This window comes from Tsuneonella sp. HG249 (assembly GCF_053819205.1).
Genome location: NZ_JBSOQY010000001.1, coordinates 110579 through 329933 on the forward strand (window position 1 = coordinate 110579; position 219355 = coordinate 329933).

227 protein-coding genes, 5 tRNA genes and 2 pseudogenes (2 of these 234 cut by a window edge) are annotated in these 219355 nt (G+C 66.8%); 130 read left to right on the forward strand and 104 right to left on the reverse strand.

Features of this window, described 5'->3' with window-relative positions:
* Both ACWPM1_RS00545 and purH read left to right on the forward strand, forming a co-directional pair.
* On the forward strand, positions 1 to 1251 hold the 3' portion of the coding sequence (locus ACWPM1_RS00545) for a heparinase II/III family protein (protein ID WP_455695088.1). Its footprint begins 531 nt before the window's first position; the window shows 1251 of its 1782 coding nt (coding positions 532-1782); its start codon lies off the left edge, out of view; its stop codon occupies positions 1249 to 1251.
* Between the two features lie 5 nt (positions 1252 to 1256).
* Positions 1257 to 2846 carry a bifunctional phosphoribosylaminoimidazolecarboxamide formyltransferase/IMP cyclohydrolase gene (purH, locus tag ACWPM1_RS00550; protein ID WP_455692903.1) on the forward strand — a complete coding sequence of 530 codons (1590 nt, stop codon included), beginning with the start codon at positions 1257 to 1259 and terminating at the stop codon, positions 2844 to 2846.
* 18 nt (positions 2847 to 2864) lie between these two features.
* Here the strand turns inward: purH and ACWPM1_RS00555 are convergent, their stop codons facing one another.
* Positions 2865 to 4430, reverse strand: a complete 1566-nt coding sequence (locus tag ACWPM1_RS00555; RefSeq protein ID WP_455692904.1) for a phytoene desaturase family protein — start codon at positions 4428 to 4430, stop codon at positions 2865 to 2867.
* Positions 4431 to 4629: 199 nt separating this feature from the next.
* On the opposite strand from ACWPM1_RS00555, the gene msrA reads away from it, so the two are divergent.
* Positions 4630 to 5304 (forward strand): peptide-methionine (S)-S-oxide reductase MsrA, encoded by a 675-nt coding sequence (gene msrA / locus ACWPM1_RS00560; RefSeq protein ID WP_455692905.1) that lies wholly within the window; start codon positions 4630 to 4632, stop codon positions 5302 to 5304.
* A 42-nt stretch (positions 5305 to 5346) separates the two neighbouring features.
* Positions 5347 to 5805, forward strand: coding sequence for a Fur family transcriptional regulator (locus tag ACWPM1_RS00565; RefSeq protein WP_455692906.1), 459 nt, complete (start codon positions 5347 to 5349; stop codon positions 5803 to 5805).
* Here ACWPM1_RS00565 and ACWPM1_RS00570 read toward each other — a convergent pair.
* Positions 5802 to 6341 (reverse strand): GNAT family N-acetyltransferase, encoded by a 540-nt coding sequence (locus tag ACWPM1_RS00570; RefSeq protein ID WP_455692907.1) that lies wholly within the window; start codon positions 6339 to 6341, stop codon positions 5802 to 5804. The genes ACWPM1_RS00565 and ACWPM1_RS00570 overlap by 4 nt on opposite strands.
* A gap of 131 nt (positions 6342 to 6472) precedes the next feature.
* Between ACWPM1_RS00570 and dxs the strand changes: the two genes are divergently transcribed.
* The gene (gene dxs, locus ACWPM1_RS00575) at positions 6473 to 8395 is read left to right on the forward strand and encodes a 1-deoxy-D-xylulose-5-phosphate synthase (RefSeq protein WP_455692908.1); all 1923 of its coding nucleotides are present in this window, start codon (positions 6473 to 6475) and stop codon (positions 8393 to 8395) included.
* Here the strand turns inward: dxs and ACWPM1_RS00580 are convergent.
* From ACWPM1_RS00580 to ACWPM1_RS00600, 5 genes are read right to left on the reverse strand one after another with little or no spacing between them, the layout of a single operon-like run.
* Complete coding sequence (locus tag ACWPM1_RS00580) at positions 8392 to 9081, reverse strand: NnrU family protein (RefSeq protein ID WP_455692909.1); 690 nt, start codon at positions 9079 to 9081, stop codon at positions 8392 to 8394. The two genes, dxs and ACWPM1_RS00580, sit on opposite strands and share 4 nt — an antisense overlap.
* Before the next feature lie 48 nt (positions 9082 to 9129).
* The gene (locus ACWPM1_RS00585) at positions 9130 to 9645 is read right to left on the reverse strand and encodes an FKBP-type peptidyl-prolyl cis-trans isomerase (RefSeq protein ID WP_455692910.1); all 516 of its coding nucleotides are present in this window, start codon (positions 9643 to 9645) and stop codon (positions 9130 to 9132) included.
* Entirely contained in the window at positions 9642 to 11021 is a 1380-nt protein-coding gene (locus tag ACWPM1_RS00590; protein ID WP_455692911.1) for an amidohydrolase family protein, read from the reverse strand. The genes ACWPM1_RS00585 and ACWPM1_RS00590 overlap by 4 nt, the downstream gene beginning before the upstream one ends.
* On the reverse strand, positions 11018 to 12391 hold the full coding sequence (locus tag ACWPM1_RS00595) for an amidohydrolase (RefSeq protein ID WP_455692912.1): 1374 nt from the start codon (positions 12389 to 12391) through the stop codon (positions 11018 to 11020). The genes ACWPM1_RS00590 and ACWPM1_RS00595 overlap by 4 nt, the downstream gene beginning before the upstream one ends.
* Before the next feature lie 57 nt (positions 12392 to 12448).
* On the reverse strand, positions 12449 to 14134 hold the full coding sequence (locus tag ACWPM1_RS00600; protein ID WP_455692913.1) for a peptide MFS transporter: 1686 nt from the start codon (positions 14132 to 14134) through the stop codon (positions 12449 to 12451).
* A gap of 175 nt (positions 14135 to 14309) precedes the next feature.
* Between ACWPM1_RS00600 and ACWPM1_RS00605 the strand changes: the two genes are divergently transcribed.
* The 11 genes from ACWPM1_RS00605 to ACWPM1_RS00655 all read left to right on the forward strand — a co-directional run bounded on the left by ACWPM1_RS00605 (position 14310) and on the right by ACWPM1_RS00655 (position 26586).
* Positions 14310 to 14651, forward strand: coding sequence for a GntR family transcriptional regulator (locus ACWPM1_RS00605; protein ID WP_455692914.1), 342 nt, complete (start codon positions 14310 to 14312; stop codon positions 14649 to 14651).
* A 138-nt stretch (positions 14652 to 14789) separates the two neighbouring features.
* On the forward strand, positions 14790 to 15071 hold the full coding sequence (locus tag ACWPM1_RS00610; RefSeq protein ID WP_455692915.1) for an integration host factor subunit beta: 282 nt from the start codon (positions 14790 to 14792) through the stop codon (positions 15069 to 15071).
* Positions 15072 to 15134: 63 nt separating this feature from the next.
* A tRNA-Leu gene (locus tag ACWPM1_RS00615) sits at positions 15135 to 15219 on the forward strand.
* Between the two features lie 148 nt (positions 15220 to 15367).
* Positions 15368 to 16018 carry a PilZ domain-containing protein gene (locus ACWPM1_RS00620; protein WP_455692916.1) on the forward strand — a complete coding sequence of 217 codons (651 nt, stop codon included), beginning with the start codon at positions 15368 to 15370 and terminating at the stop codon, positions 16016 to 16018.
* Between the two features lie 75 nt (positions 16019 to 16093).
* Positions 16094 to 17671, forward strand: coding sequence for an NAD(P)/FAD-dependent oxidoreductase (locus tag ACWPM1_RS00625; RefSeq protein ID WP_455692917.1), 1578 nt, complete (start codon positions 16094 to 16096; stop codon positions 17669 to 17671).
* Between the two features lie 101 nt (positions 17672 to 17772).
* A complete protein-coding gene (locus ACWPM1_RS00630; RefSeq protein ID WP_455692918.1) occupies positions 17773 to 18189 on the forward strand; it encodes a GtrA family protein in 417 nt (138 codons plus the stop codon).
* Positions 18186 to 19967 carry a hypothetical protein gene (locus tag ACWPM1_RS00635; RefSeq protein WP_455692919.1) on the forward strand — a complete coding sequence of 594 codons (1782 nt, stop codon included), beginning with the start codon at positions 18186 to 18188 and terminating at the stop codon, positions 19965 to 19967. Before ACWPM1_RS00630 ends, ACWPM1_RS00635 begins: the two co-directional genes overlap by 4 nt.
* 139 nt (positions 19968 to 20106) lie before the next feature.
* Positions 20107 to 21285 (forward strand): efflux RND transporter periplasmic adaptor subunit, encoded by a 1179-nt coding sequence (locus tag ACWPM1_RS00640; RefSeq protein ID WP_455692920.1) that lies wholly within the window; start codon positions 20107 to 20109, stop codon positions 21283 to 21285.
* Positions 21286 to 21299: 14 nt separating this feature from the next.
* A complete protein-coding gene (locus ACWPM1_RS00645) occupies positions 21300 to 24764 on the forward strand; it encodes an efflux RND transporter permease subunit (protein WP_455692921.1) in 3465 nt (1154 codons plus the stop codon).
* A gap of 38 nt (positions 24765 to 24802) precedes the next feature.
* Complete coding sequence (locus tag ACWPM1_RS00650) at positions 24803 to 26053, forward strand: DUF445 domain-containing protein (protein WP_455692922.1); 1251 nt, start codon at positions 24803 to 24805, stop codon at positions 26051 to 26053.
* A 5-nt stretch (positions 26054 to 26058) separates the two neighbouring features.
* Complete coding sequence (locus ACWPM1_RS00655; protein ID WP_455695089.1) at positions 26059 to 26586, forward strand: GNAT family N-acetyltransferase; 528 nt, start codon at positions 26059 to 26061, stop codon at positions 26584 to 26586.
* On the opposite strand, the gene ACWPM1_RS00660 is transcribed toward ACWPM1_RS00655, so the two are convergent.
* Genes ACWPM1_RS00660 through sucC form a run of 4 tightly spaced genes read right to left on the reverse strand, consistent with a single transcriptional unit; the run spans position 26553 to position 30806 of the window.
* Positions 26553 to 27833, reverse strand: a complete 1281-nt coding sequence (locus ACWPM1_RS00660) for a TIGR00341 family protein (protein WP_455692923.1) — start codon at positions 27831 to 27833, stop codon at positions 26553 to 26555. The genes ACWPM1_RS00655 and ACWPM1_RS00660 overlap by 34 nt on opposite strands.
* Positions 27834 to 27847: 14 nt before the next feature.
* Positions 27848 to 28777 carry an electron transfer flavoprotein subunit alpha/FixB family protein gene (locus tag ACWPM1_RS00665; protein ID WP_455692924.1) on the reverse strand — a complete coding sequence of 310 codons (930 nt, stop codon included), beginning with the start codon at positions 28775 to 28777 and terminating at the stop codon, positions 27848 to 27850.
* A gap of 25 nt (positions 28778 to 28802) precedes the next feature.
* Entirely contained in the window at positions 28803 to 29549 is a 747-nt protein-coding gene (locus tag ACWPM1_RS00670; protein ID WP_455692925.1) for an electron transfer flavoprotein subunit beta/FixA family protein, read from the reverse strand.
* Between the two features lie 60 nt (positions 29550 to 29609).
* The gene (gene sucC / locus ACWPM1_RS00675; RefSeq protein WP_455692926.1) at positions 29610 to 30806 is read right to left on the reverse strand and encodes an ADP-forming succinate--CoA ligase subunit beta; all 1197 of its coding nucleotides are present in this window, start codon (positions 30804 to 30806) and stop codon (positions 29610 to 29612) included.
* Between the two features lie 101 nt (positions 30807 to 30907).
* Here sucC and ACWPM1_RS00680 point away from each other — a divergent pair, with 101 nt between their 5' ends.
* The 3 genes from ACWPM1_RS00680 to ACWPM1_RS00690 all read left to right on the forward strand — a co-directional run bounded on the left by ACWPM1_RS00680 (position 30908) and on the right by ACWPM1_RS00690 (position 33888).
* A complete protein-coding gene (locus ACWPM1_RS00680) occupies positions 30908 to 31687 on the forward strand; it encodes a 3'(2'),5'-bisphosphate nucleotidase CysQ (RefSeq protein WP_455692927.1) in 780 nt (259 codons plus the stop codon).
* 567 nt (positions 31688 to 32254) lie between these two features.
* Positions 32255 to 33469 (forward strand): vanadium-dependent haloperoxidase, encoded by a 1215-nt coding sequence (locus ACWPM1_RS00685; protein ID WP_455692928.1) that lies wholly within the window; start codon positions 32255 to 32257, stop codon positions 33467 to 33469.
* A gap of 41 nt (positions 33470 to 33510) precedes the next feature.
* Entirely contained in the window at positions 33511 to 33888 is a 378-nt protein-coding gene (locus tag ACWPM1_RS00690) for a hypothetical protein (RefSeq protein WP_455692929.1), read from the forward strand.
* Between the two features lie 30 nt (positions 33889 to 33918).
* Here the strand turns inward: ACWPM1_RS00690 and ACWPM1_RS00695 are convergent, their stop codons facing one another.
* The 3 genes from ACWPM1_RS00695 to ACWPM1_RS00705 form a co-directional block, all read right to left on the reverse strand.
* Positions 33919 to 34050 carry a hypothetical protein gene (locus ACWPM1_RS00695; RefSeq protein ID WP_455692930.1) on the reverse strand — a complete coding sequence of 44 codons (132 nt, stop codon included), beginning with the start codon at positions 34048 to 34050 and terminating at the stop codon, positions 33919 to 33921.
* A 56-nt stretch (positions 34051 to 34106) separates the two neighbouring features.
* Positions 34107 to 34313 (reverse strand): antitoxin Xre/MbcA/ParS toxin-binding domain-containing protein, encoded by a 207-nt coding sequence (locus ACWPM1_RS00700; protein WP_455692931.1) that lies wholly within the window; start codon positions 34311 to 34313, stop codon positions 34107 to 34109.
* Between the two features lie 485 nt (positions 34314 to 34798).
* Positions 34799 to 35482 (reverse strand): OmpA family protein, encoded by a 684-nt coding sequence (locus ACWPM1_RS00705; RefSeq protein WP_455692932.1) that lies wholly within the window; start codon positions 35480 to 35482, stop codon positions 34799 to 34801.
* 157 nt (positions 35483 to 35639) lie between these two features.
* Here ACWPM1_RS00705 and ACWPM1_RS00710 point away from each other — a divergent pair, with 157 nt between their 5' ends.
* Positions 35640 to 36932, forward strand: a complete 1293-nt coding sequence (locus ACWPM1_RS00710; protein ID WP_455692933.1) for a hemolysin family protein — start codon at positions 35640 to 35642, stop codon at positions 36930 to 36932.
* A gap of 19 nt (positions 36933 to 36951) precedes the next feature.
* Here the strand turns inward: ACWPM1_RS00710 and ACWPM1_RS00715 are convergent, their stop codons facing one another.
* From ACWPM1_RS00715 to ACWPM1_RS00760, 10 genes are all read right to left on the reverse strand, one after another.
* On the reverse strand, positions 36952 to 37353 hold the full coding sequence (locus tag ACWPM1_RS00715) for a DUF3035 domain-containing protein (protein WP_455692934.1): 402 nt from the start codon (positions 37351 to 37353) through the stop codon (positions 36952 to 36954).
* Positions 37354 to 37357: 4 nt separating this feature from the next.
* Entirely contained in the window at positions 37358 to 37879 is a 522-nt protein-coding gene (gene lspA / locus ACWPM1_RS00720) for a signal peptidase II (protein WP_455692935.1), read from the reverse strand.
* A complete protein-coding gene (gene ileS, locus ACWPM1_RS00725) occupies positions 37876 to 40836 on the reverse strand; it encodes an isoleucine--tRNA ligase (protein ID WP_455692936.1) in 2961 nt (986 codons plus the stop codon). The genes lspA and ileS overlap by 4 nt, the downstream gene beginning before the upstream one ends.
* Before the next feature lie 89 nt (positions 40837 to 40925).
* Complete coding sequence (locus ACWPM1_RS00730) at positions 40926 to 41852, reverse strand: bifunctional riboflavin kinase/FAD synthetase (RefSeq protein ID WP_455692937.1); 927 nt, start codon at positions 41850 to 41852, stop codon at positions 40926 to 40928.
* A complete protein-coding gene (locus tag ACWPM1_RS00735) occupies positions 41849 to 43051 on the reverse strand; it encodes a dipeptidase (protein WP_455692938.1) in 1203 nt (400 codons plus the stop codon). The genes ACWPM1_RS00730 and ACWPM1_RS00735 overlap by 4 nt, the downstream gene beginning before the upstream one ends.
* On the reverse strand, positions 43048 to 43533 hold the full coding sequence (locus ACWPM1_RS00740) for a dihydrofolate reductase (RefSeq protein WP_455692939.1): 486 nt from the start codon (positions 43531 to 43533) through the stop codon (positions 43048 to 43050). Before ACWPM1_RS00740 ends, ACWPM1_RS00735 begins: the two co-directional genes overlap by 4 nt.
* The gene (locus ACWPM1_RS00745) at positions 43521 to 44573 is read right to left on the reverse strand and encodes a 5-(carboxyamino)imidazole ribonucleotide synthase (protein WP_455692940.1); all 1053 of its coding nucleotides are present in this window, start codon (positions 44571 to 44573) and stop codon (positions 43521 to 43523) included. Before ACWPM1_RS00745 ends, ACWPM1_RS00740 begins: the two co-directional genes overlap by 13 nt.
* Positions 44573 to 45052, reverse strand: a complete 480-nt coding sequence (gene purE / locus ACWPM1_RS00750) for a 5-(carboxyamino)imidazole ribonucleotide mutase (RefSeq protein ID WP_455692941.1) — start codon at positions 45050 to 45052, stop codon at positions 44573 to 44575. The genes ACWPM1_RS00745 and purE overlap by 1 nt, the downstream gene beginning before the upstream one ends.
* Before the next feature lie 2 nt (positions 45053 to 45054).
* A complete protein-coding gene (gene gpmA / locus ACWPM1_RS00755; RefSeq protein WP_455692942.1) occupies positions 45055 to 45741 on the reverse strand; it encodes a 2,3-diphosphoglycerate-dependent phosphoglycerate mutase in 687 nt (228 codons plus the stop codon).
* A 34-nt stretch (positions 45742 to 45775) separates the two neighbouring features.
* The gene (locus ACWPM1_RS00760; RefSeq protein WP_455692943.1) at positions 45776 to 45913 is read right to left on the reverse strand and encodes a hypothetical protein; all 138 of its coding nucleotides are present in this window, start codon (positions 45911 to 45913) and stop codon (positions 45776 to 45778) included.
* 119 nt (positions 45914 to 46032) lie between these two features.
* On the opposite strand from ACWPM1_RS00760, the gene ACWPM1_RS00765 reads away from it, so the two are divergent.
* The 3 genes from ACWPM1_RS00765 to ACWPM1_RS00775 all read left to right on the forward strand — a co-directional run bounded on the left by ACWPM1_RS00765 (position 46033) and on the right by ACWPM1_RS00775 (position 48178).
* A tRNA-Thr gene (locus ACWPM1_RS00765) sits at positions 46033 to 46107 on the forward strand.
* 74 nt (positions 46108 to 46181) lie between these two features.
* Positions 46182 to 46688: a PH domain-containing protein gene (locus tag ACWPM1_RS00770; RefSeq protein WP_455692944.1), complete on the forward strand. Its 507-nt coding sequence runs from the start codon at positions 46182 to 46184 to the stop codon at positions 46686 to 46688.
* Positions 46685 to 48178 carry a PH domain-containing protein gene (locus tag ACWPM1_RS00775; RefSeq protein ID WP_455692945.1) on the forward strand — a complete coding sequence of 498 codons (1494 nt, stop codon included), beginning with the start codon at positions 46685 to 46687 and terminating at the stop codon, positions 48176 to 48178. Before ACWPM1_RS00770 ends, ACWPM1_RS00775 begins: the two co-directional genes overlap by 4 nt.
* On the opposite strand, the gene ACWPM1_RS00780 is transcribed toward ACWPM1_RS00775, so the two are convergent.
* Positions 48175 to 48474, reverse strand: coding sequence for a GNAT family N-acetyltransferase (locus tag ACWPM1_RS00780; RefSeq protein WP_455692946.1), 300 nt, complete (start codon positions 48472 to 48474; stop codon positions 48175 to 48177). The two genes, ACWPM1_RS00775 and ACWPM1_RS00780, sit on opposite strands and share 4 nt — an antisense overlap.
* A 52-nt stretch (positions 48475 to 48526) precedes the next feature.
* On the opposite strand from ACWPM1_RS00780, the gene ACWPM1_RS00785 reads away from it, so the two are divergent.
* Together ACWPM1_RS00785 and ACWPM1_RS00790 are read left to right on the forward strand one after the other, a co-directional pair.
* A complete protein-coding gene (locus tag ACWPM1_RS00785; RefSeq protein WP_455692947.1) occupies positions 48527 to 49522 on the forward strand; it encodes a threonine aldolase family protein in 996 nt (331 codons plus the stop codon).
* Complete coding sequence (locus tag ACWPM1_RS00790; RefSeq protein ID WP_455692948.1) at positions 49519 to 50439, forward strand: DMT family transporter; 921 nt, start codon at positions 49519 to 49521, stop codon at positions 50437 to 50439. Before ACWPM1_RS00785 ends, ACWPM1_RS00790 begins: the two co-directional genes overlap by 4 nt.
* Here ACWPM1_RS00790 and ACWPM1_RS00795 read toward each other — a convergent pair.
* Positions 50436 to 51200 (reverse strand): SDR family NAD(P)-dependent oxidoreductase, encoded by a 765-nt coding sequence (locus ACWPM1_RS00795; protein ID WP_455695090.1) that lies wholly within the window; start codon positions 51198 to 51200, stop codon positions 50436 to 50438. The genes ACWPM1_RS00790 and ACWPM1_RS00795 overlap by 4 nt on opposite strands.
* Before the next feature lie 52 nt (positions 51201 to 51252).
* Here ACWPM1_RS00795 and pepN point away from each other — a divergent pair, with 52 nt between their 5' ends.
* From pepN to ACWPM1_RS00840, 9 genes are all read left to right on the forward strand, one after another.
* Positions 51253 to 53919, forward strand: coding sequence for an aminopeptidase N (pepN, locus tag ACWPM1_RS00800; protein ID WP_455692949.1), 2667 nt, complete (start codon positions 51253 to 51255; stop codon positions 53917 to 53919).
* A gap of 43 nt (positions 53920 to 53962) precedes the next feature.
* A complete protein-coding gene (gene pgeF / locus ACWPM1_RS00805) occupies positions 53963 to 54661 on the forward strand; it encodes a peptidoglycan editing factor PgeF (protein WP_455695091.1) in 699 nt (232 codons plus the stop codon).
* A gap of 209 nt (positions 54662 to 54870) precedes the next feature.
* Positions 54871 to 55443, forward strand: a complete 573-nt coding sequence (petA, locus tag ACWPM1_RS00810; protein WP_455692950.1) for a ubiquinol-cytochrome c reductase iron-sulfur subunit — start codon at positions 54871 to 54873, stop codon at positions 55441 to 55443.
* A gap of 16 nt (positions 55444 to 55459) precedes the next feature.
* Positions 55460 to 56755, forward strand: a complete 1296-nt coding sequence (locus tag ACWPM1_RS00815) for a cytochrome b (protein WP_455692951.1) — start codon at positions 55460 to 55462, stop codon at positions 56753 to 56755.
* Positions 56756 to 56780: 25 nt separating this feature from the next.
* Complete coding sequence (locus ACWPM1_RS00820) at positions 56781 to 57668, forward strand: cytochrome c1 (RefSeq protein ID WP_455692952.1); 888 nt, start codon at positions 56781 to 56783, stop codon at positions 57666 to 57668.
* Positions 57665 to 58201: an adenine phosphoribosyltransferase gene (locus ACWPM1_RS00825; protein WP_455695092.1), complete on the forward strand. Its 537-nt coding sequence runs from the start codon at positions 57665 to 57667 to the stop codon at positions 58199 to 58201. The genes ACWPM1_RS00820 and ACWPM1_RS00825 overlap by 4 nt, the downstream gene beginning before the upstream one ends.
* 37 nt (positions 58202 to 58238) lie before the next feature.
* Positions 58239 to 58312: transfer RNA gene (locus ACWPM1_RS00830), tRNA-Gly, on the forward strand.
* Between the two features lie 56 nt (positions 58313 to 58368).
* Positions 58369 to 58803 carry an RrF2 family transcriptional regulator gene (locus tag ACWPM1_RS00835; RefSeq protein WP_455692953.1) on the forward strand — a complete coding sequence of 145 codons (435 nt, stop codon included), beginning with the start codon at positions 58369 to 58371 and terminating at the stop codon, positions 58801 to 58803.
* Positions 58804 to 58915: 112 nt separating this feature from the next.
* The gene (locus ACWPM1_RS00840; RefSeq protein ID WP_455692954.1) at positions 58916 to 61414 is read left to right on the forward strand and encodes a TonB-dependent receptor; all 2499 of its coding nucleotides are present in this window, start codon (positions 58916 to 58918) and stop codon (positions 61412 to 61414) included.
* 106 nt (positions 61415 to 61520) lie between these two features.
* On the opposite strand, the gene panC is transcribed toward ACWPM1_RS00840, so the two are convergent.
* Complete coding sequence (panC, locus tag ACWPM1_RS00845; RefSeq protein ID WP_455692955.1) at positions 61521 to 62375, reverse strand: pantoate--beta-alanine ligase; 855 nt, start codon at positions 62373 to 62375, stop codon at positions 61521 to 61523.
* A 60-nt stretch (positions 62376 to 62435) separates the two neighbouring features.
* Between panC and ACWPM1_RS00850 the strand changes: the two genes are divergently transcribed.
* The 3 genes from ACWPM1_RS00850 (at position 62436) to pgmG (ending at position 65196) form a co-directional block, all read left to right on the forward strand.
* Positions 62436 to 63248, forward strand: a complete 813-nt coding sequence (locus ACWPM1_RS00850; RefSeq protein WP_455692956.1) for a division plane positioning ATPase MipZ — start codon at positions 62436 to 62438, stop codon at positions 63246 to 63248.
* 247 nt (positions 63249 to 63495) lie between these two features.
* Positions 63496 to 63783 (forward strand): molecular chaperone DnaJ, encoded by a 288-nt coding sequence (locus ACWPM1_RS00855; protein ID WP_455692957.1) that lies wholly within the window; start codon positions 63496 to 63498, stop codon positions 63781 to 63783.
* Between the two features lie 9 nt (positions 63784 to 63792).
* Positions 63793 to 65196 (forward strand): phosphoglucomutase/phosphomannomutase PgmG, encoded by a 1404-nt coding sequence (gene pgmG / locus ACWPM1_RS00860; protein ID WP_455692958.1) that lies wholly within the window; start codon positions 63793 to 63795, stop codon positions 65194 to 65196.
* Positions 65197 to 65243: 47 nt separating this feature from the next.
* On the opposite strand, the gene ACWPM1_RS00865 is transcribed toward pgmG, so the two are convergent.
* Positions 65244 to 66023 (reverse strand): BON domain-containing protein, encoded by a 780-nt coding sequence (locus ACWPM1_RS00865; protein ID WP_455692959.1) that lies wholly within the window; start codon positions 66021 to 66023, stop codon positions 65244 to 65246.
* A gap of 144 nt (positions 66024 to 66167) precedes the next feature.
* Between ACWPM1_RS00865 and ACWPM1_RS00870 the strand changes: the two genes are divergently transcribed.
* Positions 66168 to 68618: a ligase-associated DNA damage response DEXH box helicase gene (locus tag ACWPM1_RS00870; protein WP_455692960.1), complete on the forward strand. Its 2451-nt coding sequence runs from the start codon at positions 66168 to 66170 to the stop codon at positions 68616 to 68618.
* A gap of 146 nt (positions 68619 to 68764) precedes the next feature.
* Here ACWPM1_RS00870 and ACWPM1_RS00875 read toward each other — a convergent pair whose 3' ends face one another.
* The 4 genes from ACWPM1_RS00875 to ACWPM1_RS00890 form a co-directional block, all read right to left on the reverse strand.
* Positions 68765 to 69208: an ExbD/TolR family protein gene (locus tag ACWPM1_RS00875; RefSeq protein ID WP_455692961.1), complete on the reverse strand. Its 444-nt coding sequence runs from the start codon at positions 69206 to 69208 to the stop codon at positions 68765 to 68767.
* A gap of 39 nt (positions 69209 to 69247) precedes the next feature.
* Complete coding sequence (locus ACWPM1_RS00880; protein WP_455692962.1) at positions 69248 to 69781, reverse strand: ExbD/TolR family protein; 534 nt, start codon at positions 69779 to 69781, stop codon at positions 69248 to 69250.
* 71 nt (positions 69782 to 69852) lie between these two features.
* Complete coding sequence (locus tag ACWPM1_RS00885; protein WP_455692963.1) at positions 69853 to 70656, reverse strand: MotA/TolQ/ExbB proton channel family protein; 804 nt, start codon at positions 70654 to 70656, stop codon at positions 69853 to 69855.
* A gap of 48 nt (positions 70657 to 70704) precedes the next feature.
* The gene (locus tag ACWPM1_RS00890; protein ID WP_455692964.1) at positions 70705 to 71373 is read right to left on the reverse strand and encodes an energy transducer TonB; all 669 of its coding nucleotides are present in this window, start codon (positions 71371 to 71373) and stop codon (positions 70705 to 70707) included.
* A gap of 335 nt (positions 71374 to 71708) precedes the next feature.
* Here ACWPM1_RS00890 and ACWPM1_RS00895 point away from each other — a divergent pair, with 335 nt between their 5' ends.
* A complete protein-coding gene (locus tag ACWPM1_RS00895; RefSeq protein ID WP_455692965.1) occupies positions 71709 to 72551 on the forward strand; it encodes a hypothetical protein in 843 nt (280 codons plus the stop codon).
* Between the two features lie 66 nt (positions 72552 to 72617).
* Positions 72618 to 73928 (forward strand): homoserine dehydrogenase, encoded by a 1311-nt coding sequence (locus ACWPM1_RS00900; RefSeq protein WP_455692966.1) that lies wholly within the window; start codon positions 72618 to 72620, stop codon positions 73926 to 73928.
* Here the strand turns inward: ACWPM1_RS00900 and ACWPM1_RS00905 are convergent.
* On the reverse strand, positions 73906 to 74454 hold the full coding sequence (locus ACWPM1_RS00905) for a hypothetical protein (protein ID WP_455692967.1): 549 nt from the start codon (positions 74452 to 74454) through the stop codon (positions 73906 to 73908). The two genes, ACWPM1_RS00900 and ACWPM1_RS00905, sit on opposite strands and share 23 nt — an antisense overlap.
* 57 nt (positions 74455 to 74511) lie before the next feature.
* Here ACWPM1_RS00905 and glpX point away from each other — a divergent pair, with 57 nt between their 5' ends.
* On the forward strand, positions 74512 to 75501 hold the full coding sequence (gene glpX / locus ACWPM1_RS00910; RefSeq protein ID WP_455692968.1) for a class II fructose-bisphosphatase: 990 nt from the start codon (positions 74512 to 74514) through the stop codon (positions 75499 to 75501).
* Between the two features lie 65 nt (positions 75502 to 75566).
* Here the strand turns inward: glpX and ACWPM1_RS00915 are convergent, their stop codons facing one another.
* On the reverse strand, positions 75567 to 76016 hold the full coding sequence (locus ACWPM1_RS00915; RefSeq protein WP_455692969.1) for a hypothetical protein: 450 nt from the start codon (positions 76014 to 76016) through the stop codon (positions 75567 to 75569).
* Positions 76017 to 76203: 187 nt separating this feature from the next.
* Entirely contained in the window at positions 76204 to 78096 is a 1893-nt protein-coding gene (locus tag ACWPM1_RS00920) for a PAS domain S-box protein (protein ID WP_455695093.1), read from the reverse strand.
* 435 nt (positions 78097 to 78531) lie between these two features.
* Between ACWPM1_RS00920 and ACWPM1_RS00925 the strand changes: the two genes are divergently transcribed.
* From ACWPM1_RS00925 to ACWPM1_RS00975, 11 genes are all read left to right on the forward strand, one after another.
* Positions 78532 to 79467, forward strand: coding sequence for a ribose-phosphate pyrophosphokinase (locus ACWPM1_RS00925; RefSeq protein ID WP_455692970.1), 936 nt, complete (start codon positions 78532 to 78534; stop codon positions 79465 to 79467).
* 2 nt (positions 79468 to 79469) lie between these two features.
* Positions 79470 to 80252 carry an inositol monophosphatase family protein gene (locus ACWPM1_RS00930; protein ID WP_455692971.1) on the forward strand — a complete coding sequence of 261 codons (783 nt, stop codon included), beginning with the start codon at positions 79470 to 79472 and terminating at the stop codon, positions 80250 to 80252.
* Between the two features lie 44 nt (positions 80253 to 80296).
* Positions 80297 to 82294: a sulfatase-like hydrolase/transferase gene (locus ACWPM1_RS00935; RefSeq protein ID WP_455692972.1), complete on the forward strand. Its 1998-nt coding sequence runs from the start codon at positions 80297 to 80299 to the stop codon at positions 82292 to 82294.
* A 124-nt stretch (positions 82295 to 82418) separates the two neighbouring features.
* Positions 82419 to 82622, forward strand: coding sequence for a 50S ribosomal protein L35 (rpmI, locus tag ACWPM1_RS00940; protein WP_455692973.1), 204 nt, complete (start codon positions 82419 to 82421; stop codon positions 82620 to 82622).
* A 29-nt stretch (positions 82623 to 82651) separates the two neighbouring features.
* Positions 82652 to 83008, forward strand: coding sequence for a 50S ribosomal protein L20 (rplT, locus tag ACWPM1_RS00945; protein ID WP_455692974.1), 357 nt, complete (start codon positions 82652 to 82654; stop codon positions 83006 to 83008).
* Between the two features lie 144 nt (positions 83009 to 83152).
* Complete coding sequence (locus ACWPM1_RS00950; protein ID WP_455692975.1) at positions 83153 to 84037, forward strand: helix-turn-helix domain-containing protein; 885 nt, start codon at positions 83153 to 83155, stop codon at positions 84035 to 84037.
* A 113-nt stretch (positions 84038 to 84150) separates the two neighbouring features.
* On the forward strand, positions 84151 to 85071 hold the full coding sequence (locus ACWPM1_RS00955; protein ID WP_455692976.1) for a helix-turn-helix domain-containing protein: 921 nt from the start codon (positions 84151 to 84153) through the stop codon (positions 85069 to 85071).
* Between the two features lie 29 nt (positions 85072 to 85100).
* Entirely contained in the window at positions 85101 to 86267 is a 1167-nt protein-coding gene (gene pheS / locus ACWPM1_RS00960; RefSeq protein ID WP_455692977.1) for a phenylalanine--tRNA ligase subunit alpha, read from the forward strand.
* Positions 86264 to 88654 carry a phenylalanine--tRNA ligase subunit beta gene (gene pheT, locus ACWPM1_RS00965; protein ID WP_455692978.1) on the forward strand — a complete coding sequence of 797 codons (2391 nt, stop codon included), beginning with the start codon at positions 86264 to 86266 and terminating at the stop codon, positions 88652 to 88654. The genes pheS and pheT overlap by 4 nt, the downstream gene beginning before the upstream one ends.
* Complete coding sequence (locus ACWPM1_RS00970; protein ID WP_455692979.1) at positions 88651 to 89397, forward strand: SDR family NAD(P)-dependent oxidoreductase; 747 nt, start codon at positions 88651 to 88653, stop codon at positions 89395 to 89397. The genes pheT and ACWPM1_RS00970 overlap by 4 nt, the downstream gene beginning before the upstream one ends.
* Positions 89398 to 89441: 44 nt before the next feature.
* Positions 89442 to 90965 carry a peptide chain release factor 3 gene (locus ACWPM1_RS00975; protein WP_455692980.1) on the forward strand — a complete coding sequence of 508 codons (1524 nt, stop codon included), beginning with the start codon at positions 89442 to 89444 and terminating at the stop codon, positions 90963 to 90965.
* Here the strand turns inward: ACWPM1_RS00975 and ACWPM1_RS00980 are convergent.
* The 6 genes and pseudogenes from ACWPM1_RS00980 to ACWPM1_RS01005 all read right to left on the reverse strand — a co-directional run bounded on the left by ACWPM1_RS00980 (position 90962) and on the right by ACWPM1_RS01005 (position 96499).
* Entirely contained in the window at positions 90962 to 92314 is a 1353-nt protein-coding gene (locus ACWPM1_RS00980; RefSeq protein ID WP_455692981.1) for a sensor histidine kinase, read from the reverse strand. The genes ACWPM1_RS00975 and ACWPM1_RS00980 overlap by 4 nt on opposite strands.
* The gene (locus ACWPM1_RS00985; RefSeq protein WP_455692982.1) at positions 92311 to 93036 is read right to left on the reverse strand and encodes a response regulator; all 726 of its coding nucleotides are present in this window, start codon (positions 93034 to 93036) and stop codon (positions 92311 to 92313) included. The genes ACWPM1_RS00980 and ACWPM1_RS00985 overlap by 4 nt, the downstream gene beginning before the upstream one ends.
* 63 nt (positions 93037 to 93099) lie before the next feature.
* Entirely contained in the window at positions 93100 to 93669 is a 570-nt protein-coding gene (locus ACWPM1_RS00990) for an EF-hand domain-containing protein (RefSeq protein ID WP_455692983.1), read from the reverse strand.
* A gap of 198 nt (positions 93670 to 93867) precedes the next feature.
* Positions 93868 to 94260 (reverse strand): annotated as a pseudogene (locus ACWPM1_RS00995) (cupin); the annotation flags it as partial.
* The gene (locus ACWPM1_RS01000) at positions 94257 to 94634 is read right to left on the reverse strand and encodes a VOC family protein (protein ID WP_455692984.1); all 378 of its coding nucleotides are present in this window, start codon (positions 94632 to 94634) and stop codon (positions 94257 to 94259) included. The pseudogene ACWPM1_RS00995 and the gene ACWPM1_RS01000, both read right to left, overlap by 4 nt.
* Positions 94635 to 94693: 59 nt before the next feature.
* Positions 94694 to 96499, reverse strand: a complete 1806-nt coding sequence (locus tag ACWPM1_RS01005) for an aminopeptidase P family protein (RefSeq protein ID WP_455692985.1) — start codon at positions 96497 to 96499, stop codon at positions 94694 to 94696.
* A 36-nt stretch (positions 96500 to 96535) separates the two neighbouring features.
* Between ACWPM1_RS01005 and ACWPM1_RS01010 the strand changes: the two genes are divergently transcribed.
* From ACWPM1_RS01010 to ACWPM1_RS01025, 4 genes are all read left to right on the forward strand, one after another.
* Positions 96536 to 98590 (forward strand): S9 family peptidase, encoded by a 2055-nt coding sequence (locus ACWPM1_RS01010; protein ID WP_455692986.1) that lies wholly within the window; start codon positions 96536 to 96538, stop codon positions 98588 to 98590.
* Positions 98591 to 98592: 2 nt separating this feature from the next.
* Positions 98593 to 99231, forward strand: coding sequence for an HAD family hydrolase (locus ACWPM1_RS01015; RefSeq protein ID WP_455692987.1), 639 nt, complete (start codon positions 98593 to 98595; stop codon positions 99229 to 99231).
* An 11-nt stretch (positions 99232 to 99242) separates the two neighbouring features.
* Positions 99243 to 99620, forward strand: a complete 378-nt coding sequence (locus ACWPM1_RS01020) for an acyl-CoA thioesterase (RefSeq protein WP_455692988.1) — start codon at positions 99243 to 99245, stop codon at positions 99618 to 99620.
* 81 nt (positions 99621 to 99701) lie between these two features.
* Positions 99702 to 99788 (forward strand) — tRNA-Leu (locus tag ACWPM1_RS01025).
* A gap of 23 nt (positions 99789 to 99811) precedes the next feature.
* Here ACWPM1_RS01025 and ACWPM1_RS01030 read toward each other — a convergent pair.
* Together ACWPM1_RS01030 and ACWPM1_RS01035 are read right to left on the reverse strand one after the other, a co-directional pair.
* The gene (locus tag ACWPM1_RS01030) at positions 99812 to 101791 is read right to left on the reverse strand and encodes a TonB-dependent receptor plug domain-containing protein (RefSeq protein WP_455692989.1); all 1980 of its coding nucleotides are present in this window, start codon (positions 101789 to 101791) and stop codon (positions 99812 to 99814) included.
* A gap of 106 nt (positions 101792 to 101897) precedes the next feature.
* Positions 101898 to 101974, reverse strand: a tRNA-Arg gene (locus ACWPM1_RS01035).
* Positions 101975 to 102069: 95 nt separating this feature from the next.
* Here ACWPM1_RS01035 and ACWPM1_RS01040 point away from each other — a divergent pair.
* The 10 genes and pseudogenes from ACWPM1_RS01040 (at position 102070) to ACWPM1_RS01085 (ending at position 111332) form a co-directional block, all read left to right on the forward strand.
* Entirely contained in the window at positions 102070 to 102447 is a 378-nt protein-coding gene (locus ACWPM1_RS01040; protein WP_455692990.1) for a hypothetical protein, read from the forward strand.
* Between the two features lie 54 nt (positions 102448 to 102501).
* The gene (locus ACWPM1_RS01045) at positions 102502 to 102996 is read left to right on the forward strand and encodes an MmcB family DNA repair protein (protein ID WP_455692991.1); all 495 of its coding nucleotides are present in this window, start codon (positions 102502 to 102504) and stop codon (positions 102994 to 102996) included.
* Between the two features lie 30 nt (positions 102997 to 103026).
* Positions 103027 to 103740 carry a sterol desaturase family protein gene (locus tag ACWPM1_RS01050; protein WP_455692992.1) on the forward strand — a complete coding sequence of 238 codons (714 nt, stop codon included), beginning with the start codon at positions 103027 to 103029 and terminating at the stop codon, positions 103738 to 103740.
* On the forward strand, positions 103707 to 104150 hold the full coding sequence (locus ACWPM1_RS01055; protein ID WP_455692993.1) for a DUF2141 domain-containing protein: 444 nt from the start codon (positions 103707 to 103709) through the stop codon (positions 104148 to 104150). The genes ACWPM1_RS01050 and ACWPM1_RS01055 overlap by 34 nt, the downstream gene beginning before the upstream one ends.
* Before the next feature lie 114 nt (positions 104151 to 104264).
* Positions 104265 to 104927 (forward strand): annotated as a pseudogene (locus ACWPM1_RS01060) (PAS domain-containing protein); the annotation flags it as partial.
* Between the two features lie 1311 nt (positions 104928 to 106238).
* Positions 106239 to 107345, forward strand: a complete 1107-nt coding sequence (locus ACWPM1_RS01065; RefSeq protein ID WP_455692994.1) for a phosphatase domain-containing protein — start codon at positions 106239 to 106241, stop codon at positions 107343 to 107345.
* A 29-nt stretch (positions 107346 to 107374) separates the two neighbouring features.
* Complete coding sequence (locus ACWPM1_RS01070) at positions 107375 to 108298, forward strand: alpha/beta hydrolase (protein WP_455692995.1); 924 nt, start codon at positions 107375 to 107377, stop codon at positions 108296 to 108298.
* Positions 108299 to 108309: 11 nt separating this feature from the next.
* Positions 108310 to 109665 carry a M48 family metalloprotease gene (locus ACWPM1_RS01075; RefSeq protein ID WP_455692996.1) on the forward strand — a complete coding sequence of 452 codons (1356 nt, stop codon included), beginning with the start codon at positions 108310 to 108312 and terminating at the stop codon, positions 109663 to 109665.
* Positions 109666 to 109674: 9 nt separating this feature from the next.
* Complete coding sequence (locus tag ACWPM1_RS01080; protein ID WP_455692997.1) at positions 109675 to 110379, forward strand: DsbA family protein; 705 nt, start codon at positions 109675 to 109677, stop codon at positions 110377 to 110379.
* A gap of 29 nt (positions 110380 to 110408) precedes the next feature.
* On the forward strand, positions 110409 to 111332 hold the full coding sequence (locus ACWPM1_RS01085; RefSeq protein ID WP_455692998.1) for a PDZ domain-containing protein: 924 nt from the start codon (positions 110409 to 110411) through the stop codon (positions 111330 to 111332).
* On the opposite strand, the gene ACWPM1_RS01090 is transcribed toward ACWPM1_RS01085, so the two are convergent.
* Positions 111329 to 111940: an HD domain-containing protein gene (locus tag ACWPM1_RS01090; RefSeq protein WP_455692999.1), complete on the reverse strand. Its 612-nt coding sequence runs from the start codon at positions 111938 to 111940 to the stop codon at positions 111329 to 111331. The genes ACWPM1_RS01085 and ACWPM1_RS01090 overlap by 4 nt on opposite strands.
* Before the next feature lie 96 nt (positions 111941 to 112036).
* Between ACWPM1_RS01090 and ACWPM1_RS01095 the strand changes: the two genes are divergently transcribed.
* From ACWPM1_RS01095 to ACWPM1_RS01115, 5 genes are read left to right on the forward strand one after another with little or no spacing between them, the layout of a single operon-like run.
* Complete coding sequence (locus tag ACWPM1_RS01095) at positions 112037 to 113245, forward strand: sensor histidine kinase (RefSeq protein WP_455695094.1); 1209 nt, start codon at positions 112037 to 112039, stop codon at positions 113243 to 113245.
* Entirely contained in the window at positions 113242 to 114045 is an 804-nt protein-coding gene (locus ACWPM1_RS01100) for a LytR/AlgR family response regulator transcription factor (protein WP_455693000.1), read from the forward strand. Before ACWPM1_RS01095 ends, ACWPM1_RS01100 begins: the two co-directional genes overlap by 4 nt.
* Positions 114035 to 114904 (forward strand): carboxylating nicotinate-nucleotide diphosphorylase, encoded by an 870-nt coding sequence (gene nadC / locus ACWPM1_RS01105; protein WP_455693001.1) that lies wholly within the window; start codon positions 114035 to 114037, stop codon positions 114902 to 114904. Before ACWPM1_RS01100 ends, nadC begins: the two co-directional genes overlap by 11 nt.
* Positions 114901 to 115323 (forward strand): hypothetical protein, encoded by a 423-nt coding sequence (locus ACWPM1_RS01110; protein ID WP_455693002.1) that lies wholly within the window; start codon positions 114901 to 114903, stop codon positions 115321 to 115323. The genes nadC and ACWPM1_RS01110 overlap by 4 nt, the downstream gene beginning before the upstream one ends.
* A 19-nt stretch (positions 115324 to 115342) precedes the next feature.
* Positions 115343 to 116026, forward strand: a complete 684-nt coding sequence (locus tag ACWPM1_RS01115) for a ribonuclease T2 family protein (protein WP_455693003.1) — start codon at positions 115343 to 115345, stop codon at positions 116024 to 116026.
* Here ACWPM1_RS01115 and ACWPM1_RS01120 read toward each other — a convergent pair.
* Entirely contained in the window at positions 116023 to 116478 is a 456-nt protein-coding gene (locus ACWPM1_RS01120) for a nucleoside deaminase (protein ID WP_455693004.1), read from the reverse strand. The two genes, ACWPM1_RS01115 and ACWPM1_RS01120, sit on opposite strands and share 4 nt — an antisense overlap.
* 96 nt (positions 116479 to 116574) lie before the next feature.
* Between ACWPM1_RS01120 and rpmB the strand changes: the two genes are divergently transcribed.
* Together rpmB and ACWPM1_RS01130 are read left to right on the forward strand one after the other, a co-directional pair.
* Entirely contained in the window at positions 116575 to 116862 is a 288-nt protein-coding gene (gene rpmB, locus ACWPM1_RS01125) for a 50S ribosomal protein L28 (protein ID WP_455693005.1), read from the forward strand.
* Positions 116863 to 116902: 40 nt separating this feature from the next.
* A complete protein-coding gene (locus ACWPM1_RS01130) occupies positions 116903 to 117436 on the forward strand; it encodes a hypothetical protein (RefSeq protein WP_455693006.1) in 534 nt (177 codons plus the stop codon).
* 6 nt (positions 117437 to 117442) lie between these two features.
* On the opposite strand, the gene ACWPM1_RS01135 is transcribed toward ACWPM1_RS01130, so the two are convergent.
* The 3 genes from ACWPM1_RS01135 to xseA are packed head-to-tail and all read right to left on the reverse strand — an operon-like array spanning position 117443 to position 119934.
* A complete protein-coding gene (locus ACWPM1_RS01135; RefSeq protein WP_455693007.1) occupies positions 117443 to 118327 on the reverse strand; it encodes a M23 family metallopeptidase in 885 nt (294 codons plus the stop codon).
* A complete protein-coding gene (locus ACWPM1_RS01140; RefSeq protein WP_455693008.1) occupies positions 118324 to 118524 on the reverse strand; it encodes a DUF2093 domain-containing protein in 201 nt (66 codons plus the stop codon). Before ACWPM1_RS01140 ends, ACWPM1_RS01135 begins: the two co-directional genes overlap by 4 nt.
* A 24-nt stretch (positions 118525 to 118548) precedes the next feature.
* Positions 118549 to 119934: an exodeoxyribonuclease VII large subunit gene (xseA, locus tag ACWPM1_RS01145; protein WP_455693009.1), complete on the reverse strand. Its 1386-nt coding sequence runs from the start codon at positions 119932 to 119934 to the stop codon at positions 118549 to 118551.
* Here xseA and purD point away from each other — a divergent pair.
* Positions 119933 to 121207 (forward strand): phosphoribosylamine--glycine ligase, encoded by a 1275-nt coding sequence (gene purD / locus ACWPM1_RS01150; protein ID WP_455693010.1) that lies wholly within the window; start codon positions 119933 to 119935, stop codon positions 121205 to 121207. The two genes, xseA and purD, sit on opposite strands and share 2 nt — an antisense overlap.
* On the opposite strand, the gene ACWPM1_RS01155 is transcribed toward purD, so the two are convergent.
* Positions 121204 to 122196 carry an adenosine kinase gene (locus ACWPM1_RS01155; RefSeq protein ID WP_455693011.1) on the reverse strand — a complete coding sequence of 331 codons (993 nt, stop codon included), beginning with the start codon at positions 122194 to 122196 and terminating at the stop codon, positions 121204 to 121206. The two genes, purD and ACWPM1_RS01155, sit on opposite strands and share 4 nt — an antisense overlap.
* A 77-nt stretch (positions 122197 to 122273) precedes the next feature.
* On the opposite strand from ACWPM1_RS01155, the gene ACWPM1_RS01160 reads away from it, so the two are divergent.
* Together ACWPM1_RS01160 and ACWPM1_RS01165 are read left to right on the forward strand one after the other, a co-directional pair.
* Complete coding sequence (locus ACWPM1_RS01160; RefSeq protein ID WP_455693012.1) at positions 122274 to 122954, forward strand: EI24 domain-containing protein; 681 nt, start codon at positions 122274 to 122276, stop codon at positions 122952 to 122954.
* Positions 122951 to 123373, forward strand: a complete 423-nt coding sequence (locus tag ACWPM1_RS01165; RefSeq protein WP_455693013.1) for a hypothetical protein — start codon at positions 122951 to 122953, stop codon at positions 123371 to 123373. The genes ACWPM1_RS01160 and ACWPM1_RS01165 overlap by 4 nt, the downstream gene beginning before the upstream one ends.
* On the opposite strand, the gene ACWPM1_RS01170 is transcribed toward ACWPM1_RS01165, so the two are convergent.
* The 11 genes from ACWPM1_RS01170 to ACWPM1_RS01220 are packed head-to-tail and all read right to left on the reverse strand — an operon-like array spanning position 123370 to position 130374.
* Positions 123370 to 123726 carry a HesB/IscA family protein gene (locus tag ACWPM1_RS01170; RefSeq protein ID WP_455693014.1) on the reverse strand — a complete coding sequence of 119 codons (357 nt, stop codon included), beginning with the start codon at positions 123724 to 123726 and terminating at the stop codon, positions 123370 to 123372. The two genes, ACWPM1_RS01165 and ACWPM1_RS01170, sit on opposite strands and share 4 nt — an antisense overlap.
* Positions 123726 to 124199, reverse strand: coding sequence for an SUF system Fe-S cluster assembly protein (locus ACWPM1_RS01175; RefSeq protein ID WP_455693015.1), 474 nt, complete (start codon positions 124197 to 124199; stop codon positions 123726 to 123728). The genes ACWPM1_RS01170 and ACWPM1_RS01175 overlap by 1 nt, the downstream gene beginning before the upstream one ends.
* Positions 124196 to 125443: an aminotransferase class V-fold PLP-dependent enzyme gene (locus ACWPM1_RS01180; RefSeq protein ID WP_455693016.1), complete on the reverse strand. Its 1248-nt coding sequence runs from the start codon at positions 125441 to 125443 to the stop codon at positions 124196 to 124198. Before ACWPM1_RS01180 ends, ACWPM1_RS01175 begins: the two co-directional genes overlap by 4 nt.
* A gap of 35 nt (positions 125444 to 125478) precedes the next feature.
* Positions 125479 to 126219, reverse strand: a complete 741-nt coding sequence (locus ACWPM1_RS01185; protein ID WP_455693017.1) for a SufD family Fe-S cluster assembly protein — start codon at positions 126217 to 126219, stop codon at positions 125479 to 125481.
* Complete coding sequence (locus tag ACWPM1_RS01190; protein ID WP_455693018.1) at positions 126219 to 126611, reverse strand: hypothetical protein; 393 nt, start codon at positions 126609 to 126611, stop codon at positions 126219 to 126221. Before ACWPM1_RS01190 ends, ACWPM1_RS01185 begins: the two co-directional genes overlap by 1 nt.
* The gene (gene sufC, locus ACWPM1_RS01195) at positions 126608 to 127432 is read right to left on the reverse strand and encodes a Fe-S cluster assembly ATPase SufC (RefSeq protein WP_455693019.1); all 825 of its coding nucleotides are present in this window, start codon (positions 127430 to 127432) and stop codon (positions 126608 to 126610) included. The genes ACWPM1_RS01190 and sufC overlap by 4 nt, the downstream gene beginning before the upstream one ends.
* Positions 127419 to 127772, reverse strand: a complete 354-nt coding sequence (locus ACWPM1_RS01200) for a hypothetical protein (protein WP_455693020.1) — start codon at positions 127770 to 127772, stop codon at positions 127419 to 127421. The genes sufC and ACWPM1_RS01200 overlap by 14 nt, the downstream gene beginning before the upstream one ends.
* Entirely contained in the window at positions 127769 to 128293 is a 525-nt protein-coding gene (locus tag ACWPM1_RS01205; RefSeq protein ID WP_455693021.1) for an endonuclease domain-containing protein, read from the reverse strand. The genes ACWPM1_RS01200 and ACWPM1_RS01205 overlap by 4 nt, the downstream gene beginning before the upstream one ends.
* Positions 128286 to 128507, reverse strand: a complete 222-nt coding sequence (locus ACWPM1_RS01210) for a hypothetical protein (protein ID WP_455693022.1) — start codon at positions 128505 to 128507, stop codon at positions 128286 to 128288. Before ACWPM1_RS01210 ends, ACWPM1_RS01205 begins: the two co-directional genes overlap by 8 nt.
* The gene (sufB, locus tag ACWPM1_RS01215) at positions 128504 to 129976 is read right to left on the reverse strand and encodes a Fe-S cluster assembly protein SufB (protein ID WP_455693023.1); all 1473 of its coding nucleotides are present in this window, start codon (positions 129974 to 129976) and stop codon (positions 128504 to 128506) included. Before sufB ends, ACWPM1_RS01210 begins: the two co-directional genes overlap by 4 nt.
* Positions 129973 to 130374: an SUF system Fe-S cluster assembly regulator gene (locus tag ACWPM1_RS01220; protein ID WP_455693024.1), complete on the reverse strand. Its 402-nt coding sequence runs from the start codon at positions 130372 to 130374 to the stop codon at positions 129973 to 129975. The genes sufB and ACWPM1_RS01220 overlap by 4 nt, the downstream gene beginning before the upstream one ends.
* A 308-nt stretch (positions 130375 to 130682) precedes the next feature.
* Between ACWPM1_RS01220 and ACWPM1_RS01225 the strand changes: the two genes are divergently transcribed.
* From ACWPM1_RS01225 to ACWPM1_RS01235, 3 genes are all read left to right on the forward strand, one after another.
* Positions 130683 to 131708, forward strand: coding sequence for a quinone-dependent dihydroorotate dehydrogenase (locus tag ACWPM1_RS01225; protein ID WP_455693025.1), 1026 nt, complete (start codon positions 130683 to 130685; stop codon positions 131706 to 131708).
* Between the two features lie 11 nt (positions 131709 to 131719).
* On the forward strand, positions 131720 to 133423 hold the full coding sequence (gene ggt, locus ACWPM1_RS01230) for a gamma-glutamyltransferase (protein ID WP_455693026.1): 1704 nt from the start codon (positions 131720 to 131722) through the stop codon (positions 133421 to 133423).
* A gap of 66 nt (positions 133424 to 133489) precedes the next feature.
* Positions 133490 to 135286, forward strand: coding sequence for an AMP-dependent synthetase/ligase (locus ACWPM1_RS01235; protein WP_455693027.1), 1797 nt, complete (start codon positions 133490 to 133492; stop codon positions 135284 to 135286).
* Here the strand turns inward: ACWPM1_RS01235 and ACWPM1_RS01240 are convergent.
* Together ACWPM1_RS01240 and ACWPM1_RS01245 are read right to left on the reverse strand one after the other, a co-directional pair.
* A complete protein-coding gene (locus ACWPM1_RS01240) occupies positions 135283 to 135792 on the reverse strand; it encodes a hypothetical protein (protein ID WP_455693028.1) in 510 nt (169 codons plus the stop codon). The genes ACWPM1_RS01235 and ACWPM1_RS01240 overlap by 4 nt on opposite strands.
* A 41-nt stretch (positions 135793 to 135833) precedes the next feature.
* Entirely contained in the window at positions 135834 to 136361 is a 528-nt protein-coding gene (locus tag ACWPM1_RS01245) for a hypothetical protein (protein WP_455693029.1), read from the reverse strand.
* Positions 136362 to 136465: 104 nt separating this feature from the next.
* Between ACWPM1_RS01245 and ACWPM1_RS01250 the strand changes: the two genes are divergently transcribed.
* The 4 genes from ACWPM1_RS01250 (at position 136466) to ACWPM1_RS01265 (ending at position 139375) form a co-directional block, all read left to right on the forward strand.
* On the forward strand, positions 136466 to 137392 hold the full coding sequence (locus tag ACWPM1_RS01250; protein ID WP_455693030.1) for a dimethylarginine dimethylaminohydrolase family protein: 927 nt from the start codon (positions 136466 to 136468) through the stop codon (positions 137390 to 137392).
* Between the two features lie 53 nt (positions 137393 to 137445).
* Positions 137446 to 137601, forward strand: coding sequence for a hypothetical protein (locus tag ACWPM1_RS01255; RefSeq protein WP_455693031.1), 156 nt, complete (start codon positions 137446 to 137448; stop codon positions 137599 to 137601).
* Positions 137602 to 137676: 75 nt separating this feature from the next.
* A complete protein-coding gene (locus tag ACWPM1_RS01260) occupies positions 137677 to 138528 on the forward strand; it encodes a diacylglycerol kinase family protein (RefSeq protein ID WP_455693032.1) in 852 nt (283 codons plus the stop codon).
* On the forward strand, positions 138518 to 139375 hold the full coding sequence (locus ACWPM1_RS01265) for a metallophosphoesterase family protein (RefSeq protein ID WP_455693033.1): 858 nt from the start codon (positions 138518 to 138520) through the stop codon (positions 139373 to 139375). Before ACWPM1_RS01260 ends, ACWPM1_RS01265 begins: the two co-directional genes overlap by 11 nt.
* Positions 139376 to 139438: 63 nt before the next feature.
* Here ACWPM1_RS01265 and rpsI read toward each other — a convergent pair whose 3' ends face one another.
* From rpsI to ACWPM1_RS01285, 4 genes are all read right to left on the reverse strand, one after another.
* A complete protein-coding gene (rpsI, locus tag ACWPM1_RS01270) occupies positions 139439 to 139978 on the reverse strand; it encodes a 30S ribosomal protein S9 (RefSeq protein WP_455693034.1) in 540 nt (179 codons plus the stop codon).
* Positions 139978 to 140457, reverse strand: a complete 480-nt coding sequence (gene rplM, locus ACWPM1_RS01275) for a 50S ribosomal protein L13 (RefSeq protein ID WP_455693035.1) — start codon at positions 140455 to 140457, stop codon at positions 139978 to 139980. The genes rpsI and rplM overlap by 1 nt, the downstream gene beginning before the upstream one ends.
* A 127-nt stretch (positions 140458 to 140584) precedes the next feature.
* The gene (cutA, locus tag ACWPM1_RS01280) at positions 140585 to 140908 is read right to left on the reverse strand and encodes a divalent-cation tolerance protein CutA (protein WP_455693036.1); all 324 of its coding nucleotides are present in this window, start codon (positions 140906 to 140908) and stop codon (positions 140585 to 140587) included.
* Positions 140905 to 141939 (reverse strand): COX15/CtaA family protein, encoded by a 1035-nt coding sequence (locus ACWPM1_RS01285; RefSeq protein WP_455693037.1) that lies wholly within the window; start codon positions 141937 to 141939, stop codon positions 140905 to 140907. Before ACWPM1_RS01285 ends, cutA begins: the two co-directional genes overlap by 4 nt.
* Before the next feature lie 97 nt (positions 141940 to 142036).
* On the opposite strand from ACWPM1_RS01285, the gene ACWPM1_RS01290 reads away from it, so the two are divergent.
* The 3 genes from ACWPM1_RS01290 to ACWPM1_RS01300 all read left to right on the forward strand — a co-directional run bounded on the left by ACWPM1_RS01290 (position 142037) and on the right by ACWPM1_RS01300 (position 143900).
* Positions 142037 to 142456, forward strand: a complete 420-nt coding sequence (locus tag ACWPM1_RS01290; RefSeq protein ID WP_455693038.1) for a MerC domain-containing protein — start codon at positions 142037 to 142039, stop codon at positions 142454 to 142456.
* On the forward strand, positions 142428 to 143411 hold the full coding sequence (gene thiS, locus ACWPM1_RS01295; protein ID WP_455693039.1) for a sulfur carrier protein ThiS: 984 nt from the start codon (positions 142428 to 142430) through the stop codon (positions 143409 to 143411). The genes ACWPM1_RS01290 and thiS overlap by 29 nt, the downstream gene beginning before the upstream one ends.
* Positions 143412 to 143609: 198 nt before the next feature.
* Positions 143610 to 143900, forward strand: coding sequence for a UrcA family protein (locus tag ACWPM1_RS01300; RefSeq protein WP_455693040.1), 291 nt, complete (start codon positions 143610 to 143612; stop codon positions 143898 to 143900).
* 94 nt (positions 143901 to 143994) lie between these two features.
* Here the strand turns inward: ACWPM1_RS01300 and ACWPM1_RS01305 are convergent, their stop codons facing one another.
* From ACWPM1_RS01305 to ACWPM1_RS01315, 3 genes are all read right to left on the reverse strand, one after another.
* On the reverse strand, positions 143995 to 144753 hold the full coding sequence (locus ACWPM1_RS01305; RefSeq protein WP_455693041.1) for a LytR/AlgR family response regulator transcription factor: 759 nt from the start codon (positions 144751 to 144753) through the stop codon (positions 143995 to 143997).
* The gene (locus ACWPM1_RS01310; RefSeq protein WP_455693042.1) at positions 144746 to 145969 is read right to left on the reverse strand and encodes a sensor histidine kinase; all 1224 of its coding nucleotides are present in this window, start codon (positions 145967 to 145969) and stop codon (positions 144746 to 144748) included. The genes ACWPM1_RS01305 and ACWPM1_RS01310 overlap by 8 nt, the downstream gene beginning before the upstream one ends.
* 77 nt (positions 145970 to 146046) lie before the next feature.
* Positions 146047 to 147573 (reverse strand): fumarate hydratase, encoded by a 1527-nt coding sequence (locus ACWPM1_RS01315; protein ID WP_455695095.1) that lies wholly within the window; start codon positions 147571 to 147573, stop codon positions 146047 to 146049.
* A 164-nt stretch (positions 147574 to 147737) separates the two neighbouring features.
* Here ACWPM1_RS01315 and ACWPM1_RS01320 point away from each other — a divergent pair, with 164 nt between their 5' ends.
* From ACWPM1_RS01320 to ACWPM1_RS01340, 5 genes are read left to right on the forward strand one after another with little or no spacing between them, the layout of a single operon-like run.
* Positions 147738 to 148337 carry a protein-L-isoaspartate O-methyltransferase family protein gene (locus ACWPM1_RS01320; protein WP_455695096.1) on the forward strand — a complete coding sequence of 200 codons (600 nt, stop codon included), beginning with the start codon at positions 147738 to 147740 and terminating at the stop codon, positions 148335 to 148337.
* Positions 148338 to 148339: 2 nt separating this feature from the next.
* The gene (locus tag ACWPM1_RS01325; protein ID WP_455695097.1) at positions 148340 to 149818 is read left to right on the forward strand and encodes a TolC family outer membrane protein; all 1479 of its coding nucleotides are present in this window, start codon (positions 148340 to 148342) and stop codon (positions 149816 to 149818) included.
* A gap of 17 nt (positions 149819 to 149835) precedes the next feature.
* Positions 149836 to 150330, forward strand: coding sequence for a DUF2497 domain-containing protein (locus ACWPM1_RS01330; protein WP_455693043.1), 495 nt, complete (start codon positions 149836 to 149838; stop codon positions 150328 to 150330).
* A gap of 40 nt (positions 150331 to 150370) precedes the next feature.
* Complete coding sequence (locus tag ACWPM1_RS01335) at positions 150371 to 152512, forward strand: prolyl oligopeptidase family serine peptidase (RefSeq protein ID WP_455693044.1); 2142 nt, start codon at positions 150371 to 150373, stop codon at positions 152510 to 152512.
* The gene (locus ACWPM1_RS01340; RefSeq protein ID WP_455693045.1) at positions 152509 to 152886 is read left to right on the forward strand and encodes a (2Fe-2S) ferredoxin domain-containing protein; all 378 of its coding nucleotides are present in this window, start codon (positions 152509 to 152511) and stop codon (positions 152884 to 152886) included. Before ACWPM1_RS01335 ends, ACWPM1_RS01340 begins: the two co-directional genes overlap by 4 nt.
* Here ACWPM1_RS01340 and ACWPM1_RS01345 read toward each other — a convergent pair.
* A complete protein-coding gene (locus tag ACWPM1_RS01345) occupies positions 152869 to 153156 on the reverse strand; it encodes a hypothetical protein (RefSeq protein WP_455693046.1) in 288 nt (95 codons plus the stop codon). The two genes, ACWPM1_RS01340 and ACWPM1_RS01345, sit on opposite strands and share 18 nt — an antisense overlap.
* A gap of 84 nt (positions 153157 to 153240) precedes the next feature.
* Here ACWPM1_RS01345 and ACWPM1_RS01350 point away from each other — a divergent pair, with 84 nt between their 5' ends.
* Genes ACWPM1_RS01350 through xth form a run of 3 tightly spaced genes read left to right on the forward strand, consistent with a single transcriptional unit; the run spans position 153241 to position 154823 of the window.
* Positions 153241 to 153672, forward strand: coding sequence for a CBS domain-containing protein (locus ACWPM1_RS01350; protein ID WP_455693047.1), 432 nt, complete (start codon positions 153241 to 153243; stop codon positions 153670 to 153672).
* Positions 153673 to 153703: 31 nt separating this feature from the next.
* Complete coding sequence (locus ACWPM1_RS01355) at positions 153704 to 154033, forward strand: HesB/IscA family protein (RefSeq protein WP_455693048.1); 330 nt, start codon at positions 153704 to 153706, stop codon at positions 154031 to 154033.
* A gap of 10 nt (positions 154034 to 154043) precedes the next feature.
* On the forward strand, positions 154044 to 154823 hold the full coding sequence (gene xth, locus ACWPM1_RS01360; protein WP_455693049.1) for an exodeoxyribonuclease III: 780 nt from the start codon (positions 154044 to 154046) through the stop codon (positions 154821 to 154823).
* Here xth and ACWPM1_RS01365 read toward each other — a convergent pair.
* From ACWPM1_RS01365 to ACWPM1_RS01410, 10 genes are all read right to left on the reverse strand, one after another.
* The gene (locus ACWPM1_RS01365; protein ID WP_455693050.1) at positions 154814 to 155452 is read right to left on the reverse strand and encodes a cell wall hydrolase; all 639 of its coding nucleotides are present in this window, start codon (positions 155450 to 155452) and stop codon (positions 154814 to 154816) included. The genes xth and ACWPM1_RS01365 overlap by 10 nt on opposite strands.
* Positions 155453 to 155654: 202 nt before the next feature.
* Positions 155655 to 155987: a DUF1491 family protein gene (locus ACWPM1_RS01370; protein WP_455693051.1), complete on the reverse strand. Its 333-nt coding sequence runs from the start codon at positions 155985 to 155987 to the stop codon at positions 155655 to 155657.
* Positions 155988 to 156461 (reverse strand): PaaI family thioesterase, encoded by a 474-nt coding sequence (locus ACWPM1_RS01375; RefSeq protein ID WP_455693052.1) that lies wholly within the window; start codon positions 156459 to 156461, stop codon positions 155988 to 155990. It abuts the gene before it with no gap.
* The gene (locus tag ACWPM1_RS01380) at positions 156448 to 156909 is read right to left on the reverse strand and encodes a PTS sugar transporter subunit IIA (RefSeq protein ID WP_455693053.1); all 462 of its coding nucleotides are present in this window, start codon (positions 156907 to 156909) and stop codon (positions 156448 to 156450) included. Before ACWPM1_RS01380 ends, ACWPM1_RS01375 begins: the two co-directional genes overlap by 14 nt.
* An 80-nt stretch (positions 156910 to 156989) precedes the next feature.
* Positions 156990 to 157559 (reverse strand): ribosome hibernation-promoting factor, HPF/YfiA family, encoded by a 570-nt coding sequence (hpf, locus tag ACWPM1_RS01385; protein WP_455693054.1) that lies wholly within the window; start codon positions 157557 to 157559, stop codon positions 156990 to 156992.
* A gap of 48 nt (positions 157560 to 157607) precedes the next feature.
* Positions 157608 to 158291, reverse strand: a complete 684-nt coding sequence (dnaQ, locus tag ACWPM1_RS01390; protein ID WP_455693055.1) for a DNA polymerase III subunit epsilon — start codon at positions 158289 to 158291, stop codon at positions 157608 to 157610.
* Positions 158292 to 158354: 63 nt separating this feature from the next.
* Positions 158355 to 158948: a dephospho-CoA kinase gene (gene coaE / locus ACWPM1_RS01395; protein ID WP_455693056.1), complete on the reverse strand. Its 594-nt coding sequence runs from the start codon at positions 158946 to 158948 to the stop codon at positions 158355 to 158357.
* The gene (gene aroE, locus ACWPM1_RS01400) at positions 158945 to 159799 is read right to left on the reverse strand and encodes a shikimate dehydrogenase (RefSeq protein ID WP_455693057.1); all 855 of its coding nucleotides are present in this window, start codon (positions 159797 to 159799) and stop codon (positions 158945 to 158947) included. The genes coaE and aroE overlap by 4 nt, the downstream gene beginning before the upstream one ends.
* The gene (locus tag ACWPM1_RS01405; RefSeq protein WP_455693058.1) at positions 159796 to 160374 is read right to left on the reverse strand and encodes a Maf family protein; all 579 of its coding nucleotides are present in this window, start codon (positions 160372 to 160374) and stop codon (positions 159796 to 159798) included. The genes aroE and ACWPM1_RS01405 overlap by 4 nt, the downstream gene beginning before the upstream one ends.
* The gene (locus ACWPM1_RS01410) at positions 160371 to 161195 is read right to left on the reverse strand and encodes a pyruvate, water dikinase regulatory protein (protein WP_455693059.1); all 825 of its coding nucleotides are present in this window, start codon (positions 161193 to 161195) and stop codon (positions 160371 to 160373) included. Before ACWPM1_RS01410 ends, ACWPM1_RS01405 begins: the two co-directional genes overlap by 4 nt.
* A gap of 315 nt (positions 161196 to 161510) precedes the next feature.
* Between ACWPM1_RS01410 and hemE the strand changes: the two genes are divergently transcribed.
* From hemE to ACWPM1_RS01430, 4 genes are all read left to right on the forward strand, one after another.
* Entirely contained in the window at positions 161511 to 162536 is a 1026-nt protein-coding gene (gene hemE, locus ACWPM1_RS01415) for a uroporphyrinogen decarboxylase (protein ID WP_455693060.1), read from the forward strand.
* Between the two features lie 31 nt (positions 162537 to 162567).
* Positions 162568 to 163011: a CopD family protein gene (locus ACWPM1_RS01420; RefSeq protein WP_455693061.1), complete on the forward strand. Its 444-nt coding sequence runs from the start codon at positions 162568 to 162570 to the stop codon at positions 163009 to 163011.
* Between the two features lie 162 nt (positions 163012 to 163173).
* Positions 163174 to 164439 (forward strand): transcription termination factor Rho, encoded by a 1266-nt coding sequence (gene rho / locus ACWPM1_RS01425; RefSeq protein WP_455693062.1) that lies wholly within the window; start codon positions 163174 to 163176, stop codon positions 164437 to 164439.
* Positions 164440 to 164464: 25 nt separating this feature from the next.
* Positions 164465 to 164854, forward strand: a complete 390-nt coding sequence (locus ACWPM1_RS01430) for a BLUF domain-containing protein (protein WP_455693063.1) — start codon at positions 164465 to 164467, stop codon at positions 164852 to 164854.
* A gap of 54 nt (positions 164855 to 164908) precedes the next feature.
* On the opposite strand, the gene ACWPM1_RS01435 is transcribed toward ACWPM1_RS01430, so the two are convergent.
* The gene (locus ACWPM1_RS01435; protein WP_455693064.1) at positions 164909 to 165307 is read right to left on the reverse strand and encodes a nuclear transport factor 2 family protein; all 399 of its coding nucleotides are present in this window, start codon (positions 165305 to 165307) and stop codon (positions 164909 to 164911) included.
* Positions 165304 to 166002 (reverse strand): dienelactone hydrolase family protein, encoded by a 699-nt coding sequence (locus ACWPM1_RS01440; protein ID WP_455693065.1) that lies wholly within the window; start codon positions 166000 to 166002, stop codon positions 165304 to 165306. The genes ACWPM1_RS01435 and ACWPM1_RS01440 overlap by 4 nt, the downstream gene beginning before the upstream one ends.
* Before the next feature lie 80 nt (positions 166003 to 166082).
* On the opposite strand from ACWPM1_RS01440, the gene ACWPM1_RS01445 reads away from it, so the two are divergent.
* The 10 genes from ACWPM1_RS01445 to ACWPM1_RS01490 all read left to right on the forward strand — a co-directional run bounded on the left by ACWPM1_RS01445 (position 166083) and on the right by ACWPM1_RS01490 (position 176470).
* Positions 166083 to 166340: a DUF6489 family protein gene (locus ACWPM1_RS01445; protein ID WP_455693066.1), complete on the forward strand. Its 258-nt coding sequence runs from the start codon at positions 166083 to 166085 to the stop codon at positions 166338 to 166340.
* Positions 166341 to 166379: 39 nt separating this feature from the next.
* Positions 166380 to 167648, forward strand: coding sequence for a tRNA uridine-5-carboxymethylaminomethyl(34) synthesis GTPase MnmE (mnmE, locus tag ACWPM1_RS01450; RefSeq protein WP_455693067.1), 1269 nt, complete (start codon positions 166380 to 166382; stop codon positions 167646 to 167648).
* Positions 167649 to 167705: 57 nt separating this feature from the next.
* Entirely contained in the window at positions 167706 to 169556 is a 1851-nt protein-coding gene (gene mnmG / locus ACWPM1_RS01455; RefSeq protein ID WP_455693068.1) for a tRNA uridine-5-carboxymethylaminomethyl(34) synthesis enzyme MnmG, read from the forward strand.
* Between the two features lie 56 nt (positions 169557 to 169612).
* On the forward strand, positions 169613 to 170182 hold the full coding sequence (rsmG, locus tag ACWPM1_RS01460; protein ID WP_455693069.1) for a 16S rRNA (guanine(527)-N(7))-methyltransferase RsmG: 570 nt from the start codon (positions 169613 to 169615) through the stop codon (positions 170180 to 170182).
* On the forward strand, positions 170179 to 170955 hold the full coding sequence (locus tag ACWPM1_RS01465) for a ParA family protein (RefSeq protein WP_455693070.1): 777 nt from the start codon (positions 170179 to 170181) through the stop codon (positions 170953 to 170955). The genes rsmG and ACWPM1_RS01465 overlap by 4 nt, the downstream gene beginning before the upstream one ends.
* The gene (locus ACWPM1_RS01470; RefSeq protein ID WP_455693071.1) at positions 170952 to 171920 is read left to right on the forward strand and encodes a ParB/RepB/Spo0J family partition protein; all 969 of its coding nucleotides are present in this window, start codon (positions 170952 to 170954) and stop codon (positions 171918 to 171920) included. The genes ACWPM1_RS01465 and ACWPM1_RS01470 overlap by 4 nt, the downstream gene beginning before the upstream one ends.
* Positions 171921 to 172026: 106 nt before the next feature.
* On the forward strand, positions 172027 to 172521 hold the full coding sequence (locus tag ACWPM1_RS01475) for a Csu type fimbrial protein (RefSeq protein WP_455693072.1): 495 nt from the start codon (positions 172027 to 172029) through the stop codon (positions 172519 to 172521).
* Positions 172522 to 172722: 201 nt separating this feature from the next.
* A complete protein-coding gene (locus tag ACWPM1_RS01480; RefSeq protein ID WP_455693073.1) occupies positions 172723 to 173214 on the forward strand; it encodes a Csu type fimbrial protein in 492 nt (163 codons plus the stop codon).
* Between the two features lie 18 nt (positions 173215 to 173232).
* Complete coding sequence (locus ACWPM1_RS01485) at positions 173233 to 174021, forward strand: fimbrial biogenesis chaperone (RefSeq protein WP_455693074.1); 789 nt, start codon at positions 173233 to 173235, stop codon at positions 174019 to 174021.
* Positions 173996 to 176470 (forward strand): fimbria/pilus outer membrane usher protein, encoded by a 2475-nt coding sequence (locus ACWPM1_RS01490; RefSeq protein ID WP_455693075.1) that lies wholly within the window; start codon positions 173996 to 173998, stop codon positions 176468 to 176470. The genes ACWPM1_RS01485 and ACWPM1_RS01490 overlap by 26 nt, the downstream gene beginning before the upstream one ends.
* An 18-nt stretch (positions 176471 to 176488) precedes the next feature.
* On the opposite strand, the gene ACWPM1_RS01495 is transcribed toward ACWPM1_RS01490, so the two are convergent.
* Entirely contained in the window at positions 176489 to 177076 is a 588-nt protein-coding gene (locus ACWPM1_RS01495; RefSeq protein WP_455693076.1) for a hypothetical protein, read from the reverse strand.
* A 116-nt stretch (positions 177077 to 177192) separates the two neighbouring features.
* Positions 177193 to 177675, reverse strand: coding sequence for a GAF domain-containing protein (locus ACWPM1_RS01500; RefSeq protein WP_455693077.1), 483 nt, complete (start codon positions 177673 to 177675; stop codon positions 177193 to 177195).
* 62 nt (positions 177676 to 177737) lie between these two features.
* Between ACWPM1_RS01500 and ACWPM1_RS01505 the strand changes: the two genes are divergently transcribed.
* Entirely contained in the window at positions 177738 to 179195 is a 1458-nt protein-coding gene (locus tag ACWPM1_RS01505) for a PQQ-dependent sugar dehydrogenase (protein WP_455693078.1), read from the forward strand.
* On the opposite strand, the gene ACWPM1_RS01510 is transcribed toward ACWPM1_RS01505, so the two are convergent.
* Both ACWPM1_RS01510 and ACWPM1_RS01515 read right to left on the reverse strand, forming a co-directional pair.
* Positions 179196 to 180008, reverse strand: coding sequence for an ATP-binding protein (locus tag ACWPM1_RS01510; RefSeq protein ID WP_455693079.1), 813 nt, complete (start codon positions 180006 to 180008; stop codon positions 179196 to 179198).
* Positions 180005 to 181735: an acyl-CoA dehydrogenase gene (locus ACWPM1_RS01515; protein WP_455693080.1), complete on the reverse strand. Its 1731-nt coding sequence runs from the start codon at positions 181733 to 181735 to the stop codon at positions 180005 to 180007. Before ACWPM1_RS01515 ends, ACWPM1_RS01510 begins: the two co-directional genes overlap by 4 nt.
* 50 nt (positions 181736 to 181785) lie before the next feature.
* Here ACWPM1_RS01515 and ACWPM1_RS01520 point away from each other — a divergent pair, with 50 nt between their 5' ends.
* The gene (locus ACWPM1_RS01520) at positions 181786 to 182727 is read left to right on the forward strand and encodes an L-threonylcarbamoyladenylate synthase (RefSeq protein WP_455693081.1); all 942 of its coding nucleotides are present in this window, start codon (positions 181786 to 181788) and stop codon (positions 182725 to 182727) included.
* Here the strand turns inward: ACWPM1_RS01520 and ACWPM1_RS01525 are convergent.
* From ACWPM1_RS01525 to ACWPM1_RS01555, 7 genes are all read right to left on the reverse strand, one after another.
* The gene (locus tag ACWPM1_RS01525; protein ID WP_455693082.1) at positions 182724 to 183050 is read right to left on the reverse strand and encodes a hypothetical protein; all 327 of its coding nucleotides are present in this window, start codon (positions 183048 to 183050) and stop codon (positions 182724 to 182726) included. The two genes, ACWPM1_RS01520 and ACWPM1_RS01525, sit on opposite strands and share 4 nt — an antisense overlap.
* 93 nt (positions 183051 to 183143) lie before the next feature.
* Positions 183144 to 183965: a head GIN domain-containing protein gene (locus ACWPM1_RS01530; RefSeq protein ID WP_455693083.1), complete on the reverse strand. Its 822-nt coding sequence runs from the start codon at positions 183963 to 183965 to the stop codon at positions 183144 to 183146.
* Between the two features lie 101 nt (positions 183966 to 184066).
* Positions 184067 to 184804: a head GIN domain-containing protein gene (locus tag ACWPM1_RS01535; RefSeq protein ID WP_455693084.1), complete on the reverse strand. Its 738-nt coding sequence runs from the start codon at positions 184802 to 184804 to the stop codon at positions 184067 to 184069.
* A gap of 169 nt (positions 184805 to 184973) precedes the next feature.
* Positions 184974 to 185507: a CarD family transcriptional regulator gene (locus tag ACWPM1_RS01540; RefSeq protein WP_455693085.1), complete on the reverse strand. Its 534-nt coding sequence runs from the start codon at positions 185505 to 185507 to the stop codon at positions 184974 to 184976.
* A 248-nt stretch (positions 185508 to 185755) separates the two neighbouring features.
* Positions 185756 to 186094, reverse strand: a complete 339-nt coding sequence (fdxA, locus tag ACWPM1_RS01545; protein ID WP_455693086.1) for a ferredoxin FdxA — start codon at positions 186092 to 186094, stop codon at positions 185756 to 185758.
* Positions 186091 to 186402 carry an RNA-binding S4 domain-containing protein gene (locus ACWPM1_RS01550; RefSeq protein ID WP_455693087.1) on the reverse strand — a complete coding sequence of 104 codons (312 nt, stop codon included), beginning with the start codon at positions 186400 to 186402 and terminating at the stop codon, positions 186091 to 186093. Before ACWPM1_RS01550 ends, fdxA begins: the two co-directional genes overlap by 4 nt.
* A complete protein-coding gene (locus ACWPM1_RS01555) occupies positions 186399 to 188807 on the reverse strand; it encodes a helicase-related protein (RefSeq protein ID WP_455695098.1) in 2409 nt (802 codons plus the stop codon). The genes ACWPM1_RS01550 and ACWPM1_RS01555 overlap by 4 nt, the downstream gene beginning before the upstream one ends.
* 289 nt (positions 188808 to 189096) lie before the next feature.
* Here ACWPM1_RS01555 and ACWPM1_RS01560 point away from each other — a divergent pair, with 289 nt between their 5' ends.
* From ACWPM1_RS01560 to ACWPM1_RS01580, 5 genes are read left to right on the forward strand one after another with little or no spacing between them, the layout of a single operon-like run.
* Positions 189097 to 190698: a peptidoglycan DD-metalloendopeptidase family protein gene (locus tag ACWPM1_RS01560; RefSeq protein ID WP_455695099.1), complete on the forward strand. Its 1602-nt coding sequence runs from the start codon at positions 189097 to 189099 to the stop codon at positions 190696 to 190698.
* A gap of 38 nt (positions 190699 to 190736) precedes the next feature.
* The gene (gene hemB, locus ACWPM1_RS01565) at positions 190737 to 191732 is read left to right on the forward strand and encodes a porphobilinogen synthase (RefSeq protein ID WP_455693088.1); all 996 of its coding nucleotides are present in this window, start codon (positions 190737 to 190739) and stop codon (positions 191730 to 191732) included.
* Positions 191725 to 192285 (forward strand): GNAT family N-acetyltransferase, encoded by a 561-nt coding sequence (locus ACWPM1_RS01570; protein ID WP_455693089.1) that lies wholly within the window; start codon positions 191725 to 191727, stop codon positions 192283 to 192285. The genes hemB and ACWPM1_RS01570 overlap by 8 nt, the downstream gene beginning before the upstream one ends.
* Complete coding sequence (locus ACWPM1_RS01575; protein ID WP_455693090.1) at positions 192282 to 194477, forward strand: spermidine synthase; 2196 nt, start codon at positions 192282 to 192284, stop codon at positions 194475 to 194477. Before ACWPM1_RS01570 ends, ACWPM1_RS01575 begins: the two co-directional genes overlap by 4 nt.
* Before the next feature lie 2 nt (positions 194478 to 194479).
* The gene (locus tag ACWPM1_RS01580; RefSeq protein WP_455695100.1) at positions 194480 to 195043 is read left to right on the forward strand and encodes a gamma carbonic anhydrase family protein; all 564 of its coding nucleotides are present in this window, start codon (positions 194480 to 194482) and stop codon (positions 195041 to 195043) included.
* A gap of 34 nt (positions 195044 to 195077) precedes the next feature.
* Here the strand turns inward: ACWPM1_RS01580 and ACWPM1_RS01585 are convergent, their stop codons facing one another.
* From ACWPM1_RS01585 to ACWPM1_RS01595, 3 genes are read right to left on the reverse strand one after another with little or no spacing between them, the layout of a single operon-like run.
* On the reverse strand, positions 195078 to 196352 hold the full coding sequence (locus ACWPM1_RS01585; protein WP_455693091.1) for a SulP family inorganic anion transporter: 1275 nt from the start codon (positions 196350 to 196352) through the stop codon (positions 195078 to 195080).
* Between the two features lie 40 nt (positions 196353 to 196392).
* Complete coding sequence (locus ACWPM1_RS01590; RefSeq protein ID WP_455693092.1) at positions 196393 to 196908, reverse strand: DUF1993 family protein; 516 nt, start codon at positions 196906 to 196908, stop codon at positions 196393 to 196395.
* Positions 196909 to 196928: 20 nt separating this feature from the next.
* The gene (locus ACWPM1_RS01595) at positions 196929 to 198521 is read right to left on the reverse strand and encodes a cisplatin damage response ATP-dependent DNA ligase (RefSeq protein WP_455693093.1); all 1593 of its coding nucleotides are present in this window, start codon (positions 198519 to 198521) and stop codon (positions 196929 to 196931) included.
* 84 nt (positions 198522 to 198605) lie between these two features.
* Between ACWPM1_RS01595 and ACWPM1_RS01600 the strand changes: the two genes are divergently transcribed.
* Positions 198606 to 198905, forward strand: coding sequence for a hypothetical protein (locus ACWPM1_RS01600; protein WP_455693094.1), 300 nt, complete (start codon positions 198606 to 198608; stop codon positions 198903 to 198905).
* 1 nt (position 198906) lies between these two features.
* Here the strand turns inward: ACWPM1_RS01600 and ACWPM1_RS01605 are convergent, their stop codons facing one another.
* From ACWPM1_RS01605 to ACWPM1_RS01615, 3 genes are all read right to left on the reverse strand, one after another.
* Positions 198907 to 199911: a ligase-associated DNA damage response exonuclease gene (locus ACWPM1_RS01605; RefSeq protein ID WP_455693095.1), complete on the reverse strand. Its 1005-nt coding sequence runs from the start codon at positions 199909 to 199911 to the stop codon at positions 198907 to 198909.
* A 68-nt stretch (positions 199912 to 199979) separates the two neighbouring features.
* A complete protein-coding gene (clpA, locus tag ACWPM1_RS01610; protein WP_455693096.1) occupies positions 199980 to 202358 on the reverse strand; it encodes an ATP-dependent Clp protease ATP-binding subunit ClpA in 2379 nt (792 codons plus the stop codon).
* A 155-nt stretch (positions 202359 to 202513) separates the two neighbouring features.
* On the reverse strand, positions 202514 to 202714 hold the full coding sequence (locus ACWPM1_RS01615) for a DUF1192 domain-containing protein (protein ID WP_455693097.1): 201 nt from the start codon (positions 202712 to 202714) through the stop codon (positions 202514 to 202516).
* A 137-nt stretch (positions 202715 to 202851) separates the two neighbouring features.
* On the opposite strand from ACWPM1_RS01615, the gene ACWPM1_RS01620 reads away from it, so the two are divergent.
* The 5 genes from ACWPM1_RS01620 to ACWPM1_RS01640 all read left to right on the forward strand — a co-directional run bounded on the left by ACWPM1_RS01620 (position 202852) and on the right by ACWPM1_RS01640 (position 207190).
* Positions 202852 to 203829 carry an NAD(P)H-quinone oxidoreductase gene (locus tag ACWPM1_RS01620; RefSeq protein ID WP_455695101.1) on the forward strand — a complete coding sequence of 326 codons (978 nt, stop codon included), beginning with the start codon at positions 202852 to 202854 and terminating at the stop codon, positions 203827 to 203829.
* Positions 203822 to 204448 carry a glutathione S-transferase family protein gene (locus ACWPM1_RS01625; RefSeq protein WP_455693098.1) on the forward strand — a complete coding sequence of 209 codons (627 nt, stop codon included), beginning with the start codon at positions 203822 to 203824 and terminating at the stop codon, positions 204446 to 204448. The genes ACWPM1_RS01620 and ACWPM1_RS01625 overlap by 8 nt, the downstream gene beginning before the upstream one ends.
* Positions 204449 to 204517: 69 nt before the next feature.
* Entirely contained in the window at positions 204518 to 204670 is a 153-nt protein-coding gene (locus tag ACWPM1_RS01630; RefSeq protein WP_455693099.1) for a hypothetical protein, read from the forward strand.
* An 87-nt stretch (positions 204671 to 204757) separates the two neighbouring features.
* Positions 204758 to 205465, forward strand: coding sequence for a DUF1013 domain-containing protein (locus ACWPM1_RS01635; RefSeq protein WP_455693100.1), 708 nt, complete (start codon positions 204758 to 204760; stop codon positions 205463 to 205465).
* Positions 205466 to 205513: 48 nt separating this feature from the next.
* Positions 205514 to 207190 (forward strand): long-chain-fatty-acid--CoA ligase, encoded by a 1677-nt coding sequence (locus ACWPM1_RS01640; protein WP_455693101.1) that lies wholly within the window; start codon positions 205514 to 205516, stop codon positions 207188 to 207190.
* A gap of 60 nt (positions 207191 to 207250) precedes the next feature.
* Here ACWPM1_RS01640 and ACWPM1_RS01645 read toward each other — a convergent pair whose 3' ends face one another.
* Together ACWPM1_RS01645 and ACWPM1_RS01650 are read right to left on the reverse strand one after the other, a co-directional pair.
* Positions 207251 to 207724: a bactofilin family protein gene (locus tag ACWPM1_RS01645; protein WP_455693102.1), complete on the reverse strand. Its 474-nt coding sequence runs from the start codon at positions 207722 to 207724 to the stop codon at positions 207251 to 207253.
* Positions 207672 to 208823, reverse strand: a complete 1152-nt coding sequence (locus ACWPM1_RS01650) for a M23 family metallopeptidase (RefSeq protein WP_455693103.1) — start codon at positions 208821 to 208823, stop codon at positions 207672 to 207674. The genes ACWPM1_RS01645 and ACWPM1_RS01650 overlap by 53 nt, the downstream gene beginning before the upstream one ends.
* A 234-nt stretch (positions 208824 to 209057) precedes the next feature.
* Between ACWPM1_RS01650 and ACWPM1_RS01655 the strand changes: the two genes are divergently transcribed.
* The 3 genes from ACWPM1_RS01655 to ACWPM1_RS01665 all read left to right on the forward strand — a co-directional run bounded on the left by ACWPM1_RS01655 (position 209058) and on the right by ACWPM1_RS01665 (position 212265).
* Complete coding sequence (locus ACWPM1_RS01655) at positions 209058 to 210329, forward strand: glutamate-5-semialdehyde dehydrogenase (protein ID WP_455693104.1); 1272 nt, start codon at positions 209058 to 209060, stop codon at positions 210327 to 210329.
* 254 nt (positions 210330 to 210583) lie between these two features.
* Positions 210584 to 211645: an aldo/keto reductase gene (locus ACWPM1_RS01660; RefSeq protein ID WP_455693105.1), complete on the forward strand. Its 1062-nt coding sequence runs from the start codon at positions 210584 to 210586 to the stop codon at positions 211643 to 211645.
* A complete protein-coding gene (locus tag ACWPM1_RS01665; protein ID WP_455693106.1) occupies positions 211642 to 212265 on the forward strand; it encodes a nicotinate-nucleotide adenylyltransferase in 624 nt (207 codons plus the stop codon). The genes ACWPM1_RS01660 and ACWPM1_RS01665 overlap by 4 nt, the downstream gene beginning before the upstream one ends.
* Here the strand turns inward: ACWPM1_RS01665 and rfbB are convergent.
* From rfbB to rfbA, 3 genes are read right to left on the reverse strand one after another with little or no spacing between them, the layout of a single operon-like run.
* Positions 212255 to 213310, reverse strand: coding sequence for a dTDP-glucose 4,6-dehydratase (gene rfbB, locus ACWPM1_RS01670; RefSeq protein ID WP_455693107.1), 1056 nt, complete (start codon positions 213308 to 213310; stop codon positions 212255 to 212257). The genes ACWPM1_RS01665 and rfbB overlap by 11 nt on opposite strands.
* Positions 213310 to 213852 carry a dTDP-4-dehydrorhamnose 3,5-epimerase gene (rfbC, locus tag ACWPM1_RS01675; protein ID WP_455693108.1) on the reverse strand — a complete coding sequence of 181 codons (543 nt, stop codon included), beginning with the start codon at positions 213850 to 213852 and terminating at the stop codon, positions 213310 to 213312. The genes rfbB and rfbC overlap by 1 nt, the downstream gene beginning before the upstream one ends.
* Positions 213843 to 214727 carry a glucose-1-phosphate thymidylyltransferase RfbA gene (gene rfbA / locus ACWPM1_RS01680; RefSeq protein ID WP_455693109.1) on the reverse strand — a complete coding sequence of 295 codons (885 nt, stop codon included), beginning with the start codon at positions 214725 to 214727 and terminating at the stop codon, positions 213843 to 213845. Before rfbA ends, rfbC begins: the two co-directional genes overlap by 10 nt.
* Positions 214728 to 215134: 407 nt before the next feature.
* Between rfbA and rsfS the strand changes: the two genes are divergently transcribed.
* From rsfS to ACWPM1_RS01710, 6 genes are all read left to right on the forward strand, one after another.
* Entirely contained in the window at positions 215135 to 215554 is a 420-nt protein-coding gene (gene rsfS, locus ACWPM1_RS01685; protein ID WP_455693110.1) for a ribosome silencing factor, read from the forward strand.
* 14 nt (positions 215555 to 215568) lie between these two features.
* Positions 215569 to 215991, forward strand: coding sequence for a 23S rRNA (pseudouridine(1915)-N(3))-methyltransferase RlmH (locus ACWPM1_RS01690; RefSeq protein ID WP_455693111.1), 423 nt, complete (start codon positions 215569 to 215571; stop codon positions 215989 to 215991).
* A gap of 18 nt (positions 215992 to 216009) precedes the next feature.
* Positions 216010 to 217227: a murein hydrolase activator EnvC family protein gene (locus ACWPM1_RS01695; RefSeq protein WP_455693112.1), complete on the forward strand. Its 1218-nt coding sequence runs from the start codon at positions 216010 to 216012 to the stop codon at positions 217225 to 217227.
* Between the two features lie 88 nt (positions 217228 to 217315).
* Positions 217316 to 218653, forward strand: a complete 1338-nt coding sequence (locus ACWPM1_RS01700; RefSeq protein WP_455693113.1) for a S41 family peptidase — start codon at positions 217316 to 217318, stop codon at positions 218651 to 218653.
* Between the two features lie 5 nt (positions 218654 to 218658).
* On the forward strand, positions 218659 to 219120 hold the full coding sequence (locus ACWPM1_RS01705) for a disulfide bond formation protein B (RefSeq protein ID WP_455693114.1): 462 nt from the start codon (positions 218659 to 218661) through the stop codon (positions 219118 to 219120).
* Between the two features lie 17 nt (positions 219121 to 219137).
* A protein-coding gene (locus ACWPM1_RS01710) for a demethoxyubiquinone hydroxylase family protein (protein ID WP_455695102.1) crosses the window boundary here: on the forward strand, positions 219138 to 219355 show its start. 280 nt of this gene lie beyond the right edge of the window; the window shows 218 of its 498 coding nt (coding positions 1-218); it begins with the start codon at positions 219138 to 219140; the stop codon falls past the right edge of the window.

Below are 219355 nucleotides of genomic sequence, written 5' to 3' on the forward strand. Positions count from 1 at the left end.
CCGCTGATCCTGTCGGGCGACGGCAAGCTGCGCGCCCGCACGCTGGCGACCATGGAGGTCACGGCTCGCTGGCTCGACCGGCATGCCGCGAAGGCACCGGACCGCCTGGCGGAAGTCACCGGCTGGACCGCCATCGTCGCCGCCGGCTTGCTGCTTCCCGATGGCAAGCCGCGTCGCCTGTACGGCGAGACCGGCCTCATCGAATCGCTGGGCGAACTCGTGGCGGACGATGGCGGGTCGCTGTCGCGCAGCCCGCTGGCCCAGATCGACGCGATCGGCCTGCTGACCGAGCTCAAGGCCTGCTACCGTGCGGTCCGGCGCGACCCGCCGGCGGCGATCGACGCGATGCTGGCGATGCTCGTGCCGCCGCTCCTCGGACTGACGCACAGCGATGGCGGGCTCGGCTCATGGCAGGGCGCGGGCGCGGTGTCGGCCGAACGCCTGTCCGCGCTGGTCGCCGCCAGCGGCGTGCGGACCCGGCCGCTCAAGGACACCCGCCAGTGGGGTTACCAGCGGGCGACCGGCGGGAAAGCCGTGCTCCAATTCGACGCCGCACCGCCTCCGCTGGCGAAGCACGCGCGCTCGGGCTGCGCTTCGACCCTCGCCTTCGAGTTCAGCCACGGCCCGCAACGGCTGATCGTCAACTGCGGCGGCGCCGCGTTTGCCGGCGGCCAGGTGCCGGTGCGCATCGAGCAGGGGCTGCGGGCCACCGCGGCCCATTCCACCCTGATCCTCGACGATGCCAACTCCACCGCCGTCCTCCTGCATGGCAAGCTCGGCAAGGGCGTCGGCGAGGTCGAGATCGACCGCCGGGTAATGGTGCTCGGCAACGGCAACGCGACCCGGCTGGAGGCCTGCCACGACGGCTATGTGCCGCGCCACGGCCTCGTCCACCGGCGAATCCTGATCTTGCGGGAAGACGGCAGCGAACTGCGCGGCGAGGACCTGCTCGTGCCCGCCGGCAAGCACGGCAAGCGCGGCAAGATCGGCTTCGCCATCCGCTTCCATATCGGGCCGGGCATCGAGCTGGGGCTGAGCGACGACGGGCAGGGGGCCGGGCTCGCCCTTCCCGACGGCAGCTACTGGCAGTTCCGCCTGGGGCAGGTGGGCGACGGCGTGACCCTCGGGATCGAGGAGAGCTTGTGGGTCGATGGCCAAGGCCGCCCGCAGCCGATAGAACAGCTCGTGATACAGGGCCTGACTCCGAGGAGCGGCGGCAGCTTCGCCTGGCTCTTCAAGAAAATGGGATAACACTTTTGACCGACGTGACGATCAGGCGGGCGCTGCTTTCGGTGTCCGACAAGGAAGGGCTGGCCGCGCTTGGCGCCACGCTCGCCGACGCCGGAGTCGAACTGATCTCGACCGGCGGGACCGCTAAGGCGCTGCGCGACTTGGGGCTGGAGGTTCGCGACGTGTCCGACCTCACCGGGTTTCCCGAGATGATGGATGGGCGGGTGAAGACGCTTCATCCCATGGTTCATGGCGGGCTGCTGGCGGTGCGCGACAACCCCGAGCACGCCGCGGCGATGGAGGCTCACGAAATCGGCGCTATCGATCTCGTCGTGGTCAATCTCTATCCGTTCGAGGCGACCGTGATGCGCGGGGCCGAGCGCGACGAGATCATCGAGAACATCGATATCGGCGGCCCGAGCATGGTGCGCTCGGCGGCGAAGAACCACCGCTACGTGACGATCGTGACCGACCCCGCCGACTACGACGACCTGCTCGCCGAACTCGGGGCGCACGACGGCGCCACCACGCTCGAATTCCGCAAGCGGATGGCCGCCAAGGCGTTCGGCGCCACCGCCGCCTACGACAGCATGATCAGCCAGTGGTTCGCTTTCGCCGACCAGCAGGAGCAATTTCCCGCCATGCTCGCCGTCAACGGCAAGCGGGTGTCGGAGCTGCGCTACGGCGAGAATCCGCACCAGAAGGCAGCGCTTTACACGCCGATCGGGCCGCACGGGCATGGCATCGCGCAGGCAACACAGATCCAGGGCAAGGAGCTGAGCTACAACAACTACGCCGATGCCGACGCGGCGCTCGAGCTGGTCGCCGAGTTCGCCGGGCAGGATCCAGCGGTTGTCATCGTTAAACACGCCAATCCATGCGGTGTTGCACAGCGCTCTTCACTATTGGAGGCGTGGGATGAAGCGCTTCATTGCGACGATGTTTCGGCCTTCGGCGGGATCGTCGCCGTCAATACCGTGCTCGACGGGCCGACCGCCGAGGCGATCTGCGAGATATTCACCGAAGTGGTCGTGGCCCCCGATGCCGACGATGCGGCGAAGGCCGCGTTCGCCCGCAAGAAGAACCTGCGGCTGCTCCTGACCGGCGACCTCCCCGACCCACGCCGCGCCGGGCTCTCCATCAAGCCGATCACCGGCGGGTTGCTGGTGCAGACGCGCGACAATGGCGCGATCACGGAGGACGACCTCAAGGTCGTCACGAAGCGCGCTCCGACTAGCCAAGAGCTGAAGGATTGCCTGTTCGCGTGGACCGTTGCCCGGCACGTGAAATCGAACGCAATCGTCTATGCCAAGGACGGCGCCACCGCCGGAATTGGGGCGGGGCAAATGAACCGGCGCGACAGCTCGCGCATCGCGGCGATGAAGGCGGCAGAGGCGGCAGAGAAGTTCGGCTGGCCGAAGTCGCGCACCGTCGGCAGCGCGGTCGCCTCCGACGCGTTCTTTCCGTTTGCCGACGGCCTGCTGGCGGCGGCTGAAGCGGGCGCAACCGCGGTGATCCAACCGGGCGGCTCGATCCGCGACGACGAAGTGATCGGGGCCGCCGACAAGGCCGGCCTGGCGATGGTATTCACCGCCATGCGCCACTTCCGGCACTAGGCCCCCTCCCGGAGCTGTCTACCCCCACCACCGTCGCTCGCGCAGCACGGCATGGGCGCAGTTGTGCCCCGGCGCGCCAGTAACGCCCCCGCCCGGGTGCGCGCCGGCGCCGCATAGCCACAATCCGGGGAGCGGAGTTCGGTAGCTTCCTGCCCCGAGCGCCGGACGGGCAGCCCACAGCTGGTCGAGGCTCATTCGGCCGTGGAAGATGTCACCCCGCCACAACCCGAACTTAGCTTCGAGCGCACGCGGGGTGTGGACTTGTCGGTGGAGAACCTGTGCCCGGAAGCCGGGAGCTTGTTCCTCGATCGTGGCGAGGACCGCCTCGATCGCCTCTTCTTCGCGCTCCTCCGGCAGGTCGGGATCGACATGCTGGCAAAACAGGCTGGCGACATGCTGCCCCGGCGGGGCGAGACTATCGTCGACCAAGCTCGGAATCAGCATTTCGACGATCGGCGCCTTGCTGAAGCCATGCTCGCTGGCATCGCGCCACGCCCGGTCCATATAGTCGAGGCTCGGCGCGATCACGATCCCGGCCTTGAGGTGGTCATCGCCCGGTGGCGAATGACGGAAACGGGGCAGGCCCGCCAGCGCGAGGTTCATCCTCAATGATCCCGAGCCCCCCGCATAGCCGTCCATCGCCCGGGCGAAATCGGCGGGAATCGCTGCACGCGGCACCAGCCGTTCAAACAACGGCTTGGGCCCCAGGTTGGCGATGACCCGCTTCGCGCGTATCTCTTCGCCGCCTGCCAACCGCACGCCGACGGCTTTGCCATCCTCGATCAAAACGTTCTCAACCGGGGCATCGGTGACGATCTCGCCGCCCGCATCGCGCAGCGCTTCGGCCATCAGGCGGGTGATGGTCCCCATGCCGCCGGGAACATGGCCCCAGGCACCCTTCTTGCCGTTCACCTCGCCGAAGACGTGATGGAGGAGGACGTACGCGCTGCCAAGAGCATCGGGCGAAGCGTAGTTGCCTACGCAGGCGTCGAACCCGAACGCCGCTTTGACCGGCTCGCTCTCGAACCAGCCGTCGAGGACTTCTCGCGCCGAGCGGGTGAACAACGCCAGCACGTCGCGCTGCGCGGCCAGTGGCAGCCGGGCGACCTTGCGCGACTGCATCGCCGCATCGACCAGGCCACGCAGGCCGCCGTCGGCCCGCGGGGGGATCTTTAGCGCGAGGTCACGGAGCACTTCCGCCACCGTCTCGAGCATCGCATAATATGCAGGAAGCGCTGCCGCATCCTTTGCTGAGAACCGCGCGAACTCCGTCTGCGTTGCTTCAAGACCGCCACCGAGAACGAGAAAGTCGCCTTCGAGTGGTAGGAAGTTCGATACCGGCCGCTCGATCACCCGATAGCCCCGTCGATCCAGCCCCATGTCGGCGATCACTTTGGGCTGCAAAAGGCTCACGGTGTAGCTCGCGGTCGAGTTGCGGAAGCCCGGCGCAAATTCCTCGGTCACCGCAGCGCCGCCGACCACCCCCCGCGCCTCGTACAGCCGGACCTTGAGGCCGGCCCGCGCAAGGTAGAACCCGCACACCAGGCCATTATGTCCTGCTCCGATGATGACCGCGTCGAGCATTCGCCCCCCAAACCTGAACTTAGCGCAACACAAACATTAAGCAGGTCGCAATACCATCCCGGCTAGCCATATCGGGCAGCCAAAGGAAAGACGTCATGGGACTCTTCAAGCCCGATCTCTATCGCAACTTCGCCATCGGCTTCCTCGTGGGCGCCGGCCTTGCCGTGTGGCAGGTGGCGCCCCAGCTATCTGCGTTGGCGTGAGGCGCGCCGCCCTCGGTCTTGCGTTGGGGCTGGCGCTGGCCGGGTGTCAGCAACCACTGCTCGCAGCCGAGAAGGCGGTAGCGGCGCCGGCCGCCAAGCGCATCGCCGCCGAGAAACCGGGCCTCAAGACCGCGATCTTCGCCGGCGGATGCTTCTGGGGCGTCGAGGCCGTGTTCAGCCACGTCAAAGGGGTGAAGAGTGCGGTCAGCGGCTACCATGGAGGCACCGCGCGCTCGGCCACTTACGACCTCGTTTCCTCGGGTGTTACCGATCACGCCGAGGCCGTGAAGGTATCTTACGATCCGGCCGTGGTGCGCTACGACCAGTTGCTGCGTGTTTTCTTCTCGGTGGTCGCCGACCCCACGCTGAAGAACCGTCAAGGGCCCGATGTCGGCGCTCAATACCGTGCCGCCCTCGTGCCGATGAGCGAGGAACAGCGTGCCGTCGGCAACGCCTACCTCAAGCAGATGGCGGGCTCAGGCGTGTGGGAGAAACCGATCATCACCGGTCTCGAGCGCGCCCAGGCGTTCTACCCGGCGGAACGCTATCACCAGGACTTCGCGCTCAAGAACCCCAAGCACGGCTACATCCTTCGGTGGGATGCGCCCAAGGTGGCCGCGCTCAAGACGATGTACCCCACGCTCTACAAGGCGGGTTTCACCCCCAACTAGCCGGCACTGGCATCGCGCCGCCAACCGCACTACATCGGGCCCATGGCCGCCCACCACCACCATGAGCATTCGGGCTCCGACCTGGCGCGCGCCGCAGAAGGCGCTTTAATCGCGGCCGGCGAGCAATGGACCGACTTGCGTGCGGATGTGTTCGCCGCACTCGCCACGCACCCTTCGCCCGCTAGCGCCTACGACATCGCGGACGAAGTCTCGGCCAAGCGCGGCAAGCGCATCGCGCCCAATTCTATCTATCGCATCCTCGACTTGTTCGTGACCAACAACCTGGCGATGCGTGTCGAATCGTCGAACGCCTACCTCGCCAATAGCCACCCGGGATGCCTGCACGACTGCATTTTCCTGGTCTGCGACGAATGCGGTGAAGCTACCCATATCGACAACGACGCGGTGTCGAAGACTGTCCGCGGCCTGGCCGAGGCGGCCGACTTCAAGCCGGAACGGCCCGTGATCGAAATCCGCGGCCTTTGCGCGGATTGCCGCTAGGCTAGGTCCTTGGCCATGACTGCGCCGGGCACGGCAACGCCGTCTGGCGCGAGCCGATCGGCCCGCGCGATCACCTGATACCCGCATGCGATGTAGAGTGGCTCACCCGCGGCGGTCGCCATCATCTCGAGCCGAGTAAAGCCTTCGTTGCGCGCCGCCGTTTCGCACGCCTCAAGGATCATCCGCCCGATTCCGCGACGCACATAGGCCGGGTCGGTATACATCGCGCGCACCCGTGCCGGTTCGCCAGCCGGATCGAGCAGGCGGTCGTCGCGCGTGCCAGCCGAATGATCACCACCGTAAAGCGTCGCACGGCGGCTCCAGCCGCCGCACCCAGCCAGTGTATTCATATCCCACACGCACAGGTAAGTGCCATCGGCCACCAGCGTTGTGTCCAGGCCCATGCTCCGCCGGCTGGCCCCGATCTGCGCTTCATCGAGAAACGGCTTCTGCAACTCGGCGATGGCCCGCTCCATCACTGCCGCTATCGCCGGCAGGTCGGCCATCGTGGCCGGTCGAATCGTCAGTTCATCCATCGGTCTCACCTGGCGTTTGCCCCGGCTCGACGTCAACTCATGCGCGACGCCGGTGCATTTCATCGAATGCTCAGCCCCGCCTCACTCGGGTTTCATCGACAGCCGCGTTTCGGGCGTGTAGGGCTCCTGCCATGACTTCGTCCCCCGCGACGCCGCTGCTCGACACTGTCGATACGCCCGCCGACCTCCGCCAGCTTCCGCCCGAACACCTGCGCCAGCTCGCCGACGAGTTACGCGCCGAGATGATCAGTGCCGTGGGTTCGACCGGTGGGCACCTTGGTTCGGGCCTCGGCGTGGTCGAGCTCACGGTGGCCATCCATTACGTTTTCGACACGCCGACCGACAAGCTCGTATGGGACGTCGGCCACCAGGCCTACCCGCACAAGATCCTCACCGGCCGGCGGAATCGCATTCGTACTTTGCGCCAGGGCGGCGGTCTCTCCGGCTTCACCAAGCGCAGCGAGAGCGAATACGATCCCTTCGGCGCGGCGCATTCATCGACTTCGATCAGCGCGGCGCTCGGGTTCGCGATGGCCAACAAGCTGCAATCGCAACCGGGCCGAGGAATAGCCGTAATCGGCGACGGCGCGATGAGCGCGGGGATGGCCTATGAGGCAATGAACAATGCCGAACAGGCAGGCAGCCGGCTGGTCGTGATCCTGAACGACAACGACATGTCGATCGCGCCGCCGGTCGGCGGTCTCTCGGCGTACCTCGCGCGGATGGTTTCATCGAGCGAGTATTTGGGTCTCCGGAACCTCGCCAAGAGGCTGACGGCGAAGATCAGCCGCCGGCTGAACCACGGGCTGGAGAAAGCCGAGGAATTCACCCGCGGCATGGTCACCGGCGGGACACTGTTCGAGGAGCTGGGGTTCTACTACGTCGGCCCGATCGACGGGCACAACCTCGATCATTTGATCCCCGTGCTCGAAAACGTGCGCGACAGCGAGCAGGGGCCGATTCTGGTCCACGTCGTGACGCAGAAGGGCAAGGGCTACGCTCCTGCCGAGAACAGTGCCGACAAGTACCACGGGGTACAGAAGTTCGACGTCATCACCGGCGAGCAGAAGAAGAGCGCAGGTGGCCCCCCGGCCTACCAGAACGTCTTCGGCGACACGCTCGCCAAGCTTGCCGAGAGCGATCCCCGGATCGTGGCGATAACCGCCGCGATGCCGAGCGGCACGGGCGTCGACCGCTTCGCCAAGGCGCACCCCGAGCGAAGTTTCGACGTCGGAATCGCCGAGCAGCATGCGGTGACCTTTGCCGCCGGCCTCGCCGCGCAAGGCATGCGGCCGTTCTGCGCGATCTACTCCACCTTCCTCCAGCGGGCGTTCGACCAGGTCGTGCACGACGTGGCGATCCAGAACCTTCCGGTTCGCTTCGCGATCGACCGCGCGGGGCTGGTCGGGGCCGACGGTTGCACCCATGCCGGCTCGTTCGACGTGACTTATCTCGCGACCCTGCCCAACATGGTGGTGATGGCGGCGGCCGACGAGGCGGAGCTGGTCCACATGACCTACACCGCCGCGTGCCACGACAGCGGCCCGATCGCCTTTCGCTACCCGCGCGGCAACGGCACCGGCGTCGCCCTGCCCGAGAAGCCGGAACGGCTGGAGATCGGCAAAGGACGCGTGGTGCGCGAGGGCACCAAAGTCGCGCTCCTTTCGCTGGGCACGCGCCTCGCCGAAGCGCTCAAGGCAGCCGACGCGCTCGAGGCGAAGGGCCTCAGCACGACTGTCGCCGATCTGCGTTTCGCCAAGCCACTCGATACCGCGCTGATCGACCGCCTTATGCGTGATCACGAGGTCGTCGTGACAATCGAGGAAGCGGCGATAGGGGGGCTCGGCGCCCACGTGCTCACCCATGCCAGCGACGAGGGTCTGCTCGACGGCGGCCTCAAGATTCGCACGATGCGCCTGCCCGACGTTTTCCAGGACCATGACGATCCGGCCAAGCAGTACGACGAGGCCGGCCTCAATGCGCCGAGCATCGTCGATACCGTGCTCAAGGCTTTGCGTCACAACAGTGCCGGCGTGGAAGAAGCGCGGGCCTAACTCAGCCAGCGCCACGCTCCCGCGGTTATGCCGGCCGCCGGGATGTGCAGCCAGGTCAGCGCCAGCCAAAGCGCCAGGGCGACTAGCCACAACACGGCGCCCGCTCCGAGCAGTCGCCGCCAGCGCGGCCAGTAGCTCGTCTGTGCTTCCCAATGGGTCCAGCCATCGCCCAGCAGAGCCTCCTTCTTGCTATCCTGCAGGCGGGCGCCGACGAGGGCGAGAATGAGGATGGATGCGGCGACTATGACCGTGCGCCAGCTCCACCAGAGGATAAGGTGGCTGAGCGCCCAAAGCGCGAAACCCCACATCATCGGGTGTCGCGTGACCGCGAAAACGCCGTCCGCGGCTCGTTTGATTTCACTGGGCTGGTGTGGATCGGGGAAGGCCGGATTGCCGCGCAGCGAGCCCAGAAACAATACCAGCGCCGGCAGTGTCATCACCGTCGCGACGATCCAGCCAATCTCGCCCGAGCCGGGGAGGTCTGCCGGCGGCGCGGACCGGAACGCCAGGATCATCCAGCCGAGCGTGACGAAGGCGACCAGCGAGTAGAGCGGCAGGAAGCCCTTTTCTCCGATGCGCGACACGAGTGGCGCCCGCAGCGGATGCGAGAGCGCGAAGTGAGTGACCACAAACGCGAGCGAAGCGGCGGAAAGTTCGGCGAGCGGATCCATCGAGCGGGTTCCCATGTGAACGGCGTCAACATGGGTAGCGGATGGCAACCGGATTGCAAGCGGCTACTCGGCGCGCTCCCCGATGTCGATCAGCCGGACGGTGAACAGCAGCGTCGCCCCGCCGGGGATCGGGCCCTTGCCCTTCATCCCGTAAGCGAGCGGCGCAGGGGCCGCGATCTCGATCGTGTCGCCGACGCCCATGCGCGGGATCGCCATTTGCCAGGCCGGGATGAGGCGACCGAGCGGGAAGGTCGCCGGCTCTCCTCCTTCCGAGGTGTCGAACACGCTGCCGCCGACGAAGCTGCCGGTGTAATGGACCGTGACGATGTCATCGGGATTGGGGTGGACACCGCTGCCGTCGCCCGCGGTACGCCGCCACAATAGCCCGCCTTCGAGGCCCTGCCATCCCGGTTGCGCCGCGCGCTCGGCGAGCGCCGCTTGTTGGGCGCTGACCCAGGCCATATCCTGGCTGCGGTCCGGCGGCCCGTCGGCGCCTTGCGCCAGCGCTGCAGCGCCGACGATAAGGGCGGCTCCGAGCGCGATCGTCGCGCCGCCCTCCCCGGCCCAACGAAGCCTCACCAGTCGTACGCCTTGGGCAGGTCGGATTCGTCGAGGTCGCGATACCGGTCGCCAAGACGCTTCTGGTGGCCGGTTCGCGGCTGCTCCACACCGTCGATGAAAACGCGCTCCGGCACGGTCGACACTTCGAGCGGGTCACCGTCCCAGATCACAACGTCGCCCGCCGCGCCGGGGGCCAGCACGCCCATGCGGCCGCCGTATCCCGAAATCTCCGCCGGTATCGACGAAATCGCGGCGAATGCCTCGCCCCATGTCAGGCCCGTTGCCCCCGGCACGCGCGTCAGTGCGACGAGGTTACCGGCAAATTGCGGCAGATTGCGCGGCTGCGCACCACCGGTGTCGGTCATGCGGCCGAGCGCGACCTTCACTCCGGCGCGGACCATCCTGCCCACATTGCTTTGGGTGGCGGCCAGTTGTTCGAAGCTTTCAGGCAAGTCGTCGAGCGGGTCGGCTATCACTGGGACGCCGGCGGCCGCGATGTCGGCCGCCACCCGCCATCCTTCGCTCGCCCCGACCAAGACCAGTTTGAGACGCGGAAACTCCTGACGCAGGCCTAGCACTGCGCGGATGTCCGATGCCCGTTCGACGATCACGTAGAGCGGCTGCGCCCCGTTCACCACCGGCACTAGCGCGGCGGCATCGAAGCGGGTGAGGAGCACATCGTCTCCGCGATCGGCATCGGTGTCGATGAGGCGCGTGTCGATCGGGATGTCGTCGCCCGTCGAGACGGTTGCGGGTCGTCCTCCGCCCGGAATCACGGCACCCCTCGCGCCGTACTGGCGGGCTTCGCGCAACGCATTGCGCACCACCGCGTGCGCGCTCGTGCGGCTACCGCCGGCCAGCTGCGCCCCGCGTTCGCCTAGCGTCACGAGCTGAAAAGCGCGCGGTCGAATGATCATTTGCCCGTCGGCGCCGAGATCGACCACCGCCCCCTGGCCGCCGAAAATGGATCCTGACGGTGAGGGGAACACGGTCGCGCGGGTTACGCCGCCTTCACGCGACACCGCGACGTCCTGCGCGGAAGGATTGAGCGCCGGGGCAACATCGAGCGCGGCCCCGAAGGGCGACTGGCTCGCGCCCGTGTCGTTCGACTCCGAGACGCCCGAGGCGTCGAGCAGGCCGAGGTCGCTCATCGCAGCGAAGACCCCGGGAGTGACCCACTTGCCCGCGCCGTCGATCGCCGGGACGCCTGCGGGCACGGCTACACCACGCCCGGCGGCGACCACTTTGCCGCCGCGAATGACCACGGTTGCACCCTCCACCGGGTCGCTGCCGTCGCCCGTCGCCACCGTTGCGTTGACGATCGCGACGTCCTGCGCGGCGAGCGGCCCGCAGAGCACCGCGAGCGCAGCGCCGATCAAAAGCCGCGCCCTCATTTCACGTCTCCTTCGCCCGGCTGGCCGAGCTCGAAGTCGCTCACTGGCCGGCGCTTGGGATCGTTTGCGTCGTACATCAGCGCGCCGTCGATCCACACTTTCTCGGGCCGCGAATAGACTGACAGGGGATCGCCGTTCCACAGGACGACGTCGGCCATCTTGCCCGACGCCAGGCTCCCGGTTTTGTCGGCAATTCCCATTGCGGTGGCGGGGTTGAGCGTCAGCCAGCGGATAATCTCGGCATCGGGAATGTCGATGCCAGCGCGGCGCCCGGCCGCCTGCGCCTTGGCGGCCTCCTGGTTCAGACGCTGGATACCATTCTGGTCGTCCGAGTGGATCACTACACAAGCGCCGGCGTTGTGCAGGTAGGCGCCGTTCTCTGGGATGCCGTCGTAGCTTTCCATCTTGAAGCCGTACCAGTCGGCCCAGATCGCGGAGCACACACCGTTCGCCCGCAGCAGGTCGGCGATCTTGTAGCTCTCGACCGCGTGATGAAAGGCGGTGACCTCGTAGCCCATCTCCTTCGCCATATCGAGGACGAGGGCCATCTCGTCGGCACGGTAGCAGTGGTTCTGGATCAGAATCTCGCCATCAAGCACGCCGGCCAGGGTCTCCTTGGCAAGGTCGCGGCCCTTGCGACCGTCGGCGATCCATTTCTTGGCATCCAGCCAGGTCTGCCGGTTGACGGCCAGATTGCCCATGCGGGTCGAAGGCATACGCCCCTTGCCGCCGTAAACGCGCTTGGGATTCTCGCCGCAGGCCATTTTCATGCTGTAGGGCGCCCCCGGGAACTTCATCCCCTGCATCGTGCGCGCCGGGACGTTCTTCAGCGTCACCGCACGGCCGCCCATCAGGTTTGCGGAACCCGGCAGAATCTGGAGCGAGGTGATTCCGCCATTGGCGAGTGCCCGGCTGAACCCCGGGTCCTGAGGCCAGACCGAATGTTCGGCCCAGACTTCCGGCGTCGTCGGATCGGTCGCTTCGTTGCCGTCCGAGTGCGCCGCCACGGACGGCGTGGGGTAGTCTCCGAGGTGCGAGTGGATGTCGATGATCCCAGGGGTGACGAATTTGCCGGTCCCGTCGATACGAACGTATCCTGCCGGGATTACCAGGTCGGCGCTGCCGACGCCGACTACCTTACCGTCCTCAAAGAGCACCGTACCGCGGTCGATCCGTCCTCCGGCCCCGTCGTAGACAGTGGCTCCGACGAGCGCGGTCGGCGTGCCCGGGTATGCCCGGTAAGTAGACGGGTAGGGGTTCTTCTCGATCGCGGCGCTGGCGCTGTCGGCCTCGCGGTCGCTCTCATTGGTGGTGGCGCAAGCGGACAGCGCAAACGCTCCCGCCGCAACGAATAGGTTGGCTAGCTTCATTGAGCCCTCGTGGTGAGGGGCGCAGACCGGTCGGTCTGCGCCCCTGTCATCCGAAATCTACTGTGGGCGAGTGGCGGGATTCACGTCGGCCTGGGGTTCATCGCCCGGGCCCGGAGGATCGGTCGCCGGATGCATGCCGGCAACTTGGTTGTCGAGGCCTGCCTGGCGCTGGCCTTCGAGATCGTCACCCGGATCGCGATCCTCGAGGGTGTCGAGGTGCATCCACTTCTTCACGATCGGGCTCAGCAGCAACACCACCACCGCCGCGCCAATGGCGATCCAGCCGAACATCTCGTAGATGTCGAGCAGGCCCTGCTTGTCCATTTCGCCATCATGGCCGCCGGTCGCCTCGCCGATCTTGCCGGCCACGAAGTTGCCGACGGCGGTCATGTAGAACCATGCGCCCATGATCAGGCTGGCGAGAAAGCTAGGCGCGAGCCGGTTCATTGCGCTCAGCCCCACCGGAGAGAGGCACAGTTCGCCAGTGGTCGCCAGCAAGTAATAAAGGAACACAAAGATCACCGGCGTCATCGCCGCGACCCCAAACGCCTCGGCGCCCCACACGAGAATGAGGTTGGCGAGGCCCATCTGAGCCAGAGCGAGGCCGAACTTGGCCGGCGCGGAAGGCTCCAGGTTCCGTCGCCCGAGCGCAACCCATAGACCCGCGAACAGTGGGGCGAGCAGGATGATGTAGATCGGGTTGATCGACTGGAAGATCGAAGCCGGTACCCCGGCACGGTCCACGAACCGATCGGTGAACAGGTTCATCGAACCGCCTGCCTGCTCGAACAGGCCCCAGAACAGCGGATTGAGCGCGATCAGGAACAGGATCGCGAACATGCGCTCGCGGGGTTCTTTAGGCAGCTTGAAGCTTTCATAGAGGACGTAAAGCAGCAGCGCGACGCCCGAGATCGCCAGCAGCGTGCCGACGACATCCTGGTATTGCACCAGCGCCCAGCAGATCGCCACCGCCGCGAAACCGATGCCGTAGAGCAGGTATTCCTTGCCCTTGGCGAGCGCGGCCGGCGCTTCGCCGGCACCGCGCAGCGCGCTCTTGCCGAGCACGAACACGATGAGGCCGGCGAGCATGCCGATGCCGGCCAGGCCGAAGCCGTAACCCCAGCCGATCGTCTGGCCCAGGTAGCCGACGAGGATCGTGCCGACCGCCGCGCCGAGATTGATGCCCATGTAGAAGATCGTGTAAGCGCCGTCGCGGCGGATGTCGGTGAGCTTGTAGAGCTGGCCGACCATCACCGAGATGTTCGCCTTCAGGAAGCCCGAACCGACGATGATGAAGGCGAGCGCCAGCCAGAAGACGTTGATCGTCGGGTCGTCCTGCCCACCCACACCTTCGACCGCCATCAGGCTGTGGCCGGCGGCGAGCAGCAGCCCGCCGAACAGCACGGCCTTGCGCTGGCCCAAGTAACGGTCGGCGAGATAGCCGCCGAGCACCGGGGTGATGTACACCAGCGAGGTATAGGCGCCGTAGATCAGGGTCGACTTGCTGTCGTTGAACAGCCAGTGCTGTGTCAGGTAGAAAATCAGCAGCGCGCGCATGCCGTAGTAGGAAAAGCGCTCCCACATCTCGGCGAAGAACAGCATGTAGAGGCCCTTGGGGTGCCCGGCGAACTCGGGCTCCTTCTGGATGGCGATCTTGGCCCCGACCGTCAGGAAGATGGCCAGGACCACAACCGCGATTGCCGCGATCCAATCCCCTTCCTGCCACAATGCCATGTCCTTCATGCGAACCTACCCTCTTTCTAGCGGCCTCTGGCGGGCCGGAAACGGCGCGCACCCTAGCGTCGCATACGCGCATGTGAAGCAATTGTTTCAGCGGTAACTGCTCTCGGCGGGCACGGGCCGGAACTTGACGCGCCGCGCTGTATTATGTCACTGAGGCACTTGGTTAGGAATTCCGATGACTCAGCAGAGCCGCCCTGTCTATCTCCGCCTGCGCGACCTCATCGCCGCGGCGATTATCGAGGGGCGTTATCGCGAAGGGGAAATGCTGCCATCGGTGCGAGCTTTTGCCGCCGAGCAGGGCGCCAATCCGCTTACTGTCGCCAAGGCCTATCAGCAGTTCCAGAGCGACGGCCTGGTCGAAGTTCAGCGCGGCGTCGGCATGTATGTCGCCGCCGGCGCCTCGGATCGTTTGCGGCGGGTCGAGCGCGCCCGGTTCGTCGACGAGGAGTGGCCCGAGATTGCGGCGCGGATCGAACGCCTCGGGATCGATCCCGCGGAACTGCTGGAACGCGCCTGACTGGCGGCCAAGCACGACTTCTCGGCGAAATCAGGTCCATTACGGACGTTGCGCTTTGGCGTGCTCTCTGGCAGTCTTTCCTCGGACAACGGGTTGGTCGCGCTCGGTGGGGGGGCAAGGTCGCTCGGGAGAAAATAAGTGATTAGATCCGAACTGCTGCAGGCGATCGCGAAGGAGAACCCCGATTTGCGGGCCGACGAGGTCGAGCAGGTGGTGGACATCTTCTTTGACGAGATCGGGAAGCGCCTCGCAGAAGGTGGCAGGGTTGAACTTCGCGGCTTTGGGGCCTTTTCCACGCGCGATCGCGGGGCGCGCAAGGGACGCAACCCGCGCACTGGCGAGAGCGTGGAAGTACCGGCCAAGAAAGTGCCCTACTTCAAACCGGGCAAGGAAATGCGCCGCATGCTCAACGACGATTGAGCGCGCTTCACCCTTATCGCAAAATTGCTAGGCCACGCCGCCCGCGCTAGGGCGCCCAATATTGCGGGTGTGGCGGAATGGTAGACGCCGGGGACTTAAAATCCCCTGAGCTTTGCTCGTGCGGGTTCGAGTCCCGCCACCCGCACCAAGCTCGCGAACCCACCGTGATGGTGAATTCCGCCTGCACCTCCTCCACTAACCCCGTATTTACCCCTATCCGTCTAGTTCCCTGGTTTCGACCGATTACCAGCTAGAGATGCTCCACGGCCAGGTGCCGTCGTCATTGGGGTGCACGAATGGAGCAGGGGCGTATCGAATTGCCACGCGAGGCCGCAGGAGAATTGTGCGAGGACCGCGCAGCGCCCCGCTTCACCTTGCTCATCCGTGCTGCCAAGCTGATCGCTCCGGCAGGACAGTTCGTCGTCGTCATCCGGGACGTATCCGAGAAGGGAATCAGCCTGCGTGGGTTCCACGCCCTGCCCGGCGAGGCGCCGCTCGCGCTCGAGTTGCGGACCGGCGAACGGCATCGGCTTGAGAAGATTTGGGAGCGCGGCGGCGAGGCTGGCTTCCAGTTCGTGGACCCAGTCGACATCGTGCGCCTGATCGCCGAGGCAGGACGATTCCCCAAGCGCCAGTTGCGGCTCGACATCGAGTTCCCGGTCGAAGTTGTCTTGCTGGGTCGCCGAGTCCTCGGCGAAGTGGTCAACATCTCGCAGCAGGGCGCGCGCATCAACTGCAGTGAACGGCTGGCGATCGCCCAGCCCTTGCGGATCATGTCCGACATTTTTCCGGAGGTTCGCGCGCGGGTGCGCTGGCGCAAGGACGGCCAATACGGCGTCGCGTTTGACGATACCTTCGGCCTCGGCCAGCTCGCCGAGTTTGCCTGCGCCGCGCAGAGCCCGGAACTCCTGGCCGAACAGGTGCGGGCGGCCGGTCGGCATCGCTGACGAATTGGGCAGCGCCGTTTACTTCCCGGTAACCAATTTCCTTCATTCCCCGGTCAATTCGATTGGGGGGCCATAATGAGCAGCAATTCCAAGGAGATTTCGGTCGACGTCGCGATTATCGGCGCCGGCCCGGCGGGCCTCACGGCCGGTTACCTGTTGACGAAGGCCGGCAAGACCGTCGCGATCATCGAGAAAGATGCGACTTACGTCGGCGGCATCAGCCGGACGGTCGAGCACGAAGGCTACCGCTTCGACATCGGTGGACACCGCTTTTTTTCAAAGAGCCAGCAGGTCGTGGACCTGTGGAACGAGATCCTTCCCGACGACTTCATCCAGCGCCCGCGGATGAGCCGCATCTACTATGAGGGGAAGTTCTACAGCTACCCGCTGCGTGCGTTTGAAGCGCTTCATAACCTTGGAATCATTCGCTCAACCGCATGCATGGCGAGCTTTGTCTGGTCGCAGCTGTTTCCAATCAAGGAAATCAAGAGCTTCGAGGACTGGACCAGCAACCAGTTCGGCAAGAAGCTCTACTCGATCTTTTTCAAGACCTATACCGAGAAGGTGTGGGGCATGCCCTGCAATGAAATGAGTGCCGACTGGGCGGCCCAACGCATCAAGGGACTTTCCCTGTGGGGGGCTGTCACCGACGGGCTCAAGCGCAGCCTTGGCCTCAACAAGCGCCCGAACGACGGGCAGGAAGTCAAGACGCTGCTCGAAACCTTCCGCTACCCGCGGCTGGGCCCCGGCATGATGTGGGATGCCGCACGCGACAAGATCGTCGCCACCGGCCTTGGCCAGGTCCTGAGGGGCCACGGAATGAAACAACTCGCCGCCGCGGGCGACGGATGGCGCCTGTCAGCGGAGGGGCCGCATGGCGAGGTAGTCATCAACGCAGCGCATGCGATCAGCAGCGCGCCGATGCGCGAACTGGCCGCCCGCATGCATCCGCTGCCGGACACCACGCTCAACGCCAGCGAACTCAAGTACCGCGACTTCCTGACCGTGGCGCTCAAGATCAAGTCGGAGGACCTGTTCCCCGACAACTGGATCTACATCCACGACAGCAAGGTCAAGGTCGGCCGTGTGCAGAACTTCCGCTCGTGGAGCCCGGAGATGGTGCCGGATCCGAGTGTGGCATGCGTCGGTCTCGAATACTTCTGCTTCGAAGGTGACGGGCTGTGGTCCATGGCCGACAACGACCTGATCGAACTGGCGGCGAAGGAAATGAAGATCCTCGGCCTGCTCGATCCCAAGGATGTGGTCGGCGGCGCGGTGGTGCGCCAGGAAAAGGCCTATCCCGTCTATGACGAGGATTACGCTGCCAACGTCGCGGCGATGCGCTTCGAGCTTGAGGAGAAGCACCCGACGCTGCATCTCGTGGGGCGCAACGGCATGCACCGCTACAACAACCAGGATCACGCGATGATGACCGCGATGCTGACAGTGGAGAATATCCTCGCCGGCGAGCGGGTCTATGACACCTGGTGCGTCAACGAGGACGCCGAGTATCACGAGGCGGGCGACGAAGGTGCCGAGAAGGCCATCCCCGCTCGCGAGACGACCCTCCAGCCGACACCCGACCAGGCTGCGGCTCTAGCCTCGGTCCGAGACGTGCCCGAGCGCATCAAGCAGGGCCGCAAGGCGGCCTGAACCATCGTGGGCCGCTACGGAAACCGTTGGTCAATCCTTAACCAGATTGGCCGACAACCGGCGCGGTCCGTCGGTGCCACACGGATTGCGGGGGTCACGCAATGATTGCCAGGCTTATCAGGATCACCGACCTGCGTGTCGTCCGCTACGGGCTTGCCAGCGTCGGCGCTCTGGCGGTCGATCTCGGCAGCTTCCTTGCCCTGCTTGCGCTGGGTGCGCCCGCGGCAGCTTCGTCCGCGATTGGCTACGGGCTCGGCATCGCAGCGCACTGGCTGCTCTCGAGCCGGGCGGTTTTCGCCGATACGGTCGCCCAGCGCGGTCCCGAGCGCACCAAGCAAAAAGCGCTGTTCGTGGGCTCGGCGATGATCGGGCTTTCGCTTACTACCGGGATCGTCGGCCTCGCCGACTTCAGCGGCATCGACCCGCGCATCGGCAAGCTTGCGGCTATCGCGGTCAGCTTCGCCGTTACATGGATGCTGCGGAACGAGGTCGTGTTCCGCGGCGCGGGCACCCCATGACACTGTTGGTGGAGCGGCGGCGCCCGGCCTTTACGCCGGACCTGCTGCTGCGCGTCGCCCTTGCCTGGGCGATGATCTGCGGGCTGCTTCTCGTCACCAATCTGTCTGCGATCCTCGCTTTCCAATTCCCCGATCCCGACGACACCTTACGTCTGATCCAGGTGCGCGACCTGCTCGCGGGCCAGGGCTGGTTCGATCTCGCACAGCACCGTGTCGACGCGCCCAATGGCGGCGTCGAGATGCACTGGTCGCGCCTCGTCGATCTTCCGCTGGCCGCGGTCATCCTCTCACTCAGGGGCATGATCGGCCAGGGCGCGGCGGAGACGGTCGCGCTGATCGGGGTTCCCCTGATCACGTTCGGCCTCGCACTATTGCTCGCCGGGCGCATCGCCTGGCGGCTGGTCGGTGACGAGGCCGCCGGATTCGCGTGCCTCGCGATGGCTCTCTCGGTCCCGGTAATCGAGCAGCTGCGCCCCATGCGCATCGACCACCATGGCTGGCAGATCGTCTGCGCCCTGGCGGTGATGAACGCACTCATGGCCCGCCGCCCGTGGATCGGTGCCTGGGCTGCCGGGCTCGGCCTGGCGATCTGGCTGTCCATCTCTATCGAGGGCCTGCCCCTTGCGGCGGCCATCTGCGGGGTCGCCGCACTTCGCTGGCTGCGCGACCGCCACGAATGCGCCTGGTTCGTGGGGACAATGCAAGGTCTGGCGGTCGGCTCACTGGCACTTTTCGCGGCCACCCGCGGGTTCTCGAGCCTTGGCCAGTACTGCGATGCAATCAGCCCCGCTCACCTCGGCGCCTTCGTAGTGGGGGCGATCTCCGCCACCGGCCTTGCCAAGCTTGAGCCGCTTCCACGCTTCGCGCAGATTTCCGGGCTTGCCCTCGTGGCGGCGCTCGGCGCGACAGTGCTTCAAACATTCGCGCCGGCCTGCAGCGCCGGTGCCTTCGCGGCCCTCGACCCGCTCGTCGACCAGTTCTGGTACCAAGCCGTCGGCGAGGGCCTGCCAGTGTGGCAGCAACCGCTCGACACCGCCCTGCAAGTTGTCATCCCACCCCTCGTAGCCCTTGCGGCCTCGGTCCGCCTCGCCGGGCGAAGCGGCGGCTGGCTGCGCCGCTGGTGGGAGGACTACACGCTGATCTTGCTCGCCGCCTTCCTCATCTCGCTATTCATCGTGCGCGCAGGTGCGGTCGCCGGAGCCCTGGCGGCGGTGCCGCTGGGCTGGCAGGTTCGCGAATGGCTGCGCTCGGCTCGGACGATGCGCCGGCCAGGCAAGCGAGTGCTGGCAATGGCGGGCATGGCGCTCGCCCTGTTGCCGGCGATGCCGCTCACCCTGTTGGCGCTTGCCCGCCCGGCGCAAGCCGCGGTAGGTGAGCCGGCCACCCAGCGGGTCTCGCAATGCGATATCGATTCCGCGGCGGCCGTGTTCGACAAGCTGCCCAAGGGCGAAATCCTCGCGCCGCTTGATATCGGCCCGCAGCTCATCTTCGCGACCGACCACACCGTAATCGCGACCGGCCACCACCGCGGGGCCGAAGCAATGCGCGCCAACATCGCCACGTTCCTTGGCGCGCCCGACGAAGCTCGCGGCATCCTCTCAGCGCGTGGCACAAGTTACGTTGCCATCTGCCCCGACCTCGCCGAGCCCCAACGCTATGCCGCGGTGGCACCGAGCGGGCTGATGGCCGACCTGCTCGACGGGCGAGCACCTGCGTGGCTCGAGCCGGTATCGGTCAGCGGGGACGGCAGCCTCGAAGTCTGGCGCATACGACGCTGATCGTCACCGGTCGGCGCCATATGTCGCCGGTCGAACCTCCATTTGCCCTCTTCCCTCGCGAGGTCTATGGCGCCTGACGCGCGCTTGCGTGCAGTGACCTACGCGTGTAACACACTCGCGGGCCGCCTAAGGACCTACGATGAATTACGAGACCACCGTCATAGCCGACGCAGACGGCGATTCGACCTTGATCATCGACGAAACCGTCGCGCCCCGACGGCGCAAGTGGGCCATTTGGGCGATACTTGGCGCCATCGCCGTCATCGCGGCGGTCTACTTCATGACGCGGGGCGAGGAAGAGGTGCCTTTCGGGCCGCCGGAAGCCGGCCAGGTGCCGACCGTCAGCGTTATCGCCCCGGGGCGCACGAACATCGAAGGCGCGATCGAGGCGACCGGCACGCTCGCCGCGCGTCGCGAGCTACCGGTCGGGTCGGTCGGCGAAGGTGGCCGGGTCGTCTCGGTGCCCGTCGACGAAGGCGACTGGGTCCGCCAAGGCCAGGTCCTCGTGTCGATCGACCGCTCGGTCCAGAACCAGCAGATCGCCGGAGCCAATGCCCAAATTGGGGTCGCCCAGGCCGACCTCAATCTGGCCCAGGCGAATCTCGATCGCGCCCTGAAGCTCGTCAGCCGTGGTTTCATCTCGAAGGCGGACGTCGACCGGCTCACTGCCACCCGCGACGCGGCGCGTGCGCGGGTTAACGTCGCCCGCGCCACCGTGGGCGAACTGCAGGCCCGCACCGCGCGACTCAACATCTACGCCCCTGCCTCGGGCCTCATCCTCACTCGGTCGGTGGAGCCGGGGCAGACTGTCGCCGGCGGCGGCAGCCCGCTGTTCACCATCGCCCAAGGCGGAGAGATGGAGCTGAAGGCGCGGCTGAGCGAGGAGGATCTCGCCAACGTGCGGGTGGGTGCAATCGCAACCGTCACGCCGGTCAGCAGCGAGAAGACCTTCTCCGGCTCGATCTGGCAGATCAGCCCGACCATCGATCCGCAGAGCCGCCAGGGCGAAGCGCGCATCGCGCTCGCTTACGCGCCGGAACTGCGGCCGGGCGGGTTCGCCTCGGCAACGCTGGGCAGCGGCGCCCTGGTAGCGCCCGTTCTTCCGGAGAGCGCGATCCAGTCCGACGAGAAGGGCAGCTTCGTCTACATTGTGGACCGCCAGAACAAGGTCCTGCGGCGCGCGGTCGAAACCGGCATCGTGACCGCGCAGGGCATCGCCGTGACCAAGGGCCTCGACGGCAGCGAGCGCGTGGTGCTTCGCGCCGGCGGCTTCCTCAATCCGGGTGACAAGGTCAAGCCGGTCAAGGCCGCGCAATAAGGCCGGCCTGCGCGATGAACTTCCGCAACATCTCCGCCTGGTCGATCCGCAACCCGATCGTGCCCCTGGTGCTTTTCTTCGGCTTCGTGCTCGCGGGGCTGATGAGCTTCTCGGGCATGAAGGTGCAGGACAACCCGGACATCGAGTTCCCGATGGTGATCGTCCAGATCTCGCAGCCGGGGGCCGCACCGACCGAGATCGAGAACCAGATCACCCAGCGCATCGAGGCCGCGATCCAGGGCGTGGAGGGGGTCGAGAACCTCAATTCGACCGCCAGCGAGGGTTCCTCGCAGACGATGGTGGAGTTCGAGATCGGCACCGACATCAGCCAGGCGGTCAACGAGGTGAAGGCCGCCGTCGACCAGGCGCGCGGCGAGTTGCCCGAAGGCATTCTCGAGCCGCAGGTATTCCGCGCTCAGACATCGTCCGAGCCGATCGGCTACTTCGCGGTCAGCGCGCCCGACATGACGATCGAGCAGCTGTCGTACTTCATCGACGACACGGTGGCCAAGCGGCTGCTCGGCATCCCCGGCATGGCCGAAGTTGGCCGCGGCGGCGGGGTTAACCGCGAGATCGTCGTCACCATCGATCCGGCACGCATGCAATCGCTCGGCGTCACGGCCAGCCAGATCAACGCCACGCTGCGTCAGGTGAACGTGGACGCCGCCGGCGGCATCGCCGAGATCGCCGGCTCGCGCCAGTCGGTCCGCGTGCTCGGCAATGCCGACACCGCCTACGACCTCAGCCAGGCACAGATCGCCATTCCCGGCGGGCGGACGATCAAGCTGACCGACGTCGCCACCGTGCGCGATGCGTTCGGCGAGGTTCGCTCCATGGGCAAGATCGACGGGCGCGAAGTGGTAACCTTCTCGATCACCCGCGCGCGCGGCGAGTCCGACGTGTCGGTCTACGATGCGACCCTCGAGGAACTGGGCAAGCTCGAGAATGAAAACCCGGGGATCAAGTTCACCCGGCTGTTCACCTCGGTCGATTACACCAAGGCGCAGTACGACAGCTCGATGGCCGCGATGATCGAGGGCGCGGTCCTGGCAATCGTCGTAGTGTTCTTCTTCCTTCGCGATTGGCGCGCGACGATGGTCGCCGCGCTCGCGATCCCCCTCTCCGCGATCCCGACCTTCTGGTTCATGGATCTGATGGGCTTCACGCTCAACACGCTCTCGCTGCTCGCGCTGGGTCTCGTCGCGGGCGTGCTGGTCGACGACGCGATCGTCGAGATCGAGAACATCGTCAGACATATGCGAATGGGCAAATCCGCCTATCAGGCGTCGATCGACGCGGCGGACGAGATCGGCCTTGCGGTCGTTGCGACCACGTTCTCGATCGTCGCGGTGTTCCTCCCGGTCGGACTGATGCCCGGTGTATCCGGCCAGTTCTTCAAGAATTTCGGCCTCACCGTCGTGGTCTCGGTGCTGATGAGCCTCGCCGTGGCGCGCATGATTACGCCGATGGTCGCGGCCTATTTCCTCAAGGCCAAGGGCCACGCCGAACACGCTTCGGGCCCGTGGATGGACCGCTACCTGAACCTGCTCCACTGGACGCTCGACCGCTCGTCGATGGACGCCATTCGGGCCGGGCGCGACAAGCCGAGGCTGCGGCTGTTCTATCCGCTCTACGCCGTGCTCTTCTCGCTGCTGCTCGTGATTATCCCGGCGGCGGCATTCTTCGCCGTGACGATGACGCTCGGCAGCATGCAGATTGCCGAGACGTTCTCGTCCGCGATCGACAGCGACCCAACCGCGATCGCGGCACAGGCGGCGTTGACCATTGCCCGTTTGCTGATCCTCACAGTGGCGCTCGTGGCCGGGTTCCTCGCGCTGCTGCTCACGGTCAAGCTGGGCCACTGGCTCTCGCGCCCGTTCGGCCGGACATTCGCCGACTGGTTCACCTACTTCGCCGCGCGTCTGCGCGATCATCGCATGTGGATGGTCGGCACCGGCTTTGCGGCGCTCCTGCTGACCGTGGCGGCCGCGATGATGCTGCCGACCCAGTTCTTCCCGACCTTCAACGGCGACTTCAGTCGGGTGCGGATCGAGATGGTGCCGGGAACGACACTCGAACAGACCGAGCGCGTTGCGGCCCAGGTCGCGGATATATTCGAGGGCCGGCCGGAGGTGCTCGCCGCGCTTCAGCGCGTCAACGAGGGCAACGCCCGCCTCTTCATCACGCTCAAGACCGATCGCGAAAAGTCCGCGCAGGAGTTCGAGCGCGAGATTACGCCGCTGCTCCAGCAGATTCCCGATGCCCGCGTCACCTTCCAGAGCGATCAAGGCGGTGGGGGCGGCACCGGCCGGCCCATTTCTGTGATGCTGTCCGGCTCGAACCCCGAGGGTCTCTACGACGCGGCGACCGAACTCGCTCGGCAAATGCAGGGCGTCAAGGGCGTGGTGGCCCCGCGGATCGAGGCCGACCTGCGGCGGCCCGAGATCATCATCACCCCGCGCACCGACCTCGCGGCGACGCTGGGCGTCACCACCGCCGCCCTCAGCCAGACAATCCGTATCGCCACCCTGGGTGACATCGACCAGAACGCGGCCAAGTTCTCGCTGTCCGACCGCCAAGTGCCCATCCGGGTACGCCTTTCGCCCGATGCCCGGCGCGAGATGTCGACCATTCGCAACCTCCCCGTGCCCACGGCAAGCGGCGGCTCGGTGCCGCTGTCGCGGGTGGCCGAGATCGGCTTCGGTTCAGGTCCGACGAGCATCCAGCGCTACAACCAGGCGCGGCGCGTGTTCGTGGGCGCGGACCTCGCCCCCGGTATCGCGCAAGGCGATGCCATGCAGGCGATCCAGCAACTCCCGATCATGCAGAACCTGCCCGCCGGCGTCTCGAACGCGCCGTTCGGCGAGCAACAGTGGCAGGCCGAGATGCTGGTCAGCTTCCAGAACGCGCTGCTCGCCGGTGTGCTGCTGGTCTTCGCGGTGCTGGTGCTGCTTTACCACCGGTTCATCTCGCCGCTGGTGAACATGGCCTCGCTGTTCCTCGCGCCGCTCGGCGGCATGCTCGGCCTCCTCCTGTTCAATCAGCCGCTCTCGATGCCGGTATTCATCGGCGTGCTGATGCTGTTCGGAATCGTCGCCAAGAACTCGATCCTTCTGATCGACTTCGCGATCGAAGAGATTGCCGCGGGCGTCGACAAGTTCGAAGCGGTCATCGATGCCGGCCGCAAGCGCGCCCAGCCGATCGTCATGACCACCGTGGCGATGACGGCGGGCATGATCCCCACTGCACTGTCGCTGTCGGGCGACGCGGCTTTCCGCGCGCCGATGGGCATCGTGGTGATCGGCGGCCTCATTCTCTCGACGCTGCTCACGCTGCTCATCGTCCCGGCGGGTTTCAGTCTCGCCGACGGGCTCGAGAAGCGGCTGGGCCCATGGCTGCGCAAGCGGATGCTCAGCTACAAACCCGGTGACGAGGGAGCACCGATCGCGCGCCGGCCCGAGAGCCTGCCCGCCGAGTGAGCGGCGAAACCCCGCATCCCCTCGCGCGTTTCCGGCGCATGGGGGGCGTGCCTATCGATCCGGACCGCGCGCGGACAATGCGCCGCACGGCGACCGGCTTGCTCGTGGCGATGGCCGGCCTCTATCTGCTGACCGGCCAGTATCTCGGGCTGCATCCCTCCATCGGCTATGTCCGCGCGTTCGCTGAAGCCGCCATGGTCGGCGGTCTGGCCGACTGGTTCGCGGTGACCGCGCTGTTCCGCCGCCCTCTCGGCCTGCCCATCCCGCACACTGCGATCATCCCCGAGAACAAGGATCGCATCGCCGACACGATGGCCGCCTTCCTGCAGGATAATTTCCTGACCCCCGCGGTGGTCGCCCGCCGCATGCAGGATATGAACCTGGCGAAAGCGGTGGGCGATTACCTCGCAGCGCCTTCGAGCGGGGACACCGGCGCGCGGCTGCGGGCGGGGGCGGGCGAGCTGATCGCAGAGTTCCTCGAATCGCTCGATCCGGAACGGCTGGGCACCCAAGTGCGCGGTGGATTGAAGACTCTCGCGGCGCGGGTCGAGATCGCGCCGTTGCTCGGGCAACTGCTGACCGCCGCAATCGCCGACAAGCGCCACTTGCCGCTGATCGATTCGGCGATCCGCTGGGCCGGGCTGACGATCGAGGCCAACGAAACGCTGATCCGCAACATGATCCATGAGAAGGCCAACGGCCTCGTGCGCTGGACGGGGCTCGACGAGAAGCTCGCCAACTCGGTGCTGGACGGCTTGTACAAGCTGCTCGCCGAAGTGCTGATCGATCCCCAGCACCCCTTGCGGGGCAAGCTAGACGAGGGCCTCGCGCAGCTCGCGCACGACCTTCTCCACGATGCCGATCTGCAGGCTACGATCGAGCGGACCAAGAACGAGTTGCTGGATAATCCCGTGGTCGGCAAATGGTGGCTCGGGGTGTGGGAGCGCATTCGCGGCGGGCTGATCAAGGCGGCACGCGAGCCCGGCGGCGGCATCGGCGGCACGCTCGCCGAGAGCATGGCGGAGATGGGCCGGGTACTGCGCGACGATCCGCGCATGCAGATCCAGCTGAACCGCTTCGCGCGGCGCACCGCGGTAGGGGTGGCGACCCGCTACGGCGGCAATATCGTCCGGCTGGTGTCCGAGACGGTGCGTCGGTGGGATGCCCGTACGGTGACCGACCGAATCGAGAGCGCCGTCGGCCGCGATCTCCAGTTCATTCGCATGAACGGCACGCTGGTGGGCGGGCTCGTCGGGGTCACGATCCATGCGGCGGATGCGCTGCTTTGAACGATTTGGCGCCGTTCCTCACAACCGAGCGCCTCGAGCTTTGGCGGCCGAAGATGGCCGACGAACCGAAGATGTTCGCGATCATCTCCAACCCCGCGACCCATCGCTTCCTAGGACCGATGTCGACCCGCGCCGATCACTTCACCCGCTTCCAGCGCGGCGGGGGCAGCTGGTTCCTCCACGGCTACGGCAGCTTCATGGTCCGGTTGAAGGGCACGCCGGAGGTCATCGGCAACTGCGGGGTGTTCCACTCGTACCGCGGGCTTGGCGAAGACTTCGACGACAAGCCGGAAGCCGGGTGGATCCTCGCCGAAAGCGCGGTGGGTCAGGGCATCGGCGCCGAAGCGATGGGCGCGGCGCTCGCCTGGTTCGACGCTGCCCACGGACCGCGCGAGGTTGTGTGCATGATCGAGCCGGGCAACGAATCGTCTTTCGCCCTGGCAGCGAAGCTGGGATTTGCGTCAATCCGCTTGGCTACGTTGCCCGATGGCGCGGAAGTTCAGCTCCTCGCCCGGCCGCCGGCCGCGCTCTGAACAGGCTGTTCGGCGGCGCTTCCCACCGCAGCGTCTTCAGCCTCGATCGTCTCGATCCGCCAGTCCGGAAATGCCGCCCGTAACGGCGCGAAGTCCGCCTCGATGGCGGCGGCTGGCGAGACCTTGATGAGCGCAGTGCGGCGTTCGGTGTCGATGACGATCGCGGCGGGGCCCGTGCCGAATTGTGCCGCCAGCGCGGCACGGAGCCGCTGAGATTCCCGCGCCGTGAGAGCCCGTTCCTGCGCGGCCGCCGCCTCCGCGGTCCGCCGGGTTTCGGCCTCGGCGCTGCCGCTGCGCAATTGAATGACGGTTATCCGCGTCCCCTCGCCAAGTTCGCCGCGAGCGGCGGCAGCGAACGACTTCTCGAGCGAGGGAACGAACGTCGGAGCGATTACGACGGCGGCGATCGATGAAGGCTGCGCCTGGTAGTCGACTTCGAAGCGATCTATCGTAGCCTGCTCACCGGCCATGCGGGTGAGTTCCGCACGCAGCATCGCCGTGCTCCGCGCCTCGCGCACGATCGCCGACAAGCTGAACGCGAGTGGGACGGCGAGCAGGGCCAGGGTGACGAATATGCCGAGCGACTGGAACCAGCTCTGGCGCGGGGAGAGACCGGTGCCGAAGCCGTTAAAGCGCGCGACCACCGTGGCCGTGAACCCGATCGCCGCGGTGTTGGTCACGTAAAGCAGCAGCGCCCCGGCCGCATAGTCACTGTTTCCCGTCGCCAGGCCCCAGCCGACGGTCGCCAGCGGCGGGATGAGCGCGGTGGCGATCGCCACGCCGACGAGCGTGGCGGAAAATTTGCGCAGCAAGGCATAGGCCCCCGCGATACCTCCGAAGATCGCCACCATCAGGTCGAGCAGGCTCGGCCGGACGCGCGCGAGAATCGCCGGGGTGGCATCGGTGATGGGGGAGAGAATGGTGAGCAGCAAAGCGACCGCGATAGCCGCCGCCGTTCCGGCCCCGAAAGTCTGCAGCGATCGGCGCAGCAGCCGTCCGTCGAACGTGGCGATGGCGAAGCCGAACCCCATTATCGGGGCGAGCAGCGGTGAGATGAGCATCGCGCCGATCACCACCGGGGCAGAGTTCAGCAGCAATCCGATGTGCGCGATCGCGGTCGACAGGACGATCTGGAGGAGGAACCCGCGCGTCAGCCGCGCGTCGCGCGCGACCGAGGCGAGCGTGGAAGCGCGGCCGTGACCTTTCCGGGAAATTCCGGCAAACGCACCGCCGCGGGTGTCGTTCATGCCGGTCTCCCGGTTCAGAGCTTCTGGGTCAGCTCCGGGACGATTTTGAACAGATCGCCGACGAGGCCGACGTCGGCGACCTGGAAGATCGGCGCGTCCTCGTCCTTGTTGATGGCGATGATGACCTTGGAATCCTTCATTCCGGCGAGGTGCTGGATCGCGCCCGAAATGCCGATCGCGATGTAGACCTCCGGGGCGACGATCTTGCCGGTCTGGCCGACCTGGTAGTCGTTGGGCACGTAGCCCGCATCGACCGCCGCTCGGCTGGCGCCGACGCCCGCACCGAGCTTGTCGGCCAGCGGGAGGATGACTTCCTTGAACGTCTCGGCGTCCTTCAAGGCGCGGCCGCCCGAAACGATGATCTTGGCGCTGGTGAGTTCGGGCCGCTCGTTCTTGGCGAGCTCGCTGCCCTGGAAGGTCGACAGTCCAGACTCGCCGGCGCCGGACACGGCCTCGACGGTGCCCGAGCCGCCCTCGCTCGCCGCCTTGTCGAACGCGGTCCCACGCACGGTGATGACCAACTTGGGATCGCTCGATTCGACCGTGGCGATGGCATTGCCGGCGTAGATCGGGCGGGTGAACGTGCGATCTCCCTCGATGCCGGTGATCTCGGAGATCTGCATCACGTCGAGCAGCGCGGCGACGCGCGGGGCGACGTTCTTGCCGGTGGTTGTGGCGGGCGCGAGGAACGCGTCGTGGTGCCCCATCAGGTCGGCAATGAGCGGGGCGAGATTCTCGGCCAACTGGTGCTCGTAGGCGGCATCGTCGGCGAGGTGGACCTTGCCCACGCCCGCGATCTTCGCGGCGGCATCGGCGACGCCCGCGCAGCCCTTGCCCGCAACCAGCAGGTGCACTTCGCCGAGCTTCGAGGCGGCGGTGACCACCGCCAGCGTGGCGTCCTTCACCGCGGCGTTATCGTGTTCGACCAGAACGAGAGTCTTCATCCGTCTATTCCTTCCCGTATCCGGCTCAGGCGATGCCCAGCACTTTAAGCTTGGCGACCAGTTCGTCGACGTCGGCGACCTTGACGCCGGCCTGGCGCACCGCGGGCTCCTGCACCTTCAGTGTCTTCAAGCGGGGCGCGGTATCCACGCCGTAGTCCGCCGGAGTTTTCGCATCGAGCGGCTTTGACTTGGCCTTCATGATGTTCGGCAGCGAAGCGTAGCGCGGCTCGTTGAGGCGCAGGTCGGTGGTGACGATCGCCGGCATCGCAAGGCTGACAGTCTCGAGCCCGCCATCGACCTCACGCTTCACCACCACGCGGTCACCCTCCACGGTGACTTCGTTGGCGAAAGTGCCCTGGGGCCGGCCCATCAGGGCGGCGAGCATCTGGCCGGTCTGGTTCGAATCGTCGTCGATCGCCTGCTTGCCGAGGATCACCAGACCTGGCTGCTCGGCATCGGCGATGCCCTTCAAAATCTTGGCGACCGCCAGCGGCTCGACCTCGTCGTCGGTCGCCACGTGGATCGCCCGGTCGGCGCCCATCGCGAGTCCGGTGCGCAGCGTTTCGGTCGCCTTGGCGGGGCCGATCGACACCACGATCACTTCGGCGGCGGCGCCCTTCTCGCGCAAGCGCAGCGCTTCCTCGACAGCGATCTCGTCGAACGGGTTCATGCTCATCTTGACGTTGGCGAGATCGACCCCGCTGCCGTCGGCCTTGACCCGCGGCTTCACGTTGTAGTCGATCACCCGCTTGACGGGGACGAGGATCTTCATGCGTGTCGCTCCTAATTCTGTGCGGGCGCCCTTAAATGCCCTTTACGTAAGCGTCAACGTTCAGGCCGCCTTCTTCACCTCGGCGACGATCTTGCGCGCGGCGTCGCCCAGATCGTCGGCGCTGACGATCGCCAGCCCGGAATTGTTCAAGATTGCCTTGCCCTCGGCGACATTGGTGCCTTCGAGGCGGACCACCAGCGGCTTGTCGAGGTTCACGTCCTTCGCCGCGGCGACGATGCCGTCGGCGATCACGTCGCACTTCATGATCCCGCCAAAGATGTTGACGAGGATGCCCTCGACCGCCGGGTCCTTGAGAATGATCTTGAACGCCGCGGTCACCTTCTCGCGGCTGGCGCCGCCGCCGACGTCGAGGAAGTTCGCCGGGAACGCGCCATTTAGCTTGATGATGTCCATCGTCGCCATCGCCAGGCCCGCGCCGTTGACCATGCAGCCGATGTTGCCGTCGAGCTTGATGTAGGCGAGATCGTACTCGCTCGCCTCGACTTCGGCCGGATCTTCCTCGGTCTCGTCGCGCAGCGCCTCGATGTCCTTATGGCGGTAGAGCGCGTTCGAATCGAAGCTCATCTTGGCATCGAGCACCATCAACTGGCCGCCGCTTTCCGCGAGCGGGTTGACCTCGATCATCGAGCAGTCGAGCGCGACGAACGCGTCATACAGCTGCTTGCCCAGCTTCTGCGCCTGCTTGTTGAGATCGCCCGAAAGCTTCAGCCCGAACGCCAGGGCGCGGCCATGGTGCGGCATGAACCCTTCTGCGGGGTCGATGACGATGGTGGTGATCTTTTCGGGGCTGTCGTGGGCGACGTCCTCGATGCTCATCCCGCCTTCGGTCGAGGCGATCATGGCGATCCGTCCGCTCGCCCGGTCGACCACCAGCGAGAGGTAGTATTCCTTGCCGATGTCGACCCCGTCGGTGACATAGAGGCGGTTGACCTGCTTGCCCGCGTCGCCGGTCTGGATGGTCACCAGCGTGTTGCCGAGCATTTCCCTGGCGTTGGCCTCGACTTCCTCGACGCTCTTGGCCAGTCGCACCCCGCCCTTGGCCTCCGCCGGGAGCTCCTTGAACTTGCCCTTCCCGCGCCCGCCCGCGTGAATCTGCGCCTTGACGACCCACAGTGGCCCCGGAAGCTGCTTGGCCGCCGCGACCGCCTCCTCCACCGACAGCGCAGGGATGCCGGCGGGAACCGGGAGGCCATGCTTCGCGAGGAGGTCCTTGGCCTGGTATTCGTGGATGTTCATCGGAAGAGACGCGGCTTTCGGTTGCGATAGGGAGTCGGGCCGCGCCTAAGCACGGTTAGCCCGCCTTGAAAAGCCAACTGTGGCTCGCCATTGGCCAAGCTGTGATTGATGCTGAACGCCTGGAGGCGATCGTTCGCGAGGCCGGGCGGATCGCACACGACATGTGGCCCGGGGGCGGTCACGCGCTCGACGCGTGGGAGAAGAGCCCCGGCAACCCGGTTTGCGCCGCCGACATCGCGGTCGACCAGTTCCTCACCCGCGAGCTCGGCGCGCTGCTGCCAGCCGCCGGCTGGCTCAGCGAAGAGACGGTCGACGATCCCTCGCGGCTGGGCAAGGACCTTATCTGGCTGGTCGACCCTGTCGACGGCACGCGCGATTTCATCCGCGGACGCAGCGGCTGGGCCGTCTCGGTCGCGCTGATCAGCGGCGGGCGCCCGTTGATGGGCTTCCTGGCGGCACCGGCCCGCGGCGAGTTCTGGCACGCGATCGCCGGGCAGGGATCGTGGTGCAACGGCGAGCCGCTCGCCGCCTCCACCCGCAGCGAATTTCCCGGCTCGCGCGTCCCCGCCGATTCGCTCCCGCGCGAGGATCGCGACCTCACCCTGGTCACCAAGCCCAACTCGATCGCCCTGCGCGCCGCGATGGTCGCCGCGAACGAGGCCGATCTCCTCGCCACGCTGCGTTGGGGCTACGAATGGGATATCGGCGCCGCCGCGCTGATCGCCCGCGAGGCCGGCGCGGCGGTGACCGACGCCTTCGGCCGGCCGCTCAACTACAACAAACGCGACCCCCGCGCCTTCGGCTTGCTGGTGAGCGCGCCCATGATTCACGCAGCGGCGGTGGACCGCCTGGCCAACCGGGCGAAGGAGATCGCGGGCTAACGCTCTCGACCTCGCTTTTGCGCAGTTCTTCGGATCGAACCGAGGACATCCCGTGGGCGTGTGTTCGCACCCGTATGGTCCGGATCGACACGCCGCGCTGTATTCGTTGATCGCCGGCAACTCTCTCTAATCTCGTGCTAATACTATAAGTGGAGCAGTGCTCAGGGCGACAGCGAAATGAGTCGCCGGTCAAGGCAATGACGAACAGGTCGATTCCAGCTAAATAACGGTATTTGCATACTTATCTAAATAACCGTTAGTTTTTCGTTGACTCCGAGATAACTCAGGGAGCAAATCCTCCTACTGACTTACCACGACTCGAGTCAATCGTCGCGGAAGTAGGGCTCGCACATCGCTGAATAATGACCAGCCGCTTTATTGCGGGCGGCTCCGTGTGCTTGGGGGATATGCATGATGGCTACCCGTGAATCTTCTTATAGAGCCGAGAACGTCAGAGGACGCCGGGGCCTGAGGCTCTTTTCGGTCGCGCTGCTGGCCACCTGCGTGCATTCGGCGCCCGCATTCGCAGCCGAGAAAGATGCGGTCCACGTGTGGAACGAGCGGGCCGTGACCACGCTCACAAACGGGCCCACTGCCGACACGCCGGGCGTCCAGTTCCCGCCACCGGTGGCCTTCATCCACCTCGCGATCGTCCAAGGCGCCGTCTATGATGCCGTCAACGCCATCAAGGGCGGGCACGACCCCTATCTCGATGGCATCAAGGCGCCGACCAGCGCGTCGAAAGGCGCGGCGGCGGCAACGGCCGCGCATCATGTCCTAATCGGCCTCGTCAATCAGGCTCCGTCGACGGCGGCCCTCACCCCCGCGGTCAAGACCGCGATCAAGACTCGCCTCGACGAAGAGTACGCGACCTCGCTGCTCGAGATTCCCGCAGGCGAGGCAAAGGCCAAGGGGATCCAGGTCGGCGCTGCGGCGGCAGCGGCGATGCTGGCCAATCGGGTAGGTGACGGCCGCTTCGGCTCCCCGGGATTTGTTGTAGGATCGGCACCTGGGGAATGGCGCCCGGCGCCCGGAAACGATCCGAATGCATGGGTGCGCAGCGTGCGGCCGTTTACTCTGCCGAGCTCGGAATACTTCCACACGCCGGGCCCGTGGCCGCTGGGAAGCGCCGAATACGCGGCCGAGTTCAACTATGTGAAGTCCGCGGGCCGGGCAACCGGCTCTACGCGATCGGACGAGCAGACCTCGCTGGCGAACTGGTCGACTTCGCATCCCGCTATCATGCTGTACCCGGCGATGAGGCAAGTGGCGGCCTCGAAAGGCCTGACGATCACCGAGCAGGCGCGGTTCCATGCCATGACCAGTATGGCCGGGGCGGACAGCCTGATCAATTGTTGGGCCGAAAAGGCTCATTGGAATTTCTGGCGCCCGGTGACAGCCATCCAGCTTGCCGACACCGACGGCAACGATGCGACCGAGGCCGAAACCGGCTGGGCTTCGCTCGGCGCCTTGCCCCCGTACCCAGACGAGCCCTCGGGTGCCAACTGCGTCTATAGCGGGGTGATGAACAGCGCGAGGGCCTTCTTCGGCAGCGACGCTGCGCAGTTCAGCATCACCGGCGGCGGGGGGGCGACGCGGAACTACAGCAGCTTCGGCGCTGTCATCGCAGATGTGATCGAAGCGCGGATCTTCCTTGGCATTCACTTCCGCAGGCCCGACGTCAACGGTGCCGAACTCGGGCGGCGGGTTGCGCAATACGTGGATGCGAACTTTTTCAACTGCGGCCCGCCTGGACAGTGCAAGCAGGAAGAACGCGAGTGATTTTCGCTTGAGGCGTCAGACAGTAGGGAGGTTATTGCCCGATGCGAACCTCGCTGTGGGTGGCGATCGGGCTGGTGGGTGCCGTCAGTGCGCCCCCCCCAGCCGTTGGCCAGGACACGCAAGTCCCGGCTGAGCGCTCTTCGGCAAGTACCGGGGCCCAGGCCGACGCGCGGCAGCCGAAATCCGTCGACGGCCTGACGTTGGAGTCGCAGGGATATGCGGGCGTCTTCATCGAGGCGCCGATCGGCAAAGTCAGCGTTGGACCTGAATTCGTAGACGGCGCTCCCGTTTATGTACGCCGCACGACAGCGACCAGCGGCATTACCGTGATGGAAATTTCCACCTCGCCGTTCCTGTTCGATCTGCCGTCCGAGGGGCATTCCCAAACGGTCAGATCGGATCAACCGGCGTCCTGGTAGCGCCGCCGCTCCCTCCGCCGGATGGAGTCCTCAGGTGTTCCGCATGTTTTCCAGGCCCTTTACCGAGCCCGGCTTCACGCTCGGCTGGGAAGCGTTGGTCTTGACCTTTTCGGCCTTGGGCTTGCGCACTTCCCTCTTCGATTTCTTCTGGGACTTGGCCATCTCGTTTTCCCTTCAAGGCGGCCGCTTGCTCGCAGCCGTCATCTCGGTACCGTCGGTCAGTCGCCGGACCGGCCGGTCCGTAGCGCTTCCAGTACCGCGCGCACGGCCGCAGCGCCTTCGACGCTTTGCGTGGCAACCGCGATCGGCCGACCGCCGATGGCAGCATGATCGGCGTTCAGAAAGGCGATCGCGTCGTCCTTGCCGAGGACCTGAAAGGCAAGGTGGGTGATTTCGCCCTGCCGCGCTGCCTGCTCGGCCGGCATCGGCTGGCTTTTAATTCGCCGGCGCCAGTGGGCGCCCGGGGAGCTGGTCCTTTCGGGGCTTTCTGACGATGGCTCAGCGGGCTCGTTCGGGGAGGAGCTCAACTGACCAGATACCATATCATTGCCACCATCACGCCGAGCGGCAGGAAGAAGCCCATGTAGTCCGGCACTGATTTCTGACGCGCGGTCATGCCAGCTCTCGCTCGAGTTCGGTCATCCCGCGTGCCTGCGCGATTGCTGCGGCTGACGCTGATTTGTGGGATTGGGCCAAGAACTTGCTCCCGAGCGGTAAGCGGGAGCACTCAGTCTCTCAGTCGCGGGCGCTCACGGACAAAGGATGCCGCACGATGCCACGAAGATGGGGATACGGGGCCGACTTTTCAAGACTGTGAAGCCCGGCAGGCGTCCCCTTTTCCCCTCTCCACGACGAAAAGGCCGGCCCCTTTCGGGACCGGCCTTCCGCGTGCGACCACACGGCTCTTTGTTCAGTTCGCGGCGGCGGCTTCCTGCGCGCTCACCGGGATGATCTTGATCTCGACCCGGCGGTTGGCCGGTTCGTTGACGTTGTCGCCGGTCGCCACCTTGAGCTGGGTCTCGCCGAAGCCGAGCCAGCGGATGCGCGCCGAGCTGACCCCGCGGCTGATCAGGTAGTTCGAAACTGACTGCGCGCGCTGTTCCGACAGGCGCTGGTTGGAGGCTGCAGAGCCCACCGTGTCGGTATGGCCATACACGTCGATCAGGCTGTTCGGGTATTGCTGCAGGCTGCCGGCGACGCGATCGAGCAGGGTCTGGAAGCCCGGGTTGATGGACGAACTGCCGGTGGCGAAAGTTACGCCATCGGGCAGGTTGACGAGGATGGCGTTGCCGCCGTCGGTCTCGCTGACATCGATGCCCGAGCCCGCCGTCTGCTCCTTGAGCTCGGTGATCTGCTTGTCCATCCGGTAGCCGACGTAGCCGCCGAGAGCGCCGCCAGCGACGGCGCCGGCGATGCGCGCGGTGCGTCCGCCGATAAGACCGCCGAGCAAGGCGCCCGCGACCGAGCCGCCGACGCCGCCGATGGCCGTGCGCGATACCTTGCGCTCCCCCGTATTGGGGTCGGTGACGCAGGCGGTGACGGTGACCAGTGACAGCGCGGCGAAGCCGGCGGTAAACTTGCGCGATAGTTGCATGGGTGTTCCCCTTTTTCTCGTTCGATCGGTGCCCGTCAGTAGCGACGCGCACGCAGAGGCGGGCGCGCCCAACCCGCGCCTCTCACGTGCCCCAACGAACGCTGGGCGCGCCCGTTCCCGCTGGCGCGACCGCGCAGATGTGCTAGCGAACCGCGTCGTGACCCCGTTTCCTTGGCCTGACCTCCTGATCATCGCCGGGCTAATCGTCCTCAACGGCGTCTTCGCGATGTCCGAGCTGGCGATCGTCTCGGCCAAGCCGGCCCGCCTCAAGGCCGCCGCCGACAAGGGCAGCGCCGCCGCCAAGACCGCACTCGCTCTGGCGGCGGACCCGGGCAAATTCCTCTCGACGGTGCAGATCGGCATCACCTTGGTGGGCATTATCGCGGGCGCTTATTCGGGCTCGAGCCTCGGGGGCCCGGTCGGGGAGCGATTGGCTTATCTCGGGGTTTCGGATGAATACGCCCCCGAAGTCGGCTTCGCGGTGGTGATCGCCCTCACCACGTACGCCAGCCTGGTGGTGGGCGAACTGGTGCCCAAGCAGATCGCCTTGCGCGCCGCGTTGCCGATCGCGCTCACCGCCGCACGGCCGATGGCGATCCTGGCGCGGGTGGCACATCCGGTCGTCTGGCTGCTCGACAAGTCCTCGGCCCTGCTCATCCGCCTCATGGGGGTGCGCCAGGCGGGCCAGCCGAGCGTCACCGCCGAAGAGCTGCAGATGATCTTCACCGAAGCGACTCACTCGGGCGTAATCGAGGCCGGGCAGAGCGAGATCCTCGCCGGGGTAGTTCGCCTCGCCGACCGGCCCGTGCGCGAGCTGATGACCCCGCGCACCGAACTCGACTGGCTCGACAAGTCCTCGAGCGATGCCGACTTGCGCGCGCGGATCGACGCGAGCCCGCATTCGCTGCTGCCGGTCGCCGAGGGCTCGCCCGACAAAGTTCTCGGGGTGGTCAAGGCGCGTGAGGTGCTCGCGGCGATGGTCGCGGGGCGGCGGGTCGACTTGCGCGCGCTTATGCGGCGGGCCGAAGTGATCCCCGACCAGCTCGACGCGATGGACGCGCTGCGCGTGCTCCAGCAGTCCGAAGTGGCGATGGCGATGGTGCACGACGAGTACGGGCATCTCGAAGGCATCGTCACGCCCGTCGACCTGCTGACCGCGATCGTCGGCAACTTCGCGAGCGACAGCGACCTCGGCGAGGCGCCGACGATCATCGAGCGCGAGGACGGTACGCTGCTGATCTCGGGGGCGTTACCGGTCGACCAGATGGCCGACCGCCTGGGCATCGACCTGCCCGAAGACCGCGAATTCGCGACCGCCGCCGGCTACGTGCTGTGGAGCCTCAAGAAGCTGCCCGACGAGGGCGAGCATTTCACCGACCAGGGCTGGCGGATCGAGGTCGTCGACATGGACGGCCGCAAGATCGACAAACTGCTGGCGACCTGCCTCTAGCCCCGTTCGGGGCGGGCACTTACCCGGGAATGACGGCCGAAGCGCCGGCGCCGTCGCCTTCGGGGGCGGCGATGATGTCGCGGGTGACGCGGCCCTTGGCGACGGTGTTGGTCATAGGATCGCCGACCGCGGTGCGGATACCGGGCTCGGCGACGCCGGCGCGGTCGAGCGCGCTGGTTTCCACCGGGCTGCGCGGGGCCGGGCCGCCGAACAACGCGTCCAGCGCCTGCTCGGCCGCGGTGCCTTCGGTCGGGCGCGGGGCGCCGGGGGCGGGCGGCTCGAGGCTGAAGTCGGGCGGAACCACCAGCGGCGCCTGGCGCTGCACGGCGAACTCGTCGGGCCGTTCGCGGTTGAGGATGCCGGTGCTGCCGCAGCCCGCGAGGGTCGCGGTGGCGAGGGCGAGGACGATGAACTTGCGCATTGGGTCAGCTCTCCACGGCCGCATCGGCCGGTTCTTCGGGGGCCTTTTCGCGCACGAAGAGCGATCGGGCAAGGATGATCAGCACGCCCACGGTAATGGCGGCGTCGGCGATGTTGAAGATGAGGAACGGGCGGAACTCGCCGATATGCAGGTCGAGGAAATCGACCACGTAGCCGTACTCGTAGCGGTCCTTGATGTTGCCCAGCGCGCCGCCGAGGATCATCGCCAGCGGCACGATGTCGCCGAGCTTACGCTCGCGCAGCATCCACACCGTCACCACCACCGCGATCAGCGAGGTGAAAGCGACCAGCGCCCAGCGCATTTCCTGGCTGGTGGCGGTGAACATGCCGAGCGAGACGCCGTAGTTGTGCGTCAGGGTGAACTGGAAGAACGGCAGCAGGTAGTGCGATTGGCCGAGCTGGAGCTGCAGCGTGTCGAGGATATAGCTCTTGGTCGCCTGGTCGGCGGCGAACAGCAGCACCGCGAAGGCGAGGCCGATCAGGCGGTTGCGGGTGAGCGGGTTCATGCCAGCACTTCCCCGACCACATCGGCGCAGCGCGCGCACAAGGCGCCGTCTTCCGGCACTTCGGGCAAGAGCCGCCAGCAGCGGCCGCATTTCTGGTCCTCGGTGCGAGTGACGGTCACGCCCGTGCCATCGCCGCGGCGCACTGTCGCGGTGATGAACAGTTCGGCGAGCGCTTCGTCGGAGAAACCCTCGGGCACCAGCGACGCCGGCACCTCGACCGCGGCCTCGAGGCCCGAGCGCACGACCTTCTCCCGCCGCAGCGGCTCGATCGCCTCGGTCACCGCCTCGCGCAGCTTCAGCATCCCGGCGAACCGTTCGACCAGCGCGTCATCCGCCCACTCGCCCGGCAGCGGGTGCATTTCGAGCAGGTGGACGCTGCCGCGATCCGGGAATCGCGTGGCCCACACTTCCTCGGCGGTGAACACCAGCACCGGCGCGGCGTAGCGCACCAGCGCCTGGAACAGCACGTCGAGCACAGTGCGGGTCGCGCGCCGCTCCAGCCCCGCTGGGTCGTCGCAGTAGAGCCGGTCCTTGCGGATATCGAAGTAGAACGCGGAGAGGTCCTCGTTGCAGAAGTCGATCAGCGCACGGACGTATTCGTTGAAGTCGTAGGCATCGATCGCTGTCCGGATGGTCGCATCGAGCTGGGCCAGCCGCGCCAGCACGTAGCGCTCGAGCTCGGGCATCGCCGCGAACTCGACCCCCTCGGCCTCATAGTCGAACCCATCGAGCGCGCCGAGCAGATAGCGGAAGGTATTCCTGAGCTTGCGGTACTGGTCGGCGACGCCCTTGAGGATCTCGTCGCCGATGCGGTGGTCCTCGGTGAAATCGACCGACAGCGCCCACAGGCGGATGATATCCGCGCCGTAGGTCTCCATCACCTTGATCGGATCGACCGTGTTGCCGAGGCTCTTCGACATCTTCAGCCCCTTGGCGTCCATCGTGAAGCCGTGGGTGAGAATCTGGTCGTAGGGTGCGCGGCCGCGGGTGGCGCAGCTCTCCAGCAGCGAGGACTGGAACCAGCCGCGGTGCTGGTCGGAGCCTTCGACGTAGATGTCCGCCGGCCAGTGGAGGTCGGGCCAGCGCCCGCTGTCGAGCACGTAGGCGTGGCTGGTGCCGGAATCGAACCACACGTCGAGGATGTCGCTCACCGCTTCCCATTCGGCCGGGTCGTAGTCGCTGCCCAGGAAGCTATGCGCGGTCTCCGGCGTCCAGGCGTCGATGCCCTGCGCCTTCACCGCCGCGACGATCCGCGCATTGACCGCCGGGTCGATGAGGTAGTCGCCGGTCGCGCGGTTGACGAACAGCGTGATCGGCACGCCCCACGCGCGCTGGCGGCTGAGCACCCAGTCGGGCCGCCCTTCGACCATCGAGCCGATGCGATTGCGGCCCTTTTCGGGGATGAACTTGACCCGCTCGATTTCGGCGAGGGCTACCTCTCGAAGCGTCATGCCGGCTTCGGGGGCGCCGCCCTCGTTGTCCCAGCGCTGGCGCGCGCGGCCTTCGACCGGCTCGACCGCGTGGGGCTTGTCCATCGGCACGAACCACTGCGGGGTGCAGCGGAAGATTACCTTGGCCTTCGAGCGCCACGAGTGCGGGTAGCTGTGCCGGTAGTCCGCACTCGCCGCGAGCAGCGCGCCGGCCTCGCGCAAGTCCGCACAGATCGGCCCCTCGGGCGAATTGAACTTGGGGTTGATCACCGAGCCTTGCCCGCCGAGCCAACCCCAGTCCTCGCGATACTTCCCGTCGCCCTCGACCGCGAACTTCGGGGTCAGCCCGTGCGCCTTGCACAGCTCGAAATCGTCCTCGCCGTGATCGGGCGCCATGTGGACCAGCCCGGTGCCGGTGTCGGTGGTGACGAACTCGCCCGGCAGGAACGGCCGCGGCTCGGCGAAAAACCCGCCGAGGCGGTGCATCGGGTGGCGGGCGATGGTGGCGGCGAGGTCGGAGCCTCTTACCAGTGGGCCTCGTTCAAAAACGGGACCGAACCCAATCGCCTTCGAATATCGCTGATAGAACTCATCGTACAAATCTTGTGCGATCAAATATCTTTTGCCTGCGAGCTTTTGATAGAGATCGTAAGGATAATCAGGCGGCGGTCCCTCGGGCGTGGCATAAGCCGTCTGCACGATGGATTTGAGAGTAAGGACGACGTATTTAATCTCCGGCCCGTAAGCCAAAGCCTGGTTCACCGGGATGGTCCACGGCGTGGTGGTCCAGATCACCGCGTGCGCGCCGACCAGTTCTGGGATCGGGCTTTCGACGATCTCGAAACCGACGTCGATCTGGGTCGAGACCACGTCCTCGTACTCGACCTCCGCCTCGGCGAGCGCGGTCTTTTCGACCGGCGACCACATCACCGGCTTGGCCCCGCGGTAGAGCTGGCCGCTTGTCGCGAACTTTAGCAGTTCGGCGACGATCGTCGCCTCGCTCTCGGGCTGCATCGTCAGGTAGGGATTATCCCAGTCGGCCATCACCCCGAGGCGCTTCAACTGCCCGCGCTGCACGTCGACCCAGTGCTGGGCGTAGGCGCGGCACTCGGCGCGGAATTCGAGCAAGGGCACGTCGTCCTTGTCGCGCTTGGCCTTGCGGTATTGCTCCTCGACCTTCCACTCAATCGGCAGCCCGTGGCAGTCCCACCCGGGCACGTAGGGCGCGTCCTTGCCCAAGAGGTTCTGCGTGCGGCAGACCATGTCCTTGATCGTGTGGTTGAGCGCGTGGCCGATGTGCATGTCGCCGTTCGCGTAGGGCGGGCCGTCATGGTACATGAACTTCGGTTTGCCCCGCCGCGCGTCGCGCAGCTGGCGATAGAGTCCCTCGGACTCCCACCTGGCGGCAATCCCCGGTTCCTTCTGCGGCAGGCCGGCCTTCATCGGAAAGTCGGTCTTCGGCAGGAAGACGGTGTCGCGGTAATCGCGCCCCGCCTTTTCAGAATTTGGGTTGTCGGCTTCGCTCATGGCGTGTGGCCGCTAGCGGAAGGCGGCGCTGTAGGAAAGTTTTTCGGGAGCGAGGTTCCCGCCCCCGAACCCGTCATCTCGGAGAGCTGCTAAGCGAGCACCGCCCGCGCCTCCTCGCAGTCCCTCGCCATCTGCTCCATCAGCGCGTCGAGGCTGGCGAACTTCGCTTCGGGCCGCAGGAAGTGGTGGAACGCCACCTCGATCTCCTGCCCGTAGAGGTCGCCCGAAAAATCGAAGAAATAGGGTTCGAGCAATTCCTTGGGCGGCTCGAACTGCGGCCGCACGCCGACGTTGGCCGCGCCTTGCAGCTCTTCGCCCGTCGCCAGCACGCGGCCAGTCACCGCGTAGATGCCGTAGCGCGGGCGCAGGTAGCTCTCGAGCGGCAGGTTGGCGGTAGGATAGCCGATCTCGCGCCCGCGCTTGTCGCCGTGCTGGACGACCCCGCGGATCGCGAACGGGCGAGTGAGCAGCCTGGTCGCGGTGGCGCAGTCGCCGGCCTGCAGCGCCTGGCGGATGCGGCTGGAGGACACCGGCTCGCCGCCGTCCATCACCGGCGCGACCGCGCGCGAGCGGATGCCGGCCTCATGCCCGAGCGATTCGAGCCGCGCGCGGTTGCCGCCGCGCGCCTTGCCGAAGGTGAAGTCCTCGCCGGTCACCACCCCCGCCGCGCCGATCCGTTCGTGCAGCAGCTTGGCCACGAAGTCCTCGGCGGTCGTGCCCGCGAGATCACCGTCGAAGTGGAACACCAGCATCGCGGTGGCTCCGGCGGCGAGGTAGAGTTCGTGCCGCTGCTCCAGCGTGGTCAGCCGGAACGCCGCCGCGTCGGGCTTGAAGTGGCGCACCGGATGCGGGTCGAAAGTGGCGATGATCGAGGGCCGGCCCTCGGCGCGGGCCCATTCGATCGCTTCGCCCGCGACCGCCTGGTGGCCGAGGTGGAACCCGTCGAAGTTGCCCAGCGCGACGATCGCCCCGCGCAGGCTCTCGGGCACCGGGTTGCGGTGATCGAGCCACCTCATGGCGCAGGGTTCGGCTGCACGTAGACCGCGGGAAGCGGCAGGATGCCCTTCTCGATCAGGCGCAGCGCGTTCATGCCCATCGCCAGGCGGATCTGGTCGGGGGTGAAGCCTTCGTCGAGCAGCGCCTGGGTAACCTGCGTGAGCTGGCTGGTGTCGAAGCGCACCGTGGTCGCCCCGTCGTAGTCGCTGCCGAGCGCGACGTGCTCGATACCGACGAGGTCCCGGAGGTGCTTCATCGCCCGCGCCGTATCGCGCGGGGAAGTGCCGCAGACCGCCGCGTCCCAGTAGCCGACGCCGATCACTCCGCCGGTGCGCGCGACGCCGCGGATTTCTTCGTCGGTGAGGTTGCGGTTGACCTGGCAGGTCGCCTGCACCCCGCCGTGGCTGGAGACCACCGGGCGCTGCGCCATCGCGAGGATATCCGCCACGCAGGCGTGGCTGCAGTGGGCGACGTCGACGATCATGCCCATCGCCTCCATCCGCCGCACCGCCTCGCGGCCCTTGGCCGTCAGGCCGCCTTTTTTCAGGCCATGCATCGATCCAGCAAGGTCGTTGTCGAAGAAGTGGGTCAGCCCCGCCATGCGGAAGCCGGCCTTGTGGAGCCGATCGAGGTTGGCGAGGTCGCCCTCGAGGTTCTGCAGCCCCTCGATGGAGAGCATCGCGCCGACCCCGCGCCCCTTGATCTCCCGCCGCGCCAGCAGGCCCCCGACGTCCTCCGGCCGCTCGATCGCGTTCAGCCGCCCGCCGGTCTTGGGGACCGCGCGGTGCAGCTTCTCGGCGTGCCACAGCGAGCGTTCGAGCAGCGAGCCCCACGTCCGCACCGGCTGCAGCTGCGCGACCGCGAGCAGGGTGATGTTGTCGGTCTCGGCCGAGTTGGCGTCGTAGTTCTGGCCCTTGGGCGTCTTGGTCACGCTCGAGAACACCTGCAGCGCGACGTTGCCGCGTTCCAGCCGGCCGAGGTCCATATGCCCGCGCAGGTTGTCGCTCAGCAGGCTGCGCTTCCACATCAGTGTGTCTGAGTGGAGGTCGACGATCGTCAGCGTCGCGTGCAGCGCCTTTGCTTGCGGCGATACTTCGATCAGCGGCTGCCCGTCGATCTTGTTCATCGATTGCTCGACCAGCCGCGGGCCGAGCGCGAGGAAACCGGCGACGGCGACGATCAGCAGGAGGGCGAGCCCGAGGCCGAGCTTCTTCTTCATCGCACCCGCTCCAGCGTGACGAAGGAAAAGGCCGACGTATCGCCTTCCGCGGGATGATCCTCGCGGGCGGTCTCGCGCCATTCGGGTCCGGGCGGATCGATGAAGGTGTCGCCGGGAACCTCGGCATGGACCTCGGTCAGTTCGATCCGCGTGGTGTGCGGCAGCAACAGCCGATACACTTCAGCACCCCCGATCACCGTTACACTGTCGTTCCCGGCCAGATCGAGCGCTTCATTCGCATCGTGGGCGACCTCCGCCCCTGCCGCCTGCCAGTCCGCCGAGCGGGTGAGCACGATGTGCCGCCGCCCGGGAAGCAGGCCGGGCAGGCCCTCGAAAGTCTTGCGGCCCATGATCATCGGGCGGCCCATCGTGAGCGCCTTGAAGCGCTTGAGGTCGCTCGGGATTCGCCACGGGAGCGCGCCGCCCAGCCCGATCGCGCCGTTGCTGGCGCGCGCCAGGATCGCGGTCACTACCCGCGCCATACGCGCGTCACGTGCCCCATCTTCCGCCCCTGCCGCGCCTCGCGCTTGCCGTAGAGGTGCACGCTCGCGGCCGGATCGCTCAGGAGGGCGTAAGCACCTGAAATGTCGCCGATAAGGTTGTCCATCTCGACCCGGCTGGCGACCGTCGCGGTGTCGCCCAGCGGCAGCCCGGCAATCGCCCGGATGTGGTTTTCGAACTGGCTCGTCGCCGCCCCCTCGATCGTCCAGTGACCCGAGTTGTGTACCCGCGGCGCCATCTCGTTGAACACCGGCCCCTGCGCCGTGGCGAAGAACTCGACCGTCAGCACGCCGACATAGCCGAGCGCGTCGGCGATCCGCTGCGTCAGCCCCCGCGCGGCATCGACCTGCGTCGCCACCGCGGCGCACGGCGGCCACAGCGATTGCGCGAGCATGCCGTCGGCGTGGCGGTTCTCGGTCGAGTCCCAGAACCGCACCGCACCGTCATGCCCCCGCACCAGGATCACCGAGAACTCCGCCTCGAAGCGCACCAGGCCTTCGTAGACGCACGCCGCCTGCGGCAGCCGGATCGCCTCGGCGTCGCGCGCCGAGCCCATGCGCCATTGGCCCTTGCCGTCGTAGCCGTCGCGCGCGGTCTTGAGGATGCCCGGCACGCCGATCCGGTCCACCGCCCGAGCGAGATCGTCCGCCGACTCGATCGCGGCGAACGGCGCGGGAACCCCACCGAGGCTCTCGGCGAAGCGCTTCTCTCTCAGCCGGTCCTGCGCCGTTTCCAGCGCGCGAAGGCTGGGCGAGAGCCTGTCGTCGAGAGGCCCGAGCACCGCGGTCGGCACGTTCTCGAATTCGAACGTGACTACATCGCAGGAGCCTGCGAAGCGATCGAGCGCCGCGCTGTCGTTCCAGGGCGCCACGGTAGCGAGCGTCGCAACTTCCGCCGCGACACTGTCGCGCTCGGGCGTGAACACGTGCGTCCGGTAGCCGAGCTGGGCGGCGGCGAACGCCAGCATGCGGCCGAGCTGGCCGCCGCCGAGTATCCCGATGGTCCCCCCCGGGCCGAGCATCAGCCTTCGGGCGCCTCGCCGACCGCGGCGGTGCGCGCGGCGCGCCACTGCTGGAGGCGCTGCGACAACTCCGGGTCGCCGAGCGCGAGGATCGCCGCCGCCAGCAACCCGGCATTGGTCGCCCCGGGCTCGCCGATCGCCAACGTACCCGTTGGCACCCCGGCCGGCATCTGGACGATCGACAGCAAGCTATCGAGGCCTTTGAGCGCCTTGGACGAGACGGGCACGCCGAGCACCGGCAAATGCGTCAACGCCGCCAGCATGCCGGGAAGGTGCGCGGCCCCGCCGGCGCCGGCGACGATCACCTTGAACCCCGCCTCATGCGCTGTCTTGCCGAACTGATGCAGGCGGTCCGGGGTCCGGTGGGCCGAGACGATACGCGCCTCGTACGACACGCCGAGTTCGTCGAGCGCGTCGGCGGCGCAGCGCATGGTCGCCCAATCGGACTGGCTGCCCATCACGATTGCCACATCGGCCATGCTCACGCGTCCTTGAGGTAGTACCGCTCGCCCGGCGTCATGCCGTCATCGAAGCGATAGACGATCGGTTGGCCGGTGGGAATCTCGAGCCCGGTGATGTCCGCATCCGAAATGCCCGACAGGTGCTTGACCAGCGCGCGCAAGCTGTTGCCGTGCGCCGCGACGATCACCGTCTGGCCCCGCGCCAGTTCCGGCACGATCGCGCTTTCGTAATAAGGCAGCACGCGCTCGATCGTGAGCTTGAGGCTTTCGGCGCGCGGCACCGGGATGCCGGCGTAGCGCGGGTCCTTTGCCAGATCGAACTCGCTGTCGTGCGCCATGTCCGGTGGGGGCACGTCGAAGCTGCGGCGCCAGACGTGGACCTGCTCGTCGCCGTGCCGCTCGCGCGTCTCCTGCTTGTCCAAACCGGTGAGCCCGCCGTAATGCCGTTCGTTGAGGCGCCAGTCCTTGATCTCCGGAATCCACAACCGCCCGCAGGCCTCGAGCGCGAGATGAAGCGTCTTGATCGCGCGGGTCTGCAGGCTGGTGAACGCGATGCCGGGAAGGAGGCCCTTCTCCGCAAGCAGCGTCCCCGCCCCGACCGCTTCGGCCACGCCCTGCTCCGTCAGGTCGACATCCCACCATCCGGTGAAGCGGTTCTCGAGGTTCCACTGGCTCTGGCCGTGCCGGACGAGAATGAGAGTGGCCAAGGGGCAAGGCTCCTGCTGACGGGAGCGCCGGGCCCTAGCGTTCGGGCTGCTCTTTGGAAAGTGCGGGCTTGGCGTCGTCCAACGCCCGCGATTGCGCCTTACGGCGGCGAAGGTTCTCGCGCAGCTTGGCGGCGAGGCGCTCCTCCCGGGTCAGTTTCGCGTTATCGGCCATCGCCACCGTCTTGCCGCCGCCCGCGACGCTTGACAAGGAGAGGCCGCCCTGTAAGGCGCGCCCGCTCCCCGAGGAGGCCCGAAGCAGGCCTCGCCGCGGGGGAATCGACCGATGGTCAGGCTGCTGTAGCTCAGTGGTAGAGCACACCCTTGGTAAGGGTGAGGCCGAGAGTTCAATCCTCTCCAGCAGCACCATCGCCGTCCTCCAGCCGGCCCCGCACGCCCGATTCGCCTTGCCAGCGAGCGCCGTATTAGTCATGCAAGGCACCATGAGCGGCGTGGGGGCGGGCGACATTTCGGACAACACCGAGGAAGAGCCGGCGCTGACGCCGCTTCATCCGAATCACATCAAGTTGCTGCGCGTGCAGGCCACGATCATGGCTCTGCCCTTCGTGATCGCCGCGCTGGTGCTCGAAGCGGTCGTCGATCTCGTGCCGACCGGGACGATCATCGCACCCGCGCTGCTGCTCGCGGCCTGGGTGATCGTGCGCATGCCGCTGCGGCGGCACGGCGCGCGCGGCTACGACATGAGCGCGGACCGGCTGCGGGTGGTGCGCGGGCTGTGGTTCCGTTCGGACACGGTGGTTCCGTTCGGGCGGGTCCAGCACATCGACATCGACCAGGGCGGGCTCGAGCGGGCGTTCGGACTGGCCACGCTCACGGTCCACACCGCCGGCACGCACAACGCCAGCGTGTCGCTTCCCGGCCTCGCCCAGCCCGACGCGGCCCGATTGCGCGAGGCCATCCGCGCGCACATCAAGCGCGAGACGCTGTGACCGGAAACGCTACGCCGCGGCGCACGGCGCCGCTGGGTGTGCTCGTGGGCGCGGCAACAGACATCCGCCGGTCGCTGCTGCCGGCGGCGGCCGGGGCCTACGGGTTCAGGGACCAGTTCGGCGGCCTCGGTTTCATTGCCGCGTTCGCGCTGCTGGTGCTGGCGATCGGCGCCATCGGCAGCTTCCTCCGCTGGTGGCGCACGACGTACGTCGTCGGCGCGGAGGACATCCGGCTCGAAAGCGGAATCGTCCGGCGAGCCGCGCGCTCGGTGCCCTACGAGCGCGTCCAGGACGTGAGCCTCGAGCAACCGCTGATCGCCCGGCTGCTGGGCCTCGTCCAGGTGCGCTTCGAAACGGGTGCCGGCGGGGCCGACGAGATTGCCCTCTCGTACCTCCCGCTCGCCGAGGGAGAGCGCCTGCGCGAGCTGGTGCGCGAACGTCGGGACGACGAGGCGGCGCTACCCACGGATCAAAACGCGCCGGCCGCGGAGGCGGCGGGACAAGTGCTCTTCGCCATGCCCCCCCGCCGGCTCGTGACCTTCGGCCTGTTCGAATTCTCGCTCGCCGCGGTGGCAGTGGTCGCCGGCGCCGCGCAGCAGCTCGATTTCCTGCTGCCGTTCGACGTGTGGGACTGGGACGAGTGGCGCGGCTCGCTCGACGGGCCGCTCGAGCAAATCGGCGCCCTGGGGCCTGCGGCGCAAGCTATTACCGCCCTCGCGGTCGCAACCGCGCTGCTCGCGATCGGTTTCTTGACCGGCCTGGTGCGGACGATCAGCCGCGACTGGGGCTTCGTGCTCGAGCGCACCGCCAAGGGCTTCCGCCGCCGCCGCGGCCTGTTCACCAAGACCGACGTCGTGATGCCCGCGCACCGGGTTCAGGCGATCGCGCTGCGCACGCGCTGGTTCCGCCGCCGCTTCGGCTGGCACGGGCTGAAGTTCGTCAGTCTGGCGCAGGACGCCAAGGCCGGCAGCCATATGGTCGTGCCCTTCGGCCAACTGGTGGAGATCGAACCCGTCGCGCGCGCAGCGGGCTTCTCGCTGCCGGGCGCCGGTGTCGCGTGGCGGCGGCCGGTCAAACGGGCGTTCGTCGACGGTGCCGCGCTCGGTTCGCTGCCGCTTCTCATCGCCGCGCTGGCGCTATCGCTATCACCGCAACCGGCGCTGGCTGTGCTTCCCCTGCTCGCGGTCCCGCTTGTCGCGCTTCGCCAAGCCTTCCTGTGGCGACGCGCGCACCACGCTATCGACGAGCGACAGATTTATTCGCGCCGTGGCTGGATCGCACCGAGGGTCGACGTCGCCAGCCGGGTGAAGCTCCATTCGGTGGAAGTTGCGCAAGGCCCGCTCGCCCAACGCGGCGGCTACGCCACGTTGCACCTGGGACTGGCCGGCGGCACCCTCGCCTTCCACGCCCTCCCTGTTCACGAGGCGCGACGTATCCGCGCTGAGGTGCTCGGTAGCATCGCCGGCGTCGACTTCTCCCGCCTGAACTAGGTGGCGCGCAGGTCCGCCCACTCGGGATGGCGACGGAACATGGCCTCGACGTACGAGCACTGCGGCACGACGGTGAACCCCTCCCGCCTGGCATCGGCGACCAGCGCTTCGACGAGCGCCGCGGCCACGCCGCGCCCGCCGATCTCGGGCGGCACCAATGTGTGATCCGCTACGCGCGCCGGGCCCAGCGCCTTCCAGGTCAATCGCCCGACCGCGCTGCTTCCCGGCACGCTGGCGCGATATTCGCCGTGCGCCTCGTTGCCCTCGTGCGTGATCTCGATGCCCTCGATCGCCATGCGGCCGTCTCCTTCTTGCGCTGAACGCCGCGGCCGCTAGGGGCGTTCCGCAATGCAATTCCTCTCCGACAACGCGGCCGCTGTCCACCCACGCGTGTGGGAAGCCCTGCGCGCGGCCGACGAGGCGCAGCCGCCGTACGACAACGACGCGCTGTCGAAGTCGCTCGACGAGCGTTTCTCGGACCTGTTTGGGCGCGAGGCACACGTGCTGTGGGTGGCCACCGGCACCGCCGCCAATTGCCTGGCCCTCGCCACTTTGTGCCAGCCGCACGGCGGGGTGGTGTGCCACCGCGAGGCGCATATCGAGGCCGACGAAGGCGGCGCACCGGGGTTCTTCCTCCACGGTGCCAAGCTGCTGTTGGCCGAGGGCGAGGGCGCCAGGTTGACGCCCGACGCGGTGCGCGCGGTGATCGATCCCATTCGTGCCGACGTCCACTGGGTCCAGCCGCATGCGCTGTCGGTGACGCAGGCGAGCGAGCACGGCCGGGTCTATCGGCCCGATGAAATCGCCGCGCTCGCGGCACTGGCGAAGGAGCGGGAGCTCGGCTTCCACGTCGACGGCGCGCGCTTCGCCAACGCGGTCGCCCATCTCGGCTGCTCGCCGGCCGACGCCGCCGGCCCGTGCGACGCCTTGAGCTTCGGGTGCATCAAGAACGGCGCGATGAGCGCCGAGGCCATCGTGTTTTTCGATCCCGAGCGCGCCGCGCTCGCCCGCTGGCGGCGCAAGCGCGCGGGGCACCTGCAGTCGAAGGGCCGCTACCTCGCCGCGCAGCTCCACGCGATGCTCGAGGGCGACTTGTGGCTGGAGACCGCTCGCGCCGCCAACGCCGCGGCGGCCGAAATCGGCGCCGCCTGCGCGGACCGGCTGCTCCATCCGGTCGAGGCGAACGAGGTGTTCGTGCACATGACCCCCGCCGAATGCGCCGCGCTGCGCGGGCAAGGCTTCTCGTTCTACGACTGGGTCGGCGACACCGCGCGCTTCGTCACCGCGTGGAACACCCGCGCGGAAGACGCACGCGCGCTGGCCCACGCGATCGGAGCGCTGTGAGCGCGCAAGGCGACAGCCACCCGCCGCACGCGCTGCTGCGGCCGCGCATCGCGCTGCCGTTCCTGCTGGTGGCGCTGATCTGGGGCTCGACCTGGTACGTCATCACCGGCCAGATCGCCGAAGTGCCGCCGAGCTGGTCGGTGACCTATCGATTCGCGCTGGCGACCCCGGCGATGTTCGTGGTCGCGCTGGTGATGCGCCAATCGCTGCGGCTCACCCGCGCCGGGCACCTGCTGGCGGTTGCGATCGGAGTCACTCAGTTCTGCGGCAACTTCAATTTCGTCTACCGCGCCGAGCAGCACCTCACCTCGGGCGTGGTGGCAGTGATGTTCGGCACGCTGATGGTGCCCAACGCGCTGCTGGCGTGGGCCTGGCTCGGGCAGCGGGTGACCCCGCGGTTCCTGCTCGGCAGTCTGGTGGCGATCGCCGGCATCGCGCTGCTGCTGGTGCACGAGGCGCGCGTCGCGCGGCTCGACGGCAACGTCCTCCTGGGGGTGGTGCTGGCGATCGGCGGCATCCTCTCGGCCTCGGCCGCCAACGTCATCCAGGCCGGCGACACCGGCCGCGCCCAGCCGATGGTGAGCCTGCTCGCGTTCGCGATGCTCTACGGCACCCTGGTCGACGCGGGAATCGCCTGGGTCACCGCCGGGCCGCCGGTGTTTCCCACTTCGGGCGCGTTCTGGGCCGGTACCGCGTGGCTGGCGATCGCCGGGTCGGTGATCACCTTCCCGCTCTATTACCGCATCGTGCGCGAGATCGGGCCCGGCCGGGCAGCGTATAACGCGGTGCTGGTGATCGTCATCGCAATGCTGATCTCGACGCTGGTAGAAGGCTACCAGTGGTCGGCCCTGGCGATTGCTGGCGCGGTGCTGGGTACCGCCGGCCTGATCATCGCGCTGCGCGCCCGCCAGACCTAGCGCAGGCTGGCGAGCCCTTCGCGATAGGTCGGGTATCGTGGCGACCAGCCGAGTACCCGCTTGGCCTTGCCGTTGGCCACGCGGCGGTTCTCCGAATAGAAACCGCGCGCCATTTGCGAGAGGCAGGCCTCCTCCAACGATTGCAGCGGGGGCGGCGCTACGCCGATCAAGCGGCAGGCCTCCTCGGTCACCGCGTTCGCGCTCGCCGGCAGGTCGTCGGCGAGGTTGTAGGCGCCCGGCGGCGCATCGAGCGCGGCGACCGCCCCGCTGGCAATGTCCTCGACATGCACCCGGCTGAACACCTGGCCCGGCAGGTCGATGCGGTGCGCCTTGCCCGCGCGCACCCGGTCGAGCGCGCTGCGGCCCGGGCCATAGATCCCGGGGAGGCGGAACACCCGCGCGCCGCGCCGCAGCCACGCCGCGTCCGCCTCCGCCCGCTCCCCGCGTCGCCCGCCATCCGCCGGCGCGCTCTCGTCGACCCAGGCGCCCCCGGTATCGCCATAGACCCCGGTCGACGAGAGATAGCCGAGCCAGCCGTGACCCAGCGCGTCGCCGTACCGCGCCAGCACCGGATCGCCCGCCTCGCCCGGCGGGATCGAGCACAGCACATGGCTCGAGCGGGCCAGCGCCGCGCGCACGCCATCCGCATCGTCGAACGCCAGCGTGCCGTCGCGCCCGGTGGCCTCGACGCTCCACCCCGGCAGCGCGGCCGCAATCGCCTTCGCCGAATAACCGAGCCCGAAAATGAACATCTGCGCCATCGCCGCGTTGTAGCGGCTGGACCCCATTCGCAAAGAGACTAGTGCCAACCTCATGGACATCGCCCGCACCCCTTCGACCCCCGACGGCAACCCCGAAATGGCCGACGCCGCGCCGCCGCCGCAGGACCACGCGGGCGAGGCCCCGCTGATCCGGCGCGAGGATTACAAGCCGTTCCCCTGGCGGGTGCCGACGACCCGGCTCGATTTCGCGCTAGGGCTCGAGCGCACGCAGGTGACCTCGACTTTGACGGTCGAACGCAACCCAGATGCCGAGCGTTCGGACACCATTCGCCTGGCGGGCGACGGCATCGGTCCGCGATCGGTCGAGGTAGATGGACGCGGTGCGAACGACTGGCATCTCGACGACGGCGACCTCGTCATCGCGCTGTCGGGGGACCGCCACGAGATTCGCGTGGTGACCGAGATCAACCCGTCGGCGAATTCGCAGCTGATGGGGCTGTATGCCTCGGGCGGCATGCTGTGCACCCAGTGCGAGGCCGAGGGCTTTCGCCGCATCACCTTCTTCCCCGATCGCCCCGACGTGCTGAGCACCTATTCCGTGCGGATGGCCGGGCCGAAAGACCTGTTCCCGGTGCTGCTCTCCAACGGCAACCGGATTGCCGAGGGCGCCGGCGAGAAGGGCGATCATTGGGCCGAGTGGCACGACCCCTGGCCCAAGCCGAGCTACCTGTTCGCGCTGGTGGCGGGCGACCTCGTCGCGCGGCGCGACAGCTTCACCACCATGAGCGGGCGCCAGGTCGACCTCGCGATCTGGGTGCGCGCGGAAGATCTCTCGCGCACGAGCCACGCGATGGAATCGCTCAAGAAGAGCATGACGTGGGACGAGGAGGCGTTCGGCCGCGAATACGATCTCGACCAGTTCAACATCGTCGCGGTGGGCGACTTCAACATGGGGGCGATGGAGAACAAGGGCCTCAACGTATTCAATACCAAGTACGTCCTCGCCGATCCCGAGACCGCCACCGACGGCGATTACGACGGGATCGAGGGGGTCATCGCCCACGAGTATTTCCACAACTGGTCGGGCAACCGGGTTACCTGTCGCGACTGGTTCCAGCTTTCGCTGAAAGAAGGGTTCACGGTCCTGCGCGACCAGCTGTTCAGCCAGGACATGCAGGGCGAGGCGGTCAAGCGGATCGAGGACGTGCGGTTGCTCCGCTCGGTCCAGTTCCCCGAGGACTCCGGCCCGCTCGCCCATCCCATCCGGCCCGACAGCTTCCGCGAGATATCGAACTTCTACACCTCGACGATCTACAACAAGGGCGCCGAGGTGATCCGCATGATCCGCACCATGGCAGGGCCCGAGCGCTTTCGCGTCGGCACCGACCTCTACTTCCAGCGCCACGACGGCGAGGCGGCCACCTGCGAGGATTTCGTCAAGGCGATGGAGGATGGCACGGGGCTCGATCTCGGTCGGTTCCGGCTGTGGTATTCGCAAGCCGGGACGCCGAAGGTCGAGGTCGACCTCGCCCATTCCGGCGACACGGCGACGATCACGCTGCGCCAGACCGTCCCGCCGACGCCCGGCCAGGACGTCAAGCAGCCCATGCCGATCCCGCTGCGGCTCGCGCTGTTCGACCGGGCTTCCGGCAGGCATCGCGGCGAAGAACTCGTGGTGTTCGACCAGCCCGAGGCGACGCTGCGGTTCGGTGGTTTCGCGGAGAGGCCGGCCCTGTCGATCAACCGCGGCTACTCGGCCCCTGTCGCCATCGAGCGGGATGTCTCGGACGAGGACCTCGTGTTCCTCGCCGCGCACGACGACGATGCTTTCGCCCGCTACGAAGCGATGCAGGAACTCATCGTCGGGCACCTGGTCGCGGCGATCGGCGGCGGGCTTGGTGACGCGGATCGCGATGCCGCGAGGAAGGCGATCGGCGGTGCGCTTCGCGCGGTCGTTACTGACGCCAGCCTCGACGACAGCATGCGCGGCGAGCTGATGATGTTGCCGGCGCAGTCTTACATCGCGGAACAACTGCTGGTGGCCGACCCCGCCGCGATCCACCGCGAGCGTGAAGCGCTCAAGTCATGGATCGGTTCAACATTGAACGACGAACTTGAAGCGCTTCATCGACGTGCTTCCGGCGCGCCATCGGGCGCGGAAGCCGCCGCGCGCGGGGCCCGCAAGGTCAAGACCCAGGCTCTCGTGTTCCTCGCCGCCGGCAATCCCGAACGGGCTGCGGACATCGCCGCGGCGCAGTACGACAAGGCCGATAATATGACCGATCGGCAGGGCGCGCTGATGGTCCTGAGCGGCCTGTCGAGCGCCCAACGGACCCACAAGCTGATCGACTTCTACAACCGCTATCGCGGCAACCCGCTGGTGATCGACAAGTGGTTCAGCCTCCAGGCGGGCTCGCTCCATCCGCAGGTCATAGAGCATGTGAAGGCACTCGCGAACCACCCGGATTTCACCCTGAAGAACCCCAACCGCGTCCGCAGCCTCTACATGGCCTTCACCGGGACCCCCCTCGGGTTCCATGCCGAAACCGGCGAAGGCTATCGAATGATCGCCGACCTGATCCTCGACCTTGATCCGATCAACGCGCAGACCGCCGCGCGGTTCGTTCCCCCCCTCGGGCGCTGGCGCCGTGTCGAGCCGGTCCGGGCGGCATTGATGCGGGCGGAGCTCGAACGGATTGCCGCGCAACCCGGCCTGTCGCGCGACACCTTCGAGCAGGTCACCCGCAGTCTTGGCTGAAGCACTGCGCGCGGATGTGCTGGCGGGCGTCCCACACGGGTTCATGACCCGGCGGGGCGGGGTCTCCACAGGCGCCGTGGCGGGCCTGAATTGCGGCTTCGGTGCCGGAGACGACCCAGCCGCCGTGGCGGAGAATCGCCGGCAGGCGGCGGCGCAAGTCTTGCGGGGCGCGGTATTGGTCGGCGTGCATCAGGTCCATTCGCCTGACGTCGTGACGGTCGCCGAACCTTGGGGCGACGACGCCCGGCCCCAGGCGGACGCGTTGGTCACCGACAGGCGGAGCATCCTCCTCGGTGTCCTCACCGCCGACTGTGCCCCGGTCCTGCTGGCGGACCGTGAAGCCGGCGTCGTCGGCGCCGCACATGCCGGGTGGCGGGGCGCCCACGGGGGCGTGATCGCCAATACGATCGCCGCGATGGAGGTGCTCGGCGCTTCTCGGGAGCGGATAGCCGCCGCGGTGGGGCCCTGCATCGCCCAGAAATCCTATGAAGTGAGCGATGAGTTCAGGGCGCAATTCGCCGAGGAGGACGGTCCATTCTTCGCCCTCGGCAATCCGGGCCATTGGCAGTTCGACCTGACGGGCCATGTCAAAGGCGCCTTGCTGGCGTGCGGGGTTGGCGCAGTCGAAGTGCTCGAACGCGACACTTATGCCGAGCCCGAGCGCTTTTATTCGTACCGCCGCGCGACCCATCTCGGCGAGCCGACCTATGGGCGTCAGTTGTCGTTGATCGGCATGGGCTGAAACGCGGCCGGAAATCCGCCACAATGGCGGTTGGCAACATGCCAATTGGCGTCTATGCGCGCCGCAAACCGGCACCGAGGATAGCTCAGCTTCCCTCGGTGAACCGCGGAAAACAGGGGCTGCAGCTTCGTTTCTCGCGCACGCCGGCAACAGGTTCAACGCCGTCCCGACCGGGCCGGCGCAAAGCACGCGAAGGCAAGGCACGGCTGATGGCTGACACGACTGGCGACGCGATCCCCGGGACCGCCACGGTCCAAGACGACGGGATCCGGCGGCGCGACTTCATCAACGTGGCGGCAGTGGCCGCCGCGGGTGCGGGGGCGATCACCGTGCTCTACCCTCTGATCAGCCAGATGGCGCCGAGCGCCGACGTGCTTGCCGAGAGCAGCACCGAGGTCGACGTGTCGGCCATCCAGCCCGGCCAGTCGATTAAGGCGATTTTCCGCAAGCAGCCGTTGTTCGTCCGCCGCCTGACCCCGGCCGAAGTGCAAGCCGCCAACGCCGTCAATGTCGGGAGCCTGCGCGACCCGCAGACGCTGCAGGAACGCACCAAGGAAGGGCATGAAGACATGCTCATCACCATGGGCGTTTGCACCCACCTGGGCTGCGTCCCCCTCGGCGCTGCCGAGGGCGAGGTGAAGGGCGAGTTCGGGGGCTATTTCTGCCCCTGCCACGGTTCGCACTACGACACCGCGGCGCGCATCCGCAAAGGCCCGGCCCCGACCAACCTCGAGGTGCCGGAATACGAGTTCACCAGCGACACCGTCGTGAAGATCGGCTGAGGCGAGAGACAAGACGATGAGCTTCCCCTGGGCCAAGCACTACGAACCCAAGAACCCGGTAATGCGCTTCTTCGACGAGAAGCTTCCTTTGCCGCGGCTCGTCTACAACGCGGTGGGCGCCGGCTACCCGGTGCCGCGCAACCTCAATTACATGTGGAATTTCGGCGTGCTCGCCGGGTTCTGCCTGGTGTGGCAGATCGTCACCGGCATCGTCCTGGCGATGCACTATGCCTCGAACGCGGGGGTGGCGTTCGGCTCGGTCGAGCACATCATGCGCGACGTCAACTGGGGGTGGCTGCTGCGCTACGCCCACGCCAACGGCGCTAGCCTGTTCTTCGCCGTGCTCTACCTGCACATCTTCCGGGGCTTCTTCTATTCGAGTTACAAGGCTCCGCGGGAGATGATCTGGCTCATCGGCGTGGTCATCTTCCTGCTGACGATGGCGACCGGCTTTATGGGCTACGTGCTGCCTTGGGGCCAGATGAGCTTCTGGGGCGCCAAGGTCATCACCGGGCTGTTCGGTGCGCTGCCGCTCGTCGGCGAACCGATCCAGGTCTGGCTGCTCGGCGGCTACGCGCCCGACAACGCCGCACTCAACCGCTTCTTCAGCCTGCACTACCTGCTGCCGTTCGTGATCGCTGGTGCGGTGATCCTGCACATCTGGGCGCTGCACATCCCGGGCTCCTCGAACCCCACTGGGGTCGAGGTGAAGAGCGAGAGCGATACTATCCCGTTTCACCCGTACTATACCGCCAAGGACGGCTTCGGGCTGGGCGTATTCCTCATCGTGCTGTGCGGGCTGATGTTCTTCGCGCCCAACTTGCTCGGTCACCCCGACAACTACATCGAGGCAAACTCGCTGAGCACCCCGGCGCTGATCGTGCCCGAATGGTACTTCTACCCATTCTACGCCATCCTGCGCGCGTTCACCGCGGATTTCTTCTTCATCCCCGCCAAACTGATGGGCGTGCTGGCAATGTTCAGCGCAATCCTGCTGTGGTTCTTCCTGCCCTGGCTCGACAAGGGCCCGGTGCGCAGCGGCCACTATCGCCCACTATTCCGCAAGTTCTTCTGGTTCGGCCTCATCCCCTGCATGGCGCTGCTGTTCTACCTCGGCGGCGCGCACGCCGAGGAGCCGTACATCATGCTCAGCCAGATCGCGACCGCGTACTACTTCCTTCATTTCCTGGTGATCCTGCCGATCGTCAGCATGATCGAACGGCCCGAACCGCTGCCGTACTCGATTACGGAGGCAGTGCTGGGCGAGGACAAGGCCGCGGTGCTGGGCGAAAACGCCTCGCCAGGCGTGTGACGACAGGTTCTAGGGAAAAACGATAATGATCCGTCTGATCGGAATCCTCGCCGGCCTGTTCTTCGCGGTCGCTGCCCTGTGGGGCTTGGTGACGGGTATCGGGCCCGCGTTCTCGACGTTCGGCGAGGAAGGCCGGTTCGTTAAGCCGACGGTAGAGCACGAGTTCCACCTCGATCCGCGCAAGGCCGGGCTACAGTCCGACGGGCCATTCGGCACATGGGATATCGCCCAGCTCCAGCGCGGCATGCAGGTCTACAAGGAAGTCTGCGCGGCCTGCCACAGCCTCAAGTACGTCGCCTTCCGCGATCTTACCGCACTCGGCTACTCCGAGGCCGAGGTGAAGGCCATCGCCGCCGGCTTCCAGGTGCCCGGCGTCGATCCGACGACCGGCGAGACGAACACCCGTCCGGGCCTGCCGACCGACTACTTCCCCTCGCCCTACCCCAACGCGGTGGCGGCGCGCGCGGCGAACAACAATGCGGTTCCGCCCGACCTCTCGCTGATGACCAAGGCGCGCCACGACGGGTCGAACTACGTCTATTCGTTGCTGACGGGCTACCGCAACGTCGACCGCTTCAGCATCGACGGACACAAGGTGAAGCAAGAGTTCCCGGAGTTCGCCACCCCCCCGAACACCTACTTCAACCCTTATTTCGCGAACCTCAACATCGCGATGGCGCCGCCGCTGACCCAGGCTGGCCAGGTGACTTACGCCGAGGGCAATCCCGCGCCGACGGTCGCCCAGATGTCGAAGGATGTCGCCGCGTTCCTCACCTGGACCGCCGAGCCCAAGAAGGTGAAGCGCACCCAGGTGGGCTGGCCGGTGCTCGGCTTCCTGCTATTCGCGACGATCCTCGCGTGGCTTGCCAAGAATCAGGTCTGGGCGGCGATCAAGCCGAAGAAGCGCGCCTGACGATTGACGAACTGCGGGCGCTGATCCGCACGGTGCCGGACTTTCCGGCGCCGGGGATCCTGTTCCGCGACATCACCACGCTGATCAGCCACGGCGATGGCCTCCGAGCGACCGTAGGCCATCTCGCCGACCGGGCGCGCGCCGGCGGCGCAGAGGCGATCGCGGGCATGGAAGCGCGCGGATTCATCTTCGGCGCGGCGGTGGCGATCGAGCTCGGGCTTGGCTTCCTTCCGGTTCGCAAACCCGGAAAGCTCCCGGTTCCGACGATCGGCATCGACTACGCGCTCGAGTATGGCAACGACCGGCTCGAAATCGATCCCACCGCCATCGTGGCAGGCCAGCGCGTCGCCATCGTTGACGACTTGATCGCGACCGGCGGCACCGCGCTCGCCGCGGCCGAGCTGCTGCGACAGGCAGGCGCGGTGGTCGAGCAAGCTCTGTTCGTAATCGACTTGCCCGACCTCGGCGGCAGCGAGCGGCTGCGGTCCGCCGGACTGGCCGTCGACGCGTTGATGAGCTTTCCGGGGCATTGACGAGCGCGGCCACCGCGTGGCAAGCGCGCTTCGCCGAGCGGGTATAGCATAGTGGTAATGCTCTAGCCTTCCAAGCTAGCTAGGCGGGTTCGATTCCCGCTACCCGCTCCAGCCATTTCGGCCCAGATGCGGTTGATCTTGCGCGCCGGGCGCGCGACAGTCGGGGCGTGCTCTCCCAGAAGGCCCGCTACTCGATCCGTGCTCTCCAGCACCTCGCCGACCGCTACGGCGAAGGATTCGTGCCGCTCACCGAGATCGCGACCAAGCAGAACATCCCGTCGAAGTTCCTGACCGTCATCCTTTCCAGCTTCGCCCGCGATGGCATCGTGATGACACAACGCGGGAAGGATGGCGGCTACGCGCTTGCCTTACCCCCGGTGGACATCCGCTATGGCGACATCATCCGACTGACCCGCGGATCGCTGGCGCTGGTCCCCTGCGCGAGCCGGTACGCGCACGAGAAATGCGCCAATTGCCTCGCGGAGAGCGAGTGCCGGCTTCGCGCCCTGATGCTCCGCGTGCGCGACGAGACGGCGGCGGTGCTCGACCGCATTACCCTGGCCGACCCGCTCGATCCTGAGCCATCCATCGACGAAGACTGATCCCGGAATTCAATAGAGGTGCTTTGCCGCAACTTTGAAAGGCTTCGTCGCAATCGCATTGTCTACTAAATAGGTAGACATATCGATTGCGACGCAGCTTATAGGAGATTCGATGCGCGCCCACCTTCCCCTGCCTTCCGCCCTTCTGGTCTCCACAGCCCTCGTCTGCATACCGGAGATCGCGGCCGGCGAGGAGCCGATCGCCGATTCGGCAGCGGCAATTGGAACCGACCCGGATACCACTGCGACCGAGGGTGGCGCTGAAGAAGAACAATCCCGGGGGGACGTGATCATCGTCACGGCCAGGCGACGCCAGGAAACCGCCCAAGAGGTCCCGTTGGCGATCTCGGTCATCCGCGGCGACAGCATCGAGGCGACTGGCAACTTCAACGTAGTCAAGCTGCAGCAGCTCGCGCCTACGCTGCAGGTCTACACCTCGAACCCCCGCAACACTTCGGTCAACATCCGGGGCCTCGGGGTGCCGTTCGGCCTGACGAGCGACGGTTTCGAGCAAGGCGTCGGCATCTACGTCGACGATGTCTATAACTCGCGCGTTGCCGCCGCGACCTTCGACTTCCTCGATGTCGAGCAGGTCGAGGTGCTTCGAGGCCCGCAGGGCACGCTCTACGGCAAGAACACCACCGCCGGCGCGATCAACATCACCACCAACCAGCCGACCTTCGATTTCGAGGGCCGCGCCGAGCTCACGGTCGGCAATCTCGGGCTGAAGCAGGGCAAGGCTGCGGTATCGGGACCGATCTCGGATACCCTGGCCGCGCGTATCGCGGTGGCGGCGACTCACCGGCGCGGCGTCTATTACAACGTCACCACCGACCGCTACATCAACGAACAGGACAACCTCGGACTGCGCGGGCAGCTGCTGTGGCAGCCCAACGGCGACCTCAGCGTGACCCTGTCGGGCGATTACAGCGAGCAGGACCCGGAAGGCGTTGGCACGGTGTTCGTGCGCACGGGGCTGACGCAGCGCGCCCGCGCTCGCCAGTACGACGCGCTGGTTGCCGCAGCGAATGCCGTCAACCCGGGCCGCAACTATGCGGTGCCGAGCCGCGATCCCTACGCCCGTCTGGCGGACATCGATGCGGAGCTCAACGCCGGCAACAAGATCGGCGGCGTCTCGCTGCGCACCAAGTGGGACATCGGGCCCGGCACGCTGACCTCGATCAGTGCGTGGCGCTTCTGGGATTGGCAACCCGCCAACGATCGCGACTTTACCGGCCTGTCGATCGTCGCCAAGTCTCAGAACCCCTCGCAGCAAGACCAGTACAGCCAAGAATTCCGCTACAATTACGAAGGCGACCGGTTCGACTTCGTCCTCGGTCTGTTCGGCTTCAAGCAACGCATCGACACGCAAGGCACCGAGCAGCAGGGCGCCGACGCGAGCCGCTGGAGCCTTGCCGGAGCGCAGGCGAACGACCCAAGCATCCTCAACGGCCTGACCGCCCGCAACAACCAGTTCCTCAAGAGCACCAGCGCCGCGCTGTTCGGCCAATTGAGTTGGGAGGTGACCGACGCATTGACGATCCAGCCCGGCGCTCGGATCAATTACGACAAGAAGGACGGCTTCTACCAGCGCGTCGTCACCAATGGCGCGGGGCAGGCGATCAGCTGCACCCCGACGCCTCCGGCCGGGACGACGCTCGCGGCGCAGTGCGGCGTCTACCAGCCGCAGCTGACCGAGCCTTCGGTGAGCGACTGGAACTTCAGCTACGACCTCAACGTCAACTACGAGATCGCACCCGACATTCTCGCCTATGCGACTTACGCCAAGAGCTTCAAGACGGTCGGCATTAACCAGAACGGGTTACCGCTCGACACCAATAACCAGCCGGTGCTGGGCGCGAGCACGGTGCTGCCCGAATCGGTCAACCACTACGAAGTCGGCCTGAAGACGCAATTCCTCGACCGGCGGGCGACCTTCAACCTCAGCGCCTACCGCACCGATACCGACAACTTCCAGGCGACTGTAAACGGCGGCCAGTTTGGCACCGTGCGCGGTTATCTCGCCAACGCCGAGAAGGTGCGGTCGCAGGGCATCGAGGCCGATTTCAAGATCCGCGCCAGCGATCGCTTCACCGCCTATGCGAACGCCGCTTACACCGACGCTAAGTACGCGAAATTCACCAGCTCGCCGTGCCCGCCCGAGCTTTCGGGGGGCACGTTCGTGCCGGTGGGCGGAACCCCGGGCCCCGCCGGGGCACCGGGTTCGCTCAGCCCCCGGTCGTGCGACATCTCCGGCCAAGCCCTGCCAGGGGTTTCGAAATGGGCCTTCTCCTATGGCGCCGAGGCCAATGCGCCGATCACGCTGCTCGAGAACGACGGGCAGCTTTATGCAGGCATCGACGGTAATTACCGCTCCGACTGGCAGTCGAACGCATCGCCGTCCATCTACACCGTCGTCGAAGGCTACGCGCTTACCAACTTCCGCGCGGGCTTCCGCACCGAGGGGTTCGATATCTTTGGCTGGGTCCGCAACGCCTTCGATGTCGACTATATCGAACTGCTGCAGGTTGCCCCCGGCAACACCGGTCTGATCGCCGGCCAGCCGGGGGACGAGCGCACCTGGGGCCTCACTATCAAGGGCACTTTCTGACTTCTCCGAGAAGGAGGCGGGTTCGACAAGCGGAGCGCGAAGGGCCGGGACCGGATTGCCGATCCCGTCGCCCGGGAGTGTCGAAACGGCCGCACTTCCGAAGACGTTACCCCACGGCCATGTTGTCGATCAGGCGAGTCCCGCCGATCCGGGCGGCTACCAGCAGGCGGGCGGGCGCCGCACCCAACGTGTCGAGCGGGGCGAGGCTCTCGGCATCGGCCAGCGTCACGTAATCGATGCTGTCGAACCCGGCCTGCAACAAGTGCGCCTCGATGGCCGCCAGCGCGGGCGCGACTGCGCTTCCTGACAGCAAAGCGGAAATCCCCTCGCGCATCGCTTGCGGCAGGGCGGCCGCCTGCGCGCGCATGTCCGGCGAAAGGTACTGGTTGCGGCTGGACATGGCCAGGCCATCCACCTCTCTAACCGTCGGCACGCCGATGATGGCATCGACGCACGGGGCGACAAGATCGAGATCTCGCGCCATGCGGCGGATCACCGCTAGCTGCTGCCAGTCCTTCTCGCCGAACAGCGCCACATCGGGGCGCACCTGGTTGAACAGCTTGCAGACCACCGTCGCCACGCCGTCGAAGTGCCCGGGACGCGCGGCGCCGCACAAGCCCTCGCTGACGCCGGACACCGAGATATTGGTGGCGAAACCGGGGGGATAGATCGCCTCGATACCTGGCGCCCACAGGAGTTCGACTTCCTCGCGCTCCAGCAGCGCCGAGTCCGCCGCCATCCGCCGCGGGTACGCGGCGAGGTCCTCGTTCGGCCCGAACTGCTTCGGATTCACGAAGAGGGACACCGCCACCGCGTCGGCGTGGCGGCGCGCCTCGCGCACCAGCGTCAGGTGGCCCTCGTGAAGGGCGCCCATGGTCGGCACGAGCGCCAGCTTGCGGCCTCCTGCGCGGAGCCCTTCGACTTCGCTTCTCAACACCTCCAGCGTGGTGGCGGTTTGCACCGGCGACGGTCCCTCGACTAGTCTTGCACGAGAAATCGCCCTAGCCGGGGCAGCAGAGGAATGCACGTGACCCAAGCGCACAGGATCGTCTTCGCCAACGAGAAGGGCGGCACCGGCAAGTCCACGACCGCGGTGCATGTCGCGGTCGCGCTTGCCTATCGCGGGGCTCGGGTGGCCGCGATCGACCTCGATCCGCGCCAGCGCACGCTCTACCGCTACTTCGAGAATCGCGCGGAAACCGCCGCGCGTCGCGGGATCGATCTGCCGACCGCTCGCTTCGAGGTGTTCGAAGGCGGCACGACGGAACAGCTCGAGGCCACGGTCGCCAGTCTAGCCGAGAGCTGCGACTTCGTAGTTTACGACACCCCGGGACGCGACGATCCGCTCGCGCGGCACGCCGCGACCGAGGCCGATACACTGGTCACGCCGCTCAACGACAGTTTCGTCGATTTCGACCTCATCGGCCAGGTCGACGCCGAAACCTTCAAGGTCCGCCGTCTGTCGTTCTACGCGGAACTCATCTGGGAAGCCCGGATCAAGCGGAGCCGCAGCCAGCTCGAACAGGGCAGACGTGAAATGGACTGGGTGGTGGTGCGCAACCGCACCGGCCACGTGGAGGCGCGCAACATGGCGCGTATCGAACAGGCGCTGAAGGAACTTTCGAAGCGGGTGGGATTCCGCGTGGCGAGCGGCCTTTCCGAACGCGTGATCTATCGCGAGCTGTTTCCCAGCGGCCTGACCCTGCTCGACAAGGGGCACCTGGGCGAGCTCGGCACGAGCCACCTCGTCGCCCGGCAGGAACTGCGCGCATTGATCGCGGCGCTCAACCTGCCGGTATCCGCGCCGCGCGAGCCCGAGCTCGCGATCGCCTGAAACGTAGTCAGCGCTTTCCTACACGCTGCGCGCTGACTACTCCCGTCGCGATGAACCTCCGCCAATCGCCCTTGGCCCGTGCCGTCATCGAGAATATCAAAGGTGACGATCGTGACACGCCTTTCTAGCTCAACTTTTTGAGAAACAACACGAAACCGGGGCACGGGAGTTTTGAAGAGCGCCACGGTCGGTGTGCCAAGTTGCTCGTCCGCAGAGCGCCCTCGTCAATCCCACAAGGGAGGAACGGTTGATCAAATTTCTCCTTCTCGCCGTGCTCGTCGCTGTCGGCATCCGCTGGTCGCTAGGAAAATGGCCCTGGGATTACCTCAAAGCGAAACCGACCCGCGGTCAGGCCGTTTTCAAGGCACGCAAGCTGCTTGCAGTGCGAGACGAGGCATCTCGCTCCGAGATCGTTGAAGCGCACAAGCGGCTGATCGCGATGGTCCACCCTGATCGCGGCGGGACGAATGCACAGGTGCACGAGGCGAACGCCGCGCGCGACCTGCTGCTCGACGACCTGCCCGACGAAGCCTGAGGAATTGTCTTGAGCTACACCTTCGATTCTACCGTCCTGCGCGAATACGACATCCGCGGGGTGATCGGCGAAACCCTCGGCGCCGACGACGCACGGGCAATCGGCCGCGGCTTCGCCACCATGCTGCGCGAGGCCGGCGGAAAGAAGGTCGCCGTCGGCTATGACGGCCGGGTGAGCAGTCCGATGCTTGAGCATGCACTGATCGAGGGCCTCACGGCGAGCGGCTGCGACGTCGTCCGGGTCGGCATGGGCCCCACCCCCATGCTCTATTATGCCGAGGCCTCAGCCGAAGACGTGGATGGCGGCATTCAGATAACTGGCAGCCACAATCCCGCCAATTACAATGGCTTCAAGATGGTATTTATGGGGCGGCCGTTCTTCGGGACGGACATCCTCGAAATCGGCCGCCGCGCCGAAGGGGGCGAATGGGCCGACGGGTCCGGTACGGTCGAGAGCCGCGAGGTCCTCGAGGATTACATCGAACGGTTGCTCACCGGGCTCGAGGGCATCTCCGGCGATACGCTGTCCGGTCTTCGAATCGGTTGGGACGCGGGCAACGGTGCCGCCGGGCCCGCGCTGGAGGCGCTCGCCGCCCGGCTGCCGGGGGAGCACCATCTTCTCTTCACCGAAGTCGACGGGAATTTTCCCAACCATCATCCTGATCCTACCGAAGAGAAAAATCTGGCGGACTTGCGAGCGCTCGTCGCCGAGAAGAACCTCGACTTCGGAGTGGCTTTCGACGGCGACGGTGACCGCATCGGCGCGATCGACGGCGAAGGCCGGATCATTTGGGGCGACCAGCTTCTAATGATCTATGCCGAGGACCTCCTAGGTAGACTACCTGGCGCGACTGTGATCGCCGACGTGAAAGCCAGCCGGGCGCTGTTCGAGCGGGTTTCCGAGCTCGGCGGGCAGCCACTAATGTGGAAGACCGGGCACAGCCTGATTAAATCCAAAATGAAGGAAGTTTCCTCACCGCTGGCAGGCGAGATGAGTGGTCACGTGTTCTTCGCCGACACCTATTACGGTTATGACGACGCGCTTTACGCGGCGATCCGGCTGATAGCCGCCAGCGCCCGCCTGGGCCGCTCGGTGACTCAATTGCGCGGTGCCATGCCGGCGATGGTCAACACCCCCGAGCTTCGCTTCCAAGTCGACGAAAGCCGCAAGTTCGCCGCCATTGAGGAGGTCAAAGCCCGGCTGGCGAGCTCCGATCTCGAAGTGGACGGCACCGACGGTGTCCGCGTGACTACTTCCGATGGCTGGTGGCTGCTGCGGGCGTCGAACACGCAGGACGTCCTGGTCGCGCGGGCCGAGAGTCTCAGCCAGGAGGGGCTCGACCGGCTGGTCGCGCAGATCGATGAGCAGCTACAGGCAAGTGGCTTGCAGCGGGGTCCGCAGGCCGGTCATTGAACAGTGCAAGGGCCGCCGGGGCGGCCCTTGCATGTTCGAGGCCTGCGTCAGATTTCCGAGCGATCCGTGGAGGCCGTCTTGGTCTGCACGCGCAGGTTGTTCTGCACGTGGCCCACGCCGGAGATGCTCTCGACGATGTCCTCGGCCCGCCGCTTGGCGCCGCGATCGGTGACGGTCCCGTCCAGCGTCACTTCGCCCTCGTTGACGGTGACCTGGATATTGCGGGCATCGATCTGGCGGTCTTCCGTGAGGCAGTCGCAGACGTCTTCGAGTACGCGCTCGTCGGTGCGTTTGTAGTTGGCCGGGCCCTTTCCGCGATGGTCCTGCTCCCGGCGACGAGCGGCGTCGACGTCGCCGAACCAGCTGGCAACCTCGTCCCCGGCCCGCTCGAGCAGTCCGCGTTCATCGCTGCCGTTTCGCTTGCTGCCGCCGACCGCACGGCCGGGGCTTGATGACCGACCAGCGCGCGACGTCGGGTGGCGCGGGGCCTCATAAGCACCGAGGCCGTTGTCGTAGTAGTCATCGCCGAATCCGGCTTCGCGCGCCGCGTAGCCGCCCGCCCATCCGAACTGGTCGTTGCGCCCTCGCGGGCTCGTATCGCGCCAGTCTCGTACCGCCGAGCGGTGGTCCTGCTCGAATGCGCCGCTGCCGCCCTGCTGGCTGTAGCGCGCGTCCTGAGACCAGGACCGGTCCTGCTGCCACGAACCGCCGTCGTCGAACTGCTCGACCTGCCGCGAGCCGTCCGGTTCGGAATCGCGGTACGGCTCGCGATCGCGTTGGCTATACATGCTTCGATTGCGCGGATCGCGCCGATTGCGGTCTTCCATCGGTTGTCTCCTCTGGTCTCTCGCCCTGTCACTTAGGTTAAACCTTCGTCCCCCGGCCTTGTTTCGCCGCTCGGCGCGCGCACGCCGCGCTCCGGCGCACCTCGGCGCTGGTGCTTTCATGGCCGCCGTGCTTTGCCCAAGAAGATGAACGTTCCGCCCGAGATCACGAACTGGTTCGCGGGCCGCGGGTGGCGGGTCCGGCGGCACCAAAGCGATATGCTCGCGGCGAGTGATTCCGGTAGGCATGCGCTGCTCGTCGCCGATACCGGGGCTGGGAAGACGCTGGCTGGGTTCCTGCCGACACTCGCGGACTTCACCACGTCCCGGCTTGCTGGGAAGGAACCGCCCGAAGGCCTCCACACGTTATACGTGAGCCCGCTGAAGGCCCTCGCGCATGACGTCCAACGCAACCTCGTGACCCCGGTCGAAGAGATCGGTCTCCCGATCCGGATAGAGACACGTAGCGGCGACACGCCATCCGATAGGAAGAAGCGCCAGCGCGCACGGCCGCCACATGTCTTGCTGACGACGCCGGAATCGCTGTCCCTGTTGCTCAGCTATCCCGAAAGCCTCGATTTGTTCGCCGGACTGAAGCGAGTGGTGATCGATGAGATCCACGCCTTCGCCACCGGCAAGCGCGGCGACTTGCTGGCGCTGGCCCTCAGCCGGCTGCAAGCGATAGCCCCCGATATGCAGCGTGCGGCGCTTTCGGCGACCGTCGCCGATCCCCAAGCCTTTCGCGAATGGCTCGCCCCCTGGGGCGACATCGACAGCGTATCGCTGGTGGCAGGCGAGCCGGGTGCGCCGGCGGAGGTGCAAATCCTCCTGCCGGAGGAAGCCAGCGTGCCGTGGGGCGGGCACGCAGCGATATGGGCGATCCCGCAGCTCTATCGTGAGATCAGGCGAAACAGCACGACGCTGATCTTCACCAACACCCGCTTCCTCGCCGAATACATCTTCCAGGAATTGTGGAACGCCAACGAAGACACCCTGCCCATCGGCATCCACCATGGGTCCTTGTCCAAGGAAGCGCGGCGCAAGGTCGAAGGTGCGATGGCGCGAGGGGAACTGCGCGCGCTCGTGGCCACTGCCAGCCTCGATCTGGGGATCGATTGGGGCGACATCGATCTCGTCGTGCAGATGGGCGCTCCCAAGGGTTCCAGCCGTCTCCTCCAGCGCATCGGCCGCGCCAACCACCGGCTCGACTGCCCGAGCCGGGCGATCCTAGTGCCCGGCAACCGCTTCGAGTTCCTCGAAGCGACGGCTGCAAAGGAAGCGGTCGATCAGGGACAGCGCGATGGGGAAGACTTCCGCCCGGGCGGGCTTGATGTGCTCGCCCAACATGTGATGGCCTGTGCCTGCGCGGCCCCCTTCGCGGAAGCCGAGTTGCTAGCCGAAATACGCTCTAGCCTGGCGTACGCCTGGCTGGGCGAGGCGGCATGGTCGCGTGTGCTCCATTTTGTGGCGACGGGGGGCTATTCGCTGGCAGCCTACGACAAGTTCAAGCGCATCGTTCGTGGGCGGGACGGGGTCTGGCGCTTGACGCATCCGGAGCACGCGCAGCGCCATCGCATGAACGCGGGGATTATCGTCGACAATGAGATGATCGAGATCCGCTTCCGCAACGGGCGATCGTTGGGCAAAGTGGAGGAGCAATTCGCGGCTTCTTTGAGCAGTGGCGACACCTTCCGTTTTGCCGGGATGGACCTCGAGGTCGAGGCACTCAGAGACCTCGAACTGATCGTGCGCGCCGCGAAGAAGTCCGCCACGATCCCGAGTTATATGGGCCTCCGACTAGCATTGACGACGCACCTTGCCGCGCGGGTGCGCGAGATGCTGGTCGATCGCGCGGGTTGGGCCCGCTTTCCCGACGATGTGCGCGAATGGCTCGAGGTCCAGGACTGGCGCAGCGAGATGCCCGGACCCGGTACGTTGTTGGTCGAGAGCTTTCCGCACGCCAAGAAGCACTACACCGTCTTCTACACCTTCATCGGCTGGAACGCGAACCAGAGCTTGGGCATGCTGATCACCAAGCGAATGGAGGAGCGCGGGCTGATGCCGCTTGGCTTCAACGCCAACGATTATTGCCTCGCAGTCTGGGGCCTGAAGCCCGTCGCCGACCCCGAACCCCTGCTGTCTCCCGACATCCTGACCGATGAGTTTGTCGACTGGGTGCAGAACTCACATTTGCTGCGCCGGGCGTTTCGCGAGGTCGCCGTGATCGGCGGGCTGGTGGAGAGGCAGCACCCCGGCAAGCGCAAGACCGGCAAGCAGGTGACCTTTTCGACGGACCTCATCTACGACGTTTTGCGTAAGTACGAACCTGACCACGTATTGCTTGAGGCAGCCTGGGCGGATGCCCGCACCCGCATGACCGACATCGGACGCTTGGGAGACCTGCTCGACCGCGCCGCCGAGCAATTGCTCCATGTCGAACTAGAGCGTGTCAGCCCCCTCGCCGTTCCGGTGATGACGCTGATCGGCCGGGAACGCACTCCGGAGGGTGCAGCCGACGACGAGTTGCTTCTCGAGGCAGAAACTCTCGCGGCCGCAGCCATGCGAGTGGCCGAAGTTCCCGCACCCGAAGGGGACTAGTTAGCCAGATCGTCCCGGCGGCACTTGCGAAACAGGCATTCGCCTGTTCCGGTCCGAGAAACTGGGCAATTTCGCCGGCTCGGCGCAAAGCAAAAGGGGGGCGATCATCTCGCCCCCCTTTGTCGGAAGAATCGCTAGTGAGTGGACTAAGCGCCGGGCGCCTTGCCAAATGCGCGATATTTCTCGTTGCCGACAAATCCGAACTTGGTGACCCCGGAAACCTTGATGATGTTCAGCGTGCGGATAGCGAGATCGTAGCTCGCCTGTTGATCCGGCTCGAACTGCAGCTCCGGCTCTGGATCGATGCCCTTCGTCTGGTTGAGCAGGTTCACCAGTTCAGAGTCGTTCACTGCATTGCCATTCCACAGGATCACGTTGTCCGGTGTGAGCACGATTTTGTTCTTGATCGGATCGATCGGAACGTCGGGCGGGTTGGGCGACGGGGCCGGCAGGTCAATATCGACCGAGTGAGTAGCAACGGGAATCGTGATGATGAACATGATCAGGAGAACGAGCATGACGTCGATCAACGGCGTCGTGTTCATCTCCATCATCGGCGAGCCATCGTCCTTGCCGCCTGACATTGCCATCTTGGGTTACTCCTGAATTCTATGCCGCTGCGAAACCGATCAAGCGTTCGGATCGACCTGGTTCGAAATGAAGCCGACGGTGGGATACCCGGCCGCCTGCACATTGTAGATCGCCCCGGCGATACAGCGCCACGGCGCGTTGACGTCGCCGCGGATGTGGACCTGAGGAATGTCCTCGGGATTTTCCATCAGTGCTTCCGGGCCGCCGGCCGCTTGCACGATCGCATCCAGCCGCTCGAAGGCCCGATCATACAGCTCCTGGGAATCCACCGGCGTCGTATTGTTGAAATAGACGCGGCACTCGCCGTTGCGCGAAGCCCCCTCGAAACCGGGCTCCCCCGCGCTGCGACCGCCGTCGTCGCTGGTGCTGACCGTCAGTAGCAGGTTCTCGACTTTGTCCTTCGACTCGACCGACTGCATCACCGGGAGCTTGAGCTTCTCGATCGTTTGAATGGCGACCGGAACCGCGATCAGGAAGATGATCAGGAGCACCAGCATCACGTCGACAAGCGGCGTGGTGTTGATGTCCGACATCGGCGTCTCGGTTACGTTTCCGCCTGTCGAAATGGCCATGGGCGTCCTATCCTAATTCACGTCTTGCGAAGTACGGAAGGGATGCGCGGCACCCCTTCCATGTCATTCGCTCAGGGCCGCGGAGCGGTGGTCGCCGCACCCGGGGCTGCGGGGCGCGCCGGAGCGGTAGCCGCGGCCTTGCCCGCCTGTTGAGTCGAGGTCTGGGTCATCACTGCCGGCTTGACGGCACCGCGCGAGTTGATGTTTGCGAGGATGTCAGTCGAGAAGCCTGAAAGCAGTTCGGCAATCCGCTTGTTCCGCGCCTGCAGCCAGTTATAGGCCAGCACCGCCGGCACTGCGACGAGAAGGCCGATGGCGGTCATGATGAGCGCTTCACCAACCGGGCCCGCGACCTTGTCGATCGAAGCCGAACCGGCCAGGCCGATGTTGATCAGCGCGCGATAGATGCCGATGACGGTGCCGAGCAGGCCGACGAACGGCGAGGTCGCGCCGACCGTTGCGAGGAACGGCAGGCCACCGGCCAGCTTGGCGTTGATGGAAGCCTCCGAGCGGGCCAGGGAGCCGTGCAGCCAGTCGTGCGCATCAAGGCTGTCGGTCATCTTGCCGTGCGATTCTTCAGCCGAAAGACCATCATCGACAATCTGGCGCCAGGCGCTGTTCTTCTCGAGCTTGCCGGCCCCTTCGCGGAGCGACGAGGCGCGCCAGAAGTTGGTACGAACCGCCTTATACTGGTTCATGATTTTCTGCTGCTCGATCCACTTGGTGATCAGAATGTAGAACGAGCCTACCGACATGATCACGAGCACGCCGAAGATCGACCAGGCGATGATACCGCCTTGCTGAAGTGCTTCATAGAAGCCGAACTTGTTGACCGGGGCGGCTCCACCAGCAGCCGCGAGGAGTTCGATATACATGGGTGAAAGTCCTCTCAGATAAACGAATAAATACGAATCGGGCGACCGCTACTTGGGAATTTCCCATCGCACCGAGCTCGACCAACTCCCACTCGTCGGCCTGCCTTCGCCATCGGTCGCCGGGTTGAACCGGCCACGCCGCTGGATCAGCGAGCAAGTGGTACTGTCGAGTTCGGGGGTTCCGCTGGAACCGGTAACGTTGCAGCTGGACACGCGTCCGCTCGCATCCACCTGGACCGTGAAGCGGGTCACGCCTTCCTTCTCTTCACGCAGGGCGCGGCTCGGATAGTCGTTCGGGTTCGCCCAGTTGCCGGGATTGCCCTTAGGCGACGGCGACTTGGGCTGCACGCGCGGTGGCGGCGGCGGAGCGGGCGGCGCGACAGGAGCCGGCGGCGGCACGCGCAGCGCGGGAGGCGCCGCCGGCGGAATGGTGGGCTGCGTCTGGATATTTGGCGGCGCCGGCGCGATATTGATAGGCGGGGGCGGCGCGACCGGCGGCGGAGGGGCCACGTCCGGCTGTTCTTCAGGCGGCGGCGGCTCCTCCTCGGGTGGCGGCGGTTCTTCGATGTCAACCGTCGTCACGCGCTCCACGGCCTTCTTGATCGCCGAATAGGCGAGGCCGGTAACAAGGGCATAACCAAGGGCGACGTGAATAAGAGCAACGATGATGATCGCGATAACGCGATTACCGCTCATCTGTTGGTCAGCGTAAGCCATTCAGCTGCATCACTCCATCGCTACCGAGCGGGTCCCGGCAAAACACACATCGTAGACGCGAATACAACCGTCGCGTCCCGACGCAATCCCTGCTGTCCACCCTGTCGGCCCATCGGATGCGGGGGCCGATCGGCCCGCCGGATCCCCGATGACCCGGCCGGGGGCCGACCGAGGTATTTTATCTCTTCGTTCCTCGGTTCGCCGGACGCTTAACCGCGAAGCAAATGCGAGGCAAACGCTTTTCCGGTTAACCCCGGATTCACGCCTTCGAGCGCTGAACGACAGAGATGCAATACGGTTTCCATGCGCAGCCAATGTGCTTAACCCGCTCTCCCATGCAGCTTGCCCGATTCTCGGTTCGTTCAGCGATTGCGGCCGCCTCGCTGGCGTTCATGGTGGCAGCCGCTCCGCCTCCCCCGGCGGGGCCACCCCTCTCGTACGCGGACCTCGCCGATCTCGCCGATGCCGCCGACCTAGTCGTACGCGCGAAGGTAAAGAGCGCGGTCCCCCTGCCCCCCGAGCGGGCAGGATCGGTCAGCGCTGGCCACACGCGGTTGTACGTCGAGGCCGAAACGGTTTCGCTGATTGCCGGCAACACGCCCCTTGGTCAGTCGCTCAAGTATCTCGTCGACGTGCCGCTCGACGCCAAGGGAAAGATTCCCAAGCTCAAGAAGCGCGAGTTTATCCTGTTCGCCCAGCCGGTCGCGGGGCGGCCAGGCGAGTTGCAACTCGTCGGCCCGACCGCGCAACTGCCATGGGATGCACAGGTCGAAACGCGGCTCGCCCCCATCCTCTCCGAGCTCGCCAGCGCCGATGCTCCCCCAGCGGTCACCGGGGTTCGGGACGCTTTGTCGGTCCCGGGCACTCTCGCCGGCGAGTCGGAGACCCAGTTGTTTCTTGCGACGCCGGAGGGTGATCCGGTTTCGCTCACGGTCGTTCGCCGCCCCGGCATGGCGCCCGCGTGGGGCGTGTCGTTCTCCGAAATCGTCGACCAGGCGGCGCGCCCGCCGGAACGCGACACGCTGGCATGGTACCGCCTTGCCTGCTTCCTGCCCCCGCTCCTCCCCGCCAACGCGAACCTCGCGAAAGACAGCACGTCGCGCACGCGCGCTGCCGAGGACTATCGCTTTGTGATTCAGCAGCTGGGCCCCTGCCCGAGAACGCTCAAGCGGCAATAGTTTCTCTTTGTTGGCCGCCGCGCGCGGCCGCCGTTAGATGCGGCAACCGCAGGGAGGAAATACGAGATGGCCGAACCGCTGCGCATCGCGCTTGCCGGCCTGGGCACCGTGGGCGCCGGCGTCATTCGCCTTCTCAGCGAGAATGGCGCGATCGTGCGCGCCCGGTCCGGCCGCGAGATACGCATCGTCGCCGTCAGTGCGCGCGACCGCAGCCGCGAACGGGGCGTCGACATCTCGGCGTTCGAATGGTGCGACGACATGACCGCGATGTCGGCCCGCGAGGATGTGGACGCGGTGGTGGAGCTGGTCGGCGGTGCCGACGGACCGGCGCTTACACTTGCGCGCAACACGATCGCCGCCGGCAAGGGTCTGGTGACCGCCAACAAGGCGATGATCGCCCACCACGGCCTGTCGCTCGCCGACACGGCCGAACAGGCGGGGGTCCCGCTCAAGTTCGAAGCGGCGGTGGCGGGCGGCATTCCGGTCATCAAGGGTCTTCGCGAGGGCGCGGCGGCAAACGCGATCGACCGGGTGCAAGGCATCCTCAACGGCACCTGCAATTTCATCCTGTCGACGATGGAAGATACCGGCCGCGACTTCGACGACGTTCTCGCCGAGGCGCAGGCGATGGGCTTCGCCGAAGCGGACCCGACTCTCGACATCGACGGGATCGACGCGAGCCACAAGCTTGCCATCCTGGCTGCGGTGGCGTTCGGCGCACGGCTCGATCTCGGCAACGTGTCGGCCGAGGGCATAGCCCGTGTCCGCGCAGCCGACATAGCCCGCGCGCGAGACCTCGGGTTCGTCATCAGGCTGATCGGCGAGGCGGATGTCGAAGGTGACGGCGGCGCGGCGCCCCGCCTGTTGCAACGCGTCCGGCCCTGCCTCGTCCCCCAGGCCCATCCGCTCGCGCATGTCGACGGGCCGACGAACGCCGTTGTGGCCGAGGGCAATTTTTCCGGGCGCCTGTTGTTCCAGGGCCCGGGTGCCGGCGACGGCCCGACCGCCAGTGCGGTGGTGGCCGACCTGATCGATATCGCGCGTGGCCAGGTGGGTTCCCCATTCTCGGTGCCGGTGGCCGATCTGACCGCGATGGCGCCCGCGCAACCGGGCGAGCGGCGCGGCCGCAATTATATCCGCTTCACCGTTTCCGACCGCCCGGGCGTGCTGGCCGAGATCACCGCCGCGATGCGCGATGCGGAGGTCTCGATCGAGAGCCTCATCCAGCAAGGCCAGCCCGACGCCGCGGGCGACGTGCTGGTCGCCATGGTCACCCACGAAGGCCCGGAACGGTGCGTCACCGAGGCCCTGCGCTTGCTCGACGGCGCCGAAAGCTTGACGGCACCGCCGCTGGTCATGCCGATCCTGGAGGCGTGAGGGGCTCGTCGTCCTCCCGGACGGCGGTCGCTGGCGGTTCGCTGGGCCCGGTGGGGGCATCGTCGCGACCGAGCGGCGCGAGACCGCGGGCGACGAGGTCCGCATCGGATCCTGGCGGCGCCTCCGGGATCGCTTTGAGGTCGATGATCTTGGGCATCGGCGGCGGGCACGGGGGGATGAAGCAGCCGCTGACGGATACCATCCCGGGCGGGTAGACGTGGCCGACATCGGGCGCGCGCGGCACCCCGCCCCTCGCGCCCGCGCCTTCGGGGTCGAGATCGCCGCTCGACTCGACGCGGAATTGCGACTGGTCTTCCTGCTCTGCGCAGACGACGATTTCCGCTCCTGGCTGCTGCGGGGGACACGCTTTGCTCGCGCGCGTATCCGGTGGGCCGTAGGCTTTCCTGGCGGCCGCCAGCGCCTCCTCGGCAGTCAGCCCGGGCACCGCGTCCTGCGCCTCGCTGATCGAAGGAACCGACAGGCTGAAGACCAGCGCCGATAGCGCCCAGCCGGTCCGTCTCGACAATCGTCGTCTCCCTCGTCTAAGCGCCGCGCCAATCACCGCCGCAGGACTGAATTGCCCATGAACAAAGCCGCCCCCAATGCTTCCAGCGTGCTTGATCGCGTGCTCGTGCTCGAACTGGTCCGCGTGACCGAGGCCGCCGCAATCGCCGCCAGCAAGCTGATCGGGCGGGGCGACGAGAAGGCCGCCGACGCCGCCGCGGTGGAGGCGATGCGCAAGGCTTTCGACACGCTCGACATCGACGGCACCGTGGTGATCGGCGAAGGCGAGCGCGACGAGGCACCGATGCTCTACATCGGCGAGAAGGTGGGCGGAGCGATCGGTACCGGTCCCAAGATCGACATCGCGCTCGACCCCCTCGAAGGCACCACGATCACCGCCAAGGCCGGCCCCAACGCGCTCGCGGTGCTGGCGGCGGCGGAGAAGGGCTGCCTCCTCAACGCGCCTGACACCTATATGGACAAACTGGCGGTCGGCCCCGGCTATCCCGATGGCATCATCGACCTTGCCAAAAGTCCGACCGAGAACGTCGAGGCGGTCGCCGCGGCCAAGGGCGTCGAGCCCGCCGACATCATCGTCTGCGTGCTCGACCGCCCGCGCCACGCGGCGCTGATCGCCGAACTGCGCGGCCTGGGGTGCGGCGTGGTGCTGATCGGCGACGGCGACGTCGCGGGAGTGATCGCCGTGACCGATCCGGACACGACCATCGACATGTACATGGGCTCGGGCGGCGCGCCCGAGGGCGTGCTCGCGGCCGCCGCGCTGCGCTGCGTCGGCGGCCAGTTCAACGGCCGCCTGATCTTCCGCAACGAGGACGAGAAGGCCCGCGCCCGCAAGTGGGGCATCCCCGACAAGGACTTCGGCCGCATCTACAAGCTCGAGGAGCTGGCCAAGGGCGATTGCATCTTCGCCGCCACCGGGGTTACGAGCGGAAGCCTGCTCGACGGGGTCAAGCGGCTGCGCGGCGGCAAGATGACCACCGAAAGCGTGGTGATGCGCGCGAGCAGCGGCACCGTGCGCTGGATCAGGGGCGAGCACCGCACCGGCTGAGTGTAGCTTTGCGTGGCACACCGACCGGGGCGCATTCTTAAACAGTCCGGTCACCGCGCTGGGCCCTAGCCGGCAGGCTCGTCCGCCCACTGGTCGGTTCGCCGCAACAGCCGGAAAAGCGCGGAATCGTCAGGCTTTCGGCGGATGTGCACCATCGCCCCGCGATAAACGACCGGCTGGACGAGGCCGAATTCGAGCCGCGCGAGCAGCGTCGCGTTCGTCACCTTCCGGAAATCCTCTGACGCCGTGCCGGGATGACCCCACCCGGGCAGCGACAGCACCCGGTCCCACGCAAACGCAAAGCTTTCCGCGCCGGCCCGCTCGCGCAGGCGGTAGGCGCTCGCCCGGCTCATCCCCACGGCCTTCGCTGCGGCGGTGGCTGAGCCGGTGAGGTAAAGCTGCGCCAGGAACGCGCACTGCCGCACCTCGCTCCACCCGTCGCGCCGCGAGCGCAGCGGCACCGGGCGGAACCAGCCCGGCCGGCGGCGGAGGCGATGGGGCGAAGGCTTGCTCATCGACGAGCTTAAGCCACAGGCAGGGGCCTGTAGGAAAGTTGTTTGCCCTAGTCCCGGCTAACCCGCCGTGAGGGGGGGGCGGAACATGGGGAGATGAGCCCGCCACCGCTTGGCTCGCCATGTCCAGGACGGGTCCGAAAAGGATTCCGGGCGCCGGGAATCTGCAGCTGGAAATAGCCGCGAAGGACTATGACAGCCGCCGGATGGCGTCGTTCAGATCCTTTTCGGAATAGGGCTTCGACAGTCGAGGCAACGTAAGTTCCTCGCCATGCGGAAGGTCGGCATAGCCCGACGCCAAGATGATTTTCAGGTCGGGCTTTATCGCTGCGGCGCGACGTACCAATTCCGCGCCGTTCATTTGAGGCATCGCGTAGTCGGTGATCATCAGGTCGATAGCTTTTCGCTGCAAGATCTCGAGGGCGTCCTTTCCGCTGCTAGCTTGGTGGACCTCGTGCCCCATATCCTCCAAGATCGTCACAGTGTTGAGGAGGATGAGCGCATCATCGTCGACCGCAAGTATGCGTAGGGTCCTGTCGACGGGCGAGATTATTGTACCGGATTGATCAGCATCCGCAGGCGAATCCTCGTTGGCCTTACGGAGGCATATTTCGACGGTTGTACCTCGACCTTCCTCGCTGATGAGCTTGAAGGCGCCCCCAAACTGCTCGGTCATTCCTTTCACCATGGAAAGGCCCAAGCCGGTCCCTTTGCCAACGCCTTTGGTCGTGAAGAACGGCTCGGTTGCACGCGTGAGAGTAGCCTGATCCATACCCTCGCCTTCATCTGCGACGGACAAGCAAACCATGTCTTCTGCCACTTCGCCGCCTTCGACGGTGCACGCGCCGATGGTGACCGTGCCCCCTTTCGGCATCGCATCGCGCGCATTCACGACCAGATTCATGATCGCCAATTCCAGCTGGCTGCGATCAGCGACCACCGGAGGAAGCTGCAAGGGAAACGCAAGGCGTATCGAAATCCCCGCTCCAATCGTTCGTTGAAGAAGCTGCGTCATGTCACGCACGGCGCTCAAGAGGTCGACGGTCTCGAGTTGCAGTTCCTGCTTCCGTGCAAAAGCCAGCATGCGCTGCGTGAGGGTGGCTCCCCGTTCCGCTGCAGTAATGGCGTTCTCGATAAAGCTGTCGGCTTCTCTTCCAGCCGAGATACGTCGCTGGGCGATGCGCAGACTGCTGAGGATTGCCGCCAGAATATTGTTAAAGTCGTGCGCGACGCCTCCTGTAAGTTGCCCGATCGCTTCCATTTTCTGGGACTGGAAAAACTGTTCGCGCGACCGTTCCAACTCGATTTGCGCGTTCCGCCTTTCGGTTAAATCGCGAGTAACCTTGGTGAATCCGTAAAGTTCGCCTTTGTCGTTGACGATACGGTCGATTACGACGCTCGCCCAAAACCGCGTTCCATCTTTCCGAACCCGCCACCCTTCTGCCTCGAAGCGCCCCTCGGCAGCTGCGGTTCTCAACGCTGTCGCAGGTATCCCCGCCGCTAGATCCTCATCGGTGTAAAATCGGGAAAAATGCTCCCCTACAATCTCGTTCTCGCTGTACCCTTTGAATCGCTCCGCACCGGCATTCCAGCTCGCCACGTTACCGGCAGCATCGAGCATGTAGATCGCGTAGTCCGTTACCCCTTGAACGAGCATTCTGAAGCGTTCTTCACTCTTTCGAAGGGCTTCCTCCGCGTTTCTTCTCTCCGTGAGGTCTCGTGTGATCTTGGCAAATCCCACATGATCGCCACGCTCATCACGGATAGCCTGGATTACTACGTTGGCCCAAAATCGGCTTCCATCCTTGCGGACCCGCCAGCCCTCGGCTTCAAAGCGTCCTTCGGCCAGGGCCGCGGCAAGAGCAGTTTGGGGCGCGCCCGCCGAACAATCGTCCTGGGTATAGAACCGGGAGAAATTTTCGCCGATTATCTCGGAGGGCTCGTAACCCTTGAGCCGCCTCGCCCCTGTGTTCCAGGAGCGGACGGTGCCAGCGGGATCGAGCATATAGATTGCGTAATCGGTGACGCTTTCAAGCAGCAACTCCGCTCGAATCGCGGTCTCGGAATCATGTGGTCGATGAATGGTGCTTTCCCTCGACCCGTCAACCAGAGGAGCGGCCACGGGTTCCCGGCTTGCTTACGCCTTTGTGGGTGGGCGATCGCCCTCTGGAGCCGGTGTCCGTGCCGGTTCGATTGCGGACGTTCACTCCGGAAGCAGAGCGCCTTCGTAGCCGGGCCCGCGCAATTCCTCCGCCCTGCCTTGCAACGAGGTCAGCGACGGTTTCAGGAGTGTCCAGCCGGGCCAGCCCGTCGGCCGCGTTTGTGAGCCGGCTTTTCGCGGCGATAGCGGGCTGCGAACAACGCCACGAGGAATACCCCTGCAATGACCAGCCAGGCCGACTGGCGCCACGCTAATCCCCCGCGCGCCGTTTCGCCAATGTTGCATCCCCGCCTTCCTTCGCTAAGCCGCGCGGACCGATTCCGCTTGCCCCACAGCCAACAACGGACCGCGCCGCCCATGAAAATCCTCTCCGGCAACGCGAACCTGCCGCTCGCGCGCGATATCGCGGCCTATCTCGAGCTGCCGCTGACCGACGCCAGCGTGCGCCGCTTCGCCGACGAGGAGATCTTCGTCGAGATCCACGAGAACGTCCGCGGCGAGGACGTGTTTGTGATCCAGTCGACCGGCTTTCCAGCCAACGACAACCTGATGGAATTGCTGATCTGCATCGACGCGCTGCGGCGCGCCAGTGCCAAGCGGATCACCGCGGTCATCCCCTACTTCGGCTATGCCCGGCAGGACCGTAAGCCCGGGCCGCGCACACCGATTTCGGCCAAGCTGGTCGCCAACCTGATCACCCAGGCGGGCGCCGACCGGGTGCTCGCGGTCGACCTTCACGCGGGGCAGATCCAGGGCTTCTTCGATATCCCGACCGACAACCTTTACGCTGCGCCCGTGATGGCGGCCGACATCCAGGCGCGCTACGCCGGGCGCGACCTGATGGTCGTCAGCCCCGACGTGGGCGGCGTGGTCCGCGCCCGCGCCCTGGCGAAGCGGCTCGACAACGCGCTGCTGGCGATCGTCGACAAGCGCCGCGACCGGCCGGGCGAGAGCGAGGTCATGAACATCATCGGCGACGTGAAGGGGCGGCATTGCATCCTGATCGATGACATCGTCGATTCGGGCGGCACGCTGTGCAACGCGGCGCAGGCGCTGCTCGACAACGGGGCGAGCTCGGTCGCGGCCTACATCACCCACGGGGTGCTGAGCGGCGGGGCGGTCGCCCGCGTCAACGAATCCGCGCTCGAGGAACTGGTCATCACCGATTCGATCCGCGCCACCGACGCGGCGGCGGATTCCAAATGCATCCGCTATCTCACCATCGCCCCGCTGATCGGCGAAGCGGTGCGCCGCATCGCCGACGAGAGCAGCGTCTCCAGCCTGTTCGACTGAGCGTGTCGCTCGCTACCGATATTGCGCTGGCCAACCGCCTCGCCGACGCGGCGGGGGAGACGATTCGGCCTTACTTTCGCGGCGAGATCGGGCTCGAGGCCAAAGGCGACGCCTCGCCCGTCACGTTGGCCGACCGCGCGGCGGAAGAAGCAATGCGGCGCATCCTCACCGCCGAGGCGGGCCGCGACGGGATCATCGGTGAGGAGTTCGGCACCGAGCGCGAAGGCGCTTCGCGGCAATGGGTGCTCGATCCCATCGACGGCACGGTGAGCTTCGCTGCCGGGCGACCGATTTTCGGCACTCTTATCGCGCTGCTGCGGGATGGGTTTCCGGTTCTCGGCGTGATCGACCAGCCCATTTCGGGCGAACGCTGGGTCGGCGCGATCGGACAGGCGACCACTTTCAACGGGACCGAGGTCCGCACCCGCCTCTGCCGCGAACTGGCCGATGCGGTACTGGCCTCGACGGGGCCGCAGTACTTCGACGACCATTCGGCCGAGCACTTCATGGCGCTCGCGGCCAGATGCGCCCACAAGCGGATGATCTGGGGCGGCGACTGCTACAATTACGGCCTCGTCGCCAGCGGCCAAGTCGACCTCGTGTGCGAGAGCGGATTGAAGCTCCACGATTTCGCTGCGCTGGTGCCCATAGTCGAAGGCGCTGGCGGGGTGATGGCCGACTGGAACGGCGAGCCGCTCCATGCTGGAAGCGAAGGCCACGTCATCGCGCTCGGCGATCCGGCGCGGCTCGAGGATGTGGTCGAGGCGCTCGCCTGCGCGCACTGAAGCGTTAGCCCGATGCTAAGTCCGCTGCGCTAGGCCGCTCGCCTATGGCGACGACCGCATTCCAGCCCGCGATCCTGCCGCCCCGCGCACGCGGATTTGCGTGGGGGCGGGCCTTTAGGCTGCTCCCGGTGGCGATCGCGCTCATCGTGTCGGCGATCGAACTCGCGCTCGCCGACCGCAAGTTCGGCCTGTTCTCCGGGGGCTTCGGGATCAGCCGCGCGGTCGATACGCTGGGCGAGGCCGCGTTGTTCCTTGTCGGATACGCCGCCGTCCAGATGCTCATTGCGCTGGCTGGCTGGGCCTTCGCCGTGCGGGTAACGCGAGGCCGCGCCGGATGGACGCCGGCCTTCGTCTTCGCGCTCACCAACGGCGCGATCTTCGTTGGCGTGATCGCGGCGCAATACAAGCTGGCTTCCTACTTCAGCGACGCGGTCGGCTTCGCGCTGCTCGCCCAGCTGGGGGGCGGGAGCCTCGCCGACGCGCTCCTGTTCGGCTTGAGCGAGATCGGGCTGGCGTTGGTGGTGATCGGCTGCGGCACGGCGGCTGCATGGCTTGCGTGGAAAGCTCTTGCCCGCCTCCCCCTCGCGAGCTTCGATCGCCCACAATCGCCCCGGCCTCTATCCTGGCTGGTCGTCGTCACGACTTTCATCGCGCTGGCGATCGCCATTCCGCGCAGCGGAAGCGATGCCGCCTACGCGCTCAACCGCACGCTGGCGTGGGCCGCGATGGGCGGCTTGCTGGACCGCGCGACCGATTTTGACCGTGACGGCTACGGCCTGTTCGGCGTGCAGCACGACACCCATCCCTTCGACCCGGCGCGCCACCCGCTGGCCCTCGACGTTCCCGGCAATGGGATCGATGAAGATGGCTATGGCGGCGATCTGAAGCTCGTTCCGCTGGCAGCCACGCTCGAACCCCAAGTTTTCTCGGCGCGCGCCCCCCATGTGATCATAGTGGTGTTCGAATCCACCCGCGGCGACGTGCTGGGCCAGCGCGTTGATGGCCGACCGGTCGCGCCAAACCTCGACGCCCTGGTAAGCGCGGGAAGCGTCGCCCGCCCCGCCTTCAGCCATGTCGGCTTCACCACCGAAAGCCTGAAATCGCTCTTCGCGGGGCAACTCGCGCCGCGCGAGGGGGACCCGTCGCTGTTCGCCGACCTCAAGGCCAGCGGCTACCGCATCGGCGTATTTTCCGGGCAGCCGGAGGACTTCGGCGGAATTTCCGAGACGGTGGCCATGCGCCGCAACGCCGATGTCTATTTCGACGCCGAGACCCTGCGCGAGAAAAGAGCGTTCGACTTTGCCGCGCAAGGCAGCTTGCGGGTGGACGAGGGACACCTGCTCGCCGCTTTCGATCGCACTTTGGGCCGCGAGGATTGGAGCGCGCGGCGGCACATGGCCTATTTCAACTTCCAGTCAGCGCACTTTCCCTACGATCACCCGGGCGTCGCGAGGCGCCTCACCGGCGAACCGATCGCACGCGGCGACATCACCCCCGCCAATGCCGAACGGGTTCGCCAGACCTACTGGAACGCCGTCGCCAACGCGGACCGGCGGCTGGGAGAGCTGATCGCCCGGCTGAAAGCGAAGGGGGTGTGGGAAGACACGTTGCTCTTCGTTGCCGGCGATCATGGCGAGGAGCTGTTCGAGAGCGGTTTCCTCGGCCACGGCCACGTCATCGGGACCGAACAATTTGCCACGCTGCTCGTCGCCAACCGCCCGGGCGTCCTGCCCCGGGGGCCGATCGCGCTTTCCGACTATCGCGCCATCATCGCGGCGGCGATCAAGGGGGTCAGCCCGCCGATGATCGAGGTGCCGCCATTCCTGCACATCGGCCCGCTCGACACCCCAACCGCCATTGGGCTTGCCGAACCCCAGGGCATCATCACCAGCTTGCGGCTCGACACCGGCGAAGTGTGCTTCCGCGAGCGCGACATGTGCACGCCCTACTCCCCGCTCACTGGCGCCGACCGCGCCCGCGCCGATGCGGTCGTGGCGCGCTGGGGCTCCGAACGCTGGCGCGAGCGGCTTCGCGCGCACTAAGCGGGTTGCTTTTCGCGCCCTCCCGCCTTAGGGGCGCGCGCTTCACCGACACGTGATTCACCGTCGGCCTGGCCAACAAGGGCTGCCAGGGCTGACAAGTGCGTGTCCCCGAAAGGAGACGAAAATGCCCAAGATGAAGACCAAGAGCGGCGTCAAGAAGCGCTTCAAGCTCACTGCCACCGGCAAGGTCAAGCACGGAGTCGCCGGCAAGCGTCACCGCCTGATCAGCCACAATGCGAAGTACATCCGCCAGAACCGCGGGACCTCCGTGATCGCCGACGCAGATGCGAAGACGATCAAGAAGTGGGCCCCTTACGGCCTCGATTGAGCCGGCGTTAGAGACAGGAGTATTTCGACATGGCACGCATCAAACGGGGCGTAACCACCCGCGCCAAGCACAAGCGGATCCTCGATCAGGCCAAGGGCTATCGCGGTCGCCGCAAGAACACCATTCGCGTCGCCCGCCAAGCGGTCGAGAAGGCCGGGCAATACGCCTACCGAGACCGCAAGGTAAAGAAGCGGAGCTTCCGGGCACTGTGGATCCAGCGCATCAACGCCGCGGTCCGCGCCGAGGGTTTGACCTATTCGCAGTTCATGCACGGCGTGAAGCTGTCGGGTATCGAACTCGACCGCAAGGTCATGGCCGACCTCGCGATGAACGAGGGCGGTGCCTTCACCGCGATCATCGCGCAGGCCAAATCCGCGCTCAACTAACGTATTGCGCATGCGATTTTGAGGGCGTCGCGGGTTGTACCCGCGGCGCCCTTGACGTGTGGCGCACGTGCGTTATGGCTAAAAAATACAAGAAGATGTCCTTCGGGTCGCACTCACTCTCCCGCCAAGGACTGCTGCAGAACGATGTCGGAATCGCCGAGCATAGCCGTGCGTTTCTTCCGTTTGTCGGAATCGCTGCAACCGTATTTCACGGCGCTGTATCTTACCGTGATCGAAGCGGGCGACGGACTAGTCGTCGACTACCTGCATCCCGAATGGGCGGCGATGCGGTTTACCGAGGGGCCCCCTCCGGTGGCCTGCCTGGGCCCCGGCGAAATGACCGCGCAGTGGCCATTCGTCGCTGGCGGCCCAACCAGCGTAGCCACCCATTTCGGCGTGACGACGAGCCGCGTTTGGGGCCTCGGCCTGCAGCCGGCGGGCTGGGCCAAGTTCATCGACTACGATGCTTCGGCCCTGGCCAATCGAACCGTCGATGGCAGCACGCACCCCGCGTTCGCGGCGTTTGCGGATATCCTGCCAAAGATTGTCGCCTCGTCCGGTGACGATGAGGCGAAAGCCGAGGCGATCGAAGCGCATTTGCTGAACCAGGCGGATAGACAGGTCCCCCGTGAGCCCGAGATCGTCGCCCTGCAGGAGGCGCTGCGCGATCCCTCGGTCGGCGAAGTCACGACACTGCAGGCGCGGCTGGGCATGTCGGCGAAATCGCTCGAGCGGTTCTGTCGGCGCTATTTCGGCTTCACGCCCAAGTTACTCCTGCGCCGACAACGGTTCGTCCGCAGCCTCGCGCAGTTCATGCTCGATCCCTCGCTCAGCTGGATCGATGCGCTCGACGGGCAATATCACGACCAAGCGCAGTTCGTGCGCGAGTTCCGCGAGTTCATGGGCCTTTCGCCGAGCGAATACGCGAAGATGTCGCACCCGATCGTCCAGCCGATCATGCGCCAGCGAATGGCCGACCAGGGCGCCGCCACCCCGCTGGACCTGCCGACGGTGGCTCGCTTTCGCTGATCTCGCCCTTGCCAGGATAGCGGGCGCTTGATAGCCCTCGCGCATAACTTAAATCAGGCCTGAGCGCCTGCGTGTCGCCCATTCCTATCATAAGCGGAGACGGTGCCGATCCCATGCCGGACCATTCGGCGACCTCGTTTCCGCCAGAATGCGTGGTCGACGCTCGTTTCTTCGCGCCGCCTCCCGATCTCGAAGGCTGCGTTACCAGCATCTACCGGCTGGACCTGTCAGTGCCGGGCAATCAGCGGGTGGTGGACTGGTTGCAGCCTGAATGGGGCAACCTCCGGGTCTTCGCCGGAGATCTGCCCTTGGCCCAACTCGGCAACGATCCGATCGTCGCCGATGCCCGCTTCACCGCGACGGGGCCGAGCTCCCGCGCCGTGCGCTTCGAGCTCGGGACGACGCGGATGTGGGGCATCGGCCTCCTGCCGATGGGCTGGGCCCGGTTCGTCGGCCAGCCGGCGGCCCCGCGCGCGAACCTCCTGGTCGACGCGGAACGCTATCCGGAGTTCGCGGGATTCGCCGGGCTGCTCGACGTTTTCTCGGGCGAGGCTGACGACGATGCCGAGTTCGGGCGCATTGTCGCGGTGCTACGCTCGCGTGACCAGCCGGTCCCCGACTCCGAGAAGATCCGCGCGGTCCATGGAGCATTGGTGGAGCTGGGCCTCGCCACCGTCGCCGATTTCGCGGCGCACGCGGGAATTTCGGTCCGAGCCCTCGAGCGCGTGTGCCGGCGCCATTTCGGGTTCGCGCCCAAGCTCCTTCTCCGGCGCCAGCGTTTCATGCGCAGCCTGGCGGCGTGGATGCTCGGCGGGATGGGCCGGTGGAGCGCGGCGATCGACGAACTCTACACCGACCAGGCGCACTTCAACCACGAGTTCCACGAGTTCATGGGCATGAGCCCCACCGACTATGCCGCGCTCCCGCACCCCATCCTGTCCGCTTTCATGGAACAGCGCGCGAAGACTTGGGGCTCGCCGGCGCAAACGCTTGACCGGCCCGGCGGCCCGATCGCGCGCGAAGGATTGCGATAGGGCGGCCCGCCCCCTAGGGGCACCTCGCGATGAATACGACTGAACAGGACGCCCGGCTGGCCGAGGCGCTGGCCGCGATCGCCGGGGCGGATGCCGACGCGCTGGAGGCACAGCGGGTGGCCGCGCTCGGCAAGGCCGGATGGGTCAGTGGCCTCCTGAAGACACTCGGCCAGATGAGCCCCGAGCAGCGCAAGGCCGAAGGGCCCCGCATCCAGGCGATGCGCGCGCAGGTTGCCGAGGCCATCGAGGCGCGCAAGGATGTCCTTGAAAAGGACGCTTTGGAACAGAGACTTGCGAGCGAAGTGCTCGACCTGACGCTGCCAGCGCCCGAGGCGCCGAAGGGTTCGATCCACCCGGTCAGCCAGGTGATGGACGAGCTCGCCGAGATCTTTGCCGACATGGGTTTCGCGGTCGCGACGGGACCCGAGATCGAGGACGAGTGGCACAACTTCACCGCGCTCAACATGCCCGAAAGCCACCCGGCGCGGGCAATGCACGACACCTTCTACTTCCCGCAGGAAAGTGCGAATGAAGCGCTTGATCGGGCGCCGGACGATCATGAAACGGCCTCAAGCAGCGCAGCGATAGGCCAACAAAGGCGCATGCTGCTGCGCACGCATACCTCGCCGGTGCAGATTCGCTCGATGGTCGAGAAAGGCGCGCCGCTGCGCATCATCGCGCCGGGCCGCGTGTATCGCTCCGACAGCGACGCCACTCACACGCCGATGTTCCACCAGGTCGAAGGTCTGGTGATCGACGAGGGCATCCACCTCGGCCACCTCAAGTGGACGCTCGAGACCTTCCTTAAGGCGTTCTTCGAGCGCGACGACATCGTGCTGCGGCTGCGGCCGAGCTACTTCCCGTTCACCGAGCCGAGCGTCGAGGTCGACGTGGGCTGGCAGGACGTCGGCGGCCGCCGCGTGCTCGGCGGGCACGGCGACGCGCCGGGGCACGGGTGGATGGAGCTGCTCGGCAGCGGGATGGTCAACCGCCGGGTGATCGAGTTCGCCGGGCTCGATCCCGACAAGTGGCAAGGCTTTGCGTTCGGGGTCGGCGTCGATCGGCTCGCGATGCTCAAGTACGGAATGGACGATCTGCGCGCTTTCTTCGACGGCGATGGGCGCTGGCTGGCGCACTATGGCTTCAGCGCGTTCGACGTGCCGACGCTGTCGGGCGGGGTGGGAGCGCGGGCATGAAGTTCTCGCTCGAATGGCTGAAGGCTTTTCTCGACACCGAGGCGAGCGCCACCGAAATCGCGGCGAAGCTCAACGCGATCGGGCTTGAAGTCGAAGGCCTCGAGGACCCGGCCGAGAAGCTCGCTGGCTTCCGCATCGCGGAGGTCCTGACCGCCGCGCCGCATCCGCAGGCCGACAAGCTGCAAGTGCTCACGGTCGACACCGGTGAGGGCGATCCGCTGCAGGTGGTCTGCGGCGCCCCCAACGCGCACGCGGGGATGAAGGGCGTGCTGGGGCTGCCGGGCGCGGTCGTCCCGGCAAACGGGATGGAGCTCAGGAAAAGCGCCATCCGCGGGGTCGAGTCCAACGGCATGATGTGCTCGACCCGCGAGCTGCAGCTCGGCGACGATCACGAAGGCATCATCGAGCTTCCCGCCGATGCGCCGGTCGGCGAGGACTTCGCCAGCTACCAGGGCGTGAGCCCGGTATTCGACGTCGCGGTCACTCCCAACCGGCCCGATTGCATGGGGGTCGAAGGCATCGCCCGCGACCTCGCCGCCGCCGGCATGGGCACATTCAAGCCATGGCGTGCCGGGACCAACCCCGGCGCCTTCCCCTGCCCGGTCGAAATCCGCACCGACGATCCTGAAGGTTGCCCGGCATTCTACGGCCGGGTCATTCGCGGGGTGAAGAACGGCGCGAGCCCGGATTGGATGCAGGCGCGGCTGATGGCGGCGGGCCAGCGGCCGATCAGCGCCTTGGTCGATTTCACCAACTATCTCTCGCTGGGCTTCGGCCGCCCGGCGCACGTCTACGACCTCGCCAAGCTGTCCGGCCCGGTGGTCGCCCGCCGCGCGCGCGCCGGCGAGCAGGTCGATGCGCTCAACGAAAAGACCTACACCCTCACCCCCGAGATGACCGTCATCGCGGACGATGCCGGCGTGCACGACATCGGCGGCATCATGGGCGGCGAGCATTCGAGCGTCACCGCCGAGACCACCGACGTGCTGCTCGAGATCGCCTATTTCGATCCCGAGCGGATCGGCGCGACCGGCCGGGCGCTGGGCATCGCCAGCGACGCGCGCAGCCGGTTCGAGCGCGGGGTCGATCCCGCCTTCCTCGACGCCGGGCTCGACATCCTCACCGACCTCATCCTGCGCACCTGTGGCGGCGAGGCCAGCGAAGTCGTCCGCGCGGGTGCGCCGCCGAGCGAGCCCAAGGTGGTCGCCTACGACCCTACGCTCGCGGAGCGACTGGGCGGAGTGGCGATCCCCGAGGCCGAGCAGCGCGCCGCGCTCGAACGGCTCGAGTTCGGCGTCAGCGACGACTGGCGGGTCACCGTCCCGCTGCGCCGCCACGACATCGAAGGCCCGGCCGACCTGGTCGAGGAGGTCGTCCGCCTCCACGGCCTCGACAAGGTTCCCTCGACCCCGTTGCCTCGCGCTGATGGCGTCGCCCGCCCGACCGCCACTCCCGAGCAGGCGCGCGAGCGCAAGGTGCGCCGCGCCGCCGCCGCGCGCGGGCTCAACGAGGCGGTGACCTGGTCCTTCTTGCCCCCCGCCGACTCCGACCACTTCGCCGAAGGCAACGGCGGGCTGTGGGTGCTCGAGAACCCGATCAGCGAAGACATGAAAGCGATGCGCCCTTCGCTGATCCCGGGGCTGCTCGCCGCCGCCAAACGCAACACCGACCGCGGCGCGGCCAGCATCCGATTGTTCGAGCTCGGCCGCCGCTATTTGCGCGGTGAGGGCGGCACGAGCGACGAGCGCGCAACGCTCGGCGTGCTGCTCGCGGGCGAAAAGGCCCCGCGCGGCTGGGCCACCGGAAAGCCCGCGCCGTTCGACGCCTACGATGCCAAGGCCGAAGCGCTGGCGCTGCTCGAAGCCGCCGGCGCCCCGGTCGACAACCTGCAGGTGCTCGGCGAGGCGGGTACGCAGTTCCATCCCGGCCAGTCGGGCACCCTCCGGCTCGGCCCCAAGACCGTGCTCGCGCGCTTCGGCGCGCTCCATCCGGCAACGCTGAAGGCGTTCGACGTCGAAGGCCCGGTGATGGCGGTCGAGTTGTTCCTCGACGCGATCCCGCCGAAGAAGAACGCGCAGTTCGCCCGCGCTGGCTACGCGCCTCCGGCGCTGCAGTCGGTCACCCGCGACTTCGCGTTCCTGGTCGATGCCGCCCTCCCGGCGAGCGATTTAGTGCGCACCCTGAAAGGCGCTGACAAGGCCAATATCTTCGCCGCGCGAGTGTTCGACGACTTCCGCGGTAACGGGGTGCCCGAAGGCAAGAAGTCGCTGGCAATCGAGGTCACCGTGCAACCGGGCGAGAAGACCTATACCGACGCCGATCTCAGGGCGATTTCCGACCGTATCGTTGCCGCCGCCACCAAGCTCGGCGCGGAGTTGCGCGGGTGAAGACTGCCTTCGTCACCGGCGCCACCGCGGGCATCGGCGGGGCCACCGTGCGCACGCTGGTCGCGAGCGGCTGGCGTTGCGTCGCTACGGGCCGGCGGGCGGAACGGCTCGACCGGCTCGTCGCCGAGCTGGGTGCGGACAAAATCCACCCCGCGGTGTTCGACGTGCGCGACACGCCGGCGCTCAAGGCGGCTATCGCGTCGCTGCCGGAGGGCTTTCGTGAGATCGACCTGCTGGTGAACAACGCCGGGCTCGCGCAGGGCCTCTCCCCCGCGCAGGAGGCCAGCCTCGACGACTGGCAGACGATGATCGACACCAACGTCATTGCGATGGTGACGGTGACGCGGTTGCTGTTGCCCGGTCTGATCAAACGCAAGGGAGCGATCGTCACCATCGGCTCGGTGGCCGGGAGCTACCTCTATCCGGGCGGCAATGTCTATGCCGGCAGCAAGGCGTTCGCCAATCACTTCACCCTCGCGTTGCGCGCGGATCTCCACGGCACCGGAGTGCGGGTAACGAGCATCGAGCCCGGCATGGTCGAGACCGAGTTCACCGTGGTGCGCACGGGCAGCCAGGAGGCCAGCGACAAGCTCTACGCCGGGGTGAACCCGATGACCGCCGTGGACATTGCCGATACCATCCGCTGGATCGCCGAGCTGCCGCCACACCTCAACATCAACCGGATCGAGCTGATGCCGGTGAACCAGGATTTTGCCGGGTTTCGGGTGGCGCGGGAAAGCTAGACAATTTCGTCATTCCCGCGAAGGCGACACACAGAGTATCCGAAATGACCTCCAACCGACGCACATTCGCGATCATCTCGCACCCCGACGCGGGCAAGACGACGCTGACCGAGAAGCTGCTGCTACAGGGCGGCGCGATCCACCTTGCCGGCGAGGTCAAGGCGCGCGGACAGGCGCGGCGCGCGCGCAGCGACTGGATGAAGATCGAGCAGCAGCGCGGCATCTCGGTGACCTCGAGCGTGATGACCTTTGCCAAGGACGGCACGGTGTTCAACCTGCTCGACACCCCGGGCCACGAGGATTTCTCGGAGGACACCTACCGCACGCTGACCGCGGTCGATTCGGCGATCATGGTGATCGACGCAGCCAAGGGCATCGAGCCGCAGACGCGCAAGCTGTTCGAAGTGTGCCGCCTGCGCAGCGTGCCGATCATCACTTTCGTGAACAAAGTCGACCGCGAGGGGCGGCCGTTGTTCGAGATCCTCGACGAAGTGGCGGATGCGCTGGCCCTTGATGTCAGCCCGCAGTCGGCGCCGCTCGGAATGGGCGGGCTGTTCACCGGGGTGCTCGACTTCGCCAGCAACACCGTCGCCAAGCCTGAAGGGGCGAGCAAGGAATACTTGGGTTCGCGAGAGCCGCTTGGCGAACTGCCGGACGATCTGGCGGAGGAAATCGAGCTGGCCCGCGAAGGCTACCCGGCGTTCGACCTTGAGGCTTTCCTCAACGGTGACCTGACCCCGGTGTTCTTCGGCAGCGCGCTCAAGAATTTCGGCGTGGAGGAGCTGATCGCGGCGATCGACCGCTGGGCCCCGCCGCCGCGCCCGCAGCCGTCGGACGAGGGCCCGATTTCGCCCGAGCGCGACGAGGTGACCGGGTTCGTGTTCAAGGTCCAGGCCAACATGGACCCCAACCACCGCGACCGGATCGCCTTCATGCGGCAGGTTTCGGGCACCTTCAAACGCGGCATGAAACTCACCCCCAGCGGGTCGGGCAAGCCGATCGCGGTGCACTCGCCGATCTTGTTCTTCGCGCAGGACCGCGAGATCGCCGACACCGCCGAGGCCGGCGACATCATCGGCATCCCCAACCACGGCACGCTGCGCGTTGGGGACACGCTCAGCGAGAACAACACCGTGCGCTTCACCGGCCTGCCCAACTTCGCGCCGGAAATACTCCGCCGCGTGGTGCTGAAGGACCCGACCAAGACCAAGCAATTGCGGAAAGCGCTCGACGACCTTTCCGAAGAGGGGGTGATCCAGGTGTTCTACCCCGAATTCGGCGCTCAGTGGATCGTGGGAGTCGTCGGCCAGCTGCAGCTCGACGTGCTCGTTTCGCGCCTCGAAGCCGAATACAAGGTCGGCGCCAACCTCGAACCAGCCCCGTTCGCGACCGCACGATGGGTGAAGGGCGGCGACGCCGCGCTGAAGTCTTTCACCGACTTCAATCGCGCCAACCTCGCCAAGGACCGCGACGGCGACCCGGTATTCATGGCCAAGTCCAGCTGGGACGTGAACTACCAGGTCGAGCGCAATCCGGAGCTGACGTTCTCGGCGACGAAGGAGCGCTAGGCGGGGAGCCGCAGCTCCGCGCTCAGACCGCCCTCGGCGCGATTGGCCAGCACCAGCCGTCCGCCATGCGCTTCGGCGATCGCGCGCGCCAGCGTCAGGCCGAGACCCGCGCCGCCGGTCTCGCGGTTGCGGCTGGCCTCGCCGCGGACGAACGGGTCGGTGATGGTCGCAAGGCGCGCCTCGGCAATGCCCGGGCCGTTGTCGGTGACCCGGAGCACCGCCTCGCGCCCTTCCTTCAGCACCGCGACTTCAGCCGCGCCCCCGTAGCGGACCGCGTTCGAAACGAGGTTGCGCAGGGCGCGCTTGGCCCAGGTGACATGCACCGGCGCGACTACCCGCGCACCGTCGGCGAGGCTCGTCGGCTCGCCCATGTCCTCGAACTCATCGACCACCCCGGCGGCAAGCGCGTAGAGATCGGTCCGCTCGGGCGGCTCGCTCGCGCGGCCCACTCGGGCGAGGCTGAGGATGTCGTCGAGGGTGCGGGTAATGTCTTCGATGCCGGCCGCCATGCGCGCTCGCTCGGTGTCGTCCTCGACCGATTCGATGCGCACGCGCAGAGCAGCCAATGGCGTCTTGAGGTCGTGGCCGATCGCGCCGAGCATGACGTCCTTCTCGTCGAGCATGGCCGCGATCCGCGCTTCCATCGCGTTGTGCGCGGCGATCAGCCGACGCAGGTCGTCGGGCCCTTCGGGCGCGAGTTGGCCCTCGGGGTTGCGGGTGTGGGCGAACTCTTCGACGCGGCCGGTAAGCGCGGCGAGCGGGCGGGTGATCCGGCGCAGGAGCAGCCACATCGCCAGCAGCAGCACGCCGAACAGCACGAGCGTCTGCAGCACCAGCCCGCGCAGCGCCGCCCGCTCGTGCGGGGGCAACCAGGCGCGCGCGGTGAGCCAGCCGCCGCCGTCAGCCTGGGGCACACTGGCGAGCAGGATGCGGCTGCTGGTCAGTCCCATGCCGCGGCGCATCGGTCGTCCGTTCGCAAGGCGCTGGAGGACACGCGGATCGGCCAGCGCCTCGCGGCTGATCACCCGCACCCGTGCACCATCGGCGAGACCCTCCTCGACGAGAACGTCAGCTAGCGCGCGCGTCATTTGCGGCTCGGCGCGGTCGCCCGCCACTTGCGGCAGGCCCGCGCTGCGCTCGACACGCATCCGCCGGGGCCCCCGCCATCCGTCCGCCTGCCCGTTCGAAGCGGCGATCAGCTGCACCGCCAGGCTGCCGACGACATGTTGCTCGCGACGCTCTTCGGCCGCGCGGAAGAGCAGCGTAGCGGAGATCGCCTGCGCGGCGAGCAGCGCCAGCGCCACCGCGAGCAGCACCTGCCCGAGCAGGCTCCTGGGCCACAGCCTCATGGCGCGAGCCGGCGCACGTCGGCGGCGAAGCGGTAGCCGCCGCCGCGCACGGTCTGGATGAAATGTGGATTGCGGCTGTCAGTCTCGATCTTGCGGCGCAGGCGGCTGATCTGGTTGTCGACCGCGCGGTCGAACAAGTGCGCCTCGCGGCCCTGGACGAGGTCGAGAAGGCGGTCGCGGTCGATGACCTGCTTGGGCCGGTCGAGGAAGGCGACGAGCAGGCGGAACTCGGCCGTGCTGATCGGCACGGTGGCGCCCTCGGGATCGGTCAGGCGGCGCTTCAAGGGATCGAGCCGCCAGCCTTCGAATTCGTAAAGTGCCTCCTCCTCGGGCGGCGCGGACGCCTTCGAGGCGCGACGCAAGACCGAGCGGATGCGCGCGACCAGCTCGCGTGGCTCGAACGGCTTAACGACGTAGTCATCGGCGCCGATCTCGAGCCCGACGATGCGGTCGGTCGGCTCGCCCTTGGCGGTAAGCAGGATGGTAGGGATCGCTTTGCTCTCGACGAGGTGGCGGCAGAGGGAGAGGCCATCCTCGCCCGGCATCATCACGTCGAGCAAGACGAGGTCGGGGGTTTCGGAGAGCAACGCGGTGCGCGCCGCTGCCGCGCTTTCGGCCTCGCGCACGACAAACCCCTGGCGCGCGAGGTACGCGGCCAGGGGCTCACGAAGCGTTGCTTCGTCGTCGACCAGCAAGAGCGAAACGGGCGCCGATTCAGTCATGCCGGATGTGGTGCGCATGGCGGACCGCGCCGGTCAAGCGCGGCCCGCCTTTGGCATCGTGGCTCAGTTGGCCGGCTGCGTCGCCTGGCGCTTGGCCTGCCACTGGGCGCGCATCGCCTGCCGAGCGGTCTGGCGTTCGGCCACGGTCACGGTGCCGTTGCTGTCCGCATCGGCCTGGCTGAAACGCTTGAGCGCGGCAGCGGTGAACTCGGCGCGGCTGATCGCGTTGTCGCCGTTGGTGTCGGCCATCCTGGCCATTCCCATGCGTCCGCCCCGGTGGCCGCGCGTGCCATTGCGCTTGCCTTGCTCCATGCCCTGATGGCCGGCATGCTGGGCAGCGCGCTCGGCGCGCTTGGCCCCCCGCGCAGCCTGACGAGCGTTGAACTCAGCCTCGCTGATCGAGCCGTCGTTGTTCGTGTCGAGTTTGTCGAAGGCCTGTCCGCGACGCGCCTCGCGGTCGGCGGCATTGAGCACGCCGTCGTTGTTGGCGTCCATCCTGGCGAAGCGCTCAGCGGCTTTCGCTTCCACCTGGGCGCGGGTCATGTCGCCCTGCTGGGCAAGGGCCGGAGCAGCCAGCGCGATCCCGGTGGTGGCGAGCACGGCGGCGCCGATCGAAAAGGTTATCTTACGCATGGTCGAACTCTCTTCTCTGTCAGAACGGGTAGAGCTGCGGGGGGCAGGGTAGGGGAAAAGGGGAGGAAACCCGGCCCGCACCGCCGCAACTCACGCTCTTCATCTAGGCGCCAAGTGTCGCACGCCTATGCCCGTTCCGGAGAGATTTGTCGCAGATTGTCGCGCCGGCGATGGCCGGTTCACCGGTGCGCAAGCTCCGCGGGGGCGATGTTCGGTCCCGATCCCGGCGGTGATGAAGAGCGCGGTCGCCGCGCCCGTCACGTCGGCTGTGTGCCAGGTTCCGCGCGGGTTGATCGCATACTCGCCCGCGCGGATCGCGACCGTGTCACGCGAGCCATCGGCATGCTCCTGGTGCAAGGTTATCGCGCCAGATGTGCAGACGACGACCTCATCACCCACGGGATGCATCTCCCACGAATCCCACGGCTCGACGAAAGTATACATGCTGACCAGCCGCCCTTCGGCGCCGTCGCCATCGTGGCGTCTTCCATAACCCGCGTACCATTCCATCCCGGAAAACGGCGGTTGCGGCACCGCGGTCGCGCCGAGTTCGAGATGGATGAACCGCTCGCTCAGTGCCAGGCCGCTCATTCGGGCGCGGCCATCACGAAGGCGTTGAGCTTGTTGCCGTCCAGGTCGCGGAAATAGCCTGCGTAAAAACCGCCGCCGCGATCGCCCGGTGCGCCCTCGTCGGTCCCGCCGTTAGCGAGCGCTATGTCATACAGCCGCTGAACGTGGTCCGTATCCTTGGCCGCCAACGCCACCATCACCCCGTTGCCCACGGTCGCCGATCCGCCATCGAAGGGCTTGGTCAGCCCGATGCCGGCGGCTCCGCCGGGGGCACCCCAGGCGATGAAGGTGTCGAACTCCATCATCCGCCCAACGCCAAGCTCGGCCGCGAGAGCATCGTAGAATGGCGCGGCCTTTGCGAGGTCGTTGGTGCCGAGGGTGACGTATCCGATCATGCGAAGTGCTCCTTGCCGCGACTCGACCCGCGTGGAACATTACGCGAACATTAGAACGGCTACAAGGGCGCGCAAGCGTCCTCCAGCCACTTCAGCACCTCGCCTTCGAGTTGCGGCGAGAGGATGCGCCAGACGTCGGCGTGGTAGCCGTTCCACCAGTCACGTTCCTCTGGGGTGAGGAGCGAGATCTCGACCAGCGCCTTGTCGATCGGGGCGAACGTCAGCGTCTCAAACCCGAGGTAGTCGCCTTCCGCGCCGGCGATCTCGCGCTTCTCGACCAGCACGAGGTTCTCGATGCGGATGCCGTAGGCGCCTTCCTTGTAATATCCTGGCTCGTTCGACAGGATCATGCCCGCGAGCAACTCCTGGTCGCTGCCCGCCTGCGCGCCGGTGATCTTGGCGATGCGCTGCGGCCCTTCGTGAACCGAGAGGAAGCTGCCGACGCCGTGCCCGGTGCCGTGCGCGTAGTCGACCCCGGCTTGCCATAAGTACTGGCGCGCGAAGGCATCGAGCTGGCCGCCTACCGTGCCCTGCGGGAATACCGCGCGGGCGATGGCGATGTGGCCCTTGAGCACGCGGGTGTTGCGGTCCTTCTGCTCGGCGCTCGGTTCGCCCGGGCCGATCCACACCGTGCGGGTGATGTCGGTGGTGCCGTCGAGATACTGGCCCCCCGAATCGCACAGGTAAATGCTGCCCGGCGCGATCGGAATGTTGCTGTCCTCGTCGACCCGGTAGTGCGGCAGCGCGGCATGCGGCCCGGCGGCGCTGATGGTGTCGAACGAGAGGTCGCGCAGCATGGGGTCGGCATCGCGGAATTCGCGCAGCTTGGCGGCAGCGCCGTGCTCGTCGAGCCCGCCTTTCGGCGCCTCGACGCTCAGCCAGTACAGATACCGCGCGATCGCCGCGCCATCCCGCGCCTGTGCCGCACGCTGCCCAGCCTGCTCTACCGGGTTCTTGACCGCGCGAGGCAGGATCGTCGGATCGCGCACCGCGACCGGCTTGGCACCGGCGCTTTCCAGTGCGTGGAAGATCGCCGCGACGCCGTAGTTGGGATCGACCGCCACCGCCTTCCCCGCGAGCCCGCCGAGCGCGCTCTCGAAAGCCGCGCGGGGGCGGATGGTCACCGCGTTGCCGAGATGCTGGGCCAGTTCCGGCGTGACCTTGTCCTCGCTGATGAACAGCTCGGCGGTGCCATCGGCGTGGGCGATGACATACGCCAGCGCCACCGGCGTGCGCTCGACGTCTTGGCCGCGCAGATTGAGCAGCCAGGCCACCGAATCGAGGGCGCTGATCACCGCCGCGTCGTGGCCTTCCCGCTTGAGCCAGTCGGCGACTTCGGCGCGCTTGTCGGCGCTGTTGCGGCCCGAGTGCGCGTCGGAATGGACCAGCGCGGGGGCGTCCGACGGTTCGGGCCGGTCGGCCCACACCGCGTCGATGGGGTTGCCATCGACAGGCACCAATGCGGCGTGCTTCTTCTCAATCGCCTTGGCGACCTGCTCGGCCCAGCCCTTCGAATGCAGCCAGGCGTCGTAGCCAATCTGGCCCCCCTCGGGCGCGTGCTCGCCAAGCCACTTGGCGGGGCTCGTCGCGGGGACGCCTTGGTATTCGAACAGCTTGCCGTCGACCTGGTCGCGGACCTGCACGGTGTAACGCCCGTCGGTGAAGATCGCCGCCTTGTCGGCGAGTACCACCGCGGTCCCCGCCGAGCCGCCGAAGCCGGTCAGCCAATGGAGCCGCTGGGCATAAGCGCCGATGTACTCGCTCATGTGCTCGTCGGAGATGGGCACGACGAACCCGTCGAGACCGCGCCGCTTGAGCTCTTCCCTGAGAGCGGCGAGCCGGGCTTCGTGAGTCTGCATGAGCATGTTGCGGTCCTTTCGCGCCCCACATAGAGGCCCGGCATGAACGATGCCAGTTTGAAGCCGCCAGTCGCCCCGAAGAAGCCGTCGAGCGTGACTCACCACGGCATCACCGTCGCCGACGATTACGCGTGGCTGCGCGACAAGAGCTACCCGACTGTCGATGACCCCGAAGTGCTCGCGCATCTCGAGTCGGAGAACGCCTGGTTCGAGGCCGCGATGGCGGGCCAGAAAGACCGGATAGACGCCCTGTTCAGCGAGATGCGCGGGCGCATCAAGGAAGCCGACAAGTCGGTCCCGCAGAAGGACGGCGACTGGCTCTACTGGGTCGAATACGAGGAAGGTGCCGAGTACAAGAAGTGGTGGCGCAAGCCGGTAGCCGGGGGTGAACACGAGCTGATCCTCGACGAGGTCGCGCTCGCCGAGGGCAAGGAATACTTCCGGCTCGGCGCGCTGTCGGTATCGAAGAGCGGAAGCAAGCTCGCCTACGCGATCGACGACAGCGGCTCGGAGCGGTTCACCGCGCGCATCAAGGACCTGGCCACCGGCAAATTGCTGGCGGACGAGATCCCCGGCACGCTCTCCGCGCTTATCTGGGTCGCGGGCGATACCGGCCTCGTTTACAGCCTCGCCAACGAGCAATGGCGCACCGACAACGCGCGGCTGCACTGGCTGGGGTGGCCCATCGCCGAGGGTGTCGAGCTCTACCACGAGGACGACGAAGGCTTCCGGGTCGGCGCGGGGCTTTCCGCCAACGAGCAGTGGCTGGTCGTCTCGACCAGCGACCACGAAACTAGCGAGGTCCGGCTGATACCCGCCGCCGACCCGCTCGCCGAGCCGATCCTCGTCCGGCCCCGCCAGAAAGGCGTCGAGTACGAAGTCGATGAACGCGAGGGTACGCTCTACGTGCTCGCCAACGACACGCACGAAAACTTCCGCCTCGCGACCGCGCCGCTGGCTCATCCCGGCGAATGGACCACGCTGATCGAAGGGTCGGGGACGTTCTACCTCACCGGGTTCGACCTGTTTCGCGACTTCTACGTCATCGAAGGGCGCCAGGGCGGGCTCGATACGATCGAGGTCCGCTACTACGACGAACCGGACCGGGTCGAACCGATCGCTTTCCCCGAGGACAGCTACGCCGCGCACCTGGGCGACAATCCCGAATGGGCATTGGACAAGCTTCGGGTCGGCTACGAATCGATGGTCAGCCCGGCGACCACCTACGACTACCACGTCGCTGAGCGGCGCCTGGAAGTGCTCAAGGTGCAGGAAATCCCCTCGGGCTACGACGCGTCGCTCTATGCCACCGAACGTCTTCACATCGCCGCGCGCGACGGGACCGACATCCCCGTTTCGATCATGTACCGCAAGAACCGGAGCCAACCAGGGCCGCTGCACCTCTACGGCTACGGCGCCTACGGCATCGCGATCCCGCCGGGGTTCTCGACCACCCGCCTCAGCCTCGTCGATCGCGGATTCGCCTACGCCATCGCCCACATCCGCGGCGGCGACGACCTGGGGCGCGCTTGGTACAAGGGCGGCAAGCTCGACCGCCGCACCAATACCTTCACCGACTTCGTCGATGTTGCGCGCGGCCTCATCGAGCGCGGCTATACCGAAGAAGGCAGGATCAGCGCCTCGGGCGGCTCGGCCGGCGGCGGGCTGATGGGCGCGGTCGTGAACTCCGATCCTGAGCTGTGGGGCGCGGTGGTGGCGCACGTGCCGTTCGTCGACGTGCTCGCCACGATGCTCGACGCTTCGCTGCCGCTGACCCCCGGCGAATGGCCCGAATGGGGCAATCCGATCGAGGACCGCGCCGCCTTCGAATTGATTCGCAGCTATAGCCCCTACGACCAGGTCAAGCCGCAGGCCTATCCGCCGATGCTGGTCACCGCCGGGCTGAACGACCCACGCGTGACCTACTGGGAGCCCGCCAAGTGGGTCGCCCGCCTGCGCGAGCTCAAGACCGACGACAACGTGCTGCTTTTGAAGACCAACATGGGCGCCGGCCATGGCGGCAAGTCAGGCCGGTTCGAGAGCTTGCGCGAAACCGCCGAGGAGTTCGCCTTCATCCTCTGGCAGTTCGGACTGTGACCGTGCCCTCAAGTAGCGCCGCGCTAGGTCCGATCAAAAATGTCGTGTTCGACATCGGCAACGTGCTGGTGCGGTGGGATTCGCGCGGGATCGTCGAAGCGGCGTTCGGCGTCACCGGCGAGGAGGCCCACGCCCGCTGGCACGCGCTGTTCGTCGAGGCCGACATCTGGCGCGCGCTCAACCGCGGCGAGCATACCGAGGCGGGCGCCAAACGCGCCTTTGTCGAGGCTGGGCACCTGACCGAGGACGAAGCCGAGCGGCTGTTCGCGGCGCTCTATGCCAGCCTCCACCTGATCGAAGACACCCCGCCGCTGATGGAGCGGCTCGCGCGCGCCGGTTACCGCCTGTTCGCGCTGACCGACAACGTCCACGAGATCGTGGCGCACCTTTCAGACACTCACGAATGGTGGGCCATGTTCGAGGCGGTGACCAACTCCGCCGAACTCGGCTGCCTCAAGCCTGATCCCCGGATGTACGCCCACTTGCTCGAGACCAACGGGCTGGTTGCGGAAGAAACCGTTTTCCTTGACGACATGCCCGGCAACGTCGCGGGGGCGCATGCGGCTGGGATGCACGCGTTCGTGTACACCGATGCCACGCAGGCCGAACGCGACCTTCGCTCCATCGGTGTCGCCATATGAAGCGCTTCACGATGACCTTTGAAGCGCTTCATCAGCACATCGACGAGCTCGGGCACGTAAACAACGCGGTGTGGGTGAACTGGATTCAGGGCATCGCCACCGCCCACTGGTCGGCGGTCGCCGACCCGGTTCACGTCGACCGCTACGTGTGGGTCGTGACCCGCCACGAGATCGACTATCGCGGCAATGTCGCGGCCGGCGAAACGGTGACCGCCGAGACCTGGATCCCCGAGGGCCCGCGCGGCGCCCAGTTCGACCGCTGCGTCGAGTTCCGCTCCGCCGAAGGCAAGCGCCTGGTCGCCGCGCGCAGCACCTGGGCGATGCTCGACAAGTCGAGCGGCCGCCTCGTGCGCGTGCCCGCCGAAGTCGCCGCGCCTTTCTTGCCCTGAATCGCGGCTTGCGGCACGCGGGAGGCGTTGCTAGAGGCGCGCCCCTACCCGGACCGCTCGCGGTCAAATCCCATCCGATGTGCGGTCGTGGCGGAATTGGTAGACGCGCAACGTTGAGGTCGTTGTGGGCGAAAGCCCGTGGAAGTTCGAGTCTTCTCGACCGCACCAGATGAACCTGGCCCGGTGGCCGCCTACAGCCCCAGCTTGATTCCTGCCCACACGGTGCGCGGGGTGCCGAGGTCGATCGAGCCACCTTGGTTGCGAGTCACGATGTCCGCATCGGTCAAATTCTCTCCCCGTAGCACCAGTGAGAGCCGCCCGCCGAGCGGCACTTGGGCGAAGGCGTCGACCGTGGTCGCCGTGGGCAGCACATCGGTCTCTAGGTCGTCCTCGAACTGGGCATCGACATGGCGCACGGTCAGCGACACTAGACCGTGCGCGGTCGGCCGCCAGCTCAGCGTGCTTGCCGCTACCCATCGCGGCGTCTGCGCGGGACGCTTCCCGTCGAGCGCCGCCGCCGCGCCGCTGCCACGCGCTTCCGCGTCGGTCCAGGCAAGCGAGCCGGCAAACTTCACCTCGCCGAAGGACAGACCCGCCCCGGCCTCGATCCCGCGCGAACGGATCGCGTCGATATTCTGCCGCTGCCGCAGGTTCGGGCCTAGCGTCACGTTGGCGACCGCATGCTTCACCCGGTTGTCGAACGCCGTCAGCGAGAGGTCGAGTCGGTCCGACGGCGTGAAGTCGACCCCGGCCTCGAACCCCTCGAGCCGCTCGTTGCTCAAGTCCGCGTTGGCTTGCGTGACGACCGGGAATACCGTGAACGGACGGTAGAGCTCGTTAAGCGTCGGGAGCCGCAGCCCGGTGTAACCCGCAGCCCTTAGCCGAAGCCCCCCGCCGAGACGAACCAGGGCTCCGCCGCGGAACGAGGCTTCCCAGCCAGAGCGGTCGAGATAGGACAGGTCACTGATCGTCGCCCCGCTGGCGGCACGGGCGGAGAAGAAGCCGTCGCGGATCGTGAAACGGTCGGCGCGCGCCCCGGCGGTGAGCGTGACGGCCCCGACGGTCAGATCGTTCTCTACGAACAGACCGAGGTCGGTGTTCACCCCGCCCGCGTTGCGTCGCTGGGTAACCAGCCCAGTGACGGTGCTAAGCGCGTCTTCGTAAAGCTCGCCGGCCGACTTGCGATAGTCGAGCCCGAAGCGAAGCACGTTGCTGCCGCCGGTCGGCGGACGCAGCTCGAGTTTCCCGCCGAGCCCAGTGGCTGGGGTGTTGCGCTGGTGGAGCGTCGGCACGAACGCCGTCGAACTCACCACCACGTTGGTGAAGTTGCGCGCCTGGACATAGCCGAGCACGTCGAACTGCCAGGGGCCCCGGCCGACCAGCCGCAACGAGGCGTCCTGCCCCTCCATCGACGTATCGGCCCCGCCGAAACGCAGCACCCGATCGTCGCGATAGGCGAGACCGCGGGCCTGCAACTCGATATCGTCCGCCAGCGGCGCCACCGCGCGCAATTGCGCCGACCAGGCATCGTATGCGGCACGGGCGGTGGCCGGGACACGCTGCTCGGCCGGGGTGGTGAAGAAGCCTTGTCCACGGTCCCACCGGCCGGACAGGGCCGCGAACCCCCCGCCAAGGTCTGGCGCCAAGGTCAGGCTCGTTTCGGTTTCCCCCCGGTCGTTGACCAACGCCTGACCCGCCACCAGCCCAAGCGCCGTCGCGTCAGCGCTGGTGAGTTCGATCGTCCCGGCGAGGGCGCCCGCGCCGAAGGGACCGGAGCCGCCCCCGCGCGTGACGCGCGCGCTCGCCAGGCGTTCGGGCGCGATTGCGCTAAAAGGAATGTAACCGAAGAACGGGTCCGCCATCGGCACCCCGTCGAGCAGCACTTGCGCGCGGCTCGAAGCGTTGCCGCCCAATGCGCGCAGCGTCGCGCCTTGCGCGCTCGGATTGCTCGAGCGGCTGTCGGAGCGGCGGAATTGCTGGAAGCCCGCGACCGTCGCCAGCGCATCCTCGATCCGGCCTGACCCGGTCGAAACCAACCGCTCGCGCTCGATCGTCTGTGTGCCATAGGCCGGCGTGGCCGGAGTGTCTGGAAGCCCCGCCCCGGTGACTACGATCACGGGTTCGGGATCGTCGGCAGATTGCGCGAAAGCAGGCGCCGTGCTTGCGAGCACGGCGCAGGAAGTAAGGAGGCGCTGATGGAGTGAGGACACTGCTTCGCTCGCCTGGCTTGGACCGCGGGGCCATCCGGAGGCCCCGGAAATGGCAGGCCCTCAATAATGGCGCACCCGACAGGATTCGAACCTGTGACCTCTGCCTTCGGAGGGCAGCGCTCTATCCAGCTGAGCTACGGGTGCCCGGGAGGCGCGCGCTTAGCAAAGCGGTTCGGTGGGCGCCAGCATCTTGTCATTAGCGATTTGGCAAGCGAATCCCGGTTAACACCGGCGTCACGATGAATGCGCCGCCCACCGACTTTGCCCGCCCTCAGGCCCCACCGCGGACCGACGGCACGCTGGGGGCACAGTGGGCTGCGCTACAGGAAGCGGCAAGCGCCGTTGCCGGACTGGCCGGGCTAGCGCCGGAAAAGCCGAGTCCTCAAGTGAGCCACTACCCAGCGCTGATCGAGCGCGCCGGCGGTTGGCGTCACGATCTCGCGACCGATGGCATCACCGACCTTTTCGCGATGATGCGCCCCGGCCTGCAGGCCCTGTTCGCCGTCTCGGCCGCCGGACGCGATCCGACCGCTGCGGCACTTACCCTATGGCGCGAATACCATCATGCCCGCGCGGCGTTGCTGGCGCTGGTGCCCGAATCCACCCCGCAAACCTGATCCGCTCGCCGCATCCGGGTTGACCGGGTTCGCCTTTCGTTCCAATTCCGCGGCATGGCCGATTCACCCGCTCTCGCGCTTGCCGCCGAAAGGCACGACGCGCTTGCCGTGGCCCGCGGCATCTGCCGGCTGTTTGCGCGCAATGATATCTGGTGTCTCGCCGAAATGCCGCTCCGCAACGGGCGCCGCGCCGATCTGATGGGCGTCGATCCCAAGGGCCGGATCGTGATCGTGGAAATCAAGGTGAGCCGCGCTGACCTTGTCGGCGACGGGAAATGGGGCGACTACCTCGATTTCTGCGACCGGTTCTATTGGGGCGTGCCGCCCGGGATAGACTGCGCGATCCTCGACGGGCTCGACTTCAAGCCGGACTGCTGCGGCGTGATCGTCGCCGACGGCTACGATGCCGAGATCATTCGCCCCGCGCCGAGCCACCCGCTGGCACCCGCCCGACGCAAGGTCGAGGTGGAGCGGCTCGCGCGCACGGCGCTGCGCCGCGGCGTCGTCTCGGCCGATCCGCATTGCGCGCCGTGGGGGCAAGGGGTTTAGTAACCCGCGCCGCTGCGCCATAAGCGAGCGATGATCACCGCCGTTGTCCTGTCTGCACTGGCGATGACCGCGATCGTCGCGGTCCGCTATGTCCTGACCAGCGGGGCCTTCGCCTGGGCCACTTCGCGAGTGCGGCCGGGGCATTATGCAGGGCTTGGCGCGCAGATGCGCCGCGAAGTGGCCTGGTCGCTCGCTTCGGCGGCGATTTACGGGATCCCCGCAGGGGTGGTGGCGTGGGGCTGGCAAGAGCGGGGCTGGACCCGGATCTACGTAGAGTGGGGCGATTATCCCCTGTGGTACCTGCCACTGAGCGTGCTGATCTATCTCGCCGCGCACGATACCTGGTTCTACTGGACGCATCGCTGGATGCACCGTCCGCGCCCGTTCAAGCTGGCGCACGCCGTCCATCACGCCAGCCGCCCGCCGACGGCGTGGGCGGCGATGAGCTTCCACCCGATCGAGGCCATCACCGGCGCGGTGGTGATACCGGCGCTGGTGTTTCTCGTCCCCATTCACGTTGCGATGCTCGGCGTGGTACTGGCGATCATGACGGTCATGGGGGTGACCAATCACATGGGATGGGAGATGTTTCCGCGATGGCTCGTTCATTCGAAATTGGGAGATTGGCTGATAACCGCGAGCCATCACCAACGGCACCACGATCACTATCAATGCAATTACGGGCTCTATTTTCGCGTTTGGGACAAGTTGTGCGGCACCGATCGCGGGCTGGCTTCGCCTTAGCCCTCGGAGCGCTCGCGCTCGGCGGCGCCGCACCGACGCATGACGTTACCGTCTCGGTCAGCGGGCTTCGCTCGGCCAAGGGCGTGGTGCGCGCGTGCATGACGGCGGATCCAGTGCGCTTCCCGCGCTGCGCAGGTGACGCGGCCTCGTATCGCTTGGTGGTCCCCGCCGCGGCTACCGTGAAGTTGTCGTTCAAGGGGGTGGCCCCGGGACGCTATGCCATCGCCCTGCTCCACGACGAGAACGGCAACGGAAAGGCCGACCGGGCGATGGGGATGATGCCGAAGGAAGGTTACGGCTTCTCACGCGACGCGCCGGTGCGCATGGCGCCGCCCAAGTATGCCGAAGCCGCGTTCGCGGTCGACAGCGAGGATCTCATCCTTGCGATCAAGATGCGCTACATGCTCTGAGCCGCCAGAAAGTCGCGGCGCAACTTAACGGGATGTTTACCACGCCGCGCGCACAACCCTGAGCGATCGCATGAAGGCGCCGATGTGCGCCGCGCACAGGGGTAGCGACACGGTATGGACGACCTGCGGGGACAGTTCGGCGCAGCGGCCTTCGAGGCCGGCGGCTACGACTACGGACTCGGTGACGAGGACGTGGGGCACGAGCCACCGCCCAGCCCGGTCGGACAGGACGAGCGCCGCATGCAGGTGCGCGCGTACAACCACTGGGCGAGCCTGCTGGGCGACGGCAACTTCCCGTCGATCGAGGACCTCGATCCGCAGGCGCTGCCCGATTTCGGACCCTATTCGGTCCTGCTCGACTTCACCAACGGGATCGACAATCCGGCCATCCGCTTCCTGGGCGAGACGCTCGCCGAGGAATGCGACGTGCCGATAACCGTGGGCCAACTCGACGACGTGCCGGCCCGCTCGCTGCTGAGCCGCATCACCGATCACTACATGCAGATCATCGCCAACCAGGCGCCGATCGGGTTCGAGGCCGAGTTCGTCAACCAGCGCGGCAACACGATCCTCTACCGCGGCATCCTGCTGCCTTACTCCAGCGACCTCGACACGATCGACTTCATCTACGGCGTGATAAACTGGAAGGAGATGGCCGACCAGCTGACCAGCGACGAGCTGCTGCTCGAGATCGACCAGGCGCTCGAGACCGAGGGGGACAAGCCGCGCCAGCTCGATCCGGTAACCGATTGGGCCGACGGCCCCGGCGCCGACGAGTCCGTCGCCCAACACGTCCCCCGGAATGTTGGACCGGCCACCGACGATCCATTCCCGCTACCCGCCTTCGGCAACGACGATGACGACGAGCTCGAACTAGATGCTGAAGACGAGGAAGACGAACCGCTCGATCTCTACGAAGCCATAGAAGCGGTCGACGACGAGCCCGAAGGCCCAAGCCGCTTCGCCTCGTTGCTCACGCTCGGCGGCAGCAGTTCGGGCGCAGGCGCTTTCGACGACGAGGAAGACGAAGACTTCGGCGACGACGACGAGGACCCCGTTGCCAAGTGGCTGAAGCGCAGCACGCCACTGGGCGAACTCCCGGAAGTTGCTCAGGACACGCTTCCCACTCCCTCCTTCGGCCGCATGCCGATAGACCTCACCAGCTTCGACGACGACACCGTCGAGCCGATATTCGGCGAGCCGGAGGCGATCGAGATGCCGGTTGGCGAATACGTTTCGCCGGTCGAGCCCTCGCCCGAGTATGAGCTGGAGCCACTCGACTCGCCCGCCCAGAGCGAGCCGGAGCCGCTAGAACTCGTCGAACCGTACGAGCCGAACGCGCTCGAGGTGGTTGATCCTGCCGAACTCGCCATCAGCCAGCAGCCGCAGCCGCTCGAGGATACTGTAGCGGCGCTGGAATTGCCCGCCGATGACGCCGCGCTCGGTCTTTACGACTGCCTGGCGGCCGCGCGTGAACTCGCTCATGCCGCGCGCAGTTGCGAGGACCGCAGCCGCACCGCGCTCTATGCCGCGGTCGGCCGCGCCTACGACTTCAGCCTCGCCGCGCAGGCGGAGCCGGAGGCATTCGCCGAGTTGATCGCGGACAGCGGCCTTACGTTCCAGGAACGCGCGCCAATGACCCCGGTGGTCAAGCTCGTCTTTGGCGCCGACTACGACAAGACCCGCATCGCCGAGTACGCGTCGGTACTCAACCACGCGCACCGCGCGGGCATCGAGCGCGGCAGCCTCGCCGGACATCTTGCATCGACAGAGGGTGGCCTCAAGGGCGTCGTTCAGGCCGAACGCCAGGCCCGCAAAGGCGACGACAGCGACGGCCCTGTGCGGGAGACCCCGCGCGAAGCGCTGGCGCGCAAGCTGCGGGCGATCGCACCGCTCGGGTTCGAGGATATCGAGTCCGAAGGCGAGGAGTTCTCGCTGGTGATGATCCGCCGCGTCGATGGGGAGGTCATCGTGCTCGGAGAAGTGGCGGACCTGGCGCTGGTCGAAAAGGCCGCGAAAAAACTCGTCGCCTGAGCGCCGGCCAACACGCCACTGGCGGCACGGGCCGGGCGCCGCTAGCGCCGGGCGATGCCTCTGTTCGAAGCCGCGCCCGTCCGACTGCAACCCTATTTCGGCTACCGCAGCGAAGACCGCCTGACGCTTTCAGCCCGCGCCCTGCGCACCGGACGGCCACACCATCATAGCTTCGAAAATCGAGGCCGCCTGCAGGCCATGCGCACGATGCTCGCCCAATTCGCTTCGCGCGAGGTGGCCGGACTGCAGATCAAGCTCGAACTCAAGGGCCCGAACGGCATTTCTTTCGAGCGTGAGGCGGTCAGCGACTCGGAAGGCTACGTGCGCTTCGACGTGCCGCTCGAGCCGGCCTGGCCGCTGTCGACCGACCCGGCTTGGGAAGTCGCCTGCCTGCACTGGCTGACGCCGGAGGGCCCGCAGTGCATCGAGTCATACGTGCTGGCTCCGGGCACGACGACCCATCTTGCCGTCGTATCCGACATCGACGACACTATCGTGGAGACTGGCATCACGGGCGGCATGCGCGCGGTGGCCCGCAACTGGCGCCGAGTGCTCGCAGAACTCCCCGACGAGCGCATCGCCGTGCCCGGCGCGGACGTGTTTTACGGGGCCCTGGGCGGCGGGGCGGTGCTGGCCGCTCCGCACGGAGCGGGCACGCGCTACGCAGCCACGCACCGGCCGTTCTTCTACATTTCATCGAGCCCGTGGAACCTGTTCTCCTACCTCGTCGCCTTTCAGCAGAGCCGCAACCTGCCGCTCGGGCCCTTGCTGTTGCGGGACTGGGGGCTGAACCGGGCGACGTTCGGTTCGGAGAGCCACGGCGGTCACAAGCGCGCAGCGCTCGACCGACTGCTGGCCTTCTACCCCAAGATGCGTTTCGCCTTGATCGGGGACGACACCCAGGGGGACTTGCCGGCCTATGCGGATACCGTTCAGGCGAACCCTGGCCGAGTAGCTGCCGTGTTCATCCGTACCGGTGCAGGCGCGCTCTCAGCAGAAGAGGTTGCGGGCAAGGCTATTCTGGCGGCCGCCGGAGTTCCCCTGTGGCTCGGCGACGATTTCGCCACCGGCAAGGATTTTCTGCGCACCATCGGCATCTCGACCGAGGGCGAAACCGCCCAGATCGTCAAGACGGTGCAGAAGGACGAGCGTAAGCCATGATCGGCGGCCGTTCAGGGAGAAGGTGGCTGATGGGGACTTTGCTCGTCGCGGCAGTGCTGGCGCTAGCTGGGTTCGGCGTGTGGCGCTGGGCCGTGGCGGCGGGCTCGGCAGGCACGCTCGAATGGATCGACGCGCGTTTCCCGCGCGAGCGCGACATCCGCTTGCAAGCGCGCGCCGCGTTCGGCGATCACGACGCGCAACGGGTCGAACTGTGGGTGCCCGCCGGCGCCGCGCCCGCTGGCGGCTGGCCGCTGGTGGTGTTCGTCCACGGCGGGGGCTGGCACTCGGGAGCGCCCCAAGATTACCGATTCGTCGCGCGAACGCTGGGCGATGCGGGTTTCGCCACCGCTCTGGTCGGCTACCGGCTGGTCCCCGAGGGCCGCTTCCCGGCGATGCTTGAGGACACCGCCGGCGGTATCCGCTGGGCGATCGACCGCTCAACGCAAGCTGACGTCGACGCTCGCCGCATCGCTTTGGCCGGCCATTCGGCGGGCGCCTACAACGTGCTGATGATGGGCCTCGACAGGCAGTGGCTAGCCGCTGCCGGCGTCGAGCACGGCACCATCGGCGGGATAGTGAGCATGGCGGGCCCCGCCGACTTCTACCCCTTCACCAGCGAATCGGCGAGCAACGCGCTCGGCCATGTCGCCGATCCCCGACAAACCCAGCCGATTGCGTTCGCGCAACCGGACGCGCCGCCCATCCAGTTGCTCCACGGCGGTGCCGACACAGTCGTTCGGCCGCGCAACTCGCGCCGACTGGCCGATGCCCTGCGCGAGGCGGGGGGCACGGTCGAGCTGCGCGAATACAAGGGGATGGGTCACGCGGGGATTATCATGGGTCTGTCGAAGCCGTTCGCGCAGCAAGGCATCGTCAGCCGGCCAATGGTCGAATTCCTCAGGATGGCGACCGGATCGCCACCTTCAGTTCCGGTTAAGCGCGAAAGCCGCTAGAGCGGCATCCGATGCGCTCCCTTGCCCGCCTGATCGCCATCGCGGCGGCCGTCTCGCTCGTTGCGCAACCCGCCGCTGCGCAATCGATCTTGCGTGACGCGGAAACCGAAGCGCTGCTCGACGATATGGCGGCGCCTTTGATCGAGGCCGCCGGGCTTGCCCCCGGGAACGTCGATATCGTCCTCATCAACGACCAGAGCATCAACGCTTTCGTGGCCGGCGGCCAGGCGGTCTACATCCATACCGGCCTGCTCGACGCGGCCGACACGGCGAACGAAGTTCAGGGCGTCATCGCGCACGAGCTTGGCCATGTCACCGGCGGCCATGCGGTCACGTATACCGATGGCCTGGGGGAGGCGTCGAAGATCTCGATCCTGTCGCTGGTGCTGGCGGCTGCCGCGGCCGCGGCGGGCGCAGCCGAGGCGGCGATGCCCGTCCTGATGGCCGGAAACCGCGCGGCGCTTGGCAAGTACCTAGCCTTTTCGCGCGGGCAGGAAAGCGCCGCCGACGCGGCGGGTGCGGAATATCTCTCGAAAGCCGGCATATCCGGGCGGGGAAGCCTGGCCTTCTTCGGCAAGCTGCGCGCGCAGGAATTTCGCTACGGCTATAGTCAGGACGACGAACAGGCGTTCGTGCGCACGCACCCGCTGTCGGGCGACCGCATCGCGCGGTTGCGTGAGGATTACTCCAGGGATCCCGCGTGGAGCGCGCCTGACGACGCGGCGCTTCAGGAACGCTTCGTGCGCGCGAAGGCCAAGCTCGCCGGCTATATCGAAAAGCCCGAGAAGACGCTGCGCGACTATCCCGAAAGCGATACCAGCGTGCCCGCGCGCTACGCCCGCGCCTATGCATTCCATAAGGAAGCACACGTCGACAAGTCGCTGGCCGAGACCCGCGCGCTGATTAAAGCCGATCCGGATAACCCGTATTTCCTCGAACTCGAAGGGCAGGTCCTGCTCGAATCGGGGCGACCCGAGGAAGCCATCGCACCCTTGCGCCGGGCCACGCAGTTGACCGGCAACCAGCCGCTCATCGCATCGCTGTTGGGCCACGCCCTGATCGCTTCCGAGGATCCCGCGTATCACGCCGAGGCCGAGCAAGTGCTCAGGGCGGCCGTTGCCCGCGACCGCTACAACCCGTTCGCCTGGTACCAGCTTGGCGTGATCTACGCTGCGGAGGGGGACATGCCGCGCGCCCGGCTCGCCAGCGCCGAGCAACAGTCGATGAACCGACGCTTCAGCGAAGCCTTGATGAGCGCTCAGGCCGCGGAGGCCGGGCTCCCGGCCGGCTCGCCCGACTGGCTTCGCGCACAGGATATCGCGATGGCCGCCCGCGCCGAGCTTGAACGGCAGCGGGACCGCAACTAGCCAGTCATCATGAAAAGACTGCTCTCGTTCGTCCCCGTCGCGCTGGTCGCGGCGGTCTTCGGTTTCCTGGGGGCGTGGGGCTTCGCCAATACGGGTCTGGGCGGTGAGGCCACCCGCGAGTGGCTGCTCGCCCATCCGGAAATCCTACCGGAGATGGCCGAGGCCTATCAGGCGAACGAGAATCGCGCGCGGCTGGCGGCGGTCGAAGCCGATCTCACGCGGCCGTTCCCCGGTGCGGTGCTCGGCAATCCCAACGGCAAGGTCACGCTGGTCGAATTCACCGACTATGGCTGCACATTCTGCCGCCAATCGGTGGCTGATGTGAAAGCGCTGGTCGCCGCCAACCCTGATTTGCGGGTCGTCATGCGCGAATGGCCCATCTTCCAGGGCAGCGACGTGCCAGCCCGGATGGCGCTCGCCGCTGCCAAGCAGGGCAAGTACCAGGCATTCCACGACGCGATGTTTGCCGCCGGGCCGCCGACGGCGGCCACGATTGCCGGCGCCGCGCAAGCGGCCGGGATCGACATGGCCGCCGCGCAGGAGTTCGGCGCATCGTCGGCGGCCACTTTCGAACTGCAGAAGAATATCGATCTCGCTCGCCGGCTCGGCTTCGAGGGTACTCCAAGCTGGGTCGTAGGTGACGCGGTGTTTTCGGGCGCGGTTGGGCGCAGCCGACTGGCCGAAGCGATCGAGGCAGCGCGCAAGAAGTCGTGACGGTGCGGGCTGCCGTTGCTGCGGCGCTCATGCTGCTGCCTGCTCCGGCTGTCGCCGGCCTTGCCGACGACCGCGCGAGCCTGGCGCAGCTCCAACGCGAGGATCTGCGGCTGCAAACGATTAGCTGGAAGCTCGCGACTGCCAATGCGCCCTATTGCGCGGCCAGGCCCGCCGTAGGGCTGCTGCTGCAAGACATGGCCAACTACGGCCAGCCCGCGCGCATGCGCGCGGCTGCGGGGATCGCCGGCGACGTGGCGGTTCAGGCCGTCGTTCCGGGAAGCCCCGCGGCACAGGCGGGCCTAAGCCCAAATGCCGAGATCGTGGCGATAGACGGCCGCGCCATGTCGGCGCTCCCCGCCGCTAAACCCGACGACTGGCGCCGCCTGACTGGCCTCCACACCGCTATCGAAGAAGCCCTCGCGCGCGACGCCAAGATCCGCATCGCGTGGCGCGAAGGCGGTAGCGTGCGCGAAGCCACGCTTGAGGGCGCCCCGGCTTGTCCGACCCGCTTCGAGTTGCTCGACAGCGGAGGGCGGGCGGTCGCGGATGGCACCCGCGTGGTCATGGGCCGCAAGTTCGCTGGCTTCGGCTACCCGGAGGACGAACTGGCTGCGGCGCTGGCCCACGAGTTCGCACACAACCTGCTCGCTCACCGTAAATGGCTCGCCGGCGTGGGGCGCCGGGCCAAGAACATTCGCCTGACCGAACGCGAGGCCGACCGTCTCATGCCGTGGCTGCTCGCCAACGCAGGCTATCCGCCCGACGCGGCGCTGCGCTTCTTCCGCAAATGGGGACCCGGCAACGACGGGTGGATTTTCCGCGCCCCGACCCACGACGGGTGGGACGAGCGCGCCGAGTTCGTCGCCGGCGAACTGCCCGAGATCGCCCGCCTGATGACTGCCAGCGGAAGCGCCGACTGGCGCACGCACTTCCGGCGCGAGACCGCGCGCTAGGCTGCTTCGGCCACCTTGGCGTAGAGCGAATTGATCGGCCGGGCCATCACTCGCCGGACCATCGGTTCGAAGAACTCGAGCGGCTCGCTCTCATAGTCGGGGTCGAACGCGGCCTGGTCGTACTTCTCGCAGAATTCGGCGCAGGCATCGAAATGGGGCGAGCCGCGGAACTGCTCGCGCGAATGCTGGTCCATGCCGAGGTAGTGGAAGTAGTAGTAGCCCTGGAAATGCCCGTGGTTCTGGCAGATCCAGTGCACTTCCTCGCTTACGAACGGCTTGATGATCGAGGCGGCGACCTCGGGGTGATTGAACGTACCAAGGGTGTCGCCGATGTCGTGCAGCAGCGCCATCACGACATAGGACTCGTCGCGTCCGTCGCGGTGCGCGCGGGTGGCGGTCTGGAGCGAATGCTCGAGTCGGCAGATGGGAAAGCCGCCAAAATCACCATTCAGCAGCTTGAGGTGAGCAAGCACCCGATCGGGCAGGCCCTGGGCAAACGCCATGTACTCGCCCCCGATGAGGGCCCAGTCCTCGCGGGTACCTTCCTTCATCTGGCGAAACTTCGCACGCTCTTCGGCGCCGTGCAGAGTATCTTCGGTCACGTCCATCGCAGCTCTCCTTGCCGTCCTGCATAGCGCAAGGCGGCGGACGATGCCAAAACTTGTGCGCGGCGCGCGCCGGACCTAGGTTGCGCGGCCGTGGCCATTCCGAAGCTACCCTTCCGCCCTGCGCCGTTCTTCGACAACAAGAACGCCGCATTCTGGAACCTGCAGTTCGCGGGTTGGGGCGGAGTGTTCATGCTCCGCGCGGTCTCCGCACTCGCCAACGAGCAGCCGTGGGAGCTGCTGCTGGTAATCCTGGTGCAGGTGGTGACCGGGTTCGCGATCAGCATGATTCTGTCGGTCGTCTATGGGTGGCTGATCCGGCGCAGTGCGCTGTTCACTACCGGCATGACCGCGCTCGCCCTCGCCACCGCGGTGGCGCTTTATGCCGCGATCGACGCCTGGCTGCAGGGAATCTATTTCTCCGGCATTCGCGAGACTACTTTCGCCCAGCGCATGGTCGGCCTCGCCTTCCTCGACGGTACGCTGCTGGGCGCGTGGTCCGCGCTCTACTACGCGATCAACTTCTTCCTCACGGTCGAGGAACAGGCCGATCGCCTCGAGCGGTTGGAAGCCCAGGCGACGAGCGCCCAGCTCGCGATGCTTCGCTACCAGCTCAACCCGCACTTCCTGTTCAACACCCTGAATTCCATCTCGACGCTGGTGCTGCTCAAGCAGACCGAGCCCGCCAACGCGATGCTCACCCGACTCAGCGCCTTCCTGCGCCACACGCTCGTCAGCGAGCCGGGCGCCAAGGTGACCATCGCCCAGGAAGTCGAGACGCTGCAGCTTTACCTAGGCATCGAAAGAATGCGTTTCGAGGAGCGTCTGCGGACCGAATTCCACGTCGACCCAGAGGCTGCCAACGCCTGCCTCCCGTCGATGCTGCTCCAACCGCTCGTCGAGAACGCGATCAAGTACGCCGTCAGCCCGCAGGAAGAAGGTGCCTCGATCAAGGTCGCGGCGCAACTCGTCGGACGCAGGCTGCGAGTCGCCGTGTCCGACAGCGGACCAGGATTGCGCGAGAGCGCCTCGCCGAGCAGCGTTCCGGCCTCGCTCGCGGGGGTAGGGAGGACGGTGTCGACCGGCGTCGGCCTCGCCAACATCCGCGATCGTCTCCAACAAGCCTATGGCGAGGACCACCGCTTCGAAATCCGCAACCCGCCCGAAGGCGGTTTCACGGTGATCATCGAGATTCCGTACGAAGCCGCCACGAAGCCGGAGCCGTTCGCAGCCGGGACGTCCGCGTCACCTTCATCCGTTTCCGCTGCGCCAGCTCGCGCTCCCTCGATTGGAACCAGTCTCGCATGACCATTCGCACACTTATCGTCGACGACGAGAAGCTCGCTATCGAAGGGCTCCGCATTCGCCTGCAACCCTTCGAGGACGTGGAAATCATCGGAACCTGCGCCAACGGCCGCGAGGCGATCCGCGCAATCAAGACCGAAAAACCCGATCTCGTGTTCCTCGACATCCAGATGCCGGGGTTCGACGGGTTCTCGGTGGTGAAGGGGGTGATGGAGATCGAACCGCCGCTGTTCGTCTTCGTCACGGCGTTCGAGGAGCACGCCATCCGCGCGTTTGAGGCCAATGCGGTCAACTACCTCATGAAACCAGTCGACGAGGACAAGCTCGCCGATACCGTCGAGCGGGTTCGCCAGCGCCTCGCGGAGAAGCGCAGTGCCGAGGAAGCCGAGAAGCTGAAGACGGTGCTGAGCGAAGTCGCTCCCGACGCGGCCGAGGAGTTCGCCACGGACGAAAGCCCGAGCGAAAGCGCCGACCGCTACGAAAAGCTCATCAACATCAAGGATCGAGGGCAGATCTTCCGCGTCGAGATCGATTCGATCGAGCACATTGAGGCTGCCGGCGACTACATGTGCATCTACACCGGCGACAATTCGCTAATCCTTCGCGAGACGATGAAGGACCTCGAACGCCGTCTCGACCCGCGCACCTTCCAGCGGGTCCACCGCTCGACGATCGTCAACCTGAACCAGGTGCGCCAGGTCAAGCCGCACACCAACGGCGAATGCTTCCTGGTGTTGGATTCGGGTGCCGAGGTGAAGGTTTCTCGCTCCTACCGCGACGTCGTGGCGCGCTTTGTCCACTGACGGCTGGAGCCTCGATGGCTTCGATCTCGGCGACTTCGTCCGCGAGACGTTGGCGGAAGATCTGGGCGAGGGCCTGCCTGGTGGCGGCAGGGACGTAACCAGCGAAAGCGTCATTCCGGCGGATGCGCGGTTCTCTGGCGTGATGGACAGTCGCGATCCGATCGTGGTCGCAGGCCTGCCTGTCGCTGCGGCGTTCTTTCGCGAACTCGATCCCGACATGGCGATCGACCTGCTGGTCGACGAGGGCGCCGCGGTCGCATCCGGGACCGATCTCATGCGCCTGGAAGGCAATGCTCGCGCGATGCTTACCGCGGAGCGCAGCGCGCTGAATACGGTGCAGCATCTTTCAGGGGTGGCCACCCTTACCCGCCAGTATGTGCGCGCGATGGACAATCCCGACTGCACCCTGCTCGACACGCGCAAGACCATCCCCGGCCTGCGTCATCTCGAGAAGTACGCCTCTCGCATGGGCGGTGCCGCGAACCATCGGATGGGCCTGTGGGACGCCGCGATGATCAAGGACAATCACGTCCTCGTCGCGGGCTCGGTTGGCGAGGCGGTGCGCCGCGCGGTCGCCGCGGGGGTCAAGGAGATCATCTGCGAGGTCGACCGCCTCGAGCAGATCGAACCCGCGCTGGCGGCTGGAGCGACGCGACTGCTGCTCGACAACATGGACGTGCCCAAACTGCGCGAGGCGGTCGCCCTCGTAGCGGGCCGCGTGCCCACCGAGGCCAGCGGCGGGATCAATCTCGAGACGATCAAGGCCAAGGCAGCCTCGGGAGTGGACTTCGTCTCGGTTGGCCGCCTTACCCAGAGCGCGCCCGCGGCTGACATCGGGCTCGATTTCACCCCGCTGTGAGGCTACGGAGAGGCCCGCGCCCGACCGCTATCCGCTGGTTCGCCGTTCTGTTTCTGTCTGGCTCGATCACCGTATTGATCGATGGGATCATAAAGGCGTCCGGCCACGCCGAGGGCCCAACTCGGGATATTGGCATCATCCTGAGTGCCGCGAAGTTCACCATCGCTTTGCTGACCGCAGGGCTCGTGTGGTACTTCGCAATGCGCATCGCGCGCTGGTTCGTGCCATTGAGTGTGGCGGCCAAGATCGCCCTTGTCGGCTTCAGCGCGATGCGTTCAGGGGTCCCCGCGCTGATTATTCTTTCTCCCCTGGTCTACCTGTCGACCGCGCTTGGCGCCGCAGCGGCAGTCATGCTCTTCACTGCCGGCGGAAGGAAGTGGTTCCAGCAACCCCGCACGGTAAGCGATGCCTTCAGCTAGACGTTTCTTGCACTTGGGATTGGCCGCGCTCGCGATTGGCACGACGGCGCGCGCGCAAGCACAGGCTTACCAATGCCGCGTCCCGACCAAGGTATCGGTGCCGCAGATACGGCCGGACGGTCTGGTGCGCCGTGTGCCAATCGCCGGCTACACCCTCGCGCTGAGCTGGAGCCCGGAGTACTGCAAGGGGCGCGAGACCAATGCGGGGGATGCGGTCCAATGCAGCGGCGCCAATGGCCGCTTCGGGATGATAGTCCACGGGCTATGGCCGGAGGGTCGCGGCGAATGGTCGCAGTGGTGTCCCGCCATCCGCAAGCTCCAGCCGCCCGAGTTGAAGCGTAACTTGTGCATGATGCCATCCGCGCGAATGCTGGCGCACGAGTGGGCCAAGCATGGCGCGTGTATGACTCGCACACCGGCCAGCTACTTCAAGGTGACGCGCATCCTCTTCGAAGGCCTCCGACTGCCCGATTTCGACCGGCTGTCGAAAGACCCCGAGTTGAGCGCCGGCCTGATCCGCACCCGCTTCGCTGCTGCCAATCCAGGTTGGCGGGCGGATGCCGTCGGGCTCGTCGTCAACGAGCGCGGCTGGCTTCGCGAGATGCGGCTCTGTTACGACAAGCGCTTCATGCCCCAGGCGTGCGACCGGCGGCGCTTCGGCCCGGGCGACGCGGCGCGCGTGAAGATCTGGCGCGGGCTCTAGCGCCGCTCGCGAAAGAAGGTGCGAAGCAGTTCCGCCGCCTCGCTCTCTCCGATTCCCGCGACCACCTCGGGCCGGTGGAGGCATTGGGGATGATCGAACACCCGCGCGCCATGGGCGACCGCGCCGCCCTTGGGATCGGGCGCGGCGTAAGTCAGCCGCGCCAGCCGCGCGTGAACGATGGCGCCGGCGCACATGGCGCATGGCTCGAGCGTTACGAACATTTCGCATCCAACAAGCCGCTCGTCGCCGAGCGCCTTGGCCGCGGCGCGAATGGCGGTGATTTCGGCGTGGGCGGTCGGATCGTGCAGGCCGCGCGGCGCATTGCGCCCCTCCCCCACCACCACCCCGCCCTTGACGACCACCGCCCCGATCGGCACCTCGCCCGCGGCCGCGGCTTCCCGCGCCAGCTCGAAGGCGCGTTGCATGGGCGGGGGAAGCGGCCACCGGGTCATCTTGCCGGGGTAGCACCCGCTTGACGATTCGCCACCTCACAGCTATGCGCGCGCCTTTCCCGGCACCGCCGCAACTGCTTATCGAAGAGATTTGTCATGTCCCGCATCTGCGAACTCACCGGCAAGGGCCGCCAGGTCGGCCACAACGTGAGCCACGCCAACAACAAGACCAAGCGCGTGTTCCTGCCCAACCTGCAGCACGTGACCCTGATGAGCGAGAAGCTCGACCGCAGCTTCAAGTTCCGCGTCTCCACGCAGGGTCTGCGCTCGGTAGAGCACAACGGCGGGCTCGACGCATGGCTGCTGAAGACCAGCGACGAGAAGCTTTCGGCGACCGCGCTCAAGGTGAAGCGCGAGCTCAAGAAGGCTGCCGCCGCCGCCTGATTCGCTTGCGATGAAGCGCTTGACAGGCGCGCGGAACACGGTGTCCGCGCGCCTTTTCTCATGCCTGCTGCATTGCTATGGTCCGGCCAAATGGGCCGACAGGCCGCAGGAGGGGTTGCACGACGTGAAGGTATCGACCGCTTCTCTGGCACTCGCGCTGTCCGCCGTGACCTTACCCGCCGCGGCGGCCGGTCAGGATACGCCCGCGGTCGTGACCGCGGTTTACCAGTGTCGCACCGTCAGCGACGGGGCGGCGCGGCTAGCATGCTTCGACACCGCCGCAGCACAGCTTGAGAAGGCCGAAGGCGCGCGGACGCTGGTATTCGGCGACCAAGATGACTTTGCGCGGTTTGAAGGACCCGAACTCGCAAGCAAGATCGAGCAAGTCCGGGCCAACAAGGTGGGGCAGTGGGTGATTACGCTGCCCGACGGCACGCGCTGGCTCCAGACCGACCAGGTCGAGCTTAGATTTCCTCCGAAATCGGGCGACTCGATCGTCATTCGGCGGGGGTTGATGGGCAACTATCGCGCGAAAACCCGGGGCACGGGGTTCCAGGTGCGCCAGATCGGCTGAACGCGCTTACTGCGGCGGCAGAAACAGGAGCGGGTCGAGCCGAGCGCCCTGCCATTCGAGCGACCAGTGCAGGTGCGGGCCCGACGCGCGGCCCGTCGCGCCGACATATCCCAGCAGTTGGCCCTGCCGCACTGCCTGGCCTTCGCGCACCTCGAGCGCTTGCGAGTGCAGGAACGCGCTGTTGAGCCCACCGCCGTGATCGATGATCAGCAGATTACCTTCGAGCGTGAACGACGTTGAGGCCGCGAGCACCACCACCCCATCGGCCGGAGCGACATAGGCCGCCCCGGCGCCGGGAGCGATGTCGAGGCCGGAATGATAGGCGGCAGGCTCGCCGCGATAGATTCGCTGCGCGCCAAAGCGCCCCGAGATCCGCCCCGTGACCGGCCAGATGAAGCTCTGCCGCCAGCCTTGCACCGGGCCGTCGACGGACCGCGCGGCGGAAATGCGCGCGAGCTCGGGCCGGCGCCGGGCGAGGAACGCCTCGGTCGCCCCGCCCGGCGCGCGCGCGACATTGACTCGTTCGACCTGCCACGCGCGCGGCTCGACCTTAAGCGAGCGGCGCACTTCGCGTCCGTCGGCTAGGCGGGCCGAAAGCGTCGCCAGGGGCCCGGCGTCGCGATCGAACGCGCCAAAGAACCGGCCATCGCCATCGAGCGCCAGCGACTGGCCATCGAGCGTTGCGGATACCGCGCCGCCCGGCGCCTGGCCGCGAACCCACCCGCCCTGCGTCAGCCGGCCATCGACCTCGAATGCCGCCGGGCCGATCGCGGCCGGGGCGGGTGAGGGCTTGGCGATAGGGCTTGCGGCGGGGACAGGCGGCGGCGGCCCGTCCGCGCCGGCGGTGCAAGCCGAAAGCGCCAGCAGTCCAACCAACGCGACCCGCCTCACCGGTCGAGCAGCCTCCGGGTGGCGATATCGGGGGTGGCGTAGGCTTCCTGCCGCTCGACGCTCCAGTAACGCAGTGTCTCCAGCGTTATCGTCTCGCCGGTGACCGCGCAAAGCACGTGGCTCCCGGGGCGCATGACGCGAAAGCCGTTGGGACCGTAAATGAGCTGCGCGGCCTGATCGCCCGACTTCATAAGCATGGCATGCGCCCTATCACCCGTCGTTCAACCGAACAAATCGTCCTGCGCCGTGGCGGGCTTGGCCCGCGCCGGGCGACTTCGGCCCGATGTGGCGCCAGTGGGGCTCACGTTCAACGGGCCGTCGCGGAAGTGCAACGTCAGCGCGGGCTCGCGCCGGGCCACGGCCGCGTCAACGAGGGTCTGGCCCTGCCCGCCGGTCACCCGGACATAGCCGCGGTCGAGCAGGCTGTCGGGATTGAGCGAGGCCATCAGGCGTACGGTCGCCCCCAGGCGGTCTTGCGCGCGTTCCAACTTGTGGCGCAGCAACGTCGGCGAAAGCCGCACTTTGTCGTGCTGGAGCCGTTCGCGCGCGTGGGCGGCCCGGTCCCGCAGCCCTTGCCGCAGGCGATTCGAAAGGTCGTCGAGCCGCTGCGACTGGGGCGCCAGCAGCGCTTCGATTCGCGGCAGCCGCTTGACCCGGGCCTCGAGCCGCTCGCGTCCGAGCTCGACGGGGCGCAGGGCGCAGCGCTGCTTGCGGAGCGCGAAGTCGGCGAGCGTCGCGCTCAGCTCGCGCCGCACCGGCACCGCCATCTCGGCCGCCGCAGTCGGGGTGGGCGCACGGCGGTCGGCGGCGAAATCGGCGAGCGTGGTGTCGGTCTCGTGCCCCACGGCGCTGATCGTCGGGATCGAGCACCCGGCAATCGCGCGCACGACGATCTCCTCGTTGAAGCTCCACAAGTCTTCAATCGATCCGCCACCCCGCGCAACGATCAGCAGGTCGGGTCGCATTGGGTGCCCTTCGGGCAGGGCCGAGAACCCGCGCACCGCGGCCGCCACCTGCTCGGCCGCCCCTTGGCCCTGCACCAGGACGGGCCAGACGACCACCCGGCTCGGGAAGCGATCGGCCAGGCGGTGGAGGATGTCGCGGATCACGGCTCCCGTGGGCGATGTGACCACCCCGATGACGGCCGGAAGAAAGGGCAATGCGCGCTTCCGGGACGGATCGAACAGCCCCTCGGCGGCAAGCCGCTGGCGGGTCTTCTCCAGCAGCGCGAGGAGCGCGCCTTCGCCGGCCAGTTCGAGCGTATCGATGACCACCTGGTACTTCGAGCGCCCGGGATAAGTCGTCAGCTTGCCGGAGGCGACGACCTCCAGCCCGTCTTCCGGAAGAAACGCCAGCGCACTTGCCGGTCCGCGCCACATCACCCCGTCGATTACCGCCTTGTCGTCCTTGAGGCAGCAATAGAGGTGGCCGCTGGCCGCGCGCTTCACGCCCGACAGCTCGCCGCGCAGACGCACGGAACCGAAACGGTCCTCCACCGTGCGCTTCAGCTCGTTCGCCAGTTCGCTGACGGTGAGCGGCTCGGCGTTGTCGCCGGGTCGCCCCTTCGCTACGAGCCCGCCAGGTTCTTCGAAATCGGGAGCGGGCATGAACATCCTTCTGCTGGGCGGGGGCGGGCGCGAACATGCGCTGGCATGGAAACTCGCGCAATCCCGGCTGCTGACCGAAACGGGAGATAGGCTCTACGCCGCGCCGGGCAACCCGGGCATCGCGGAGCATGCCGAACTGGTGCCGCTCGATCTCGCTGATCACTCGGAAGTAGCGGCGTTCTGCGAGGAGCGCCGCATCGGGCTGGTGGTGATCGGACCCGAAGGGCCATTGGTAGATGGGCTTGCCGACAGTTTGCGAGAGGCAGGCGTGCGCGTTTTCGGCCCATCCAAGGCGGCGGCACAGCTCGAAGGGAGCAAGGGTTTCACCAAGGACCTGTGCCAGCGCGCCGGCATCCCGACGGCCGGATACGTTCGCACGAGTTCGCTGGCCGAAGCGCGCGCGGCGCTCGAGAAGTTCAGTCCTCCGTATGTGCTCAAGGCGGACGGGCTCGCCGCGGGCAAGGGGGTGGTCATCGCCGAAACGCTCGGGGAGGCCGAAGCCGCGCTGGCCGACATGTTCACCGATACCGACGCCGAGGTGGTGATCGAGGAATTCATGGAGGGCGAGGAAGTGAGCTTCTTCGCGCTCACCGACGGCGCCTCCGTGCTCGGCTTCGGCAGCGCGCAGGATCACAAGCGCGTGGGCGAAGGCGACACCGGCCCCAACACCGGGGGAATGGGCGCCTACAGCCCCGCGCGCGTGCTCACGCCACTGCTCCGCGGGGAGGTGATCGAACAGATCGTCGCTCCCACGGTTCGGGCGCTGGCCAACGAGGGCATGCCTTATTCGGGCGTGCTGTTCGCGGGGCTGATGCTCACGAGCCAGGGCCCCAAGCTCATCGAATACAACTGCCGCTTCGGCGACCCCGAGTGCCAGGTCCTGATGATGCGGCTGGAAGACGACCTCGGCGATCTCCTGCTCGCCTGCGCGGAGAACCGGCTGGCGACGCATCCGCCGGTTCGCATGTCCAAGGAGGTGGCGTTGACCGTGGTCATGGCGGCCGAAGGCTATCCCGGGACACCGGTGAACGGCGGAGCCATCGACCTCGATCCCGCCGAAGCCGCAGGATCAAAGGTCTTCCATGCCGGAACCGCGGTGGTCGATGGCAGGCTCGTCGCCAGCGGCGGCCGCGTGCTCAACGTCACCGCGCTCGGCACCAGCGTAACCGAAGCGCGGACCAAGGCTTACGGGGCGATCGATGCGATCGACGCGCCGAGCCTGTTCTGCCGACGCGACATCGGCTGGCGCGAGGCGGCGCGGGAGGCGACCTAGCCCAGTTTTTCCGCCATCAGCGCCTTGAGGTCCGCTTCGGGCCGCGCGCCGTAGTGGCTGATCACTTCGGCCGCGCAGATCGCGCCGCGCCGGAGGCATTTCTCCAGCGGCTCGCCGCGGACGTGGCCGAACAGGAAGCCGGACGCGAACAAGTCGCCCGCGCCCGTCGTATCGACGATGGTGGTGGCGACCGACGGCGCCGTGGCGCGCTCGCCGCCTTTCAGCGCGGTGGCTCCTTGCGCGCCGCAGGTCACGACGAGAGTGGGCACTTTGTCCTTCAAGGCCGCGATGCCGGCTTCGAGGTCGTTTTCGCCGGTGAGGGCCGCAAGCTCGGTGTGATTGGCGAACAGGACATCGATCAGCCCCTCGGCGATCAATGCGCGGAAATCGTCGCCGTGGCGGTCGATCACGAACACCTCCGAAAGGGTGAAAGCGACCTCGCGGCCGGCCTTGCGCGCGGCCTCGATCGCCCGGCGCATGGCGGCGCGCGGTTCTTCGGGATCCCACAGATAGCCTTCGAGGTAGAGCACCTTGGCGGCCGCGATCGCTTCTTCGTCGAGCGCGGCGGCGGGGAGAAACTGGCTCGCGCCGAGGAAGGTGTTCATCGTCCGCTGCGCATCGGGGGTGACGAAGATCAGGCACTGCGCGGTCGGCGGCTCGGCCTCGCGCGCGGGCGTGTCGAACTCGATCCCGCCGGCGCGGATGTCGTGCGCGAACACTTTGCCGAACTGGTCGTCCGCCACCTGGCCGATGAAGGCGCACTTCGCGCCGAGCGCGGCGAGGCCGGCAAGCGTGTTCGCCGCCGAGCCGCCGGAAATTTCCTTCGCCGGGCCCATCGCCTCGTAAAGCCGCCGCGCGCCGTTCGCATCGACGAGGGTCATCCCGCCCTTGTTGAGCGACAGCCGCTCGATGGTCGCGTCGTCGCTGGCAGCCATGATGTCGACGATGGCGTTGCCGATGGCGATCACGTCGTAGCGGGTCTGGGTCACTCGGTCGTCCTCGATGGGGAAAAGCCCGGCGCGCCTAGCGGCTTGCGCGGCGCGCGCCAAGCGTGGACAAGCGCGCGATGACGGTCGTGCTCTCCGCCTTCGCCCGTGCGCTCGGCCAACTTGGCGACGCCCGGATAATCGCGGTGCTCCTTAAAAGCATGGCGGTGACGCTGGCGATCTTCGGCGCGACAGGGGTGGCGCTGTGGCGCGGCATAGCGCTGCTGATCGAGCGCTTCGCGGCCGGATGGGGGGAGGCCGGCGGGCTGATCGCGCTGCTGCTCGGGATAGTCGGCGCCTGGCTGCTGTTCCGCGTGGTCGCGCTGGCGGTGCTGCAATTCTTCGCCGACGACGTCGTGCGCGCGGTCGAGGCGCGGCACTATCCCGCCGAAGCCGTCGCGGCGCGCGACTTGCCGTTCACCGAGGAGGCGCGCGGCGCGCTCGCCGGCGTGCTGCGCGCGGTGCTGGTCAACCTGATCGCGCTGCCGGTGGCGCTGCTGCTGCTGGTAACCGGGATCGGCACGACGCTGCTGTTCTGGCTGGTCAACGCCTGGCTGCTCGGGCGCGAGCTCCAGGACATGGTCTGGCTGCGCCATCGGCCGGGGGCGGACGCCGCCGCCCCGCTCACCGCCTTGACACGCCTCGCGCTCGGCGGAATCGTCGCCGCGATGCTGCTGGTGCCGTTCCTCAACCTGCTCGCCCCGGTGCTCGGTGCCGCCGCCGCGACCCACCTCGTCCACAATCGTAAGGGCCGCGCGTGAGATACCTCTTGGTCGCGCCGCTGGCGGCGCTCGCCGCATGCGGGCCGACGACGACGGGCAGCAAGGTCGCCTCGACTCCCGCGCCTGCACGGGTGGTGGCGGTACCGGCCACCAAGCCCGCCCCCCCTGCGGCGGCGGGATTTCGCACGGCGCGGGTGATGACCCTGCCGGGCCTCGAGGGCGTGATCGGCGCCGACATGGCCGCGCTCCAGCGGCAATTCGGCACGCCCCGGCTGGAGGTGTGGGAAGGCGACGCGCGCAAACTGCAGTTCTCGGGCGAGGCCTGCGTGCTCGACGTCTACCTCTACCCGCCGAGCCAGGGCGCCGTGCCGACGGCGACGTACGTCGATGCCCGCCGCCCCAGCGACGGCCTCGACGTCGACCGCGCAGCTTGCGTCAGGGCGCTCAAGAAGGGTTAAACCATAAAGCTTTCGCCGCACCCGCACGCGCCTTTGGCGTTGGGGTTGGCGAACTGGAAGCCCGCGGTGAAGTCGTCCTCGACCCAGTCCATCGTGCTGCCGACGAGGTAGAGCACGCTCGCCCCGTCGATGTAGAACGTGCCGCCCGGGGTGACGATCTTCTCGTCGAACTTCGCTTCCTCGGTAACGTAGTCGACCGAGTAGGCGAGGCCGGAACACCCGCGGCGGGGGGTGGATAGCTTGACCCCGATGGCATCCTCGGGCGCTTTGGCCATCAGTTCGGCTACGCGCGCCTCGGCCCCCGGCGTGAGCGTGACGGCGGCGGGCCGTTCGCGAAGCTTGGTCTCGGTCATCACAGCATTCCCAGTTCGAGGCGCGCCTCGTCGGTCATCTTTTCCGGGCCCCACGGCGGGTCCCACACTAGCAGCACTTCGGCATCGCGGACGCCCGGCACCGTGGCGACCCGCAGCTCGACTTCGCCCGGCATCGATTCGGCGACCGGACAATGCGGCGTGGTGAGCGTCATCGTCACCTTGGCGTCGCCGTTCTCGGTCACCTCGACGGCGTAGATCAGCCCGAGATCGTAGATGTTCACCGGAATTTCCGGGTCGTAGATGTCCTTCAGCGCCGCGATCACGCTCTCGTAGAGATCGCCGCCCGGCTCTCCCGCGTGCGTGGCGGGCGGCTTCTGGGCCAGGAAGCCTTCGAGATAGTCGCGCTTGCGCTCGAAGCTCGCGCGCGGCGTGTCGGCGTCCTCGACCGAAGCGCGCGGCGGCTTGGCGACCGCCCCCACTTCTTCCGTCTCGATCTTGCGCTGCTCGTTCATCCGAAAATCCTTCTCGCGCGCTCGATCCCGCAGACCAGCGCGTCGACATCGGTGTGGTCGCTGTAGAGCCCGAAGCTCGCTCGCGCGGTGGCGGGAACACCGAGCGCGTCCATCAGCGGCTGCGCGCAGTGATGCCCGGCGCGGATAGCGACGTTCTCTTCGTCCAATATGGTGCCGAGATCGTGCGGGTGAACCCCGTTGAGCGCGAAGCTGACGATGCCGGCGCTGTCTTCGGGCCCGAACAGCGTGACGTCGTTCATCGGTCGCAGCCCATCGCGCAGCGAATGGACCAGCGCGGTTTCGTGCGCCTCGATCGCCTCCAGCCCAACGTTCTCGACGTAGTCGCACGCGGCGGCGAAGCCGATGGCTTCAACGATGGCCGGCGTACCCGCCTCGAATCGCTGCGGCGGCGGGGCGTAGGTGGTCGCCTCGAAAGTAACCCGGTCGATCATCGAACCGCCGCCCTGCCACGGCGGCATCGCAGCCAGCAGCTCGCCCCGCCCCCACAGCGCACCGATCCCGGTCGGGCCGTAGAGCTTGTGCGCGCTGAAGGCATAGAAATCGCAATCGAGCGCGGCGACGTCGACCGGCATGCGCGGCACCGCCTGGCAGCCGTCGAGCAGGAGCTTGGCGCCTACTCCGTGCGCCAGCTCGGCCGCACGGCGGGCGTCGAGCACCGAGCCGAGGACGTTGGAAACGTGCGCGAAGGCCACCATCGTGTGTTCGCGGGTGAGCATCCGCTCGGCGGCGTCGAGGTCGATCCGCCCGTCGCTGGTCAGCGGGCACACGTCGACCTGCCAGCCGGCCAGCTGCCACGGCACGATGTTCGAATGGTGCTCGAGCTGGCTCAGCAGCACCCGGCCCTTGTGGGGAAAGCTGTAAGCGACGAGGTTGATCGCCTCGGTCGCGCCGCGGGTGAAGACGAGTTCATCCTCGCGCCCGCCGACGAACCCGGCGACTCGCCGCCGCGCCGCCTCGTAGCCGAGCGTCATGTTCGCCGAACGCGTGTACACCCCGCGGTGAACGGTGGCGTAGTCGGCACCGAGGGCCCGCGAGACCGCCTCGATCACCGCCTTCGGCTTCTGCGCGGTGGCGGCGGTGTCGAGGTAATGCCAGCGCGTGCCGTCGGCATTGGCGAGTCCGGGAAAAACGCGGCTGAAATCCTCCCCGAAACGGGGAGGGGGACCGCTCGGCGAAGCCGAGTGGTGGAGGGGGCCCCCTCCGTCAGCGCTGCGCGCTGCCACCTCCCTGTCCCGGAGAGGATTGATCAAGCCTTCGCTCACCCCGGACCTCCGAGCGCGCCGAGCGCGGCATCGAGCAGCGCCTCCGGAGCGGCGTGCGCGGCGAATGCATCGGCGACGAAGGCGCGCACCAGCAGCGCCTTGGCGACGTCAGGGGGCAAGCCTCTGCTGGCCATGTAGAACCGCGCCGTCTCGTCCATTTGCCCGACCGCGGCCCCATGCGCGCACTTCACGTCGTCGGCGAAAATCTCGAGCTCGGGCTTGGCATTGGCGGAAGCGCCGCGTTCGAGCAGCAGGCCCTTGAAGCTTTGCGCCGCGTCGGTCTTCTGCGCATCGCGCGCCACCGCCAGCCGGCCGAGGAAATTGCCCGTCGCGGTGCCCCAGTGGACGCTGCGGACCACTTGGTTGCTCGTCGCATTGGGCTCCGCATGGTTCACCCGAGTGACGATCTCGCGCGTGGCGTCGCCGCCACCGATGGTCACCCCGCCCAGCTCGAAGTGCGCGCCGTCATGCAGCACGACTTCGACCTCGAGCCGGGTATAGGCGGGCGCCGAAAGCACGGCGAAAATCTCCGCCCGCGCGCCCGCGCCGACCTCGAGCCGGACGCGGTGAAGGCCCGGATGCGCGGCGTCGAGGACCAGGTCCTTCGCGCGAGTCTCTCCCGGCGCGAGCGTCGCTTCGTGCCACGGTCCGAGGTCGGCCGAGACGAGCGCCGCCAGCGCCGCCGGATCGGCGTAGCGCCAGTCCTCGTCGCGGATTGTCGGGAGCGTCGCCAGCATCACCCGCCGCCCCGCTTCAATGCCAGCGATGCGATGCCCTGCCCGCGGTGCTGCTTGAGGCAACCGTCGAGCGTGTCGAGCTTGGCGCGCATCTTCGCTTTCTTTTCCGGCTCGGTGCCCTTGCCGTCGGCGATCGCCTTCAGCTCTGGGTAGACCGGCTTGATGCAGGTCAGCGTGGCGAGACATCCGATCTTGTCGATTTCCTCGTCGCCAGAGCCCTTGACGGTCTTGCACGCGAGCTTGCCGTCTACCGCGGCCCAGGTCCCGCGCCACTGGCGCAGCTTCTCTGTGATGACGGGAACCTGCGCCGCCACCTTGGGGTCGATCTCGCGCGGGGCCGCGGCGGGCGTCCCCTGCGCCAGCAGCAACAGGACGGGTGCCAACCAGCTCATGCCGCTGCCGCCTCGTATCCCTCGGCCTCGAGCTGTTGCGCCAGTTCGGGCCCACCCGACTTCACGATGCGGCCCTTACTGAGGATATGCACCCGGTCGGGGCGAACGTAGTCGAGCAGCCGCTGGTAGTGGGTGATCAGCAGCACACCCTTGTCGGGCTTCCGCATGATCGCGTTGATCCCTTCGCCGACCACCTTGAGCGCGTCGATGTCGAGCCCGCTGTCAGTCTCGTCGAGCACCGCGAACGCCGGATCGAGGATGCCCATGTGGACCATCTCGGCGCGCTTCTTCTCGCCGCCCGAGAAGCCGACGTTCACTGGCCGCTTAAGCATTTCCATGTCCATCCTGAGCAGCGCGGCCTTTTCCTTCGCGAGCTTGAGGAAATCGCCGCCGCTGAGCGGCTCTTCCCCGCGCGCCTTGCGCTGCGAGTTGAGCGCTTCGCGCAGGAACTGGACGTTGGAGACGCCGGGGATCTCGACCGGGTACTGGAAACCCAGGAAGAGCCCCGCAGCGGCGCGTTCGTGGGGTTCGAGGGCAAGGAGGTCCACACTGTTTTCGTCATTCCCGCGAACGCGGGAATCCAGTCCCACCGTCGCAGCTGGGCGCCCGCCTTCGCGGGGGTGACGAGGTGGAGAAAAAACTACGCTGCCCGAAGTCACCGCATACCCCGGCCGCCCGCCGAGTACATAGGCCAGCGTGGACTTGCCCGCGCCGTTGGGGCCCATGATCGCGTGCACCTCGCCCGCGCCGACCTCGAGCGTGAGGCCACGCAGGATCGGCGTGTCGCCGACGGTGGCGTGTAGGTTGTCAATCGTGAGCATGGGGGGCGGCCAATCCGGAGAAGTTGGCGATCGCGTGGGCGATCTCGTTGTTCAGTTCGCGCGTGACGCGCTGCTCGGCGACCCGGGCCGCGTCGGGCTCGAGCCCGCTGGTAACGGCGATGATCCGCACGTCGCGCAGATCGTTGATCTGCGGCTTGCAGGCGGCGCGCGTGTGCAGGATCGCCGCTTCGATCGTCCCATGGCCGCTCGCGTTGGCGGAGACGCAGGCGCGCAAGCGGCGCTCCGCCTGCGTGGCGCTCTCGCTGTCGGCTTCCAGCGGCGGGGCGGCGGCGACCGCGCCCAGAGCGATCAGAGGAAGGATGAGGGTACGAGGATTCATGAGCGATCTCCCCTGTTCGGCCGCGAATAATTCTGGCGCGGGTTGGCTTCGGCATGGGCGCGGGCGGCGCTTTTCTTGTTGGCGATCCGCATGCGCATGCCGGCGGTTACCCGGGCGAGCACCGCGTCCATGTTCTCGAGCACATCCGTGGCCTTGATCCGCATCACCTTGATGCCGACCGCGTTGAGGCTCTTGTCGCGCCGGGTGGCGAGCGCCGGGTCGGCGCCTTCCTCGTCGAGCATGATCGCCATGCCGAGCGTCGGGGAGCCGAAATCGACGATGGCGCTGCCGATCACCGCGTGCCGGGTGAACTTGTAACGCCCGAGGTCGGCCTTGGCGAAGCGCGCCGCGAGCGCCTTGTGCGCCGGCGACGAATGCCGCCGCATCTCGCGCGCCATGTCGTGCAGCGCATCGAGCCGCTTGTCCGAGATTTCCCACCCGCGGCCCTTCTTCCTGATCGCGGGCGCGGCGTCGGCGGTCTCGGTTGGATCGCGAAGCTGTAGGGTCTTGCGGTCAGACATCTTCGCTGCCTCCCCTCATCAAAAGGGCTAAACCGAAGAGCGGCGGCAGATACATCGCCACAAAAAACGCAAAGCCGCCAATGGAGCTGAAGGCGTCATCGGGAAACAGCCTAAATTCCCCGGCGAAACCCATCCCCAGAAGCCAAATTGGCACAATGGTGAGTCCCCAAAGCAGGAAAATCAGGATCGAAACTTTGACGCCGGCGTATTTCACCCCACGCTCCCCTCGAGTGAGATCGCCAGCAGCTTTTGCGCCTCGACCGCGAATTCCATCGGCAGCTGCTTCATCACCTCGCGGGCGAAGCCATTGACGATCAGCGCCACCGCTTCCTCCTGCCCTAGGCCACGCTGCATCGCGTAGAACAGCTGGTCGTCGGAGATTTTGCTGGTGGTCGCCTCGTGCTCGATCTGCGCGCTGGGATTCTTGACCTCGATGTAGGGCACGGTGTGCGCGCCGCTGAGGCTGCCGAGCAGCAGCGAATCGCATTGGGTGAAGTTGCGCGCGTTGTCGGCATTGGGGCCGACGCGGACGAGGCCGCGGTAGGTGTTGTTCGACTTGCCCGCGCTGATCCCCTTGGAGATGATCGTCGAGCGGGTGTTCGCCCCGTTGTGGATCATCTTGGTCCCGGTGTCGGCCTGCTGGAAGTTGTTGGTCACCGCGACCGAGTAGAACTCGCCCACGCTGCTCTCGCCGTTGAGCACGCAGCTCGGGTATTTCCAGGTCACCGCGCTGCCGGTCTCGACCTGAGTCCAGGAAATCTTCGCCCGCGCGCCCTGGCACAGCCCGCGCTTGGTGACGAAGTTGTAGATTCCGCCGACGCCCTCGGCGTTGCCGGGATACCAGTTCTGCACGGTCGAGTACTTGATCTCGGCGTCTTCCATCGCGACCAGCTCGACCACCGCGGCGTGGAGCTGGTTCTCGTCGCGCATCGGCGCGGTGCAGCCTTCGAGGTAGCTGACGTAGCTGCCCTTCTCGGCGATGATCAGCGTTCGCTCGAACTGGCCGGTGTTCTCCGCATTGATGCGGAAATAGGTGCTGAGCTCCATCGGGCAGCGCACGCCTTCGGGGATGTAGACGAACGTACCATCGGAGAAGACCGCGCTGTTCAATGCGGCGAAGTAGTTGTCGCGCTGCGGCACGACCTTGCCCAGCCACTTGCGCACTTGCTCGGGATATTCGCGGATCGCCTCGCTGATCGAGCGGAAGATGACGCCGGCGCGCTCGAGTTCCGCGCGGAAGCTGGTCGCCACGCTGACGCTGTCGAACACTGCGTCGACCGCGACCTGGCGCACCCCGGCGAGCAGTTCCTGTTCGCCGATCGGAATGCCGAGCTTGTCGTAGACGGCCTTGATCTCGGGATCGAGTTCGTCGAGCGAGCCGAGTTCGGCCTTCTTCTTGGGCGCCGCGTAATAGTAGGCATCCTGGTAATCGATCGCCGGGTAGCCGAGCTTGGCCCAGTCGGGCTCGGCCATGGTCAGCCACTGGCGAAATGCCTTCAGCCGCCATTCGAGCATCCATTCGGGCTCGTCCTTCTTGGCGCTGATGAAGCGGACGGTGTCTTCGCTGAGGCCCTTGGGTGCGAACTCGGTCTCTATGTCAGCCGACCAGCCGTGCTCGTAGTCGGCCGCGCGGGCGGCCGCGTCGCGGGCGGCCTGATCGGTCAGGGTCACATTCTCGTTCATGCTGCAACTTGCGCCAAACGCGTCAATGGAACGCTCGATAGCGCCCCACGAAGCGCTTCATTGACCATGTCCCAGTGCGGGCGGACGGTGCAGGAGCACTCGATAGCGCACTCGCCATGCGCGCAGGCGGCCAGCGCGATCGGCCCTTCCACCGCCTCGACGATGTCCGCCAGAGTGATCGCCGCCGCCGGCCTCGCCAGCTGGAGACCGCCCCGCGCGCCCCGTGCCGAGCGCAACAGCCCGGCCGCGGTCAGGCGGCTGACGAGCTTGGCGACCGTCGGCGCAGGCAGACCGGTTTCCGCCGCCAGCTCGGCCGCACTGGTCCGCCCCCCGCCGCAATGGCGGGCCGCGGCGCTCATCGTAACGACGGCGTAATCGGCAAGGTTGGATAATCGCATAATTCGGACTGATTGGTTCCGAATTGAATTAGGCCTCCACGCCGCTTGTTTCAACCTTGGCGTAGGGCGAAAAAAGAGGCGGCCCCTGCCGAAGCCGGGACCGCCTATTAAGTGGAGGAACTCGTTGCCATGAAAGCTTCGAGCCCTTCGGGTCGCAGGGTTCAATTAGCCCGATTCGCGAATTGCTGATTGTATGAAAGCGACGCCAAGTGCGGCATTTCAGTGACAAATGTTGCTTGAAGTCCCAGATTCGTACCGATTTGGAGCAACTCGACAAAACGGCAGGCTAACGGCATAGCCTGCAGTCCATGCTCTATCGCCTGGCCGCGCCCGCGCTGTTCGCGCTCGACCCCGAACGCGCCCATCGGCTGATGATTGGTGCGTTGAAATGTCTGCCCGCGCTGACCCTGGCTGAGCCCGGACCCCTGGCCACTCGTGTCGCCGGGCTCGAATTTCCCAATCCGGTGGGCCTCGCCGCCGGCTTCGACAAGGATGCCGAAGTGCCGGGTGCGATGCTTGGTCTTGGCTTCGGATCTGTCGAGGTCGGCTCGATCACCCCACGCCCACAGACCGGCAATCCGCGCCCGCGTCTGTTCCGCCTCGCCAAGGATCGCGCGGTGATCAATCGCATGGGATTCAACAACGGTGGGATCGCCTCTGCGCAAGAACGCCTCGCCCGACGCACCCGACCGGGCATCGTCGGCATCAACGTCGGCGCGAACAAGGATTCCGCCGACCGCGTCGCCGACTACCTCGCCGGGATCGCCGCCTTTTCGCGTGTAGCGGACTATCTCACGGTCAACATCAGTTCGCCCAACACCGCGGGATTGCGCGATCTTCAGGCCGAGGGAGAGCTGCAGGCGCTTCTCTCGGCCGTCGCAGCGGCTCGCGAACCTGCATCCCCGCCAATCTTCCTCAAGGTGGCGCCCGACCTCGGCGCGGGCGACCACGAACGCATCGTTCGCGCGGCAATCGACCACGGGATCGCCGGTCTGATCGTTTCGAACACCACGATCAGCCGCCCTCCGCTCCGGTCCCCTCACAAGGGCGAGACGGGCGGACTGTCGGGAGAACCGCTGAGAGCGCTCGCACTCGCGCAATTGCGCCACTTTCGCGAAGTGGCAGGGACCAGCCTACCGCTGATCGGGGTAGGCGGCATCGCCAGCGCCGAGGACGCCTGGGCGCGCATACGCGCGGGCGCCAGCCTGGTGCAGCTATACAGCGCGTTGGTTTACGAAGGGCCCGGTCTGGCACGGCGCATCGTGCGCGGGCTTGAGCAATTGATGCGCCGCGACGGGTTTAGCTCGATTGCAGAGGCGGTTGGGAGCGAGTAGCGCTGCCGGCCATGCTGCGCCGCCTTCTTGCCCCGCTCGTCGCGCTGCCGCTCCTCGCGGCCTGCGTAACCACCCCGACCGCACCCGTTGCGACCACGGTCGCCGGCAACGTCAGCGCCGCCGACCCGCGGGCGGAGGACGCTGGCCTCGCCATGCTCCGGCAAGGCGGCAACGCAACCGACGCGGCGATCGCGGTCATGTTCGCGCTCACCGTGGTCGAGCCGCAGAGCTCCGGGATCGGCGGCGGCGGCTTCATCGTGCGCGGCGAGGCCGATGGATCGGTGACCACCTACGATGGCCGGGAGAAAGCGCCCGCGGGCGCGAACTCCACCTGGTTTTACGGCGATGACGGAAAACTTCCTCCCTTCCCCCAATCTGTGAAGAGCGGCCTCAGCGTAGGCGTGCCCGGAAACGTCGCGGTCGCGGCTAAGGCGCATGCCGAGCACGGCAAGCTAGCATGGGCCAAGCTGCTGGGACCAGCGATCGAACTGGCGCGTAACGGGTTCAAGATGAACCCGCGGCTCTACGAAGCGCTCGCCTCGACCAAGAGCCGTGCCGCCTGGACGGCCGCCGCCCGAGCGCTCTACTACGGCGCCGACGGCAACCCGCTGCCGGTCGGCACGCTGATACGCAACGAGGCGCTCGCCCAGACCTTCGAAGCGATTGCAGCCGCTGGCCCCCAAGCGTTTTATAGCGGCCCGCGCGCCGCCGCGCTCGGCTCGGCGGTGGCCGCCGCCACGCCGAAGGCCGGCGCCATGACCGCCGCCGACCTTGCCGCCTACGAAGCGAAGAAACGCCCGCCGGTGTGCGGCACGTATCGTGGATATCGCTTATGCGGGATGGGCCCGCCGAGCTCGGGCGGGATCGCGATCCTGCAAATCCTCGGCATGCTCGAGCGGTTCGACTTGAATGCGCTCGGGCCAGAGAACCCGGCAACCTGGCACCTGTTTCTCGAAGCCCAGCGGCTCGCCTACGCCGACCGCGAGCTATATATCGGCGACTCCGATTTCGTCGCCGTCCCGGTCTCCGGTCTGATCGACCCCGCATACATCGCCCAGCGTTCAAGGCTGATCGATCCGGCGCGCGCGGCGACCAACGTCACGGCGGGGGTTCCGGCAGGGGCAAAGACCGCGCTGGCCGATGGCAGCGAAGGCCGGGAGCAGGGCACCTCGCATTTCTCCGCCGCCGACGCGAGCGGGACAATGGTGAGCTACACCTCCACCATCGAGAGCGGCTTCGGATCGGGGCTGATGAGCGGCGGGTTCTATCTCAACAACGAGCTGACCGATTTCAGCCGCGAGCCGGAAGTAGGGGGCAAGCCGGTCGCCAACCGCGTCGAAGGCGGCAAGCGGCCGCGTAGCTCGATGGCGCCGATGGTGATCTGGGACCCGCAGGGGCGCCCATTCATGGTCGTTGGCGCGGCCGGCGGCGGAACGATTCCGGTATCCACCAGCCGCGCGATCATCGGCGCGATCGACTTCGGGCTCGACGCCAAGGGCGCCCTCAAGCTGCCCTTCCTGATGTCGATGGGCGAAGGCACGCTGGTCGAACGCGGCACCTGGCTGGAAGCGGCGATGGCCCAGTTCGCCGCGTTGGGCCACAAGGGCCTCGTGGCCCGCGAGGCCCCCATCAAGGCCAATGCGCTGCTACGCACCACCGCCGGGTGGCAAAGCGCCAGCGACCCCCGGATGGAAGGCCAAGTCGACGCGCCCTGACTTGGGTTGCCGCTACGACCGCAGCGGCTTAAGCCGGGGCAGGATCGGGAGCAGGAGCGTGGGGCGTTGCAGCTGAGCGACATCGATTCGGCGAACAATCTCGTCGAGCTATTTCTGAAGCGAGCCGATGCCCGACGCGAGCGGCCCTTTCTCGGCGCCAAGATCGCCGGCGAGTGGCGCACGCGCACCTGGGGCGAGACTGCCGAGCAGGTCTGCATCCTGGCGGAGAACCTGCGCGCGCTCGGTCTCGAAGCCGGCGACCGGGTGGCGCTCGTTTCAGAGAACCGCCCGGAATGGTGTATCGCGGATCTGGCGATCATGGCGGCAGGCTGCGTGACCGTCCCGGCCTACATCACCAACACCGAACGCGACCACTTGCACATCCTCGACAATTCGGGGGCACGGGCAGTGATCGTCTCGACCGAGAAGCTGTCGGGCCCGCTGCTCACAGCAATGATGCGTTCCGGCATCGCCAAGGACATCATCGCCATCGACGGCATCCGCCAGTTCCAGGGCGACCAGATCGGTTGCCACAAATGGGCGTCAATGATCGAGGGCGACGCGGTTACCGCGCGCACCGCGGTCGAGCAGCGCATCGGCGGCATCAAGCGCGGCGACACCGCGTGCATCATTTACACCAGCGGAACCGGCGGCGCGCCGCGCGGCGTTCTCCAGCACCACGGCGCGATCCTCTGCAACGTCGCTGGCGCGGCCGAAGTGCTCGAGCAGGATTTCGGCCTCGACGATGACGAGCGGTTCTTGTCGTTCCTGCCGCTCTCGCACGCTTACGAGCACACCGGCGGGCAGTACCTGCCGATCGCGGTGGGCGCCGAGATTTATTACTCCGAAGGGCTCGAGAAGCTCGCCAGCAACATCGAGGAGACGCGGCCCACGATCATGGTCGTTGTGCCCCGGCTGTTCGAGGTGCTGCGCGCACGGATCATGAAGCTTATCGAGAAGCAGGGGAAGGTCCCCAACTACCTGATGAACCGCGCGCTGCAGATCGCCGCGCAGCCGAAGAAGCGCCTGCGCGACAGGCCCGCTGACCTCGTGATCGAAAAGCTGCTGCGCCCCAAGATCCGCGCGCGGTTCGGGGGGCGAATCAAGGCGATGGTCTCGGGGGGGGCGCCGCTCAATCCGGAAGTCGGCAACTTCTTCGAGGCCATGGGGCTGACGATGCTGCAGGGCTACGGTCAGACCGAGGCCGGCCCGGTAATCAGCTGCAACCGGCCCAAGGCCGGCATCAAGATGGACACCGTGGGCCCGCCGCTGCGCGGGGTCGAGGTCCGCATCGCCGAGGATGGCGAAATCCTCGTGCGCGGCGAACTCGTGATGCACGGGTACTGGCAGAACAAGGCGGAGACCGAGAAGGCGCTAAAGGACGGCTGGCTGCACACCGGCGACATCGGCCACCTCGACGAGCGCGGTCGAATCGTCATCACCGATCGCAAGAAGGACATGATCGTCAACGACAAGGGCGACAACGTCGCGCCGCAGAAGGTCGAGGGAATGCTCACGCTCCAGCCCGAAATCGCGCAGGCGATGGTCAGCGGCGATCGGCGACCCTACCTCGTCGGCCTCATCGTGCCCGATGCCGAATGGGCGCTCGAGTGGGGCAAGGCCAACGGCGAGAAGTACGACTTCAAGGCGCTGCAGGACCTGCCTGCATTCCGCAGCGCGGTGCGCGCCGCGGTCGACCGCACGAACCAGGAACTGTCGGTCATCGAAAAGGTCCGCCAGTTCGCCTTCGCCGACGAGCCGTTCACCACCGACAACGAGGAAATGACGCCAAGCCTGAAGATCAGGCGGCACAAGATCCGGGAGCGGTATGGGGCGCGGATGGATGCGCTTTATAAGGGTTAGGGTGCGATATCGGCACAGATTTTGTCAATTGCGCCCAATTGGCTCCCAAGTGCGGTCTTCAGACGATCGAGGTTCTCGAGCTTCTCGAGCATTTGAATTGGCGTGACGCGCATCTGTTGGGACACTCCCTCGCCTTTCTCGTAAGCCGTCCAGTGCACTGCGACCGACTTTGCTGCTGGTTTGATCCGGCCATGGCATAATGCGTTGCGTTCATCCCACGCGCCGTGGACCCCTTCGAGAGACTTCCGCGCCGGCCCGGACTTGGACATCAAGCCCTTGCTGGACAATGCTTTGATCAACGCTTTGCATCGCTGCCTCGGGAGAGTTATCTCAGCATCAGGCTTGGGGATAATTGCAGCGGCCACGCAACAGGCGAGGGTTCGATCAATGAAGAACTCGATTTGAGCATATCGATCTATCATGGCCCCTCGCCAAAGCGTGGCCGTGATTATGATCGGTTCAGCTGGTTGAAAGCCGAACACCGAATGTTGGATGGGTACGCTCACTTTAGGTGCAATAAGGCACTCAAGTTAAAGCGAAGTTTCGATCATGCCGCCTCGCGCTCGATGTATTCCGGATAAAAGCTCGGCGCACGGTCGGACCAGCCCGGCGCGGTTGCGGCCGCTTCGCTCAGGCTTTGCAGCAGCACCTTGCGGCGGCTCGGCTTGATCTGCGGCAGCGCGGCGGCGGCGCAGAAGGCGCTTGGTAGCCAGGGCCGGGCATCGGCGCCGATCAGCCGCTCGTAGAGAAAGCGGAAGGCCGAGAAGCTCTCAATCCGCTCCTGCGCCAGGTCGAACGCGGCGACGCGGGTGAGCTTGCCGATAAACGCTTCGATGCACTCGAACCCGGTCTCGCTCGGGAGGCTTGCCCGCAGCACCTTGAGATCCTGGTAAGCGACGTATTGGCTGCGGATCGCGGCGTTCTCGTCAGCGCTGCGGGCCCACAATTTGAAGGCGTCCTGCCGACCGAGCCCGATGTCCAGGCTGCGGCGAATATAGCGTTGTTCGGCCGCGGAAAAACCGGCGAACTCGCGCATCTCGGAAATCGTCATCGACGCGGCATTGGTGACGGCCATCGCGGTATTCCCCCTGTTGCACAGAGGATCGCGCAGGATGGTTAATTTGCCGTTAGCTCCTCAATGCTGCGGAACGAATCCTCCGCCAAGTAGCTGATATCACCATGAAGATGGATTTCAGCGCCGGCACTGCTCTTACCGAAAGCCGCAATACCCAACCCTTCGGACACGTGCGCGGGGAGACCCGGCGCCTTACGGACGTGGCGCTTTGTCCCCCGCGCTACCTCGCTCCGGTTCCCTGCTGTTCCGTGACAAAGGAGAGCATTCGCGAGGGCTTTGAGACCGACACGGCCCGGGCCGTTGCCCAGCATTCCCGCTTGCGCAAGGTGCTTCTCGACAGCGGGGTTGCTTGTCATTCGCTTCCCCCTGCGACCGGCCATGCCGACATGTGCTTTACGCGGGATGTTGCCGCCGCGACGCCGTGGGGCGTGGTGGCGCTCAACCCCGCGCTCGGCCACCGCTCGAGCGAGGTCGACCGGTTCGTGGCGTGGGCCTCGGCATCGCTGGGCGAGGATGTTGCCCGCATTCGCGACGGGCATATCGAGGGCGGTGACATTTGCGTCGCGCGGCCCGGCCTGCTGATCATCGGCGTGTCCGGCGCCCGCACCGAGCAGCGGGGCGCTGAGGAGTTCGCCGCTCCTTTCGAGGCTGAAGGCTGGGATGTGGTGCGCTGCCCCTTCGACGAGCACTTCCTCCACCTCGATACGATCTTCTGCATGCTCGACGAGCGCCGCGCGCTCGCTTGTGTCGATGTGCTCGACGACGATTTCCTCGCTGAGATGGCAGCGCGCCAGATCGAGTTATTGCCGGTTAGCTACAAGGAAGCCCGCCGCCTCGGGTGCAATGTCCTGTCGATCGACGGCCGCACGATCATCGCCGCCGCCGGCGCCCCGCGCGTTTCCCAAATGATGCGCGACCGAGGCTTCCTGGTGCACGAGCTTGAGCTCGACGAGCTGACTGCATGTGGGGGCGGCGTTCACTGCCTGACGCTCCCGCTTCGTCGCGGCAACAGCCGGAACCGTGTCTTATAGCCCTCGTTTCAAACCCAGTTCCAGACATCCAATCCCATCCAGAGGTTGCCGCCATGTCCTCCATTCCAAGCTCCGCGATGCCCCATGCCTACACACATGAAGACGAGGCCGACGAAGCCGGCTCGGAGATCAAGGCCGCGATGCCATCGACCGGCGTGCTGATCGGCGGGGCCGTGCTGGCGTATGTGCTCTATCGCGTGCTGCGATAAGCTCCCGTTGGCGGCGCGCGCCGCGCCGTACGCAGATAATCGGGAACTGCGGAGGCGCGGCTTCGCTATGGGCGCATGAACAATCATGCCCAGACCTGGCTCATTTACAACGGCGCCAGCGGTAGTCACGACGACGAAGCCCTGCGCGAGCTAGTCGAGGCCTTTGGGGCTGCCGGGCGTGCGCCCGCATGGGTGATCGATTGCAAGGACGGTACGCCCGATGCCGCGGCCGCAACCGCCGCGAACGCCGGTCTGATTGTCATTCACGGCGGCGACGGAACTCTCAGCCGCACGATTACCGGACTGGAGGGCTTTGCCGGCAGTGTGCTCCCGCTACCGGGAGGTACGTTCAACTTGCTCGCCCGCGAGATGTTCGCCGAGCGCACACCGGTGGAGATCGTTAGCCTTCTCCGCGAGGATCGGCTCGCTCCCACCAGGCGCACCTGTATTCGCGGCGAGGGCGTGACCGCGCTGGCGGAGTTGCTGGCCGGACCGGGCGCCAAGTGGGCCGACGTGCGCGAGGAGATGCGGGAAGTTAACATCGGCGAGATGATCGCCAAGGGCTGGGATGCGGCCGCCACCAGCGCGGTGGGGCCGATGATCGGACTCGTCGATCCGGCAGCAGGTCGCGAGGAAGGCTACGCCGGCATACGCCTCTGTCCGAAACGCGGCGGAATCGCGATCGATGGCTATGGGGCGGAGGGCCTCGGCGATTACGTCCAGCAGGGTCTGGCGATCCTCAAGCGCGACTTCCGCGAGGGACCGCACGACGAACTGGGAATGGCGCGCCGGCTATCGATGCGCTCGCTGGAGAATGAGCCCGTTCCGCTCATGGTCGACGGCGAGCGGTGCGAGGGCGGTGCGGCGCTCACCTTTTCCCTCGACACGCTCGACGTCGATCTGCTTGGGATCGCCGATGGCCGATAGCACGCTGCTGTTTCACCTCTCCGATATTCACTTCGGGCTCGAGCATAACCGGGCCCTCGACTGGGTCGCCGCCGAAGTAGCTGCGCGCAAGCCCGCCGCGGTGCTCATCACAGGCGACCTTACGATGCGCGCGCGGAGCCGGGAATTCGATGCAGCGCGCGATTGGATTCTGTCGCTGGCGGCACCGGTTACGGTCGAGGTCGGCAATCACGACTTGCCCTATTTCAATCTCATCGAGCGCTTCTTCGACCCGTACCGCAAGTTTCGTGGAATGGAGTCGGTGGTGGAGAAGGAGCTTTGTTTGGGGGAAATTTCCGTCGTGCCGCTGAAGACCGCGGTGCGGATGCAGCCTCGCCTGAACTGGTCGAAGGGTTGGGTCAGTCGCCGCTCCCTCGAGAAATGCCTCTCGGCGATCGACGCGCTACCGCCTGGCCGGAAGGTGCTGGTGACCGTCCATCATCCTTTGGTCGAGGTTGGCACGCGTGGCACGGCGCTTACGCACGGCGGAACCCGCGCACTGGCCGAACTGGCAAAGCGCAACGTGCTCGCCGTCCTTTCCGGGCACGTCCACGATCCTTTTGATCTCACCGTCGACACCGCCAATGGGCCGGTGCGCATGATCGGGGCGGGCACTCTGTCGCAGCGGATCCGCTCGACCCCCCAGAGTTTCAACGAGCTGCGGTTCGAGAGCGGGATTCTCGAAGTCGAGGCCCGAAACCTGCAGGCGGTTCCGAGCGAGGACATGAGGATCGACGAAGTGCCCGAGGATGCCAGGCCGCCGCGCGAACCGGGCGAGCCGGTGGCCCCGGTCGGGGCCGTGCCCCGGGTCGATCCGCCGGTCCATTGATGCGAAAAGGGCGGCGCCTTGCGGCACCGCCCTTCCAATCCGCCGTCGCGGAAACCGGTAAGCTTAGCGCTTCGAGAACTGGAAGCTGCGGCGAGCCTTGGCCCGGCCGTACTTCTTACGCTCGACGACGCGCGGGTCGCGGGTAAGGAACCCGGCGGCCTTGACGGTGGCGCGCAGCGCCGGCTCGAACTTCGACAGCGCCTGGGCGATGCCGTGCTTGACCGCACCGGCTTGGCCCGAGAGACCGCCGCCCTTGACGGTGGCGATCACGTCGTATTGGCCTTCGCGCTCGGTGATGCCGAACGGCTGGTTGATCACGAGGCGCAGCGTCGGGCGCGCGAAGTAGACTTCCTGCTCGCGGCCGTTGACCACGATCTTGCCGCTGCCGGGCTTGAGCCAGACGCGGGCGACCGCGTCCTTGCGGCGGCCGGTGGCGTAGGCGCGGCCCTGCTTGTCGAGCTCCTGCTCGCGCAGCGGAGCATTGCTGACCACCAGCTGGCGCGGAGTGTCGCTCGCTTCGGCCGGCGCCGCGGTGGGCTCGGCGCCTTCGGTGATGGTCTTGAGGTCGGCGAGGTCCGACACGGTGTTCTGTTCGTCAGCCATTACGCGGTGACCTTGTTCTTGCGGTTCATCGAAGCGACGTCGAGCGTCTCGGGCTGGTTGCCGGCATGCGGATGCTCGGTGCCGGCATAAAGATGCAGCGCCTTCATCTGCTGGCGGCCCAGCGGACCCCGCGGAACCATGCGCTCGACAGCCTTTTCCAGTACGCGCTCAGGGAAACGGCCACTGAGCACCTTGTCCGCGGTGATCTCCTTGATCCCGCCGATGTAGCCGGTGTGCTTGTAGTAGGTCTTCTGGCCGAGCTTGTTGCCGGTGAACCGCACTTTGTCCGCGTTAATGATGACGACGTGATCGCCGCAATCGACGTGCGGGGTGAAGCTCGGCTTGTGCTTGCCGCGCAGGATGTTGGCGACGATCGAGGCAAGGCGGCCCACGACGAGCCCTTCGGCGTCGATCAAGTGCCACTTCTTTTCGACCTCGGCCGGCTTGATCGACCGGGTGGTCTTGCTGAGCGCCTTCATGGCTGGTCCTTGAAAATGGTGAAAAGCGTCCACGGCCGGAGCCGCGAGAGAGCGGGCCTTTGGCGAAACAAGTCCCACAAGTCAAGCAAACTGGCGGGTTTACCGGGAGGTAAAATAATACCGCTAGCTAGCCGGCGCCGTTTGCGAGAAAGGCGAGAGTTGCCGGCGGAGCGCTATCTGCCCGCCATCCGATCACGACCGGGACATCGTAAGTGTGGAGGTCCGCGACCATCGCGACCGCGGCATCGAGCGTGCGCGCGTCGAGCTTGAACAAAAGGCCGTATTCCTCGCTCGACTGCATCGCGCCCTGCCAAACGTAGTGGGATTCGATCGGCCCAATGACGTTGGCGCACGCCGCCAGTCCCGAACCGACGACCGCGACACCGAGGTTGCGGGCGTTCTCGGCCGTGTCGATCGGGGTCCAGATAAGTGCGGGGCCCCCGGCACTCATGCGCGTCGGCCAAGCAAGTGGATCCCCCACGCGGTCGCGGCGACGACCAGCGCGCCGACGAGCTGGTGCAGCACCGCCAGCCACAGCGCCATGCCGCTGACGACCGTGGCGATGCCAAGCACGATTTGGACGCCGAAGGCCGAGTGGATCGCGATCGACGCCCGCCGCTCGATCCCTCGCACCCGCCGGGCCAGCACGATGAGCACGACCACCGCCGCCCAGGCCCACCAGCGGTGGAGGAAGTGAATCAGGAACGGGTCGTGCGCCACGGCCCACAGCACACCGTATGAAGCATCGTACTCGGGAACTAGCTGCCCCTGCATCAGCGGCCAGGTATCGGACGCCCACCCCGCGTCGAGCCCGGCCACCCATGCGCCGAGCAGCACTTGCACGAACAGAACCGCCGCGACGATCCACCCGAGCCCGGTAATACGGGCGGGTCGCGCGGCCGGGTCCTTATCGCGGCGAAGCAGGTCGAGCGCGGTCCATATCAAACCGGCGAGGGTCAACAGCGCCGTCAGCAAGTGTATCGACAGCCAGAAGTGGCTTACGTCGGTGGCGGTCTGGTTGATCCCCGAGCGAACCATGAACCAGCCGAACGCCCCCTGCAGCGCGCCCAGAGCTAGCAACGCGACCAGCCGCCGTTTGTAGCCCGCCGGAATTGCCCTTCGCAGCCAGAACCATGCCAGTGGCACCGCGAAAGCGAGCCCGATCACCCGCCCTAGGAGCCGATGGAACCACTCCCAGAAATAGATGAACTTGTAATCGGCGAGCGTCATGCCGGCGGGTCCAGTGATTTCGCGGTACTCGCCGATCTGCCGATACTTGGCGAACTCCACTTGCCACGCGGCCTCGGAAAGCGGCGGCAGCGTGCCGGTCACCGGCTTCCACTCGGTAATCGATAGCCCGGATTCGGTCAGCCGGGTGATGCCCCCGACCACGACCATCGCCACCACCAACCCTGCCACCGCGAGCAGCCAGCGGGCGATTGCGCGCGGGCGCAGGGTGTCCAGTACCGGCGGATTTTCCATCGACCGCGCACATGGGTCGCGCCACCGAAAATCGCAAGCGCGCCCACGCGAGGAAGCCTTGCGTAACGATACAGCGTTACATAGATGGCCTGCAGCCATGGCGAACACGTTCATCACCTCGATTCGGGGCAACCTCGACCGCGCGGGCATAACGCTCAGCGCGCTGTGCGTGGTGCATTGCCTGGCGACGCTGGTGTTGGTTTCGGCCCTAGGCGTCGGAGGCGAGTTCTTCGCCGATCCGATCATTCACGAGGTCGGCCTCGCGTTGGCGATGATCGTCGCCGCGGTGGCGATCGGGCTCGGTGCGCTGCGCCATCGGCGCGCGGTGCCGTTCGTCACCGCAATGACCGGCCTTACGTTCATGGGCGGGGCGCTGGCGGTCGAACACGGCTACGAGGAAGCGGTGCTGACGATCATCGGCGTTGCGCTGGTATCGGCGGGGCACATCCTCAACTTGCGCGCCTGCCGTTGCTCGCTATCTGGCGAGCATGCCTGCACTGCTGACCCTGACCGTTAACGGCGAAAGCCGCCGCACCACCGCCGCTACCGTCGCCGACCTTGTCCGCGAGCTCGGGCTTAAGCCGGAAAAGGTTGCGGTCGAGCGCAACGGTGAGATCGCCCCGCGCTCGACGCTCGAAATGGTCGCGTTGGCCGAGGCGGACGTGCTGGAAATCGTCCACTTCGTCGGCGGTGGCGACCACGCGGATGACAGCTGGGAAGTGGCCGGCCATCGCTTCACCTCGCGGCTGATCGTGGGCACTGGCAAGTACAAGGACTTCGCGCAGAACGCCGCCGCGCTCGAAGCCTCGGGCGCGGAGATTGTCACCGTGGCGGTGCGCCGAGTGAACGTCAGCGATCCCAGTGCGCCAATGCTGACTGACTTCATCGACCCCAAGAAGGTGACCTATCTCCCGAATACCGCCGGCTGCTTCACAGCCGACGAGGCGATCCGTACCCTACGCCTGGCGCGCGAGGCGGGCGGCTGGGACCTCGTGAAGCTGGAGGTGCTCGGCGAGGCACGGACGCTTTATCCCGACATGCGCGAGACTTTGAAGGCCACGGAAGTCCTCGCGCGCGAAGGTTTCAAGCCGATGGTTTACTGCGTGGACGATCCGATTGCCGCCAGGCAGCTGGAGGAATCGGGCGCAGTCGCCGTCATGCCGCTGGGGGCGCCGATCGGGAGCGGCCTCGGCATCCAGAACCGGGTCACCATCCGCCTCATCGTCGAAGGCGCGAAAGTCCCCGTGCTGGTCGACGCGGGCGTCGGCACCGCCAGCGATGCGGCCGTCGCGATGGAGCTAGGCTGCACCGGCGTCCTCATGAATACCGCGATCGCCGAAGCGAAAGACCCCGTCCGGATGGCCCGCGCCATGAAGCTGGCGGTCGATGCGGGGCGCAGCGCCTTTCTCGCCGGGCGGATGGGCACGCGCAAGTACGCCGATCCGAGCAGCCCGCTAGCTGGCCTGATCTGACAGCCCGGCATTCGTCGGATTCGGACTGCCGTTCGTCCGCCGCAGTGCGGCGACCGTCCGCTGGCGATGACAGTTGTCGACGGTTGCGGCACGGCGGTCGACCCAGCGACGACGCACGGAATCAGGGGCGGTAAACAGCATCCCAGGCAGTCGTTCCAACCCCCCGGAACGATCTTCGCCAATACGGGAGAATGACTGATGCGAACCCCCTTGATTGCGCTGACGGCGCTGACGCTGATCGCCGGTGTCCCGGCTGCCGCAGAAGACTTCGTCGTCCGCTATGACGACCTCGACCTGGCCAGCCCTAAGGGCCAAAAAGCGCTCGACAAACGGATCGATGCCGCTGCCCGCGCCTACTGCGGCGTTGGCGTCCAGCGGACCGGAACCCGAGTCAAAGGCAGCAACACGGCCCAGTGCTACCAAAGCGCGCGCAATGCCGCCCGCGAAAAGATGGCCGCCCTCGTCGAACAGAAGTCGAAGGGCGGCTGAGGCCACAGCTTACTCGTAACGATGCTGCTCCCCGCGGCATCGGGGTCCGGGAAGGTCCAGTCCCCCTACCCGGGCCCCACTCTTTTTGCCGCCCTCAGCGGCCGGCCATAGCCTTGACCCGCGGCATATAAGTTCGCCCGATCCGCAGCGTCTCGCCGTCTTCCAGCTCGATCGACCAGACGCCCAGCCCATCATGACGCAGCCCGCGGATGCAATCGCGCCGCAGGATCGTCGAGCGATGAATGCGGATGAACTTCGACGGGTCCAGCCGCTCCTCGAGTCCGGCGATCGTCTGCAGCAGCAGGTAGGTCCGATCCCCCACGTGGAGGCGCACATAGTCGCGCTCGGCATCGATCCGGCTGACTTGCGAAACCTCTATGCGAAGCAGTTCCGAGCGGTGTGGAACCCACAGCTCGTTGAGCCAGTCGCTCTCCGGCCGGCTGGGAGCCGTGCCCCGGCGAGCACTCGCGCGCTCCACGGCGCGGGCGAGCCGTTCCGGCGTTACCGGCTTTAGGACGTAATCGACTGCTTCGAGATCGAATGCCTCAACCGCGAAATGTTCGTGCGCGGTGACGAAAATGACCGCCGGGCGTTGCGCCTTCTTGACTAGCGAACGGGCGACCGACAGACCGTCCATCTCCGGCATCGTCATGTCGAGCAGCACGAGATCGGGAGTGAGCGCGTCGATCAGGCGAAGGGCCGCCGCGCCGTCACTCGCTGTGCCGACGACACGCAGTTCGTGAATTCGTGCGCAGATGATCTGCATCCGCTCGATCGCGAGCGGCTCGTCATCGACGATGAGTGCGCGCAGGGGCTCGCCGCGGTGTTCTTGAAGCGCGCTGGTTTCAATCATCGGACACTCGGGGGAATCGCATTTCGGTACGATAGCCGCCCTCGACCGGTCCTGAAACGATCGTCGCATCGCTTCCGAAGCGGGCCTGCAGGCGATCGCTGACATTGGCAAGGCCGATGCCGAAGCCATGCGCAGCAGGCTCGCACACCCCCGGTCCGTCATCGGCCACCGTCAGGACCAGCCGGTCGTACTCCTCCCGTGCCGATATGCTGATCGTCACCGGGCGGTTGGTGGCGGCCACGCCATACTTTACCGAATTTTCCACCAGCGGCTGAAGAATCATGCCGGGAACCAGCAGCGGGGCGAGCTTCTCCGGCAGGTCGATCGAAACCCGCAGTCGGTCGGGAAAGCGGACCGCCTCGATCGCCAGATAGTCGCGCTGAAGAGCGATCTCGTTCGCGAGCTCGACGTCTCCGGTGGGATTTTCCGCCAGGCTGTTGCGGTAGAAGCTGGAGAGCCCCTGGATCATTTCCTCCGCGCGGTCGCGCCGGCCGGTCATCACCAGAGCCGACAGCGAATTGAGCGCGTTGAACAGGAAGTGCGGATTGACCTGGTATCGCAACGACCGCAGCTCGGCGGCGCGGGCTGCGTTGCGGAAGCGGGCCTCGCGCCGTTCCGCTTCCCGCGCTCGGCCGATCGCGCTCAGGGCGAGATAGAGAGCGGCCCACGAGAGAAGCAGGAAGTAGCGGCTGATGGCCAATTCGATCAGAGGAATCCAGCGATTGCCGGCCTTGTCCTCCGATGGGAGGACAACCCGGCTGGTATCGGCGTTGTCGGGGCCTAGCGGGCCATCGACGTCGGGTCCCGGCATCGATGGCGCCTCGATGACGATGTTGCCCGATATATCGCGGCGGATCGAATATCCGCGCTGCTCGGCGATCTTGCTTTCGACCTGCTCCTGGATATCGGCGAAGATCGACAGGTTGACCTGGGCTATCGCGAGCGACGCCGGGATTGCCAGCAAGAGCGCGGCCGCGATCTGGACACCCAGGCGCCCGCGGTCGAACATCCGCAGCAGCATCCACATGAGCACGGTAATCGCCATGCCCGCGAAGCAGACCAGCGCCCGGCGCCAGAGCAGCTCCCCCTGCAGCTCGAGCCCGATCGCCGCGCGGATCGTGACCAGCACGAAATAGCACGCCCACAGGCCCGCGATCGACGCGAGCACTGTGCGGAAGCCTACCCCCCCGTCTTCCTGTTCCGCCGAGCCGTTCATTCGCGCAGCCTAGTGCCCCAGCGGGTCCTCCGGCGCCAGTCCCCGCGTCGAGCCCCGTAGTCGCTTCATCGAGTGGACTAGGTCGTAGGAAGAAGCCCGCCGCGCGCGATCCGCTCGCGCCATTCGGCGGGGGCCAAGGTATGCACGTTGGCCCCGCTCGCATCGACGGCGACGGTCACCGGCATATCCTCGACGCGAAATTCGTAGATCGCCTCCATGCCGAGGTCCTCGAAGCCGACGACCTTGGCCTCGCGGATCGCTCGGGCGACGAGGTAGGCCGCGCCGCCGACGGCCATCAGGTAGGCGACTTTATGCCTGGCGATCTCGGCCACCGCGCCCTGCCCACGCTCGGCCTTGCCGATCATCGCCAGCAGTCCGAGGTCGAGCATCATGTCGGTGAACTTGTCCATCCGCGTGGCGGTGGTCGGGCCGGCTGGGCCGACGACTTCGCCCATAACCGGATCGACGGGGCCGACGTAATAGATCGCCCGCCCCTTGAAGCTGACCGGCAACTCCTCCCCCTTGGCCAGCATGTCCTGGATGCGCTTGTGGGCGGCGTCGCGGCCCGTAAGCATGGCGCCGTTGAGGAGCAAGCGGTCGCCGGCCTTCCAGCTCTGCACCTCGTCTGGCGTCAGGGCGTCGAGATTGACACGCCGGGCCGACGGGTCGGGTTTCCAGTGAACGTCCGGCCAGTCGGACAGCTTCGGCTTCTCAAGGTAGCTCGGCCCGGAGCCATCCAGCATAAAGTGCGCGTGGCGCGTGGCCGCGCAGTTGGGGATCATCGCCACCGGCTTGCCCGCCGCGTGGCACGGCCAGTCCATTATCTTGACGTCGAGTATTGTCGCCAGCCCGCCCAGCCCTTGCGCGCCGATGCCGAGCGCGTTGACCTTGTCGAAGATCTCGATCCGCAGCGCTTCCAGATCGTTCGCCGGTCCCCGCGCCTTCAGTTGCGCCATGTCGATCGGCTCCATCAGGCTCTGCTTGGCGAGCTTGACGCAGTGCTCGGCGGTGCCGCCGATACCGATGCCGAGCATCCCCGGCGGACACCACCCGGCCCCCATCTGCGGCAGCATCTCGAGCACCCAGTCGACGATAGAATCGCTGGGATTCATCATCTTGAACTTGGACTTGTTCTCGCTGCCCCCGCCCTTGGCCGCGACGTCGACCGAGACCGTACGCCCCGGGACCATCTCGACCGACAGCACACAGGGCGTATTGTCGCGGGTGTTCCGGCGGGTGAAGGCGGGGTCCGCGAGCACCGAGGCGCGCAGCTTGTTCTCTGGGAGATTGTAGGCGCGCCGCACCCCCTCATCGACCACGTCCTGGAGCGAGCGGTTCGAGCCGAGCCGGCAGTCCTGCCCCCACCTTACAAACACGTTGACGATGCCGGTGTCCTGGCAGATCGGCCGGTGCCCCTCGGCGCACATGCGGCTGTTGGTGAGGATCTGCGCGATGGCATCCCTGGCCGCGGGGCCCTGCTCGGCCTCGTAAGCCGCTCCCAACGCACGGATATAGTCCATCGGATGGTAGTAGCTGATGAACTGCAGCGCATCGGCGACGCTGTCGATGAGATCCCCTTCGGGGATCACCACCGGTTCGGCCATGTTCAAGTCGTTCATCGAAACCTATCCCCTGCCGACCGATTCGCCACAGGCCGATAGTCTTCGTGCGGGCAGGGCGTCAAAGCGCTTGGCGCAGATTGGGCTTTGCGACTAATACCGCCAACGTTGACCAGCTGTGTTATGCTGTTAATACAGGTTCCGTGATCATGGCTTCCGTTGCCCGTCCCGCTCCCGATTTTGCCGCGGCCCGCCGCGCGATGATCGACAGCCAGCTGCGCACCAGCGGCGTGAACGAGCCGTGGGTCCTCTCGCGCATCGCGGCGACCCCGCGGGAAGAGTTCGTTCCGGCCGCGGCGCGCGACGTCGCCTATATCGACCGCGCCATCGCTCTCGAGGGGGAAGGCATGCTGGCCGCGCCGCTGTTCTACGGACGCCTGCTCTCCGAATCGAAGCCGGCGACCGACGATGCCGTGCTCGTCGTCGATGGCGGAAGCGGATACCTTCCCGCGCTTTTGCGCGGCGTGTCCGCGAAAGTCGACGCGATCTCCCCCGTTGAGGCGGTGCGCGGCAAGAAGAAGGGCGATTATACGTTGCTGATGATCGACGGGGCGGCCGAAGAGATACCCGCTTCGCTTGCCGGCCGCCTCGCGGACGGTGCGAGGGTCGTCACCGGGATAGTTACCAACGGGGTCACCCGGCTGGCTATCGGCCGCAAGGCCGCCGGTGCGATTTCGTTGTTGCCGCTTGCCGAGATGGGCATCCCGCGAATCGCGGCCTTCGACAAACCGAAAGCTTGGACGTTCTGATCATGATCCGCAGCGGCCGGAGTCTCCTGCTGCTCGGCAGCGCGCTGGCCCTGGCCTCGGCACCCGTGCACGCCGACACCCTGCGCGAGGCGCTCAACGGCGCTTACCGCACCAACCCCAACCTGCAGGCCGCGCGCGCGCAGCAGCGGGCAACCGACGAAACGGTGCCGATCGAAAAGTCGGCGGGACGGCCCGATGCTACCGCCAGCGCGCAGTACATCGAGTTCGTCAAGCAGAGCTCCACCAGCTTCACGGCACCGGAACGACAGCTCGGCGTCGGCCTCGACCTCGCCGTGCCGATCTATTCCGGTGGCGCGGTCAAGAACTCGATAAAGGCGGCGGAGAATCGCGTCGAGGCCGGGCAGGCCGATTTGCGCGGTACCGAATCGGCGATCTTCGCCCAGACGGTGGCCGCCTACATGGATGTGATCCGCAGCGAGGCGCTTGTCGGCCTCGCCAGCAGCCAGGTCGAAGTGCTGCAAGTGAGCGTTCAGGCCACCAGCGACCGTTTCGAAATCGGCGACCTTACCCGTACCGACGTGGCTCAATCCCAAGCACGGCTGGCGCTCGCCCAAGGCGACCTGCAGAACGCGCGCGCCAACCTTATTTCCGCGCGGGAGGAATACATCCGCCTTACCGGGATGGCGCCGGATAACCTTCAGCCGCCACCGCCCTTGCCGGGCCTGCCCGCCAGCGTAGACGACGCCGTTGCGGCCGCGCTCGATGACAATCCCGACCTGATCGCCGCGCGTGAGCGCGCAGAGGCCTCGCGCTTCGACATCGAGGTCGCCGGCTCGGGCAGATTGCCGCGGGTGTCTGTCTTCGCGGGCGGCGACTACAACAATTTCCTCGGCACGCTGGGCGGCAATATCGGGGCCGATGTCTCCCAGACCTCCACTGCCGCCCAGGCCGGCGTCTCGGTTTCTATCCCGCTGTTTCAGGGTGGGCGCCCCGCGGCGCTGGAGCGCCAGGCCCAGTCGCGTTCCGCCGCGGCGCTCGAAAACGTCATCGCCGCCGAACGGGATGCGATCGCCCAGGTCCGTTCGGCGTGGTCGAGCTGGCAGGCGGCGACCGCGATCATTGCCAGCAACCAGAGCGCGGTCGAAGCAGCCACGCTGAGCCTGGAGGGTGTGCGCGCCGAGAACACCGTCGGCAACCGCACGATCCTCGATATTCTCAACGCGGAGCAGGAACTGGTCCAGGCAAGCGCGCAACTGATCACCGCGCGGCGCAACGCCTACGTCGCCGGATTCAGCCTGCTCGCCGCGATGGGCCGCGCCGAGGCGCGCGATCTCGGCCTCGGCGACGACGGGCCGCTTTACGACCCCCAGGTCAACTACGAGCGGGTGAAGAACAAGTGGTGGGATTGGGAGAAGGATCCGGACCCGGTCGCCCAGTCGACGCGGACCGTTGACATCCCGGCCCCCGGGGCGGAAATTCCGGTTAACTATGATTCGGGCGCTGCCAGCAGCGTCGACTGAGACGGGGGTCCGGAAACATGCGCCAGGACGGCGAAGCGTCGGTCGAGGAAATCCTCGAATCGATCAAGAAGGTCATCGCGCGCGACAATCGCGCGGTTGCTCTCGACACGCGCCGTCGGCGCGAGACCGAGGGCGTCGACGAGGCGCCCGAACCCGCCGATGCCGAGGAGGCGGACGAGGTGCTCGACCTCGCCGCCGCCGATTACGTCGAACAGGCGCCGGAATTCGACGAGCGCGACGAAGAGCTCGTGGCGGAAGATGCCCCGGCCGACGGTCCGCTGATCACCGAACGGGCGCGCGATTCGATGCGGGAGAACCTCGCCGCGCTCGCCATGCTCGCCGAGCCCGGCGTCCCGCCGCAGATCGTGCGTTCGGGCGAGACCTCGCTTGAAGGGCTGACCCGCGACCTGCTCCGCCCGATGCTGGCCGAATGGCTCGACAAGAACCTGCCCGACATGGTCGAGCGCATGGTCAAGGACGAGATCGCCCGCATCGCCGGGAAGCGCGGCTGAGGCCTTTCCTCGGCGGCGTGGGGACGCTAGTCCGCGGCGCATGAAAGTCAGAACAAGGGTCGCCCTCGTCGCCGCGCTGGCCGCGGTGTCTTCGTCCGTCATCGCCGCCAAGCCCGCGCAGCCCCGGCCCGACGCCCGCGCGCCAATGACTGCGCAGGACCTCGTCACCCTGCCCCGTCTCGGCGCCGCGACGGTCAGCCCGGACGGTGCGCTGGCGGTCTATTCGGTGACCGAAACCGACCCCACGACTTTCGCGCGAACGACCGCGCTGGTCCTCCGTTCTCTCGCCGACGCGAAGGCCGCCTCGATCCGGCTGGACCTGGGCGGCACCGCCACCAGCCCGGCATTCGCGGACGACGGCCTGCTCTATTTCTTGTCCGATCGCGGGAGCGAGAAAACGGATCAGGTCTGGCGAGCGCGCCTGTCGGCCGAAGGTGTTGGGAGCCAAATAGTACAGGTCACCGCGTTCAAAGCGGCCGTCGCCGGCTTCTCGCTCGCTCCAGGAGCGACAAAGCTCGCGGTGTGGGGCGATTTTGCCCGCACCTGCACTACTTTCGGTTGCGATGACAACGCCGCCCACCTGCCGGGCCCAGGCAGCGGACGGCTGTACGACGGCGAGGTCGGCTTCGTGCGCCACTGGGACTCCTGGGAAACGCCCGGCGTGTATGGCCGCGCGTTCGCTTTCCCTCTGGTCGACGGCAAGGCGATCGGCGGGGGAGTTCCCCTCGACGGGCCAAGCGGCAAGGATGCGCTGGTGGGCGATACGCCGACCAAGCCCTTCGGCGGCGTCGAGGAGATCGCGTGGTCGGCAGATGGTCGCGGCGTGTTCTTCGCCGCGCGCAAGGCGGACAAGAACGAGCCGCGCTCGACCAATGTGGACCTGTGGTTCAACGACCTTACCGGCCGTGCGCCCACTAACCTGACGGCTGCCAACGAGGCGACCGATACGCTCCCCGCCCCGTCCCCCGACGGCAAGTTTCTCGCCTGGGCGGCGATGGCGCGACCGGGCTACGAGGCCGACAAGCTGACGGTCATGCTCAAGGAGCTGGCCACCGGACAGGTGCGTCCGCTCACCGCCACGTGGGACCGCTCGGTGAGCTCGCTCGCGTGGACTCCGGATTCCAGATGGATCGTCGTCACCGCCGAAGATGTGCTCGACACCCCCGCTTTCCGGATCGACCCGCAGTCCGGCAACGTCGAGAAACTGGATCTGATGGCCGGCAACGAGGCGCAGATCGGCAACGTGGTGCCGCTGGCAGGCGGCGGGCTGGTGTTCACCCGCGCCTCGATCGGTGGACCCAACGAACTCTACTTGTCGCGCAACTGGGGCCAAGCCGTTCCGCTGACCGATGCGGCGACCTCGCTTCTCGGCAAGCGCGCGCCCATCGTCACCCGCCGGTTCAGCTTCAAGGGCGCCAATGGCGACACGGTCTGGGGGCAAATCACAAAGCTCGACCGGGTCCAGGCCAAGATGCCGGCGATCCTCTACGTCCACGGCGGGCCGCAGGGCAGTTTCAGCGACTCCTGGTCCAACCGCTGGAACCCGCGCGTGGTGGCGAGCCAGGGCTACGCGGTGATCTCGGTCGATTTCCACGGCTCGACCGGATACGGCCAGGCCTTCACCGACAGCATCACCAACGACTGGGGCGGCAAGCCGCTCGAGGACTTGCAGAAAGGCCTCGCCGCGGCGCTCGCGCTCGACGGGCAGATCGACGGCGACAACGCCTGCGCCATGGGCGCGAGCTACGGCGGATACATGATGAACTGGATCGCCGGCGTCTGGCCCGACCGGTTCAAGTGCCTCGTTCAGCACGACGGCATCTTCGATGCGCGCGCGATGGCGTTCGAAACGGAAGAACGGTGGTTCGACCTGTGGGAGCACGGCGGCAAGACTTATTTGGAGGACCCGGCCGCCTACGAGCGCTGGAACCCGGTCCATCACATCGACAAGTGGAAGACGCCGATGCTCGTGATCACGAGCGAGAACGATTTCCGCATCCCTTACACGCAGGGGCTGGCTGCCTTTACCGCCCTGCAAATGAAGGACGTGCCGGCACAGCTACTGGTATTTCCGGACGAGAACCACTGGGTGCTGAAAGCCAAGAACTCGCTCCAGTGGCACAACACCGTGTTCGACTGGCTGGGTCGCTGGCTGAAGCCGCAGAGCCGCCAGGCAAAGTGACGGCGCCCGGCGACATTCCCAAGGCCCGCGCGGCGCTGGCCAAGATCGGCGGGGAGCGCATCCAGCGGCAGATCTTCCTTTGCGCGATGTCGGACAAGCAGGCCTGCTGCTCGCGCGAGGAGGGGGAGCGCGCGTGGAAGTATCTCAAGCGGCGGCTCAAGGAACTCGGGCTGGTCGGCAGGACAGTCCAGCGGACCAAGGCCGATTGCCTGCAGGTGTGCGAAGCGGGCCCGATCGCGGTCGTTTGGCCTGACCATGTCTGGTATCACTCGTGCGACGAGGCGGGGCTCGAGAAGATCATCCAGCAGCACCTGATCGGGGGGGAGCCGGTCGAGGAATTGCGCCTGCGCGAGGCTCTACCAATCGTCTTCTAGGCGGTCGATCACCGCTTCGTCGTGGCCGGTGCCGTTCGAGAGGAACACCAGCCCCATCAGCGCGCCCATCAGCATCATCGCGGCGCCCACGCCCAACCCTACAGCGATGTAGAAGTGGATCGACATCGCGGTTTCAGACACCCACAGATAGCCGAGGATCGCCGCAACGGTGACGGCGGTGGCCGTGCCCATGATCTTCATCATGCGCTTCCAACGCGCCCACGCGAAGGCGGCGCTGGCGGGATCGTCGAGCGGCGAGGAGTTCGGCATGGCCGTCATGTGGGCTCGTGCGGCGCCGCTGGCAATCGGCTTGCGATCGTGGCATTCTGACCGACCACGAAAGGGAGAGTCCCGATGGACATTGCCCGTTTGATTGCCGGCCGCGCCAGCAGCGAAGTGCTTACCTGCGATGTCGACATGAAGATGCGCGACGCGCTCGGCATCCTTGCCAACCGCCGCATCGGCGCGTTGCCGGTGATGCGGCATGGCGAAGTCGCGGGTATCTTCTCGGAGCGCGACGTGATCTACTGTCTCGAGCGCGAAGGTGAGGCGAGCCTCGACAAGCTTGTCGGCGAAGTGATGACCGCGCCCGCGATCACCGTCGAACCTTCGACCCAGATCGAGGATGCCCTCGAGCTCATGACCCGGCGGCGCATCCGCCACCTGCCGGTGGTGCAGAGCGGCGTGATGTGCGGCTTCGTTTCGATCGGCGACCTCGTGAAAGCGCAAGTCGACGCCATCGCGCACGAGGCCGAAGCCATGCGCTCCTACATACAGAGCGCTTGAGCCGGACCGCCGGGCACCCCATATCGCCGCCATGGCCGAACCGCTGATCCTCACCGAGAACGCCGCCAAGCGCGTGGCCGCTATCGCTGCCAGGCAGGCGAGCCCGCCTATCCTCCGCCTCGCGGTGGAAGGTGGGGGGTGCTCCGGCTTCCAGTACAAGTTCGATCTCGCCAAAGTGGTCGAGGGCGACGATTCGGTGAGTGAGACCGATGGGGTTAAACTGGTGGTCGATCCGGTGAGCCTCGATCTCATCTCGGGCAGCACTGTCGATTTCGTCGAATCGCTCGGTGGCGCCGCCTTCAAGGTCAGCAATCCGCAGGCCGCAGCCGGTTGCGGTTGCGGTTCCAGCTTCGGCATCTAGAACCCCCCGGATGCGCATTGCATCCTTCAACATCAACGGGGTCAAGGCCCGGCTCCCGCGGCTCCTCGAATGGCTGGAGGAGACCCGGCCGACAGTCGCCTGCCTGCAGGAAATCAAGAGCCAGGACGACGGCTTCCCCTACGCCGAGTTCGAGAAGATCGGTTACCAGGCGATCTGGCACGGGCAGAAGGGCTTCAACGGCGTCGCCATCCTCGCGGATGGGGTGGCACCGGTCGAGGCACAGCGCACCCTCCCGGGCGACCCGGAAGACGAGCATGCCCGCTATATCGAAGCCGATGTGGGCGGCGTCCGCGTAGTGTGCATCTACCTGCCCAACGGCAACCCGGTGCCGGGGCCCAAGTTCGACTACAAGCTGGCCTGGATGCGGCGTCTGCGCACGCGGATGCTGGCGCTGTGGGAGCTGGAAATTCCCGTAGCGGTGGTTGGCGACTTCAATGTCATCCCCGAGGACAAGGACGTCTGGTCACCCAAGGCGATGGCCTTCGACGCCTTGATGCAGCCCGAATCGCGTGACGCCTATGCGCGTCTGCTGAGCGACGGATGGACCGACGCCCTCGACACCCTCAACCCGCGCGGCGGAGTGTGGACCTTCTGGGACTTCCAGGCTGGCGCGTGGCAGCGCGACCATGGATTCCGGATCGATCATATGCTGCTCTCGCCCGAGCTTGCCGACCGAATGGTCGCCGCCGGGGTCGACAAGGAATATCGCGGGCGAGAGAAACCCAGTGACCACGTGCCGGTGTGGGTGGAAGTGGCCGATCAGCGGTAGAAGATGTGCGTATCGATGGTCGCGCGGGCGATCTTGGTCCGGCTCCAGCTCGGCTTCACGTATGTGGCATGGAAGTAGAGCGAATCGCCGACTCCGCTGTTCCACAGGCCCTCATGCGCAATCCGGGCGATGGCCGATGCCCGCTTCCAGGCGAGCGAGCCGCGATCGATGCGGGGCATGGCCCCACCGCGAACGAACGAGAACTGCGACTTCTGGTAGACGACGCCGCAATAATCGCCCGGGAAGCGCCCGGATTCGGCGCGGTTGACGACGACTTGGCCGACGGCAAGCTGGCCGGCGAGGGGCTCGCCGCGCGATTCGAAGTAGATCGCTCCCGCGAGGCACTCCATCTCGCGCGAAAGGCCTGCCCCTTGGGGCATCGTCTCGATGAGCTGGCTGAGCGACGCAGCCTTCGGGACGGCGTTCTCGACCGGCAGCGGCTGCGCCACTTCTTCGGCCACGAACTGCACTGGCGGTGCCACGGGCACCGTTTCGTCGGTCAACTGAGGCTCAGCCACCGGCGTGCGGATCTCGCTGGTTTCAGCGTTGGCGCCGGATCCATCGGCGGCGAAAAACGTAAGTACAATCGTCGCGGCGAATGCCGCGATAGTCGAGCGGTGAAACTGCATTGATCCATCGGTCAAGGCGGTGGACGCGCTCTGTCGCAGGCTTGGACCCGTCCGCATTCGATGCGTCGAAGCGGGTCCTGAAAATCAGCCTGCCGGCCGCCCCCCGTCTGCGCGCTGGCCGATCGACCGAAATGCCGATGCGTGCCGCCTGCGTCCGTAAAGGTGGCAACCACATATATGCTGCACTTGCGAAGTCAAATGGTCAGGGCAAAGCTGCGACGAACCGTTCCCTTTCCGGGACATCTGCCTCAATTAACCAAAAATCGGCGTCGCGCGAGCGTCGACGCTCCAAAGCTCCGGAAAATTCCTCTTCTTTTTCAATATCTTGCGATAGTGTCGGAACGAAAATGCGGTTCCCGGCCAGATCAGGCATGCGTTCGTATAGGATCGGGCGTTCACCACGACCGATAATTACGATGCCGATGGTGCCGGCGTCTCGCTCGCCGCGTGCGAGCACCGTCGCAAAGCCGCCCATCGATTCGGCGAGGCGGCGGATCGCCGCCACTTCCATATGCGCCGGCAGCCGCGCGTCCACTCAGGCCGCCGCGTAGCCGGGCAGGCCCGACAGGGCGATGCGCGAGCGCATGAAAGTCCCCGTTCCGCGCCCGATCTCGTCGCCCATGGAATCCACCAGCCGGGATTCGGCAACCAACACACGCTTGCGCCCGCTAATCCAGCGGCCCTCGGCGACCACCTCTCCCTCCCTCACCGGCTTCGTGAAATGCAGATTGAACGAGGTGGTCAGGAGAAAGCGGTCCGTCACCAGCGTGTTGGCCGCATAAAAGGCCGCGTCGTCGAGCATCTTGAAGTAGATCGTCCCGTGGGCTGCTCCCGCTGCGTGGTAGACCTCTCTGGCCACCGTAAAGGTCAGACGCGCCCGACCGTCGCCGACAATTTCCAGACGCGACGCGAAAAGGGCGTTGATCGGCGCCGCGGCGTAGAGACGCTCGAGCGCGCGATAGTGCAGCCCCGCGCCTGCGCTGTGCCCGAAATCGTCAGGCGGCGTCACGGTCCGAGGCGTTCGTCAGCAGCGCATAGAGCGTCTCGGTATCGCTCGCTTGGGTGAGAGCGCGGTGCATGTCCACGTCGCGTACCATGCGCGAAAGCGCCGCCAGCGCGTGCAGGTGGGTGGTGCCGGCGTTGGTCGGCGAGAGCAGGCCGATGGCGATATCGACCGGCATCCGGTCGGCCGCGCCGAACTCCACCGGCCGCGACAGCTTGAGCAGCGCCGCGACCGGACGGCTGAGGCCGTCCAGCCGCGCATGCGGCAAAGCGATCCCCCGGCCAAATCCCGTGCTGCCGAGCGCCTCCCGCTCTTCCAGGCCCTCCAGCACCAATCCGCGGTCGAGCGAATAGACCTTCGCGAAGCGCTCCGCGAGCGCGGCCAGGATCGCCGGCTTGTCGGCCGGGGAATCGACCCAAACGGCCTCGGGCAGGAGCTTGAAAATCGCGTTCATTCAACAGGCAGTCGAATCGGTGGCCGGAGGTCCGGCCGTAAGGGGAAAAGGTGGATCGCGGCGCGCAGGACGGATGCCGCTTACCGCGGCTCGACCCAGCCGATCGAACCGTCGCGGCGCCGATAGACCATATTGTGCCGACCCGTTCCAGCGTTTTTGAACAGCATCGCGTTGGTGTCGCGCAAGTCGAGCATCATCACCGCATCGGCGACACTGGTCTCGGGAATATCCGCCTTGGTCTCCGCGATGATCATCGGGCTGTCGGGCACTTCGACTTCCTCTGCGTCGGCATCGGGAGCGGCGAGGATCGAGTAGGCTGCTTCTTCCTCGCGCACCGCATGGGCGCTTTGCTCATGGCGGTCATGGAGGCGGCGCTTGTAGCGGCGAAGCTGCTTGTCGATCTTCTCGGCCGCCTGATCGAGCGCTTGATGCGCATCCTGCGCGACCCCGTGCGCCTTGAGTATCAGTCCATGCATCACATGGGTGACGATGTCGCAGCTGAACGCGCCGGCCGGCGCCTTTCCGAATGTGACCTGCGAGGAAATGGCTCGGTTGAAGTACTTGTCGACTATCTGCGTGAGGCGATCGCTGACATGTTCCTGCAGCGCGGCGCCGGTTTCGATCTGGTGACCCGAAACGCGAATATCCATCGGCAATGGTGCTCCTTCGTGGTTTGCGACCCCTGTCCCAATGAAACTCTACGCGGCCCAGATGGCTCCCTCGATGCGGGCGACAAATGCCGCATGGCGCGCCAGCTCCTCGACCGATGCAGCATGCGGACGCGGGGCCCGGAACGTCCGCTCGCGCGCCGGATACATCACGGTGATGACACCGTCGTCGCTCGCCGTACCGGCCAGCGAGAGACCAATCTGCCGGCCGCCGGTCAGTTCGACGTAGACTTGCGCCAGCAGTTCGGCATCGAGCAGCGCGCCGTGTTTCACGCGGTGGCTTCGATCGATCCCGTAACGCGTGCACAGCGCGTCGAGCGACAGCTTGGCGCCTGGATGGCGCCGCTTGGCGATCGCGACGGTGTCGATCATGCGGCTGAGGCAGACCGCCTCCAGCCCGCAGAGATCGAGCTCGAAGTTGAGGAAGGCGAAGTCGAACCCGGCGTTGTGGGCGACCAGCGGCGAGTCGCCGATAAAGGTCAGCAGCTCGTCGCACTTGTCGCGGAAACGGGGCTTGTCCGACAGGAATGCGGCCGACAGGCCGTGGACCGCTTCGGCGCCTTCGGGCATGTCGCGATCGGGGTTGAAGTAGGCGTGATAGGTCGCGCCGGTCGGCACACGATTGACCAACTCGATACAACCGATTTCGACCATCCGGTCTCCCGTTCGGGGATCGAGGCCGGTGGTTTCGGTATCGAACACGATTTCGCGCATGTGTTCGGAATCTATCGGCCCCTTCGCGCACGCTGGCAAGGGGGTTGAGGCACTTCCGGCGTCTCAGCGTCGGCGGATTTGCCCGATCAGCCTCTTCACGGCCTCTTCGGTTTCGCGCAGCGTGGTGCCGGTGTCGATGATGTGGTCGGCGCGGACGCGCTTCTCCGCATCGGAGACCTGCAGCGAAAGGATGTGGGCAAACTTCTCCGGTGTCATGCCCGGCCGCGCCATGACCCGCGTGCGTTGCACCTCCGGCCGGGCGGAAACCACCACGGTCGCATCGACCTGTTCCCAGCCGCCCTTCTCGAACAGCAGGGGAATGTCGAACACGACCAGCGGCTGGCCGGCGTGCTCGATCATGAAGGCATGACGTCGGGCGGCGACGGCCGGGTGGACGAGCGCCTCGAGCCGGGCGAGCGCCTCGCGATCGCCGAACACGAGCGCCCCGAGCTTGTCGCGCAATACGCCTTCGGGCCCGGTCGAGCCCGGGAACGCAGCTTCGATCGCGGGTACCAGGGTTCCGCGCGGTCCCTGCAGGCGGCGCACCTCGGCGTCGGCGTCGAACACGGGTACGCCGGCCGCCTCGAACATGGCCGCGACGGTGGACTTTCCCATGCCGATCGAGCCGGTGAGGCCGAGGATGAAGGGTCGGCTCATCGGGCGAGAACCTCGCGCAGTTCGGCATCGAGATGCCGCGGCGGGGCAACGCCGAAGAACCGCTCGAACGCCAGCGCGGCCTGGCCGATCAACATCGAGAACCCGTCGAACGTGCGATGTCCCGCTTCGCGGGCTGCGGCAAGAAATGCGGTCTCCACCGGGTCGGTGACGATGTCGTAGGCGATCGCGCCCGGCGGAGCGTGAGTCCAGTCGAAGGCCAGCTCCGGCTGGCCGCGCATGCCGAGCGGGCTGGCGTTGACCACGAGGTCGAGGCAATCGGCTCGGTCGTCGAAGGGGAAATCCGTCGGCTCGGCAAAATGGGCGAGATCGACCTCGTGATGCTCGCCGCCCGGATCGAGTTCGTCGAGGAGCACGCGGGCCTTGGCGGGATCGCGACCGGCGAGCACGATGACGAACTTCTCCCGCGTCAGCGCCGCGACGATCGCGCGCGCTGCGCCGCCGGTCCCGAGCACCCGCGCCATGCGGAAATAGTGCGCCTCGGTAAGCTGTGGCGCGAGGGGCTCGAGAAACCCGCCCGCATCCGTATTGTAGCCCACCAGCGCGCCTTTTTCGGGGATGACGGTGTTCACCGCGCCGATCGCTTCCGCCAGCGGATCGAGCCGATCGAGATGAGCAACGACCGCCTGCTTGTGCGGCATGGTGACGTTGCAGCCGCGCCACGCCGGATCGCCGCGGCGGGTGTCGATGAAGCGCTTCAATTCGCCTGGACGAACATGAATCGCTCTGTAGTCGGCGTCGATCGCGAGCTTCTGCAGCCAGAATCCATGAATTGCCGGCGATTTCGACTGCGCGATCGGATCGCCGATCACTTCGGCATAAGCTCGGGTCATGCCGGCAGCTCGCCGCACTCGCGCAGCGCGCTCAGCACCGCCAGCAACGGCATGCCGAGCACGGTGAAATGATCGCCTTCGATCTTCTCGAACAGTTGGACGCCGCGCCCCTCGATCCGGAACACGCCGACGCAAGCCGCAACTTCGGGCCATTCGGCGGCAAGATAAGCGCCGATGAAATCGTCCGACAGCTCGCGAACCTGCAGCCGCGCGACGTCGGCCTGCGACCAGAGGAGCTTGCCCTCGCGGCACAGCGCGGCAGCGGAGTGCAGTTCCATCGTGCGGCCCGAGAACTGGCGCAGGTGGTGCGCGGCATTGTCGCGGCTGACGGGCTTGTCGAAACGCTGCCCGTCCACCCAAACCAGCGAATCGCTGCCGAGAACCAGATCGCCTGCGCCGCCGACCGCGAGTGCCTTGGCTTCGGCTAGCTTGCGCGCGACCTCGCCCGGCGGCGCCCCCTCAAGCCCCGCCTCGAGCGCCCGCTCGTCGACTGCAGCCGGCTCGCAGCGAAAGGCCACCCCCGCCGCCTGGAGCATCGCCCGCCGCGAAGCGCTCTTCGATGCCAGCACGATCATGGCGCGCTCCGCGCCTCGCGCTCGCCGTAGAGCCGGATGACCGCCGCGGCGGTTTCCTCGATCGAGCGGCGGGTCACATCGATTACCGGCCAGTCGTTGTCGGCAAACAGGCGGCGCGCGAATTTCACCTCGGCCGCCACCCGCTCGGCATCGACATAGTCGCTTTCCCGGCCCTCGGCGATCGTCAGCAGCCGGTTGCGGCGGATCTGGATCAGCCGGTCGGGTGCGGTGGTCAGGCCCACGATCAGCGGCTGGCGCAGGCTGTAGAGCGCGGGGGGCGGGGGGCTCTCGACCACCAGCGGGATGTTGGCGACCTTGTAGCCGCGGTTGGCGAGATAGATGCTGGTCGGCGTTTTCGAGCTGCGCGAAACGCCGGCGAGGACGATATCGGCCTCTTCCCAGTCCTCCCAGCCGACCCCGTCGTCGTGCGCGATGGTATACTGGATGGCCTCCACGCGGGCGAAGTAAGCCTCGTCCATCGCGTGCTGGCGGCCCGGGCGCCCGTGCGTCGCCTGCTGGCCGAGATGCGCCTCGAGGGCGGCGGTCACGGCATCGAGTACCGGGACTGCCGGGAGCCCCAGTACCCGGCAATGCTCTTCCAGCCGGGTACGAGTTTCGTCGTTGACCAGGGTGAACAGCACGAGGCCGGGATTGTTGGCCAGGTCGGGCACGATGCGGTCGAGGTGCTGGCGACTGCGCACCATCGGCCAGAAGTGGCGCTGGACGTCCGCCTCGTCGAATTGCGCGAGCGCGGCCTTGGCGATCATCTCCAGCGTTTCGCCGGTCGAATCCGACAGCAGGTGGAGGTGGATGCGCGGCATTCGGCTCCGCTTCGGCGGCTGTGGAGAACGACCGGCATAAACCACGGGAGAGACATGCGGACAAGGCGCACGGCCCGAACCATCACCACTGACCCGGATTCCGCGAGCGTGCTTGTGGACACCGATGCTGACCTTCCCACAGGCCGGGGATAGCGGGGAAAACGATTGATTGACGCGCGAGTCCGCGGATTCGCCCGGCCGAAGCGGCCTGTTCAGCGCGGGAGAAATCGGGCAGGGCGCCGCTGTCCCCGCTTTCCACAGGGCCAACAGACTCCTTCATCTTCTATAAGAATCTAATTGAATTGGATTAGAGCCATGCCCGGCTTGCTTCTCGATACCCTGAACGGACGTCGTGGCGACCAGGTCCCGCTGTGGCTCATGCGCCAGGCAGGGCGCTATCTGCCCGAGTACCGCGCTCTCCGCGCCGAGAAGGGCGGGTTCCTCGAACTGGTCTACGATAGCGATGCCGCGGCCGAGGTGACGCTGCAGCCGATCCGCCGCTTCGGGTTCGACGGCGCGATCCTGTTCTCCGATATCCTCATCGTGCCCTATGCCATGGGGCAGGATCTGGCATTCCTCGCCGGTGAAGGTCCGGCGCTCTCGCCTCGGCTCGCGGATACCGCGCTGGGGGCGCTCCAGGCGGTTCCTCAGCGCCTCGAACCGATCTACGCCACGGTGGCCAAGGTCCGCGCCGCTTTGGGCCCTGAGACGACGCTGCTGGGCTTTGCCGGGAGCCCGTGGACCGTGGCGACCTACATGGTGGGCGGAGAGGGCTCCAAGGACCACCACGCGGCGCGCGAGATGGCCTATCGCGATCCGGCGGCGTTCCGCGAAATCATCGACGCCATTGCCGAGGTGACCGTCGATTATCTCGTCGGCCAGATCGGGGCGGGGGCGGAGGCAATCCAGCTGTTCGATTCCTGGGCCGGCAGCCTCGCTCCCGACGAGTTCGAGCGCTGGGTCATCGGGCCCAACGCCAAGATCTGCGCAGCGGTCAAAGAGCGCTGCCCGGGCGTGCCCGTGATCGGCTTTCCCAAGGGCGCGGGGGCCAAGCTGGCCGCCTATGCGCGCGAAACCGGGGTCGATGCGGTCGGCGTCGACGAGACGATCGACCCCGCCTGGGCCGCGCGCGAGCTGCCCGCCGGCATGCCGGTGCAAGGCAACCTCGATCCGTTGCTCCTGCTTACCGGGGGGCAGCGGCTGATCGAGCGCACCGGCGAAATCCTGCGCGCATTCGCCGATCGGCCGCACGTGTTCAACCTCGGCCACGGCATCGGCCAGTTCACGCCGATCGAGCACGTCGAGCGCTTGCGCGACACGGTGCGGCAATGGCGGGGGTGACGGTGGCGCTCGCGTTTCCTAGATGGCGATTATGGAATCGACGCTGGCGATGACCTATCTCTGGCTCAAGGCCGGCCACGTGATCTTCGTGATCTTCTGGATGGCGGGCCTGTTCATGCTGCCGCGCTACCTGGTCTACCACCAGGAAGCGGCGCCCGGTTCGCCCGAGGAAGCGGCGTGGATCGACCGCGAGCGAAAGCTGCTCAGGATCATCCTCGCGCCTTCGATCGTGGTGGTCTGGGTGCTGGGCATCCTGCTCGCGAGCACGACAAACCAATGGGGCGAAGGCTGGCTCCACGCCAAGCTGCTGCTCGTTCTGCTGCTCTCGGGCTATCACGGCTGGATGGCGGGCTACGCGAAGAGGCTCGCACGAGGCGAGCGCCCGCTCACCGGCAAGCAACTACGCCTGCTCAACGAAGTGCCGGGTCTTGCCGCGGCGCTGATCGTCGTGCTGGTGATCGTCCGCCCCTTCTGAGGCTGCGACGAACCGAGCGCGTGGCGAATTGACGGCGAGCCTCCCCGCCAGTAATCCCCGCGGCACCAACCGGCTTCTCCGGTCTCCCAGGCGAGACCGGGTCGCGCTTTCTCCAAGCCCCTTACGACCGGCCGGCCGCTTCCAGACTACGGAAAAAACATAATGCATTTGAAAGACCTCAAGAAGAAAGCCCCGGCCGAACTCGTCGAAATGGCCGAGGAGCTGGGCGTCGAAGGCGCGAGCACCATGCGCCGGCAGGACCTCATGTTCTGCATCCTGCGCGAGCTGGCCGAGGACGAGGAATACGAAGAGTCGATCATGGGGGTCGGCACCATCGAGGTGATGCAGGACGGCTTCGGCTTCCTGCGCAGCCCCGAGGCGAACTACCTCGCGGGCCCCGACGACATCTACGTTTCGCCCAACCAGGTCCGCAAATGGGGCCTGCGCACCGGCGACACCGTCGAAGGCGAGATCCGCGCGCCCAAGGAAGGCGAGCGGTACTTCGCGCTGACGACGCTCAAGACCGTCAACTTCGACGATCCGGACGCTGTCCGCCACCGCACCAACTTCGACAACCTGACCCCGCTTTATCCGGACGAGAAGCTGTCGCTCGACACGCTCGATCCTACCGTCAAGGACAAGTCGGCGCGGGTGATCGACATCATCTCGCCGCAAGGCAAGGGCCAGCGCGCGCTGATCGTCGCCCCGCCGCGCACGGGTAAGACCGTGCTGCTGCAGAACATCGCCAAGGCGATCACCGACAACCACCCTGAGGTGTTCCTCATCGTCCTCCTGGTCGACGAGCGCCCCGAGGAAGTCACCGACATGCAGCGTAGCGTGAAGGGCGAGGTGATCTCCTCGACCTTCGACGAACCCGCCACGCGCCACGTGCAGGTCGCCGAGATGGTGATCGAAAAGGCCAAGCGCCTGGTCGAGCACAAGAAGGACGTCGTGATCTTGCTCGATTCGATCACCCGCCTGGGCCGTGCCTACAACACCGTGGTGCCGAGCTCGGGCAAGGTGCTCACCGGCGGTGTCGACGCCAATGCCCTGCAGCGGCCGAAGCGCTTCTTCGGTGCAGCGCGCAACATCGAGGAAGGCGGCTCGCTGTCGATCATCGCCACCGCGCTGATCGATACCGGCAGCCGGATGGACGAGGTCATCTTCGAAGAGTTCAAGGGCACCGGCAACTCGGAAATCGTGCTCGACCGCAAGGTCGCCGACAAGCGCATCTTCCCGGCGCTCGACGTCGGCAAGTCCGGCACCCGCAAGGAAGAGCTGCTGGTGGAGAAGGACAAGCTGTCCAAGATGTGGGTCCTGCGCCGCATCCTCATGCAGATGGGCACCATCGACGCGATGGAGTTCCTCCTCGACAAGATGAAGGATTCCAAGACCAACGAGGACTTCTTCGCGACCATGAATCAGTAGGGGCCACCAGAAAGGCGCGGGTCGCATGCGCAGAGTCGTCTACATCAGCACCGCCACGGGCTTGTCCGCCGAAGAAGTCGATCGGCTGGTCGAATCCGCGCAGCGCAACAATGCCGAGCGCGGAATCAGCGGCTTCCTGATCTATAACGGGCGCAACTTCCTCCAGCTCATCGAAGGGGAGCAGGCCGCGCTGATGAGCCTGATGGCCACGCTCGCGCGAGATCCCCGGCATTCGGGGATGCTTATCCTGATCGACGAACCGATCGATGCGCGCAGCTGCCCGACCTGGTCGATGCATCACATGCCGCTGTCGCTCGATATCGCGGTGCGACGGGACAGCATCCGGAGCGGGCTGCCCGAGCCGATCTCGCCCTATGCCCGGCAGCTGGTGGAAAATTTCGCGGCGCTCAACTGAGCCTGTCTCGGCGTCGGCGGACCTGCTCCAGCGGATTCACTGCCAGGCGCCGTATCAGCCGTCCTGGCGCTGAAGCTGGGCCCCCATCATCTCCCAGACCTTGTTGATTGCCTTCAGCGGCCGGACCATGACCTTGAAGTCGCTGATCATTCCCGCCTGGTCGAAGGTGATGATATCGACGCCGTTGATGTGAATGCCGTCGAGCTCGGTGACGAACTCGAGCAGCGCATGATCTCCCTGGCTGAACTCGCGCACGTACCGGAACTTGTCGGTATTGAGGACAACTCCGGCCGCCGCGAGATAGCCCACGACCTTGGCGCGGCCCTCCTGCGGGGAGTGGACCACCGGCGAGTGGAACACGGCGTCTTCACGGATGATTTCCGCCAGGTCGCCGGACTGGTTGCCGCCCTTCAGCACGCGGTGCCAGTTGGCGAGTCCCTTCTCCGCGCTCACCGCAAGTGCTCCGCGAAGAAAGCCGCGGTACGCGAGTCGGCAAGCTTTGCGCCTTCCTCGTCCCGGCGTTGGCCCATCTCCGCGGCGAACCCGTGATCGAGGCCCGGATAGTCGTGCAACGTCACCCGCAGATGGCTGTCCAGCTCGGCATGAATCTTGGCCTGCGCTTCGGGCGTTACGAAGTGATCCGCACCGGCGATGTGCAGCATCAGTGGCTTGGCGATCGCGTGCGCCTCGCCGAGATGCTGGTCGATCGAGACGCCGTAGTAGCCCACCGATGCGTCGATGTCCGTGCGGGTAGCGGCGAGGTACGCCATGTACCCGCCGAGGCAGAAGCCAACGAGCCCGACTTTGCCGCAGCCGGCGTCTCGCTTGAGGTGATGGATCAGCGCCTCGATATCGCGGATACAGTCGTCGCCCTTGAACTTGCCCATATTCTCCAGCGCGCGCTGGAACTGGTCCGGCACGTCGGGATCGAGCTCCTCCCCTTCGGCAAAGCGCCAGAAGATGTCGGGCGCCGCGGCGAGGTAGCCCTTGGCCGCCCATTCGTCGCACTTGGCGCGAATGCCGGGGTTCACCCCGAAGATTTCCGGGATGACGATGACCGCGGCGGCCGCGTGGCCCGCCGGTTCGGCCAGATAGACCGGGAAGTCCTCGCCCCCTTCCAATGTCGCAACCCGCTTCGTCTCGCCCATCGTGCTCTCCTCTGCCTCCGGCTACCCTAGCGCCGGGGCGCAGAATTTGCCAAACCCCGAGACGCAGCGAGGAGCCGGCAATGAAAGTGCATATCGAGATTGATTGTACGCCCGAAGAGGCGCGCACTTTCATGGGCTTGCCCGACGTCGGGAAAGCCAACGAAGTCTATGTCGACCTGATGGCCAAGGCGATGAAGGGCGTCGGCAGCGTCGACAAGCTGCAGGAGATGGCCGGGCAGATCGCCCCGATGGGCCAAATCGGGATGAAACTGTTCCAGAACTTCATGGAAGGCGCGGCGGTCGCGAACAAGGGTGCGAAGGGGTCGAAAGACACCTGACCGGTGGCCAGACGGGCTCGCACGCGCCACTGAGCATCGATGGAAACCATTTTCGCCCTTTCCAGCGGCGCCCCACCGGCAGCGATTGCGTTGGTGCGCATCAGCGGATCCGAGGCAGGCACGGCCTTGCGCGCCCTGGTCGGCCGTCCGCCGAAGCCGAGACGCGCCACCGCCGCCCTCTTGCGCGACGCGGGCGGCGAGATCCTCGATAGGGCGCTGGTTCTCTGGTTACCCGGTCCCGGGACCGCCACGGGAGAGGATGTCGCCGAACTACACCTTCACGGCGGGCGGGCCGTGGTCGCGGCCGTCGAGCGGGCACTGGCAGATATGCCCGGGTTGCGCCGCGCCGAGCCAGGCGAGTTCACCCGCCGCGCTTTTGCCAACGGGCGGATCGATCTCGCCGAGGCCGAGGGGCTCGCCGACCTGCTCGCGGCCGAGACCGAGCTTCAGCGACGCGCGGCGCAGGCGATGGCGGGCGGCGCGTTCTCGCGCCAGGTGGAAGACTGGCGCGAGCGAATCCTCGCCCTGTCCGCGGCGATCGAAGCTGTGCTCGATTTCGGCGACGAGGACGATGTCGGTGCGCTCCCGCCGGACTTCGACGAGCGGCTTGGCGCTTTGGCGCGCGAGATCGAGGAATGGCTCGGCCGGCCGCGCGCCGAGGCATTGCGCGAGGGCTTCCGCGTAGTCCTCGCGGGTCCGCCGAACGCCGGAAAGTCTAGTCTGTTCAATGCTTTGCTGGAAAGTGAAGCTGCCATAACCGCCGCCACGCCGGGAACCACGCGCGATGTCATCCAACGGCCTGTCGCTATTGGCGGCGTCCCCTTCCTCCTGGTCGATACCGCCGGGCTACGCGGCGGCACCGAGGACCAGATCGAGCAGATCGGCATCGAGCGCGCTCAGTCGGAAGTCGAGCGAGCGGACCTCGTGCTGTGGCTTGGCCCCGAAGGCGAAGGTCCAGAGGGCGGCTGGGAAATCGCCGCCAAGTGCGATCTCGGCAGCGGCGCGAAAACGAACCCGCGCGTCAGGGTATCAGCCTCCACTGGGGAAGGGCTTGCAGATCTGAAGGATGAACTGGTCCGGGCCGCCCGCGACGCGATGCCGTCGCCTGGGGAGGTGGCGCTCAATCGGCGGCAACACGATCTGCTTGCCCAGACCTGGGCGGCTCTGGTCGACCCCTCGCTATCGGATTTCCTGATCCTGGCGGAAAAATTGCGTTTGGCGCGTGTGTCGCTGGATCGGTTGACCGGCCGCGCTTCTACGGAGGACATGCTGGACGCGCTGTTCGGGAAGTTCTGCATCGGGAAGTGATGTTTCACGTGAAACAGGCTTTTGACCGCTTCCCTTGCCGAGTCTAATGCGCGAGCCATGCAGCGTTTCGACATCATCGTAGTAGGCGGAGGCCATGCCGGCGTCGAGGCGGCGGCTGTGGCCGCGCGGATGGGCTGCCGCGTGGCGCTGGTCACGTTCGACCGTGCCAAGATCGGCGCCATGAGCTGCAACCCTGCAATCGGTGGGCTGGGCAAGGGCCACCTCGTACGCGAGGTCGACGCCTTCGACGGCATCATCGCGCGCGCAGCCGATGCCGCAGCCATCCACTATCGGATGCTCAACCGCTCGAAGGGCAGTGCGGTCTGGGGACCGCGGGTCCAGGCCGACCGCCTGCTTTTCAAGCAGGCCGTTCAGGCCATGCTTGCCACACAAGGCGACCTCACCGTGATCGAGGGTGAGGCGGCGGCGCTCGAAATGGCGTCGGGCGCCGTCGTCGGGCTAAGATTGGCAGACGGCACCTCAATTGCCGGCGATGCCGCGATCCTCTGCACCGGGACTTTCCTCGGTGGACGAATGTTTCACGGGGAGGAGGTGCTCGACGGGGGGCGGATCGGCGAGAGTGCCGCGCATCGGCTCGCGTCGCAGTTGCGCGATGCGGCGCTACCGATGGCGCGACTGAAGACCGGTACCCCGCCCCGGATCGACGGCAGAACCATTGCTTGGTCGATGTTGGCGGAGCAACCGTCCGACACCGAGCCTTGGACTATGTCTCCACTGACGAAACGTCGGATCAATCCCCAGCTCGCCTGCGCGATAACCCGCACGAACGCGGCAACCCACGACATCATCAGGGCCAACCTCAATCGGTCGCCGATGTTCACCGGTGCGATCGGCGCGCAGGGTCCGCGGTACTGCCCATCGATCGAGGACAAGGTCCATCGTTTCGGCGATCGGGACGGCCATCAGGTATTCCTCGAACCCGAAGGGCTCTCCACCCATCTGGTTTATCCCAACGGCATCAGCACGTCGCTGCCGAGCGACGTGCAGCTTGCCATGTTACGGACGATGCCGGGCCTCGAGCGGGTGGAGATGGCGGTGCCTGGCTATGCAGTCGAGTATGATCATATCGACCCCCGGGCACTCGATCGCGGCTTGCAGGTGCGGGCAATCCCCGGGCTCTATTGCGCCGGGCAAATCAACGGGACAACGGGATACGAAGAGGCCGCCGCCCAAGGTCTCGTCGCTGGCTTCAGCGCGGCAGCGTCGGTGCGCGGCACCCTGCGCCCGGCGATCGACCGCGCGAATTCCTACCTCGCGGTGATGGTCGACGATCTGACCCTGCATGGAGTTTCCGAGCCGTACCGCATGCTCACTGCCCGTGCCGAGTATCGACTACGCCTTCGAGCCAGCAACGCATCAACACGGCTTACGCCGATCGCCAACGAGGCGGGTTGCATCGCTAGCGAGCGACGAGCTTGGTTTGCGACTCGTCAGGCTCTGCGTTCCACGTGGGACACCAAGCTGGCACAGCAGGTCGATGGCAAGACCCTGGCGGGGGAGGGTGTGCCGGTACGCCGGGACGCAGCCGCCAAACCGCTACGCGAATGGCTCGCACATGATTTCGATCCCTGTCTGCTGGACGCATGGTTGCCCAATGGGCTCCTCGGCAGCGAGGCCGGGATCGAGGTCCTGGAGGACGCCGCATATGCCCCGTATATTGCGCGCCAGGAGGCCGAGCTTCGCGACCTGCGGGCGGCCGACGCCATGACGATTCCCGCCGGGTTCGCGTTCGCGAATGTACCCGGCCTGTCGGCGGAAATGGTCGAGCGTCTATCGGCGGCGCGGCCGGACACGCTTGCGTCCGCGGGGCGCATTCCGGGCGTGACCCCCGCGGCACTCTCGGCTTTGCTTGTCCACGTGCGACGTGCCAGCCAGGTGCCTGCGTGATCGCGAGTGAGGAAGAGGCTCGTGAATTCGTCGCCGCAAGGTGCCAGCCGTCGACCTTGGCCACGCTCGAGGAGTTCGTCGCTCGCCTGCGGCAGGAGAACGAACGCCAGAACCTGGTTTCGGTACGGTCGCTCGAGGAAGTCTGGAGTCGCCATATTGCTGACAGCGCGCAACTCCTCGACCACTCGCCGAGCAAATGCGAACTTTGGCTCGACCTGGGCACGGGCGCCGGATTTCCTGGGATAATCGTGGCCCTGATGCGACAAGACCTGCCGGTCCATCTCGTTGAGTCGCGAAAGCTACGGATCGACTGGCTTAACAGTTCTCTTGCGGCGGCAAATGCGCGAAATGCGCGGGTGATCGGGTCTCGTCTGGAAGATGCGGAGGCTGTTCCAGCGTCGGTAATCAGCGCCCGGGCGTTTGCGCCGCTTCGCAAGTTGATTGATGCGGCAACGCGCTTTTCCACAAGCGACACGGTGTGGTTATTGCCCAAAGGGCGGTCGGCGGCGCAGGAAGTGGCGCAACTGCCACCAAAGCTGCGGCGCATGTTCCACGTGGAACCATCCGTGACTGACGCCGATGCAGGCATCGTCGTCGGACGCATCGCGAAAGGCCAGAACCGATGATTACCGTCGCGGTCGCCAATCAGAAGGGCGGGGTCGGCAAGACCACCACCGCCATCAACATTGCCACGGCAATGGCGGCAACCGGTTGGAAAACCTTGTTAATCGACCTCGATCCGCAGGGAAACGCCTCGACCGGAATGGGCGTGGCGAGCGATGCGCGCGAACGTTCGAGCTACGATCTGCTCGTCGATGGCGCGCCGCTCGCTGAATGCATCCAGCCCACCAGCATTCCCGGGCTCGACATTGTGCCTGCTACCGAGGATCTCTCCGGCGCCGAAATCGAGCTGGTCACGGTCGAGGACCGCACCGCCCGGCTGACCACTGCGCTCGCGGGCCATATCGGGCACGAGATCGCTTTCATCGATTGTCCGCCATCGCTGGGCCTGCTCACGCTCAACGCGATGGGCGCGGCCGATACGCTGCTGGTGCCGCTGCAGTGCGAATTCTTCGCTCTCGAAGGGCTCTCGCAACTGCTCACCACCGTCGAGCGGGTGCAGCAGCGCTTCAATCCGGATCTCGGCATTATTGGCGTCGCCTTGACGATGTTCGACCGCCGCAATCGCCTGACCGACCAGGTCGCCGATGACGTGCGGGCATGTTTGGGCGGGCTCGTGTTCGAATCGGTCATTCCCCGCAACGTTCGCCTGTCGGAAGCGCCGAGCCATGGCCTCCCGGCACTCGTTTACGATCACAACTGCACCGGCAGTCGCGCGTACATGGCACTCGCGCGCGAGCTAATCGGGCGCCTGCCCGCGACGAGGAAAGCCGCATGAGCAATCCGACCGACCCGATTCGCTTCTCGATCCCCGAACGGCCGAAAAGCGACAGCCGCCGCGCGCTTGGGCGCGGGCTGGGAGCCTTGCTCGGCGAGACCCGACGCGAAGAGCCGCTTGTCACCGGTGCGGACGGGGATGAGCAGGTGAATTCAAAGAGTTACGCGAGCTCGGGACTCGCCAGCATCGCCGTCGCTTCGATCGAGCCGCTCCCGGGCCAGCCGCGCCGGCGATTCGATGAGGCGGCGTTGGAAGAGTTGGCAGCCTCGATCGCGCAGCGCGGCGTGATCCAGCCGGTGATCGTCACGCCGTTGGGTGGTGGCCGCTATCGACTGGTTGCGGGCGAACGCCGCTGGCGAGCCGCCCAGAAGGCGAAGCTGCACGAGATTCCTGCCATCGTCCGCGAACTCGACGAGCGCGAGGTGATGGCGCTGGCGCTGATCGAAAACCTTCAGCGGGAAGACCTCAATCCGGTCGAGGAAGGGCGCGCCTATCAGCGGCTGGCCGAGGGCGAGGGCATGACCCAGGCCGAGATTGCCCAGCTCGTCGACAAGTCGCGCAGTCACGTGGCGAACCTCCAGCGGCTGTTGCAACTGCCCGAACCGGTTCTAGAACTGGTCGAGGATGGCGCGCTTTCGATGGGGCACGCCCGCGCGCTGATCGGGCACGAAGATGCGATCGTGCTGGCTACGCGCGCCGTGCGGGACAATCTCTCGGTGCGCGAGGTCGAAATCCTCTCCCGGCGCGACAGCGGCAGGAGCGCCCGCCGGGCCGCCCGCGTGGCCCGCGATCCGGCCAAGGATGCCGATATCGCCGCGGTCCAGCGCCATCTCGAGGACTTCCTCGGCCTGAGCGTGCGGATCAAGACCGACACCGATCCCCGCTCGGGGGCGGTAACCATTCGCTATCGCACGCTCGACCAGCTCGACCTTGTTTGTCAAAGGCTTACCGGCGGCGATATCTGATCTCGGGCCAATCGGAAGCGTTACTTCGAGGCTACCGGGGCATTAACTTTAACCTAAGGCCTTGCCCCTATTCCCCACCGTGCTGAAAAGCGGGGGGATCGATTTCTTGGGTTCGGCAGTCAAGTTTGCAGTGGTGATCCTGGCCGGAGCGTTCACGCTCTCGGCGTCACCGTGCCTTGCCGCCAAGGCGACTTACACGATGCCCGTGTCGGTCAACGTAATGGCCGGTTGCACCGTTTCCGCCACGCCGCTTGTATTCATGATGCCGGTGCCAGCGAACACCACTTTCGATAGCACAGCGGCGATCACAGTCGTCTGCACGCCGAATATGGCCTACACGATCGATCTCGATAACGGGCTCCACGCGCAGGGTAACAACCGCCAGGTCCGTCATTCCACGCTCAATGCGACGATGTTCTACGACATCCACAAGGACCCGCCGCGCAGCCAGATCTGGGGCCGCGGCAACACTCGCAATCTCGCCGGAAACTCCGGGCCGACGGGTGTAACGGTATATCCGGTCTATGGCCGCTTGACCGGCAAGGCAAGCACGCCTCCCGGCAACTATAGCGACCTGGTGACCGTCACCGTCAATTTCTGACGCTTCGTTTCCGTCAACGACTTACTGAAAGAAAACAGGGTTAAAAAGACTTTCGGCGGTTACGTCGTGTTAACCATGTTAGGCTAAGTATTCCTACCGACGCACGGCGAGAAATCCGTGTAACCATTAGTGATTTTTCAACAGCTTTAGCCGATTAGAGCGATCGGCTCGCAAAGGCCAACGACCTTTTGGGGAAAGACCATGCGTAAGATTGCTCTCGTACTTGCTGCTACCGTCGCGGCAGCGGCTACTCCGGCCCTGGCCGGTACCGCCACCAACAACATGCCGGTGTCGGTCAACGTTCTCAACTCGTGCACCGTCGCCGCCACGCCGATGGCGTTCGGCTCGCCGACGGCGATCGGCGGTGTCGACATCGACACCACCTCGACCGTCTCGCTCGTGTGCACCAACGGCGCCAACTACGACGTCGCTCTCGACGCTGGCGCGAACGCTTCCGGCACGCAGCGCCGCATGTCGAACGGCGCGACAGTGCCCGTTTATGTCAACTACGGCATCTACAAGGATGCAGCCCGCTCCACGACCTGGGGCAGCGCAATTGGCGCCACGCAGGCTGGCAATGCAGGTACTAGCGGCCTCGTTTCGCTGACCGCCTACGGCCGTATTCCGTCGACCGCCGCTTCGGTCGGCGCCGGCAGCTACACCGATACCGTGACCGTCACTGTCACGTTCTAAGACCTACCGGAGACCAGAATGACCCGACCCGCGATTTCACTGCGCAAGGCCGCCTTGATCATTGCGGGCGGGTCGTTTCTGCTTGGTGCCACGGTTTCCACGGCACAAGCGGATGGGACCGAAGACGTGTCCGCCGCCCGGGCACAGGCGCTCACGGCGCCGATTCCCGTCGGCGGGGCCCGTCTCAATATCGCTCCTCTGCGGCTCGAGTTCGACGCCGGCAAGCAGGCTGCGACGGTTACTCTGACCAATACCTCGGGCCGCGACGTCGCGGTACAATCCCGACTGTTCGCCTGGAGCCAGGCGAACGGCGAGGACCAGTACGCGCCGAGCAACGCCCTTACCATCTCGCCGTCCATCATCTCGATCCCGCCGGGGGCGACCCAGGTCGTCCGGCTGCTCCGTAGCGGAGCCGCATCGCCCGGCGAAAAACGGTTCAGGCTGGCCGTTGACCAGCTGCCCGACCCCGCGTCGGCGCAGTCGGGCTCGGCCGAAGCCCGGCTGCGTTTCACCCTCCCCGTGTTCCTTGATCGCGACACCGCCGCGCCTGCCCGGCTCGAGTGGCTTTTGCGAGACGGAGAACTCGTGCTCTCCAATAGCGGAGACGCGACAGCCCGCGTGCTGCAAGTGGAGGTGACGAACGCGTCCGGGGGATCCGTCCCGGTGGAGCGCAATTCGCTGCGCTATGTCCAGGGCCGCTCCAACATCGCCTGGCCGATCGCGAACGCCTGTACCCTCGGAACGGTGTCGATCACCGCCCAGGTCGACGGGCAGACGGCCCATGGCAGCGCTACGCCGACCTGCTGACGGGATCCTTGCGCTCATCGCGGCCGCTACGGCGGTACTCGGCGGAACTCCCGCCGCGGCGCAATCGGACCCGTTCGCCCTGCCCAGGGGCCTGACCACGCAAAGCGTCCAGCCGAGCGACGGCCCCGGCTTGTCGGAAATCTCGGTTGATGGCGAAGTGATGAAGCGGCTGGTTCCGCTCGTTTGGCAGGGCAAAGTCCTCTCGATCGATGCCGAGGCGGCGCGGGCCGCAGGGCTGCCGGTCCCCGACTCGACCAGGGGCCTGGTCGCGCTAGATACCCTCACGCTCGCCCAGTGGAAGTTCGACGCGCTGCGCCAACGGCTCGAGGTGCAGCTCATGCGCCGGAGCGACAAGGGCAACTACATCGATCTGCATTCCGGTCCCGCGATGCACGGCGAAAGCACGGCTATTACCGCGTTCCGCATCGACTACGACATGAGCGGAACGGTGGCGCGCGGGCGGACCGCGGCCTCGGGCTATTTCGATGCCTCGCTCGTGCGCGGCAACTTCGCGCTCGGCGCAACGATGCAACTGGCAACGCGCCCTGCCGAGGGGGCGCGCGCGTTCACCCGGCTCGACACCACCGCGAGGGTCCAGCTCCAACGAGCCGGGATTACCGCTTCGGCGGGCGATTTCGTCTCGGCCGGCGGGCAGAGCCAGCGCGCCGTGCGCATGGGCGGCATCCAGATCGGCTCCGACTACTCGCTGCGGCCCGATCTCGTCACAATCCCGTTGCCGGCTTTCAGCGGCCAGGTGGCGGTGCCGACCGGCATCGACCTTATCAACGGCGACCAACGCTACAAGCTCGGCGACGTCGAGCCGGGCGAGTTCACCGTGCGCAACATTCCGGCGCAACTTGGCCGCGGCGAAGTTGCGGTCGTGACGCGCGACGCACTGGGGCGCGAGGTGATCCAAGCGGCCCGATTTTATGTCTCGCGCAACTTGTTGGCGCGAAACCTGAGCGAATTCGCGGTCAACGCCGGGTTCGTCCGACGAAGATACGGCACCGCGAGCCATGACTACGGTCCGCTCGCGGGTTCCGTCTTCTACCGGCGCGGAATGAGCTCCCAGTTCACCATGGAAGCCTCCGCAGAATGGACCGCGGGCCTGCTCAATGCAGGCGTCCGCGGCGATCTCGCGTTAGGCGGCCTGGCGCTGGTCACGGCTGAAGCGCGCTACAGCCGCGATGCCTCATCCGGTCGAACCGGCACTCTGCTCAACGTGGGCGTGGAATCGAGCGGGAGCCAACTTTCCGGACGGATCGGCGCAACTTTGCCGAGCGCCGGATACCGCGATGTGGCGACCCGGCTGGGCGATCCGCTGCCGCCGCGGCTCTACGTTGCGCAAATCGGCTTCGATTTGGGGAGCTTCAACCGGCTACAGTTGTCCGCCTCGCGCCAGGAAGCGCTTGTCGACCCCAGATTCCCTATTGGCGAGCGACGCACCGACGTCGTCAACGCTTCGTTCCGCATGCGGATCAACCGGGCGATGGATGTATTCAGCTCGGTGGGTTACCGGCGCGGCGATGTCAGCGGGAGCGGGTTTACCGCCTTCACCGGGCTATCGATCCAGCTCGGCAACGGCCGAAGTTCACAGATGACCGCAAGCAAGGGCACCAACTCCCCATTCTCGGGCTCGGCGAGCATGCGGCAGTACGATATCGAGGGCCAGCCCGTCGGTTATGCCTTCGAGCGGACGTTCGGCCAGAGCGGCCGAACCTCCGGCTCGCTGGCCTACCGGGCCGACTTCGCCCGTCTCGAGGGCGAAGTCGAGCGAGTCAACGGCACTTTTGCCGCCCGCGCCAACGCCCGCGGCACGCTCGTCATCGCCGGCGGGGGCCTGTTCGCCCGCAACCGCACCGGCGGCACGTACGCGCTGGTGCGAACCGGCAAAGTCGGCGCGGTCCCGATAATGCGCGAGAACCGCCCCGCCGGCGTGACGGGGAAGAACGGGCTGCTGCTGGTCGAGAACATCCCGCCGCAAGTAGCGATCGGTTTCGACGTCGATGCAGACAAGCTACCGTTCGACGCGCTCGCACGCGACGTGAAGAAGCGTATCGTGATCTCGCGCGGATCGGTCGGCCTTGTGTCGCTCGACGTGATCCGCTTCGTGCCCCGGCAGGTGCGGGTGGTCGATACGGCGGGCAAGCCGCTCGCGGCCGGGCTGCTCGCCCGCGCGGAGCCATCCGGCGAGATGACCATGATCGGCTTCGACGGGATCGTCGAGGTGAACGCAGGGGGTGGGGACCGGCGGCTGGTGATCGATACCGGCGATGGCCAGTGCGCGGTGAACGTGGCGGGAGTGAACCTGGAGTCGGACCAGCCCCCGCCCCTCAATTGCGAACCGCAAGCGGCTGCGCCGGTGGGCGAAGCTGCGTCACGGCAGATTATCGCCGATAGTGCCCCCGGCCGCACCACGAAGAGAAAACGCCTCGCCACCCGCCAATAGCGGGGGGCAACAGCCTTCTCAGCGGCCGCCCCGCAGCTTGATGCGCTTGTCGGGAGCGGGCGCGTACTCGACCTGGCGCTCAGCATGCGAGCGCGCCGGGGCAGGCCCTGGCACCCATTCCTCGGTAACCGTTTCGCGGACTACAGCGCGCTGGGGTACAGCGACCAGTACCGGGACATAGGCGACCGAGGCATAGCCATTGCCATATGGCAGATAACCCTGGCCAGGGAACGGGTGCACGCCTTCCCCCGGATGGGGATGTGAATTGGGATAAGCATATCCCGGACCGGGCACATACATCGTCGGCGGGGCGGCGGCATAGACGGGCGGGGCGGACATCAAGCCAGGGTGCGCCGGGTGCGCCGAGTGCATCACGGGCGAGCCCTGTGGCAACGGGGGCAGCGGCGGCAGCGGCGGGGCGGGCGCCATGGCCGGCGCAGCCAGAGGCGGGACCGGCGGGGGCGCGACAACCACCTCCCCGTCGTAGATCACTTCGGCGTCGGGTTCGGCCGGATCCTCGTACGGCAATTGCTGGGCGCTGGCCGAGGTGGCGCAGGCCAACACGGGGACGGCTGCAACGAGGGCAATGAAGCGGCGTACGGACATGCTGAGTTTCCCTTGGTCGCCCGACAGTTAACTCGAGTCGTGCGTTAAGGGAAAATTTAGCATCACACGGCGCCGGCGCCCACGACTCGCCGGGCGGCTGTCCCGGAATGGGCCGCTCAGATACGCGTGGCGAGCAACGCGGCGAGCGCCTCGATGCCGGCGGCGTCGTCCCCGTCGAAACGCGCGAGCAGCGGGCTGTCGAGATCGATCACCGCGATTGGCTTTGCGTCCCGCATGACCGGCACGACGAGTTCGCTGCGGCTCGCCGCGTCGCAGGCGATGTGGCCGGGGAAAGCGTGAACGTCCTCCACCAGTTGCGTTTCGCCGCTGGCCGCCGCTTCACCGCAAACTCCCCGGCCGAAAGGGATGCGGATGCAGGCCGGCCGGCCCGCGAAAGGCCCGAGCACCAGCTCGCCGCCGAGAGCGCGGTAAAATCCGGCCCAGTTGAGGTCAGGCACGAACTCCCACATCAGGGCGGCGACGTTGGCCATGTTGGCGACGCCGTCGGGTTCGCCGGCGGTCAGTGCATCGCTGGCTGCGACAAGCTGCCGGTAAAGCTCAGGCTTCCCCAAGCTGGGGTCGTTACGGAAATCGTACATGGTTCGGGATGTAGCGATGCGCGCCGTTGCCGCAAGCACGGCGCTGGCGTATCGCAGCCGCCATGAGCACACGCCGCAAAATCCTCATCGCCGCCCTCCTCGTGATCGTGCTGATCGGCGGAGCGGTTGCCTATCTCCTGACCCCCGACAAGGCGCGGCAGCCGATCGGCACCTTGAGCGGCGCGGACCCCACGTTGCTGCGCCCGCGCGCCGAGACCTTCCCCACGGTGGGCATCGCGGAGCCGGTCGGCTGGAAACCCGGTGAAGCGCCGGTCGCCGCACAAGGGCTCGAAGTCACCCGCTTTGCCGAAGGACTCGATCATCCGCGTACGATGTACGTGATGCCTGGTGGGGACGTGCTGGTCGCGCTCACCAATGGCCCGCCCAACCGCGGGCCTGGTGGGCTAGAGGGCTTTGTCATGAAGCTGTTGTTCAAGAAGGCCGGCGCGGCGGTACCCTCGGCAAACAAGATCGCTCTCCTGCGCGACACCGACGGAGATGGTCGGGCGGACCAAAAGGCGGTGCTCTCACACCCGGCGCTCTCCTCGCCCTCCGGCATCGCATACAAGGACGGCACGCTTTACGTCGCCAACCACGATGCGCTGCTCGCCTTCCCGTATCAAGAAGGGGCAACTTCTCTCACCGGCACGCCGAAGAAACTGATGGACCTTCCGCCGGCGGGCAACCACTGGATGCGCAACATCGTTCTCTCGCCCGACGGCAAGCACATCTACGTCGCGGTCGGTTCCGCCTCGAACATCGCCGAGCGCGGGCTCGAAGTCGAGCAGGGCCGCGCGGCGATCTGGGACTACAATCTCGAGACCGGGCGCCAGCGCCAGTTCGCTGCGGGCCTGCGCAATCCCAACGGTCTCGCCTTCAGCCCGTGGAGCGGCGAACTGTGGACGGTGGTCAACGAGCGCGACATGCTCGGTTCGGACCTTGTGCCCGATTACCTCACCAACGTGCCGATCGGCGCGCAATACGGCTGGCCGTGGGTCTGGTGGCGCAACAATTTTGACGAGCGCGTCGATCATCCGACGCCCGAGGGCTTCAATCCTGACTATATCCGCATTCCGGAGTATGCCCTGGGCCCGCACACGGCACCGCTCGGCCTCGCCTTCACCGACGGATCGACGCTGGGCAGCGAGTTCGGCACCGGCGCGGTGATCGCCCGCCACGGTTCGTGGAACCGCGAACCCAAGTCCGGCTACGACGTGGTCTACGTCGCGTTCGATGCACGCGGCAAACCGACCGGAAAGCCGGTGCCGGTCCTGACCGGATTTCTTTCCGAGAACGGCGAGACCACCCGCGGCCGGCCCACCTGGGTCGCTTTCGCCAAGGACGGCGCCTTGCTGGTGACCGACGACACTGCTGGCATCGTCTGGCGGGTCACCGCTCCGGGCGCGGCCCCCTCGCCGGCGATCGAGCGGATCACCGGAGCCAGGCTCCCGCCGCAGCGCGAGCTGCGCGGTTCCGGCGCCACGTTCGACGAGGATTATGCGCGGGAACGGCCGCAGTAGCTAGAGCACGCGACCGGCCCGGCCGGCGAGTTCGGTGACGAACTGCCAGGCGGTGCGGCCCGAACGGGCACCGCGCCGCTTAGCCCATTCGAGCGCCTCAGCGTCCTCCCACGCTAGCCCCAGCGGCTCGGCATAGGCCGCCACGATCGCAAGGTATTCGTCCTGGCTGGCCGCATGGAAGCCGATGGACAGACCGAATCGGTCGGCAAGGGCCTGCAGGTCTTCGAGCGCATCGCGGGGGTTCACCGGATCGTCCTGCTCGGACAAGTGACGCGGTACGATCGCCCGCCGGTTGCTGGTGACCGCGAGGCGCACGTTTGGGGGTCGGGCCTCGACACCGCCCTCGAGCCACGAGCGCAAATGGCGCGGGCCGACGGTGTCGCCCTCCGCGAACCCGAGATCGTCGAGATAGACGAGGAAGTTGCGCGGCACGGTGCCCAGGACCACGAAGAGGGCCGGCAAAGTCGATAGTGCGTCGGCCGTGATCTGAACCAGCGCAAGCGAGCCTTGTCCCTGCGCGGCGACAGTCGAGGCGCGTACGAGCGCGCTCTTGCCCATCCCGCGCGCGCCCCACAGCAACATGTCGTGCGCGGCGCTGCCGGCGGCGAGGCGCGCGACGTTTTGCGTTACCGAGTCTTTCTGCCGGTCGATCCCCCTCAGCTGGTCGAGGAGTGGTGCGTCGATCCGCTCGATGGCCCGGCCCTTCTCGCCGTCCCAGACATAGGCGGGGGTGGCCAGCCAGTCGGCCTTGAGGGCGGCGACGGGCGCCAGTCGCTCGAGCGCCGCGGCAATGCGCTCGAGCGGGTCGCTCATGCCGAGAGCGCCGCAGCCGGCAGTTCGTAGAACAAGCTTGCCCCGCTTCGGGCGGAGGCGGCGAGACCGAGCGCCTCGGGCACGACGTGGTCGAGGAAGTAACGCGCGGTCACCGGCTTGCTCCTTGCCAGGGTCGGGGCGGCGCCGTTCGCCACCGCCTCGGCCTGGCGCGACAGCTGCCATCCCGCCACGGCGACCGCGCTCATCGCGGTGAACGGAACGCTCCCGGCAAGCTTGTCGTCGAGCGATGCCTCCTCGCGCATCCAGCGGGCGGTCTCGCGGCATGTTTCGGCGAGTTCCCGCAGCCTGCCCGCGCCGTCGCGGGCGATGTCGGCGAACAGCGCATCCAGCGCCTCGCCGCTTTCCAGCCCGAGCTTGCGGGTGACGAGATCGGCTGCCTGGATCCCGTTGGTGCCTTCGTAGATCGGCGCGATGCGGGCATCGCGGTAGTGCTGAGCGGCGCCGGTCTCCTCGACGAACCCCATCCCGCCATGGACCTGCACGCCGAGGCTCGCGACTTCGACACCGACATCGGTGCCCCAGGCCTTGAGCATCGGCACCAGGCATTCGCCGCGCGCCGCCGCCCTGGCATCGCCGAGCGTGCCGCGGTCGACCTGCCCGGCGGTGTAGTAGAGCAGCGCGCGGGCGCCTTCGGTCAGCGCCTTCATCCGCAGCAGCATGCGCCGCACGTCCGGGTGCTCGACGATCGCGACCGGGTTCTTGTCGGGTGAGCCGGCCCGGGCCGACTGCACTCGGTCGCTGGCGTAGGCGACCGCCGCCTGGGTCGCTCGCTCGCCGATCTGCACGCCTTGGTTGCCGACGTTGATCCGCGCGTTGTTCATCATCGTGAACATCGCCGCGAGCCCACGGTGCGGCGGGCCGACCAGTTCGCCGATGCATTCATTATTGTCGCCGTAACTCATCACGCAGGTGGGCGAGGCATGAATGCCGAGCTTGTGCTCCAGGCTGACTGCGCGGAGGTCGTTGCGCGGGCCGAGCGAGCCATCATTCCGCACCAGGTACTTCGGGACTACGAACAGGGAGATGCCTCGGCTGCCTTGAGGTGCATCGGGCAGGCGGGCCAGCACCAGGTGGATCACGTTGTCGGCGAGTTCATGGTCGCCCCAGGTGATGAAGATCTTGGTTCCCGCCATGCGATACTTGCCGGCGTGCTCGCCGCTTTCGATTGGGGTCGCGGTCGAGCGTAGCGCGCCGAGGTCGCTGCCCGCTTGCGGTTCGGTCAGGTTCATGGTCCCCGACCACTCACCGCTGATCATCTTGGGCAGGTAAAGCGCCTTCTGCGCTTCCGATCCGTGCTGTTCGAGGGCGTCGATCGCGCCGGTGGTGAGCATCGGCAGCAGGTTGAAGGCGAAGTTGGCTGTGCCGAGATTCTCGAGCACGTTGCAGCCTAATGCCAACGGCAGACCTTGCCCGCCATGTTCGGCCGGTGCTGCGATAGCGTTCCAGCCCTGCTCGACATAGTGATCGTACGCTTCATTGAAGCCCGTCGGCAGCCGCACCACGCCGTTCTCCAGCCTGGCGCCCTCGAGATCGCCGATCCGGTTGAGCGGGGCCCACTCGCGCGCGGCGAAGGCCCCGATCCCCTCGACGATCGCGCTTACCATGTCCGGCTCCGCAGCCGCGAAGCGTTCGGACCGCGCGAGCTCGCCGATGCCGGCGCAGACCTCCAACGCCAGCAGTTGGTCGGCGGTGGCGGGGCGGTACATGAGCGCGCTTCTCCTTGGCAGGGCTTGCGAGGGGCTTATAGCGCGCGCCCATGACCGACAAGCGCGCTACGGAACGGCTGACCGGGGACGTCGCGGGAGTCGCGCGCGCGGCCGCGCTGCTCGAATCGGGCGCTTTGGTCGCGCTACCGACCGAGACGGTCTACGGTCTCGCGGCTCGCGCCGACCGCGCCGAAAGCGTGGCGGCGATCTATCGGGCCAAAGGGCGGCCCGACTTCAACCCGCTAATCGTCCATGTGCTCGACGCCACGGCAGCCGCCCGATTGGCGATAATGGACGAGCGTGCGCGGCTTCTTGCGGACCGTTTCTGGCCGGGGCCGCTGACGTTGGTCCTTCCGCAGCTCGAAGGGGCGGAGATAGCGCCGGCAGTCACGGCAGGGCTGCCGTCGATCGCCCTGCGCTGCCCTGGCCACCCGGTCATGCGCGCAGTCCTTGAGGCGAACGGTCTCTCGCTTGCTGCGCCCTCGGCTAACCGCAGCGGCAGCGTCAGTCCGACTTCTGCGGATCATGTCGTTTCTGGGCTCGGCGGGCGCATCGACGCGGTGCTCGATGGCGGGGTTTGCCCGGAGGGGCTGGAATCGACGATCGTCGCCTTGCGCACGGAGGGCTGGCAGTTGCTGCGCGAAGGGCCCATCGCGCGTGAAACGATCGTGTCGCTGATGGGGGAACCACTGCCGGTCGTGGCGTCGAAGATCGAGGCGCCCGGGCAGCTCGCGCAACACTATTCGCCCGGCAAGCCAGTGCGGCTCGAAGCTTACACCGCAACTCTCGCTGAGTTTTTCGTCGGCTTCGGTTCTGTCCGGGGAGACTGCACGCTGTCGTCGTCAGGAGACCTCCACGAAGCAGCCTCGCGGTTATACGAGTGCCTTCACCAGGCCGCCGCCTCCGACAAGCCTCGCGTCGCGGTGGCACCAGTCCCTAACCGCGGAGTCGGGCGCGCAATCAACGATCGCTTGCGCCGGTCCGCCGCTTAGTTTGAGCCCGGCTCGACCGGGACCGACGGCATCAAAGCGTGCATTTCGGCATTGACCGAGGACGCCTCGTCGCAAGCGCGGCGATCGCCGTCGATGCATTGCTTCTGTAGCTTGAAAAGCTTCCGCTCGAGCTGCGCCAGGCGTTCCTCGCGTTTGCGAATCTCACGTCCCCGCTTCTCGTCGGCTTCGGACTGACTCGTGGTCGCGAGATCGACGCCCTTTGAAACGGCCCTGACCGGCGCCGTTGCGACATCGAATGCGGTCTTGACGAGACAGCCCGAAAGGGCAAGCGCCACGAAGGGAAGCAGAACCAGGCCGCGCATCGTACAATCCTTTTAGCGGGTCCCGGCGCAGCACTGCCTGTCCGACACCCCGATGCGCGGCCCTATAACCGGCCGGTGTTGCGGCGCGATGAATTATTCCGGCGTCTCGGGCGCTCGCGGGGCAGCCGGAGGCATGGGCGGGGTCGGCGGTGCCTCGCCCGCCGCCGACTGAGCGGTGGAGGTTCCGGCGCTGCAATTGAGCCGGCCGGAGCCCATCGATTTGATCGTACACTTGGCTTCACCGGTCACGGTCACATTGCCCGAACCCATCACCGTCGCCTTGACGGTGCCGTCGGAAGCGAAACTCGCGTCGCCAGAACCGGCGATCGTCACATCTGCGTTTTCGGTGTTTAGGCCGACCATGTCTGCGCTGCCGGACCCGGCAACCGTCAGCTCAAGCGAGGGGACCTTTCCCGAGGCGCGGTAAGTTCCTGAGCCGGCGATAGTAACTTCGAGTTCGCTCGCATCGACGTCGGTGGTGGTCGCCGTGCCGGTGCCGGCGATGGTCACCTCGGCTTTGCCCGACAATCCGGATGCTTCCAGGTTGCCGGAGCCGGCGAGAACGATTTTCTCGAGGGTCGGCAGGGTCACCGCCACCCGGGCTTTGCCCTTTGGCTTCGCCGCATCCTTCTTACGCGAGACCCCGAGGGTATCGTCGTTGAGCGTGAAGCGAAGCGCGGCCACGGCCTCGGGGTCGCCGCTCACCTCGATCTTCAGTTCGCTGCCGTTAGTCACGACCACGGAATCTGGCCCGGCCAGCACGATCCCCGTCGGCGACTTGCCTTCGGTCTCGAGCTCAGCCAGCGGCACACCCTTCTCGCCGTTAATCGATACGTCCGCGTCGCATGCGCTCGTTGAAAGGGCGATGGCGAGAGCGGCTACTGGCGCGAGCCCCTTGAGTATCCGATGCAGCATGGGTTTCCTCCTAGCTTGCGTATTACTGATATAATACAGCTAGGCGGTTAGTGCAACCGGGCTGGTGACCGCTTCGTCGGCTGCGGTTGCGCGTTCGTCGTTCAGGTCGAGCAAGTCAAGGTGCCGGAACCGACACGGCTCCAGCGAGTGCAATCGGCGTTGCCGCGCACCGCGACGCTGCCGCTGCCGACGATCGCCGCCGTGACCTTGCCGTCGGAGCGAAAAGCCATCGAGCCGGACCCCGCGACAGAGGCTTCCGCCGAATCGACGGTCAGGTCGGCGGCCCTCAGCTCGCCGCTCCCGGCTATCGCCAACTTGGCGCTCTCGCTCCGTCCGCTCATCGCGAGGTCGCCCGATCCGGAGATCGCGGCGTCGAGGGTGTCGGCCGACACCCGCTCGATCGAGAGTACGCCCGATCCGGCTACGGTCGCGGAAACCTTCTTTCCGGTCAGTCGGTCGATTGCGAGCGAGCCGGACCCGCCAATTGTCGCGCGGTGCAGCGAAGGTGCGATTACGTAGATCTTGGCAGGCTTGAGGTCGCCGTGCCCACCTGATTTGCGGCCGATCGTAAGCTGCCCGTCACGGATGATGAAGCGAATGCGCGCAAGGGTGCGCGGATCGCCCTCCGCGCGAACCTGCCAGCGCTCCCCGGTGGTGAAGCGGACGTTGTCTGGGCCCACTGCCTTGATGGCGATGAAGGGCGGCGTGGCCGACCAGCTTGTGTCGACCGGCGTGCCGCCATCGAGCGAACTCCCCTGCTCGGGGCGCCCGGCGCTTACCGGCGTTGCGAGCAAAAGGCCGGTGCCGATTGCGGCGGCCATGATGGAGATTAAACGCATGATCTTCCTCACTTCGGATCGGCTGTGATTTTCGCATCGCCGACGGAAAGAGTCCATGTCGCTCGTCGACAGGTGTAGACGCTCGTCCCGACCGCATGGGGGCTTGATAGACGAAAACGGGCGCATCCCTTGCGAGGGACGCGCCCGTCAATTCCTCCTCGCGGAAGCGTCAGGCGGTTTCGTTATTCTCGTAGTACTGCGGCGCATGCTCGCGCAGAACGCCGAGGATTTTCTGCAGCGCGGTCGGTTCATCGGTCTTTTCCATCGCCGCAAGCTCGCGCGCGAGGCGGCTCGATGCCGCTTCGAAAATCTGCCGTTCGGAATAGGATTGCTCGGGTTGGTCTTCCGGGCGGAACAAGTCGCGAGTCACCTCGGCAATCGACACGAGATCGCCCGAGTTGATCTTCGCTTCGTATTCCTGCGCCCGGCGGCTCCACATCGTGCGCTTGACCTTGGGCTTGCCGGTAAGAGTCTGCATCGCTTCCTTGAGCGTCTTGTCGCTCGACAGCTTGCGCATGCCGATCGATTCGATCTTGTTCATCGGGACGCGAAGCGTCATCCGCTCCTTCTCGAAGCGCAGGACATAAAGCTCGAGCTGCATGCCGGCGATTTCCTCGCGCTGCAGTTCGATCACACGGCCGACGCCGTGCTTGGGGTAAACCACGTAATCGCCGACGTCGAAAGCAGGGGCCTGGGAAGCCATCAATTGTCCTTTCGTGAGGCATGGCGAAGCAAGAACGTCAGGACTATCGACGACCGAGCCGGAAGCCGGTCGAAGAACTTCGCCTGTCGTATTTGCTGGTGTGCCGCGCCTTTCTGACCGTTCGCATCACCGACGGGAATCGCTCACCGCCGGGCTTGTTGGATTATATAACATAATCGCAACAAAATTTCCACCCCCGCGACGGCGGAGGGCCGCTATCTGTCTGGAAAGGCCGTCGAGGGCCCCGTTCAGTCGCCTTCGCCGGGCTCCGCCGTGAAGAACTTGGCGTACTTGCCGTCCTCACCCTTGTGCTCGTCGGCGTCGGCCGGCGGGTCCTTCTTCTGGGTGATGTTGGGCCATTCGGCCGAAAACTTGGTGTTGAGCTCGAGCCACTGCTCAAGGCCGTCCTCGGTGTCGGGCAGAATCGCTTCAGCGGGGCATTCGGGCTCACACACGCCGCAGTCGATGCACTCGGACGGATTGATGACGAGCATCGTCTCGCCTTCGTAGAAGCAGTCGACCGGGCAGACCTCGACGCAGTCGGTGTACTTGCATCTGATGCAGGCGTCGGTGACGACGTAGGTCATTGCGGCGGGCCCCTGTGCGGCGGTTGCTCTTGGCCCGCTGCTAGGCTGGCAGATGCCTGCGGGTCAAGCGTGCGGTAGCATGCCCGTGCTTCTGCCGCGGGGCCGCGGCGCAGAGGAAGGGCGATCAGCTCGATGACCTCCACCCCGCCGGGCAGCGGAACCGTCAGGGTATCGCCTTCGGCGACATCCTGGCTGGCGCGGACCACTCTTGCCCCGTTGCGGCGGACATGGCCCGAGGCGACCAGAACTTGCGCGAGGCCGCGGGTCTTGGTCAACCGCAATTGCCAAAGCAGCTTGTCGATCCTCATTGGCCGACCAGGTCCGCCAGCGCGGCAAACGCGTTATCCCGCTGGGGCGGCCTTGCCGCTGGCGCTTCGCGGCGAGCGGGGCGCCAACTCCAGCGGTCGGGCGCGGGGGGACCTTGCATGCCGTCGGCCAGCGCCTGCGCCGGCTGGACCTTGAATCCCGCCGCCCCGAGCAGCCGCACCCAGTTCCCTAGCTTGAGCCCGGTCGAAACGGCCAGCGAGGGATCGAGCGCGAATTGCCGCATGCGTTCCTTCCCCCGTGCCTCGTGCCCAGCGCGCAGCAGCTTTTCGGCCACGTCTACCCGGATGGCCTGGTCGCCCGCACGGCGATATCCAGTCGGCAGCGCGGACGAACCGGGGAGCACCGACGGCATCCCGTCGGCTAGCGGCCGCCGGTCGATCCCGGCATCCTGCATCGCCCGCCTCGCGGCCGGCTTGAGCAGCGCGGGCGCGAAAACGTCGAGCGCGCCGAATACGACGCCAAGACGGCGCAGGAACGGCCGCAGTTCTTTCGGCAGGTGTTCGATACCGGCCTTGTCCCGCGAAATCGCACCATGTCCGCCAACGAGATTGAGTAGCAAGGCGCGGGCCTCGCTGCCTGCTGCGGGATCGCGCGCCGCGGATTCCAGGGCGGCGAGCGGGGCAAGCGGCGCTAGCCGCGCCTTGAGCCACAATTCGATGGCCTGCAGCAGCGCCTGGCGGTCGCGTGGGGGTACCGTCGCCAATTCGCGGGTCGGAACCAGCTTGAACCTGCCGGCGGCCGAAGCTCGTTCGAGTTGGGCCAGTTCCGATCCGTCCCAACAAATGAACCCCGCTTTGAGCGACAACTGGTCGAGCGAGTGGGCGAGGGTCTGTGCGCGGGCGGCGAGCAACCTCGGCAACGACCTTTCAGCGGCGGCCAGCAGCATGCGGCGATCGCTATGGCTTGCGCCGCGGTCGACGACGAACCGAAAGCCTTCGAGGTGCCCGATCGGCTCGTCCTCAACCGTCACGACGTCATCGGCTCCCAAGGCAACCGGCAGCAGCGCGGGATCCACGCCAAGGCTCTTCATAAGGATAGCGGTGCGGCGATTGACGAAGCGTTCGGTCAACCGCGCGTGGAGCGCGTCGCTCAGTCGAGCTTCTACCGCGTGGGCACGAGCCGCCATCTCGTCACGCGCCAGCACCCAGTCGGGCCGCTGAGCGATATACGCCCAACTGCGGATCGCCGCTATCCTTCCCTGCAGGGTGTCGATGTCACCCTGCGGCCGGTCGAGTTCGGAAATCCGCGCGGCAATGTAGTCCGCTCCCAGATGTCCGTGCCGCAAGTCCTGCCATAACCGGGCGACGAACCGGGCGTGGGTATCGGGGCCGCTCTGGCGGAAATCGGGCAGGCTGCAAGCTTCCCACAGGCGGCGGACCAAACCCGGCGTAGTGACGTCCGCTGCGAGCGGGTCTTCCGCCAAACGCTTCAGCACACTGAGATCGATAGCCTCCGGCGCGCGGACGAGGCCGGGCTCGGGCGGAACCGATTCCAGGTCCGCAATTAGCGTGGCCAAGGTGTCGAACCGCGGTTCGGCCTCGCGCCAGAACAGCGAAGTCAGCGGCGCGAACCGATGCTCCTCAATCGCATAGACTTCTTCGTCGGTGAACTCGGGCGCCTCGCCGCCCGCGCCGCTCAGCGTGCCGAAACTCCCGTCGGTCTGGTGCCGGCCGGCGCGCCCTGCGATCTGCGCCATCTCGGCTGGGGTCAGCCGTCGCTGACGGATACCGTCGAACTTCGACAGGCCGGCAAAAACCACATGGCGGACATCGAGATTGAGGCCCATCCCGATCGCGTCGGTCGCGACGATGTAGTCCACCTCGCCCGACTGGAAGAGCGCGACCTGCTTGTTGCGCGTCTCCGGGCTCAGCCCGCCCATCACGACCGCCGCGCCGCCCCGGAACCGGCGGAGCATTTCCGCGACCGCGTAAACCTGCTCGGCGGAGAAGGCGACGACCGCGCTCCGCGGCGGCAGGCGGCTGAGCTTGGTGGCGCCCGCGTACGTAAGCGTCGAGAAACGCGGTCGGGTGACGATCTCGGCCTTGGGCAGGAGCTGGCGGACCATCGGCTCGAGGGTCGAGGAGCCGAGCAGCATGGTCTCCTCGCGGCCGCGCGCATGGAGCAGGCGGTCGGTGAAGATGTGCCCGCGCTCGCGATCGGCCCCGATCTGGGCCTCGTCGATGGCAACGAAGGCATGCCCTCCGCCCAGCCTCGGCATGGCTTCGGCCGTGCAGCAGAAGTAGCGCGCGTCCCTGGGCTCGATGCGCTCCTCGCCGGTAATCAGCGCGACCTGCTTTTCGCCCTTCAAGGCAACGACGCGGTCGTAAACCTCGCGCGCCAGCAACCGCAGCGGAAAGCCGATCGCGCCGGACGAATGCCCGCACATCCGCTCGATGGCGAGGTGGGTCTTGCCGGTATTGGTAGGTCCGAGGACCGCCTTGATCGTCACGCCCCCTCATGTGGCATCGCGGCCCCGGTGGGGCAACCACATGGATTTGCTCGATTCGATCTGTCGCAAGGCGGACTCCGCTGAGCCCATTTTAGGGCGGCGTTAACTTCAATCGGGCAGGAAAGTCCGGCACGGGCCTCGTCGGGTCCGGGTTGCGCCGGAAGGGATCTCCAGCGCGCAGCCTGATTGAGTGGAGGACGCGCTGTTCAAGCCGCGCGACAGTGACATGCCGGGGCATGGCCCCGCCGACGGAGTGCCGGGCTGGCGCGCCGCGGCGCTGACGCACGCGCAAGCCGAACGCGACGCTGCTCCGGTGGTCCTTAAACGTGTCGGCGGCCTTGCCGATCGGTGGGACGCCTGGCGCTGGCGGGCGGAAGAGAAGCTCGCCGCTGTCGACCTCGCGCCCGATCTGGCAGACGGTATCGGCACCCGCCGCTGGTTCCGCGGCCTTGGCACTTTCCTTGGCCTCAGCGCTTTCAGTCTCGCCTTCTGGCCCGGCTTCGCTCCGCTCGAAGCAGCGCCCGCGACCCGTGTCGACGATGCGGTGCGCGACGAGTTCCGCAGCCAGATGATCATGCCGCTCGCGATGGGCGGCGACAGCGGGCGGCAGATGGCGGCGACCGGCGCCGTGACTGCCCTCAAGGCTGCTCCCGAGCGTCCGACTATCGAGGTGGCCGCTACTCTCGTCGGCGGCGACAGCTTCGGCCGCATGCTTGCGCGCGCCGGCATCGGCGGGGCCGACGCCAACCGGGTCCTCGCGCTGGTTTCGCAGGCGGTGCCGCTCGGCGAGATAGCCTCTGGCACGCAGGTCGACATCACCCTCGGTCGGCGCCCCGAGCCCGGCGCGCCGCGGCCGCTCGAGGCGCTTGCCTTCCGCGCGCGCTTCGATCTCGCGCTATCGATCCAGCGTGGCGACGGCGGGCTGGCCCTCGAGCGCCAGGCCATCCGGGTCGACAACACGCCGCTGCGCATTCGCGGTGTCGCCGGCGACAGCCTCTATCGTTCGATGCGCGCTGCGGGCGCCCCGGCGGGCGCCGTCCAGCAGTACCTCAAGGCGCTGGGCGAGCAGATCGACCTCGATGAGGGGGTCCGCCCCGCCGACACCTTCGACATGATCCTGTCCTACAAGCGCGCAGCGACCGGCGAGCGCCAGGTGGGGCAACTGCTGTACGCCGGTGTCGACCGGAACGGGAAGCCGCGTACCCAGCTCATGCGCTGGGGCAGCGACGGGCGGTTTTACGAGGCTTCCGGGGTCGGCGAGCAGCGGAGCGGATTGCTCGCGCCGGTGCCAGGGCCGATCTCGTCGGGCTTCGGAACGCGCCGCCATCCGATCCTCGGCTATTTTCGCCGCCACGCCGGGATGGACTTCCGCGCGAGCTACGGCACCCCGATCGTCGCGGTGACCGACGGCGTGGTTACCTCCGCCGGCCGGGCCGGCGGCTGCGGCAACGCGGTGAGGCTGAACCATCAGGGCGGCATCTCGACCCGCTATTGCCACATGAGCCGCATGGCGGTCTCGCCCGGGCAGGGCGTGCGGCGCGGGCAGGTCATCGGCTACGTCGGTTCGACCGGGCTCTCGACCGGGCCGCACCTGCATTACGAGATGTATCGCGGCGGCCGCGCCGTCGATCCGGGCACCGTCCGGTTCGTCACGCGTGCGCTGCTCTCAGGCGAGAACCTCAAGCGCTTCCGCGCGGTACTTGCGCAGCTCAAGACCGTGCCGACGGGCGCGGCGCTGGCCGACCTCGCGCCGACCGTTTCCGAGGCCAGAGGGGACGAGCCGCTGCGGGAGATCGACCGGCTCGAGGCGAAGAAACCCGCGGTCTGATTGCGCGCAGCGGGCAATTGCGGCAACAGCATGGCACGATGACCGCCGCCTACCCCAACCTTCGCCTCCGCCGGACACGCGCCAGCGCGTGGAGCCGCGCGCTTCACCGCGAGACGATGCTGACCCCGGCGGACCTCATCTGGCCCCTGTTCGTCACCGAGGGGATGGGGGTCGAGGAACCGATAGCCAGCCTGCCCGGGGTCTCCCGCTGGTCGGTCGACGGCATCGCCAAACGTGCATATGAAGCGCTCGATCTGGGCATTCCATGTGTCGCATTGTTTCCCAATACGCCTGGAACGCTGCGTTCGGACGATGGAAGCGAAGCGCTCAATCCCGACAATCTGATGTGCCGCGCGATCAAGGCCATCAAGGACGCCACGGGGGGAGGCATCGGGGTGCTGACCGACGTCGCGCTCGATCCCTACACCAGCCACGGGCAGGACGGGCTGCTCGATGCCGCGGGTTATGTGACCAACGACGACACCGTCGCCGTGCTGGTCGATCAGGCCCTCAACCAGGCCGCGGCAGGGGCCGATATCATCGCGCCCAGCGACATGATGGACGGCCGGGTGCGGGCGATCCGCATGGCGCTGGAGATGAACGGCCATGTCAACGTGCAGATCATGGCTTATGCCGCCAAGTACGCGAGCGCGTTCTACGGGCCGTTCCGCGACGCGGTCGGCTCGGGCGGCCTGCTCAAGGGCGACAAGAAGTCCTACCAGATGGATCCCGCCAACGCCGAAGAGGCGCTGCGCGAAGTCGCGCTCGACATCGCGGAGGGTGCCGACAGCGTGATGGTCAAGCCGGGCCTGCCCTATCTCGATATCGTCCGCCGGGTGAAGGACCGCTTCGAGGTGCCGGTGTTCGCTTACCAGGTGAGCGGGGAGTACGCGATGATCGAGGCCGCCGCGGCCGCAGGCGCCGGCGACCGCGACGCGCTGGTCCTCGAGACGCTGATGGCATTCAAGCGGGCCGGCTGCTCGGGCGTGCTCAGCTACCACGCGGCGCACGCTGCCCGCCTCCTCAATGGCTGATTTCCGGCTTGAAACCGAGCGGCTTGTCTTGCGCGACTGGCGCGAGGGCGACGCCGAACGCTTCTTCGCCGGCACCGACACCCCCGCGGTGATGCGCTGGCTCGGCGGGGTGATGGACGACGCCGGCAGGCAGGCGCTGCTCGAGCGGGTATCCGGTTGCCGCTCCGCCAACGGCTTCTGCTTCTGGATCGTCGAGCGTCAGGAAGACGGCGAGGTGCTCGGGTTCTGCGGCCTGAAGCGCGCCGACGCCCCGGGCTCGAGCGTGGCTGGCGAAATGGAGATCGGCTGGCGCTTGCGCGAGGATGCCTGGGGCAAGGGCTACGCGAAAGAGGCCGCAAGCGCGGCGCTCAATGCCGCCTTCGATCGGTTCGACGCCGAGCAGGTCGTTGCGCTCACGGTCGACGGCAACGTGCCGAGCTGGGGGCTGATGCTGCGCCTCGGCATGCGTCGCCGCGCGGAGCTTGATTACGTCGATCCGCGCTTCGGAGACGAACTCAATCCGACGATCGTGTACACCATCAGCCGCGCCGAATGGGGGGAAGCGCACCGATGATCATCAACCGGCGGGCGCTGTTCACGCTCACGATCCTGCTTGGCAGCTTCCTGCTGTTTCTCGTCCAGCCGATGGTCGCCCGCATGGCGCTGCCGCGCCTCGGCGGGGCGCCCAACGTGTGGAACAGCGCGATGCTGGTCTACCAGGCGTTGCTGCTCGGCGGATACGGCTACGCCCATGCCATCGGCCGGCTGTCGCTCCAGCGGCAGGCGCTGGTCCACCTCGCGGTCCTGGTGCTGGCCGCGCTGACGCTGCCCATCGCGCTCGCCGATCTTCCACCGGCCCAGCCCGGGGCGGAAGTGCTGTGGGTGCCGCTGTTGTTCTTCGCCACCATCGGCCCCTTGTTCTTCGCCGTTTCGGCGCAGGCGCCGCTGATGCAGCGCTGGTATGCCGCGGACCCCAATGCCGGCGACCCATACCCGCTCTACGCCGCGAGCAACCTCGGCAGCTTCGCGGGCCTCATCGCCTATCCTTTGCTGGTCGAGCCGCTCTTGCCGCTGCGCTGGCAAAGCGGGGGCTGGGCGATCGGCTACGGCCTGCTGGTGGTGCTCGTTCTCCTCGTCAGCCGCGGGCTGCCGAAGGTCGCGCTGGCCACCGCCGACGAACAATCGCCCGACGTAGAAGAAACGATCGGCTGGAAGCGCATCGCGCTGTGGCTGGCGCTGGCTGCGGTGCCTTCCGGCCTGATGCTGTCGACCACGACCTATCTCACGACCGACATCTTCGCGATGCCTCTGCTGTGGGTCATTCCCCTCGGGCTTTACCTGCTGTCGTTCTCGATCGCCTTCTCCGAGCGGCGCGGGCTCGCCGATGCCGTGTCCCGCCACGCCGCCGCGCTGGTCATGGTGCTCGGCAGCATTACCATGCTGCTGTCGGCCAACGGTTCGCTGGCCCCGGCGGTCGTCAGCGTCGCCCTGCTCGCGGTGGTGGCGGTGGCGCTTCATTCGCGGATGTACGCCACCCGGCCGAGCCCGCGGAAGCTGACGCTGTTCTACCTCGTCATGTCGGCCGGCGGCGCGCTGGGCGGGGCGCTCACCGCGCTCATCGCGCCGGTGGTGTTCGACTGGACTTGGGAGCATCCCCTGCTGATCGTCGCCGCGGCGCTGCTGGTTCCGCTGCCCGGCTATGCCCGCTGGACCGAGCGCTTCGGGTGGACGCCCGAGCGCACCCGGCTGGTGTTCGCGATGATCCTCTCGGCCGGGCTCATCTCCATGAGCTTCCTCGCCAACGCGGTCGCGGCCCAGCCGCCTTCGCCGCTGCTGGTGCAGGGCCTGCTGGCGACGGTCGTCATCGCCGCCCTGCTCGTCGTCCGTTGGCGGCCGGCCTTCGCGGCGCTGCTCGCGCTGGCGATGCTCGCGCTCGGCGGTGTCAACGCGCTCCGCACGACGATCGCGGGCGAGCGCAGCCGGAGCTATTTCGGCATCTACACCGTGCGCAATATCGGCGCCGAGGCGCGCACGCTCGCCCACGGCACCACGCTGCACGGCATCCAGCTGCGCAAGCCGGGGCTCGAGCTCGAGCCGACCAGCTACTACGGCCGGACCTCGGGCATCGGCCTGGCGCTGGGCGCGGGCGACGCCTTGCTTGGCCCGAGCGCCCGGGTGGGCATCGTCGGACTGGGGGTCGGCACGCTCTCGTGCTACCGCCGCCCAGGGCAGCTCTGGACCTTCTACGAGATCGATCCGGCGGTACTCGAGTACTCGCGCAACGGGCAATTCACTTTCATGCAGCGATGCGTGCCCGATGCCAAAGTCGTGATCGGGGATGCGCGACTCGAACTCGCCAAGGCGCCGGCGTCCGCGCACGACCTGCTCGCGATCGATGCTTTCTCGTCCGATGCGGTGCCGCTGCACTTGCTGACCGACGAAGCGTTCAAGGTCTATTTGCACAGCCTGGCGCCCGACGGCCTGCTGCTGGTCCACATCTCCAATCGGTTCGTGAACCTCGCGCCTGCCCTGGGCGCGGCGGCGCGGGCTAACGGCCTTGCGGCCATTCGCCGCGACGACGAGGGCGCGAAGCACCCGCAGACCCGCTCGATCTGGATCGCCATGGCGCGCGACCCCAAACGGCTCGAAGCGCTGCAAGCGTCGGACGCCGCTACCTGGACTTGGCTGGACACCACGCGCGATAACGTGTGGACCGACGATTACGCCTCGATCCTGCCCGACCTCAACTGGAGCAAGTTTCTGTGAGCATCCATCGCCCGGGCGTCACCGTTGTGCCGATCCACGGCAAGACGGCGCAGATCGCCGACAGCGCCTTCATCGCGCCGGGCTGCACGATCGTCGGCGATGTGACGATCGGCCCCGACGCGAGCGTGTGGTACAACTGCGTGCTGCGCGCCGACGTCAGCCGGATCGTGATCGGCGAGCGGACCAACATTCAGGACGGCAGTGTACTGCACTGCGATCCGGCACGGCCGGGGGATCCCGACGGCTCCCCGCTGATCATCGGCGACGACGTGCTGGTGGGGCACATGGTCATGCTGCACGGCTGCGTGATCCACGACCGCGGCTTTGTGGGCCTCGGCGCGATCGCGATGAACAAGGCGGTGATCGGAAGCGACGCCATGCTGGCAGCGGGCGCGATGCTCACCGAGGGCAAAGTGATGGAAGCGCGCGAGCTGTGGGGCGGCCGCCCCGCGCGCAAGATGCGCGACCTCGACGACATGGCCGTCGCCGGTATGCGGATGGGCGTCGCGCACTACGTCGAGAACGCCAAAGCCCACGCCGCCGCGCTCAAGGACGCCGGGCTCTAGCGGTTGCGCCGCGCGACTTTTCGTCGCGCGGCCGTCAGGGCTCAGGCGGCCGCCATTGCTCGGCCTCGAGCCGGCTCTCCCGCAGCCGGAGCGCGAGCCCGCACGCGACCCCGACCCCGATCGCCACGGTGAGGTCGACCAGCACCGTCAGCACGAGGGTGAGCGCGAGGAGTAGCCGCGCGGCGGGCGGCTCGGCCCAATAGCTTCTCCACTTGTGCGGCTCGCTCATGCTCCAGGCCGTCATGATCAGGAGCGCCGCGAGCGCCGGCATCGCGAGGCGGCCGGCCAGCGGCGCCATGGTCAGCATCACGATGAGAATGACTGCGGCGTGGACGATGCCGGCCACGGGGGTCTGGCCCCCGGCGCGCACGTTGGTGGCGGTGCGGGCGATCGCCCCGGTCGCGGGCAGCCCGCCGAACAGCGCGGAGCCGATGTTGGCCCAGCCTTGCGCCAACACTTCGGCGTTCGGCCGGTGGCTCCCGCCGATCATGCGGTCGGCGACCATCGCCGAGAGCAGCGATTCGATCGCCGCGAGGAAGGCGATCACGAACGCCGAGGGCATCAGTTCGACCACCCGCGTCCACGTCACCTCGGGTAGCGCCGGCGGCGGCAGCCTGCTGGGCAGCTCGCCGTATTGCGAGGCGATCGTTGCCACCGGCAACGCCAATGCGGCCACCACCGCGGATACCAGCAGCGGCCCGATCAGCCGGTCGGGCAGCCGGGGCCATAGCCGGCGCAGCGCGACGAGTAGGCCCAGGGTCGCCGCGCCGGCCGCGAAGGCGTGCCAGTCGGCGGTGCCGCGCGCAGCCCACAGCGCCTGCATCTTGGGGACGAAGTCGGCCGGCAGGTTAGCCGCTTCGATGCCGAGCAGGTCCTTGAGCTGGCTACTGGCGATCACCACCGCGATGCCGAGGGTGAAGCCGTTGATCACTGGCTCGGGCACATAGGCGATGAGATTGCCCGCCCGCAGCAACCCGGCCGCGACGAGGATGAGCCCGGCCATCATCGTCGCCAGCACGAGGCCGTCGTAACCGTGCTCGGCGATCACCGCATAGACGACGACGATGAAGGCGCCGGTCGGCCCGCCGATCTGCACCCGGCTCCCGCCCAGCGCGGAGATGAGGAAGCCCCCCACGATCGCGGTCACCAGACCCGCGGCCGGCGGCGCGCCCGACGCGATGGCGATCGCGATCGACAAGGGGATGGCGACCAGCGCCACGCTGATTCCTGCAAAGAGGTCGCCGAGGAACAGCTTGGAGCCGTATCCGGGCAGCGTGGTCAGCAGCTTGGGTTTCACCGCGGCGGCCATCTACGGCGCGGCGCGGACCACGCGCAAGGGCCGCGCGGAATCAGTTATTCGCGGGTGCGCGCAAGTAGCGGAACATGTAGCCGACGTAATCGGCCTTCCCCAGCGCGATGCCCGCCGCGCGCAGGATCGCGTAGGCGGTCATCAGGTGGAAGTAGAACTGCGGCAGCGCCCAGTCGCGCACGTAACTTTCGGTTTGCAGGTCGAAGGTCATGCCGTTGGCGAGGCTCAGTTCGACCGGGGCATCGTCGGCGCCGAACGGGGTGTCGCGCCAGCCCTTGATCAGCGCGCGGGTGGCGGCAATCCGCTCGCGCGCTGCGCTGAGCGTCTCGTCGTCGATGTCGCTCGAGGAGTACGCGACCCCGGCCGCGCCGGCCATCGCCTCGCCCGGCAGGTTGCAGACGAAGCGGATCTGGCGACTGAGCGGGAACATGTCGTCGGCCAGCTTGTGGCCGAGCAAGGCATCGCCGCGCGGGTCGTCGGCCGCCTTGGCGAGCCAGGCGTCGAGCGAGCCGAGCATGTTGTCGTAAGTGGTGAGGAGGATATCCGCAGTTTGCATGGGCCGCGCCTAGCTGCCCGTCAGTCCTTGATCAACGCCTTGAGCGCATCGATCCGGTCGGCTTCGTGCGGCGGCTTGTCCCACCGCACGCGGTGGACGCGGGGGAAGCGCATCGCCAGCCCGGACTTGTGGCGTTTGCTCTCGTGCACCGAATCGAACGCCAGCTCGAACACCAGGCTGCGGTCGGTCTCGCGCACCGGGCCGAAGCGGTTGACGGTGTGGGTGCGGACGTGGCGGTCGATCTTCTTGAGTTCCTCGTCGGTGAAGCCCGAGTAGGCCTTGCCCACCGGGAGCAGTTCGGCGCCCACGTCGGGATCACCGTCCCAGCAACCGAACGTGTAGTCCGAATAAAAGCTCGAGCGTTTCCCGCTGCCGCGTTGGGCATACATCAGCACCGCGTCGATCAGCAGCGGGTCGCGCTTCCACTTGTACCACAGCCCTGTCTTGCGACCCGAGATATAGGGCGAGTCGCGGCGCTTGAGCATCAGCCCCTCGATCGCCTCGTCGCGGGCGCCGCCGCGGATTTCGGCAAGGTGGTCGAAGTCGCTCGCTTCGACGACCTGGCTGAGGTCGAAGTGGCTTTCGGGAAGCCTCGGCATCAGCGCCTCCAGCGCCTTGCGCCGCTCGAACCACGGACGTTCGCGCAAGTCCTTCCCCTCGAGGATGAGCACGTCGTAGAGCCTGACGAACGCCGGGTACTCGGCGAGCATCTTCTTCGCGACGACCTTGCGTCCCAAACGCTGCTGCAGCGCATTGAAGCTCGCCGCGCCGCCCTGCTCGCCGCCCTGGTGCGAGCCGCGCACCAGCAGTTCGCCGTCCAGCACCGCGTCCATCGGCAGCACGTCGAGCAGTTCGGGGAACGTCCCCGAGATGTCGTCGCCGCCGCGCGAGTAGAGCCGGCTTTCTCCGCCCATGCGGACAAGCTGGACGCGGATCCCGTCCCACTTCCACTCGGCGGCGTAGTGCTCGAGGTCGACGACGGTTTCCTCGAGCGGGTGCGCGAGCATGAACGGGCGGAAAGTCGGCATGTTCGCGGTGTCGGGTGCGTCGTGGCCGTGCGCGGCCCAGTTGAACAGCGGCTCATATGGCGCGACGAGACCGTGCCAATGCTCCTCGACTTCCTCGACCCCGACCTCGAAGGCCTGCGCGAAGGCGACTTTGGCGAGGCGGCTGGAAATGCCGATCCGCATCGCCCCCGTGGCGAGCTTGAGCAGCGCGTAGCGGCCTGACGGGTCGAGCCGGTCCATCAAGGCGGGCAACTCGGTGAACACCGACTTGCGGGTCATCGCGGAGAGCAGCGCGACCGTTTCGCTGACGGTCGGCGGGCTCGGCGCGTTGTCCGGCGCTGGCCACAACAGGCTCGCCGTCTCGGCGGTGTCGCCGACGAAATCGCGACTCAGCGTCCATAGCACCGGGTCGACCCGCTCCATCAGCATCGTGCGGATCGCCGACGACTTGACGGCAGGAAAGTTCAGCCCGTCGGTCAGCGCCGCGAGCGCCCACCCGCGGTCAGGATCGGGCGTCGCGCGCAAGTACTCGGCTATCAGCCGCAGCTTCTCGTTGCGGCTGCGGGTGTAGACCAGCGCATCGATGAGGGCGGCGAGTTCTTCCATCTAGGCGGCGCGCCGCCGGTTCGCTATGCCGGGCACGACCTCCTGCCAATCTTGGGCGGATGCTCTCCAGAAGGAACTGCCCGAATGCGTCTCGTTTTCGCCGCCCTTGCTCTTGTCCCGGCGGCCGCTGTGGCCAACGACACCGCCCCCGTGGCCGCGCCCGCCCCGGCTGCGCGGCTCAACCTCGATACGCCGCTGGAGACGATCATGGCCGACCCGGCCGGCGCGGCGCTCATTGAATCGGTCGCCCCCGGCACCGCCGCGCATCCGCAGTACAGCGCGTTCAAGGGCATGAGCCTGCGCGAGCTGTCGATGATCGCCTCCGACAAGCTGACGCCAGAGGCGCTCGCCAAGCTCGAAGCCGCGCTCGCGCAGATCAAGTGAGTCAGTCATCCTCGTCCTCGTAACCGACGAGGGCGAGGGCGCGGGCCTTGCGCTGGTGGAGCTGGTGCCAGCGCAGCAGCGCCTCTTCGCGGCCATGGGTGATCCAGGTCTCGCGCGGGTTCACTTCCTCGACGGTGCGGGTAAGCTCACCCCAGTCGGCGTGATCCGAGATCACCAACGGCAGTTCGACATTTCGCTGCCGGGCCCGCTGGCGGACTCGCATCCAGCCCGATGCCATCGCGGTGATCGGGTCAGGCAGCCGCCGGCTCCAGCGGTCGTTGAGCGCGCCCGGCGGGCAGACCACCACCCGCCCGCGCATCTCTTCCTTGCTGGCTTCGCTCACCAGCTTGAGCTCGCCGAGCGACACGCCGAATTCCTCGTATAGCCGGCACATCTTTTCGAGCGCGCCGTGGAGGTAGATCGGCTCGTGGTGCCCCGCGGCGCGAAGCTCGGCGATCACCCGCTGCGCCTTGCCCAGCGCATAGGCGCCGACCAGCACGCAGCGGTCAGGATGCGCGGCGAGCCGGTTGAGCAGCTTCTTCATCTCCGCCGCGATCGGCGGGTGGCAGAACAACGGCAGGCCGAAGGTCGCCTCGGTGACGAAGATATCGCACGGGGTCACTTCAAACGGCGGACAAGTCGGGTCGGGCCGGCGCTTGTAGTCGCCGGTGACCACGACGCGTTCGCCGGCATGTTCGAGCAGGATCTGCGCGCTACCGAGAACGTGGCCGGCGGGGATGAAAGTTGCATCGACTTCGCCCTTCAGCCGGATCGTCTCGCCGTACGGCACCGGTGTCGCCCCATCGCGGGTGAAGTAGCGCAACTCCATGATCGCCAGCGTCTCGGGGGTGGCCACCGTCACCCCGTGGCCCCCGCGCGCGTGATCGGCGTGGCCGTGCGTGACCAGCGCGTGCGGGGTGGGGCGCGAGGGGTCGATCCAGGTGTCCGCGGGAACGACATGGATGCCCCACGGCTCGGGCCGGATCCATGCGAAGTCGCGCGCCATCGGCGATTCAAGCGAAAGGGGCGCGAAGCGTTCCCGCCCGCGCCCCTCGCTTGTTCATCGAGTGGAGGTCAGCCCTCGCCGTCCCCGCCTTTGCTCTCGGCATTCTCGCTCGCCTCGGCGGCCGGCTTGCCCTTCTTCGTGGCCTTCGCCTTCTTGGCCGCCTTCACCTTGGGCGGCGCCGGGGTCAGCTCGAACGAGGGCTGCCCGTCCTTGACGGTGACATGCACCTCGCCGCCACCAGCAAGCTTGCCGAACAACAACTCTTCGGCGAGCGGCTGCTTGATCTTCTCCTGGATCAGGCGCGCCATCGGGCGGGCGCCGTACAGCTTGTCGTAGCCCTTCTCGGCCAGCCATCCGCGCGCTTCGCCGTCGAACTGGATGTGCACGTTCTGCTCGGCCAACTGGAGTTCGAGCTGGAGAATGAACTTGTCGACCACTCGCGCCACGGTCTCGCGGCCGAGGTAGGTGAACGGCACGATCGCATCGAGGCGGTTGCGGAACTCGGGTGTGAACATGCGCTTCACGGCTTCTTCCTGAGCGTCCTCCTTGCTCACATCTCCGAAGCCGATGCCCTGACGCGCCATGTCGGACGCGCCGGCATTGGTCGTCATGATCAGCACGACGTTGCGGAAATCGACCGTCTTGCCGTGGTGGTCGGTCAGGCGCCCGTTATCCATCACCTGCAGCAGGATGTTGAACAGGTCCGGGTGCGCTTTCTCGATCTCGTCGAGCAGGAGCACGCTGTGCGGCTGCTGGTCGACCGCGTCGGTCAGCAGGCCGCCCTGGTCATAGCCGACATAGCCCGGAGGCGCGCCGATCAGCCGCGAAACGGAGTGCCGCTCCATGTACTCGGACATGTCGAAGCGCTGCAGCGGGATGCCCATGATGCTGGCGAGCTGGCGCGCGACCTCGGTCTTGCCGACGCCGGTAGGGCCCGAGAACAGGAACGAGCCGATCGGCTTGTCCGGGTCGCGCAGCCCCGCGCGGCTGAGCTTCATCGCGGTGGAGAGCTTTTTGACCGCCTCGTCCTGGCCGTAGACGACCTGCTTCAGGTCGCGTTCGAGGTGCTCGAGCGCCTTCTTGTCGTCGCTCGACACGCTCTTGGGCGGGATGCGGGCCATGGTCGATATGACCTGCTCGATCTCGCGCGAAGTGATCTTCTTCTTCCGCTTGGAAGGCGGAACCAGCATCTGCATCGCGCCCACTTCGTCGATCACGTCGATCGCCTTGTCGGGCAGCTTGCGGTCGTTGATGTAGCGGGCCGACAACTCGACCGCGGTCTTGATCGCGTCGGGCGTGTAGGTGACCTTGTGGTGATCCTCGAACGCCGTGCGCAGGCCCTTGAGAATCTTGATCGTGTCTTCCACCGTCGGTTCGTTCACATCGATCTTCTGGAACCGGCGCAGCAGGGCGCGGTCCTTCTCGAAGTGGTTGCGGAACTCCTTGTAGGTGGTCGAGCCGATGCAGCGGATCGTCCCGCCGCTCAGCGCGGGCTTCAACAGGTTCGAAGCGTCCATCGCCCCGCCGCTGGTGGCGCCGGCGCCAATCACGGTGTGGATCTCGTCGATGAACAGCACCGCGTCGGGCATTTTCTCGAGTTCGCCCACGACCTGCTTCAGCCGCTCCTCGAAATCACCGCGATAGCGGGTGCCTGCGAGCAGCGCGCCCATGTCGAGGCTGTAGATCACTGCGTTCTCGAGCACCTCGGGCACTTCGCCCTCGACGATCTTGCGCGCGAGGCCTTCGGCAATCGCGGTCTTGCCGACGCCGGGATCGCCCACGTAGAGCGGGTTGTTCTTGCTGCGACGGCAGAGAATCTGGATTGTGCGATCGACCTCCGGCCCGCGGCCGATCAGCGGATCGACCTTGCCGTTCTTGGCCTTCTCGTTGAGGTTGACGGTGAACTGGTCGAGCGCGGACTGGTCCTTGCTCGCCTTGCTGTCGCCTTTGCTCTCAGCCTGGCCTTCATCCGAAACGCCCTGGGGCGGCTTCGATTCGAGCTGCTTGCCGCCCTTGCCGATGCCGTGGCTGATGAAGCTTACCGCATCCAATCGGCTCATGTCCTGCTGTTGCAGGAAATAGACCGCGTAGCTGTCGCGTTCCGAGAACAGTGCCACCAGCACGTTGGCCCCGGTGACGGTGTCCTTGCCGCTCGACTGGACGTGCAGGATCGCGCGCTGGATCACTCGCTGGAAGCCGGCGGTCGGCTGCGGGTCGGCCTCGTCGGCCGTCTCGAGCTTCTGGTATTCCTCGTCGAGGTAGCGGCGCACGACTTCGCCGAGCTCCGCAAGATCGACCCCGCAGGCGACCATCACCTGCGCGGCGTCCTCGTCGTCGATCAGCGCGAGCAGCAAGTGCTCGAGCGTCGCGTATTCGTGTCGCCGCTCAGCCGCGCCCGCGAGCGCGCCGTGGAGGGTCTTTTCGAGATTGGTGGCGAAACTGGGCATTCAGGTGACTTTCGCAGAGAGTCGCTCGAGCGAGCTTGAAGAGGAATATGAGCGCTTATGGTTAACGGCGCTTTTACGCTTCGTGGCCGCGACAATTCGCGACAGTACTTGCCAAGAATGTAGGGTGCGGCCCGGCAAATGCGAGGCCGCCGGATTCATGAACTGGGCTTCCCGAACAGGGAGTCGGCGGCACTTCGGTGGGCCGCGGCTTTCTGGCGATGGGTTTCCACCCGCGCGATCTCCGCCTGAAGGAGCTCGATGCGTTCCGCCAGCTCGACCTGAGAGTAAGGCGAGAGATCCTCCTTGGCCAGGAGGCTCGCGGCATCGCCGCGCGGACGGGGAAGATCGTCGTCCATGGGTGAAGCTTCGCGCGTGCCGGCGCTTGCTGTCAATGGCCACCACAGCTAGTCCCCCGCCGGGCGCGTTGCGCTGTCATATTCCGGCAACAGGGGGGCAGACCGTGGCCGTGGCAATTCCCGAGACGATGACCGCGATGGGCTACGACGCGCCCGGTGGGCCGGAGGTGTTCCGCCCGGAAACCCTTCCGGTGCCGCAGCCGGGACCGGGCGAGGTGCTGATCCGCGTCGGTTATGCAGGCGTCAACCGGCCCGACGTCATCCAGCGGCAGGGGTTCTATCCGCCGCCGCCGGGAGCTTCTCCCATTCCGGGGCTCGAGATCGCGGGGACAATCGTCGCCCGGGGCGACGGGGTGGGCATGGAGTTGCTCGGCCAGAGGGTCTGCGCGCTGGTCTCGGGCGGCGGCTATGCCGAATATTGCCTCGCGGTGGCCGACCATAGCCTGCCGCTGCCGCAGGGGCTCTCGCTCGCCGAAGCGGCCGCCCTTCCCGAAACCCTGTTCACGGTGTGGCACAACGTGTTCGAGCGCGCCTATGCCTGCGAGGGCGAGACGCTGCTGGTCCACGGCGGTACCAGCGGCATCGGCACGATGGCGATCATGCTGGGCAAGGCGTTCGGGCTCACCGTCATCGCCACGGCCGGCAGCCCGGTTAAGTGCGATGCGATGCGCGAGCTTGGGGCGGACCTCGCAATCGACTACAAGGCGCAGGATTTCGTCGAAGAGGTGAAGGCTTTCACCGGCGGCAAGGGCGTCAATGTCGTGCTGGACATGGTGTCGGGCGACTATGTGCCGCGCAATCTCCAGTGCCTGGCGGACGACGGCCGCCACGTGACGATCGCGGTGCTCGGCGGTCTCAAGGCGACGATCGACATGGCGCTGATCATGCGCAAGCGCCTGACTCTCGCCGGCTCGACGCTGCGCGCGCGATCGAACGAGTTCAAGGCGCTGCTCGCCGACGAGATCGCCAACGTCGCCTGGCCGCTGGTGGCCGACGGCACGGTGCGGCCGGTGATGGACCGGACTTATCCGCTGGTGCAAGTCGCCGCGGCTCACGCGCGGATGGAAAACGGCGACCATATCGGCAAGATCGTGCTGGAGGTGGCCGGTGACTGACCTCACGCTTCACGAAGACCCGCTCAGCGGCAATTGCTACAAGATCAAGCTCACCGCGGCATTGCTCGGGGTCAGGCTGGCTATCCGCCAGTACGACATCCAGCGCGGCGAGACCCGCACGCCCGCGTTCCTCGCCGAGGTCAATCCCAACGGGCGCATTCCGGTGCTCGAGATCGTCGACGGCGGCAACCGGCGCTTCCTGCCCGAATCCAACGCCGCCTGCTGGTATCTCGCCGACGGCAGCGCGCTGATCCCGAGCGACCGGTTCGAGCGCGCCGACATGCTGCGGTGGATGTTCTTCGAGCAGTACAACCACGAGCCCAACATCGCCACGTTGCGGTTCTGGCTTGCGTTCGTCGGCGAGGCTCACCTCAGCGAACAGCAGCGGGCGATGATCCCGGCCAAGCGCATCGCGGGCGAGGATGCGCTGGCCTTGATGGACGACCATCTCGCCACCCGCGACTGGTTCGTCGGCGACGGCGTGACCCTCGCCGACATTGCGCTCTACGCCTACACCCACGTAGCCGAGATGGGCTGCTTCCGCCTGCGCGACCGAAAGCACGTCTGCGCCTGGCTCGGCCGGGTTGCCGCCCTGCCGCGCTACGTGCCGATGGCCTGACTCAAACCTGTCACACAGTCGCGAATCTTCCGCATTCGCCGTGCACAGCGGCGGCGAAGGAGAAGTGCGATGCTGCAGGATTGGGAAAAGGGCTTGGTCGGCAACAACCCTGGAACGATGTCGAGCCTGGCCAAGCGCGAAACGCTCGCGCAGGTGATGGTGCGCGCCTTCAGGCCGATCCAGTCCCACCGGGACCGCGAAGAGTTCCGTCGCGCCGCCTAACGCTTGCGATAGCGGGCGGCATGGCCTAGATCGGTCCCACACGGCCGCCCCGAGAGGGGCGGCCTCTCTATTTTTCAGGACCCGATCATGGCCGACCAACCGACCCCGCTGATGCCGCACGCGACCGCCACCTGGCTGGTCGACAATACCGCGCTGAGCTTCGAGCAGATCGCCGAGTTCTGCGGGCTGCACATCCTCGAGGTGCAGGCGATGGCCGACGATCTGGCGGGCGCCAAGTACACCGGGCGCGATCCGGTCCACGCGGGCGAGCTGACGAACGAGGAAATCGAGCGCGGCCAGGCCGACCCCGTCTACCGGCTCAAGATGCACAAGGCCCCTGTCGCCGTCAGCCGCACCAAGGGCCCGCGCTACACGCCGGTTTCGAAGCGGCAGGACAAGCCCGACGGCATCGCCTGGATCCTGCGCAATCACCCCGAGGTGTCGGACGCGCAGATCGGCAAGCTGATCGGCACCACCCGCAACACGATCACCGCGATCCGCGAGCGCAGCCACTGGAACATCCAGAACATCAACGCCAAGGATCCGGTGACGCTCGGCCTGTGCTCGCAGCGCGAGCTCGACGCGATGGTGGCCAAGGCCGCCAAGAAGGCCGGGATCGAGGAAGATTCGGTTGCCCGCGACGCCCGCTTCGGCAGCGACCGCGATGCGCTCATCACCGAGCTGCGCGCCGAGCGCGAGGCTGCCGCCAAGATCGCGGTCGAAGCTTCGCAGGAGGCCGAGGCGGCCGCGTGGCTCGAAGCCAAGCGGGCCGAGGAAGCCACCAGCGAAGGTTGATCGCCTCTCCGCTTGCCAAGCGCGCGCGCTTGACGCATCCGTGTTGACATGGATGTAAGCAGCGCGCCGGATCATCCCTCCCCCAGCCAGTACCGGCACCCAACCGCGTGGGATGTGGCCCTCGCGGAGCTGACGGTCCCCGGCCTGCTCAAGCGCGCCGCGCGCGAGGCGCCGCAATCGCCCGCGATTGACTTCCTCGGCCGCATCTACAGCTACACTCAGGTGTACGAAGAGGCTCGCCGTGTGGCCCACGGCCTGATCGCCCGGGGAATCCTGCCGGGCGACCGGATTGGCCTGTTCCTCCCCAACGTACCGATCTACCTCTCGGCCTACTACGGCGCGATGATGGCGGGGGCCGTGGTGGTGAACTTCTCCCCGCTCTACACCGCCGACGAGCTCGCCGCGCAGGTCGCCGACTCCGGCACTCGCCTGCTGGTCACGGTCGATGTCGCCAGCCTGTTGCCGACCGCGCTGAAGGTCCTCGACGGTTCCGCGCTGGAAACCTTGGTGGTGGGCAGCTTGGGCGCGATGTTGCCGTGGACCAAGCGTGTCGCGCTGAAGGTCCTCGGTCGCAAGGCGCTGGCGGCCATTCCCGCGCGTCCCGACGTGATCCGCTGGGCGGACCTGCCCGCCGAAGCCGGGGGGCCGTTACCCGAAGTGCGCCGCGACGACCTCGCGTTGCTGCAATACACCGGCGGCACCACCGGCCGCCCCAAGGGGGCCATGCTTACCCAGGCCAACCTGGCAGCGAATGCGCTTCAGGTCGAGGCGATCGACCCGCGCGTCGGCGGGCGGGACATGATCCTGGGCGTGCTGCCGCTGTTCCACGTGTTCGCCAACACGTGCGTCCTCAACCGCACCGTCGCTAACAAGGGCTGCATAGCCATGCTCCCGCGGTTCGATGCAGGGCAGGCATTGAAGACGCTGCAACGAGTCAAGGCCACCGCCTTTCCGGGCGTGCCGACGATGTACCAGGCGCTGCTCGACCACCCGCAACTGGCGCGGACCGATTTCTCGTCGCTGCGGGTGTGCATCTCGGGCGGGGCCCCGCTCCCCGCGCCCGTCCGCGAAAAGTGGGAAGCGGCGACCGGCGCCCGGCTGGTGGAAGGATACGGCCTTACCGAATCGAGCGGCGTCGTCTCGACCAACCCTTACGAGGGCGAGCGGCGCGATGGCACCATCGGCCAGGTCCTGCCGCACACAAGGGTGCGTCTGCTCGACAAAGAGGGCCCCGGCAAACCTGCGCCGCCCGGCGAGCCGGGCGAGCTCGCCATCGCCGGGCCGCAGATCATGCAGGGCTACTGGAACCGTCCCGAAGCCGCGGCGGACGCGTTCGTCGAGATCGACGGAGAGCGCTGGCTGCGCACCGGTGACGTGGCGCTGATCGATGTCGACGGGTTCATCACGATCGTCGACCGCATCAAGGACATGATCGCGGTCGGCGGCTTCAAGGTCTTCCCGAGCGAGGTCGAGCGGGTGCTGCTCGAGAACGCGGCGGTCAAGGAAGCGCTCGTGCTCGGCTTGCCCGATCCTTACCTCGGAGAAATGCCACGCGCGTTCGTCACGCTCAACGACGGTGTCGGCGCGACAGACGAGGAACTTGCCGCCTGGCTCAACGCCCGCGTCGGCAAGCACGAGCGCGTGAGCGGCGTCGAGATCCGCGGCGAGCTGCCCAAGACGATGGTCGGCAAGCTCGACCGCAAGGCGCTTCGGGCGGAGCTGTGAGAGACCAGCGAGAATTAGTCATCGCGAGCAGCGGCTCGCAATGACCAGGTTTGGCGGCGCTTAGCTGGCCAGCGTAAGCTTGGGTTCGCCGTCGTCGCTCGGATTCGGCCCGGGCCTCGGTGCGACCGGCGCGGCAATCGGAGCCGCGGCCTTCGCCGGCATCCGATGCGCGAAGCGGCCTTCAACTTCGGCGCCCTGCTCGATCGTCAGCGCGTCGTAGTGGACGTCGCCGTTGATGCGCGCGGTGCGCAGCACGACCAGCTCGCGCGCGGCAATCGAGCCGCTGATGCTGCCGCCGATGCGGGCGGTTTCGGCCTCGATCGCGCCTTCGACCGAGCTGCCTTCGCCCTGGACGAGGCTGGCGCACTTGATGTCGCCTTCGACCCGGCCGTCGATGTGAAGGTCGACGGTCGCTTCGATATCGCCGCGTATGACCACGTCGCTGCCGATGACCGAAAAGGTCGAGCCGCTCACCGAGGGTCTAGCCACGGGTTGGCTCACTGGACTGTACTCGTCTGGCTTCTTTGAGAACATGGGGGGCAGCCTCCAGGAAAGGGCGCGGGTTCACCGCGCGGTCGTTGACGCGCACCTCGAAGTGAAGGTGCGGACCGGTCGAACGGCCGGTCGATCCGATTGCGCCGATGATGTCGCCTGCGGCGACCTCTTGCCCCACTTTCGACGCGAACCTGGACATGTGGGCATAGCGGGTGATCATCCCGTTGCCGTGGCTGATCTCCACCACGTTGCCGTAGCCGGCCTTCTGGCCGACGTAGCTCACCCGCCCGGTGGCCGCGGCATAGATCGGCGCGCCGGTGGGTCCGCGGAAATCGATCCCGGCGTGCATCGCGGTCGCACCGGTGAAAGGATCGCGGCGGGCGCCGAAGCTGCTGGTCATCGAATGCGCGGCGGGGCGGTACTGGGGGATACCTGCGAGGCTGCGGTCGAGCGCTTCCATGCGGGCGAGGCTGAGGCCGAGCCGCTCGAAGCGCGGATCGAGAGAGCCGTCGCTGGCGGTCGCGAGCTTTTCGAGCGGACCGCCCATCGCCTGGCGGCTCGCGGCGCGAACCATCGAATTGGGATCGAGCCCGAACTGCCGAATCGCGCGAGCAGTGCGCTCGGCGCGGCGGTCCGCATAGCGGGTCAATTTTTCGACGAACGCCAGCTGGCGCGCCTCGATCCGGACGAGCGCGGCGGCTTCCGGGATCAGCGCGCTGACCTTGTCCACGGTGCGGGCAGCTTCGCCGGTGGAATCGCTGACGGTCTCGCCGTCGCGCGCGTCGGCGGGCAGCGAATCGACCATTTCCTCGATGAAAGTCTGGCGCCGGGCAAGACTGTCGGCGACCTCGTCGATGTTGGCGCGGTAGTCGCCGACGCGGTCCTCCGCTTTGGCGATGGTGGCTTCACGCTCCAGAAGAGACATCCGGTCGGCAGCCGCACGGTATTGCAGCCAGCCCATGACGGCCAGCGACAGGCCCCAGGCGAGTAGCGCCGCAATGACCGCCCCCGCGGCGGTCATTTGCACCTTGCCGGTGACCTTTATGAAGCGGACCTGCCCCTGTGATCGCATGATGAACTCGCGATCCGGAAACCAGGCGCGCAGGCGGTTCGAAAAACCGCCGGCGACAATGTTCATGTGAGGTACGACCCCTATTTCCCGTCTTATCCCGGGACGGCCGCTAACAAACCGTGGCGGGCGCGTCGAATCGCCGGGTGCCGACTCGGGGCGAGTCGGGTGAGTCGTGCGGCGAAACGTTCATTTTAGTCAAATTTTTGAATCCTTGCGGGAACCTAGCGGGCCAATCGGTGTTTGGCCGCCCCAATGAATCGATGCCTGACAGTACGCGGCCTGCCTGCTAGCTCGAGCGTCATGGCCGATGCAGGACTCTCTCCAGATCCAAGGGCGCTCGTCGAAGGGCTCGCCCGCGCCGGCCGTGCGGCGCAAGCCGCGCTGGCGCGGTTGGACGACCCCATCCGGGCGAGCGCCCTGCGCGCTGCCGCCGCCGAACTGCGTGCCGACGAAGCCGCGATTTTGGCCGCGAACGCGCAGGACATGGTGGCCGGCGAAGCGTCAGGCCTGACGCCCGCCATGCTCGATCGCTTGCATCTCGATGCGCAGCGGCTGTCCGGCATCGCCGAGGCGGTGGAAGCGGTGGCGTCGCTCCCCAGCCCCGTGGGCGAGATCATCGCCCGCGATACCCGGCCCAACGGCATGGTGCTCGAACGCGTGCGCATTCCCATCGGCCTGATCGGCATCGTCTACGAGAGCCGGCCCAACGTCACCGCCGACGCCGCCGCGTTGTGCGTGCGCGCGGGCAACGCGGCGCTGCTGCGCGGCGGGAGCGAGGCGGTCCACTCGAACCGCGCGATCCATGCGGCGTTCGTGCGCGGGCTGGCGACGGCAGGCGTGCCGGCCCAGGCCGTGCAACTGGTGCCGACCCAGGACCGCGCGGCAGTCGGCGCGATGCTAAGCGCAGCTGGCCTGATCGACATGATCGTGCCCCGCGGCGGCAAGGGGTTGGTGGCGCGGGTCCAGGCCGATGCGCGGGTACCCGTCCTCGCCCACCTCGACGGGCTCAACCACACTTACGTCCATACCGCGGCGGACCCCGCCAAGGCGCGTGCGATCGCGCTCGACGCCAAAATGCGCCGGACGGGCATCTGCGGGGCGATGGAGACCCTGCTGGTCGACGCCGCCTTCCCGGAGACGCCGGCGCTGCTAGTCGACCTGATCGACGCTGGCTGCGAAGTGCGCGGGGATGCCCGCGCCCAAGCGGTCGATCCGCGCGTCGTCGCCGCGAGCGCCGACGACTGGGACACCGAGTACCTTGACGCCATGTTGTCGGTCGCCGTGGTCGATGGGCCGGACGAGGCGATGGCGCACATCGCCGCGCACGGCTCGCACCACACAGATGCGATCGTCACCGAGGACACGGCGGTCGCCGAGCGCTTCCTCGCCGAGGTCGATTCGGCGATCGTGATGCACAACGCCTCGAGCCAGTTTGCCGATGGGGGCGAGTTCGGGCTGGGCGCGGAGATCGGCATCGCCACCGGGCGCCTGCACGCGCGCGGACCAGTGGCGCTCGAAGGTCTGACGACGTACAAGTGGCTCGTGCGCGGTACGGGGCAGGTACGCGGCTGAGGTTTCGTTTTCCTACGTCTTCGCTTTGCGGCATGGATGGCCCGGAATGAACCGTTCGCTTCCCGCTTTCGCATCCGGCCGTGGCGCCCGGCCAAGGTCGCAAGTTCGGCCACGCGCAGCGCCGCCAATCGGGATGAATTGCGCACCGGAAACAATGTTTTACGAGCCCTCGGCGGCCTGCAAGGTCACCCAATTTCGCACTGCCTTTGGTGTGCCATGCAAGGCCACCGCCGCTAGCCCGACAGGAGATTCCCATGCGCTATAACCGTCTCGGCTCGACCGGCCTGATCGTATCCGAACTGTGCCTCGGGGCGATGACCTTCGGCACCGATTCCGGCCGTTTCGCCAACGTCGCCGGCATGGACCAGGACGCCTCGACCGCGATGGTCAAGCAAGCGTTCGATGCCGGGATCAACTTCATCGACACCGCCAACGTCTATACCCGCGGCCAGTCCGAAAGGTTCGTCGGCCAGGCGCTAAAGAACCTCGGCCTCGCCCGCTCGGACGTGGTGATCGCGACCAAGGCGATGGGCGCGATGGGCGAAGGTCCGAACGATGCCGGGGTCAGCCGCTATCACCTGATGCACCAGATCGATGCCAGCCTCGAACGCCTGGGGCTCGACCATGTCGACCTTTACCAGATCCACGGATGGGATTCGCAGACCCCGATCGAGGAAGCGCTGCGCGCGCTCGACGATATCGTGCGCAGCGGTCGGGCGCGCTACATCGGCGTTTCCAACTGGGCGGCGTGGCAGATCATGAAGGCGCTCGGGACGAGCGAGCGGCTGGGGCTCGAGAAGTTCGCTTCGCTGCAGGCCTACTACACCGTCGCGGGGCGCGACCTCGAGCGCGAGGTGGTCCCGATGCTGCTGTCGGAAGGCGTCGGTCTGATGGTCTGGTCCCCGCTGGCGGGCGGACTTCTCAGCGGGAAGTACACCCGCGGCGACGACGACCGCAGCCAGGGCGAGGGCCGCCGGGCGGCGTTCGACTTCCCGCCTGTCGAAATGAACCGCGCCTATGATCTCATCGATGCCATGAAGCGCATCGGTGACGCGAAGGGGGCCACGGTGGCGCAAGTTGCGCTCGCCTGGCTGCTCCACCAGCCGGTCGTGTCGACGGTGATCGTCGGCGCCAAGCGCGCCGAGCAGCTCGCCGACAACATCGGCGCGTGCGAAGTCGAATTCGCGCAAGGCGAGCTGGACGAGCTCGACAAGCTGAGCCGCTTGCCGCGCGAATACCCGGGCTGGATGCTCGGCTTCCAGGGCGGCTATCGGGGGGAGAAAGTCTCGCCGCGGCGGACTCCCAAAGCGGGATGAAGCTCACCGGCCTTCTCGGAGGCAGCTTCAATCCCGCGCACCACGGCCACCGCCAGATCAGCCTGGCGGCGATGCGCGCGCTCGGCCTCGACGAGGTGTGGTGGCTGGTCTCGCCGGGCAATCCGCTGAAGCCACAGCAAGGCATGGCCACGGTTCGCCAGCGGACGGCCTCGGCCAAGGCGGCGGCGCGGCGCGCGCCGATCCGGGTCACCGCGATCGAGCGGGAGCTCGATACGCGCTACACCATCGACACGCTGCGGGCGCTGATCCAGCGCTACCCGCGCCGCCGGTTCGTCTGGCTGATGGGGGCCGACAACCTCGCGCAATTTCACCGCTGGCGCGACTGGCGCGGCATCGCCCGCACCGTGCCGATCGCGGTGTTAGCCCGACCCGGCTACGAAGGGGCGGCGCTGACAAGCCCCGCCATGGCGTGGCTGCGGCGTTATCGAAGCGCTTCGGCTGCCCTCCGCCAGGGGGCCGGACTCCCGCTGCTGGTCTGGCTGCGCTTCGATCCCGACCCGGTTTCCTCGACCGCGCTGCGAGAAGCCGATCCAGGGTGGGCCTCACGCTACGTCACCGCCCGGCCGCGCGATGGCCTCACCCGCCGCCTCATCGATTGAGGAGCGGGCGCCACCAGTCTTCGTGGGCGAGGTACCAGTCGAGTGTTTGGGCCAGGCCGTCGTCGAAGCTGTGCCCCGGCGCATAGCCCAGTTCGGCGCGCGCCTTGCTTTCGTCGATCGCGTAGCGGCGGTCGTGGCCCGCCCGGTCGGGCACGAAAGTCTTGAGGACCGCGGTAGGCTGGCCGTTAGCTGCTGGCGCAGCGGGAAACCTCTCGGCCAGGGCGGGGTCGACGGTAAAGGCGGCGTCGACGCTTGCGCAGATGCGCTCGACTACGGTCAGGTTGGGAAGCTCGCATCCCCCGCCGATATTGTAGGTCTCGCCCGGCCGCCCCTTGGCGAGCGCCGCCTCAATCCCCTCGCAATGGTCGCCGACGTGCAGCCAGTCGCGCACGTTCATGCCGTCGCCGTAGATGGGCAGGGGGCGCCCGTGCAGCGCGTTGAGGAGGAACAGCGGGATGAGCTTTTCGGGAAATTGGTAGGGGCCGTAGTTGTTCGAACAGTTGCTCGTGGTCGTCTGCAGCCCGTACGTATGGTGATAGGCGCGCACGAGGTGGTCCGAGCCCGCCTTCGACGCGGAATAGGGCGAGTTGGGCGCGTAGGGGGTGGTCTCGCGGAAGGGCGGCTCGTCGGGTCCCAGCGAGCCGTAGACTTCGTCGGTCGAGACATGGTGGAACCGGTGCGGGCGCCCGCTTCCGCTGTCTAGCCAGACCGTGCGCGCGGCCTTCAACAGGCTGTGGGTGCCGACGACGTTGGTGGCGATGAATGCATCCGGCCCGTCGATCGACCGGTCGACGTGGCTTTCGGCCGCGAAGTGGACGAGCATGTCGATCGCCCGATCGGCGAGCAGCTTCTCGACCAGGGCCGTATCGCCGATGTCCCCGACCACGAGCTCGACCCCCTCCAAACCCCCGATATTCTCAGGGTTGCCCGCATATGTCAGCAGGTCGAGCACCGTGATCGTCTCCTGCGGGTGCCGTTCGTGCCAGTGGCGAACGAAGTTGGCGCCGATGAAGCCCGCGCCCCCGGTGACGAGCAGACCCGCCATCAGCCGAACGCGGGCACGGCGGCGAGCGGCTGGCCGGCGGCATCCTTGGCGGAGAGCACGGGCGCGCCATCGAGTGGCCAGACGATGCCCACCTCGGGGTCGTCCCACGCCAGCGAGTGCTCGGACTGCGGCGCGTAGTGCGCGGTGCACTTGTAGAGGACGTCGGTGGCATCAACGAGTGTCAGGAAGCCGTGGGCGAACCCTTCGGGCACCCACAGCATGCGCTTGTTGGCTGCCGTCAGTTCGATCCCGTACCATTGTCCGAATGTCGACGACGCGCGCCGGAGATCGACGATCACGTCGAACACCCCGCCCGACACGACCCGCACCAGCTTGCCCTGCGCGCCGGGGTTCTGGAAATGCAAACCGCGCAGGACGCCCTTCATCGACCGCGAGTGATTGTCCTGCACGAACGCCGAGGGCAGGCCGGCGTCCATGAACGCCTCCGCATTCCAGCTTTCGAGGAAGAACCCGCGCTCATCGCCGTACACGCGTGGCTCGATCACCGCCGCGCCCGTCAGCGGGGTGGGAGTCACCTCCATCGGTCGCCCCGGTCGAGCAGTTTGAGCAGATATTCGCCGTAGCCCGACTTGCGCAACGGCCCGGCGATCCGCTCTAGCCCGGCATCGTCGATGAAGCCCATCCGCCACGCCAGTTCTTCCGGACAGCAGATCTTCAGACCCTGCCGCTGTTCAGTGATGCGAACGTAGTTCGCGGCGTCGATCAGCGAAGCGTGAGTGCCGGTGTCGAGCCAGGCGAACCCCCGGCCCATGATTTCGACGTCGAGCGCGCCCTCGTCCAGATAGCGCCGATTGAGATCCGTAATCTCGTATTCCCCGCGCGCCGAGCGGGCCAGACCGGCGGCGAGTTCCGCAGCGCGCCCGTCGTAGAAATACAGGCCGGTAACCGCATAGTTAGACCGGGGCTTTTCCGGCTTTTCCTCGATCGTTCCGGCACGTCCGTCGGCATCGAATGACACCACCCCGTATGCTTCGGGGTTGTCGACGTGATAGCCGAAGACTGTCGCCCCGTCTGCCCGCGCCGCGGCTCGGGACAGCATCTCTGTCAGACCGTGGCCATAAAAGATGTTGTCGCCCAGGATCAGTGTCGAGGGGTCGCTGCCGACGAAACCGGCGCCGATGTGATAGGCTTGCGCCAGGCCCCCGGGCTCTGGCTGGACGGCGTAAGAGATCGCCATTCCGAGATCGCTGCCGTCACCTAAGAGCGTTTCGAACGCGGGTTGGTCGTGCGGCGTGGTGATGACGAGCACCTCGCGGATGCCGCTCATGATCAGCACCGATAATGGGTAATGGATCATCGGCTTGTCGTAGACCGGCATCAATTGCTTCGAGACCGCTTTGGTCAGCGGATAGAGCCGCGTGCCCGACCCGCCGGCGAGGATGATGCCTTTGCGCAAGGGAAAAACACCTCTCAGATGCAGCCCGGCCCCCGGGGCTTTCGCTTGCCCTATCGCAGCGTGAGCAACTTGCGGCAACGGTGCTTTAACGTGCATTGCGGCGCGCGTTGCCGCAGGTTATGATGCGGTCGCCGGTGCGGGGTCCCGCGGCGGTACTTCGGTGGAGCGCCCGCTCTCGCCGATGGCTCAACCCGACGCGGGCGAACGGAGTGTCTCGGCCCCTCGTGCTGACGCGGACCGACTGCAGATCGCCATCGGCAACTCGCCGGTACGACCGTGTTTCGGCCGCAACACTCCATGGCGCATCCATCCACCGCTTCACCGGCCGGGAGGAAACTCTCCGGGGATGATACGCGTTGGTCCTTTCGTGCCGTTCGCCCATCATCACAGGAGCATCACACCCGCCTATGCATCAGGCGCAACCCTTGCCGGCCAAGGCCGGCTCCACCGGAGGCGCCGTGGCGCGCCCCGCTAGAACCGCCGACGAGCTTCACGCGCTCGTCATGGCGCAGCTCGATGACGACCAGGCGCAGGACGTCGTCTCGATTCCCCTGGCCGGCAAAAGCTCGATCGCCGATCACATGGTGATCGCTTCAGGGCGCTCGACCCGCCAGGTCGCGGCGATGGCGCAGAAACTTGCCGAGAAGGTCAAGGCCGAAGGGTTCGGATCGGCGCGGGTCGAAGGCCTGCCGGCCGCCGACTGGGTGCTGATCGACGCAGGTGACGTCGTGGTCCACCTGTTCCGCCCCGAAGTGCGCAGCTTCTACAATCTCGAGCGCATGTGGGGGTTTGGGGACGATAAGCTGGCCTCGACCGGCACTGCCTGACCCGCGAGCGGGGCATGCTCCTTCACGTCATAGCGCGCGGCAAGATCGGCCGCTCGCCCGAGGCTGAGCTGGTCGCCCGCTACGAAAAGCGGCTTACCTGGCCGTTCAAGCTCAGCGAGTTGCCCGAAGTGGGCGGCAAGGCGCCCGAGCCGGTGCTGCCGATCCGGACCGTGCTGATCGACGAGCGCGGCCGGCAGCTCGATTCAGAGCAATTCGCTGCCATCCTCGGCAAATGGCGCGACGAGGGCGTGCGCGAAACGAGGTTCGTGCTCGGCGCCGCCGACGGCCATTCCGCCGGCGAGCGCGAGGGTGCCGACCTGCTGCTGGCGATGGGGGCAATGACCTGGCCGCATCTGCTGGCCCGCGCGATGCTGCTCGAGCAGATCTACCGCGCGACGACCATTCTTGCCGGACATCCCTATCATCGCAGCGGCTGATCGTTCTAAGTAGCGCACGTGCGAACCGCGTTCGGCCTTTCGGCATTGCTTGTCCTGCTGGCCACGGCGGGTGCCGTCGCGCAATTGGGGCCCGCCGGTGCCGATGGAGCAAGAGGTGCGGAAGCCGCGCAGACGCAGGCTGCACTCGCGCGAGCTCGCCACGAGGCGCGTGCGGCCGGCTTGCGCGCGGGCCGTCTCGAAGTGCAGGCGCGCACTACCGAGCGAGCCGCCGAGAAGACAGCGCGCGAATCCGCGGCGCTGGCGGCCCGGATTCAGCAATCGGAAGCGGGCATCGCCGCGGCACAGGCCCGGCTCACGCTGACGCGGCAGGAGCGCGCGCGGCTGGACCGCCGCCTCGCCGAGCGGCGCGCGCCGCTCGTCCAGCTCACCGCGGGACTGCAGAAGCTCGCCCGCCGCCCGCTGGCGCTCTCGGTGCTGCGCCCCGGTTCCTTGCGCGAGACGGTGTATTTGCGGGCGGTGCTCGAGGCGACGTTGCCCGAAGTGCGCAGCCGAACTGCGGCTTTGAGAAGCGAGCTTTCGCGGGCAAGCGCGATCGAGGCCGAAGCGCGGGCGGCGCTCGCTTCGCTCCGGGGCGGCGAGCGCGAACTGGCGGAGCGCCGCCGCCGCCTTGCCGCGCTCGAATCGAAGCAGCGGCTGGCGTCGCGCCAGGCTGGGGGCGCCGCGGCCCGCGAGGCGGAGCGCGCGCTCGCGCTTGCAGAGGAGGCGCGCGATCTCAACGGCCTGATGGCCCGGCTCGACGCGGCGGGTTCGCTGCGCGCCCAACTGGCCGCGCTCCCAGGCCCTTTGCTCCGCCCTCCGCGGCCCGGGGCGAGCCAGGTGATCGAAGCCCCGCCGCCGGACGAGCGGTCCGCGAGGGCCATCTCGGTGCAGCTTCCGGTGGCCGGGCGCATCGCGGCCGGATTCGGGCGAGTCGACGACGGCTTGCGTTCCAGCGGCATTACGCTCGCCCCGGCGGCAGGCGCGCAAGTCGTAGCGCCGGCGGCGGGCCGCGTCGCGTTCGCCGGGCCTTTCCGCGGGTTCGACCGGATTGTCATCATCGAGCACCCCGGCGGCTACACCAGCCTCGTGACCGGGCTTGCCCGCACCGATACCGAAGTCGGCGCCGAGCTGGTCAGCGGGGCTCCGCTGGGCGTCGCCGGTGTGGGTCGGCCGTTGGTCGGATTCGAATTGCGGCGAGCGGGCGTGCCGGTCAACCCGGTCGACTTTGCGCGCTGAGCCATTGCGACACGGCTCCGCACGCCTCATCTGGCGTTAACGGCCGCCGCGCGATAGAACGCCCGGAAGCCTTGCGAGGAATACGATTATGAAGTTCGCCTCACTTGTCCGCTCCGCCGCGCTGGTCAGCGCGATCGCGCTGATACCCGCCACGACGGCGGGGCTCGCGCAGGTCGATGGCCGCGCCGGTCCAGAGTTTGCCCGCCTGTTCGCGGTCTACCAGCGGATCAAGGCGAGCTATGTCGAACCGGTTGACGACGACAAGCTGATCCGCGGCGCGATCGACGGCATGCTGGCAAGCCTCGATCCTCATTCCGCTTACCTTGACGGCGGCGATCTCCAGCGCCTGGAAACGATGATCGACGGCAATTATTCCGGTCTCGGCCTGTCGGTCGTGATGGAGGACGGCGCGGTCAAGGTGATCAGCCCGTTCAAGGGCAGCCCGGCGGACAAGATGGGCATCAAGGCGGGCGACTACATCACTCACCTCGACGGCCAGTTGGTCTATGGCGGCGAGCTCGACGATGCGGTCGCCAAGATGCGCGGGCCCTCGGGCTCGAGCATTCGGCTGACCATCTTCCGCAGTGGCCGGGAAGAGCCGTTCGACGTCACGGTGACCCGCGGGGTGATCGAGCTCGAGCCCGTTACCCACGAGCTCAAGCCGGGCGGTATCGGCTACATCTCGGTGAACGAGTTCAGCCGCGACGTCGGCTCCGACGTGTTCGCCGCCTGGCAGGCCATCCGCCGCGACGCCGGCGGACGGGTCAACGGGCTGGTGCTCGACTTGCGGCAGAACCCCGGCGGCTCGCTGGACGAGGCGGTGGCATTGAGCGACCTGTTCCTCGAGAAGGGCCAGATCGTATCCCAGCGCGGCCGCGCCCGCGGCGAATCGCTGGTCTACGACGCGGAGAGCGTGTTCAAGGGCGACATGGCCAAGGGCGTGCCGGTGATCGTGCTGATTGACGCCGGTTCCGCCTCGGCCAGCGAGATCGTCGCCGGCGCCTTGCAGGACCAGCGCCGCGCGCTCGTGATGGGAGAGCGCAGCTTCGGCAAGGGTAGCGTGCAGACGCTGCTGCCGCTGGGCCAGACCGCCGCGCTCAAGTTAACTACCGCGCGGTACTTCACTCCCGCGGGCCACTCGGTCCAGGAGGGGGGAATCGATCCCGACATCCAGGTGCCGCAGCTCAGCGATCCCGACCTCGCCAAGCGCGAGAAGTTCCGCCTGCGCGAATCGGATCTGCGCGGCCACCTCGTCAACGAGGCGGCGCTCAAAGACGAAGACCTCGAAAAGGATCGCAAGGACGATCCGCGCTTCCAGCTCACCGCCGAGCAATTGAAGGCCAAGGGCATCGACGACTTCCAGCTCAACTACGCGCTGGAAACGCTGCGGCGTACCTCGCCCAACGCGATGGCCCGCCGCAACTGAGCACGATGTCGGCCTCCGACAGACTGGCGCAGCGGCTGGCGCTCGGCGTCCCGGCGCTGTTGCTCGCCGGCGCCTATATCGGAGAGTACGGGTTCGATCTCTACCCGTGCGAAATGTGCTGGTGGCAACGCTGGCCGCACTTCGCGGCGGTCGGCCTCGCGCTGGTCTCGACGATCGCCCAGCCCAAGCGGCTGTGGATCGCGCTGGCAGCGGTGGCGATCCTGGTTTCAGGGGCGATCGGCGCATTCCACGCGGGCGTGGAGTACGGCTGGTGGGAAGGGCTCACCGCCTGCAGCACGCTCGATACCGGGGGCGGCGATCCGCTCGAGGCGATCATGAACGCCCCGCTGGTGCGCTGCGACGAAGTGCAGTGGAGCCTTGCGGGCATCTCGCTGGCGGGGTGGAACTTCCTGATCTCGACCGCCGCCGGAATTTTCATCCTGGCGCTGCTGGGGCGCAAGCCGTGAAGCCCGACACCGAGCGGATGATCCGCGTCGACCAGGCTGGCGAGTACGGCGCGCAGCGTATCTATGCCGGGCAGCTTGCGGTCATGGGCGACCGCGCGCCGCACTCGGGGGAAATCGCCGGCATGGCCGAGGCCGAGCGCCGTCACCGCGAACAGTTCGACCGTTTGATGGCGGAACGCGGCGTGCGCCCGACCGCGCTGCAGCCGATCTGGTCGGTCGCCGGATATGCCCTCGG

Excerpts from the sequence above, each read along its gene's own strand:
- ACWPM1_RS00555 (WP_455692904.1), bottom strand. The coding sequence starts at position 4,430 with ATGCTCGACGCGGTCATCATCGGAGCAGGACATAATGGCCTGGTGTGC.
- ACWPM1_RS00565 (WP_455692906.1), top strand. The coding sequence starts at position 5,347 with ATGGCCGCCCACCACCACCATGAGCATTCGGGCTCCGACCTGGCGCGC.
- ACWPM1_RS00570 (WP_455692907.1), bottom strand. The coding sequence starts at position 6,341 with ATGGATGAACTGACGATTCGACCGGCCACGATGGCCGACCTGCCGGCG.
- dxs (WP_455692908.1), top strand. The coding sequence starts at position 6,473 with ATGACTTCGTCCCCCGCGACGCCGCTGCTCGACACTGTCGATACGCCC.
- ACWPM1_RS00580 (WP_455692909.1), bottom strand. The coding sequence starts at position 9,081 with ATGGGAACCCGCTCGATGGATCCGCTCGCCGAACTTTCCGCCGCTTCG.
- ACWPM1_RS00590 (WP_455692911.1), bottom strand. The coding sequence starts at position 11,021 with ATGAGGGCGCGGCTTTTGATCGGCGCTGCGCTCGCGGTGCTCTGCGGG.
- ACWPM1_RS00595 (WP_455692912.1), bottom strand. The coding sequence starts at position 12,391 with ATGAAGCTAGCCAACCTATTCGTTGCGGCGGGAGCGTTTGCGCTGTCC.
- ACWPM1_RS00600 (WP_455692913.1), bottom strand. The coding sequence starts at position 14,134 with ATGAAGGACATGGCATTGTGGCAGGAAGGGGATTGGATCGCGGCAATC.
- ACWPM1_RS00605 (WP_455692914.1), top strand. The coding sequence starts at position 14,310 with ATGACTCAGCAGAGCCGCCCTGTCTATCTCCGCCTGCGCGACCTCATC.
- ACWPM1_RS00620 (WP_455692916.1), top strand. The coding sequence starts at position 15,368 with ATGGAGCAGGGGCGTATCGAATTGCCACGCGAGGCCGCAGGAGAATTG.
- ACWPM1_RS00625 (WP_455692917.1), top strand. The coding sequence starts at position 16,094 with ATGAGCAGCAATTCCAAGGAGATTTCGGTCGACGTCGCGATTATCGGC.
- ACWPM1_RS00630 (WP_455692918.1), top strand. The coding sequence starts at position 17,773 with ATGATTGCCAGGCTTATCAGGATCACCGACCTGCGTGTCGTCCGCTAC.
- ACWPM1_RS00635 (WP_455692919.1), top strand. The coding sequence starts at position 18,186 with ATGACACTGTTGGTGGAGCGGCGGCGCCCGGCCTTTACGCCGGACCTG.
- ACWPM1_RS00640 (WP_455692920.1), top strand. The coding sequence starts at position 20,107 with ATGAATTACGAGACCACCGTCATAGCCGACGCAGACGGCGATTCGACC.
- ACWPM1_RS00645 (WP_455692921.1), top strand. The coding sequence starts at position 21,300 with ATGAACTTCCGCAACATCTCCGCCTGGTCGATCCGCAACCCGATCGTG.
- ACWPM1_RS00650 (WP_455692922.1), top strand. The coding sequence starts at position 24,803 with ATGGGGGGCGTGCCTATCGATCCGGACCGCGCGCGGACAATGCGCCGC.
- ACWPM1_RS00660 (WP_455692923.1), bottom strand. The coding sequence starts at position 27,833 with ATGAACGACACCCGCGGCGGTGCGTTTGCCGGAATTTCCCGGAAAGGT.
- ACWPM1_RS00665 (WP_455692924.1), bottom strand. The coding sequence starts at position 28,777 with ATGAAGACTCTCGTTCTGGTCGAACACGATAACGCCGCGGTGAAGGAC.
- ACWPM1_RS00670 (WP_455692925.1), bottom strand. The coding sequence starts at position 29,549 with ATGAAGATCCTCGTCCCCGTCAAGCGGGTGATCGACTACAACGTGAAG.
- sucC (WP_455692926.1), bottom strand. The coding sequence starts at position 30,806 with ATGAACATCCACGAATACCAGGCCAAGGACCTCCTCGCGAAGCATGGC.
- ACWPM1_RS00690 (WP_455692929.1), top strand. The coding sequence starts at position 33,511 with ATGCGAACCTCGCTGTGGGTGGCGATCGGGCTGGTGGGTGCCGTCAGT.
- ACWPM1_RS00695 (WP_455692930.1), bottom strand. The coding sequence starts at position 34,050 with ATGGCCAAGTCCCAGAAGAAATCGAAGAGGGAAGTGCGCAAGCCCAAG.
- ACWPM1_RS00700 (WP_455692931.1), bottom strand. The coding sequence starts at position 34,313 with ATGCCGGCCGAGCAGGCAGCGCGGCAGGGCGAAATCACCCACCTTGCC.
- ACWPM1_RS00705 (WP_455692932.1), bottom strand. The coding sequence starts at position 35,482 with ATGCAACTATCGCGCAAGTTTACCGCCGGCTTCGCCGCGCTGTCACTG.
- ACWPM1_RS00715 (WP_455692934.1), bottom strand. The coding sequence starts at position 37,353 with ATGCGCAAGTTCATCGTCCTCGCCCTCGCCACCGCGACCCTCGCGGGC.
- lspA (WP_455692935.1), bottom strand. The coding sequence starts at position 37,879 with ATGAACCCGCTCACCCGCAACCGCCTGATCGGCCTCGCCTTCGCGGTG.
- ileS (WP_455692936.1), bottom strand. The coding sequence starts at position 40,836 with ATGAGCGAAGCCGACAACCCAAATTCTGAAAAGGCGGGGCGCGATTAC.
- ACWPM1_RS00730 (WP_455692937.1), bottom strand. The coding sequence starts at position 41,852 with ATGAGGTGGCTCGATCACCGCAACCCGGTGCCCGAGAGCCTGCGCGGG.
- ACWPM1_RS00735 (WP_455692938.1), bottom strand. The coding sequence starts at position 43,051 with ATGAAGAAGAAGCTCGGCCTCGGGCTCGCCCTCCTGCTGATCGTCGCC.
- ACWPM1_RS00740 (WP_455692939.1), bottom strand. The coding sequence starts at position 43,533 with ATGGCGCGGGTAGTGACCGCGATCCTGGCGCGCGCCAGCAACGGCGCG.
- ACWPM1_RS00745 (WP_455692940.1), bottom strand. The coding sequence starts at position 44,573 with ATGCTCGGCCCGGGGGGGACCATCGGGATACTCGGCGGCGGCCAGCTC.
- purE (WP_455692941.1), bottom strand. The coding sequence starts at position 45,052 with ATGGCCGATGTGGCAATCGTGATGGGCAGCCAGTCCGATTGGGCGACC.
- ACWPM1_RS00760 (WP_455692943.1), bottom strand. The coding sequence starts at position 45,913 with ATGGCCGATAACGCGAAACTGACCCGGGAGGAGCGCCTCGCCGCCAAG.
- ACWPM1_RS00770 (WP_455692944.1), top strand. The coding sequence starts at position 46,182 with ATGAGCGGCGTGGGGGCGGGCGACATTTCGGACAACACCGAGGAAGAG.
- ACWPM1_RS00780 (WP_455692946.1), bottom strand. The coding sequence starts at position 48,474 with ATGGCGATCGAGGGCATCGAGATCACGCACGAGGGCAACGAGGCGCAC.
- ACWPM1_RS00785 (WP_455692947.1), top strand. The coding sequence starts at position 48,527 with ATGCAATTCCTCTCCGACAACGCGGCCGCTGTCCACCCACGCGTGTGG.
- ACWPM1_RS00795 (WP_455695090.1), bottom strand. The coding sequence starts at position 51,200 with ATGGCGCAGATGTTCATTTTCGGGCTCGGTTATTCGGCGAAGGCGATT.
- pepN (WP_455692949.1), top strand. The coding sequence starts at position 51,253 with ATGGACATCGCCCGCACCCCTTCGACCCCCGACGGCAACCCCGAAATG.
- pgeF (WP_455695091.1), top strand. The coding sequence starts at position 53,963 with ATGACCCGGCGGGGCGGGGTCTCCACAGGCGCCGTGGCGGGCCTGAAT.
- petA (WP_455692950.1), top strand. The coding sequence starts at position 54,871 with ATGGCTGACACGACTGGCGACGCGATCCCCGGGACCGCCACGGTCCAA.
- ACWPM1_RS00815 (WP_455692951.1), top strand. The coding sequence starts at position 55,460 with ATGAGCTTCCCCTGGGCCAAGCACTACGAACCCAAGAACCCGGTAATG.
- ACWPM1_RS00820 (WP_455692952.1), top strand. The coding sequence starts at position 56,781 with ATGATCCGTCTGATCGGAATCCTCGCCGGCCTGTTCTTCGCGGTCGCT.
- ACWPM1_RS00840 (WP_455692954.1), top strand. The coding sequence starts at position 58,916 with ATGCGCGCCCACCTTCCCCTGCCTTCCGCCCTTCTGGTCTCCACAGCC.
- ACWPM1_RS00850 (WP_455692956.1), top strand. The coding sequence starts at position 62,436 with ATGCACGTGACCCAAGCGCACAGGATCGTCTTCGCCAACGAGAAGGGC.
- ACWPM1_RS00865 (WP_455692959.1), bottom strand. The coding sequence starts at position 66,023 with ATGGAAGACCGCAATCGGCGCGATCCGCGCAATCGAAGCATGTATAGC.
- ACWPM1_RS00870 (WP_455692960.1), top strand. The coding sequence starts at position 66,168 with ATGAACGTTCCGCCCGAGATCACGAACTGGTTCGCGGGCCGCGGGTGG.
- ACWPM1_RS00875 (WP_455692961.1), bottom strand. The coding sequence starts at position 69,208 with ATGGCAATGTCAGGCGGCAAGGACGATGGCTCGCCGATGATGGAGATG.
- ACWPM1_RS00880 (WP_455692962.1), bottom strand. The coding sequence starts at position 69,781 with ATGGCCATTTCGACAGGCGGAAACGTAACCGAGACGCCGATGTCGGAC.
- ACWPM1_RS00885 (WP_455692963.1), bottom strand. The coding sequence starts at position 70,656 with ATGTATATCGAACTCCTCGCGGCTGCTGGTGGAGCCGCCCCGGTCAAC.
- ACWPM1_RS00890 (WP_455692964.1), bottom strand. The coding sequence starts at position 71,373 with ATGGCTTACGCTGACCAACAGATGAGCGGTAATCGCGTTATCGCGATC.
- ACWPM1_RS00895 (WP_455692965.1), top strand. The coding sequence starts at position 71,709 with ATGCAGCTTGCCCGATTCTCGGTTCGTTCAGCGATTGCGGCCGCCTCG.
- ACWPM1_RS00900 (WP_455692966.1), top strand. The coding sequence starts at position 72,618 with ATGGCCGAACCGCTGCGCATCGCGCTTGCCGGCCTGGGCACCGTGGGC.
- glpX (WP_455692968.1), top strand. The coding sequence starts at position 74,512 with ATGAACAAAGCCGCCCCCAATGCTTCCAGCGTGCTTGATCGCGTGCTC.
- ACWPM1_RS00915 (WP_455692969.1), bottom strand. The coding sequence starts at position 76,016 with ATGAGCAAGCCTTCGCCCCATCGCCTCCGCCGCCGGCCGGGCTGGTTC.
- ACWPM1_RS00925 (WP_455692970.1), top strand. The coding sequence starts at position 78,532 with ATGAAAATCCTCTCCGGCAACGCGAACCTGCCGCTCGCGCGCGATATC.
- ACWPM1_RS00935 (WP_455692972.1), top strand. The coding sequence starts at position 80,297 with ATGGCGACGACCGCATTCCAGCCCGCGATCCTGCCGCCCCGCGCACGC.
- rpmI (WP_455692973.1), top strand. The coding sequence starts at position 82,419 with ATGCCCAAGATGAAGACCAAGAGCGGCGTCAAGAAGCGCTTCAAGCTC.
- rplT (WP_455692974.1), top strand. The coding sequence starts at position 82,652 with ATGGCACGCATCAAACGGGGCGTAACCACCCGCGCCAAGCACAAGCGG.
- ACWPM1_RS00950 (WP_455692975.1), top strand. The coding sequence starts at position 83,153 with ATGTCGGAATCGCCGAGCATAGCCGTGCGTTTCTTCCGTTTGTCGGAA.
- ACWPM1_RS00955 (WP_455692976.1), top strand. The coding sequence starts at position 84,151 with ATGCCGGACCATTCGGCGACCTCGTTTCCGCCAGAATGCGTGGTCGAC.
- pheS (WP_455692977.1), top strand. The coding sequence starts at position 85,101 with ATGAATACGACTGAACAGGACGCCCGGCTGGCCGAGGCGCTGGCCGCG.
- pheT (WP_455692978.1), top strand. The coding sequence starts at position 86,264 with ATGAAGTTCTCGCTCGAATGGCTGAAGGCTTTTCTCGACACCGAGGCG.
- ACWPM1_RS00975 (WP_455692980.1), top strand. The coding sequence starts at position 89,442 with ATGACCTCCAACCGACGCACATTCGCGATCATCTCGCACCCCGACGCG.
- ACWPM1_RS00980 (WP_455692981.1), bottom strand. The coding sequence starts at position 92,314 with ATGAGGCTGTGGCCCAGGAGCCTGCTCGGGCAGGTGCTGCTCGCGGTG.
- ACWPM1_RS00985 (WP_455692982.1), bottom strand. The coding sequence starts at position 93,036 with ATGACTGAATCGGCGCCCGTTTCGCTCTTGCTGGTCGACGACGAAGCA.
- ACWPM1_RS00990 (WP_455692983.1), bottom strand. The coding sequence starts at position 93,669 with ATGCGTAAGATAACCTTTTCGATCGGCGCCGCCGTGCTCGCCACCACC.
- ACWPM1_RS01000 (WP_455692984.1), bottom strand. The coding sequence starts at position 94,634 with ATGATCGGATACGTCACCCTCGGCACCAACGACCTCGCAAAGGCCGCG.
- ACWPM1_RS01005 (WP_455692985.1), bottom strand. The coding sequence starts at position 96,499 with ATGCTCATGCAGACTCACGAAGCCCGGCTCGCCGCTCTCAGGGAAGAG.
- ACWPM1_RS01010 (WP_455692986.1), top strand. The coding sequence starts at position 96,536 with ATGAACGATGCCAGTTTGAAGCCGCCAGTCGCCCCGAAGAAGCCGTCG.
- ACWPM1_RS01020 (WP_455692988.1), top strand. The coding sequence starts at position 99,243 with ATGACCTTTGAAGCGCTTCATCAGCACATCGACGAGCTCGGGCACGTA.
- ACWPM1_RS01040 (WP_455692990.1), top strand. The coding sequence starts at position 102,070 with ATGAATGCGCCGCCCACCGACTTTGCCCGCCCTCAGGCCCCACCGCGG.
- ACWPM1_RS01045 (WP_455692991.1), top strand. The coding sequence starts at position 102,502 with ATGGCCGATTCACCCGCTCTCGCGCTTGCCGCCGAAAGGCACGACGCG.
- ACWPM1_RS01050 (WP_455692992.1), top strand. The coding sequence starts at position 103,027 with ATGATCACCGCCGTTGTCCTGTCTGCACTGGCGATGACCGCGATCGTC.
- ACWPM1_RS01065 (WP_455692994.1), top strand. The coding sequence starts at position 106,239 with ATGCCTCTGTTCGAAGCCGCGCCCGTCCGACTGCAACCCTATTTCGGC.
- ACWPM1_RS01070 (WP_455692995.1), top strand. The coding sequence starts at position 107,375 with ATGGGGACTTTGCTCGTCGCGGCAGTGCTGGCGCTAGCTGGGTTCGGC.
- ACWPM1_RS01075 (WP_455692996.1), top strand. The coding sequence starts at position 108,310 with ATGCGCTCCCTTGCCCGCCTGATCGCCATCGCGGCGGCCGTCTCGCTC.
- ACWPM1_RS01080 (WP_455692997.1), top strand. The coding sequence starts at position 109,675 with ATGAAAAGACTGCTCTCGTTCGTCCCCGTCGCGCTGGTCGCGGCGGTC.
- ACWPM1_RS01085 (WP_455692998.1), top strand. The coding sequence starts at position 110,409 with ATGCTGCTGCCTGCTCCGGCTGTCGCCGGCCTTGCCGACGACCGCGCG.
- ACWPM1_RS01090 (WP_455692999.1), bottom strand. The coding sequence starts at position 111,940 with ATGGACGTGACCGAAGATACTCTGCACGGCGCCGAAGAGCGTGCGAAG.
- ACWPM1_RS01100 (WP_455693000.1), top strand. The coding sequence starts at position 113,242 with ATGACCATTCGCACACTTATCGTCGACGACGAGAAGCTCGCTATCGAA.
- ACWPM1_RS01120 (WP_455693004.1), bottom strand. The coding sequence starts at position 116,478 with ATGACCCGGTGGCCGCTTCCCCCGCCCATGCAACGCGCCTTCGAGCTG.
- rpmB (WP_455693005.1), top strand. The coding sequence starts at position 116,575 with ATGTCCCGCATCTGCGAACTCACCGGCAAGGGCCGCCAGGTCGGCCAC.
- ACWPM1_RS01140 (WP_455693008.1), bottom strand. The coding sequence starts at position 118,524 with ATGCTTATGAAGTCGGGCGATCAGGCCGCGCAGCTCATTTACGGTCCC.
- purD (WP_455693010.1), top strand. The coding sequence starts at position 119,933 with ATGAACATCCTTCTGCTGGGCGGGGGCGGGCGCGAACATGCGCTGGCA.
- xseA (WP_455693009.1), bottom strand. The coding sequence starts at position 119,934 with ATGCCCGCTCCCGATTTCGAAGAACCTGGCGGGCTCGTAGCGAAGGGG.
- ACWPM1_RS01160 (WP_455693012.1), top strand. The coding sequence starts at position 122,274 with ATGACGGTCGTGCTCTCCGCCTTCGCCCGTGCGCTCGGCCAACTTGGC.
- ACWPM1_RS01170 (WP_455693014.1), bottom strand. The coding sequence starts at position 123,726 with ATGACCGAGACCAAGCTTCGCGAACGGCCCGCCGCCGTCACGCTCACG.
- ACWPM1_RS01175 (WP_455693015.1), bottom strand. The coding sequence starts at position 124,199 with ATGAACGAGCAGCGCAAGATCGAGACGGAAGAAGTGGGGGCGGTCGCC.
- ACWPM1_RS01185 (WP_455693017.1), bottom strand. The coding sequence starts at position 126,219 with ATGCTGGCGACGCTCCCGACAATCCGCGACGAGGACTGGCGCTACGCC.
- ACWPM1_RS01190 (WP_455693018.1), bottom strand. The coding sequence starts at position 126,611 with ATGAGCTGGTTGGCACCCGTCCTGTTGCTGCTGGCGCAGGGGACGCCC.
- sufC (WP_455693019.1), bottom strand. The coding sequence starts at position 127,432 with ATGCTCACGATTGACAACCTACACGCCACCGTCGGCGACACGCCGATC.
- ACWPM1_RS01200 (WP_455693020.1), bottom strand. The coding sequence starts at position 127,772 with ATGAATCCTCGTACCCTCATCCTTCCTCTGATCGCTCTGGGCGCGGTC.
- ACWPM1_RS01205 (WP_455693021.1), bottom strand. The coding sequence starts at position 128,293 with ATGTCTGACCGCAAGACCCTACAGCTTCGCGATCCAACCGAGACCGCC.
- sufB (WP_455693023.1), bottom strand. The coding sequence starts at position 129,976 with ATGAACGAGAATGTGACCCTGACCGATCAGGCCGCCCGCGACGCGGCC.
- ACWPM1_RS01220 (WP_455693024.1), bottom strand. The coding sequence starts at position 130,374 with ATGCGATTATCCAACCTTGCCGATTACGCCGTCGTTACGATGAGCGCC.
- ACWPM1_RS01225 (WP_455693025.1), top strand. The coding sequence starts at position 130,683 with ATGCTCTATCGCCTGGCCGCGCCCGCGCTGTTCGCGCTCGACCCCGAA.
- ggt (WP_455693026.1), top strand. The coding sequence starts at position 131,720 with ATGCTGCGCCGCCTTCTTGCCCCGCTCGTCGCGCTGCCGCTCCTCGCG.
- ACWPM1_RS01245 (WP_455693029.1), bottom strand. The coding sequence starts at position 136,361 with ATGGCCGTCACCAATGCCGCGTCGATGACGATTTCCGAGATGCGCGAG.
- ACWPM1_RS01250 (WP_455693030.1), top strand. The coding sequence starts at position 136,466 with ATGAAGATGGATTTCAGCGCCGGCACTGCTCTTACCGAAAGCCGCAAT.
- ACWPM1_RS01255 (WP_455693031.1), top strand. The coding sequence starts at position 137,446 with ATGTCCTCCATTCCAAGCTCCGCGATGCCCCATGCCTACACACATGAA.
- ACWPM1_RS01260 (WP_455693032.1), top strand. The coding sequence starts at position 137,677 with ATGAACAATCATGCCCAGACCTGGCTCATTTACAACGGCGCCAGCGGT.
- ACWPM1_RS01265 (WP_455693033.1), top strand. The coding sequence starts at position 138,518 with ATGGCCGATAGCACGCTGCTGTTTCACCTCTCCGATATTCACTTCGGG.
- rpsI (WP_455693034.1), bottom strand. The coding sequence starts at position 139,978 with ATGGCTGACGAACAGAACACCGTGTCGGACCTCGCCGACCTCAAGACC.
- rplM (WP_455693035.1), bottom strand. The coding sequence starts at position 140,457 with ATGAAGGCGCTCAGCAAGACCACCCGGTCGATCAAGCCGGCCGAGGTC.
- cutA (WP_455693036.1), bottom strand. The coding sequence starts at position 140,908 with ATGAGTGCCGGGGGCCCCGCACTTATCTGGACCCCGATCGACACGGCC.
- ACWPM1_RS01285 (WP_455693037.1), bottom strand. The coding sequence starts at position 141,939 with ATGGAAAATCCGCCGGTACTGGACACCCTGCGCCCGCGCGCAATCGCC.
- ACWPM1_RS01290 (WP_455693038.1), top strand. The coding sequence starts at position 142,037 with ATGGCGAACACGTTCATCACCTCGATTCGGGGCAACCTCGACCGCGCG.
- thiS (WP_455693039.1), top strand. The coding sequence starts at position 142,428 with ATGCCTGCACTGCTGACCCTGACCGTTAACGGCGAAAGCCGCCGCACC.
- ACWPM1_RS01300 (WP_455693040.1), top strand. The coding sequence starts at position 143,610 with ATGCGAACCCCCTTGATTGCGCTGACGGCGCTGACGCTGATCGCCGGT.
- ACWPM1_RS01305 (WP_455693041.1), bottom strand. The coding sequence starts at position 144,753 with ATGATTGAAACCAGCGCGCTTCAAGAACACCGCGGCGAGCCCCTGCGC.
- ACWPM1_RS01310 (WP_455693042.1), bottom strand. The coding sequence starts at position 145,969 with ATGAACGGCTCGGCGGAACAGGAAGACGGGGGGGTAGGCTTCCGCACA.
- ACWPM1_RS01315 (WP_455695095.1), bottom strand. The coding sequence starts at position 147,573 with ATGGCCGAACCGGTGGTGATCCCCGAAGGGGATCTCATCGACAGCGTC.
- ACWPM1_RS01320 (WP_455695096.1), top strand. The coding sequence starts at position 147,738 with ATGGCTTCCGTTGCCCGTCCCGCTCCCGATTTTGCCGCGGCCCGCCGC.
- ACWPM1_RS01325 (WP_455695097.1), top strand. The coding sequence starts at position 148,340 with ATGATCCGCAGCGGCCGGAGTCTCCTGCTGCTCGGCAGCGCGCTGGCC.
- ACWPM1_RS01330 (WP_455693043.1), top strand. The coding sequence starts at position 149,836 with ATGCGCCAGGACGGCGAAGCGTCGGTCGAGGAAATCCTCGAATCGATC.
- ACWPM1_RS01335 (WP_455693044.1), top strand. The coding sequence starts at position 150,371 with ATGAAAGTCAGAACAAGGGTCGCCCTCGTCGCCGCGCTGGCCGCGGTG.
- ACWPM1_RS01345 (WP_455693046.1), bottom strand. The coding sequence starts at position 153,156 with ATGCCGAACTCCTCGCCGCTCGACGATCCCGCCAGCGCCGCCTTCGCG.
- ACWPM1_RS01350 (WP_455693047.1), top strand. The coding sequence starts at position 153,241 with ATGGACATTGCCCGTTTGATTGCCGGCCGCGCCAGCAGCGAAGTGCTT.
- ACWPM1_RS01355 (WP_455693048.1), top strand. The coding sequence starts at position 153,704 with ATGGCCGAACCGCTGATCCTCACCGAGAACGCCGCCAAGCGCGTGGCC.
- xth (WP_455693049.1), top strand. The coding sequence starts at position 154,044 with ATGCGCATTGCATCCTTCAACATCAACGGGGTCAAGGCCCGGCTCCCG.
- ACWPM1_RS01365 (WP_455693050.1), bottom strand. The coding sequence starts at position 155,452 with ATGCAGTTTCACCGCTCGACTATCGCGGCATTCGCCGCGACGATTGTA.
- ACWPM1_RS01380 (WP_455693053.1), bottom strand. The coding sequence starts at position 156,909 with ATGAACGCGATTTTCAAGCTCCTGCCCGAGGCCGTTTGGGTCGATTCC.
- hpf (WP_455693054.1), bottom strand. The coding sequence starts at position 157,559 with ATGGATATTCGCGTTTCGGGTCACCAGATCGAAACCGGCGCCGCGCTG.
- dnaQ (WP_455693055.1), bottom strand. The coding sequence starts at position 158,291 with ATGCGCGAAATCGTGTTCGATACCGAAACCACCGGCCTCGATCCCCGA.
- coaE (WP_455693056.1), bottom strand. The coding sequence starts at position 158,948 with ATGAGCCGACCCTTCATCCTCGGCCTCACCGGCTCGATCGGCATGGGA.
- aroE (WP_455693057.1), bottom strand. The coding sequence starts at position 159,799 with ATGACCCGAGCTTATGCCGAAGTGATCGGCGATCCGATCGCGCAGTCG.
- ACWPM1_RS01405 (WP_455693058.1), bottom strand. The coding sequence starts at position 160,374 with ATGATCGTGCTGGCATCGAAGAGCGCTTCGCGGCGGGCGATGCTCCAG.
- ACWPM1_RS01410 (WP_455693059.1), bottom strand. The coding sequence starts at position 161,195 with ATGCCGCGCATCCACCTCCACCTGCTGTCGGATTCGACCGGCGAAACG.
- hemE (WP_455693060.1), top strand. The coding sequence starts at position 161,511 with ATGCCCGGCTTGCTTCTCGATACCCTGAACGGACGTCGTGGCGACCAG.
- ACWPM1_RS01420 (WP_455693061.1), top strand. The coding sequence starts at position 162,568 with ATGGAATCGACGCTGGCGATGACCTATCTCTGGCTCAAGGCCGGCCAC.
- rho (WP_455693062.1), top strand. The coding sequence starts at position 163,174 with ATGCATTTGAAAGACCTCAAGAAGAAAGCCCCGGCCGAACTCGTCGAA.
- ACWPM1_RS01430 (WP_455693063.1), top strand. The coding sequence starts at position 164,465 with ATGCGCAGAGTCGTCTACATCAGCACCGCCACGGGCTTGTCCGCCGAA.
- ACWPM1_RS01440 (WP_455693065.1), bottom strand. The coding sequence starts at position 166,002 with ATGGGCGAGACGAAGCGGGTTGCGACATTGGAAGGGGGCGAGGACTTC.
- ACWPM1_RS01445 (WP_455693066.1), top strand. The coding sequence starts at position 166,083 with ATGAAAGTGCATATCGAGATTGATTGTACGCCCGAAGAGGCGCGCACT.
- mnmE (WP_455693067.1), top strand. The coding sequence starts at position 166,380 with ATGGAAACCATTTTCGCCCTTTCCAGCGGCGCCCCACCGGCAGCGATT.
- mnmG (WP_455693068.1), top strand. The coding sequence starts at position 167,706 with ATGCAGCGTTTCGACATCATCGTAGTAGGCGGAGGCCATGCCGGCGTC.
- ACWPM1_RS01465 (WP_455693070.1), top strand. The coding sequence starts at position 170,179 with ATGATTACCGTCGCGGTCGCCAATCAGAAGGGCGGGGTCGGCAAGACC.
- ACWPM1_RS01470 (WP_455693071.1), top strand. The coding sequence starts at position 170,952 with ATGAGCAATCCGACCGACCCGATTCGCTTCTCGATCCCCGAACGGCCG.
- ACWPM1_RS01480 (WP_455693073.1), top strand. The coding sequence starts at position 172,723 with ATGCGTAAGATTGCTCTCGTACTTGCTGCTACCGTCGCGGCAGCGGCT.
- ACWPM1_RS01485 (WP_455693074.1), top strand. The coding sequence starts at position 173,233 with ATGACCCGACCCGCGATTTCACTGCGCAAGGCCGCCTTGATCATTGCG.
- ACWPM1_RS01490 (WP_455693075.1), top strand. The coding sequence starts at position 173,996 with ATGGCAGCGCTACGCCGACCTGCTGACGGGATCCTTGCGCTCATCGCG.
- ACWPM1_RS01495 (WP_455693076.1), bottom strand. The coding sequence starts at position 177,076 with ATGTCCGTACGCCGCTTCATTGCCCTCGTTGCAGCCGTCCCCGTGTTG.
- ACWPM1_RS01500 (WP_455693077.1), bottom strand. The coding sequence starts at position 177,675 with ATGTACGATTTCCGTAACGACCCCAGCTTGGGGAAGCCTGAGCTTTAC.
- ACWPM1_RS01505 (WP_455693078.1), top strand. The coding sequence starts at position 177,738 with ATGAGCACACGCCGCAAAATCCTCATCGCCGCCCTCCTCGTGATCGTG.
- ACWPM1_RS01510 (WP_455693079.1), bottom strand. The coding sequence starts at position 180,008 with ATGAGCGACCCGCTCGAGCGCATTGCCGCGGCGCTCGAGCGACTGGCG.
- ACWPM1_RS01515 (WP_455693080.1), bottom strand. The coding sequence starts at position 181,735 with ATGTACCGCCCCGCCACCGCCGACCAACTGCTGGCGTTGGAGGTCTGC.
- ACWPM1_RS01520 (WP_455693081.1), top strand. The coding sequence starts at position 181,786 with ATGACCGACAAGCGCGCTACGGAACGGCTGACCGGGGACGTCGCGGGA.
- ACWPM1_RS01525 (WP_455693082.1), bottom strand. The coding sequence starts at position 183,050 with ATGCGCGGCCTGGTTCTGCTTCCCTTCGTGGCGCTTGCCCTTTCGGGC.
- ACWPM1_RS01530 (WP_455693083.1), bottom strand. The coding sequence starts at position 183,965 with ATGCTGCATCGGATACTCAAGGGGCTCGCGCCAGTAGCCGCTCTCGCC.
- ACWPM1_RS01535 (WP_455693084.1), bottom strand. The coding sequence starts at position 184,804 with ATGCGTTTAATCTCCATCATGGCCGCCGCAATCGGCACCGGCCTTTTG.
- ACWPM1_RS01540 (WP_455693085.1), bottom strand. The coding sequence starts at position 185,507 with ATGGCTTCCCAGGCCCCTGCTTTCGACGTCGGCGATTACGTGGTTTAC.
- fdxA (WP_455693086.1), bottom strand. The coding sequence starts at position 186,094 with ATGACCTACGTCGTCACCGACGCCTGCATCAGATGCAAGTACACCGAC.
- ACWPM1_RS01550 (WP_455693087.1), bottom strand. The coding sequence starts at position 186,402 with ATGAGGATCGACAAGCTGCTTTGGCAATTGCGGTTGACCAAGACCCGC.
- ACWPM1_RS01555 (WP_455695098.1), bottom strand. The coding sequence starts at position 188,807 with ATGTGCGGGCATTCGTCCGGCGCGATCGGCTTTCCGCTGCGGTTGCTG.
- ACWPM1_RS01560 (WP_455695099.1), top strand. The coding sequence starts at position 189,097 with ATGCCGGGGCATGGCCCCGCCGACGGAGTGCCGGGCTGGCGCGCCGCG.
- hemB (WP_455693088.1), top strand. The coding sequence starts at position 190,737 with ATGACCGCCGCCTACCCCAACCTTCGCCTCCGCCGGACACGCGCCAGC.
- ACWPM1_RS01570 (WP_455693089.1), top strand. The coding sequence starts at position 191,725 with ATGGCTGATTTCCGGCTTGAAACCGAGCGGCTTGTCTTGCGCGACTGG.
- ACWPM1_RS01575 (WP_455693090.1), top strand. The coding sequence starts at position 192,282 with ATGATCATCAACCGGCGGGCGCTGTTCACGCTCACGATCCTGCTTGGC.
- ACWPM1_RS01585 (WP_455693091.1), bottom strand. The coding sequence starts at position 196,352 with ATGGCCGCCGCGGTGAAACCCAAGCTGCTGACCACGCTGCCCGGATAC.
- ACWPM1_RS01590 (WP_455693092.1), bottom strand. The coding sequence starts at position 196,908 with ATGCAAACTGCGGATATCCTCCTCACCACTTACGACAACATGCTCGGC.
- ACWPM1_RS01595 (WP_455693093.1), bottom strand. The coding sequence starts at position 198,521 with ATGGAAGAACTCGCCGCCCTCATCGATGCGCTGGTCTACACCCGCAGC.
- ACWPM1_RS01600 (WP_455693094.1), top strand. The coding sequence starts at position 198,606 with ATGCGTCTCGTTTTCGCCGCCCTTGCTCTTGTCCCGGCGGCCGCTGTG.
- ACWPM1_RS01605 (WP_455693095.1), bottom strand. The coding sequence starts at position 199,911 with ATGGCGCGCGACTTCGCATGGATCCGGCCCGAGCCGTGGGGCATCCAT.
- clpA (WP_455693096.1), bottom strand. The coding sequence starts at position 202,358 with ATGCCCAGTTTCGCCACCAATCTCGAAAAGACCCTCCACGGCGCGCTC.
- ACWPM1_RS01615 (WP_455693097.1), bottom strand. The coding sequence starts at position 202,714 with ATGGACGACGATCTTCCCCGTCCGCGCGGCGATGCCGCGAGCCTCCTG.
- ACWPM1_RS01620 (WP_455695101.1), top strand. The coding sequence starts at position 202,852 with ATGGGCTACGACGCGCCCGGTGGGCCGGAGGTGTTCCGCCCGGAAACC.
- ACWPM1_RS01630 (WP_455693099.1), top strand. The coding sequence starts at position 204,518 with ATGCTGCAGGATTGGGAAAAGGGCTTGGTCGGCAACAACCCTGGAACG.
- ACWPM1_RS01635 (WP_455693100.1), top strand. The coding sequence starts at position 204,758 with ATGGCCGACCAACCGACCCCGCTGATGCCGCACGCGACCGCCACCTGG.
- ACWPM1_RS01640 (WP_455693101.1), top strand. The coding sequence starts at position 205,514 with ATGGATGTAAGCAGCGCGCCGGATCATCCCTCCCCCAGCCAGTACCGG.
- ACWPM1_RS01645 (WP_455693102.1), bottom strand. The coding sequence starts at position 207,724 with ATGTTCTCAAAGAAGCCAGACGAGTACAGTCCAGTGAGCCAACCCGTG.
- ACWPM1_RS01650 (WP_455693103.1), bottom strand. The coding sequence starts at position 208,823 with ATGAACATTGTCGCCGGCGGTTTTTCGAACCGCCTGCGCGCCTGGTTT.
- ACWPM1_RS01655 (WP_455693104.1), top strand. The coding sequence starts at position 209,058 with ATGGCCGATGCAGGACTCTCTCCAGATCCAAGGGCGCTCGTCGAAGGG.
- ACWPM1_RS01660 (WP_455693105.1), top strand. The coding sequence starts at position 210,584 with ATGCGCTATAACCGTCTCGGCTCGACCGGCCTGATCGTATCCGAACTG.
- ACWPM1_RS01665 (WP_455693106.1), top strand. The coding sequence starts at position 211,642 with ATGAAGCTCACCGGCCTTCTCGGAGGCAGCTTCAATCCCGCGCACCAC.
- rfbB (WP_455693107.1), bottom strand. The coding sequence starts at position 213,310 with ATGGCGGGTCTGCTCGTCACCGGGGGCGCGGGCTTCATCGGCGCCAAC.
- rfbC (WP_455693108.1), bottom strand. The coding sequence starts at position 213,852 with ATGGAGGTGACTCCCACCCCGCTGACGGGCGCGGCGGTGATCGAGCCA.
- rsfS (WP_455693110.1), top strand. The coding sequence starts at position 215,135 with ATGCATCAGGCGCAACCCTTGCCGGCCAAGGCCGGCTCCACCGGAGGC.
- ACWPM1_RS01690 (WP_455693111.1), top strand. The coding sequence starts at position 215,569 with ATGCTCCTTCACGTCATAGCGCGCGGCAAGATCGGCCGCTCGCCCGAG.
- ACWPM1_RS01700 (WP_455693113.1), top strand. The coding sequence starts at position 217,316 with ATGAAGTTCGCCTCACTTGTCCGCTCCGCCGCGCTGGTCAGCGCGATC.
- ACWPM1_RS01705 (WP_455693114.1), top strand. The coding sequence starts at position 218,659 with ATGTCGGCCTCCGACAGACTGGCGCAGCGGCTGGCGCTCGGCGTCCCG.